This window comes from Lichenicoccus roseus (assembly GCF_005844085.1).
Lineage (GTDB): Bacteria > Pseudomonadota > Alphaproteobacteria > Acetobacterales > Acetobacteraceae > Lichenicoccus > Lichenicoccus roseus.
The window spans coordinates 1-186,003 of sequence record NZ_VCDI01000007.1 but is presented as its reverse complement, the minus strand read 5'-3'; the positions used below and the strand labels follow the sequence as shown (position 1 = coordinate 186,003).

Here is a 186,003-nt window from a genome sequence, read left to right as displayed (position 1 = left end):
ACCTTCTCGCCACAAGATTGCGCCAATTACTTCACCGCAGCCGGATATGAACCAGACTGATCGGATTCCGCTCTAGGCGGCCACTCCTTCATCCAGCGTCATGGTTCCCGCTGGCATGCCCTCGAAGCGCGAGATTTTTGCAGAAGCGTCCTCCCCGCCCATGGATGGAATGGCCGGCTCCATCGTCCAGGCGTCGGCCGACATCGGGTACGCTGTATTTCCGTCGGAAGTGGCTCAGTCGAGACGAGGGCGCTCGATACCAGAAGGCTCATCGCACCAGGCAATCCGATCAGCTTGCTTGCATGGCTTCTCATCGATCAATTCTCTTCAGGACGGAGACGACAATCGACCCGAATGCAGTCAAGCGTCCGACGACCGTGCCGGAGGCTTTTGGATAGGCCTCGCCATCTAGCCGGTGCAGTCCCGCAAACTCATGACCGAGATGCGTTCATCCGGGCGGTGGACCCAAGGGCGGTCAACCTGCGCCACCCGTTGTCTATTGGGCGGTTGTTCCACCAATTGTGGGTTTTGTCTCAGCTAATGTAAGTCCAAGCAGGCCACTTGTTGCGCGCCTGAGCATACATAAATGCATTCTGCTACACTCTGGACGGCTGCTGAGAACGCTCCCCTAAACGGTTGATTTTGGTAGCTCCGATCTCACTAGCTCGGCCGTGCGGGTCGGCGGGGGACGGCACCGGAAGCGGCGGCGGCTCGTGCTGCTCCAGCGGTATCACGAGTTTGACGGCGGCTACCGCTGCCGCTTCTCGATAGGACATCAAACGCGTGATGCCATGTAAGGCAGCGGTGGCATCGACCGCCGCGGCAGCCGCGTTGATCAGTAAAGGAGGGCGGGCGGGGACATGCAGTAGTAGCCTTCCCAGTGCGGAGGGAGAGCGCCATGTCTCCAACTTTGCTCTGCCGCGCGCTATGACCATGATGCACACTTCTTCTCGTAAGGCGGCGGGAGCGACCAGGACACCGTATCGCGTGACATACCCGAGCGCCGTGCGCAGCACCCGGCGCGCTTTCCTAAACGCTCCGCAACCAATGTCGAGTCCAGCAAGTGTGCGATCTCAACGCGGCATCGATCCAATCGGTCTCACCCTCAGCCAAGGCGGGCTGATGAACCTCCTTCGCCTGGCGCAAGGCTGCTCGCATCCGGGTCCCGCCGCGGCCGTCTCGGCCCTGCGCTAGGTGCTGCGGCCTGTGTGCAATCGAGACCTCCGGTATCGGCGACAGTGATGTCGCCTACGTTTGCAGAGGCTCCCTAGATCAACGCGCCGATCGTCTCGGCTTCGTTCAGGGTCGGGATGACGACGGCTACAGGCTCCATCGGAGCCCACAGCTGCGGCAGGGTGCAGGAGGCACGTCGGACAGCAGCGACTCACGGAAATCTCGATATGCCTCGCCATTCCAGATCTCGCGGAGCGTGCTCTGGGTTGCGTCACCAAGCGTGTAGTTGCCATAGCCGCGCAGCGAGAACGGTGCAATGCAACACGGTAGCGCGCGGCCGTGGGCAGTGAAATACATCAGCGACCACGGGCGTCTGCAGGTCGCCCACGGCTGGTCGTCGCTCTGCCGCTTCAGGCTGAGGCCGGCCTCGGTGGCGCCCGACGCATCCAGCATAACGCCAAGAGACCGGCCGAGCTCCTACGCCGCCTCGATCGCCGCCACCTCGTCGGCCTGGGTACTCTCGAACAGCGAGAGGCCGGCGCGCGCCATGCCGTAGCCACCCTCGTCGAATACCAAACGCTGCAGGTGTACCTCCCCCACTCCCATTGCTGCCGAAAGCTGGACGAAGGCCGGAAGCTGCTCGACGGTCTCCTTCATGCCGGTCAGCCACAGCGAGACGCGCGGTGACGTGGCACCAACACCCTTCTGGTAGGCGATGAACTTGCCGACGTCGCGTACGATGCGATCAAAGAAGTCCTTGCCGCGGACTTTCAGATATGACGCCCGATCGGCCGCATCGAGCGAGACACGCAGCTCGTCCAGGCCGGTATCGATCAGCTCCTTGAAACGCTTCGGCTGCATCAACGTGCCGTTGGTGTTGAACAGCACGTAGGTCCCGCGATCCTTCAGGTAGCGGACCATGCGCGGCAGCGCCTCGACCAGCATCGGCTCACCGACCCCGTGCAGCACCGCCCTGGAGATGTTCGGAACTTGGTCGACGATGCGGGTGAACAGCTCCCAGTCCATGTCGGCTGGCGGTTCGAGCGTCTCGAACGTGCGGGGACAAGTCTCGCATAAAAGATTGCAACGATTGGTGATCTCGAGATACAGGCAGACGGGCGACCCCTCTGCCTCCGCAGACCGATCGCTGGCGATCTCCTCGAAATAGCGGCGTGGATCCCGCAAAGATCTCGAGATTACCATCAGCGTGTTCCTTGTGCGATCGCGCCGGGCAGATATTGCCCCGACCGACGACGACGGATTGCAATCACGGCAAGAACGAAAGCAGGCGTGCAGACGTGGCCGGGCCAGACGAAGCGCTCGTTGCACGGGTCCAGCCCTGGTAGCACACGAGAGTTCGAAAGCCAGATCACCGCCGGCACCGAGGCCACCACGCAAGGCGGTGCCGGCCAGCCAGATACGAGGAGTAGTGCGGGCTGATGCCGACGGTCGCTGCTGCTGCCAGGATCGCTTGCATTTTCCGTAGAAGCCCCGAGCCGCGGGCGATCCAAAGCCCAAGCGATGCCACGCTCACAAGGCGCGTCATGTTGACTGGCTGCGTGGCGCTCACGCTGGGTTTTTCAGCACGGCGATCGGGACAGGCTCCTGCAGCCCCCGCTGGACCCCGAGACGATCGATTGCCGATCGGGTGTGGGAGGCCGGGTAGCCGTGCCGCTCGTTGAGCAGCGTTCGCAGCGAGGCCGCGTCGTCGATATCGTACCACGACGGTAACTCGATCAGATCCAGACCAAGGCCGGAAATCCGGGCGCGGGTTTCTGTAGCAACCGTGTCGGTGCTCCAGGCGATGTCGCTGAATGGTGCCGCATGCGCGGCTTTCAGCCCGAGCAGGTAGTAGCCGCCATCGGCGCATGCACCCAGGACCGCGCGGTCGCCCGGCTCTGCAAGGTGACGCGCCGCCATGACCAGCAGCTCGGTTGGAAGGGTGGGGCTGTCAGAGCTCAGCACGCAGGCAGACTCATGTCCGTCCGCTAGCATCGCCTGCATGGCGTGCATCAGGCAACGGCCGAAGCCTTCGATTCCGGCGGGCATCGACGGTGTTCCATCTGCCAGTGTGAGCCGGATACCGGGCGGTAATGCCGACGCGACCAGCGCCTCGCACTCCGCCGGAGCGAATGCGGCATAAGGAGCGATCGACACGTCTGGCGCCGCGAGACGGGCGGCGCTCATCAGGTTCTCGGTGGTATCTCTCAGGAAGGCTGCACTAAAAGTCGCCGCATGTTCAGGGTGCAGCGGTGGGCACAAGCGTGTCTTGGACCGACCGCTTCGCGGTGCCTTTGCCATGACGCCGATCGCGCAGCTCGGCCGTGCCTTCTTTATCAACAGCAAGGCAGGCCCAGTTGCATGTTACGGAAGTTGTCCGAGACGAGCATGCGCCGACATCAGAGCTTTTCCGCTTTTTCCCGCGAGGCGGCGTTGCCCGCCATGTCGGAACTGCCGGCCAACCCCCGCCGCAGCCTTCGATATGAACCGGGCGAGACGCCGTGGCGCCTGCGGAAGGCATGTGCGAGTTGTGCCGGATCCAGGCCGACGGCTGCTGCAATGTCGGTGATCGTGCGCCCGGTCGTGCACAAGGCCGCCGCTGCCTGCTGGACGCGTAGATCGGTAAGGAAGGCGTAGGGTGTGCGCCTGGTCGAGCAGCGAAACGCTCGAAAGAAGTGCGACCGGCTGAGGCCTGTCACTGCCACCAGCTCAGCCAGCATCAGATCACCGACGAGCCGATGCCGCATGAGGTCGATCACGCGCTGCAACTGCCACGGTGCCAAACCACCTTTTACATCGGGCTGTTCGACCGCTGTGTGCGGAGGACTTACAGGCCTTTCAATATTCGAGTGGTATGCAACCAGTTGATGAGCGAGCACGACGATGAGGCTCTCGCGATAGAGTCTGCCGGGTCGAGGCTGTGCAACTTCTTGGAGCAGAGCTTCGACAAGCTTCTGGACGAAAGGACTACCGGCACCGACACAATCCTTCAGCCGAAACAAGCCAGGATCGCGGTCGAAGTCCTCGAGAGCAACCTGGCTCAGGTAGTCCTGCGTCAGCGTGATGTGGGCAAAGTCGATCGGCCCGACTGTACTCCACCGCGCGGACTCGGCTGCCGGCATGATGGTGATGGACCCCTCCTCGACATCGCGGACATGCGTGTGGCGACCCCGGAAACGGGTGACACGCTTCGGACCGCCGAGGTGGATCGACACCACGTTCTCCAGCAGCGCCGGCTGGTTCATGCGGCCATCGATGCCGCGGAACCGCACAAGGCGCGCCTCGCCATCAATCGAAGGCGCCGCATGCAAAACCGGCACCGCCAGGTTCTCGTGCCAGTGTCTAGCGGAGACGAGGTCCACGGCAGATCGATCGGGCATGAACAGACCCTATGACCTTCCCAGAAGTGCAGCCATCGCAAAAGTCCCATTCTTGTTGAAAAATCCCACCTTCGCACCAGTCGCGTTAGAGCACGTAGAACGTGATCGTCGAAGCGCCGCTCCTGTCCTCGCTCTTCGGTGGATGATCAGGCCAGGTTACAGCGGTTCAGACTTCTTGTTTCAGGATGTCCAGGCGTGCGAGCAGGCTGCGCGGTTCCGTCTCTCTTCCGGGTGGCACACGACAATGGCGAGGAAGCGTGGGCATTCATCCGTGTTCAAGATTGAGATGTGGGAGAAGAGACTTAAAAGCATGCGCCGCTGCAAACCCCACTTGACAAGTTTCATCAATAGGACCGATTGGTAGGCTTCGGCTGGTATGAAGAGCTTCGTAAAGAGTCTCTCTCCTCCCCACGTTTATGTTGAGCGCGCACCGTCGCATCGAGCGAAATCGGGGTTACGAGCTCCGGCCCCTGCAAGAAGAGTTTGCGTGCCTCGCGCCGACATTCGGCGTTCTAGCGACACCGTCAGCGAAGGCTGTTCATCATCCGAGGGACGTCCATGGATAAAAGCTCGCCGGCGCTTTCGAGGCGCCGCAGCAGGCGCCTGCATCCCATGCCTATCAGGGTCATGCATTGGATCAATGCCGCTGCCATGCTGGTGATGATCACCTCGGGCTGGGGCATCTACGACGACGACGTCATCGTGCGGGGCCTGCATTTCCCGCAAGCGCTCCGGCTTGGTGACTGGGCCGCCCCCTCGCTGAACTGGCATTTCGCCGGCATGTGGCTGCTCGTTCTCAACGGGCTGGCCTATCTCAGCTATGGTCTCGTAACGGGCCGGCTCCGGGAGCGGTTGCTGCCGATACGCATTGCCGACCTGGTCAAGACGGTGCGCGACACGCTGCACCTCAGGATCGCGCACGAAGACCTGACCACCTACAACGCGGTGCAGAAAGTGCTCTACGTGGTCGTGATCCTGGCGGGCGCATCGCAGGTCCTCACCGGACTGGCGATGTGGAAGCCGGTCCAGTTCTCCGGGCTGGTGTCACTGCTTGGGGGCTTCCAGGACGCGCGCGTCGTCCACTTCCTCGGCATGAGCGTGATTGTGGGCTTCCTCCTCGTGCACGTGCTGCTGTCGCTGCTGGTGCCGCAGACGCTGTGGGCCATGCTGGCAGGAGGGCCGCGGGTCGGACCGTCCGGACACGGCGAACCAGCGCCCCTGCCATGAGGTCTCCGTTCCGGCCCGCCGCCCCGCCCGACCCGGCTATCCTGGACGACCATAGGCGGCTCATCCGGTCGCTGCAGCGACGGCGGCTGATCCAGGGCGGGCTCTCATTGGGTGCGCTGACGATGCTGACAGGCTGCGACGTCCGCCGCCCTGCGTCCGTGCAGGCAGCGCTCCTGGCAATCCGCGACCTGAACGACAGCCTGCAGGCGCTGCTGTTCGACCCCAACAAGCTGGCACCGACCTACCCGGCCTCGATGGTTCTGAACCCGCCCAGGTTCAACGCCTACTACGACGTGATGAAGGTCAAGCCGGTGGACGGCGCTAAATGGCGCCTAGAGCTGTCCGGACTGATCGGCGACAAGCGACCCTGGACGGTGGAGCAGATCGAAGCGTTGCCGCAGCGCACCGAGATCATCAAGCATGTCTGCGTCGAGGGATGGGACTATATCGGGCAATGGTCCGGGGTGCCGTTCCGCGCTTTCCTGGAGCGTGTCGGAGCCGACCTGAGCGCGAGGTATGTCGGTTTCCACTGCGCTGACGGTTATACCAGCAGCATCGACATGGCGAGCGCGCTGCACCCCCAGACCTTGCTTGCGACCCGGTATGGCGACGACGTCCTGGGCGACCCGTTCGGCTACCCTCTGCGCCTGCGCATGTCGACCAAGCTCGGCTACAAGAACCCGAAATGGGTTACCGCGATCGAGGTGAACAACGTCCGACCAGACGACATGTGGGACAAGCCTGGCTACTCGTGGTTTGCCGGCCTCTGAAAGCGGCACCGATGATGCGCCTCGCGATCTTCCTTCCGGCACTCCTGCTGAACACATCGGCGCTGGCGCAGAGCCACACCCCTGGCGGCATGCCGCCGCCATCCGGCATGAGCCTGGCACAGTCCACCGCCATGCGCTTCCCGCAGCGGGTCCGGGTAGGAAGTCTGCTGCACCGGTTGGTGATACGACCAGTGGAAAGCCAGACCGTGCTCGGCCGCGTGGTGCAGGTGGTGCGCGATGGAGATGGAACGATCGAGCTTGTGGTGGCGTACGGCGGCTTTCTGGGGATCGGCAGTCGTCCGATCGCGGTTCCGATCGATGCCACAGTGCTCCTCGGGACCGTCATGGAAATCGTCGCCTACACGCCGGAGCAGTTGCGGCACCTGCCGACCTTCACCGGTGCCGGCACGACACCATTGCCGGCCGATACCGTGCTCAGGGTCGGGCTTGCCAAGCCGTCACATTGACGATTGCCTGAGGGGTGGCGGGAACATGGATCCTTCAGCCGCATCTGAGGTCCTTCTGGAAAAACGGCGGTTCAACGACGTAATGGTAATCTGAGACCGGCCCTCCCAGGCCGGAGCGGTTTCGCCGCCAACCCGGCATTAACTTCACGCAGAAATTGAAGGCGGGCCAGCGGAGCACCCACGTCATAGGGCCAGCGTTAGGCTGACGCGCGCCAAGCGTCATTCATTACGACCGTGTCGGGGCCGTCAGCGACACGACACCGTAGTTCCTGGGCGGTTGCGCACGTGCTATTAAACGATCCAATCTGAGGTCAGCAGTTCGTGCGATGTCGTCTCGCCTGGCTGCGTAGGCGATGCCGCCTTGCAGATCGCCAGGAGTAGGCTCGCCCGCGATCCGTGCTGCAGCCCTGGCAATGCGCCGCTCTGCATCTGCATGGCCAGCAGCTGTCGTCAGGTCGAGACCTGACAGGTTGACGATGATAGTGCTCTGGTCGTCGTCATTGGCTAGAGCTTTAAGTGGATAATCGAGTGCCAGCATTGCAATGCAGGCAATGGCGGCAGTCATTTTTGTGTACGGCGGCATGTGGGTTATCTCCGATTCAATGCGCCATCCTGGCGGCACAGAACCAGTTATCGTCAATCGCGACTAGCGTCCCGTATCCATCGACAAACCACGATCAGGGTTCGACGAAAGGCCTTCGAGAGGGATCGCCTTGGAGATCTGCTCAAACCAGAACTGTATCTCGCCACCGCTATGGCTGGCCCACGGATCTGGATTGGTTCAGCAGCAGCATCTTCACGCCAGCCAGGAACGTCGGACCGATGCGCACGGCGCTGCCGTCCGATAGCAGCGCGCTCCAAATACCGAGGCCGTCGTGGCGCAGCCCTGTCAGCAGCGAGCGCCGCGCGATCACCGACCGCCGGAGGCGAACGAACGACTCGGGGTCAAGACGGCTTTCCAGCCTCGAAATGGTCTCGTGCAGCAGGTAGCTGCTGCTGCCGGCCCAGAGCCGCACATAGTCACGTTCCGCCTCGATACGATCAATGTCGGCGACTGGAAGGCGGTGCATAACACCGCGATGCGGGACCCACACATCATCGATCCAAATGCGCGGCTTCAGGGTAGCAGGCTGGCCTGGAAAGGCGCGCAGGCGACTTATGCTCCGCGACAAGCGCTCCCGGGAGACGGGCTTGAGCAGGTAATCAAAGGCCCCGACTTCGAAGGCGGCAAGTGCATGTTGATCGTATGCTGTGCAGAACGCGATCGCAGGGCGCGATGGCAATGCCCCGACGGCGCGGGCAACTTCGATCCCGTCAAGGCCAGGCATGGCGATGTCGAGCAGCACCAGTTGGGGTGACAGGCGCTCAATGGCTGCGATCGCCGCAATCCCGTCGCCGGCGATCCCGACCACTCGCAGGCCGTCGATCGCCTCGCTCAAGACGCGCAGACGCTGGGCCGCGACCGGCTCGTCATCGACGATCAGCGTTCTTAGGACGCCGCCGTTCATGTCGATGCGCGGTCCATGGGTCCATGCCGGAGCGGGAGCACCAATTCGGTACGAAAGCCCCCGCCAGGCCGAGCCGCGGCGTTGCACCAGGCACGCCCGTCGAAGCGCACCGCCAGCCGCGAGGCGACGTTGACTAGCCCGACGCCGTGGCCCGCTTGAACGCTGCCTTCGGCCTCACCCGGCCCGTCATCCTCCACCACGACGTGGAGTAGGCTGCCCGCCTCCCAGGCCAGGAAGGACAGCAACACCGGCGAAAGCGACCGCGCCACTCCGTGGCGGATGCTGTTCTCAACCAGGGGCTGCAGAAGCAGCACCGGCACCTGGGCCTCAGCCAGCGATGCAGGTATGTCAACAGAGACGACTAGGCGACCCGCAAACCGCACCTGCTCGATCCTGAGGTAGAGATGCTGCAGCGCGACCTCGTCCCCAAGCCCAATATCGGCCGTCGCGTCGAGCGTCATGGTGGTACGGAGGAAGCTGCACAGCGCGTCGATGGTGCTGTCCGCCTTCGCAAGCTCGCCGGTCAGAACCAGACCGGAGACGGTGTTCAGCGCGTTGAAAAGGAAATGCGGGTCGAGCTGGTAGCGCAGCGCGCGCAGTTCCGCGGTCCGCGCCGCCGCTTCGGAGATTGCTACCCGCCGCATGGCATCCCCGGTCTGCACCGCAATCGAAAATGCAATGTAGAGCACGGCCCAGGCGACGACGACAAAATAGTTTTCGATAAGTGTCTGAAATATATCGCGGATGAAAGGGGGATGGATATCGATGTCAGTGCCGGCGAACAGTTCGGCCGGCGCCAGGACGTAGAGCACGTTGTAATTGACGATTGACAGTAGGACTGCCGGTGGTGCTGCGAGCAGGATGGCGAGCGCGACCCTTCTCCTCGTCGTCGCACGCTCCGTCCGCCGAAGAACGAGATAGAGCAGCACGTCGAGCACGATTCCGGCGCCCGCGGTGAGGAGATGGCGCTCCATCAGCATGAGCGGCCGCGGGAAGCCGAAGCTTGTCACCCGGACCCCGACGAGCGCTGTATAGAGCAGCCAAACACCCGCAGCTGAAGACAGCGCAAAGCGCTCGCTCAATAGGCCGGTCGAAGTTGTCGGACCTGTGGGGCGGGTGCGCTTGAATGGCATCATCGCTTCGACAATAGGCCAATGGGTCTCGCGATCGTACCCGCCGGATCGATCCCGGTCGAAAACTATCCGGTATTTGTCGAATATCCACGCTGCCCACCGGTGTTGAACGTTCGACGGCGTCCGCGATCTGCTTGGCTGCATCCATGCCCAAGGGCTTGCCGGCAGGGTCCGGACCAACTGGCGGGCTTCCCAACTGCCGCAGTCTTCCCGTTAATCATCCTGCACGCAGGTCGCCGTTCAACGAAAACCTGGAGAAGGCTTGTCGGCTGATGCTGGTAACCGGGGTTCCGCTCTACCCGTCTGGCCAGTGTACTCCACCGCTCGGTGTAATTGGGTGCGACTATGGGATACGTGTCTGGAAGACCCTACATCTGACGATAGGTGCCCGGCGTCAGACCATAGGCTGGGTGCAATCATGGGGGGTGCCGATGGCGTGGGCCATGAACTTATCACCGTCACGCTAGACATAACCGGGAAGAAGGTCCCACCTGGGCCACAGAGGCTCCTTGTTAAGGAACTCGACCACAGCATCAAGAGCCTCTTCGCAGTAGCGGGTGGGTTGCTCACCCTTAGCGCTCGCTCTGCTGTAACACCCCGGGATCTTGTTGGCACCGTTTTCCAGAGTTTGCAGGCTCTTGCAGCACGCATGAACTGGTTCTGCCGCGTGGCGAACCTGAACGCTCCGGTTCCGACCAGAATGTTGAAACCAGCGCCTGTTGCGCAAGATGCTTTTGCCTTACCAGGAGGCGGAGGCAGACGGTGGGGAGCCGTGTGCCAGGTTCGACAGGCCCTTCGTGCTCGTAGGTGCGCGGGCAATCACCACGATTGTCTTGACCGACTTCGGCGCGCTATCGGTTCTAGGCGGCAAGGTCGAAATCAACTGGTTCTGCGAGGACGATGAGCTGGGATAGGACTGGAGGAAGAATGGCTTCAGGACCGTGATCTCGCACCAGATCGTATCCAAGCAGTCCGGTAAGCATCTTTCGCGCGACTGGGGGCCGCACGGTCTTACGGTCTACCTTCACGTCCCCTCCTTCGGCTGCTCGAATGGGACGTCGATGAAGGACGCCTTTCGTAAGACAGCCTAGCTGCTTCCGAGTTGATGCCGCCAGGCAGCGCCAAAAGCCTGTTCTCGTGAAGTTCCTGGAAACACGAACGGCTGCATCGTATCACGCAAGAGCCGCTAGAGCCGGCGAGCCACACCCTGCGCAACGAGCGTCTGGCTCAAGGTGTCAAAGGCAAGCTGGAAAACCTCGCCATGCACCATGGGGATCAGCGTGACGTCGTCGACCGCCGAGGCGGTCCAATCGGCAGTCCAGACGGCAAGGCTCTCGCCTGATGTCGTGATCGGATACAGCCTGACGCCGGCATGGTAGTTCAGCCACGCCGTATCGCTGGCATTGATCTTGTAGCGGAACTCATGATCCAGGTCTGACAGCAAGGTCAGCTGCTCCCGCAAGCGTCCCGTTCCGAAGCGGAAGTCTCGTACGCCGGAAACCTTGTCCGCCCGGACATCACCCAGCATGCACATGTCCCTGATTTCCGGATGCCAGCCACCCATGCCTGCGAAGTTCCGCATCTCCTGCCAGACGCGTTCGAGCGATGCCGGGATCACCGACGAGCAGAAGACTTTTGCCGGACGGTGACCCTGCCAGCGCAGGCCCGGGGCGGATACCGTCGTTTCCCTGAGCCGGCTCGCCAACCCGGCCAGACCGGGCGCAAAAATGCCGTTCGAGACCACGTCGACATACCTCCCGGTGTCTTCGGGCTTCTCGTCGAAGGTCGCCGACCAGCGCGCATAGGTCGCATCGCCGTTGGTGACCGGGATCAGCTCGAGGGTCGAGAGATAGTTCGCGACCGGGAAAGGCGGCGTCTCGAAGTTGTAGGTGAAGCGGTAGCGGCTGTCGTCAAGCATCACGAGGCGTTCGCGAGCGATACCGCCATCGTGCAGCGTGAGTTCGCGTATGCATCCTACCACGTCGGGATCGTGGCCCTGCTCGACGACGCTCCTCGCGATGCCGGGGTGCCACGCGGCCAGTGCGCCGAAGTCGCGGACCGCCGCCCAGACCGCTTCGACCGGTGCCTCGATGATCGTACTCGCAAGCGCCTGGGCCATCACCGGTGTCCTCCCGTCCTCAGCGGATGATCTGCTTGAACCGCTTTGTCTGCTCGATCAAGGCGGTCTCGCTCGGCAGCCGCTCCATGCTGGAGGCGCCGTAGAAGCCGTGGCAGTCCGGGCAGCGCGAAAGGATGTACTGCGCGTCTTCTGGCTGCGCGATCGGACCGCCGTGGCAGAGCAGGATGATGCCCGGCCGCTCGCGCAGCGCCGCGTCCGCGATGGCGTTGATCCGGCCAACGCAATCCTCCAGCGTTCCGGATGTCGTCGCCCCGATCGCGCCGCCGGTGGTCAGCCCCATATGTGCGACCAGTATATCCGCACCCGCTTGCACCATCGCCACCGCGTCTTCCGGGTTGAAGACATAAGGCGTGGTCAGGAAGTCCTTTGCACGCGCCATGCGTATGAGATCGACCTCCAGCCCGTATCCCATGCCGGTCTCCTCCAGGGACGCCCGGAACGTCCCGTCGATCAGCCCGACGGTGGGGAAATTCTGCACACCCGAGAAGCCGATGCTGCCGAGGTGATTGAGGAAGTGGTCGAAGTGGCAGAATGGATCGGTGCCGTTCACACCTGCGAGCACCGGTGTCCGCCGCACCACTGGTAGCACCTCGCGCGCCATCTCGACCACGATCTCGTTCGCGTTGCCGTATGCCAGCATGCCAGCCAGCGAGCCACGTCCGGCCATCCGGTAGCGGCCGGAATTGTAGATCACGATGAGATCGACGCCGCCGGCTTCCTCGCATTTTGCCGACAGCCCGGTTCCGGCACCGCCACCCAGGATCGGCTGTCGATCATGCACCATCTTCGTGAGGCGCTCCATGATGTCGGCCCGGCGCAGTCTCGGCATCCTATGCATCCCCCATGATGTCGTGGAAATGGTCGAGCAGGGCATCGGCGAAGGCATCATCGTTGATCGCGGCCGGAACTCGGACGAGGCGACGGCGATCGGTCTGCCGCACGGTCTGCTCGAGCGACGCGAACAGCGCCGCGTCCGCTTCGGGATCGTGGAACACTTGTCCCGGTGCATCGAGTAGCGAGACCCCTCCCAGTGGCAGCAGGAAGCGCACCGGCCCGTCGCATAGATTGAGGCGCTCGCCGATCCAGCGTCCGATCTGCGCATTCTCGTCCGCCGTGGTCCGCATCAGCGTGATCTGCGGGTTGTGGGCAAGGAGGTTGCGATCGCGGTAGTGCGCCGGCACGGTGTCCAGCGCGGCGAAATTCACCATGTCGACCGCGCCGCAGGAGCCGACATAGGGGATCCCGGTTCGCGCGATGGCACCGAACCGGTCCCGGCTGCAGGCCATGATGCCACCCATCAACAGGTCTGCGACTTCCGTGGTGGTGACATCCAGCACGCCGGTCAGCATTCCGGAGTCGACCAGCTTCTCCATCGACTGCCCACCGGTGCCGGTGGCGTGGAAGACCAGGCAGTCGTGCCGGACCTCCAGCCGCGACACCAGCCGGTTCACGCACTGCGTGGTCACCCCGAACATGGTGATCCCGATGGCATCCTTGTCGCCAGCCGATATTTTCAATCTGGTCTGCGCCATGCCCGCGATGGCGTGGGCGGCATTGGCCAGCACCGTGCGCGAAATCCGGTTCAGGCCGGCAAGGTCGGTGACAGAATACATCATCGCGATGTCGCTGGCGCCCACATAGGGGGCGACGTTGCCGGAAGCGACGGTCGAGACCAGGAGTTTTGGCACGCCGACCGGCAGCGCTTGCATTGCCGGTGCGACCAGCGCGGTTCCGCCGGAGCCGCCAAGACCGATCACGCCGGCGACGTCGTCACGTGCCCGCAGGTAGTGGTCGAAGGCTACTGCCATGGCGGCGATCGAACGTCCGCGGTCCCCGGTGAAGACCGCCTGCGGTCCGTCCGGATGGTAGCGCGCGACTTCCCCGGGTGGGATGTCGCCACCGTCACCATCTGCAGCGGTGGAGACGTCGACGACGACCGCGACCAATCCCCGCGCCGCGATCAGGTCGCGGACGTAGCGTAGTTCGGCACCCTTGGTGTCGCAGGTGCCGGCCACATAGATGCGTCTGTCGGACATGGTGCTCCCCATGATCCGCAGGCTGTCACAGAGTCCGTTCGCGACCAAGCCGGGCTTCGACCTCGCCCGCGGTGGCGAGCAGCATCGGATCCTGCTCCGGCCGCGCGATGATCTGCAGCCCCAGGGGAAGGCCGTTTGGCCCGTGCGCGAACGGAAGCGTGACGCTCGGGCAGCCCAGCAGGGTGACAAAACGGTTGAATGCCGGATCGCCGGTCGATCCATAGGGCACCGCCTCGCCGGGCGCGGACGGCGTCAGCAACACCTCGTGCGTACCGAACAATTCGTCGAGGTCGAACCTCCGCCGCAGCGACAGAGCTTCTCGATAGTCCCGCGCCGAGGGTGCCGGTTGCGACAGCAGCGCGTGCAGTGGTGGCGACATCGCCTCGCGATGCTGCAGCCAATCCGTCGAGAGGTCGCGCGCCATTTCGAAGTGCATGATGGTCCGGTGGCAGGTTTCCAGCGTACCGGGTGGCGAGGGTACCTCGGATGCCCCGAGCATCGCGGTGGCCCGCAGGAAGGCATTGCGCATCGCAGGCTCTGCCACATCCCAATGCATCGTCCGGCAGAAGCCGAGGCTGTGCGCTGGCCCGATCGGCGTATCGCCGCCGAGCGCGAGGTGCAGGCGCAGGCTGGTCTCGACATTCCGGGTCATCCAGCCGACCGTGTCCAGGGTGGGTGCCGAACTTGCCACTCCGGCCAGCCCGAAGCGGCCGTGCGTCGGCTTGTAGCCGACGATCCCGCAGAAGGCGGACGGGCGGGCGATCGATCCGGCCGTCTGCGTCGCGAGGGCGACATCGACCTGGCCCGCTGCAACCGCGGCGGCCGATCCACTCGAGGAGCCACCGGGGGACCGCGCGAGATCCAGCGGATTGCGGGTGGCCGCCGGTTCCAGGTAGGCGAACGCCGTCGTCGTCGTCTTGCCGAGCACGATGGCGCCGAGCGCCTTCAACCGCGCTACCAACGCGGCATCGGCGAAGGCAATACGGTCGCGGTAGATCGGGCTGCCAAGGCAGCACGGCAGTCCACCAACATCGATGATGTCCTTGACGCCAACGAGCACACCATCGAGTGGCTGCCCCGGCAGCGAGGATGCGGCCTGCCTCCGCGCACCGGTCGCATCGACATGCGCCCAGGCGTGCAGCTCCTCCTCCTGCCGCGCGATCCGGGTCAGCGCGTCGTCCAGACGCTCGACGATCTTCATGGCTTCACGTCCTGCTGCCCTCGATTGCCGACTGCGAGCAGTACGTCGGTTTCGATGGCCAGACCGATCAACGATGACGTGAGCCGACAACAGCGCCGCAAGGCCGCAGGCACTTTCTTTCCCGGCGTCTGTGGTATACTAGGCTTACCAACAACAGCGACAGCCATGTCGCGCGGCTTGGGGTATCGCCCCCGGGCGGGAGGGAAGGAGCCAGCATGCAGGGTCTCGTCTTCACCGGCGGCCGCGAGGTCGAGCTGATGTCGTTTCCTGATCCGACGCCGGGTCCGGGCGAGGTGGTGGTCGCCATCAGGGCGTCCGGCATGTGCGGCAGCGACCTGAAGTTCTACCGCACGCCGAAGGGCGAGGATCCGGGCATCGGCATCAAGCTGGCGGGTCCTGTGGTGGCCGGCCACGAGCCGTGCGGCGTCATCGAGGCGGTGGGCGCCGGGGTGGATCCACGGCAGGCCCGCATCGGCGACCGGGTGATGGTGCATCACGCGCATGGCTGCGACTGCTGCCGCACCTGCCGGTCCGGCTGGCCGCAGATGTGCGACAACGGGCTGGAGGCGATCTACGGCATCACCGCCAACGGTGGCCACGCACCCTACCTGAAGGCGGCGGCCAGCAACGTGGTCAAGCTGCCGGACGCGCTGTCGTTCAAGACCGGGGCCGCGGTCGCCTGTGGCACCGGCACGGCATACAGCGCGCTCAAGCGGCTGGATGTTTCGGGCGACGACACGCTGGTGGTGGTGGGTCAGGGTCCGGTCGGTCTGTCCGCCACCCTGCTGGGCAGCGCGCTGGGGGCGCGGGTGATCGCGCTCGACATCGAGGCGCACCGGCTGGCGCGTGCGACCGAGTTCGGCGCCGCGCACGTGGTGAACCCGCGCGAGACCGATCCGGTGGAGGCGATCCTGGCGCTGACCGGCGGACGTGGCGCGGAACTGGCGATGGACACCTCCGGCACCGGGGTGGGGCGTCTGACGGCGCTGCGCGCGACGCGCGAGTGGGGCCGGATGTGCGTGGTGGGCGAGGGGCACAACATGGACCTCGACATCAGCGCCGACATGCTGCGCAAGCAGCGCACCATCTACGGCAGCTGGGTGTTCTCGATCATGGGACTGGCCGACTGCGCCCGCTTCGTCGCCGAACGACACCTGCCGGTCGAGACCCTGTTCACCGAGGAATGGTCCCTCGACCAGGGCCCAGAGGCCTACAGGCTGTTCGACCAGCAAACCAGCGGCAAGGGCGTGTTCCTACTCTAATTGTCATCTACGAAAACAGCCGGACGTAGATCCGGTGTCGGGGCGGACATTCATGACCAAGAGAACTTCGCGCTGCCTGGCTGCGCTGGCGGCCGCCGGCTTGTCTGTCCTGCTGCCGGCGGCAAGTCCGCGTGCCGCCGACACCAGGATCGCGCTGGTGGTACCGGGACCGAATGCGTATTTCGACTCATGGCGCCAGGCGATCGCCGATGCCTCCAAAAAATACGGCTTCACCGGCATTTTCGCCGTTCCGCCGACTGACGCCTTCAACCTGACGCAGGAGAACGCGCTGCTCGATTCGCTGGCGGCGCGTGGCTATACCGGCTTCGGGCTGTTCCCCGGTGATACGCACGGCACCAATGCCGAGGAAGCCAAGCTTGCGCGCCGCGGTGTACACACCATCAATATCAATGGCTGCACCTATGATCCCGGCGCCGCCGCGTTCTGCATCTCCACCGATATCTACAAGGCCGCTGCCTACCAGGCGCAGGAACTGATCCATGCGATCGGCGGCAGCGGCGACATCGCCCTGCTGGCGAGCCAGCTCACCGATCCGAACACGCAGCTCCGCATCCAGGCGGTGAAGGCGACGGTGGCGGCAACCGGCGGCAAGGTAAATCTCGTGCAGATCGTCGCCGACATCGACACGCCCCAGTTGTCGCCGCCGGCTGTCAATGCGCTGCTGGCCGCGCGGGGCAACACCCTCGCCGGCGCGATGTCGACCTCCTACAACCCGTCCATCGCGATGGCGGTAGCGCTCACCGACAATCCGCAGTTCCGGCACGTCAAGTTCATCGGCGCCGATGCAGCGCCGCAGGTCATCGAGGCGATCCGCAAGGGCTACATCACCGGCACGCTGTTCCAAAACACGTACGGGATGGGTTATGCGGGCGCCTACGCTGCCTTCAGGATGGCGCATGACGGCTGCACCGTGCGCACGGACGCGCCGTTCGACAAGTCGCTGCAGACAGCGAAGCAGCTGACCGCCGGCGTGCTGCTGGTGACACAGGCGAACGTCGCGAAATATCCCGGACCGGCCTCGCTTCCCGACGACACCACGCATCTGATCACGACGATCGACCAGCAGGTGCTGCATTGCCCCTGAGCGGCGCCCGGGCGGTACCGGCCTTCTCGCCGGCGCTCGGCCTGTTGCTGCTGAGCGCCGCGAGCTGGGCGATCTATGCACGGATCGGCGAGGGCTTCCTCAGCAGCTTCAACCTGTTCACCCTGTCCCAGCTGCTGGCTGAAACCGCGGTGATCGGCGCCGCGCAGCTTGTCGTGGTGGCGATCGGCCAGCTCAACCTGGCAGTCGGCGCGGTCGGCGCGATTACCGTGATGTCGACCGGCTGGCTTGCCGGACCAGCCGGCATGCCGCTGGTGCCGGCGCTGCTGATCGGTGTGGTCGAGGGCGCCGCTTGCGGCGCGCTGATGGGATGGCTCGAGCGTCTCACCGGCCTCGGCAGCTTCATCGTGACGCTCGCGATGGCGTCGATCTATACCGGTCTCGTGCTGATCGCGAGCGGCGGTGCGGCCGTCAGCGCACTGCCACAGGCGCTCACCGATTTCGGTGCCAACCCGCTGGTGCTGCAGAGCCTGTCCTGGCTCGTGGTCCCTGCGGCGATCGTCTTTGGCGGACTCTGGATCCTCTACCGTCGCACACGAAGCGGTTGGCAGATGCTGGCGGTCGGCGCCAGCGAACGCGCGGCGACACTGAGCGGCGTTCCGACCGGCCGGGTCGTGGTGACGACGTTCGCCCTGTCAGGCGCGCTTTCCGCGGTCGCCGCGATCATGGAGATGGCGCGCGTCGCATCGGCACTGCCATCGCTCGGCACCGACTGGTTGCTGCTCTCCTTCATCGTGCCGGTGCTCGGCGGCACGGCATTGCGCGGCGGCGCCGTCGCACTCGGCGGCGCCCTGGCGGCGACATTGTTCGTGGTCAGCATCAACTCGGGACTGGTCTCGCTCGGCGTCAACGCGTACTGGCAGGAATTCGCCCAGGCGGTGGTGCTGCTGCTTGCCATCCTTGCCGAGCGCACCGCGCGCGGTGCGCGTCGCGGACGGGCCATCCATGCCGGCTGACACCTCGGCGGGCGCGCGGGCGTGGCTGCCACTGCTGCTGGTGGCATTGGTCTGCAGCGCCGGGTTTGCCGTGCTCAGCGACCGCTTCCTCACCAGTTTCAACATCTATGTCGTGCTTTCGAGTGCGACGCTGCTGGCGTTGATCGGATACTCGCAGCTGGCGACGCTGGCGGTCGGGGATTTCAGTCTCGCGGTCGGCGGCATCGGCGAATTCACCGGCATCGTGCTCGGCTACCTGCTGCACACCGCCGGCTGGCCGCTGCTGCCCGCGATCGTCGCCGCCATCGCGGTCGCCCTCGCGTCGGGGGTGCTGAACGGGCTGATCGTGGTGGCATCCGGCGTCAGCGGTTTCATCGTCACGCTGGCGACCGGCGGTGCTTTCGCCGGCGCCGCCCTGGCGATCACCGAAACGACGCCCTACACCGGGTTGCCCGCGGCGTTCAACTTCCTCGGCACCGGCAGGGTAGGGCCGGTGCCGCTCGCCATCGTGACGAGCCTGCTCGCGGCGGCACTCCTCGGCGTCCTGTACAATTCGCGCCGGATCGGCCGGCTGATGCTTGCGGTCGGCGATAATCCGGAAGCCGCATCCTTGTCGGGGCTGTCGCGCCGGGAGGCGGTACTGTGGGCACACAGCCTGTCGGGGCTGCTGGCAGGCATCGCCGGGGTGGTCGCCACCGCGCAGCTGCACGAGGCCAATCCGACCGCCGGAACCGGCTGGCTGATCCAGTCCTTCACCGTGCCGATCATCGGCGGCACGCTGCTCACCGGTGGGGTCGTGTCGGTGTTCGGCATCCTGGTGGCAAGCCTGATCCTGGCCACCATCAATGACGGGCTGATCCTGCTCGATGTCGGTCCATACTGGGTGACGCTGGTCGAAGGCCTGCTGGTGTTCTTCGCGGTCCTGCTCGGCCGTACCCGCCTGCGCGACCTGCTGGCACATGTCACGGCGCGCGCGGCGACGGGCAGGCTGCCGGAAAGCGGTGCGGTGCAACGGTGAGCGCGCCGGTCACGGCACCGCCCGCGCTCGAGGCGCAAGCGATCCGGAAGGCCTTCGGCGGCACGGTCGCCCTCGGTGGAGTGGATTTCGCACTGGCACGCGGCAGCATCCACGCGCTGATCGGCGAGAACGGCGCCGGAAAGTCGACGCTGATCAAGGTCCTGACCGGCGTGCACCGTGCCGACGAGGGCACCGTCCGCACCGACGGTATCGTTCGACACTTCTCCTCGACCGACGAGGCGATCGGGGCCGGCATCGGCGCGGTGTTCCAGGAACGCAACCTGCTGCCGCATTTCTCGGTCGCCGAGAACCTGTTCCTGCATGCACCGCCGCGCCGCTATGGCTTTCTCGATCGCGGCCGCCTGAAACGCGATGCGCGGGTCTGGCTCGGTCGCGTCGGACTCGACATGTCGCCCGACCGGATGGCCGGCACGCTCACGCCGGCGCAGGGACAACTGGTCGAGATCGCGCGGGCGCTGGCATTGCAGGCTCGCGTGCTGCTGCTCGACGAGCCCACGGCATCGATCACCGAACGCGAGGCGACGGTGCTGTTCGAGCGCCTGCGTGAACTCCGCGACGAGGGCGGCGCGTTGCTTTTCGTCAGTCACAAGCTCGACGAGGTGTTCGCGCTGTGCGACCGCATCACCGTCATCCGCGACGGACGCACCGTTCTGAGCAATATCGAGCGGACCGCGCTCACCCGGGGAGACGTGGTGACCGCCATGGTCGGCCGCACCATCACGGTCGGCGAGCGCCGCACCGAACATGCAGCCACGCCGGCCGCGACCGGGTCGCCCCGCCTGGCACTGCGCGGGGTCGAGACGTCGTGGGGCCATCGTGGCATCGACCTCACGCTGCATGCGGGTCGCATCGTCGGCCTCTACGGGCTGGTCGGCGCTGGTCGCACCGAGCTCGCCCGCGCCATCATCGGACTCGAGACCGTCACTTCCGGCGTGATCCTGGCCGAGGGCCGGCCGATCCGGCCGCGCAGTCCTCGCGCCGCCCTGCTCGCGCACCGGATCGGCTATGTCAGCGAGGACCGCAAGGGCGAGGGGCTGATCCTGTCGCATCCGATCCGGCACAATGCCGGCATCGCCATCTGGCCGCGGCTGGGTGGGCGGCTCGGTTTGGTGACTCCGTCGGGCGAGCGTCGGGCGGTGTCGCCGGTGATCGACGGGCTCGCGGTGAAATACGCCAGCCTGGACCAGGATGTCGGCGAACTCAGCGGTGGCAACCAGCAGAAGATCAGCCTCGCGAAGTGGATGGCGAGCGATGTCGACGTGCTCATCATCGACGAGCCCTCTGTCGGCGTCGATGTGCGCACCAAGGAAGAAATGTATGGCGTGATCGAGGCGTTGGCGGCGCGGGGCAAGGCGATCCTGGTCATCTCCAGCGACCTCGCCGAAATCGTCCGTCTCTCGGACGACATACTGGTCATGGCGTCCAGGCGCATCGTGTCGTCGCTGCCGAACACCGGCAGCTACCAGGTGCTCAGCGAGACGATCATGCATGCAATCGTCGGTGCCGAGGCACCACTGCACGAAGAGGGATAATCATGGCCGAGGAGTTGCGCTGGGCGCTGATCGGGGCGACCACGATCGCGCGGGAATGGATGATCAACGCGATCCGCCAGAATGGCGGCCGCATCGACAGCGTGATGAGCTCGGATGCCGCGCGCGGCCGGGCGTTCGCCGACGAGTTCGGCATCCCGCGTTCGACCACCTCGCTCGACGAGGTGCTGCAGGATGTCGATGCGGTCTACATCTCGACCACCAACGAGCGGCATCACGGTGAATGCATCGCCGCCGCGCGCGCCGGTCGGCATGTGCTGTGCGAGAAGCCGCTTGCCACCAGCTACGAGGATGCCGCCGAGATGATCGAGGCATGCCGCATCGCGGGCGTGGTGATGGCGACCAACCACCATCTCCGCAACGCGGCGACGCATCGGGCGATGCGCGAGGTGATTGCGTCCGGTGCGCTGGGCCGCCTGCTCGCGGCGCGTGTGGTGCACGCCGGCACGCTACCGATCCAGATGCTCGGCTGGCGCCTGAAGACCGCCGGCGCCGGTGCGGGCGCGCTGCTCGACCTGCTGGTGCACGACACCGACCTGTTGCGCTACCTCACCGGCGACGAGCCCGAGGAGGTGATGACCTATGCCCAGAATGGTGGCCTCGCCATCGAGGGGATCGAGGATGCGGCGATGAGCCTGATCCGTTTCCGCAGCGGCTTCCTCGCGCAGGTGCATGACAGCTTCACCACCCGCGCGCAGGAAACCTCCTGCGAAATCCACGGCAGCGACGCCTCGCTGATCGCGCGCGACAACATGGCGCAGAAGCCGGCCGGCACCGTCACGCTGCGCGACAGGAACGGCGAGCGCGCACTCGATCTGGACCCCGAGGACTACTACGTGCGCGGCACGCGCGCATTCGTCGCGACGATCCGCGGCGAGGGGCGCCCGGTGGCGACCGGCGAGGACGGGTTGCGTTCGCTGGCGGTGGCGCTCGCGGCCCGGCGGTCGGCGCAGAGCGGCAAGGCGGAGCGGGTGGAGGGGAGCTGAGGCAACCGGCCCCGCCCTCGACGGCGGGGCCCTCCCGGCTACGCTCGTAGCAACGCTTCCAGCGTGGCCTTGAGAGGTTGACCGGGTTCCAGACCAAGCCTCGCGGCTGGCTGGTTGACGCGGCTCACGATGCCGCTCTCCCACATGTCGGCCGCGTCGCCGATACGTGCCGTGTCATGGCCGACGGTGGCGCACGGCACGCCGCGCGCTTCCAGCATCGCCAGCGACGCGATGCCGGCTTCGTCCTTGCCTATGCCTGCATCGTTCAGCACCACGAGGCCGAGCGGAATTTCCAGGGCGAACTCGCCGGAGGATGCGCCGCCATGCGACGCCGCGACCACGAAGGCGCCTTCGTCGTCCGGCGTCACCTTGGTGATCGAGTCCATGATCACGACGCGCCGGCCGCCGGACTCTGCCACTACCTGCTTCAGCATCGCTGGCTCCTTCAGTGCCGGGTGATGTCGAGAACCGACTGGCGGATTGCCTCCGGCTCGAACACGCGCCGCCAGTCGGGGCGGAACAGCTCCGGCTTCGCCTTCTCGATCGCCAGCTTGGCTCCATCGGAGAAGGTGCCGTTGGGAAGCTGCTGGAATACGATCGCGATCTCAACGTTCAAGTGGCCGAGCACGAAATCCCTCGCGGCTTCCTCGGGAACACCGCGTTTCACGGCCTCGTCGACCGCCTCGCGGATGATGGTGAGGCAGGTCCCGGTCACCGTCTCCGACAGCACCGGCTCCAGGATCGCCATCTGCTCGACCGTCACCCGGTGCGAGCGCATCACCGGCGCCCAGATCTCGCGGGAGATCTGCTCACCGAGCGCATAATGCTCCTCCGGCCCTTGCATGAGCGCGCAGACGATGTGCTGTTTTGCCGCAATCCCGCCGAAGAAGTCGCCTTTGGCTTCCGGCGTCGTCTCGTCGTTGAAGATCGGCGGATGGCAGGGATGGGTGACGAACATCGTGATGTCGGAACGCTTCGGCATGTCGCCCGCATACGGTGCAGCGGCATCCAGCACGATCAGCATGGTGCCGCTGCGAAGGGAATGCTCGATCCCTGCGGCGACCTGCCCGATGCGATTGTCCGGAACCGCGAGAATGACCGCATCCGCATCGCGCAGCGCATCCTCGAGCGGATGGACAGCGAGCCCGCGCTTGCCGAGTGCCGCAATGCCGGCCTCGCCGACCTCGACATGGGCGACCCGATGGTCGGTCTTCAGCAGGTTGTCGGTGATGCGGCCGCCCATCTTGCCGCCGGCGCCGATCAGGGCAATTCTTGCCATTGTTGGTCTCCCGTATCTAGGCGTGTGACGCGGCGCCGGTCTTGGCGCGGCGAAAGAAATCCCGCTGGCCCATCTGGCCGCCCTTGAGGGCGATCTCGAGACCGGACAACGCCGGATCGTCCGAATGGCCGTGGCAGAGCGGACAGCCGGGCACCAGCGGGGAGGCGACGGTCAGCGCATGCAGGCCGAGCTGCTGCACGGCATGGCTGGACGTGTCGCCGCCGGCCACGATGGCGCGGCGGACCCCGGATCTTGCCAGCAGGTCGCGCAGCAGATGGCCGAGCACGGTGCCGAGGCGGTCGTTGAACGCGCTGCCATCGGTGCCCGGCGGCAGGTCGATCATCGTGTCCGGACCGTCCGCCGTGTAGACGAGCACGTCGCGGCCGCCCGCCAGCGCGGCGGCGGCCTGGTCGGTGGCGCGCGTGATGGCGGCGTTGTCCGACAGCAGCGCGACCGGATCGAGCCGGACCGGCGTGAAGCCATCCTGCAGGGCCTGCGCGATCTGCGCTGCCGTGACCGGCGAGCAACTGCCGGAGATCGCCACCACGCGGTCGGCGGGAGCGATCGGTCGTGGCGCCGGCGCGGTACCCAGCAATCCCGCCGCACGCCACGCCGCGACCAGCGCGTATTCGAGGCCCGACGAGCCGACCGCGAAGACCGGCTCGCCCCGCGCGGTCGCCTGCAGGATGCGCGCGTGCAGGATGTCGCCGACGACAACGAGGTCGTTCTCGTCGACGGTGTCGAACAGCACCGCATCATCGGATCCGGCGATGTCGCGCCAGGTCCGCCTGATGTCCGGCGTCGCGAGATCCACCTTGTCGACGAGGCCGATGCTGAACCCGGCCTGCTGCGCCAGATGACGCCGCAGGTCGGCCTCGCGCATCGGCGTCACCGGATGGCGCGCCATCACCGGGTGGCGGTCGATCCGGTAGCGCTCGTCCCCGAAGCCCGCGAACAGGTTGCCGAAGGCGACGTAGCGGCGCAATGCCGGGGCGCCGACGGTGATCGGCACCGGTCGCGACGGAAAATGCTCGAGGCCGATCCGCGCCGCCTCGCCGATGCTGCCGATCTCCGGCGCGCTGTCGAAGGTCGAGCAGACCTTGTAGTGCAGCAGTGCGGCGCCGGTGGCCCGCAGGCTCTCATAGATGGCGGGCAACTGCGCGCGCATCCAGGCCGGCGTCTGGCTGCGCGCGACGCCTGCAATGCCGACCACGCGCGCTTGCGGGAAGCGCGCGAGCATGGCGCGATCGGGTGGTGCCAGGAACAGCACGGCGGAAAGGCCGGCTTTGGCGACAACGTCGAGCACGTCCGTGGAGCCGGTGAAATCATCGCCGTAGAACGCGACCGGACGTGCCGGCAGCGCGTGCGCCAGCATCGGGTCGGCGCCGCTCATCCGCGTACCTTTCCGAAGAATTGGAGCGCCGTCGCCAGGGCCGGGGTTCGTGCCGAGCGCGCCTCGACGGTCTCCCCATCCATTGCCGCTTCCCAGGCGGCGCGCACGCTCTCCACGCCCGCCGCGACGCCGTCCGGGTGGCCGACGATGCCGCCGCCGCAGGCGTATATGAGGTCGGCGCTGCCCAGGCGCTCATACGTCTCGCCGGCCTGTCCGGCCCATTGGCCACTCGAGAACACCGGCATGACGGTGGCCGGGGTGGCTTCCGTGAGCGGAGTCAGGCAGGCGCGCGCCGATGCGATCGAAGACGTGCCGTCCTCGGCGAACTTGTTGCGCAAGCCGTTCACATGCATGTGGTCGGCGCCGGCGACGCGCCACAGCTTCGACCAGGCACGGTAGTCGAAGCCGAGCGCCGGCGAGCGGTAGAAGGCGCCCCAGCCGTTGCGATGGGCGTGGATCGGCAGAGTCGCATGGGTGCGCAACGCCGAGAACCCGGCGAGCCCGACGCTGTTGACGCTGGCCATCACGCAGGTGCCGCCGGCTGCAACCACGATGTCGTGCCGGCGCCGCATCTGGTCGATCTCGCCGGTCAGGTTGAAGGCATACATCGCCTTGCGTCCGAAACGCTGGGCGCGGTCGTTGATGACGCGCATGACGGCATCGACCCTGGCCTCGAACGGGCAGGCGGGGCCATCCGACTGCAGCTCGTCATCCTTGATGAAGTCGATGCCGGCATCGACAAGCTTTGCCACCGCTTCCGCCGTGCGTGCGGCATCGAGTCCGACCGACGGCTTGATGATGGTTCCTATCAGCGGCAGGCGCTCGACACCGGCCAGTCGACGGGTCCCGGAAACGCCGAAGGCCGGGCCTGGATAGCGGTCGAGGAACTGCTGCGGCAGCGTGATGTCCAGCAGGCGCAGTCCCGACAGCTCGCGCAGCTCGAACAGGTTTCCGGCGACGGTCGCGAGCAGGTTGGGCAGCGACGGGCCGATGCTGTCGAGCGGCCAGGAGAGCGTGACCTCGGCACGCCGCCAGACCGGTGCGATGCCTTTGGGCGCCACCGCGCCCGGCAGCGAGGGCGTGGCGACCTCGTCGAGCACGCTTACCGCCTCGATGCGGGCGGCCTGCTGCTGCACCAGCGGATCCGCCTCGCTGGCCAGCTTCAGGAAGGTGCCGGTGGATTGCTCGCCCGCCATCGCGGCGGCGGTTTCCTCGACCGGGAAGGCGGTCTCGAGCCAGTAGCGAGCGGTGAAGCGCGGTTCGCTCACGGGCGTTGTCATGGACGCAGGCCCTTCGGGTAGAACAATGCCAGGCCCTCCGTCGGCATCGCCATGATCTCGACCGCCGAGCCCGAGACTTCGGTAACCAGTGCCTCCCGGCCGTTCCGGCGGAAGGCGATGTTGGTCGGCTTGCGGCCCTGCGTCGGCAGCCGCTCGACCAGTCGTCCTTCACGATCCAGCACCGCCACCACGCCCTGGCCGTAGATTGTGCAATAGAGGCGGCCGTCGGCGCCGAACTTGATCCCGTCCGGTCCCTTGAAGTCGGTTGAATCATCCGGCGCAAGGCAGTTGCCGAACAGACGTCGCGCCGGGCTTGTCGCGGTGCGGTCATAGACGAAGATGTCGCCGCTCAGGGTCTCGGCGACGTAGAGCAGGCCGTCCGGACCGAAGGCGATGCCGTTGGTGAAGCGGAGGCCGCGGTCCAGCGTGCGGCTGACGACGCCGCGACGGGGATCGATCTCGTAGAGCCGGCCATCGTAGGGCGCCGTCATGTAGTCGGCGCGGATGTCGAGCCCGTCGATGAAGTCGCGATCGATGATACCGGAATCCGTCATGTAGAGCATGCCGTCCGGAGCCAGCGCGATGTCGTTCGGCCAGAGGAAACGCCCATCCGCGTCGCCGGCTACCTTGCAACGCTCGACGCCATCCATGGTGACCGCCAGCAGCGCGCCTTCGGTTGCTTCCGCGATCCAGACCAGCCCGTCGCCATCGATGGCGAGGCCGTTCGGTCGCCCCGCCGTCACCGCGACGTCGCGCTTGCGTCCGTCGGTGCCGACATGCACCACGGCGTGACGACGGTCCGACATCTCGACGATGAGAAAGCTGCCGTCCTCGAGGCAGACTGGCCCTTCTGGTTCCTCGACCCCCGCGATCGCGAGGCTCATACCCAGCCTCCGTCGACGAGGTAGCTCTGCCGGGTGCAGGCGCTCGATTCGTCCGATGCGTAGAACAGCACGACCTTTGCCACCTCGAACGGCTGCAGCGGACGCTTCAGGCACTGCCTGCGGTCCTGCTCGGCACGGCCTTCCTCGCCGACCCAGTTCTCCAGTGCGCGCTTCGTCATGATCCAGCCGGGCATCACGCAGTTCACGCGTATGTTGTGCTTGCCGTAATCGAATGCGAGGCCGCGCGTGAGGCCGACTACTCCGGACTTCGCGCAGAGGTAAGGAACGACGTCGGAGAAGCCGGCATCGTAGGCGAACGAACCTATGTTGACGATCGAGCCGCCGCCCGCCTTGATCATGTCGTCGAGCACGGCCTGGGCGCAGAAGAACTGGTGCTTGAGGTTCACCGCGATACGGTCGTCCCAGTATTCGCTGGTGACGTCCTCGACCTTCACGCGCTGGTCGTTGGCGGCGTTGTTGACCAGGATCTCGATCGGCCCGAACGCCGCACGGATGCGTCCGATCGCGGCCCGCACGGCGGCGACGTCGGTCAGGTCGGCATCCTCCCAGTGCGGGCGATGTCCTTCCGCCGCGAGCTGCTCCAGGAAGCTGCGCGTCGGAACCTCGGCATTGTCGATGAAGGCGACCCGCGAGCCCTGCTCGACGAAGTGCCGGACGATCTCCTCGCCGATGCCGCTGCCGCCGCCGGTGACCAGCACCACCCGGTCCCGCAGGCTCGGATAGATCGCGCCGTACACTGCCTGTCTGGCTTCCACCGTCATCTCCCTGCACTCCGCTTCTATGTGGCGGTGACCCGGACCGGAACCCGGGAGCATCCCGGTATACCTCTCATACCAATTGGTCGACAAGCTGCGTTGGTGCGATAGCCGGGGGCGGCTAGCCCTCGCCGCCGCCGCGCTCGAGTGCCTCGGCTGTCGCAAGATTGGCTGCCTCGCGTACCGATGCATGGCCGCCGGCCAGCTCGGCCTGCTTCATGATGGACCAGTAGAGCATGTGGCCGTGCTCGAGATGCTCGCGCATCGCCCGCTCGGCGCGATCCGGATCACGCGCCAGGATTGCCTCGGTGATGCGTTCGTGCGCCGCGAGCGCGAAATCGATCTGGCCGGGGAAACCAAGCGTCACCGTGCGCTGGCTGTACAGCCAGTCGAACATGGCATCGTGGATGACGATGAAGAGCGGGTTGTGCGCGAGCTTCGCCAGGCAGAGATGGAAGGCAACGTCGGTCTCCTCGAAACGCCGCGGACTGCCGACCGCGGCGCGGTTGGCGTCCATTGCCGCCCGCAGCTCTTCGAGGTCGCGTTCGTTGGCATGGCTGGCGATTTCCCGCGCGATGCCTGCCTCGAAGAACACGCGGGCGCGCTGGAATTGCCGCAGGCCGCCGGGCTGGCCGATGAAGCGGGTGACCGCGCCGTGCATCGCCTCCAGGATCACCGAGCCGCCCGGCTCCTGCACGCGGGGACGCTCGCCGGGGCTGAGTCGCAGGATGCCCATCTTCTGCAGCGCGAACAGCGCCTCGCGGATGGCCGGGCGCCCGGTGCCGAATTCCAGCATGAGGGCGCGCTCGGAGGGAAGCTCCGAGCCCGCCGGGTAGACGCCGTCGTTGATCAGCGTCTCGAGCCGTTCGACGACGTCCTCGTAGAGCCGTCGGCGGCGGATCGGCCGCGACCGGGACGGAGTGGTGGCCCCATCGGTGGGCCGTCTGCTTGCCAACGCGGATTTCCTTTCACGGAACGTCATGACGCATTTCACCAGCTTCTGATGGCGGAGGCACTTTCTTTCCCGGCGTCTGTGGTATACTAGGCTTACCAACAACAGCGACAGCCATGTCGCGCGGCTTGGGGTATCGCCCCCGGGCGGGAGGGAAGGAGCCAGCATGCAGGGTCTCGTCTTCACCGGCGGCCGCGAGGTCGAGCTGATGTCGTTTCCTGATCCGACGCCGGGTCCGGGCGAGGTGGTGGTCGCCATCAGGGCGTCCGGCATGTGCGGCAGCGACCTGAAGTTCTACCGCACGCCGAAGGGCGAGGATCCGGGCATCGGCATCAAGCTGGCGGGTCCTGTGGTGGCCGGCCACGAGCCGTGCGGCGTCATCGAGGCGGTGGGCGCCGGGGTGGATCCACGGCAGGCCCGCATCGGCGACCGGGTGATGGTGCATCACGCGCATGGCTGCGACTGCTGCCGCACCTGCCGGTCCGGCTGGCCGCAGATGTGCGACAACGGGCTGGAGGCGATCTACGGCATCACCGCCAACGGTGGCCACGCACCCTACCTGAAGGCGGCGGCCAGCAACGTGGTCAAGCTGCCGGACGCGCTGTCGTTCAAGACCGGGGCCGCGGTCGCCTGTGGCACCGGCACGGCATACAGCGCGCTCAAGCGGCTGGATGTTTCGGGCGACGACACGCTGGTGGTGGTGGGTCAGGGTCCGGTCGGTCTGTCCGCCACCCTGCTGGGCAGCGCGCTGGGGGCGCGGGTGATCGCGCTCGACATCGAGGCGCACCGGCTGGCGCGTGCGACCGAGTTCGGCGCCGCGCACGTGGTGAACCCGCGCGAGACCGATCCGGTGGAGGCGATCCTGGCGCTGACCGGCGGACGTGGCGCGGAACTGGCGATGGACACCTCCGGCACCGGGGTGGGGCGTCTGACGGCGCTGCGCGCGACGCGCGAGTGGGGCCGGATGTGCGTGGTGGGCGAGGGGCACAACATGGACCTCGACATCAGCGCCGACATGCTGCGCAAGCAGCGCACCATCTACGGCAGCTGGGTGTTCTCGATCATGGGACTGGCCGACTGCGCCCGCTTCGTCGCCGAACGACACCTGCCGGTCGAGACCCTGTTCACCGAGGAATGGTCCCTCGACCAGGGCCCAGAGGCCTACAGGCTGTTCGACCAGCAAACCAGCGGCAAGGGCGTGTTCGTGCTGTAGGAGACCGGGCGTCCCACGGCTCCCTTTCCATGCATGGCCTGCGGACACGCCGCGTGGCGATCCCGACCTCATCGGCCCCAAATGGAGTAGGCGCCATGACGGCGTTGATAATCGTTGCACGATTCGTTGCCCGCGACGGAAATACACAGGAGGTCGAGGCGCTGCTGCGTGGCTTCGTCGAGCCGAGCCGCGGCGAGGACGGCTGCCTGTTCTATGACCTGCATCGGGAAGTCCACGACAGCAACGCCTTCGTCATTCTCGACGGATGGCGCGACAGGACTGCGTTCGACGGGCATGCCGGTAGCGCGCACGTGGCAAAGACACTTGCACAACTCGAGCCGCTGCTCGCTGCGGCGCCGGTGATCACGGAGCTGGAGCGACTTTCGTGAGCGCCTCCGGACCGGCGGTGCCGGCACGCGCGGGATCCGCCGCCCGCCGCTACGTCGTCTATCTGGTCTGCGTGGCGCTCGCCGGCTGGGCGCTTGCCTCCTACGACCTCAATCTTCTCGTCCTGGCATTGCCGGCGATCGCACACGATCTCGCAATATCGGAGACCGGGCTCGGGATGCTCGGTTTCTTCGTCTTCGGGGCGCAATTCGTCATCACGTTGTTCACCGGCTACGCGATGGATCGCCTCGGCAGGCGGCGGGTGTGGATGTTCTGCCTGACGGGGACTGCCATCTTCACCGGCCTGACCGCACTGGTGAACGGCTTCTGGTCCCTCGTGCTGGTCAGGGCGATCGCCTCCGGCCTGGCCTATTCGGAACTTGCCGTCTCGATCACCATCGTCAACGAGCAGCTTCCCGCACGAGGGCGCGGTTTCCTGTACTCGATCGTGCAGGGCGGCTGGCCGCTCGGGGTTTTCCTGGCTTCTGGCGTCTATCTCGCAGCGGGTGGCCTTGGTTGGCGGCTGGTGTTCCTGTTCGGGATCCTGCCGATCGTGGCGGTGATCCTTGGACGCATCTTCATCCGCGAGTCTGATCGCTTCGAGCACGAGCGGGCGCTGCGACCCGATGACCAGCAGCGCATCACGCTTCGCGAACTGTTCCTCATCGAGGGGCCGATCCGGCGACAGCTGGTCCTGCTGTCGGCGTCGTGGATCTTCTACGGGATCAGCTACGTCGCGACCAACTTCTACATCACGTACTGGCTCACGACGTACAAGGGCTATTCCGGCACCGACGCGAGCAAGCTGCTGCTTGTGTCGGGCGGTATAGGATTTTTCTTCTACATCGTCGGCGGCGCGCTGGGCGAGCGGTTCGGCCGACGGTCGGTGCTGATCTGGTCCGGCCTGGCAGTCGCGCCGCTGACGGTGCTGTTCTACTTCGCGCAGTCGCCCGCCGCCGTCGCCGTGATCTACTTCGTGCTCTACCAGGCCACCAACGGAACCTGGTCCGGCGCCGGCTACGCCTACCAGGGCGAGAGCTTCCCGACCCGCATACGCGGTTCCGCGGTCGGCTTCCTGTCCGCCATGGGAGTGCTCGGCTTCGTGCTTGGAAGCCTGCTCTGGACCTGGATGTCGTTCTTCGGCAACCCGGGCCTGACCTGGTTCGTGGTGGCGACCGCATCCTCGCTCGGCATGTGGCTGACGCTGCTGCTGCGGCCGATCCCGCCCGGGCTCGAACTCGAAGAGATTGCCGCCTGACCGGTCCGCGATCGCTTGCGACATCAGCTCTCTTGGTATACTAGGGACACCATCGGATAAGCGGTGGCCGTAGAGCTTCGCGACCGGAGGGGAAACATGTCGCACCGTACGCCGACCGGCGACTGCAACGTCCTGCGCCGACCGGCAGTCTCTCCGGTGCGGCCACTCGAGCCATGACCCCTTCCAGCGAGGCCGGACTGCATTGCCGTGGCGTGGGCAAGCGCTATGGCGGCACCCATGCCTTGAAGTCGGTCGATCTCGACCTGCCGCCTGGCAGCGTGCTGGCGCTGGTCGGCGAGAACGGCGCCGGCAAGTCGACCCTCAATTCGATCATCGCCGGGGTCGTGCGGCCGGACGACGGCGAGATGACACTCGATGGGGTGCCGTATCATCCTGCGTCGCCGTCGGAGGCGCTGCACCAGGGCGTGGCGCTCATCCACCAGGAAATCCGGCTGCTGCCTGAACTGACGGTGGCGGAGAATATCTTCCTCGGCCGGCTGCCGGTGGCATCGGGCCGGATCGATCGCGCGCGCATGGCGCGTGAAGCCGGGGTCGTCCTCGACAAGCTCGGCGTTGCGGTCGATCCGCAGCGCAAGGTTGCCGGCCTCTCGATGGCGGTGCAACAGGGTATCGAGATCGCCAAGGCAATCATCCGCAGGCCGCGCTACGTCATCTTCGACGAGCCCACCGCATCCCTTGGCGGCGCGGAAGCCGACCGCATACTGGAACAGGTGCGCGCGCTGCGGGATGCAGGCACCGGGATCATCTATGTCTCGCATCGTCTCGACGAGGTGATGAAGATCGCCGACCGGGTGATCTGCCTGCGGGACGGTGCGCTGGTGGCCGGGTGGGAGCGTGGCCACTTCACCCAGCAGGACATCATCAATGCGATGGTGGGCCGCGAATTCACCTTCGAGCACCGGGCGCCGCCGCCGCGTGGAGATCGCGTTGTCCTGCAACTGGACGGCGTCACCCGCACCGGCGTCTTCCGCGACATCTCGTTCGAGTTGGCACGCGGCGAGATCCTCGGTTTCGCCGGCCTGATCGGCGCCGGCCGTACCGAGGTCGTCCGTGCCATCGCCGGCATGGACCGTTTCGATCAGGGCGAGATCAAGGTCGACGGCAAGCCGGTCCGCTACACTTCGCCATCCGGTGCGATCGAGGCCGGCATCTTCATGGTGCCGGAGGACCGCAAGGGGCAGGGGTTGAATCTCGGCCGCACCGCAGCGGAGAACATCACGCTGCCCTGGGAAAAGAGACTGACGCGGAACGGCATGATCACGCGCGCGGTCGTCGCCGAAACCGGCCTTAGACAGAAGCAGCGCTTCGACATACGCGGACGTCTCGATCTGCCGGTGAGCTCGATGTCCGGCGGCAACCAGCAGAAGGTGCTGCTCGCCAAGTGGCTGGTCGAGGATCCCGCCGTGTTCATCATCGACGAGCCGACGCGCGGCGTCGATGTCGGCGCCAAGATGGCGATCTACGAGATCATCCGGACCCTCGCTGCGAACGGGATCGCGGTCATCGTCGTGTCGTCCGAGCTGGAGGAGGTGCTGGGCCTTTGCCATCGCGTGCTGGTCATGTCGAAGGGAAACCAGCGCGGCATCCTCTCGCGCGAGGATGCGACCCCGGCGCGGGTGATGTCATTGGCGGTGGGCGCGTGAGCGGGGCGGCCGGCTCATGTCGGACGGGCAACAGGGCAGGGAGACCAGTACGATGAGCATGGCGCCGGCTGAACCGGGCACGAGGGCCAGTACGGATCCGGGACTGCGCGCGCGCCTGGTGCAGATCTCCCGTCAGGTGCCGGGCCCGCTGATCGGACTCATCGTCATCCTGGTGGTGTTCTCGTTCCTGTCGCCGTACTTCCTGACGACCCGCAACCTGCTCGACATTTTCAGCCAGATCTCCGAGATCGGGATCATGGCGGTCGGATCCGCCCTCGTCATCATTACCGGCGGCATCGACCTCTCGGTGGGCGCGGTCCTCGCCGTGAGCCTGATGCTGACGGCATGGCTGTACCGCGATTTCCAGATCGCCTTCCCGATCGCGATGTTCGCCGGCCTGCTGCTCGGCGCCCTTATCGGCCTGCTGAACGGCGTGCTGGCGACCTATGCGCGCATCCAGCCATTCGTTGCAACCCTCGCGACGATGTCGGCATGCTCGGGCATCGCGCTCTACATCACCAATGGCAGCCCGGTAACCGGGTTCCCCGACTACTTCACCGCGCTCACCGCGCTGCATATCGCCGGGATCCCGCTGCAGACCATCATCCTGGTCTCGGTCTACCTGATCGCCGCGTTCTGGTTGAAGTTCAGGCCGAACGGGCGTGCGCTCTACGCACTCGGCGGCAACGAGGAAGTCGCCCGGCTGTCGGGACTGAACGTGCAGCGCATCAAGGTCGGCGTCTATGTCATCGCCGGCTTCCTGGCGGCACTTGCCGGCATGATCGTCGGCTCACGGCTCGACAGCGCGCAGCCCACCGCAGGCCTCAGCGATCTGCTCAGCGTCATCGCCGTGGTGGTGATCGGCGGCGCCAGCCTCGCCGGCGGCTCCGGCAGCATGCTCGGCACCTTCATCGGCCTGCTGATCATCGGCGTGCTGCAGAACGGCATGTCGCTGATCGACGTCTCGCCCAACCTGCAACCTGTCGTGATCGGCGCCGCGATCATTCTTGCCGTGCTCACGGATCGCCGCGCGCGCTAGCGATGACGCAAGCCCAGCTGGAAACCTGGAAAAGGAGGAGTTCGACAATGAGAGCCAATCAATGGTCACGCTCGCTTGGCGTCCTGATGCTGGTCGCCGCCGGCCGCGCGATCGTGCCCGGTCCGGCCGCGCATGCCGCCGGCAAGCCGGCCATCGCGGTGGCGGTCGCCGACCAGAAATCCCTGTTCTACATCGCCGCCGTTGCCGGCATGCGTGACGAGGCCAAGAAGGAAGGCTACACGCTCAACGTGGCGTCGGCCGCCGACAACTCGACCCTGCAGATCAACCAGATCCAGAACCTGCTGGTGCGGCAACCTGGCGCGCTGATCTTCATCCCGCAGGACGCCACCTCCGCAGCGGCTGGCGTACGCGCAGCCAACCAGTCGGGCGTGCCGGTGATCGCGGTCGACGAACGGCCCGAGGGCACCAACGTGAAGCTCGCAACCTACATCGCGACCGACAGCGTGAAGGCCGCGCGCGACCTCTGCACATGGATGTTCAACCAGATCGGCGGCAAGGGCGAGCTTGCGATCCTGCATGGCGTGCTCGGCGCCACGGCCGAACTGCAGAGGACGCAGGGTTGCCAGGAGGCGCTGCAGAAGTTCCCGGATATCCACGTCGTCGCCCAGCAGACCGCGAACTGGGATGAGACCGAGGCCTACAAGGCGGCACAGAACATCCTGACCGCGCATCCCGATCTGAAGGCCATCTTCGGCGAGAGCGACGCGATGGCGATGGGAGCCGCCAAGGCCGCCAAGCAGGCCGATCGACAGGGCCTGGTGGTGGTGGGGATCGATGGCTTCCCGACCATGTTCAAGGCGGTCAAGTCGGGCCTCACCCAGGCGACGAAGGCGCAGCGTCCCTACGAGATGGGCGAGATGGCAGTCCGCGACGCCATCCAGCTCATCAACAACACCGGCAAGGCTATCCCGGCCGAGCAGCTGGTGGATGCCCAGCTGATCACCAAGGCGAACGTGGACCAGTTCAGCCCGACCACGTTCTACGGGCCCACGGCCAATACCATGTACTGAGGCGCCGGATACGCAAGCGCCGACCGGTCCGGCTCGACGGCGAAGGCCGCGGAGCCGGGTCCGGTCGTTTGCCGGGCTTCGCAAGACGCTCCTGCCAGAGGGCTGTCGATGACCGGCGACCGGCTGCTGGGGATGGCGATCGCGTCCGGTATCGGCGCGCGTGCCATGCTGATACGCCAGCCACGCCCCACGCTGGAGCAGCGGCTCGGCATGTTTCCGGGACGCGCCCCGTTGAAAGCGCCGCTGCACATCCACTGGAGCCAGCAGGGTCGTGCTGCTCGGCGGCCAGGATGGCTGGCTTGGCAGCGACGATTTCGCCGACCAGGACGCCCTGTGGCGGCGCGGCCGCTCGGTGCAACTGCCGCTCGGCGTCGAGGCTGCGCGGCAATTCCCGCATCATGCGGTGGTGCGCCCTGACTGATCCGACCATCGTTCTCAAGCTGTGGGCAGCCCGGCGCCGGGCCGCGCTGGCGCGCCAGGACGCGGGCGCTACGCAGCGTCGCGTCCTTGCCAGGCTCCTGGCGCGTGCGGCGGACACGCGCTTCGGCCAGGCGCATGATTTCGCGGCGATCCGCTCGGTCCGCGATTACCAGCGACGGGTTCCCGTGCGCACCTACGAGGAATTCTGGACGCGGTGGTGGCAGCCTTCGTTTCCGGACGTCGGCGGCGTCACCTGGCCGGGCCGGATGCGGTACTATGCGAACTCCTCCGGTACCACCCAGGCAGTGACCAAGCGCATCCCGTTGAGCCGCGCCATGCTGCGCGCCAACAAGAGCTGCGCACTCGATGTGCTGGCCTGGCATCTTGCCGCGCGGCCGGACAGCCGCGTGCTGGCATCCGGCGGCATATTCCTTGGCGGCACCACCGATCTGGAACGGCTCGCACCCGGCGTGGCTGCCGGGGATCTCTCCGGCATCGCCGCCATCCGGACGCCGATCTGGGCGCGTGGCCGCGTGCTGCCACCGCCCGCGATCGCCGCCCTGCGTGACTGGCGCGAGAAGATGGCAGCGCTGGCGCCGCTTGCGCTCCAGCACCCGGTGGCGAGCATTTCCGGGACGGCGAGCTGGATGCTGCTGTTCTTCGAGACGGTGGCGTCGCTGCGTCCGCCCGGCGCGCTGCTGCGCCACCTGTTTCCGGAACTGGAGCTGATCGTGCATGGCGGGGTGGGATTTGCGCCCTATCGCAGCCGGTTCGCAGCCTGGATGCAGGGTAGTGCTGCACTGACCCGGGAAGTCTACGCCGCAAGCGAGGGGTTCATCGCGGTGGCCGACCGCGGTGACGGGGAGGGACTGCGGCTGATCCTGGATCGTGGCCTGTTCTACGAGTTCGTCCGTCCTGGCGATCTCGGCTCGGTTTCTTCCGGACAGGGTGGCCCCGAACGTCGCTGGATCGGCAATGCCGTGGTGGGCGAGGAGTATGCCCTGGTGCTGAGCAGCAATGCCGGTCTCTGGTCATATATACTGGGCGACACCGTGCGCCTGGTCTCGCTCGATCCGCCGCGCATCCTGATCAGCGGACGAACCGCATGGTCGCTGTCCGTGGCGGGCGAGCATCTGATCGGCGCCGAGCTCGACCGGGCGGCGACCGAGGCCGCGCAGGCGGTCGGCCGCAACCTGGTGGAATACAGCGTGGCGCCGGTCGCGCCGGACGAACAGGACAACCGGGGCGGCCACCTGTTCGCGGTGGAGCTGGATGGCCCGGCTGACGCGGCGGAGTTCGGGCGCGCCCTGGATGCCGCCCTGCGGCGACTGAACGAGGATTACGCGGCGCATCGCGGCGACGGTTTCGGGTTGCGCGATCCGGATATAAGGCTGTTGCCGCCCGGAAGCTTCACGCGCTGGATGGAACGGCGCAACAAGCTCGGGGCGCAGAACAAGGTCGCGCGCGTCGTGGGCGATGCGGGCGCTCTGGCAACGCTGCTGTCCTAGCTTGGATCTTCACGGGACCAGCAGCTCAAGCCCAAGGGCCACAACGGCGATCACGATAACCCCGGCCAGCATCAATTCGGTCGCCGGCGCCTGCGGAGTGGCGCGAGCATCGCGAGCCACAGGATGAGCAGCCTCTCACCTGGACAGGGAGAAGCTGCGATCGAATGCACCGTCTATGGGCGGGCCGCCGGACGGCAGCACGCCTGCCTTGCGGTAGGTCTCGAGCGTTGCCTTCTCGGTGGCGACGATGGCATCGCCGACAGGTTGAGCGGTGGTACGCATCTCGTCCGCGATCCTGATCGAGACCGGCAGCGGCAGGCCGGTCTGCTGCGACCAGATCGCCGCATAGGCGTTGGGATGGGTGTTGCCCCAGGCATAGGCGCGAGCGAGCCGACGGTAGAAATCGGCGAGCATGTCGTGCTTGGTGCGGATCGCCGCGTCGGTCGCGATCTGGAAGCTGTAGTTGCCGGCGAAGCCACCGCCATCGGCCACCACCCGGCCGCCGGCCTGCGCCTCCTCGAGCGAGATATATGGCTCCCAGGTGGCCCAGGCATCGATGCTGCCGGTTTCCAGCGCCGCCTTCGACTGCGCCGGCGAGAGCAGGACGATCGTGATCTGGTCGAGCCGGAATGCCCCGCGCTCGGCCAGCCTGAGCAGCAGGAAGTGGCCGATGGAGCCGCGCACGGTGGCGATCCGCTTGCCCTTGAGATCGGCGGCGGACCGGATCGTGGAATTCCTGCCCGCGATCACCGCAACCACGTGGCCGCCGCCACGGGGCGGGATCGCCACCGTGGCGTGCAGCTTCAGGCCGGCGCCGTAGGCGAACAGGAAGGGTCCGTCACCGGCGATCCCGGTATCCACCGCACCGGCTCCGAGCGCCTGCAGCAGCGGCGAGGCGGCCTCGAACTCGCTCCACTCGATCGGGTAGGGCACGTCGTCGAGCGCATGGGACGCAGTCAGCAGCGCCTTCTGCAGGCCCTTCTGGTCGGCAACCCGAAGCCCGGCCTGCGCCTGCGCGCGGTCGAGCGTGCAGATCAGGGCGAGGGCGGCAACGAGCCAGATCCGGGTGCGCAACGGCTATTCCGCCGCCGCCCGGGCCCGCTCGCGGACGGCATGGCGGTTGGGCGGGACCGGCAGACCGAGATGACCGCGCAGGGTGTCGCTCTCGTAGTCGGACCTGAACAACCCGCGCGCCTGCAGGATCGGCACCACCCGCTCGACGAACAGGGTAAAGTCGCGAGGCGCCGACACCATCAGGTTGAACCCGTCCGCGGCACCGCCCACGAACCAGCGCTCGATCTCGTCGGCGACGGTCTCTGCGGTGCCGACGAATCGCGATCGCGAGTTGGCGAAATGCCAGGCCGTCGCGCGCAGGCTCAGGCGCTGCGCGCGTGCGACATGCACGATGCGTTCGGCGCGGCCCTTGTAGGAGTTGAGGCTCAGCGCTTCGACATCGGGAAACGGCGCATCGAGGTCGTAGCCCGAGAAGTCGTGGTAGTTGAAGGCCCGGCCAAGCTCCACCAGCGCCTTGCCAAGATCCAGCGAGCCGATACGCGCCTCCTCGCGGGCGCGCGCCGCCGCATCGGTGTCGTCGATGATGACGCCGAGGCCAGGCATCACCACGATCCGGTCGGCATCGCGACCAAGCTTTGCCGCTCGCGCTTTCAGGTCGCGATAATAGTCCTGCGCCTGCCCGAAATCCTGCGCGGCGGCGAAGGTCGCTTCCGCGACGGCGGCGCCGAAGCTGCGCCCGGTGTCGCTGTCGCCGGCCTGGAAGATCACCGGCTGTCCCTGTCTCGACCGGCTGAGCGCCAGCGGCCCGGCGACCGAGAAATGCTCGCCCTTGTGGTTCAGCGCATGCTGCCGCGACTTGTCCAGGAAGATGCCGGCTGCCTTGTCGCGCACGAAGGCATCGTCCTCGTAGCTGTCCCACAGGCCCTGCACGACCTCCACGAACTCGCGCGCCCGGGCGTAGCGCACCGCATGGTCGAAATGCTCCTCGCGGCCGTAGTTGCGCGCCGCCCCCTCCAGCCCGGTGGTGACCACGTTCCATCCCGCGCGGCCGTTGCTGATCTGGTCGAGCGAGGCGAACTGGCGCGCGACGTTGTACGGCTCCCAGTACGATGTCGTCAGCGTCGCAACCAGGCCGATATGCGAGGTGGACACCGCGAGCGCGGAGAGCAGCGTCAGCGGCTCCAGCCGGTTCAGGAAATGCGGCGCCGTGTCTGGCGTGATGAACGGGCTGTCCACGATGAACACCAGATCGAACTTTGCCGCCTCCGCCGCCCGGGCGTGGCGGATGTACCAGTTGATGTCGATGCTGGCGTCGCCCGGCAGGCCAGGTTCGCGCCAGGCATTCTGCTCGGTGCCGACGCCGGTCAGGATGGCGCCGAGCTTCAGTTGCCGGTTCGGTGACTTCGACATGGCGTATCTCCGATCCGTTGCAGCCGGGCAGATATCGCCCAGCCGAACCACGAGCATCGACGTGTTTTTGTCTTCACCCCGTCATCATAGTGGTTTCGTGGGCAGGTTGGTGTGAGGGATCCTCAACCGCTGCATCAGCGCTGCTCGAGACTCGTGGGCGCGCGTTCAGCCCGCCAGGTGGCGCTCCAGGGCGCGCAGCCAGACCACCACCGCGGCGGCCCCGGCATCGGGCACACCGGCCGCCCGATCACCCAGATAGGCGGCGCGACCCAGGCGAGGGTTCATCGCCGCAGTAGCCTCGGCACCGCGTTCCCCGGCTTCGAGCATAGCCGACAGCGCGACGCGAAACGGCCGCCCGGCAGCGATTGCGCTCGACAGGGCGTCGGCGGCCGGACGCAGCGCGTCGAGCATGGTGCGGTCGCCGGGACGCGCACCGCCAAGATCGGACACACCCGATACCCCGAGGTCGAAGGCCGACGCCCAGTCACCGGGCGTGACGGGATCGCACGCACCGAGGCTGCGCGCGGCGCGCAGCAACGCGGTCGCATAGAACGGACCGGAGCTGCCGGCGATCGCCCGGCGCAGGGCCTCGCTCATCGCGGCAAGCCCGGCAGCGGCGCTCGACCAGGCCGCCGGCGGGATCTCCCGGACAGCGGCGGCGCCACGAGCCATGGAGATGCCGAGGTCGCCGTCGCCGGCGATGCTGTCGAGTTCGGTCAGCTGTCGCTCCTCGGCCTCCAGAGCGGCTGCGATCGCAAGGGCAGCGTCACGCACGGCCCGGCCCTGTCCGTGATCGTTCCGGAACAGCTCGGCGGCGGTGACGCTCGCGTGCGGGGCGGCCGTGCGGGCGACGCGTTCCGCCAGCACGCCGCCGCGGGGCCAGGCCGGTGCGCTGGTCGGCGCATCCAGCCGCTGCAGGCGCAGCGCGTCCAGCCGCATCACCGACAGCGAGCAGCCCGGCATCTCGAGGGCGGTCAGCAGGTTGCCGCTCCAGGCCCTTGCGACATGCACGCCGCGCGCCCGCAACTGGGCGATGGCCTCGGCTGCCACGATCGCAAGCTCCATCGGCGGTGTGCCGCCGAGGCCGTTGACCAGCAGCGCGACCTGCTCGCCCGCCGCGATCGCGGCGTCGGACAGGATGGTCTCGAGGATGGTGCCGACGATGGCGGCGGCGGGTTCCAGCGTGGTGCGCCGGACGCCGCGTTCGCCGTGGATGCCGAGCCCGAGCTCGATCTCGTCCTCGCCGAGGGTGAAACCGGCGCGTCCGGCGGCGGGGACGGTGCAGGCGCCCAGCGCCACGCCCATGGTGCCGACTGCGGCGGCGGCTTCACGTGCCTCGCGCGCCACTTCGGCGAGCGGTAGTCCGGCCGCGGCTGCAGCACCTGCCACCTTGTGCACCAGCACCGTGCCGGCGACGCCGCGCCGTCGTCCGGCCTCTACGGTATCGCGCAGTGCCACATCGTCGGCGACCACCACCAGCTCGACCGCGATGCCTTCGCCCCGTGCGAGCTCGGCGGCGAGGCCGAAATTCAGCCGGTCTCCGGTGTAGTTCTTGACGATCAGCAGCACGCCGTCCGCACCCGCGACCGCGCGGATCGCGGCCAGCACGGCGTCGGTGCCGGGCGAGGTGAAGACCTCTCCGGTCACCGCGGCGGACAGCATGCCGGCGCCGACATAGCCGGCATGGGCCGGTTCGTGGCCGGCGCCGCCGCCGGAGATCAACGCCACCCCGCGCCGCTCCGGCAGCGGCGGAAGATCCGAGCGCAGGACGACGTTCTCGCCCTCCAGCAAGGCGTGGCCCGGATGCAGGGTCGCCAGGCCCTCGAGCATGTCCGGCACGACAGACCTGGGGTCGTTGATCAGCTTTTTCATGACGTCAGGCTGCCACCCGAGGCGGCGCGATACCAGCTACCGAGGCTTCAGGAGGCAGCGCGTCGCTTGCGCCCCCACTGCTTCCTGGCGCGCCGGGTGAAGGCCATGGTGCCGTCCTCGATCGGGCGGAACCGGAAGTCGAGCCGGTCCAGCAGGTAGTTCTGGCGCAGCCGCCAGGGCCGGCGGGCGCCCTGCGATGGAAACAGTCCGATCCCGCGCTGGATGTAGCCCGAGGTGAAATCCACCAGCGGATGCGCACCCTGGTCGCGTCCGCGCAGCCGGGGCGTTGCCGCGACATAGCCGCGCCGGTCCATGATGTTGAGCAGCCGGCAGACATAGTCGCAGGTGAGGTCGCACTTCAGCGTCCAGGAGGCATTGGTGTAGCCGAACGAGGTCGCGAGGTTGGGCACGTCGCTGTACATCACGCCGCGATAGGCGGTGGTATGGGCGAGGTCGACCGGCCGGCCATCGACGCTGATCCGCATGCCGCCGAGCATCTGCAGGCGAAGGCCTGTCGCGGTCACCACCAGATCGGTTTCCAGCACGCGGCCCGAACGAAGGCGAATGCCGTCCGGGGTGAACTCCTCGATATGGTCGGTGACGACATCCGCCTGCTTCTTCCGCAGGACACGGAACAGGTCGGAATCCGGCACCAGGCAGAGACGCTGGTCCCAGGGGTTGTAGTTCGGGGTGAAGTGCGTCTCGACATCGAAGTCGGCCCCGAGCTGGCGGCGGATCATGCCGATGATGCGGGCTTTCGCCTCCGCCGGCTTCTTGCGCATCCGGTTGTAGAAGAAGCTCCCGATCAGCACGTTGCGCCAGCGGATCAGGCTGTAGGCGATGGACGCCGGCAACCTGTCGCGCAGCTTGTTGGCGAGGGCATCCTCGGACGGCAGCGACACCACGTAGGTCGGCGAACGCTGCAGCATGGTGACGTGGGCAGCGCGCGCCGCCAGCGCCGGCACCAGGGTGACCGCGGTGGCGCCGCTGCCGATCACCACGATCCGCTTGCCGGCATGGTCGAGATCCTGTGGCCAGGCCTGCGGATGCACGATCCTGCCCGAGAACCTGTCCATGCCCGGAAAATCCGGCGTGTAGCCACCCGAATAGTCGTAGTAGCCGCTGCAGGTCAGCAGGAAATTGCAGCTGTAGCGGGTCGTGGTGTCACCGGTTTCCACGTCGAGGGTCCAGCGCGCCTCGGCGGACGACCACGCCGCGCGCACCGCCCGCTGCCGGTAGCGGATATGCCGGTCGATCCCGAACTCCCGTGCCGTGTCGCGCACGTAGGCCAGGATCGATGCGCCATCGGCAATCGACTTCGGCTCGCGCCAGGGCCGGAAGCTGTAGCCGAGCGTGTACATGTCGGAGTCCGAGCGCACCCCCGGATAGCGGAACAGGTCCCAGGTGCCGCCCGACCTCTCGCGCGCCTCCAGGATGGTGAAGCTCTTGCCCGGACAGCGACGCTGCAGATGGCACGCGGCGCCGATACCCGACAGGCCGGCGCCGATGATGATGACATCGAGATGCTCGACCTCGGCGGTCGATGCATCACGGGCAACGTTCGCTGCGGCACTCATGCGCCTGTCCTGGCCGGGCGGCCCGATCGTGTGGCCGGCGGTCGTCTCGATGCCTTCGATTTCGAGATCCGCTCGAGCAGGCGCCAGTGCGATATCGGGGCGAGGCGCTCGAGCGTCGCCGCGATCCTGGCATCGCGGCCGACCAGGATGCGGGCCCGGCGCCGCTCCACCGCGCGGACGATGATCTCGCCCGCCACCTGCGGCGGCATGGTCAACGCGCGCTGGAACAGCACGCGGGAGCGCTCGATCTCCTGCGGCGACGCATTGGCGTGGATGCGTGCGTTGCGGGCGATCGCGGTGTTGACGCCGCCGGGATGCACCACCGTCACGCCGACGCTGCTGCCCGCCAGTTCGTGGCGCAGCGATTCCGAAAATCCGCGCACCGCGAACTTGCTTGCCGCGTACGCGGTCTGGCCAGGTGGCGCGATCAGGCCGAACAGGCTCGACAGATTGACCAGCCTTGCATCGTCGGAGCGCCGCAACAGCGGCAGGAAGGCGCGCGTCATGCGGACCACGCCCTGCAGGTTGATCGAGAGCAGCCAGTCGAAATCCCGTTCCGAGACATCCTCGAAACTTCCGCCGAGGGCCACGCCGGCGTTGTTGAACAGCAGGTCGACCCCCGGGTGCGATGCCAGCACCTGTGCGGGCAGGGCGGCGATCGCCTCGGCGTCGGACACGTCCAGCCGGTGGGTGCTGACCCGCACGCCGCTGGCCGCCATGGTCCGCGCGGTGACTTCGAGCCCCTTGGCGTCGATGTCCGCCAGCGCCAGGTTGCAGCCACGCCGGGCCAGGCTTTCCGCAATGGCGCGGCCGATGCCGCCGGCCGCGCCGGTGATCACGGCGGTGCGGTCGAGGAGACGGATTTGACTGGTCATGCGGCCTCCGCGCCGGCAGCTTCGCCGAGGCGTATGTAGCGAACGAGATGGTAGTCCTCGTCGCCGAGTTGATGGTCGATCATGGTGAGCCGCTTGGCATAGTGCGGCAGTGGCAGCTCCCACGTCATGCCGATGCCGCCATGCATCTGGATCGCCTCCTCGGCCACCAGCGTGCCGACCCGGCCGATGGTGAACTTGGCTGCCGAGACGGCCCGCTCCCGTGACAGCCGGTCGCCGCCCAGGCTCGCTGCCGCGTTGATGGTCGCCGAGCGCGCCTGTTCGATCTCCAGCAGGACGGTGGCCATGCGGTGCTGCAGGGCCTGGAACTTGCCGATCGGGACGCCGAACTGGGTGCGCGTGCGCAGGTAGTCGAGGGTGGCGTCACGCGCGAACTCCATGATGCCGACAGCCTCGGACGCCAGCGCCACGATACCCGCCGCGACGGCGTGCTCGATCAGCTCCTGCGCGGAATGGCCGGCGCCGATGCGCGCGTCGGCATCGAGGACGACATCCTGCAGCAGCAACTCACCACCCCGCCCGCCCTCGACGAAACCGTATTCGCGGATGGTGACGCCCGGCGCCGATCGCGGCAGCAGGAACAGGGCCAGGCCGTCCTCCAGCTTCGCGCTCAGCAGGATGACGTCCGCGGCGGCGAGTTGCGGCACCACCGCCTTGCCGCCGGTCAGCACGTAGCCGCCCTCCCGCGCGGTGGCGCGCGTGCCGACGTGCAGCGGATCGTAGCGGCCCTCCGCCTCGTAGAGCGCCGCAGTGACCAGCCGGGTGCCGGCGATCACCTCGTCAAGCAGCGCCTGCTGGCCGCCGGCTGCTTCCAGCACCTTGCCGGCCAGCAAGGTGCCGAGGAACGGCTCCACCACCAGCGAGCGGCCCAGCTGCTCGAAGACGGTGTGGAGGTCGAAGCCGGCGCCGCCATAGCCGCCGGCCGCCTCGCCGAACAGCGCGCCGATCACGCCGAGCCCGGCGAGATCCTGCCAGCTGGTGCGGCTGAACCCCTCCTCGGAACCGGCGATGCGGGTGCGCTCGCTGAAGCCGTAGCGGTCGCCGAGGTAGCGGCCGAGCGTGTCCGCCAGCATGCGGCGGTCGTCCGTCAGATCGAAATCCATTGTCTGGTGCCTCGGCGGGGCTTCAGAGCCCGAGCATGGTCTTGGCGATGATGCTGCGCTGGATCTCGTTGGAGCCGCCGAAGATCGAGAGCTTGCGGTTGTTGAAATACTCCGCCGCCACCGGAGCCGCGTAGTCGGGGCCGATCGGCTCGCCGTTGTAGTCGGCGTCCAGCGCTTCCGGCACGAAGGGCTGGGCGTACGGTCCGAGGGCCCGGCGGGTCAGGCTGGTGAGCTCCTGGCGGATCTCGGTGCCGCGTATCTTCAGCATCGAACTCTCCGCCTCCGGCGCGCCGCCGTGGGAGGCGGCTGCGAGCACGCGCAGGTTGGTCGTCTTCATGTTCTCGAGGTCGATCTCGACACGCGCCATGCGCGCCGCGAAATACGGATCCCGCGCGAGCGGCCGGCCGTCCTGCATCTGCTGGTTCGCAATCCGGCGCAACCAGTCGAGTGCTGCGACCGAGCCGCCGATGCCAGCGATATTGGTGCGCTCGTAGGTCAGCAGGTATTTCGCGTAGGTCCAGCCGTGGTTCTCCTCGCCGACCCGGTTCTCGACCGGAACACGCACGTCGGTGAAGAACACCTCGTTGACCTCGTGCTCGCCGTCGAGCGTGATGATCGGGCGGATCTCGATGCCCGGCGAGTTCATGTCGACCAGGATGAACGAGATGCCCTGCTGCTTCTTCGCGGCCGCCGGATCGGTGCGCACCAGGCAGAAGATCCTGTTGGCGTAGTGGCCCAGCGTGGTCCAGGTCTTCTGGCCGTTGAGCACGTAGTGGTCGCCGTCGCGCACCGCGCTCATGCGCAGGCTGGCGAGATCGGAGCCGGCGCCGGGCTCCGAATAGCCCTGGCACCACCAGTCGCTGCCGTCGAGGATGCGCGGCAGGTAGTATTTCTGCTGGGCCTCGCTGCCGTACTTGATCAGCACCGGACCCAGCATGTTGACCCCGAATGCGATGATGCGGGGAGCGTGCGCCCGCGCCGTCTCGTAGTCGAAGATGTAGCGCTCGGCGACGCTCCAGCCGGGTCCGCCATGCTCGACCGGCCAGTGTCCCGCCAGCCAGCCGCGCTCGTTGAGGATGGCGTGCCACTCGACCAGGTCGTCGCGCGTCAGCCGCTTGTTGGTGCGCACCTTGTCGGCGGTGCGCGGCGGCAGGCGCTCCGCGAGGAAATGCTGCACCTCCTCGCGGAAGGTCTCCTCCTGCGGGGTGAAGTTCAGGTCCATGCGGCGTTCTCCGGTTCGGCAGGAAGTTCGGATAGGAAAGCATCGAGCCGCTCCCGCCAGCCTTGCGGGACCGCCACCGGCCGTTGCGTCGCGCGATCGACGCAGACCTGCACGAAGCTGCCTTCCGCGGCTGCCTCGGCGACACCGTCGCGGAAGGCGCCGAGCTGCCAGGTGAGGCTGGAGCGACCGATGGCCTGCAGCGAAAGCCCGATGGCGACCGGCTCCGGATAGGCGAGGGGAAAGGCGTAGCGGCATTCCGACGCCACGGCGAAGGTTCGCGTGTCGCCATTCGCGATATCGAGCAGTCCCGTCTCGATCAGCACCGCATTCACCGCGCTGTCGTACCAGATGTAATAGACGGCATTGTTGACATGCCCGTAGGCGTCGTTGTCGTTCCAGCGGGTCACGATCGGGTGCCAGCGCCGATAGGCGGTGCGCGGGCGGAACCCGGGCCGGCTCATGCGGATGCCACCGGGGGGGCGGCGTAGAGTGCCCGCAGGGCCTTCTTGTCGACCTTGCCGACGCTGGTCTTCGGCATGGTCTCGACAAGCTCGAGGGATTCGAGGCGGGCGTATCGGCTGACTTCCCCGGAGGCGATCGCGCTGTCCAGGCGCTGGTTGACCTGCTCCAGCGTGACGGTATGTCCCGCCACCGCAACCACCACGCCGAGCGGCCGCTCACCCCAGTGCGGATGCGGGACGCCGATCACGGCTACCTGTTCGATGCCGGGCAGGTCGGCGATCATGTCCTCCAGCGTCACCGAGCAGAGCCACTCGCCGCCGGTCTTGATGACGTCCTTGAGCCGGTCGCGTATCTGTACGTAGCCTTCGCGGTTCAAGGTCGCGACATCCTGCGTATGCAGCCAGCCGCCGCGCCAGAGCGCGTCGGATGCGCGGGTGTCGCCGACATAGCAGCCGGTCAGCCAGGGCGCCCGTATCACCAGTTCGCCGCGACTGACGCCGTCCGCCGGCACGTCGCGCATGGTCTCGTCGACCACGCGGACCGAGACCAGCGGTACCGGTACGCCTGCCATGGTCAGCGCCTCGACCTCGTCGCTGCCGCCTTCCCGTCGCGGCCGCGAGACCGTGAGCAGCGGTGCGGTTTCCGACATGCCGTAGCCGCTGACCAGTTCCATGCCACGGCGTCGTCCCTCCCGGCACAGCGCCTGGGTCAAGGCCGAGCCGCCGATGGTCATCAGCCAGCCGGCGAGGTCGGCGCCGCGGCGATCGGCCGCCGCCAGCACCATCTGCAGGATGGTCGGAACGCAGTGCGAGAAGGTGACGCCCTCGCGCGCGCGCAGGTCGAGGATGGTGTCGGGATCGTAGCGCCCGGCATACACCTGCTTCACGCCGAGCATGGTGGCGACGTAAGGCATGCCCCAGGCATGCACATGGAACATCGGCGTCAGCGGCATGTACACGTCGTCGGCGCCGAACCCTCGACTGTGCAGGCCGCCGAACGGACCGTTGGCGACGATGGCATGCAGCACGATCTGGCGGTGCGTGAAGCAGACCGCCTTCGGGCTGCCGGTGGTGCCGGTGGTAAAGAACAGCGTCGCCATCGCGTTCTCGTCGAAGTCACGGAATTCGAAGTCAGGATCGGCATCCTGCAGCAGCCGTTCGTATTCGCCCGCGGCGTAGTCGGGGGGTGCCGCATCGCCGTCCATCAGGGCCACGATCGCGCGCACGTTCGGCAATGCGCCGCGCAGAGCCTCGACCAGCGGCAGGAAGTCGCGATGCACCAGCAGGATCTCGGCACCGGCGCGGTTGATGGTCTCGGCGACCTGTGCCGGCGGCAGCCGCACGTTCACCGTCTGCAGCACCGCGCCGATCATCGGGATCGCGAAGTAGCATTCGAGATAGCGATGACTGTCCCAGTCCAGCACGCCGATGGTCATGCCCTCGGCAGCGCCAAGGGCAGTCAGCGCGCTGGCCAGTCGTCCGAGGCGCTCGTGGAACGTCCGGTAGGTGATCCGGACCTCGTCGCGGTAGACGATCTCCTGGTCCGCGGCGGTGACCAGCGAGGTATCGAGCAGATGCCGGATCGTCAGCGGGAAATCATGGGCTTCCGCGGCCCGTTCAACGAACCGCAGCGCCATCTTCTCTCTCCGGCTGCATTGTCGAACCCGAAGCGGACGTTGCCGCGCACTCGCCCATGGTGGCCATCTCCCTGCTGCACCGGTGTCGCCCCGGCTACAATTTAGAATAGTCGGTATGTCGGCGCCGGACCAGACCAGATCGCCGGAACTTGATGCACCAGCCGACGTCAGCTCACCAGATTGCGCCCGCTCGCGGCGCGCTCGGCCAGCGCGTTCGAGACGGCGGTATCCCCGCCATGACGGCGCAGCCCAGCCACCACGGTCGCCAGTCCGATCCCGTCCGCCCAGAACATCGGACCGCCGGTGGCGGCAGGCCAGCCATAGCCGTTGACCCAGACGACATCGATATCGGACGCGCGCTGTGCGATCCCTTCCGCCAGGATGCGCGCGCCCTCGTCCACCATGGGATAGAGCAGTCGCTCGCGGATCTCGTCGTCGGGGATCGCGCGCTGTGTTATGCCGGAGCGGACGGCGAAGTCGCGTATCAGCGCCTCGACCTCGCCGGAGGCGGTGCGGTTGCGCTCGTCGTCATAGTCGTAATAGCCGCGCCCGTTCTTCTGGCCGCGTCGGCCGCGCTCGCACAGCATCTCGCGCAGGGTGCCGCCCGACGAGCTGGCTTCGTCCCAGCCGAGATCGAGTCCGGCGAGGTCAGCCATCTGGAACGGCCCCATCGGCATGCCGAAGTCGCGCAGCACGCGGTCGACGTCCTGCGGCCGCGCGCCCTCCAGCACCAGCCGCTCGGCCTGGCGCTGGCGCGGCTCCAGCATCCGGTTGCCGATGAAGCCGTGGCAGACCCGTGCGACCACCGCCACCTTGCCGATGCGCTTGGCCGTCGCCATCGCCGTCGCCAGCACCTCGGGTGCGGTGGCGGCGCCGCGCACCACCTCCAGAAGGCGCATGACATTGGCCGGGGAGAAGAAATGCAGCCCCAGGACGTGCGACGGGCGGCGCGTTACTGCGGCGATCGCGTCCACGTCGAGATAGCTGGTGTTGGTGGCGAGGATCGCACCCTCCCGCACGATGCCGTCCAGGCGGCGGAACACCTCCTGCTTGATTGCCAGGGTTTCAAAGACCGCCTCGATCACGAGGTCGCAGGCGGCCAGGTCCTCGAACGCCAGGCTTGGCGACAGCAGCGCCATGGCTGCCTCCACCTGCTCCTGTGTCAGCCGGCCGCGACGGGCAGTGCGCTCGTAGTTGCGCCGGATGATGGCGACGCCGCGGTCGATTGCGGCCTGCTCGCGCTCGACCAGGGTGACCGGCAGCCCGGCCGACAGGAAGTTCATGGCGATGCCGCCGCCCATGGTGCCGGCGCCGACGATGCCGACGCGCGCGATCGGCAAGGTCCGGATGTCCTGCGGGAGGTCGTCGACCTTGCCGCATGCGCGCTCGGCAAAGAAGACGTGCCGCAATGCCTGCGACTGTCGCCCCTTGGCCAGCCGCTCGAACAGCGCCCGCTCGCGCGCGATACCTTCGCGGAACGGAAGCTCGACCGCGCCCCTGATCGCCTCCAGGCAGGCCACCGGCGCATCGAGCCCGGCCTGTCGACGGCTCCTCTCGGCCGCACGCTCGAACGCGCCTTCTTCCAGCGTGGGCGCCAGCCCGGCGGTGCGTCGCGGGCCGCCCGGCACCGCCACCTCCAGCGCGAAGGTGACCGCGTCCTCGGTCAGGCGCGCCTCTTCGATCACCCGATCCACCAGGCCCGAGGTGGCGGCCTGCCGGGCGGTCACCGGGTCACCGCTCAGGATCATCTGCAGCGACGCCTCGATACCTGCGAGGCGTGGCAGGCGCTGCGTGCCGCCGGCTCCCGGCAGCAGCCCGATCCTGACCTCCGGCAAGCCAAGACGGGCCGACGGCGCCGCCACCCGGTAGTGGCAGGCCATCGCCAGCTCCAGGCCGCCGCCGAAGGCCGTGCCGTGCAGCGCCGCCACCACCGGGGTTGCGCCGGCCTCGATGACATCGAGCAGCTCCGGCAGGAACGGCTCGATCGATGGCTGGTCGAACTCGCGAATGTCCGCGCCGCCGGAAAACAGCCGGCCGGCGCCGCGGAGCACGATGGCCCGGGTGGCGTCGTCGGCTTCCGCCTTCGCGATCGCCTCCGCCAGGCCCTGGCGCACGGCGGCGCCGAGGGCGTTGACCGGCGGGTTGCCGATGACGATGACGCGCACCGCGCCGTGCTGTTCGGTTTGGATCATGGTCGGCTCCAGCCTGCTCAGATCGTTCCGCCACCGTCGACGACGATGACCTGGCCGTTGACGTAGGCGCCGGCGCGCGAGGCCAGGAATACGGCGACGCCGGCCACATCGTCGGGCTCGCCGATGCGGCGCATCGGGTTGGCACGGTTCAAGGCCGCCTCGGCAACCGGATCTTCCCAGAGTGCGCGCGCGAAGTCGGTGCGGATGACGCCGGGCGCCACCGCATTGATACGCAGATTATGCTGGCCGTACTCGACGCAGAGGTTGCGCACCAGCTGGAAGTCGGCCGCCTTCGAGATGCCGTAGGCGCCGATGCTGGCCGAGCCGGTGAGGCCGGCGATAGAGGAGATCACGATGATCGCGCCGTCGCGACGGGCGATCATGCCAGGCGCCACCATGCCGATCAGCCAGTGGTTGGAGAGCACGTTGTTGTCGAGGATCTTGCGGAACTGCTGGTCCGAGATGCCCGCCATCGGGCCGTAGTACGGGTTCGACGCGGCGTTGCAGACCAGGATGTCGATCTGCCCGAACGCCGCGACCGCCTGCCCGACCAGTGACCGCAGCGCGTCCTTGGACGAGATGCTTGCCGCCACCGCCACCGCCCGGCCTTCGCCATGTCGCGCATTGATGGCGCCGGCGACATCGTCGCAGGCATCCTGCCTGCGGCTCGAGATCACCACCCGTGCGCCCGCCTCCGCCAGCGCCTCGGCGATCGCCCGCCCGATGCCGCGAGTCGAGCCGGTGACGATGGCGACCTTACCCTCGAGGTCGAACAGATCCATGCTCAATGCGCTCCCGCGAGACGCGCCTCGCGCCATGCCGCGTCGGCGAGGGGCATGATTCGCGCCGCTGCCGCCTCTGCCTGGGCGCTCGACGCGTTGCCGTCGATGATGCGCCTGCGTATGCCCTGCACGATGCCGACCAGGCGGAACAGGTTGTAGGCGAAATACCAGTGCAGGTCGGGCAGGCGGTCGCGACCGGTCTCGGCGCAATACAGCGCCACCGCCTCGTCGAGATCCGGAATGCCGGCTTCACCGAGATCGATCCCGGCCAGTCCGGAGCGGCCATCCGCCGGCATCGTCCAGTTCATGGCGAGATAGGCGAAGTCCGCGAGCGGATCGCCGATGGTGGCGAGCTCCCAGTCGAGCATCGCACGCACGACAGGGCGCGCGGGATCGAAGATCAGGTTGTCGAGCCGGTAGTCGCCATGGATGATCGCGCTGCGCGTCTGCGCCGGAATGGTACGCGGCAGCCACTCGATCAGGCGCTCGACCGGCTCTATCGTGGTGGTCTGCGCGGCGCGATATTGCCGGGTCCAGCGCTCGACCTGACGGGCGAAATAGTTGCCCGGCCGGCCGAACCCCTGCAGCCCGATCATGGCCGGATCGATCGCGTGCAGGCGGGCCAAAGCCCGGATTGCCTCCTCATGGATGTCGCGACGATCCGGCGCGGGAAGTTCCGGCAAGCTGGCGTCCCAGAAGATGCGCCCCTCGACGTACTGCATCACGTAGAACATCGCGCCGATCACGCCGTCGTCGGTGCAGAAGGCGAGTGGTCGGGCCACCGGCAGGCCCGCCGGATGCAGCGCCGAGATCAGCCGGTATTCGCGGTCGACGGCGTGGGCGGAGGGCAGCGTCGGCCCGAACGGCCGCCGGCGCAGCACCAGCGGACCGCTGGCGGCGTCGATGCGGTAGGTCGGGTTCGACTGGCCACCGGCGAATTTGGTCACGACGATCGGGCCGTCGAAGCCATCGAGGCTGGCGTCGAGCCACCGCGCCAGCGCCGCTTCGTCGAAGTCCGGCGGCGCTTCGGCCGCGCTCATGCCGGACGTGCCGCCGCATGCGCCGAGTGTCGCGAGAATTCCGACCGGGCGATGGCGCGCAGATGCACCTCGTCGGGGCCGTCGGCCAGCCGCAGCGTGCGCACTGCGGCATAGGCCGCGGCGAGCCCGAAATCCTCCGAGACACCGGCGCCGCCGTGCGCCTGGATCGCGTCGTCGATGATGCGCAGCGCCATTGTCGGCGCGGCGACCTTGATCATCGCGATCTCGTCGCGGGCGGCCTTGTTGCCAAGCCGGTCCATCATGTCCGCCGCCTTCAGGCAGAGCAGGCGGCACATCTCGATATCGATGCGCGCCCGCGCCACCCGGTCCTCCCAGATCGACTGGTCGGCGATGCGCTTGCCGAACGCGACCCGCGAGAGCAGCCGGCGGCCCATCGCATCCAGTGCCTCCTCGGCGATGCCGATCGTGCGCATGCAATGATGGATCCGGCCGGGGCCCAGCCGGCCCTGCGCGATCTCGAAGCCGCGCCCCTCGCCCAGCAGCATGTTTTCCGCCGGGATACGCACGTCGTCGAGCACGATCTCGGCGTGGCCGTGCGGTGCATCGTCGTAGCCGAATACCGGAAGCAGGCGCTCGACGCGTACGCCGGGCGAGGCGAGGTCGAGCAGGATCATGCTCTGCTGGCGATGCCGCTCGGCGTCGGGATTGCTCTTCGCCATCACGATCGCTACCCGGCAGCGCGGATCACCGGCGCCGGACGACCACCATTTGCGGCCGCTGAGGATGTAGTGGTCGCCTTTGCGCACCAGGCGGGACCGGATGTTGGTGGCGTCCGAGGAGGCGACGTCCGGCTCCGTCATCAGGAAGCTCGAGCGGATCTCGCCGCGCATCAGCGGGCCGAGCCAGGCCTGCTTCTGTGCCAGCTTCCCGTAGCGGTGCAGCACCTCCATGTTGCCGGTATCCGGGGCCGAGCAGTTGAACACCTCCGGGGCCCAGGGCACGCGTCCCATCTCCTCGGCGCACAGTGCATAGTCCAGGTTGCCGAGCGGCTCGCCGCCTGGAGCAAACTCGAAGGGGAAGTCATCGACCGGCGTTCCCGGACCGGCCGGCGGCATGAACAGGTTCCACAAGCCGGCCGAGCGTGCCTCGGCCTTGAGTTCCTCGACCAACGGAAGCACCTTCCAGCGCTCGCCCGCTGCCGCCTGGCGGCGATACTCATCCTGGCGCGGGCGGATCCGGCTGATGATGAATTCGCGTACCCGATCCCTGAATTGGCTTTGGCGCTCGCTCGGCGCGAAGTCCATCCCGAAGTTCCCTCATGGCGACGTTGCGCCTTTTCTTCTATGATCAGCCATACCGAACGCAGGAATAAACGCCAAGTGGCATCTTCATGAGCAGCGGTGCCGCGCAGCCCGCGGCGGCTTCGCCCGCCACCACGCGCTATCTCGTCAAGCGCGGCATGATCGTCGATGCCGCCTCCACGCTGATCAACGAGCACGGCGTGAAGGGCCTGTCGCTGGCCGAGGTGGCGTCGGCGATCGGGCTCAGCAACACCAGCATCACCTATTATTTCCGGCGCAAGGACGAGCTCGCCGCCGCCTGCTTCGACCGTGCGCTGGACCTGCTCGAGCAGCAGGTGGCCGAGGCGGGACTGGCGCCCGACCCGTCCTCGCGCATACGCAGCCTGGTGCGGCTGAGCTTCGAGGCCGCCGCCGCCTCCGGCCGCAACATGGTGCATCCGGTGGTCCGCCTCAATGATCTGCGTGCGACCGAGGATCCGGCGCGCGCCGCCCTGGTGGCCCGCTATGTCGCAATCGTCCGCCGGGCCCGGGAATTCTTCGGCGTGGGCGGGGGCGAGGAGGAGCAGTTGCTGCGCCTGATGCGCACGCACGTGCTGCTCGACAATCTCTATGTGCTGCCGTCCTGGCTGGAGGATTACGCGCCCGAGGAGCTCGGGCGCGTGCAGGCCCGCCTGGTCGAGATGCTGGAGAACGGCCTGGCGCCGCGCGTCCGGGCTGCCGAAGTCGTTCCGCCTGCGCTGCCGGCGCCCAGGCCGGACGATCCGGGAGAACGTTTCCTGGGCGCCGCGACCCGTCTGATCAACGAGCGCGGCTATCGCGGCACCTCGGTCGACCGCATCTCGGCGCGGCTGAACGTGACCAAGGGCAGCTTCTATCACCATCTCGACGGCAAGGACGACCTGGTGCTGGAATGCTTCAGGCGCAGCCTCGACACCGTTACGCAGGCGCTGGACGCGGCGCTGGCGGCGCCCGGCAACTGCCTGTCGAAACTCGATGCGGTCTTGTCCGCGCTGCTCTCCATACAGCTCTCGGACAGCACTCCGCTGCTACGAACCACGGCGCTGCTGGCGCTGCCGGCCGGCCCCCGCCGCGAGGTGATCGAGCGGTCGGAGCGCATCACCCGTCGCTGGACCGGGCTGCTGATCGATACGATATCCGAGGGCTCGATCGCGCCGGTCGATCCACTGATCGCCGGCCGGGTGCTGATGTCGACGATCAACGCCGCATACGAACTCCGGGCCCGCGCCGCCCGGGTGCCGGAACGCAGGGCGGTCGCCCTCTACGGCTCGACCTTGTTCGACGGATTGCTCGATGGCGGAGGGTGATGCGCGCAACACACACGGCCTGACAACGAAGACTTTACCTGCGCCCCGCCAAGAACAGGGTTTGACGCCGATCCTGGCCATACCTAAGCTTCGAACGCCGGTATCCGGGGAGGCATGAGGCTCCCAGGATTGGTTCCCGGCTCCATGTTTATCCTTGTTCACGCCTTGTCGATGGTGATCCGGAGACTGCTGCACGGCAACATAATCAGGCCACCGTGCCATACGGTGTCTGCAAATCGATACCTCTACAAATAAAACAATCGATCGGCCGATGTGCCGGCTCGCAGGGGAAAGACGTGCGTCCATGAGAACCAGCAAGAGGTGGCCGATCGCCGGCGCGGCGGCTCTGCTCATGTCCTATCCGGCAGTCTCGAACGCCACCGAGAACGGTCAGACCCATGTCGATCTGGCGTTCATCGACCAGATCTGCGGCTATCCGCTGCCGAGCGGCTTCTATCTCCGCAACGACGTCAACTACATCTATTCGAACCAGTTGAACGACCGGAACGGCAACCCGACCTCGCTCAACGCCGGCCTGCTCGGCAAGTATCCGCTGAAATACTACCAGAGCACGACTGCCGACGTGGTGACCGGGCTCTATGTCGCACCGTTCAAGGTTCCGGTCATCGACGCCACCATCGGCACCGGATTCTATCTGCCCTACGCCTGGTCGCGGGCCGAGGCGCAGGACACCATCTTCGGACAGACCTCAGGCAGCGGCGAGACGCGGCGCGGATTCGCCGACATGACGATCGTGCCGGTGTTCCTGCAATGGGCGATCCCGCACACCGATCTGTACGTGACCCTTTCGCCGGTCGAGTTCACCGCGCCGACCGGCCAGTACAACCGCAACGACCCGATCGGCAACAGTATCGGTCAGAACTACTGGAGCTACCGGCCGGCGCTGCTGGTGACCTACCTGAACCGCTACGGCCAGGAGATCTCGATCAACTACAACATGTCGTTCAACTCGCAGAACGATGCCACCCACTACAAGTCCGGCAACGAGTTGTCGTTCACCTACCTGTTGCAGCAGCATCTGTCGCGCAGCCTGGCGATCGGCGCCGAGGGGTATTTCTACGACCAGTTCACCAACGACACCCAGAACGGGGTGGTGGTGAACACCGTGCGCTCGCCCAATCCGCTGGTGCCGTTCGATCCGCTGAACGAGGGGCCGGGCGATCGCGGCCAGGCCTTCGCCATCGGTCCGGCCATAAATTACGCCCCCACTGCGCACACCCAGCTCAACTTCCACTACGAGCACGAGGTGTTCGCCTACGACCGCCGGCAGGGCGAGGTGTTCTGGCTGCGCGGCACGCTCCAGTTCTAAGCGGCCTCGGGCCGGTTCTCAGCAACCTCGGGCCAGTCCTGGGCGGCCCGGTGCGTGGGCGCGCCGTCAGCCAGGCGGCGGCCGGAACTGCACGAGGTCGTTCGGGCGCCGCAGCCGCACCACCAGGGTCTCGGCCATCAGGTCGTGCAGGGCCTGCTTGCGGGTGGTCCAGCCCGCCATCATGAAGCCGATGCAGAAGGTCAGGTAGGAGACGATCTTGCCGGCATAGCGGCCCAGCGCCCGCCAGTAGGTGATGCGCTGGCCGTCCAGGCCGGTGACGCGCAGATGGCAGACCCGCTTGCCGACGGTCGCCTGCCAGCGCGAGCTTTCCATCAGGGTGAAATAGAGCAGCGGCACCAGGAAGGTGAGCAGGTCGGCCACCCCGGGGCCGGTGACATGCCAGTGGCCGTGGGGCCAGGTCTGCAGCGCTTCGGGCCGCATCATGTAGGCGGCGTTCTGGATGCCGCCCTGGTCTGGCATGCTGGTGTCGTTGCTGATGCCGAATCGTGGACCGCCGACCACGCGGCCGATGGCGAGCTGGGCGGCAAACAGCACGAACCCGTCGATCACGTGCGCCAGCGCACGCCACCAGAAGCCGGCATAGCCCCATACCCGGTCCGGTCCGGCCCCGGGCACGCGGCCCTGCCAGGGTGACGTCGGGTTGGCAGAGGCCTGGTCGAACGCATTGATCGCCATCGAAACCCTTCCCGGAGCCGGTTGGCCTGAACTTAGCTCCGGTAGCTGCCGTTGATATCGATGTAGCCGTGCGTCAGGTCGCAGGTCCAGGCGGTTCCGCGACCGTTGCCGAGCCCGAGATCGACCGCGATCTCGATCTCGAAACCCTTCACGTGCGCCACCACCGGCGCCTCGTCGTAGCCCGGCACGACAGCGCCGTCGCGCGCCATCCAGGTGCCGCCGATCCCCACCGAGAGGCGGTCGCGGTCGGCCGGCTCGCCGCTCTTGCCGACCGCCATGACGATGCGGCCCCAGTTGGCGTCCTCGCCGGCGATCGCGGTCTTGACCAGCGGCGAGTTCGCCACCGCCAGCGCCACCCGCCGGGCCGAGCTGTCCGACACCGCGCCGGCCACGTCGATGCGGACCAGCTTGCCGGCCCCTTCGCCGTCGCGCACCACCTTCAGCGCGAGATCCAGCAGCAGCGCATCGAGCGCCTGGGCGAAGTCGGCGAGTGCCGGATCGGCGGCATCGGCAACCGGCGCGTTGCCGGCGGCACCGGTCGCGAACAGCAGCACGGTGTCGCTGGTCGAGGTGTCGCTATCGACGGTGGTGCAGTTGAAGCTGCGGTCGACGCCGCCCGCGAGCAGGCTCTGCAGCACCGGCGCCGGCAGCGACGCGTCGGTCGCGATGAAGCATAGCATGGTCGCCATGTCGGGTGCGATCATGCCGCTGCCCTTGGCGATGCCGTTGATACGAACCTCGGTGCCGCCGATACGCGCGGTGCGGGTAGCGCCCTTGGGGAAGGTGTCGGTGGTCATGATGCCACGCGCCGCCGCCTCCCAGGCATCCCCGTCGAGCGTGCCGTGCAAGGCAGGCAGGGCGGCGACGATGCGGTCGTGCGGCAGCACCTCGCCGATCACGCCCGTCGATGCGATGAACACCTCGGACGGCAGGCACCGTGCCAGGCCGGCGGCGGCGTCCGCGGTCTCGCTGGTGCTGGCGACGCCGGCGCGTCCGGTGAAAACGTTGGCGTTGCCGGCATTCACCACCAGCGCCCGCGCGGTGCCGCCCGGTAGCGCCGCGCGGCACCAGTCGACCGGTGCGCCCGGGCACTTGTTGGCAGTGAACACGCCGGCGACCCCGGTGTGCGGAGCGAACTCCGCCAGCACCAGGTCGGTGCGCTCCTTGTATCGGATGCCCGCCATTCCCGCCGCGAAACGGACCCCCGCGATCGGCGGCAGCACCGGGAAGGGAAGCGCCAGCGGCGAGACGGCGAGGGGCATGCGGTCAGTCCGCGCTCGGGGTGCCGGGAGCCGGTTGCGGCGCCTGGCCTGGAACGCCGCCGCCCTGCGCGCCGGCGCCCTGCGGACCCATCGGCGGCGAATTGTCGCGCGAGCCGTCGGGCTTGAACCGCACCACCTTCACGCCGGTCAGCGCCTGGTCCACCACCTTGCGGACATCCTGCTGGATCAGCTTCTGGCGGATCTGGTCCTTCACGCTGTCGAAGCTCGGCGGCGCGGCGGTGCGGGTGTCGAGCACCTGGATCACGTGCCAGCCATAGCGCGTCTGCACCGGCTGGTCGGAGATCTGTCCCTTGTTCATCGAGAACGCGGCCGCCGAGAACTCCGGCAGCATGTCACCCTGCTTGAACCAGCCGAGGTCGCCGCCGTTCTGCGCTGCCGACGCCTTGTCGGTGGACAGCGTGCTGGCCAGCTTGCTGAAGTCGGCACCGCCCTTGAGCTGCTTGATCACGTCCTCGGCCTGCGCCTTGGTCGCGAGCAGGATGTGGCGCGCATGCACCTCCTTCTCGCCGGACTTGCCTGCCATGGTCTTGTCGTAGACGTCGCGCACCGCCTGGTCGGTGACCATCGGGCTGACCTGGCGGGTCAGGTAGATGTTCTGCAACGCGGTGTCGGCGGCGGCCTGCATGGCCTTCTGGACCTGCGGATCCTTCTGCGTGCCATCGCGGCGAGCCGCAATCAGCAGCGCCTTCTGGTCGATGACCTGGTTCACGATCATCGGGAACAGCACGTTCGGCGGCATCTGCCGCATCTCGTCGGGCAGCGTCTGGGCGGCGGCACGGACATCGTCCAGGTGGATCGCATCGCCGTTCACGCTGGCCACGACCGGGTTCGGATTGGCGGTCTTGCCTGGCCCGGCATCGGGCGAAGGATGATGGGCGGTCTGTGCCCTGGCTGCCTCGGATACGGGCAGAAGGGCAGGAGCGAGCAGGGCTGCCGCCGCGAGGGAGGCCGCCAGGCTGGGTAACCGCATAAGGGAGAGCCTTGAAGTTCGAGGTGTCCGGATCATGGCGGAACCGGCGGGAGGCGACAAGGCGAGGGCCGTCCAGGCCCGCTTGCAGGCACGATGCGATGGCCGCCCCGGGCACCGCCGTTGACCGGGGTGGGAGCGGGTCTTATCTCAAGGCGACTACTGATCCAGGTCGATCGGCCCGGGCTTCCGTATGCTGTGGGCTTCCGCATGCTGTGGATCGGCCGGCTCGGCTCGCGCCACCCCGGAAGGCCTTCATGTTCGCCAGTTTCGCCCGTGCCCTGTTCGGCTCAGCCAACGACCGGTCGCTGAAGGCGCACCAGCGCCGGGTGCCCGAGATCAATGCGCTGGAGCCGTCCATCCAGATCCTGGACGACGAGTCGCTGGCCGCCAAGACGGTGGAGTTCCGCACGCGTCTGGCCGCCGGTGCGAGCCTGGACGACCTGCTGCCCGAGGCCTTCGCGGTGGTGCGCGAGGCGTCGCGCCGGGTGCTCGGCATGCGGCATTTCGACGTGCAGCTGATCGGCGGCATGGTGCTGCATTCGGGCCGCATCGCCGAGATGCGCACCGGCGAGGGCAAGACGCTGGTTGCGACGCTCGCGGTCTATCTCAACGCGCTGGCCCAGCGCGGCGTGCACGTGGTGACGGTGAACGACTACCTGGCCCGTCGCGACGCCGAGGAGATGGGCCGGCTGTACGGCTTCCTGGGTCTCTCGACCGGCGTGATCGTGCCGAACCTCACCGACGACGAGCGGCGCGCCGCCTACCACTCCGACGTCACCTACGGCACCAACAACGAGTTCGGCTTCGACTACCTGCGCGACAACATGAAGTATCGCCTGGAGGACATGGTCCAGCGCGACTTCTCCTATGCGATCGTCGACGAGGTGGACTCCATCCTGATCGACGAGGCACGCACGCCGCTGATCATCTCGGGTCCGGCCGAGGACAGCTCGGACCTGTACCGCCAGGTCGACGAGGTGGTGAAGAAGCTGGTGCAGGACCCGGCTACCTACGACAAGGACGAGAAGTTCCGCACCGTCATCCTGACCGAGCCGGGCACCGAGACGGTCGAGCAGATGCTGTCCGATGCCGGCATCGTCACCGACGGCGCGCTGTACGACATCCACAACATCAGCGTGGTGCATCACGTGCAGCAGTCCCTGCGCGCACACACGCTGTTCGCGCGTGACGTCGACTACATCGTGCGCGACGGCAAGGTCGTCATCATCGACGAATTCACCGGCCGCATGATGGAAGGCCGGCGCTACTCGGAGGGGCTGCACCAGGCGCTGGAGGCGAAGGAGCATCAGGAGATCCAGCAGGAGAACCAGACGCTCGCCTCGATCACCTTCCAGAACTATTTCCGGCTGTACAAGAAGCTGTCCGGCATGACCGGCACTGCGATGACCGAGGCCGACGAGTTCGCCGAGATCTACAAGCTCGACGTGGTGGAGATCCCCACCAACGTGCCGGTCATACGCAAGGACCGTGATGACGAGGTGTACCTCAATGCCGCCGAGAAGTACAAGGCCGTCAGCAACCTGATCCAGGAGATCCACTCGACCGGGCAGCCGATCCTGGTCGGCACCACCAGCATCGAGAAGAGCGAGATGCTGTCGGAGCTGCTGAAGGAACGCCAGATCCGGCACAACGTGCTGAACGCGCGCTTCCACGAGATGGAGGCGACGATCATCGCGCAGGCCGGCGCGCCGAACGCGATCACCATTGCAACGAACATGGCCGGCCGCGGCACCGACATCAAGCTGGGCGGCAATGTCGACATGCGCATCAAGCAGGAACTCGGCGACATCGAGGATCCTGCCGAGCGGGCTGTGCGCGAGACGGCGCTGCGCGACCAGGTTGCCGACTGGCACGAGGTGGTCAAGGAGGCCGGCGGGCTGTTCGTGATCGGCACCGAGCGGCACGAGAGCCGTCGCATCGATAACCAGTTGCGCGGCCGTGCCGGGCGGCAGGGCGATCCGGGCGGGTCGCATTTCTTCCTGTCGCTGGAAGACGACCTGATGCGCATCTTCGGCTCCGAGCGCATGAGCGGCATGCTGCAGCGCCTCGGCCTGAAGGAGGGCGAGGCGATCGTCCACCCCTGGATCAACCGCGCGCTGGAGAAGGCGCAGAAGAAGGTCGAGGCGCGCAACTTCGACACCCGCAAGAACCTGCTGAAATACGACGACGTCATGAACGACCAGCGCAAGGAAGTGTATGCGCAGCGTCGCGAGTTCATGGCGGCGGCCGACGTCACCGAGATCGTGGCGCAGATGCGTCGCGAGCTGGTCGAGAGCCTGGTGTCGCGGCGCATTCCGGAGCGTGCGTTCGCCGAGCAGTGGGAAAGCAGCGAGCTCGCCGAGGACGTGCAGCGGCTGCTCGGCCTGAGCCTGCCGGTCGCCGACTGGGCCCGCGAGGACGGCATGGATGGCGAGCGCGTGGCCGAGCGCATCGAGCAGGCCGCCAATGCGGGGATGGCGGCGAAGGGCGAGGCATTCGGCGCCAACGTCATGCAGTATATCGAAAAGCAGCTGCTGCTCACGACGCTCGATGCAGTCTGGAAGGAGCATCTCCTGCTGCTCGACCAGTTGCGCCAGGGGATCGGCCTGCGCGCCTATGCGCAGAAGGACCCGCTGAACGAATACAAGCGCGAGGCCTTCAAGCTGTTCCACGGCATGCTGGACGAGATGCGCGAGCGCGTCACGGCGATGCTGGCGCGTGTCGAGCTGGTGCCGCCGGCGGAGGAGCCGTCGCCGTTCGAGCGCGTGGCACAGGAAGCGCCCCGTCCGTCCGGTGCGAGCTTCCTGCCGGAGCGCGGCGACACGCTGGTGATGGGGGGCGTCGGCGAGGCGCTGCTGCAGGAGGTGTCGGAGGCGTCGGAGACCCATCTCGCGGCCTGGGCCGACACGCCGCGCAACGCGATCTGCCCGTGCGGCTCGGGACGCAAGTTCAAGCACTGCCACGGCCGCGTGAACTGAGGGCGACGGATCAGAGACAATGGCCGGTCATTCCCAGTTCAAGAACATCATGCACCGCAAGGGCGCGCAGGATGCGCGTCGCGCGCGGCAGTTCGCGAAAGTTATCCGCGAGATCACGGTCGCGGCGCGCACCGGGCTGCCGGACCCGGGCTCCAACCCGCGGCTGCGCGGCGCGATGCTGGCGGCGCGCGAGATCAACATGCCCAAGGACACCATCGACCGCGCCATCAAGAAGGCGGCGGGCGCGGCAGCCGGCGACGACTATGTCGAGGTCCGCTACGAGGGCTACGGACCGGCCGGCGTCGCGGTGATCGTCGAGGCGCTGACCGACAACCGCAACCGCACCGCGTCCGACGTGCGCGCCGCGTTCTCCAAGCATGGCGGCAGCCTGGGCGAGAGCAACTCGGTGTCGTTCATGTTCTCCCGTCTTGGCGTGGTGCGCTATCCCGCCGGGGCCGCCGGCGAGGAGGCGATGCTGGAGGCGGCGATCGAGGCCGGCGCCGACAACGTGGAAACCGGCCCCGAGGGACACGAGGTCACCTGCGCGGTCGAAAGCTTCTTCGCCGTGCGCGATGCGCTGGAGGCGCGGTTCGGGCCGGCCGAGAGTGCCAGGCTGGATTGGCGCGCCGGCACCGTGGTGACGCTGGACGAGGAGCGCGGCGCCACCCTGCTGAAGCTCATCGACGCGCTCGAGGAGAACGACGACGTGCAGTCGGTGTATGCGAATTTCGAGCTGCCCGACGATGTCGCCGAGAGGCTTTCCGCCTGAGGGTCGCATGACCCTGATTGTCGGGATCGACCCCGGGCTGCGGTTCACCGGCTGGGGGCTACTGGAATCGACCGGCAACCGGTTGCGTCACGTCGCCGACGGGGTGATCGCCACCGACGGCGACGAACCGGTGCCGCTACGCCTGAAGATGCTGCACGACCAGTTGCAGGACCTGTTCTCGACGTTCTCGCCGGATGAGGCGGCGGTGGAGGAGACGTATGTGAACCGCAACGGCGCGGCGACCCTCAAGCTCGGCTATGCGCGTGGCGTGGCGTTGCTGGCACCGGCGCTGGCCGGCATCGCGGTCAGCGAATACGGCGCGATGGCGGTCAAGCGCGCGGTGGTCGGCACCGGGGCTGCCAGCAAGGAGCAGGTCGGCATGATGGTGCGCCGGCTGCTGCCCGGCGCCACCATCCGGCGCGCGGACGCCTCGGACGCGCTGGCGGTGGCGATCTGCCACGCGCACCACCGGCAGTCGAACCTGCGCATCGCCGCCGGGACCCGCATGGCATGACGGCTCACCCTGCCATGAACGTCCCTGCGTCATGATCGCCCTCCTGACCGGGCGCCTCGCGCAGGTCGAGGCCGATCGCTGCGTCATCGACGTGAACGGCGTCGGCTACCTGGTGCAGGCCTCGACCCGCACGCTCGCCGCGTTGCCGAGGCCGCCCGAGCCGGCCCGGGTGCTGGTCGAGACGGTCGTGCGCGAGGACGCGATCCTGCTGTACGGCTTCTCCGACAGCGCCGAGCGCGACTGGTTCCGGCTGCTGACCACTGTGCAGGGCGTCGGCGCCAAGGTGGCGCTCGGCATCCTGTCCGGCCTGTCGCCGCGCGACCTGATCGCGGTGATCGCGTCGGGCGACCGTTCCAGCCTGACCCGGCTGCAGGGGGTGGGGCCGCGTCTCGCCGACCGGCTGCTCAGCGAGCTGCGTGAGAAAGCCGGCGGCATGCCGACCGGCACGGGTGCCACCCTGGGCACGGTCGCCGGCGTCGGCACGGAGTCGGACGCCCTGGCTGCGCTGCTCGGCCTTGGCTTCCGCCGGCAGGAAGCGGCCCCTGCGGTGACCCGGGTGCTTGACCGGCTCGGCTCGGGTGCCTCTCTGGATACGGTGCTGCGTGACAGCCTGAAGGAGCTGGCGAAATGAGCGAGGCTCCCCGTACCGTCGACCAGCGCCGTCTCGACGAGGATGCCGCGGAGGCCAGCCTGCGTCCGCAGCACCTCGGCGAGTTCATCGGGCAGCAGGCCAGCCGCGAGAACCTCTCCATCTTCATCCAGGCAGCCCGCGGACGCGGCGAGGCGCTCGACCATGTGCTGCTGCACGGGCCGCCCGGGCTCGGCAAGACCACGCTGGCGCAGATCGTGGCCCGCGAACTCGGGGTGGGGTTCCGCGCGACCTCCGGTCCGGTGATCCAGCGCGCCGGCGACCTCGCGGCCATCCTGACCAACCTGCAGCCGCGCGACGTGCTGTTCATCGACGAGATCCACCGCCTGCAGCCCGCCATCGAGGAGGTGCTGTATCCGGCGATGGAGGATTTCCAGCTCGACCTGATCATCGGCGAGGGCCCGGCGGCGCGCTCGGTGCGCATCGACCTGTCTCCGTTCACGCTGGTGGCGGCGACCACCCGCGCCGGGTTGCTGGCGACGCCGCTGCGCGACCGCTTCGGCATTCCGCTGCGGCTGGTGTTCTACACCGCCGCCGAGCTGCGGCTGATCGTCTCGCGTGGCGCCGAGAAGCTGCGGTTCGCGCTGACCGACGATGGCGCCGAGGAGATCGCGACCCGTAGTCGCGGCACGCCGCGCATTGCCGGCCGGCTGCTGCGGCGGGTGCGCGATTTCGCCTCGGTCGGACGCAGCCCCGACCGGCCGGTCGACCGCGTGCTCGCCGACGCCGCGCTGTCGCGGCTCGAGGTCGACAAGCTTGGGCTCGATGCCATGGACCGGCGCTACCTGCGGCGCATTGCCGAGCACCACCATGGCGGCCCGGTCGGGGTCGAGACGCTGGCGGCGGCGCTGGCCGAGGCGCGCGACACCCTGGAGGACGTGGTGGAGCCGTTCCTGATCCAGGAGGGACTGGTGCTGCGGACCAGCCGCGGACGCATGCTCGGGGAACGCGGCTGGCGGCATCTCGGCCTGGTGCCGCCGCCGCCGCAGCCGGGACAGCTCGACCTGCTGTCCGAGCCTGTCACGTCCGGGCCCATCACGTCCGGGCCCATCGAGTCCGGGCCGGAGTCCTGAACGATGCGGCACGTGTTCCGCCAGCGGGTCTACTACGAGGATACCGACGCCGGCGGGGTGATGTACCACGCGCAGTATCTCGCCTTTGCCGAGCGCGCCCGCACCGAGGCGATGCGCTGGCTCGGCCTGCCGGTCTCGACGCTGCTGCGCGAGCACGGCATCGGCTTCGTGGTGCAGCGCGCCTCGGTGATGTACCGGCGCCCGGTGCGACTCGATGACGAGGTCGAGGTCATCACCACGCTGCGCGAGCTGACCGCGGCGCGCATGCGGCTCGACCAGGCGATCCGCGGCACCGCGGAGTCGGGCGGCGATCTGAAGGCCATGCTTGAGATCGACCTTGCCTGCATCCAGGTCGACACCCTGCGCCCGTCGCGCATCCCGGCGCACTGGCGTGACCTGCTGGCGCAACTTGCCGACACCGAGAATGCGTCCGCCGACGGCGGGGATGCGTCTCACAAATGATCTGTGACGGCGCCTGTCTGGTTTGTAACTCTGGTTGAACAGAGTCCGCTTCTGCTTTGGCCGGGAAGGCTTTAAGCAAGCGCGCGTCGGCTAATCCGGAGATCACGATGGCGGTTGTTGGAGGCGGTGTTGGATCGCGCGGTTGATGCGGTGAACCTTGGCGCTGCCGCCGCCGGCGACCTGTCGCTCTGGGGCCTGTTCATCCAGGCTTCCGTGGTCGTGAAGCTGGTGATGATCGGCCTGGTGCTGGCCAGCGTCTGGGTCTGGGCGATCATCTTCGAGAAGACCATCTCGCTGCGCCGCGCCAACAAGCAGGCAACGGCGTTCGAGGACCGGTTCTGGTCCGGCGGCTCGCTCGACGACCTGTACGAGACCGAGGGCGCCAAGCCCGCCCATCCGATGGCCGCCGTGTTCGGCGCCGCGATGGGCGAATGGCGCCGCTCGGCCCGGGTCAAGGGCGTCGATCTCAGCCGGGGCAGCGTGCAGGAGCGCGTCGACCGGGCGATGGGCATCACCGTGACCCGCGAGCTCGAGCGCATGGAGCGCTGGATGATCTTCCTGGCGTCGATCGGCTCGGTGGCGCCGTTCATCGGCCTGTTCGGCACCGTCTGGGGCATCATGCATTCGTTCTCGGCGATCGCTGCCATGCACAACACCAACCTTGCCGTCGTCGCCCCGGGTATCGCGGAAGCACTGTTCGCCACCGCCATCGGCCTGGTCGCCGCCATCCCGGCGGTGCTCGCCTACAACAAGATCAGCTCCGACCTGGGGCGTTTCGCCGCCCGGCTGGAAGCGTTCGGCACCGAGTTCGGCGCCATCCTGTCGCGCCAGTCCGAAGAGCGGGCCTGAGCCATGGCGATGTCGATGGGGCCAGGCGGCGGCGGCAGGCGGGGCGGCCGGGGCCTCGGTGGCCGCCCCCGGCACCGTCCGATGTCGGAGATCAACGTCACCCCGCTGGTCGACGTCATGCTGGTGCTGCTGATCATCTTCATGGTGACCGCGCCGCTGATGACCAGCGGCGTCAATGTCGACCTGCCGAAGACCAGCGCGCAGCAGGTCAATGCCGACACCAAGCCGATCACCGTCACCATCAAGGCGGACGGCTCGCTGTTCATGGGCGACGACGCGGTGACCACCGACGAGCTGGTGGCCAAGCTGCAGGAGGCGGCGAAGAACGACCCGACGCATCGCATCTTCGTCCGTGGCGACCAGCATATCGACTACGGGCGGGTGATGGACGTCATGGGCCGCATCACCTCGGGCGGCTTCACCCATGTCGCGTTGCTGGCGGAAGCGCCCGCCGGCCAGTCCCCCAGCCACTGAGTCTTTCCGCATGGCGGCGCTCCTTCCAGAAAATCCGATGCTCCGCCGGGGGGTCTATGTCTCCGGCGGCCTGCATCTGCTGGTGCTGCTGTCGCTGATCGTGGTGCTGCCGGTCGGCAAGCCGCCGGAACCGCCGGAGCCGCCGGCGGTCGAGATGGATTTCACTGGACCGCCGGCCGCCTCCGCGCGCGCCGACCAGGCCAATCCGTCGCCACAGCCGCCGGCGCCGGTGCCTAACCCGGCGCCGCCCAGCCCGACACCGCCCGAGCACCTGCCGGTCGAGGAGGCGCCCCCACCGCCACCGCCGCCGCCACCGGTGCCGCCGCCGCCCGAGGTGGCGCCGCTCACCTTGCCGCCGCTGCCGACGCCACCGAAGCTGCAGGCGCCTTCGCCCGACAGCGTGCGTGCGCCGCCGCCGGTGCCGAGCCCGCCGTCGCCGTCGCAGGCGCCAAGCCCGCCGTCGCCGTCGACGCTGCCCGCCCTGCCGCAGAAGATGGCGCTGCCGTCGCACCTGACGCAGCCGAACCCGACGAGGAATGCGGCAGCCGACACCCATTCGCTGCTGGCGACGCTGGAGAAGTTCCGCGCCGACCAGAAGCAGACGCACGCGCCGGCCGCGCACGCCAACCCGGCCCAGGGGGGTGCGCCGACACGCGGACGCGACATCACCTCGTCGCTGAGCGCCGGTGACCAGCACGCCATCGCAGGTTCGGTGCGGCGCTGCTACGCCGAGGACACCGAGGCCCGCAACTATGCGCAGTTCCAGGCGCACCTGACGGTCACCGTGGATGCCACCGGCGAGGCGCGGATGGTGCAGTTCTCCCCCGCCGACCAGGGCCGGATGGCGGCCGATCCGTCCTATCGGGCGCTCGCCGAGCGGGCGCGGGCGGCGGTGATGAACCCGACCTGCGCGAAGCTGCCGCTGCCGGCGTCGCAGCTCGGCGCGGTGCACCAGATCAAGTTCGTCTTCCGGCCCTGATGGTCGCGATACAGAGGATGCAGACGATGGCTTCTGAGTTCTTCCCGACGCGCCGGACGATGATCGCGGGCTCGATCGGCACCGGCCTGGCGGCATCGCCGCTGAGTGCGTTCGCGCAGTCCGGACCCGGGGCAGCACCGGCATCGCCGAATGCCCCGGGTGCCGCCGAGATCACCGTCGACCAGGCGCACACGGCACCGATCCCGATCGCGATCCCGTCCTTCGGCCCCGGTATCGGCGACCAGATCACCCAGGTGATCAGCGACGATCTGGGCGGCAGCGGCCTGTTCCGCGTGCTCGGCAGCGCGGCGTCGGCGGGCGGGTCCGGCACGCCCGACTTCTCGTCCTATCGCAGCATCGGCGCGCAGGCGCTGGCGGCCGGCAATGCCTCCGCCGGGGGTGATCTGCGCGTCGAGTTCCGGCTGTGGGACGTGCTCGCCGGCCAGCAGATCCAGGGCACCGCCTACACCACCAGCGCCGCCAACTGGCGCCGCATCGCGCACAAGATCGCCGACGTGATCTACCAGCGCATGCTCGGCGAGAAGGGCTACTTCGACACCCGCATCGCCTATGTGGCGCGCTCGGGTCCACGCGGGCGGCAGCAGACGCGCCTTGCGATCATGGACCAGGACGGCGCCAACAGCCGGTATCTCACCAGCGGGCGCTGGCTGGTGCTGACGCCGCGCTTCCATCCGACGCGCGACGAGATCGCCTTCATGAGCTACGCCAACGACCGGCCGCGGGTGTACCTGTTCGACCTCGCCAGCGGCCGCGAGGAGGTGCTGGGCGAGTTCGAGGGCATCAGCTTCGCGCCGCGCTTCTCACCCGACGGCGGCTCGGTGGTGCTGTCGGCGACACGCGGCGGCGGCTCGGACATCTTCCGCGTCGATCTCGCCAGCCGGTCGTCGACGCGCCTGACCAGTTCGGGCTCGATCGACACCAGCCCGTGCTTCAGCCCGGACGGCTCGCAGATCGTGTTCAATTCCGATCGCGGCGGCAGCCCGCAGCTCTACGTCATGAGCGCGTCGGGCGGCGCAGCGCGGCGCATCAGCTACGGATCGGGCCAATATGGTTCACCGGTCTGGTCGCCCAGAGGCGACCTGATCGCCTTTACCCGGATCGGCGGCGCCGGCTTCTCGATCGGGGTGATGATGCCCGACGGCACCGGCGAACGGATCCTGACCCAGGGCTTCACGGTCGAGAGCCCGACCTTCTGTCCGAATGGCCGGGTGATGGCCTATTGCCGGCAGAGCGCCGCGGGGGCGGGGGGCGCCGGCTTCTCGACCAGCCTCGCCACCATCGACATCGCCGGGTTCAACGACCATGCCCTGCGAATGGCGGGCGGTGCGTCCGATCCCGCCTGGTCGCCGATCAACGGGTGACGTCCGAAGCCTGAACGGGTGGCCTTTGCGGGGCAGGGGCGGCATTGCAATTGCGACACGGCCCGGGAGAAACGCGCGACGCCGAAACATCCGGTGCTCGCGCGACTTGACCGGATGCGAAACGACACCGTAATTCGCGAATGGTTAACGCTCGGTTGCTTTGACCCGTTTGACGCTCTCGAACTCCTCAGGAACCTGACCATGAAACTGAAGCTTCTCGGCGCCATCGGGCTGGCCGCCATGCTCGCCGCCTGCTCCGGCGAGAATGCCAACACCGGCGCTGCGTCCGGCATGGGCGCTTCCGCCGCTCCGACCGGCGCCGCCGCGCCGGGCAGCGAGGCCGACTTGGTCGCCAATGTCGGCGACCGTGTCTACTACGCGCTGAACGAGAGCACCCTGTCGTCCGACGCTCAGGGCACGCTGGATCGCCAGGCCGCGTGGCTCGCGCGCTATCCGCAGGTCACCATCCAGGTCGCCGGCAACTGCGACGACCGTGGCACCGAGGAGTTCAACATCGCGCTCGGCGAGCGTCGCGCCAATGCGGCGCGCGACTACCTGGTGTCGAAGGGCGTTTCCGCCGGCCGCATCACCACGATCTCCTACGGCAAGGACCGCCCGACTGCGCTCGGCGACGACGAGCAGTCCTGGCAGCAGAACCGCAACGCCATCACGGCGGTGCACTGACGCTCCCCCGGGCGGCCGCGGCCGCCCATCGGACAGTTGGATCGGGTGACGGCCGGACGCTTATCGTCCGGCCGTTGCTGTCTTAGGTTGCCGGCAATGGCATGCCCCTGGGCTCCCCCGGGGCGGCCAAGGCGAACTTGACGGCGGATCGGGATATTCTTCATGCGGAACGCGTGCATCGGCGCCTGGGCCTCGGCACTGGCTGCCCTTCTTGTCGCCACCGGCCTCTCGGGGGGTGTCGCCCGCGCCCAGCTGGACAGCCGCGAGGCGATCTCGCTGCAGAACCAGATCCTCGAGCTGCGGCACGAGATGCAGATGCAGTCCGGCGGCAGCGAGCCCGGTGCGCCGCCGATGTCCGGGGATACCGGGGCACCGTCCAGCACAAGCGTCGACCAGGGCGCCGCATCGCCGCTGACGTCGCAGCTGCTCGACCGGGTCTCGACGCTCGAGGCCCAGGTGCGTGACCTTCGCGGCCAGCTCGACCAGCTCAGCAACCAGGTGCAGCAACAGAATGCAGCCCTGAGCAAGCAGATCGGCGACATGAACTTCGCCCTGCAGCAGGGCCATCCCGGGGCGTCGTCGGGCGGCGACGAGAACGGGCCCGCGACGGCCCCGGTGCCAGCGGCGCCCCGGCCGGACAACCGCGCACCCGAGCGGCGTACGCCGGAGATGGCTTTGCAGCAGGGCAATGCGGCGCTGGCGCGTCGTGACTATGCCGGCGCACAGGCTGCGGCGCGCGAGGTGCTGGCAGGGCCGAGGGGGCCGCGGCAGACCGATGCGCAGTTCCTGCTGGCGCAGTCGCTCGCCGGGCAGCGGCAGTTCCAGCAGGCCGCCACCGCCTACTATGATGTGTATAGCCACGCGCCGCACTCCGGCCGGGCGCCGGACGCGCTGCTTGGCGTGACGGCGTCGCTGCTGGCGCTGGGCGACAAGACCGACGCCTGCCAGGCGCTGCAGAAGCTGCACAACGAGTTCCCGTCACCGCAGCCGCGCGTCCGGGCCGCGTCGTCGTCGTTGCGCAACCGCGCCGGCTGCCGCTGAACCGGGCGGGCCAGGTTCATCGAGAGGCGCTGGGCGAGGCCGAGTTCGCCGCCCTGATGCGGCCCCTTGGGCCCTGGGGTGGCGTCGAACGGCTCGCCGTCGCGGTGTCGGGCGGTGCCGACTCGCTCTGCCTGGCGGTGCTGGCATGGCGCTGGGCCGCGGGTGCCGGAGCAGGGTGCCTGGGGCTCATCGTCGATCATGGCCTGCGCGACGGGTCCGCGGCCGAGGCCGTGGAGACGGCCGGTCGGCTCGCCGGCATCGGCATGGCAAGCCGGATCCTGCGGGTGGAGGGTCTCGATCGGGGGCCGGGTCTCGCCGCCCGGGCGCGCGAGGCCCGCTACGCCTTGCTGGCACAGGCCTGCCGTGAGGCCGGCATCGTCGATCTGCTGGTCGGCCACCATGCCGGCGACCAGGCGGAGACAAGCCTGATGCGCCAGCGCGCCGGCAGCGGCCCGGACGGCCTCGCCGCCATGCCGCTGGTGCTGGAAACGCACGACCTGCGGCTGCTGCGGCCGCTCCTGCCGGCAGCGCCGGAGCGGCTGCGCGCGACCCTGCACGCGTGCGGGATGCAGTGGATCGAGGACCCTTCGAACCGCGACCCGGTGGCGCTGCGCAGTCGACTGCGGTCGGAACTGGCGGCATCGGATGTCCCGACGCGCGAAGCGTTGCTGCGGGGCACGCTGCAAGCGGGCGGCGATCGAATGCGGCGCCGGCGCCGGCTGGCTGCAGAGCTCGCCGAAGGGTCGATGCTGCGGCCGGAAGGTTTCGCGCTGCTGCCGGCGGTGCTGCCGGCGCCCGGCGCGCTGGCGGCGCTGATCCGTACCGTGGCCGGCGCCGCGCATCTGCCGCCGGCCGGGGCGGTCGAGGATCTCGTCGCACGCTCGCGGGCGGCGACGCTGTGGGGCACCCGGCTGCTGCCGGCCGGGCGGCTCGGCCCAGGCTGGCTGCTGGTCCGCGAGGCGGATGCAGTGCAGGCGCCGCTACCGGCCGGCGACGGCGTGCTGTGGGACGGACGGTTCCGCCTGCGTCTGAACGCTGCGCCGCTTCCCGCCGGCGCCATGATCGGCGCCGCCCCGGCCCGGCAAGCAGGACGTGCACGAACCGTCCCTGCGGCTGTGCGCGCCGGCATGGCGACGCTCATCGACGAGGGCGGCGATGAACTGGCGCTGCCTGCGGGAGCAGGCTTCGTCTTCGAGCCTCGCCTGCCGGCGGTGGTGGACGCGCTCTTCGCGATGTCCCGCTAGGGCGATGTTCACCTTTTAAGCGCATGGTGCGGGCCGGCGGGGCTTTCCGGTGTTGCACCGCGTCCCATGTAATGCTTGCCTCAGGCGCTAATTCCCCAACCCCCGGGGACCTCGGATCGTCCGATTGCTCGACTTCGATGGTCGGCACGGGGTAATCCAGGTTGTGCGCCTGTCGGGCAGGGACCTGTGACTGTGGAAACGCAACACCGATGAGTAATTTTGGCCGCAACCTGGCGCTCTGGGTCATCATCGCGGTGATGCTCGTGCTGCTGTTCAACGTATTCCAGCCGGGCAGCGGCCAGCATGCCTCGCAGCAGCTCGCCTATTCCGATTTCATCGGCGACGTGAATGGCGGCCGGGTGCGGCAGGTCACCATCCAGCAGCACAACGTCACCGGCACGCTGACCGACGGCACCAGCTTCGAGACATACCTGCCGGAAGATCCGACCCTGGTGCCGCGCCTGACCGAGAAGGGCGTCGAGGTCATTGCCAAGCCCGAGGACAGCGACGTCAACCCGCTGCTGCGCTACCTGCTGCAGTGGCTGCCGATGCTGCTGCTGATCGGCGCCTGGTTCTTCGTGATGCGCCAGATGCAGTCCGGCGGCGGCCGCGCGATGGGCTTCGGCAAGTCCCGCGCCCGCATGCTGACCGAGAAGCAGGGCCGCATCACCTTCGACGACGTGGCCGGCATCGACGAGGCCAAGCAGGAGCTGCAGGAGGTCGTGGACTTCCTCAAGGACCCGCAGAAGTTCCAGCGCCTCGGCGGCAAGATCCCGAAGGGCGTGCTGCTGGTCGGCCCTCCCGGCACCGGCAAGACGCTGCTGGCGCGCGCCATCGCCGGCGAGGCCAACGTGCCGTTCTTCACCATCTCCGGCTCGGACTTCGTCGAGATGTTCGTGGGCGTCGGCGCGTCCCGCGTGCGCGACATGTTCGAGCAGGGCAAGAAGTCGGCGCCCTGCATCATCTTCATCGACGAGATCGACGCAGTGGGCCGGCATCGCGGCGCCGGCCTGGGCGGTGGCAACGACGAGCGCGAGCAGACGCTGAACCAGATGCTGGTCGAGATGGACGGCTTCGAGAGCAACGAGGGCGTCATCCTAATCGCGGCGACCAACCGTCCCGACGTGCTGGATCCCGCGCTGCTGCGGCCCGGCCGGTTCGACCGCCAGGTGGTGGTGCCGAACCCGGACGTGAACGGGCGCGAGAAGATCCTGCGCGTGCACATGCGCAAGGTTCCGCTGGCCTCCGACGTCGAGCCCAAGGTGATTGCGCGCGGCACGCCGGGCTTCTCGGGTGCGGATCTCGCCAACCTGGTGAACGAGGCGGCGCTGCTGGCGGCGCGCCTCGGCAAGCGTACGGTGGCGATGAGCGAGTTCGAGAACGCCAAGGACAAGGTGATGATGGGCGCCGAGCGCCGGTCGCTGGTGATGAGCGAGGAGGAGAAGCGCCTCACCGCCTACCACGAGGGCGGCCACGCGCTGTGCGCGCTGTACGAGCCGGAGAGCGACCCGCTGCACAAGGTGACGATCATCCCGCGTGGCCGTGCGCTCGGCGTCACCTTCAGCCTGCCGGAGAATGACCGGCTGTCGGAGAGCCGGGCCTACCTGAAGGGCCTGCTGGTCAAGATCATGGGTGGCCGCGTTGCCGAGGAGCTGATCCTGGGACCGGAGAAGGTCACCGGTGGCGCGTCCAGCGACATCAAGCAGGCGACGCGGGTGGCTCGCATGATGGTCACCGAACTCGGCATGAGCGACAAGCTCGGCATGATCTCCTATGGCGACAACAGCCAGGAGGTGTTCCTGGGCCACTCGGTAACCCAGAACAAGAACGTGTCGGAGCAGACCGCGCGCGAGATCGAGGCCGAGGTCAAGGCGATGATCGACGCCGGCTACAACCGCGCCAAGGAGATCCTGGTCAGCCACATCGACGAGCTGCACCTGCTGGCCAACGGGCTGCTCGAGCACGAGACCCTGTCCGGCGCCGAGGTGCGGCAGGTGCTGCGTGGCGAGAAGGTGGTCCGCACGGTGATGGACGAGCCGATGCCGGACAGCCGCCGTGCGTCGGTGCCCAGCACGGGTGGCTTCCGTCCCGATCCGGCACCGCCGCCGGGTGGCGGGCTCGGTCCGGCGCCACAGCCGGGCTGAACCACCAGTCGATCCGGAGCTGGAGCGAGGCGGGACCCGGGTCCCGCCTTTTGCTTGTACGGGATCATGCAGAAACTCATCGAACCGCTCGGCCTGCTGACCGGGCCGGAGGCGACCGCCGCGATCGCCGCCCGCCTCGCCCTGCCACTGCAGGGAGGGGGAGCTGCCTTCACCCTCGCACGCCTGATCGGCGCCTCCGAGGAGTGCGTCGTTCCGGTGCATGCCGTGCCGCCGGACTGGCAGGCATCGCTCCACCTGGTCTCGTCGCCGCCGCCGCCTGCCGGCCTGCCTGCCGGGCCGCTGGTGATGGGCATCCTCAACGTGACGCCGGACAGCTTCAGCGACGGTGGCCGGCACCTGGCGAGCGCGGATGCGATCCGGGCGGGCATGGCGATGATCGAAGCCGGCGCCGACCTGCTAGATATCGGTGGCGAGAGCACCAGGCCGGGCGCCGGATTGGTGGCACCGGATGTCGAGCAGGAGCGCATCCTGCCGGTGGTCGAGGCGCTGGCTGGCCATGTCGCGCTTTCGGTCGATACCCGCAACGCCGCCACCATGCAGGCGGCGCTGGCGGCCGGGGCGACGCTGATCAACGACGTCTCCGCGCTGGCGCACGATCCGGCCGCCGCCGGCACGTTGGCAGGCGATGCCTGCGCGGTCGTGCTGATGCACATGCGCGGCACTCCCGCCACCATGACCGGGCTGACCCGGTATGAAGACGTCGCGGTCGATGTCGTGCGTGAACTCGCCCTGCGCGTCGATGCGGCGGTGGCGGCCGGCATCGGCCGCGAGCGCATCCTGGTCGATCCGGGCATCGGCTTCGCCAAGACCGACGCGCAGAACCTGGAAGTGCTGCGCCGGCTGCCCCTGATTGCCAATCTCGGACAGCGCGTGCTGCTCGGCGTGTCGCGCAAGCGCTTCGTCGGGACCATCGGTGGGGCTGCGCACGCTGCGTCGCGCGATCCCGGCACCATCGCCGCCAGCCTGCGCGGGCTCGACCTGAGCGGATGCATCCTTCGTGTGCATGATGTCGCAGGGATGGTGCAGGCGCTGCGCGTCTGGCAGGCGATCCGCCTCTAGGCTAATTTGCCTGCATGGACGCCATTCGCAAACTCTTCGGCACCGACGGCATACGCGGCACCGCCAACACCGACCCGATGACGGTCGAGGTGGCGCAAAGACTGGGCCAGGCGGCCGGCCTGCGCTTCCGGCGCGGCACCCACCGGCATCGGGTCGTGCTCGGCAAGGACACCCGCCTGTCCGGCTACATGATCGAGTGTGCGCTGGTTTCCGGCTTCCTGTCGTCGGGCATCGACGTCACCCTGGTCGGCCCGCTGCCGACGCCGGCGATCGCCATGCTGACCCGCAGCCTGCGCGCCGATCTCGGGGTGATGATCTCGGCATCGCACAATGCCTTCGAGGATAACGGGATCAAGCTGTTCGGGCCGGATGGGTTCAAGCTCTCCGACGAGGCGGAAGCCGAGATCGAGACCCTGATGCGCAGCGATCTTGGCGGGCAGCTGGCGGCGCCGGACATGATCGGCCGTGCCTCGCGGCTGACCGACGCCGCCGGGCGCTACATCGAGAGCGCCAAATCCTCCTTCCCGCGCGGCCGCCGCCTCGACGGCCTGCGGATCGTCATCGATTGCGCCAACGGCGCCGCCTACCGCGTGGCACCGACGGCGCTGTGGGAGCTGGGCGCGGAGGTGATCCGCATCGGCTGCGTGCCGGACGGGCTGAACATCAATCGCGACTGCGGATCGACCAGCCCGGCGGCGCTCAGTGCGGCGGTGCTGGAGAACCGCGCCGACCTCGGCATCGGTCTCGATGGCGACGCCGACCGGCTGGTGGTGGTGGACGAACAGGGACGCACCATCGACGGCGACCAGATCCTGGCGCTGATCGCGACCTCCTGGCAGCAGGCCGGGCGTCTGGAGGGTGGCGGCGTGGCGGCCACGGTGATGTCGAACATGGGTCTCGAGCGGCACCTTGCCACACTGGGCCTCGGCCTGGAGCGTACCGCGGTGGGCGACCGCTACGTGGTGGAGCGCATGCGCGAGCTGGGCATGAACCTTGGGGGCGAGCAGTCCGGCCACATGGTGCTGTCGGAGTTCGCCACCACCGGCGACGGGCTGATCGCCGCGCTGCAGGTGCTGTCGGTGCTGGTGGAGCGCGGCCAGCCCGCCAGCGAGATCTGCCGCATGTTCACGCCGTTCCCGCAGAAGCTGCGCAACGAGCGCTTCGCCGGCGTCTCGCCGCTGCAGGACCCGTCGGTGCTGGAGGCGCGCCGCTGGGCCGACGACCTGCTCGGCAAGCGCGGCCGGCTGCTGCTGCGCGAGAGCGGCACCGAGCCGCTGGTGCGCGTGATGGCGGAAGCCGAGGACGCGGCGCTGGTCGACGAGGTGGTCGACCGGCTGTGCGAGACGATCCGGCGCGCCGCGGTTCCCGCATGAACGCCCCGGACATGCGGGACAGGCCGGTCCGGTGAAGGGACGCGTCCTGGTCATCGCCGGCAGCGACTCCGGAGGTGGCGCCGGCATCCAGGCCGACATCAAGACCATCACCGCACTCGGCGGCTATGCCGCGACCGCGATCACGGCGCTGACCGCGCAGGACACCAACGGCGTGCACGGCGTCATGCCGGTGCCGCCCGGTTTCGTCGGGCAGCAGATCGATTGCGTCGTCCGGGACATCGGTGCCGATGCCTTCAAGACCGGCATGCTTGACCGCGTCGAGATCATCGAGCTGGTGGCGGACCGGATCGAACTGCATCCCGGGCTTGCGTTCGTGCTCGACCCGGTCATGGTGGCAAAGGGCGGGGCACGGCTGCTGGCGATGGATGCGGTCGGCAGTCTCAAGGGCCGGCTGGTGCCGCTGGCCAGCGTGATCACACCGAACGTGCCGGAAGCCGAGGTGCTCGCCGGGCGCTCGATCCGGTCGCTGGACGAGATGAAGGCGGCGGCCGAGGGGCTGCTGGCCCTCGGCGCGCCGGCGGTACTGCTCAAGGGCGGTCATCTCGACGGCGACGTGGTCATGGATCTGCTGGCGACCCGGGACGGCGTCGAGATGTTCGAGGCGCCGCGCATCGTCACCCGCCACACCCACGGCACCGGCTGCACGCTGGCCAGCGCGATCGCCACCGGCCTTGCCCAGGGGATGACCCTGCGGCAGTCGGTGCTGCGCGGCCGCGCCTATGTCCGCACCGCCATCCGCAACGCCCCGGGCTATGGAGCCGGACATGGGCCGCTCGACCACGGCATCACCATCGATCCGGCACGGCTGGATTACTGAACGGACCATGCTGGTCCGGCTGCTGGCGATCATGCTGCCGACCTTGCTGCCGGGCCTGCTGGCTGCCTGCGCCGAGAGCGCGTCCGGTCCGCCGGCCTGCCGGATCGATCGCGTCGCGGACCTGCCGATCGTGCCCGGCACGCGCCTGCCGGCGGTGCGGGCGACGCTCGAGGGCGAGCCGGTGCTGTTCTACATCGACACCGGTGCGGCGATGACCATCCTGACCCGCTCGACGGCGGATCATTTCGGCTTCCGCGGCGCGTCGGACAGGCGCATCGGCCTCGGCGGCATCGGGGGTGTCGTCGAGGCGCCGGTGGTGGCCGTCCGTCGGCTCGATCTCGGTCATGGAGTGGCGCGTGACATCCAGATGCCGGTGGCCAGCGATTTCGGGCCACCGGTGCAGGGGCTGCGGGTCGCGGGCCTGTTCGGCGCCGACTTCCTGTCGAACTACGATGTCGACCTCGATGTACCGGGCCATCATTTCGCCCTCTACGATCTGAGGCAGTGCCGCGGCGAACTCCGGCCACTCGACGCCGCCTTCGACATCCCGATCCGCCTGGAGAGCACGCGCATCGAGTTGCAGGCGATGCTGAATGGCCACCCGATCGACGCCGTGCTGGATAGCGGCGCCGTCGGCACCCTGGTCACCGAGGACGATGCCGCGCGCGCCGGAGTGACCCGCCAGATGCTGCGGTCCGATCCGGCGGTATTCGCGATCGGCGTCGACGAGGAACGTCTGCGGTCGCACCGGCATCGCTTCGACACGCTCGAGATCGGCGACGAGACGATGCGCAACTACAGGTTCACTGTGTCGGACACCGATTTCACGCTGATCGGCGAGGACTTCCTGCGGTCGAACCATGTCTGGATCTCGTATCCGCGGCGTCGTCTCTTCGTGCAGCCGAAGATCCGTTGACCGGATCCGCCAGGTGCGAAGGGCCGGCCCCTGCGGACCGGCCCTCCTTCGAGCCGCTGCGGCTCAGTAGTAGCGCCAGAAGCGGCGATGATGCGGGCCGTAGTCCCACGAACGATGATGCCAATGGTGGCCATGCCAGTAATAGTGTGGCCCGGCCCAGCCGGGCGGCGGCGGCGGATACGGCTGCGCCGAAGCGCTGACTGCCGGCGCGATGCAGGCGGCTGCAAGAGCTGCTGCAGCGATGACGCGACCGGCGCGCGCCACTAACGTCTTTGGCTTCATTCGTGCCCCCTTTCGGCATGGTGCTTGCGCGGGATAACGGGCAATTACCAGGAGTGTTCCCCCCCGCAGCCCGGGTTTACGAAATGATTCCGAAACGATCAAGCCGGCCGATCTGTACGTCCCTGTCCCTGGGCAGGGGGCCTTGCGCGGCCGGTATCCTGGTGCTGGCAATGCTGGCCGCCTTGCCGTCCGGCGGGATGGCGATCGCCGCATCGCAATGCGCCGTGCCGCAGGACCTGCGGCCGGCCCCACCTCGCCCCCCGCGCGCGGACGAGGTGCATCCCGACATCCCGGTCACCCACTACATCCTCGCCTTGAGCTGGGCGCCGGCCTGGTGCCGGACCGGCGCCGGACGCCGCGCCGGCGAGCGTGGCGACGCCGAATGCAGCGATCCGTCGCGCGGCTTCGTGCTGCACGGCTTCTGGCCGAACGGCGACGACCGCCAGCATCCGCAATATTGTGCTCCCGCCGGCCCGATCGACATCGCGACGCTGCGCATGGCGTGGTGCATGACCCCGTCCGCGTCGCTGCTGCAGCACGAATGGGCGGCGCACGGCACCTGCGGCTGGCAACGCCCGGCCGACTACTTCGCCCGCGAGGCGTCGATCTGGAACCGGCTGTCGCTGCCGCCGGCGGGAAGCCTGGCGGGGCGGGTGCTGACGGCCGGCCAGTTGCGCGCCTCGCTGGCGGCGGCCAATCCCGGCCTGCCTGCTGACGCCGTGGCGGTCCGGCTCGATCACCGGCAGCGGCTGCGCGAGGTCGATCTCTGCTACGGACGGAGCTTCGCGCCGGTGCCCTGTGCGCGAGGCGAGCGGGGGACGCCGGACCCGGTCATGCTGCGTGTGAGCGCCATGCTGCAGTAGGATCCGCGATGGCGGGTGTCATGCCGGCGGCAGCGGACTGCAGGCCACCGCGGTGGCGCGCGCCAGGACGGTCATGCGACGCGCGGCGACTGCGCCACCTGCCATCTCGCCCGCCAGGTGCGCCAGCAGCGGCGTGCTCAGCGCCGCATGGGCCACCGTGTTGACCGCGACCTCGGTGACGGCGGCGGCACCGGCAGCCAGTGCCGAACGCCGCAGCAGCGCGAGGGTGCCGAACAGGCCTGGACGCATCCCGTAGACGGCCGCGACCTGCCGGATCAGCCGCAGGCCGCGCCAGCTCACCAGCACCACCACCAGGGACGGCGCCGGCGTCGCCGCCATGCCGGCCACGACCTGCAGCGCCGCCCGCCGGCCGAGCGTGTCCGACGCCGCCCGCAGCCGGGCTTCCACGCCGGCACGCAGCAGCGGCACGATGGCGTCCGGGTCGTTCAGGGCCGCCAGCGACGGCAGCAGCGCCTCGCCGCCATCGACCTGCTGCAGCCAGCGCCGTGCCGCCCGGGTGCGGACCAGCGCATCGCCCGAGGCCAGCTCCTGGCGCAGCCGGTCGACGCTGCGCAGCCGCAGCAGGCTGCGCAGCTCGCGCGCCACGCCGGACAGGATCAGCCCGAAGCCGAGCACCGCGACGGCGAGGGTGATCCAGCCGAGCACCCGGCCGCGGTCGAACTCGGCGGCAACGAAGTTGCCGGTCTGCAAGGCGGCCAGGCCGAGGGCAAGGATCGCCGCCCCTCCCAACGTCAGGGCGGGCGTACTCCAGCGCACCGGATCGGCATCGGCGGCGACGGCAGCCGGCAGCGCCTCGCGGGCAGGCGGCTCGAGACGCGCGGCATGGCCAGGCTCTGCCTCGATGCGCGGCAGGATGCGGGTCGGCAGGCCGGGATCGGTCACAGCAGGTCCTCCAGCAGCCAGGCGAGCAGCGCCTCGAGGCCGATGTTGGGGACGCCGAGGCGGCCCTGGCCGGGCAGCCGCATCGGCTCGAATTCGGGCAGGGTCAGGAACGGATGCGCCCAGAAGGCGGCGTCCGGCGCCCGGTCCGGGACTTCGCCGGGATAGGAGCGGGTCATCTGCCGTTCGCCGAGGATGCGGCCGCGCACCGCCGAGACCGGATGTCCGTCCAGCGCCCAGACGATGTCCTCGGTGCATCGGACCGAGGCGATCGCAAAGCCGGCGCTATGCCCGTCATTGCCGCGCGCCGGAAGCGCGGCGATGCTGCGGACCAGCTGGGCGAGGTTGCCGCGCTGGCGTTCGGCGACATGGTCCGCCTTGCTGGCGGCAAAGGCGACCCGGCGCACCACGCGTGGCGGCATCTGCAGCCGGGCGAGGGCGGTCATCGCGCTCCCGGCCTGTTCCAGCCAGGAGCCGCGCCAGCGCAGCGCTTCCGCCGCCGCCGACAGCGCCGCCTGCGCATCGGCGAATGCAACCGGGCCCGCATGCAGCGCGCCGAGCAGGTCGGCGAGCACGATGAGCCGGTCCATGTCGCCGAACAACGGCGAGACCAGGGCCTCGCGAACCGCCTGCACGTAGGCGTCGTAGCGTCGCTCCAGCAGGCTGGCGAGGCCGCCGCCGCCGCGGAACGGAAAGAAGATCTCCCACGGCGGTGTGGCGCCGGGGGCCGGCATCAGGAAACGACCGGGCTGCAGCAGCGACATCCCGGCCTCGTCGCGCAGCCGGCGCAGCAGCGTGCGATACAGTCCGTGTCCGGCTTCGGCGAGGGTGTCGTCGGCGGCGGCACGGGCCGGCAGGCCCGACGCGAAGGCCAGGAAGTCGCGCGCCAGCGGCGCCAGTTGCGGCTGCTCGAGGCGGGCGAAGGTGGCGCGCGAGAACTCCGCGAAGCTCTGGCCGAGCAGCGGCAGGTCGAGCAGCCACTCGCCAGGATAGTCGAGCAGCTCGAGCCGGACCTGGCGCGGCGGCAGCGGCGGCGCGCCGAGCTCGAGATCCAGCGCCAGCAGCGAGACCTGATTGGTGCGGCCGGGCCAGTGCGGCGCGTCGGCTGCGAGCGCTGCCAGGTGCCGGACGTGGTCGAAGCGCGGCAGCGGTCCGGCGCCGCTGGGGGCGATGCGGACGCGCCGGATCCTGCCGCCCAACGCCCCCGAAGCCAGCGCGTCCGGCGCCAGCAGGGTGGCCGCGAGGGCGGTCAGCAACACGGTCTTGCCGGCACGCGCCAGGCCGGTGACCCCGACGCGCACCACGCGCGGCCGCACATAGTCGAGCGGGTGCAGCCATCGCGCACTCCGGCTCATCGTCTCCCAGTTCGGCAAGGCCCAGTTCGGCACGATGCTGCATGTCCTCGGGTGGCGATGGCTTCAGCTCAGCGCATCAAGCATGCCCGGGTTGTGCGGCTGCGGCGACCCATCGGTATGGATGGAAGCGGACGGCCCGGGTTTGGCATGGAACATGCTCAGCAACCGCGTCCCCTTGAAGTCGACGGGGCTGCCAGGACCTCCTGGTGTTCTCGCTTCACGACAGGAAATGAGAAGCATACTAAATGACAAAGTATAAGCTCGAGTACCTCTGGCTGGACGGCTACACGCCGGTCCCGAATATTCGCGGTAAGACGCAGATCAAGGAGTTCGACAGCTTCCCGACGCTGGAGCAGTTGCCGCTCTGGGGTTTCGATGGCAGCTCGACGAAGCAGGCCGAAGGCGGCAGCTCCGACTGCGTGCTGAAGCCGGTGTCGCTGTTTCCCGACAGCCAGCGCAAGAACGGCATCATCGTGATGTGCGAGGTCATGATGCCCGACCTGACGCCGCATCCATCGAACATGCGCGCGACCATTCTCGATGATCCGGGCGCCTGGTTCGGCTTCGAGCAGGAGTATTTCTTCTATCGTAACGGCCGTCCGATCGGTTTCCCGGAGAGCGGCTATCCGGCGCCGCAGGGCCCGTACTACACCGGTGTCGGCTACAGCAATGTCGGCGACATGGCGCGCAAGATCGTCGAGGAGCATCTCGACATCTGCCTGGATGCCGGCATCAACCACGAAGGCATCAATGCCGAGGTGGCCAAGGGCCAGTGGGAATTCCAGATCTTCGGCAAGGGTTCGAAGAAGGCCGCCGACGAGATGTGGGTGGCACGTTACCTGCTGCAGCGCCTGACCGAGAAGTACGGCGTCGATATCGAGTATCACTGCAAGCCGCTGGGCAACACCGACTGGAACGGCTCCGGCATGCACGCCAACTTCTCGACCACCTACCTGCGCGAAGTCGGCGGAAAGGAATATTTCGAGAAGCTGATGAAGGCGTTCGCCGACACTCGCGAGGACCATATCGCGGTCTACGGGCCGGACAACCATCTGCGCCTGACCGGCCTGCACGAGACGGCCTCGATCCACAGCTTCAGCTATGGCGTGGCCGACCGCGGCGCCTCGATTCGGGTGCCGCACAGCTTCGTCAACAACAACTACCGCGGCTATCTCGAGGATCGCCGGCCGAACTCGCAGGGCGACCCGTACCAGATCGCCTCGCGCATCCTGAAGACGGTCGCCTCGGTGCCGACCGCCTGATACCCCCGCGTCCGCGGCGCCGGCTGATGTCGGTGTCGCGGGCTGTGCCCGGCGCGTTTGCCTATAATTGAAGCAGATGCGCAGGCAGACGCCTGGGTGCAGAGCGCGGGCCGGTGATCAGGCCGCGAGGTCGAGGCGGAGGGCCTGCGAGTAGATCCTGACCTCTTCCAGCAGTTCCTTCGCCTTGGCCGGACTGCCGTGTTCGAGCTGCGTCCTGACCTGCGCCATCTTGCTCTCGACGATGGCGAGTAGGTGCGGTGCGTCGTTCATTGTGCTTTCTCCGATACCACGATCCAAGCTGGCATTACCCTCCCAAGTTGCAGGGGTAGCAACCCGAGCGTGTCGACAGCAGGCATGTCTTGGCGGCAGGGCTTCGCGTTGGGTGACATGCCATATCAAGACGGTATCGAAACGTCTCGGAAGTGTAATCGCGCGGTGCTTTTCTGAGACGGAGCAACGACCTATCCAGAGGCCGCATACCAAGCCCCTGAGGTCAGCACCCATGTCTCCACGTGTCAGACTAACCTGCACCAGCATGATCACGGCGGTATCGCTGGTCATGCAGCCGCTCGCGGCCTGCGCAGCCGGAGTGCAGGCGCAGTTCGCCTCGCAGACCAGCAACGACGCCTCCATGGTCGTCATCGGGCCGGCCTCCAGCGGCGCGGTAATGGCCCGGGCGCACTCGCCCGCCGGCGAGCCGGTGCTGTCGCATGCCCAGAAGCTTGCCCTGCTGCGGAAGAACGTGAAGTACGTGTTCGTGCTGTTCCAGGAGAACCGCTCGTTCGACTTCCACCTTGGCACCTTCCCTGGCGCCAACGGCCTGTTCAGCCAGCCTGCCGCGCAGACGCCGGGCTTCACGCAGCCGATCGTGAACACCGACGGCAGCGTCGGCACGATCTCGCCGTTCCTGATCCCAGCCACGGTGAAGGACGTCAACGGCAAGACGGTGCCGATCTATCCGCAGGATACCGCCTCGGTCGATCATTCGCATACCGGCATCAACAACTCGCTCGACTTCCTCAACGGGGTCGCCAAGAACGATCGCTACGCGCTCGACGAGGAAGGGCTGACCACCAAGGGCGGCCAGATCGTCTCGATGTCGACCGGTGTCGCCGCGACCAGCAACCCGACGCTTGCGGCGAAGCAGACCGCCGAGCTCGCGGTGAGCCACATCGACTGCAACACGGTGCCGTTCCTGTGGCAGTTCGCCGACCGCTTCACGCTGTTCGACGCCATGCACCAGACCATCATCGGGCCGTCCTCGCCGAACGCCATCTCGATGATCGCCGGCCAGTCCGGCGTGACGCAGTGGGCGCTGCACCCCAGCACCGGCAGCAACAACACCAACCCGGTGGTGGCCGCGACCGGCGGCGAGCCGGTGATCGGCGATAACGGACCCTATGCCGGCTCGAACTACGACACCTCGGCGGTCAAGCCGCCATACGGTCCGAACGACGAGAGCCCGGCGACGCCTGACCTCAACCAGACCTATGCGAGCCTGCCGCTCTCGTTCCTCGGCAAGCAGATCGAGAAGACGATCCAGACCGACCAGAACCCGGCGCTGGACCTGATCGACGTGCAGGATGACATCCGCACCATCGCCAGCCAGCAGGTGGCACCCACCAACTGGGGCTGGTACCAGGAAGGCTATGACACCGAGCCGACCGATACCAACGGCGTCGATAGCCACGCGACCTACATCACGCACCACAATGCACCGCAGTATTTCGGCTATGTCGGCGACAACCCGGCCGTCGCCAGCAACCTGCACGGCCTCGGCGACTTCTACACCGCCGTGTCCAAGCAGACGCTGCCCTCCGCCGGCGGCGTGTTCTACGTGCGTGGCGGCTACGGCAACAACGACAACCTGAAGCCGGTCGATCCCAACCCCGCGGTGCAGTCCGCCTTCCCCGGCAGCGACGACCATCCGGGCTACTCGGACACGCAGATCGCCGAGACTCTGCTGGCCGACGAGGTGAATGCGATCGCGGCGTCCCCGTACTGGAAGAACAGCGCGATCATCATCACCTACGACGAGACCGACGGTCTCTACGACCACACCCAGCCGCTGGTCCGGCAGCTCGATCCCGAGGGCAACCCGCTCTCCGGCGGCCCGCGCATCCCGCTCATGATCATCTCGCCGTTCAGCCGGGTGCACGCGATCAGCCACGAGTACGCGGAGCACAGCTCGGTCATCAAGTTCATCAACGAGCTGTTCAGGCTGACGCCGCTCGCCAACCTGCCCGACGAGGTCAAGGGCGTGGCGCTCGGCAAGCAGGAGTTCGGCCAGAGCGATCTCGGCCCGGCCGACGGCGCCAGCAGCCCGGTGGGCAACCTGTTCTCGGCTTTCGACAATTCCCGCCTGACCGGCCAGATCGCACCGCTGCCGGCTGAATACGCCGAGATCCCGGTCTCGATCGCGCACACGCTGCCGCACTACGGCGGCAACGGCTGCACTGCTCTCAACATCATCCCGACCGACTACGCCACCGGCAAGCTGATCGACCCGGCGCCGTCGGACTTCAACCCGCGTCCCAGCGTCACTCCCGGCATTCCGACCTCGGGTACCTGGACTCCGTGATCCGATACGGCTGTGTCATGGCCGCCCTGCTCGTCGGGGCGGCCATTACTTTTTCGTCTCCTGCAGGCGCGACGACAGCGCGCACCATCGACATGGTCCGGAGGGCGGGACATCTGTCCTGCGCGATCATCGTCGAGCAGGAGGACTTCACCAAATCCGACAGCCATGGCGACCTGTCCGGCTTCGCGGCACCATTCTGCGGCGCGGTGGCCGCCGCCGTGCTGGGTGATCCGCACAGGACGCAGCTGAAAGGCTATCCGGACGAGGGACATGCGCTGGCCGCGCTGCACGACCGGGACGTAGACCTCGTGGTCGGCGTGACCCCGGATGCGACCGCCGCCCTGCTCCGCCATCTGCGCTTCGGACCGTCCATCTTCATGGACGGGCAGGGCTTCCTGGTGAACAGGCGACTGGGCTTCCGCGCGCCCGCCGACCTGGCAGGCCACATGGTCTGCTACATCTCCGGAACCCCGTACGACGACGGAATTGCCGACTGGTCCACGCGACGCCACGTTGCCATCCGCAACGATCCCTACCAGGAGATCGGCGAGATGGAGGCCGCCCTGACCACGGGCCACTGCGAAGCCATCACCTCGAGCGTCTCGTCGCTTGCCGGGATGCGAGCAGGGTTCCACGGCATGCGCGACCAGTTCGAGATCCTGCCGGAAATGATCTCGATCGATCCGGTCGCACCGGCGACGCGGGATGACGATCCGGCCTGGACCGCCGCGGTGAGCGACGTCGTCGCGTCGCTGGTGCAGGCGGAGCAGAAGGGCGTCATCCGGGATGAGCAGGGCCGGCTTGCCGGCGACCCGGCTGCGACCGCGGAGCTCTCGGCACCGACGCCGGGGCTCGTCAGCCTGCTGGGGTTGCAGGACGGCTGGGCGGCCCGTGCCGTGGCGGCGTCCGGCAACTACGGCCAGATCTTCGCGGCAAGGGCGGGTGCGGCAAGCCCGCTGCGGCTGCCGCCCGGCCTCAACGCGCTGTGGAACAACGGTGGCCTGATCGACGGCATTCGCTGAACAGCAGAACGCCCTGCCATCGATGATGGCAGGGCGTCTGTGTTGTCGGCTGGGACGCCCACCCTGATTGGGCGGGCGAAGCTGCGGCCGGTGTCGTGTTCAGGCGAGGCTGATCGCGGCGGCTTCCGGACCCTTCTGGCCCTGGACTACCTGCACGCGGGTCGACTGGCCCTCGTTCAGGCTCGACAGGCCGGAGCGCTCGAGTGCCGAGGCATGGACGAAGATGTCCTTGCCGCCGGTGTCCGGGGTGATGAAGCCGAAGCCCTTGGTGGCGTTGTACCACTTGACGATGCCACGGACTTCCTCGGCCTGCGAAAGGTCGGGCGTGCTGCGGCCGCCACGGAAGGCGCCGCCCGTGCGCGGGGCGCCGAAGCCGCCGGGTGCCGCCGAACGCGGGCGCTCCGGCTGCGCGGTGCTCTCGTCGACCGACAGGACCTCCGCAACCTGGCGGCCCTTGGGACCCTGGCCGATACGGACGCCGAGCGTAGCACCTGGGCTGACGCTGTCATGGCCGGACTGGGTGAGCGCATTGGCGTGCAGGAAGACATCGCCGGAGCCATCCGACAACTCGACGAAGCCGAAGCCCTTCTCGCTGTTGAACCACTTGACGCTGGCGCTGAGCTCCGGACCCGACGCGATGACCTGGGAGCCGCCGCCGCCGCCGCCCATCGGGCGACGTGCTGGAGGACCGCCGCGATCGGTAAAGGTCGGCGCGGGCACGAAATCGTCGTCAAATCCGCCGCGGCGCGGGGAGCGGGGGCTGCGGTCGGTCCTGTTACTTCTCAACGGTCGTAATCCTGGGATCTAAGGGATGCTTGTCCGCGGCAAGAGGCTGCGGGCGCACCATGTGGAGGCGGTTTACTTCGTGACTGCCTAATCTTGGGAAGGCGTCGCACCATGCCATAGCACGGTCAGCACTGCATTGCAGACCGCGATCCATCACGTGATCGTGTTGAATTTGCACGGCTGGGTTGTCATCTATGTCTGTCCTTGTTGCAAGGTTGCATCACGCGCTATCGCCGAGGCCAAGGGTTGCACCCTGTGGGGATGCATCTCGTGCCAGTGCCGCGCGATATCGATGCGGCGCGCGATCCACACGCGCTCGTGCCGCTGCACATGGTCGAGGAACCGCGCCAGCGCCATCGCGCGGCCGGGACGTCCGGCCAGGCGGCAATGCAGGCCGATCGAAAGCATTTTCGGAGCGGTCTCGCCTTCCGCATAGAGCATGTCGAAGCTGTCGCGCAGATAGGCGAAGAAGTCGTCGCCGCTGGCGAAACCGGCGGGGCTGGCGAACCGCATGTCGTTGGCCTCCAGCGTGTAGGGGATCACCAGCTGCGGCCTGGCCCCGGGGCGCTCGACATCCCAGTAGGGCAGGTCGTCGGCATAGCTGTCCGACCAGTACAGGAAGCCGCCCTCCGCATGCACCAGGCTACGGGTGTTCGGGCTGCAGCGCCCCAGGTAGAAGCCGAGCGGCCGGCTGCCGAGGATGCGCGTGTGGACCTCGATGGCCTGCCGCAGATCATACTGTTCGCGGCCACGCTCGACGTTCTGGTAGTCGATCCAGCGGTAGCCGTGCGATGCCACCTCGTGCCCGGCCTCTGCCATGGCGATCGCCACCTCGGGCAGGCGCTCGATCGCCATCCCGTTGGCGTAGCTGGTGAAATGCAGCCCGCGCCCGGCGAACAGCCGGAGCAGCCGCCATACGCCGGCGCGGCTGCCATATTCGTACAGGCTCTCCATGTTCGGATGCCGGGCACCCGGCAGCGGCGTGGCCGGCACGATGTCCGACAGGAAGGCCTCGGAAGCGCCGTCCCCGTGCAGGATGCAAGATTCCGCGCCCTCCTCGTAATTGACCACGAATTGCACCGCGATCCGCGCCTCTCCTGGCCAGCGCGGATGCGGGGGAGTGCGACCGTAACCACGCAGGTCGCGCGGATACGGCATGGCGGATCGGAGCGGGGGTTTGCTCAGGTGGATGAACCTCTTAGAAAAGGGTCCGGCCGCACGTGACCGCCCGGCCGGACGATGAGCCAGGAATACCGTATAGTGAGCATCATGACGCGTCGCTTTGCCAATCTTCTTGGTTCCCGCCTGCTGGGATCCGGCCTGGCAGGCCTGGGTGCCGCCGCCGCGCTGTCCGGCCCCGCCGCGGCCACGCCGCTGCAGGATCCGTACGGCACCTGGACCATCCAGGGCGAGAACGATGCGGTCTCGACCCAGAAGGGCACGTCGGACCAGTACTACACCAGTGGCCTCCGGATCGGCTGGACCTCCGGCACCGACAACCAGCCGCCGGCGATCTCCAACCTCAACCGGCTGATCTGGGGGGATGGCGTGCAGCGCATCGCGCTCGGCCTGCAGCAGTCGATCTTCACGCCGCGCCTGACGCAGATCAATCCGCCCGACCCTCGCGACCGGCCCTATGCCGGCGTGCTGCTGGCAACCGCCAACCTGATCAGCGACACCGACACCACGCGCAGCGTGTTCGGCCTGCAGGCCGGCGTGCTCGGCTCCTATGCGGGTGGCTATCAGGTGCAGAACGGCTTCCACAGCCTGATCGGCGATACTCCAAATCGCGGCTGGTCGCACCAGCTGCCGAACCAGCCGGTGCTGCAGCTGCAGGCGATGCGCACCTGGCGCTTCCCGGTGGTCGATGCCTACGGCATCTCGGTCGACCTGCTGCCGTCGGTCAGTGCCGCCGGCGGCGACTTCCGCACCTACGCCCAGGCCGGTGGTACCGTGCGCATCGGCCAGGGACTCGACTCCGACTTCGGCACGCCGCGCATCAGCCCGGGCATGGACGGCACCGATGCCTACAAGGCAACCCGCCCGTTCGCATGGTATGCATTCGCCGGCGTGGACGGACAGGCGGTCGCCTACGACGCCACCCTGCAAGGCAGCACGTTCCGCACCGGCGAGCCGCATGTCTCCAAGATCTGGGATGTCGGCGAATTCGAGGGTGGCCTTGCGCTGCTCTATCACGGCGTCCGGCTGGCCTACACGCAGACCTGGCAGACCCAGGAATTCAACGGCCAGCGCTCCGGCCTGTTCAACTTCGGCTCGGTCGTGCTGTCCGCCAAGTTCTGACCGATACCAATCGGCCGGCGGCTGCTCTAGGGTGGGGGACCCGCGCAGTCCATGGCGCGCGGACCCTGGGTCGGGAGTATTGGTTACGCGCTATAGCCTCAAGCGCAGGAACGGCAGGCCACCGGCCCGCGGCACCCGGCACGTCGTCCTCGTGCGCGTGTTCGCCTGCCTTTCGGCGGTCGCCCTGGTCGCTGCGTTCGCGATCGCGGCACTCCTGCCGCCGCAGATGAGCCTCGGCTCGATGCTGCTGGCGCTGGATCCCACCATGCTCGGCCGGCTGCACCTGTCCATCGCGCGCCACGCCTGGGAAGGGCTCTGGCGGCAGGGGCTGATGCCCTTCCTGCTGCGGCCGGCCTGGCTGACGCCGTTGATGACCGGCCTGGTCGCCGCCGGCATCGCCTACAGCCTCAACAACAGGCCGACCCGGCAGAGCACCCGGCGCAGCGGCTGAGCTGGTCGCCGGGGCGGGAAGTGCGGGCGCGACCTAGGCCTGGTCCATCGCCCTGACCGACCCGACCTGCCGGGGCAGGCGCGGGATCGGGCGGCCGATCAGGTAGCCCTGGATCTCCTCGCAGCCGTGGGCATCGAGGAAGGCCAGCTGTTCCTCGGTTTCCACACCTTCGGCGCAGCTGGTCATGCCGAGCGACTGCACCATCTGCAGCACGCCACGGGTGATCGCCTCGGCGCGGCGGTCGCGTCCGATCGCCTGCACGAACTGGCTGTCCAGCTTGACCTGGTCGAACGGGTAGGTGCCGAGCAGACCCAGGCAGGAATAGCCGGTGCCGAAGTCGTCGAGCGCCAGCCGCACACCCATGGCGCGCACCTGCGACAGTTCCCGCCGCGTCATGCCGTCGGAGCCGAACGGAACGCGCTCGGAGAGTTCGATCTGCAGCCGGGTCGGGTCGAGCCCGGTCTCGTCCAGCACCCGCCTGAGCAGCGACGGCAGCCGGTTGTGCGAAATCCACACCGGGGAGATGTTGACCGATACGCCGAGCGCCTGCTCCCAGGATGCCGCCTCGCGGCAGGCGGCGGCGAGCACCCAGCCATCCACCTGCTCGATGAGGCCGGCGGACTCCGCGCAGGAGATGAAGATGTCGGGCGAGATGTCGCCATAGCCGGGCCGGTGCCAGCGGGCCAGCGCCTCGAAGCTGACCACCTTCTCGCTCGCGGTGTCGATCACCGGCAGCCAGTTCAGGGTGAATTCGCCCTTCATGACCGCACGCTGCAGGTCCTGCTCGATGCCGGCGCTGAGCTCGTAGGTCTGCAGCAGGTTCGGCGTCGAGTGGATGTGCCTGCCGTCGCCCTGCCGCTTGGCATGGCTCAGCGCCGCCTCCGCACTGCGCAGCAGCCCTGCGCTGTCGAGCGCATCGGCCGGATAGCTGGCGATCCCCGCGGACGGCCGCAGCGGCACGTCGAGACCGTCCAGATGGGCGGGCTCGCGCAGCCGGTCCATCGCGCGCACCGCAACCGCCTCGATATCGGCCGCCGTGACACGGCCGCCGACCACCAGTGCGAAACCGCCGCCGCCGAGATGGGCGAGGAAGCCCGGGCTTGGAGTGACCGACTTCAGGCGCCCGGCGATCTGCTTGAGCGCCTGGTCCACGGCGCTGCGCCCATGCATCTCGTTGAGCTCGCCGAGGCGGCCGATGTCGATCCGCAGCACGCCGAAGCCGGGCGGCAGCGAGCTTGGATTGGCGCGCTCGGCGCCCTCCACCAGGCGGTCCAGCGCGCCCTCGAGGGCCTCGCGGCCGGGCAACGCGGTCACCGCCTCGGAACCGATCTCGGTGCGCACCTGGTGATGCTGGTCGAAGGCGAGCAGCGAGCCGGCGGCGCGGGCGAGGTCGGCCAGGATCGCAAGGCTCTCGCGGCCGAACCGGTGCGCCTTGTGGTCGAGCACGCAGAGCACGCCGATCGAGGCGCCGGAGGCGTCGCGCAGGGTCGCCCCGGCGTAGGCGCCGAAGCCGGCATGGCGCTCGTCCTCCGGGGACGCCAGGAATGCCGGATCGCGCTGCAGGTCGGCGATCTCCAGCGTCATCCGGCGCTGGCTGTCCATCTGGGTGCGTATGATCGAGATCGGCAGCGTCTCGCCGAGCGAGCGGCCGAACGCGCCACGGATCTGCAGGGCGCCATGCTCCTCGACCAGCACCAGGGCCAGCGGCACGTCCAGGCCACGCATCGCGACGCGTGCGAAAGCGCTGAAGGCGCTGTCCTCGCCTTCGCCGAGGATCTGGCCCGGACGCGGCAGGACGAGCCGCTCGCTGCTGATCTTGACCGGCGGCGGACGTGCCATGCTCAGGCTCCCGTTGCTGGCGCAAGGGTCGTGCCGTCGCGCACGCCGTCGGGAAGCAGATTGCCGTTCAGCACAGGTCGCTCCATCGCGGTCGGGTTCCTCACCCGTCTTCGTCAAAACGAGTCCGTTACAACCTCTATCGAGGCCGAGGCAATTTTATTTCACGATCGGCGATGCATGGAGATGCACCAGCGGCGCCAGACCGGCGTCGCTGCACAGCAGATCGCCGACCAGGGTGCGGTGGCAGTGCGCCGGATCACGCTCGAAGCAGAGCAGGCAGGCCCGCGTCTCGAGGGCGGCGGCGCGCGCTTCCGCCAGGGCGGCCTGCGGGCGGTCGCCCTGCATGTGCACGGCAAAGATGCGCTGCATCGCCAGGATGTCGCCGCGCCGCACGGCGTCCCGGCCCGGCTTCGGCGTGCCGAGCGGCTGCAGGTGCAGGTAGCCGATGCCGGCCTCGGCCAGCCCGCCGGCGAGGATGCGCTTGGAGAAGCCGGGCCGGCGCGAGGCGGCGATGGCCCTGACGTCGATCAGCAGCCTGGTGCCGGCGGCCAGCAGGGCGTCGCGAACCCCGTCGAAGCTGCAGGCCTCGTAGCCGATGGTGAAGATCGGCGCCGCGTCGGGAGGATCCGCCTCCGCCACGGATGAAGCCGCCGGATCGGGCTCAGCCGGCAGGGTGAACCGCGACCAGCTCGATCTTGAACACCAGGGGAGAATTCGGCGGGATCGGGCCGGCTCCGTTGGCGCCGTAGCCTAGCTTGCTCGGCACGTAGAGCATCCAGGTATCCCCGGGGCGCATCAGCCGCAGACCCTCCATCCAGCCCGGGATCAGGCCGTTGAAGGTCATCCGGGCCATGCCGCCCTGCTGTTCGGTGCTGTCGAAGGTAGCGCCGTCCGGCAGCTTGCCGTCGTAGTTCAGCACCAGCTGGTCACCGGGTGCCGGTGGCGTTCCGTGCGGATCGCCGGATTGCAGCACCTTGTATTCGAGGCCCGAAGGCAGCGTCTTGACGCCCGGCTGGCTCGCCATGTGGCGCATGAAGTCGTCGCCGTCGTCCGCGCGGGCCGCGCCGCCCGGGCCGGTTGCCAGGCAGGCCGTCAGGGCCAGGACGGCGCCGATCGCAGGCAGGGGGGCAGATCGCATAGGCACTCCGATACTCAGTACGGCGGATATCACCATGCGTCCGACCGCTTCACAAGCAGGCGGCTTCATCCTCCGACAAGCGTGTCCGAACGAGCGTTGCGCCGGGAGCCGCGACGGGCGCGCCGGGGACGCTGGCGGTCGCACAGCAGCGTGCCGATCGCGCCAAGCACCATCAGCGCCGCCATCGGCACCGGGCTGCCGCGGCCGATCTCGCCGACCAGCACCGTGCTGAAGGCGCCGATGAAGAACACCGTCGTGCCATACAGGGCGGATGCGCTGCCCGCCTCGGCGGCATGCGGCAGCAGGCAGCCGATGGCGGCTCCCGGCAGCACGAAGCCGAGTGCCGTCATGCAGGCCATCATGCAGAGCGTCAAAGCCAGCGGCGTATCGATGCCGGTGAGCGTCAGCACCAGCATGGCGGACGTGGTGACGGCCAGGGCGCATGCACCCGCGGTCAGCACCGGGCCGGGACGATACCGCCGCACGGCGCGGGCATTCACCTGGACGCCGATGATGTAGCCGGTGGCGTTGGAGATGAAGACGCTGCCGAAAAGCGTCGGCGACAGGTGGTAGGTGCCCAGGAATACGGTGGGCGCGCCGCCCAGGAAGGCAAACAGGCTGAAGGTGCCGCAGCCACCCTCGAGGGCGTGGTAGCGGAAGACCCGGTCGCGCCAGACCTTGCGGTAGCGCAGCAGCGTCGGCACCAGGCTGAGCGTCACGTGACGCTCGGGCAGCAGGGTATCCGGCAGGTAGCGCCAGATCAGCAGGCTGCAGAGCACGCCGTAGAAGGCCGCGACCCAGAAGATCGCCTCCCAGCCGAGGTGCTCCGCGATGAAGCCGCCGGCTGTCGGCGCAAGGATCGGCACCACGCCCATCACCAGGGTGAGCCGGCCGATCAGTCGGGCGGCCTCGACGCCGTTCAGCACCATGTCGCGGATCACCGCGCGCGGGATCACCAGGCTGGCGGCGCCACCGAAGGCCGCCACCAGGCGCCAGCAGGACAGGATGGTCATCGACGGCGCCATCGCGCAGCCGATCGAGGCGATCGTGTAGAGCGCGGTGCCGAGCAGCAGTGGCACCCTGCGGCCGTAATGGTCGGAGAGCGGTCCATGGGTGATCTGGCCGACCGAGAGGCCGAGGAACCATGCCGCCAGGGTGATCTGCGCCTCGCCAGGCCGCGCCATCAGCTCCGCCTTCATGGCGGGGAAGGCGGGCAGATACATGTCGGTCGAGATCGGGCCGACCGCGGTCAGCAGCGCCAGCAGCACGATAATCAGGCCGGGCATCCTGGGCTTCATCGGCGTCTGGCACTCATCTGCCCGTGGCGGTGCGTCAGGTCATCCTGATCAGCCGCCGCAGGGTCGATGTCAACGCAGCAGGGGAGGCTCCGGTCGAAACAGCTGCGCTACGAAGCCGGCTCGATGGCCTCGCGCTCGACGGCCGGGGACCCTGCGGCCGGGAGGCATTGCCGCGTCGTCCGGAGCTGGTCGTCGGCAGATCTCGCTGTCTCCGCGACCGATGCCATCAGCTCGGCGAGCTTCGCCACCTCGTCGCGCCAGGCCGCGACCGCGACGCGCTGCTCCTCGAGGCGCCGCTCCAGCATCCGGACGGCAGCCAGCAGCCGGGCCTGCGGAGGAACCGGAATTCGCACGATGGCGGCCGATGGCAGGGCGTGCTCGGCGGAGGGTAGGGAGGGTCGCTGCATGTCGTGACGATCCAGTGCTGAGCGCTGGATCGAAAATGACATCGCACACGAAAATCGCAACAGCAGTTCGCTGCGTTGACGGAATAGTATGCCGTGGTGCGATAAGATGCGGCGATGGCGCGCCCTGGTGGATTCGAACCACCGACCCATAGCTTAGAAGGCTATTGCTCTATCCAACTGAGCTAAGGGCGCGCAGGCCAAGGCTTTGCACTTCAGCCAGGGGTATGTCGGTCAGTGGGTCCAGTTCTGCAGGCGATCGCTGCGGAAATTGTCCGCATAGGCCTTCGGCTTGCGGACCCGTGCCACCGGCAGTTCGAGATCGTAGGCGATCCCCTCGCGCTGTGCGTAGGCAACCGCCTCCTCCTGCGAGGGAAACTTCAGGCGAAGCTGGCTGCGCATGTCGCCGCTGCCGAACCAACCCATAAGCGGATCCTGCAGGCGCTGCTCGGATTGGCCGTATTCCAGCACCCAGTCATGCGTATTGGCCTGGCCGGACTGCATCGATGTCTTGGGCTGCCTGTAGATACGGGCACGCATGATGTTCGAACCTCCAACGTCGCCAGGGCGGAAGGACCGCTGGTCGGGGCGGCCGGACTCGAACCGGCGGCCTCGTGTACCCAAAACACGCGCGCTACCAGGCTGCGCCACGCCCCGCTGACGGTCCGGACCCTATTGTTCCCGGGCAGCCAAGGCAAGCAGGGCTGGCCGGTTCCAGCAAAACTTCAGGTCGCGGTGTCCGGCCTGGACCGCGCCAGGGGCGGCACGAACAGCGGCGCGGTGTCCCACGGGAACAGGATCCAGGTCTCCTGCGGCACCTCGACGACGAACTTGTCGGTGCTCGGCCGCCCGGACGGCTTGGCGTACAGGCAAGCGAAATAGGCTTTCGGCAGCAGGCGGCGGACCAGCTGGGCGGTGACCCCGGAATCCACCAGGTCGTCGATGATCAGGAAGCCCTCGCCGTCGCCCGCCGCCACCGGCATCTTGATGACGCGGGGTTCGGACTGGTGTTCCTCGTCGTAGGACACCACGGAAATGCTCTCGATCAGCCGGCAGTCCAGCTCGCGCCCGATGATCGCGGCCGGGATTAGGCCGCCGCGGGTGATCGCGACGATGCCCTGCCAAGGTCCGAGCGGCATAAGGGCGGCGGCGAGTTGCCGCGCGTCGCGATGCAGCTGGTCCCAGGTCACGGTGGCGTAGCTGACGGCCATCGGTCAGGCCTCCTTCAGAACAGCCGGCCGCCGTCCGGGACCTTGTGGTCCGGCCGTATCAGTACGACCTCGCCCTTGCTGTCCGGCATGCCGAGGGTGAGGACCTCGCTAACGAAGGGTCCGATCTGCCTCGGGGGCAGGTTGACAACGGCGCAGACCTGCCGGCCGATAAGCTGGTCCGGCGTGTAGTGACGCGTCACCTGGGCCGAGGATCGTCTGATACCGAACGCCGGTCCGAAATCGATCCAGAGCCGGATCGCCGGCTTGCGTGCCTCGGGAAACGGCTTGGCGTCCGCAACCGTTCCGACGCGGATGTCGACGGCGTTGAAGTCGTCGGCGGTGATCACCGGAGCGGTTGCGGCCGCAGGCGGTGTGTCGCCGGGGGCGGGCTCGCTGCCGCGCGGATCCGACGACTCGGGGGAGGTGCCACTCATGCAACCTTCTGGCCGATCACAGGCATCTTGCCAAGGCGCGAAGCCGGCGTGTCACCGGCGCAGCGGGCGTTGCCGGGCGGCGTGCGATCGGGCGGAGCTGGCTCCCGGAGTAGGACTCGAACCTACGACCGAGCGATTAACAGTCGCTTGCTCTACCAACTGAGCTATCCGGGAACGGCGGTCGCTCGTATAGCGATGCGGCAACGGGACGTAAAGCCCCGCCGGCCACTGCTCGTCCGGCTTGGGCAAGCTTTGCCGGATGCGGCATCCGCGAGCGCCGGACGGCGTTGGCGTGCGGCTTGCGCCGGGCTCGATGCTCCGATGTGCGGCACGATTTGGCCGCGACGGGCGGGCAAGGCGCAGACAGGAAGCGAAGATGGCCGATCGACCAGGTCCCGAGGCACTCTCGCGCCGGATGCTGCTGACCGCCGGCGGCGCCGGGATCGCGGTCGGCGCCGGCTTGGTCGTGCGCAACCAGATCCGTCATCCGCACAAGAACAAGAAGGTGACCCCGGACGGGCGCCCGCGCCACCTGACCCTGGCCGCCGCCAATCCTGGCCGCGATCCGGTCCTGCTGGCGGCGCGCGACCAGGGCCTGTTCGATCGCTACAAGCTGGAGATCGCCTATGCCGGGCCGGTGCGCTCCGGACGCGACGCGCTGAACCAGATCCAGAGCGGGGAAGCGGATGCCGCGGTCGCAGCGGCGCTGTCCTGGCTGCCCCGGCTGCAGGGCGGGCTGCCGGCGCGGCTGGTCTGCGGCCTGCAGGCGGGCAGTTCGCGCCTGCTGGTTGCCCGCCATTCCCCGTTCCATCGCATCGAGGACCTGCACCGGCATGTGATCGGGATCACCAACCTCGACAGCCCCGACCGGCTGTTCTTCTCGATCATGATGCGGCGCAAGGGAATGGACCCGAACCGCGACGTCGAGTGGCGCCAGCTGCCAGCCGACGGGCTCGGGCTCGCCCTTGCGGAGGGACATGTCCAGGCGGTGGTGGGGCATGACCCGGCGATCTGGATGCTGCGCGACGGCCTGCATCTGGACGAGCTCGCGTCCTCGATGTCCGGCAGCTACAGCGTCCGGGTGAGCCGCGTGCTCGGGCTGCGCAGCGCGGTGCTGCAGGCCGATCCGGTGGCGGCGGTGGCGCTGACCATGGCGATGCAGGACGCGGCACGATGGGTCGGCGCCCACCCGCAGCAGACCGCGGCGCTGCTGGCGGCGGAAAGCCCCGCGATCACCGAGGAACAGTTCGACCGCATGCTGAGGAGCGAGGGCCGCGCCGTGCATCCTGTCGGCAATGATCTACGTGATCAGGTCGCGGAATACATGGACGAGCTGAAGCTGATTGGCCTCACCCCTGAAAGTCTTGATTCTACGGCTTTCGCACGTGATGTGACGGCGGACACGCTGAAGGCTTGAGGCCGCCGCGAGCGACATCTGACGCGGATCTGCGTCCCTGCCGCCACAAAAACACAATGCTGCCTTGTTGGTCGGATCAAACCCTGTTCGGCGAACGTATGTTCGTTATGTTCGTGCAGGTCTGGAGGGTGGTTCCGATCGTTATGGCGTCAGTGATCGATCAGCATGCGGCGGATGCCGGGCAGATGATCTCCGCGGACGTGGATGACACGCTCGCGTATCTGCGGGCGCTCGAGCGTCGGGGCGGCAACGGGCGGGACGTGATGGCCGAGGCGTTGACCGGGACGCTGGCCGGGCGACTGGCCGTGGTGTCCTCGTTCGGTGCGGAGTCCGCGGTGCTGCTTGCCCTGGTGGCCGAGATCGCGCCGGCAACCCCTGTGCTGTTCCTCGAGACACGGAAGCATTTCCCGGAGACCCTGGCCTATCGTGACGGGCTTGCTGCTTATCTCGGCCTCACCGATGTGCGTGACGTCGCACCGGCGCCGGCCGAGCTGCGCCGGCGCGATCCAGGCGGCGAGCTGTGGCAGTTCGACCCCGATGCGTGCTGCGCGTTGCGCAAGGTCGAGCCGCTGGAGCAGGTGCTGTTGCCATTCGATGGCTGGATCACCGGCCGCAAGCGCTTCCAGGCCGCCACCCGTGCCAGGCTGCCCTTCGTCGAAGCGGAAACCGGCCGGCTGAAGCTGAACCCGCTCGCCGACTGGGATGCGGTTGCGGTGCGGCAGGAGTTCGAGCGTCGCCAGTTGCCGCGCCATCCGCTGGTGGCCGCCGGATATCGCTCGATCGGCTGTGCGGTGTGCACGCGAGCCGTCGGTGTCGGCGAGGACAGCCGGGCCGGGCGGTGGTCGGGCTCCGCCAAGGTCGAATGCGGCATCCACCAGGTGCCCGCGCCGGCCTGACCGCCCGGGTCGCTCGACCACTGGTCAGGACAGTGCCGATTGATTATCAGGAACCCGCTGGCCGAGTGGTGGAATGGTAGACGCGGACGACTCAAAATCGTCTGCCGAGAGGCGTGTCGGTTCGAGTCCGACCTCGGCCACCAGATGATCCGTTGCAGGCAGGGACAGTGCTTCAGCCGTCCTTGCCCCGGCGCTGCTGTCGCAGCACGTCCTCGATCCAGGCATTCAGCCGCAGGGTCGCGTTTTCCGCATCCTGGCGGGCCGGGTAGGCTTCGGGAAACCGCAGCGCCAGCCAGCGCCAGGCGACCAGCCGCTTGTGCCGCTTCTCGGCCTTCTCAAGTTCCTCGCGTGAGGCGCGCTCCGGCGACGGCAGCTTGCCGATGCCGGGCGGGATCACCGGCCGGCCGGCGGCATGCTCGGCAGCCCAGGCGGCGAGGCGGGTGATGCCGTTGTCGCGCTCGTCGATCGGGCACATCGCGTAGGTCCAGCGCTGGGTCAGGTCGAGGCCGGAGATGCCTTCCAGGGCGGAGGCGACGGCAAAGGCCTGGCCCATGTCCGACAGCCGGTAGTTCGGGTCGTCGCGGCGCAGCACCGCCCGGCGGATGCGGACCAGCACGCCGAACAGGCTGTCCGAACCGATCTCGGCGGCCACCGCGCGGACGATGTCGGCGTCCGGCTGCACCAGCGGACGCAGCTCCGCCTGCGGCGCCGGGGGTGCCGCCAGCATCGAGCGCACGAAGCCCGGGCTGCCGGCGCCGGCCAGCACCGCCACCACGCCCGCCTCGTGCATGCCGAAGCGACCGGCGCGCCCGCCGATCTGCTTGACCTCCTGCGCGGTGAGGTCGCGGCTCATGGTGCCGTCGAACTTCCGCAGCGCCGCGAACACGATGCGGCGGATGTTGAGGTTCAGTCCCATGCCGATGGCATCGGTGGCGACCAGGATCTCGGCGTCGCCGCTGTTGAAGCGCGCCGCCTCGGCCCGGCGCACCTCCGGGCTCAGCGCGCCGTAGACGACCGCGACACGCCGCCCGCGTGCCAGCAGGGAAGCCCGCAGATCGAGCACGTCGCGGCGCGAGAAGGCGATCAGCGCGTCGCCGCGCTGCAGGTGGGCGAGCTTCACCGCATCGTCGGCGGCGACCAGCGGCCCCTTGCGCTCAAGCGTGATCTCGTCGACCGGGTCGTCGCACAGAGCGGCGATGCGTCGCACCATCGGGATGCAATCGGGCGCGCCGAGCACGAACAGGTGCCGCGCCGGGGCACCCATGATGGCGGCGGTCCACGCGGCGCCGCGGTCGGGATCGTGCAGCATCTGCGCCTCGTCGACGATGGCGACGTCGACCGGGTTGTGCAGCGGGCACATCTCGACGGTGGCGGCGAGGTGCCGGCTGCCCGGCACCGGGATGCGCTCCTCGCCGGTGGAAAGCGAGCAGGGAACGCCACGGGCGCCGAGCGCCTCGCGGAACTCGTGCGCCAGCAGCCGCAGCGGGGCCAGCGCCATGCCGCTCTCGGCGCGCGACAGCATGTCCAGCGCGGTGTGCGACTTGCCGCTGTTGGTCGGCCCGGTGACCAGGGTGATGCGGCGCGACAGTGCGCGGGCGGTGCGGAAGTGGGCGGCGTAGCGGTCGAGCGCCGCGATGCGCGCGATGGCGGCGTTGCCGATGCGTATGCCGGTCTGCGTCGAACGGCCTTGCCGCTCCGGCGCCGGGCGGGTCGTACCGGCCTCGGCGGCGAGCTGCTCGCGCAGACGCTTCAGGTCGGCGGGATCGAACTCCCAGTGCTCGACGCCGTCGCGGGTGACACGGCGGGCCACCGGCAGGCGATTCTCCGCCACCAGGCGCAGCGCCCCGGCACGGTCGAGGTCGAGCAGGGCCGGGACCTCAGCAAAGGCGACCAGGCTCCGTTCCCAGTCGCGCAGGCGCTGCAGCTCCTCGCGCCGCCGCCGGCGGGCAGCCGCCTCGACCGCCTCGCGCTCGGTGCGCCGCTGCAACTCGGAGCGGGTGGCGGCCTCGGTGAAGTCGAGCGCCGCGCCCGGGTCGCTGCCGAAGGCGTCGGCGATCTCGCGCGCCAGCATGGCGTGCTGCGACGGCGACAGCACCCGGCCGGCGGCATCGAACAGGTCGGCGACGATCAGCTCAAGCGCCGCCTCCGGCGTATCGGCGGTGGCGCGGTAGCGGGTGGCGAGGATCGGCTCCAGGGCGGCGCCAAGGGCATCGTCGCCGGCGTCCGGATCGCTGATCAGCTCGGCGGCGAGCTGCGCGTCGGCGCGCCCGATCCAGAGCCGGCTGCCGCGCTGGGCACGGTCGATCAGGCGGGACGCCCAGCCCTTGCGGCGCACTTCGCACAAGGCCGCGCGTACGGTCTCGCGGCTGGAATGGTGTTCACCCGCGAGGGGGCTGCCGGGCGGCAAGCGGCGCGCCACCAGGCGGATCAGCCGTGGCAGCTCGCGGCTCTGCACCGCGAAGCCGGCTTCGTCGATGGCAATCTCGGCGGGCGATCGGCCCTGGTGCAACTCGGTCTGTTCGGCGAAGGTCATGGCCTTCTAATGAAGCACCAGGACGGCCAGCGCCAACCATCGCTCCATGCAATGCCGCGGTTGCGGTGGATTCCCCTGGCGCGGCGGCTGCACTACGGTGCGCGCCGATCTCCCCTCTGCCGTATCGAGACCGCCCATGCACCCCGTGCCGAAGCCTCTCCTGCGCCCGGTCAACCCGCGCTTCGGATCGGGGCCGTGCGCCAAGCGGCCGGGCTGGAGCCTGGACGCGCTGCAGGACGCGTTCCTCGGGCGCAGCCATCGCTCGCCGGATGGCCGGGCACGGCTTGACGCGGTCATAACGCGCTCCCGCGCACTGCTCGGCATGCCGCAGGACTGGCGCCTCGGCATCGTGCCGGGATCGGATACCGGTGCGGTCGAGATGGTGCTGTGGTCGCTGCTCGGCCCGCGCCCGGTGGATGTGCTCGCCTTCGAGAGCTTCTCCGCCACCTGGGCGAACGACATCGTGGCGCAACTGGCGCTGCCGGATGCGCGCGTGCTGGAGGCGGAATACGGTGCATTGCCGCCGCTGGACGCCATCGACTGGTCGCGCGACGTGGTGTTCGCCTGGAACGGCACCACCTCCGGCGTGTGCTTTCCGGAAGCCGGTGCGATCCCGGCGGTGCATGAGGGTCTGGCGATCTGCGACGCCACCTCGGCGGCCTTCGCGATGCGGCTGCCCTGGGACCGCCTCGATGTGGTGACCTGGTCCTGGCAGAAGGTGCTCGGCGGCGAGGCGGCGCATGGCATGCTGGCGCTGTCGCCGCGTGCGGTGGCCCGGCTGGAGGGCGCGCCGCCGCCGCGACCGCTGCCGAAGCTGTTCCGGCTGACCGCGAAGGGGCGCCTGATCGAGGGCATCTTCGCCGGCGACACCATCAACACGCCGTCGATGCTGTGCACCGAGGACGCGCTGGACGGGCTGCGCTGGGCCGAGCGCATCGGTGGCCTGGACGCGCTGGTAGCCCGCAGCGGCGCCAATCTCGCCGCCATCGCCGCCTGGGTGGATCGCTCCGGCTGGGCCGCTTTCCTGGCAAGCAAGCCGGAGACGCGCTCCAGCACCTCGATCTGCCTGCGCATCGTCGCACCCTGGTTCGTGGCGCTGCCCGAGACCACGCAGGCGAAGGCGGCAAGGCACCTGACCGGTCTTGTCGAGGCGGAGCGGGCCGGCTTCGACATCGCGAGCTATCGCGACGCGCCGCCCGGCCTGCGCCTGTGGGGCGGCGCCACCGTGGAGACCGCCGACATCGAGGCGCTGCTACCCTGGCTCGACTGGGCCGAGGCCGAGACTCGCATGGCGTTTGCCGGCGAGACGCACGGGTCTCCGGCTGCTAAGAGCGCGTCCGCATGAGCGACGACCTGCCCCCCAACCCGGCCCTGCTGCCCGCCGGCCTGCGCGACCTGCTGCCGCCCGACGCCGAGACCGAGGCGCTGTCGGTCGAGCAGCTGATGGCGGTGTTCGCCTCGCACGGCTACGAGCGGGTCAAGCCGCCGCTGCTGGAGTTCGAGGACAGCCTGCTTTCGGGTTCGGGGGCGGCGGTCGCCGAGCAGACCTTCCGGCTGATGGATCCCTCGACCCGCCGCATGATGGGCCTGCGTCCGGACATGACGCCGCAGGTGGCCCGAATCGCGGCGACCCGGCTGATAAACGCGTCGCGGCCGCTGCGGCTGTCCTATGCCGGCGCCTGCATCCAGGTGCAGGGCGGCACCCTGGTCGCCGACCGGCAGATCTCGCAGGCCGGCATCGAGCTGATCGGGCCGGACCAGCCGGAAGCCGATGCCGAGGTGATCGCGGTCGCTTCGCAGGCGCTGGCCTCGCTCGGGCTGACCCGGGTCAGCTTCGACCTGACGCTGCCGCAGCTGGCGCCGATGCTGATCGAGGAGGCCGGCATACCGGCAGCGCATCGCCCCGAGCTGATGCGCGCCCTCGACCGCAAGAACGCCGCCGAGGTGAGCCATCACGGCGGTGCACTGGCGCCGCTGCTGAACGAGCTGCTGCTCGCAGCGGGGCCAGCTGCGCGTGCGCTGCAGGTGCTGCAGGCCGCCAGCCTGACGCCGGCAGCGCGGTTGCTGGTCGACCGGCTCGAGGCCAGCGTGGCGGCCATCCTGGCGCGAGCGCCGGGGTTGCGGCTGACCATCGACCCGATCGAGTTCCGCGGCTGGCGCTACCATACCGGCCTGTGCGTGACGGTGTATGCGCCGGGCCGGCACGAGGAGCTCGGACGTGGCGGGCGCTACCTGAGCGGTGGCGACGAGCCGGCCTGCGGGCTGACGTTGCGTCCCGAGGCGCTGCTGCGCGCCGCACCCGGGCGCGCCGCCCGCCCGCGTGTCCTGCTGCCGCCGGACGTAGACGCGACGCTGGCGCAGTCGCTGCGGCAGGCGGGCTATGCCACGGTGGCGTCGCTGTCGCCGCACGCCGAGCTCGCCGCGGAAGCGGTGCGGCTGGGTTGTTCCCATGTCCTGCGCGGCGGCGAGGCCGTAGCGGTGGTTCCTTCGTCTTCTGGAGACTGAGCATGTCGAACGTCACGGTGATCGGGGCGCAGTGGGGCGACGAGGGCAAGGGCAAGATCGTCGACTGGCTCGCCAGCCGCGCCGACATCGTGGTGCGTTTCCAGGGCGGCCATAATGCCGGCCATACGCTGGTGGTCGGCAACCAGACCTACAAGCTCTCGCTGCTGCCGAGCGGCCTGGTGCGCGGCAAGACCGGGCTGATCGGCAACGGCGTGGTGATCGATCCGCAGGCCCTGCTCGCCGAGATCGAACGGGTGCGCGCGCAGGGGCTCGATGTTTCCCCCGCCAGCCTGCGCATCGCCGAGAACGCGACGCTGATCCTGCCGGTGCATGGCGCCATCGACCGCGCCCGCGAGCTGGCCCGTGGAGAGCGCAAGATCGGCACCACCGGACGCGGCATCGGGCCGGCCTACGAGGACAAGGTGGCGCGCCGGGCGATCCGTGTCTGCGATCTTGCGGAGCCCGAGACGCTCGACTGGAAACTCGACGAGCTGCTGCTGCACCACAACACGCTGCTGCAGGGGCTGGGCGCGCCGCCATTCACCAAGCAGGAGCTGATGGACTGGCTGCTGGACCTGGCGCCGCGCATCCTGCCGTTCGCGGCACGGGTCTGGGAGCTGCTCGACGAGGCGCGGCGGGCCGGGCGGCGCATCCTGTTCGAGGGCGCGCAGGCGGTGATGCTCGATGTCGATCACGGCACCTATCCGTTCGTGACCAGCAGCAACACGGTGGCGGCCAACGCCGGAACCGGCAGCGGCGTAGGTCCGGCCGCGATCGGCTTCGTGCTCGGCATCGCCAAGGCCTATTGCACGCGTGTCGGCGCCGGGCCGTTTCCCACCGAGCTGTTCGACGAGACCGGCCGGCTGCTCGGCGAGCGCGGCCACGAGTTCGGCACGGTGACCGGCCGGCCGCGCCGCTGCGGCTGGTTCGACGCGGTGCTGGTGCGCAGCGCGGTCCGCGTCGGCGGCGTCGATGGCCTCGCCTTGACCAAGCTCGACGTGCTCGACGGTCTCGACGAGATCAGGATCTGCACCGGCTACACGCTTGATGGCGTGACGGTGCGTCACCTGCCGGCGGCCCCGGCGGCGTCGTTGCGCGTGCAGCCGGTGTTCGAGACGATGCCCGGGTGGAAGGAAACCACGCGTGGCGCGCGTTCGTATGCCGACCTGCCGGCGCAGGCCATCAAGTATGTCCGGCGCATCGAGGAACTGGTCGAGGCGCCGGTGACCCTGCTCTCCACCAGCCCGGAGCGCGACGACACCATCCTCGTGCGCGATCCGTTCGAAGGCTGATCACGTGATCCAGATCAGCGAAGGCGCCGACATCCTCACCATAATCCAGGTGTTCACGGTAGAGCCGCAGGACCAGCAGGAGCTCATCGACCTGCTGTCGGAGGGCTACGGAAGTTCGTTGTCGCGCGCGCCGGGTTTCCTGTCCTGCGGCCTGCATCGCGGCGTCGATGGCGACAAGGTGACGCTCTATGCGCAGTGGCGCAGCGAGGCGGACTACGAGGCGATGCTCAACGATGCGTCGCTGCCCGCCATCCTGTACCGGGCGCTGACGATCTCGACCTTCGAGCCGGGGCGCTACGAGGTGATGCAGACTTTCAGGCCGGCGCGTGGCGCGGCCGGCCCGGCCTGATCTACGCTAGCTGCGGCCGCCTTCGAGCGTGTTGCAGAACAGGGCGAACTCGGCGGCGGTGGCGAACGAATTCTGCGTCCCCGGCCGGGTGACCGCGTCGGCGGCGTAGCGCGCTGCCTGGCGCAGGGCCGTGAGTTTGTCATGTCCGCCGACATAATGATGCGCGAAGGCGCCGATGAAGGCGTCGCCGGCGCCGGTGGTGTCGACCGCCCGTACGGCAACCGGAGCGATGTGATGGATGCCGCCCGGTTCGACCAGCAACGCACCGTCGGCGCCGAGCGTTACGATCACCGCGCCTATGCCCCGCTCGAGCAGCGTGCGCGCTGCCTGCCCGGCCTCGTCCGCGGTACGCGTCGGCAGGCCGGTCAGGATGGCAAGCTCGGTCTGGTTCGGGGCGAAGAAACTGACACCCGCGATGCGGTCCATCGAAAGCCCGGGCGTCGCCGGCGCCGGGTTTAGCAGCACCGGAACCTTGTTCGCCCGACCGAATTCGATCGCCGCATAGACTGTTCGCAACGGTACTTCGAGTTGCAGCAGGATCAGCCCGCAGCCACGAAGATCATCCGCGGCGTTCTCGACATCCTCCGGCGCCAGCGCATCGTTGGCGCCCTTGACGATCAGGATACGGTTCTCGCCGTTCGGCTCCACGAAGATCGGGGCGACCCCGCTGGACAGGCCGGGGACGATGCGAACGTGGCGCGCATCGATGCCTGCAGCCGCAAGGCTGCTCTGCGTATTGCGGCCGAACAGGTCGTCGCCGACGCAGGTCACCATCAGCACGTCGCTGCCGAGCTTCGCCGCGGCGACCGCCTGGTTGGCGCCCTTGCCGCCGGGACCCATGGCGAAACGTGGGGCCGCCAGGGTCTCGCCCGCCTCCGGCATGCGATCAACGTAGGTCACCAGGTCGACCATGTTGCTGCCGATAACGCCGATGCGCCTGCTCATGGGGACCCTGCCGGTCTGGTGATCAATAGATGCCGGCGGGGATGCCGCCGGCCTGGCTCACGATGGCGACGCCCGAGCTGGTGCCGAGCCGCATTGCTCCGGCGGCGACCATCGCGCGCGCGGTGTCCAGGGTGCGCACGCCCCCCGAAGCCTTGACGCCCACGTCGGGTCCGACTGCGGCGCGCATGAGCGCCACGTCGGCGACGGTTGCGCCGCTTGACGAGAAACCGGTCGAGGTCTTGACGAAATCGGCGCCCGACTGTTTCGCGAGCCGGCAGGCCGTGCGCTTCTCGTCGTCATCGATCAGGCAGGTCTCGATGATGACCTTGAGAATGGCATCCGGGCAGGCCGCCCGTACTGCCGCGATGTCGGCGCCGACCACATCGTGCCGGCCCTCCTTCAGCGCGCCGATGTCGATCACCATGTCGATCTCGTCGGCGCCATCCGCCACCGCCTGTGCCGCCTCCGCCGCCTTGATGCGGCTGGTGGCGGCGCCGAGCGGAAAGCCGATCACCGAGCATGTGCGGACGTCGCTGCCGGCAAGGCCTGCCGCCACCAGCTTCACCCGGACCGGATTGATGCAGACCGACCGGAACCCGTGCAGCGTTGCCTCATCGCAGCAGGCGAGGACCTGCTCCGCGGTCGCATCCAACTTAAGGATGGTATGGTCGATCAGCCGGGCGAGTGCCGACGCATCCTGATCCGGTTCGGACATGCCTGGCGCTCCTTCCCGCTGGGCGGTCAACTTGGCCGTGATTGCCGGGTTCGTCAAAACCGGACCAGTCCGATGCGCACGTGGATCGAGCCTCTCCATCAAGGAAGTCTTAACCGGCGCAGGGCATGATCGCGGGGAGGCGGCGCAAGGGGGCGCAAGGTGAGCGGACAATCTGCCAGGCCGCCGCAGCCATCGGCCGGTCCGGTGCCGATTATCGCCGACCGCTACTTGGTCCTGGCGTCGGCGCCGCGAGGCGAGATCGGCGGCGTCAGCGCCTGCAAGGCAGAAGACAGGCGGGGGCTGTCGGGTGAGCTGCTGGCGCTGAAGGTGATGCGGGATGCGCCGTGCCGTCCGCGGCTGCCGGTCTACATCGACCTGCGTCACGAGGGCCTGCTGGCACCACTGGCGAGCGGCTTCATTGGCAACGACTACTGGATCATCGCACCGGCACCGGGCGGGCGGCCGATGACCTCGCTGGTCACACCCTGGATCGGCAATGCCCTGCTGACACATTTCCTGCGTCCGGCGGCGGCCGCACTCGAGCGGTTGCACGGCGTCGGCCTGACGCACCGCGCGATCAGGCCGGACAACGTCTTCCTGTCGGCGGGCGGTGGTGTCGTGCTCGGGCCGTGCTGGGCAGCACCGGCGGCGATGCACCAGCCACCGGCCTTCGAGCCCCCCGAGAGCCTGGTCTGCGCGCCGAATGCGCGCGGCCAGGGGACCGCCGCCGATGACGTGTATGCGCTCGGCGTGCTGCTGCTCGCGCTGTGGCGGCGCCGGCTGCCGATGGAGGGGTTGTCGACCCAGGACGTGCTGCGGAGCAAGCTCGAGCTCGGAAGCCACGCGGCTCTCACCGAGAACGAGAGGCTGCCGCAAGGCGTGCAGGAGATCCTGCGCGCGATGCTGGCCGAACAGCCGGCGGCGCGTCCGACCGCAAGCTCGCTGACCAGTCTCGACGGGATCCACGAGCGCCGCGTCATCCGGCGCACCATGCTGCGCAGCGGCCGGCCGATCGCGGTCGGGGAGCGGCCGGTCTGGAACTGCCGCAGCCTGGCGCTGGCGTGCGCGGACCAGCCGGCAGCCGGACTCGAGCTGCTCAGGCAGGGCACCATCGAGCAGTGGATCCGGCGCTATGCCGAGGATGCCGCGCTTGCCAGCCGCATCGCTGAATTGCGCAGCCTGGATGCGAAGTTCGAGAGGCGCAGCCCGGGCGTGGACGACGCCATGCTGATGCGCCTGGTTGCGGCACTCGATCCCGACGCACCGTTGTTCTGGCGTGGCTGGCTCTGGCCGGACGGGCTGGGCAGCCTGCTGGCCGCGCAGCTTGCCGCGAAGCCCGCAACCGATCGTCGCACCGCAGCCTCACTGGTCGAGGCCCTGATCGGCCGGGAGACGATAACGCGCTGGCTGAACCTGCAGGACAGCCGTTCGCATCATCTCGCCATCGCGATCCCGGCCCGGCTTGCGCGCGATGCGGCCGGGCTCGAGGCCGATGCGATGTTCCTGCTGGCCCTCTACGTGCTCAATCCTTTCCTGGCCTGTGCATCGCCGGTGTTCGCCGCCGTTCCGGCCGGGACGCAGGGCGACCTGATCCTGTCCCTCGAGCGGGGGCAGGCCTTGCCGGGCGCGCCGGGCCTGACGCTGGATGCCGACATCATGGCCTTCCTGTCGGCACGGGCCGAGGATGGCGGCCAACCGGTGCCGGAGAAGGACGAGCCGTTCGACCCGTCGCTGCGGGGGCTGATGGCATTGGCCCGGTGTCAGAAGCAGAGTGGCTGCGGCCCCGCGCCCAGGCTCGCGGCGGCCCTGTTGCAGTCCGTCCTGCCGATGCTTCAGGACTGGCCAGGCGCCAGCCGCCGGACCGCCCGGGAGGCGCAGGTGAGGGCGGCGGCAGACGGCGGCGATCTCGCTGCCATGCTCGGCCTGCTGACCGATCAGCCACAGCGGACACAGGACGCAGCGGAGCGCGAGGAGGCTATCGAGCTGGTGATCCGGCTGAGCCAGACGCTGAACGATGAAACCGTGGCGCTGCCGGAGCGGCAGGCGGTCGCGCGAAAGGCGGCGCAGGACACCGCGGCGGGTGCCGGGCTGGTATGCCTGATGGGCGTCCTGCTGCTGGAGATGCTGGCCTGATGGTCCGCCCCGGCGCCCTGGGCACCGCCTGGCTACGACCGGTCGCCTCATGAAGCGAAAGCCGTTGCCGGACAAGCAGGCCGCGAAGGCGGCCGGTTGGCGATGGTGGCAGGGAATGCTGTTCGGCATCCTGCTGATGGTGTCGCCGGGCGGCATGCTCCTGCTGATGGCGCTGGGCGCTCCGGTGTTGTTGTGTCTGGTATGCGAGACCGCACCGGGCCGTCCCCTGACCCGGACGGTGACGATCTTCACCCTTGCCGGCGCGATCGAGCCGGTGCGGTCGTTCCTGTTCAGCAGTCATACGCTGGCCGACAGCGTCGATGTGCTGGCCCGCATCGGCAGCCTGCCGCTGACCTGGACCGGTGCTGCAGCCGGCTGGCTGGTCAACGAGACGTCGTGCGTGGCTGCCGTATGGATGACGGATCTGCGTCTGGCGGGCCGCCGACGTGAGATAGAGGCGCGCCTGGCGGCATTGAGAACCGAGTGGAGCCTGCCGGCAACCGATCCCTGACGTCGCACCCTGGAATCGAAAGCGCCGCCTCATCGCTGAGACGGCGCCGCGAGCCTTGCTGCCGGATTAAGTAGTCGGTCAGGCGGCCTTCTCGCCCTGGCCATGATCGGACTGTCGCCTCGTCGTCACCTGGGTCCGCATCGCCTTCTGGAGCTTCTCGAACGCCCTTACCTCGATCTGCCGCACCCGCTCGCGCGAGATGCTGTACACTTGGGAGAGATCCTCGAGGGTGGCCGGCTCCTCTTTGAGGCGCCGCTCGATCAGGATATGACGCTCACGCTCGTTCAGGGTGCGCAGGGCCTCCCCGAGCAGCGCCTTGCGGCCGGAGAACTCCTCGCTTTCGGCGAGGACCTGCTCCTGGCTGTCACCCTCGTCGACGAGCCAATCCTGCCACTCGCCCTCGCTGTCCGCGCGTACCGGGGCGTTCAGGCTGTGATCCGGCGCAGCGAGGCGCCGGTTCATGTTCACCACATCCTGCTCGGACACGGAGAGCGAGCGCGCGATAACGCCGACCTGCTCGGGATGGAGATCGCCATCCTCGATCGCCTGCATCTGCCCCTTGAGGCGCCGCAGGTTGAAGAACAGCTTCTTCTGGGCGGCAGTGGTGCCCATCTTCACGAGCGACCAGCTGTGCAGGATGTATTCCTGAATGGCGGCGCGGATCCACCACATCGCGTAGGTCGCAAGACGGAAGCCACGCTCCGGGTCGAACCGCTTCACCGCCTGCATCATGCCGACGTTGCCTTCGCTGATCAGCTCGCTGATCGGCAGGCCATAGCCGCGGTAGCCCATTGCAATCTTGGCAACGAGACGCAAATGGGAAGTCACCAGCTTGTGCGCGGCGGCGGTGTCCTCGTGGTCACGCCAACGCTTGGAAAGAGCAAGTTCCTCCTCGGGAGCGAGCATCGGAAACTTGCGGATGTCCTGGAGGTACCGAGAGAGATTTCCCTCGGGACCCAGGTTTAGGACGGCAGAGGCCACGGCAAAGGCTCCTTTCGTCTGGCTGAAGCGAACCGGTGATGCCCATACGGCGCATCGAACGGCCAGTTTCGTCTGCAGTCAGCATGGGCGCGGGTGAGGACTTCACGTCCCTGAGATTGCTTCCGGTTCGGCAAGCGGTTCCCAGGACGTCCAGACCGGCGGGGCGCCCGCTCGTCGGAATGGCGCTTTGATACAGGACCAATTTGGTCCGGTCAAGTGGAAGCCGGCTCTGTGCCTCTTGAAATTCCTGTAATGTTCTCCAGCAGTGCCGAGAAATCCGGTGGTGGCCCGCTGTCGAATTGCATTGCCTGCTGTGTTGCCGGATGGATGAAGCCCAGGCTTCGCGCATGCAGCGCCTGCCGGGGAAAGCCCAGCGCTGCGAGGAGAGCGTGCTCCGGGAGTTTTCGTGCAGCAGCGGGTGTGCGGCGCAGGTAGACGGGATCGCCGACCAGCGGATGCCCGTTCTGGGCAAGGTGCACGCGGATCTGGTGGGTCCTGCCGGTGGCCAGCCGGCAATCGATCAGGCTGAGCGAGGCGTGCAGGACCTGCAGCGTGCGGTAGTGCGTGAGGGCCCATTTCCCGCCATGCGTCACCACTGCCATGCGCTTGCGGTCCCGCGGGTCACGCCCGATGGCGCCCTCGATGGTGCCGTCGGGCGGGCTCGGCAGGCCCCAGCAGAGCGCCAGGTAGCTGCGTTCGATGCGGCGGGCGGCAAAGTCCGCCGACAAGGCGGCAAGTGCCAGCTCCGTCTTGGCGACCACCATCAATCCCGATGTGTCCTTGTCCAGCCGGTGCACTATGCCGGGCCGGCGTTCCCCGCCGATCCCTGGCAGCGTGTCGCCGCAATGGCCGAGCAGGGCATTGACGAGCGTGCCGTCCTGATTGCCCGGCGCTGGATGAACAACCAGCCCGGCCGGCTTGTCGAGCACGATGAGGCTGTCATCCTCGAACAGGATGTCGAGCGCAATCGCCTCCGCCTGCGGATCGGCCGCGACGGCGGGGGGGATCTCGACACTATACGTAGCCCCGGCACGCACCGGATCCGCGGGATCGCGCAGCACGATGCCGTCGCGACGGACATGACCCGCCTGCATGAGGGCCTTGACGCGTGAGCGCGAGGTCGTGCCGATGGCACCGGCAAGGAACCGGTCGGTGCGCTCGCCGGCGTGCTCCGGGGACGCGGACAGCGCGAGTGGGGCGACGATCCCGTCGGGCCTGTCCATCATTGGCGTTCAATAGCGGTACTGACGCCTGTGTCACCAGGCGACCGGATGACGGGGGAGGAGGTTTATGGGCAGGGTCAAGGCGATGCTCGGGGCGGTCATCGGCATGGGGGTGCTGATCGCGGCGTTGACGGCGATCCTGGTCGCGACGGTGATCAAGCGGCTCGTGCACCCGCATCCGACGGCGACCGCGGAGATGGTGGTGTTGGGGGCGCCGGTGCAGCTGGACCAGCCGGCGGGAACCCGGATCGTCGCGGCCGTTCGCCAGTCGGACAGCTCGCTGGCGCTGCTGTTGTCGGGAGGCGGACGGCCTGACCGCGTGCTCGTCTGGAACGAGCAGGACGGCCGGATCATCGCCCAGGCCGGCCTGCTGCGGTGAAGACCATTGGCGTTTGCAGGCTCTTGCATCCCTCCGCGGCCTGCCGTATTGCCACCCCCGGCCACGTCCTGTTCGTCTAGAGGCCTAGGACACCGCCCTCTCACGGCGGTAACAGGGGTTCGAATCCCCTACGGGACGCCAATCTTTGCAACGATGTAGCTGCTTCTGCCGGCGCAGTTGTCCAAGATCTGGCCGATATACAGCCTTGGACAGTCAGTCCGAGCCGCAAGGGACCAGGACACGAAGCGGCCTGAGGTAGGAACCATGCGATGTATATTCTGCCAGCTTGAGCGAGACGGCTCCGAGGAACACGTTTTTCCGCTCGCTATCGGGGGGCCCCTGACCACTGATCGCGTCTGCGAGCCCTGCAATTCGCAGCTTGGCAGTAGAGTGGATGCAGCACTTGTCGACCACTTCCTGATACGTATGCGCCGAGCTGAGCTACATCTTGCTGGAAATAGTTCTCACGTTCCTTCGGAATACGAGATAATGGAGGGCGTTGCGACGCTCGTGGATGACCCTGAGCTACGCGTCAGAACGAAGTTCAACCCGCGCACTCAGAAGATGGATATCAGGCTGATCCAGCATAAGTCTCCCGTGATTGAAAACGAGAAAGGAGAAGTATCGTTCCAAGTTCTTGTGGATGAGACAGAACTACACACTCTTCCGCTGATCATTCAAAGAGAGCGCAAACGCCGTAGGCTTCCTCCTGCAACTGAGCAGGAAATGTCTGAGATCCTCGATCGAGCGTCGCGGACCGTCACCGTGCGGCAAAACCCAAATGTCCTGTTCAATCTGACAGTCAAATTTAAATACCTTGAGCATTCATTGCTCAAGATCATATATGAACTTGCGTTTCTGTGGCTCGGTGAGACTTATCTTGATGATCCGAGAGCTTCGGAGCTTCGAAGCGCCGTGACATCGGCGGATCCTGCGATCGCCCAAACATTGATGGGTTACTGCGGGGATGCCGGTTCTTCCGATCTGTTCCCTCTCTGGCTACCGCATCGTGCTCATCATCTCGCTTTCGCCACTGTCATCAACGAAAGAATTGCGATTTGCCTTCGCATATTTGACATCTTTGCGGCAACGGCTTGGATAACAGCGGACGCAAATCGATACCTGAATGGCACCGACGGTCGAGATGTGCTGCGCTTCCTGACAATCGATGCCTCCACTCGGAAGATGCTGTCTTCTCCATTTCTGGATGAGGTTATGCGAGTGGTAAGGAAGAAGGGCGAAAGCCAAACGGTAGGAGCGGTTCCCGATCCCTTATGCCTGTAAAGCTTTTCTATGTGCGCGGCGCGGCTCACAGCTGGATCGGGCTTCAGGCCGGCCTCAGGATAGCGATGACCGCGGCCCCGTGTGCTGCAACTTCAGTCCGATGGCGGCATAATGCTGCAGCACTCGAACCAAGATCCCGAGCTGCCGTTCATCGGGCTCGTCCGCTTCCTCAATCTCGTGGCGCAGCCTCGCAACGGAGGCCAGATTTTAAGCGATGATCCGCCTCATGTCGCTAATTACCTGCCGCATCACCGCCGCCTTCCCCCGGTCAATCACTGTCGTCCCTCTGCGCCACCGCCAGGGCTGCAGGAGATCTGCGCCCGTTGAATATACTTAACCTCCGTATAAGGGCCCCGCCGGTCAAACGGATTGCGTAGGCTACGTAGTGGGTCGTAAAATCGCTGCCTTGCAAGAAGAACGCAGGCCAACCCGATTCGAGCTGCGGCTCCCGCCCACCCTGCCCGACCAGATCGACGCGTGGCGGGGGGACCAGCCCGACCTTCCACCGCAAGCAGAGGCGGCTCGCCGGCTCATCGAAGCTGGCCTGTAGGCGGTAGCGCGCGCATGAAGCGCCATAGCGACACGCTGAGCCTGGACGGCGCGCTCATGTGCTGTCCGGGCTGCGTCAGGTCAGCGACCGAGAAGCTGCACTCCTGAACCGATGGTGAACCCGCGGAGGGTCGGCTTGCTGCCGGGGCAGGATCGCATCGTGCTCGACGCCCTGCTGGCGGCGGATAGCGAGCTGGCGGTGGCTGAGCAGCTGCTCCAGGCCGCATACGGGCGGCCAGTTGGAAGCCAGGTGCGCGCGCTTCGCCGGCAGGCCTAGGGGCTCCAGACAGAAGTCAAGCGACGTGTGCTGGAGCGGGAAGTGGAACATCTGCCATGACGTGGCCAGCCGTAGGGGAGGGTATTACCGAACCTCGGCGCCGGTGAAACCGGCCTGCCGCGCCTGCTGTGTCCAGGGTGGAGTGGTGCGGTGACAGAGAACCGCAGACTTATAGGCCGTCTCCTGTTGCTTTCCGCTGCGGCAGCACAGCAGCCCAGACGAAGCTGTCAGGCGCCTTCTGATACCTGAAATCCCCCATGCAGATCTCGGCAGTGCCGTCTTCTAGGGTCCTAGCGCTGCTCTTGTAGCCAAGCGAATTTCCTGCGAGGTGCCACTGCCAGCGTTCCTCCATTATAATCTGCATATCCGCCTCCCGGCGGATATGCAGCGCGTCGCCGAACGACATGTAGTCCATGCCGTCATCGTCCAGGAGCGCGCGAAAGGGCTCGTAGGCCTTTCGGCACAGGGCACGGTGAGCAACGCTAGCCTGTATGTTGCCTTCCTCCATCTCCCGCATGACCGTCTGCATGGCAGTGATTAACTCCAGAACGTCATCTCCGTCTGGCGCAAAAATAGGTTCAGGTATTTCGGCCATGCGTTCTTCCTCTCAGGCCGCCCTGTCGTGGGAAGTGGGACAGAACGGGGTCGAGCGGTTCAGCGAAGCTGGCCTCCCTCGACGTTGCGGCTACGATATGAATAAACCGAGCGTAGAAGCACAAGCAATCTACTTGCTAAGGTGCCCGCTCCTCAGCCCAGCGCCCAGTGCTCCACCAGCCGGGTCAGCAGGCTGTGTATCTCGCCCATGATGTGCTTGTGGTTGGCCCCACTTGCCGCCGCTGGACTTATCGGTGCGCTCGAGCCGGGTCGCGATGGTGAGGCGGCCCGTCCTGGAGCGGGCGGTGGGACAGCCGATGTCTAGCCCTGCAGGTTGGTGGGGGCCAGGGACGGTAGCGGCGGCGGCGGCACAAATGACATAACGGACGCGGAACGTAGTGCATCTACCAAGTTCCACAGCTCGAATGCTCGAGAGGTAAACAATCGTTAAGGGCCTGCTATGCTAGTCCGCCGACGCCTTATCGCCCGCAAGGCCCGCAAGGCATGCAGCATACCAAGCGGCGACACCCACCCGAAGAACGGCGGCACGGTGGAGCCGAACAAGCGGCCTCAGGGGCCGGCGGGTGACGTAGCCCTCTGGCGGGAGTTAGCGTTCAAAAGCGAGGCAAACGGGGACATGGTGCCCGCCGTCCGCTACTGGCAGGCCGCCATAGCGGCCGCCAAGCTGCTGACGCCACCGGCAGCAGATGCTGATTTGAAATGGCTCCGTGAGCGCCTGGTCCGGGCCAATGCGGTTTTGCAGCACCTGGCAGGTAGTGCAGCCGGGCATACCGTCCAGTGACATCAGCAAAAGGCCCCGCCGCCAATTAGGGCAGCGGGGCAAGTTGCTTGAGGAAACGTTCGGCACCTTGCAAGCGCCGTGCCTTATCCGGCCTGGTTTGTGCTGATAGCTATGTCAGCCAATCTCGATGCCGAGCAAAAAAGCCCCGCCGCCTGTGACGGCAGCGGGGCCAAGTCATGATGTCTGCCCCAGGATCATACACATTCCGTAGCGTTTACGAAACGTTTATATAGTTGTTCTATCGACGCAAGGCCGTCTGGTGATCCGCTTTCGGGCGGTGGTGTGCCGGAACGGAATAGGCGATGCAGGGCGCAGCGGGCGGTGTCGCTCGATCTACGGGGCGTGATCGCATCCGGGTGAGGGAAGGTGGCATTGATCCACCTGCCGCTGCGCTGCGCCTACGGCCGCCGCGAGCGCGGCATCACCGTCATGGCAGGCAGGGCGGTAGAGGCCCCTCATCCCTACGTGGGAGATGCAACTACCCCATTGCTCATCTGCCTCTACACCACCTTGAACTGTGCGTAACTATGTGCGTATACTAGATACGCACATAGAGCGCCGGGAGGGCATCATGACAACGCGGTCAAGCAACGTCGTCTCCGTGAAATCAAAGATGGGCCGGGAGGTATTCCGAGCAGAACTCAAACGCCTTGAAATAGGGCAATCCGCCTTTGCAGCCCTTACGGGAACGCCGCTCCGAACAGTGCAGTCCTGGGCGCTGGGCGAGCGCGCCCTTCCGCGGAACATCAAGTCGCTCTTTGCGAAGGTTGAGGCGATGCCGCGTAAGGAGCAGCTGCTGGCAGGTCTGAAGGAAGACGTAAAGCGTCTCACGGTGCCTCAGCAGGAGGGCCTGCTCAAGCTTGCCCTCCAGTTCAAGAAAGACCACGAGAAGGAGCAGGCGCAGGACAATAAGATCCTGGAGCAACACAAGCAGATTGGAGAGCTACGAAAGCAGGTCGGGACGCTATCGGGGCAGATCGACGAAGTGACGACCAAGATGGCTGAGGTCGAAAAACACTCGAATCACGTGAACAGGGTGTGCGCTACACAGAGTGTCCAGCTCGAGAATTTCAGGGTCGAGTTGGCACGCCGAGTGGCAAATGCCACGGTGTTCAACCAAAGCTAGAACTGTCGGGCGCGCGGTGACATTGGTCCCCGCGCCCCAACTCGCTCTGGATGCCAAGTGCCAACCACCCGCGCTTGCGCTCCTGCCACCAGCCTTCCCGCGCGTTCAGCACCGTGAACGGCGCGACGCCGAAACGCTCGCCCAGCAAGCCAAGCGCCACGGCCTCGCGTTCGGCAGCCCGTGCGTCGCGGATGCGCTTGGCGGCAGCCAGGATCTCGCGCTCGCCGCGCGCCACGATCACTTCCTGCTCATCCTCAGGAAGGCGGGCCACGGCCGAGGCGGCCGACACCGACACCTCGCCGCGCTCCACATGCCCGGCCAGTGCAGGGATCGCATGGTCGCGCACCGTGACTGCTGATCGCACGCTCCGCTCCGACACATTGAGCAGTTCCGCGGCCTCGGCCTGCCCGATACCCGGCAGGTTTGCGGGGTTAGTTGACGGCCGACCGACCCCAAGGGTGGCGATCCGGGCCGCCACCAGCGCCCGCTGGGTCTCGTCGAGGTGCCGCCTGCGCAGGTTCAACGACACCACGTAGGCCAGCGGGTCGGACCTTTCGTAGGTGGCAAACACCGGCTCGACACCCGCCGCTATGCAGGCCCGCAGCCGGTTGCGGCCATCGAGCACCCGGCCGTCGGCATGCAACACGATGGCCTCGCGCAGGCCATGCGCCTGGACGTCCGCGACCAGTGCTTCGAAGTCCGGGCCGGTTATGAGGGGAAATAGGTCGGCGATGGGGTGGAAGGCTCGCATCGCGAGCTCAGGTGGCAGCATAGTCGATACTCCCTGGTTTCCAGCTAGGCGCCAGCAAGGATAGTGTCCCACCGTTCAAGAAATTGGCTGAGCCATCCTGCGGGACGATCGAGGCCTTGGTGGCTATAGTCATGCAGGAACGATCGCATGTCGTTATCCTGATGAACCCGACCACTGTGACCAGGCATGCTTAGCCAGGACTTATGACTGTCGGTGATTGCCTCGGCTACGACACTGCTCGGCACGATCCAGCACCGAGGCGGGTCAGTCAGTGTTTTTCCAAAATCTACGAAGGCATAGAATAGCGAGGAGCGTATGATCCCTTCGTGCTTTCGGTTGAGTGGCCATCCACTCTTGCCGTTCGTGTTCTGTCGGGCCTTCACCTGAACGGCAGCCAGTGAGTGTCCCTCTCTGTCAGAGACGATGATATCGACATCCGGCGCTCCAGCTGGAGCAATCGCTGCGATCATACCGCGCCGAAGAAGCTGGCACATCACGTAATGCTCCCCGGCGGCTCCAAGCATCGCTGTATTTATCGATCCGGTTCTCGCCATGCCCAGTCCTCTAACTAATGTCAGTCTAGAGCACGGGGGTCCGCTAGCAACGGAAGCGAAAGTGTTTCGGACCGGCTTACTCCATAAAAGTTTAAGTTTCGAGGTCGCTGCGCTCCGAAAGATCCAGGACAACCCTAACGACACGGGAAGAGTGTCCCATTCTGACGTGCCGCTGAGGTTTCACCTCAATGAAGCTGGTTAGCCGCCTGTCTTCTCTCGGGTGGAATTCGAATTGCCGACATGCCCACCTTGGCGTGAACTCGCCGGGAGTAAAAGGGACGCTTTCGAGTGATGACAAGTGAAGACTGAACTCGGTCTATTACCTCCAGATCGGAAATGCGATGACCTGTCGTCGTTGATTTCTTCTGAGTAGTCTGCGTATCTTTAGTTTGTCTCCGTTTCGGCTTCAGTGAACTGCAACAGCACTTCAATGCATAGTGTGCCGGCATCAACCGCTTGTTCGAGCCGTTGCGTAAGGTAGTAGTCGAACGCCATCATTGGCGTGGTCGTCTTACCTCGTGCAGCAATCATTTCGGCGGCCTGCACAACACGAAGCAATTCCGAAATGTCAAGCAAATGAGGAAAGCCGCCGGACGCGCGGGTGAATTCGCGTATGAACTCGATACCGTAGGCGGCACGGTCCTCAACCAGTTCTAAGTCGGGAACGAGAACGATCACATGAGCAGGACTTTCGCGTTCGACTAATAGCGTGTCTCCCTTCAAACCCGTCACCAAAATACCAGACCGCAGCGCCCTTATGGCACCGCGCAGTTGCGCAAAGGCTTTCTTAATATCTGAAGAAATCTTGCGCTTTAACTTTGCACGGTCGGGCAGCCGCTCACGCGTCAATATCGACAGCGCCTTGGATTCGATCAGCACCGCACCGAATTCGTAGCTTAGCAGTAGATCCGTCAACTCTCGCGTTCCAGCGCCCTTCGGAATCTGTGGGCTGTAATGCACACCTGTTGGCAGAAGATTATCGGTAAGCCAAACGGCTAACTGCTCCTGCTGATTACCTTCATTGCCGTCAAAGATGTCAATCAGAGTAGAGGAAGCCCCCGCCGTGATGAAGTGATTGCGGACGGGTCTCCAGTCGGACCTGCCGCCAATTTCCAGCACCAGCCAGACGTCGTCATCTTCGACACGACGATGAAGGCGGTCGAGTAGCGGGCTTGTCGTCGCCATCATTGTCGAGTGGTCGACTTGCCCGAACGTTGCGCATGCAGCCCACTCGGACAGGCGATCCAATATGCCTAGCGTCGTAAAGTCGTTCCAAGCGATGTTAACGGCAAGTTCGTTGAACAAAAACACTACCAGCGGCTCACCGCGTGCCAATCCACGAATCCCATTCAGTTCTTCTTCACGTTCTACAATAGACCAAAGGATGCCACCGTCGTCGCCATCATCGTGTATTTGTAACGCACACAATAAGCGACCATTGCAGACTGCAAAGGCAAGTTGAGTCGGCACACCCAGCACCACATATTTCAGAAGAAGCGTGCTGCCTTTGATCAGTAGGGTGGGTTCAAACCCATCGCTGCCCCTGACGTAGTCGAAGCGGACTAGCTGCGGACACGCCAAGAACTCGGAACGATTATTAGAAGATAACAAATGCATTGGCCTATCCTGCCACCATCGTAGGCCAAGGCGAATAGTAAAGTTGATAAGACGCCGTAGCTGGTAGAACTGCCTTATAACTCGCGCATGACCTGGCAGCGCTGCCACTGGCAACGGCTAAGTTCTTTTAAAAAAGGTGAAATTACCCGGTGAAATGGCTGAACTCGAACTAGCGACTTCTCCTCAACTATGTTAATGGCAGCTTTAGGGGCCATTTTAACTTTCTTCCACGTTATAGATGGGCGTGCTGGCTGTCAGCAGACTCTACTTTATAATGTCCGCTTCTGAGCAGCACTGATCGGACGTGGCCTCACCGGCTGCACTACCACCGCACTGCCCGCACAGGCCGGGCCCGCGCCCACTCCAGCGCCGCCTGCGTGATCTGCATGGGCGGCGCAGCCCCTAGCGGCATTAGTAACGCTCCGGCCACTGCGTTGGCGATGTCATCGTGCGCTCCGGGGGCATGGTCGATGCTGTCCCGGCCGCCGCGCGCCGTGCGCCGTTCCAGATCGCACAACTGCTTTGAGAGCCGGGGCAGGTCGAGCAGTTCCACCTGGCGGCTGTTCAGCCTCGGCAACAGGTCCCGATAGAGGTCCGAGCGCGGCTGCTCGCACACCTGATACTCGACACCCAGCTTGCGGAACGGCTCGCGTGCCCACTCGCCCGCATAGCGATCGCCGCGCACCCGCCGGATGCCGTAGGACTTGAGCAGCGCCACGAAGTCCGCCACCACCCCCTCCGGCGAGAACGGCGGCCGCACCTCACGCACCGCGTCCAGTTGCACCAGCCCATCGCGCTCCAGATGGGCGACCGCGAGCGTCATGCTGTCCGAGCTGCCGCCGCTCGGATCGACGAAGCCGTGGTAGGTGTTGCCGGTGATGAATGGCAGCTCGAACCGGCCGGGCACGGTGCAGGCGTCGATGACCTCGCGAGAGACAAAGGCCGCGATGTCGTCCCTGAACATTGCGCCAAACTCGGCCGCCGCTCTGGCCGCATCGTCCTCGTAGGCCTGCGCCACCAGCGCACGGTCGAGCGTAGGATTCATGGCCAACGTCGGGCCCTGCCACACCAGCACGCGGGCGTCGTCCTTGCCCCAGTGCTGCCGGTAAGCCTGATAGAGCGCCCCGCGCTTCGCGTAGGGCGAGCTCGCAATCATCAACAGGCTGCCCGGGATGCTGCTCAGGCCCGGCCGCACCGCCGTCAGGATCTCCTGATCCGGATTGGCGGACAGCTCATCCGTTTTCAGAAACGCCACCTCGTCGATCAAGACGGCGGCCAAGGTGTAGCCGCGCACAGCCCGGAAGCTGGCTGTGTGGATCTCGATGAGGCAGTGCGGGCCAAGCGCCACCGACTCACCGGTCTCGTCGCTCTTTAGCGCGGCCAGGGCGGGCACCCCGTCGATCAGGCCCAGCACGTAGCGCATGATGTGCCGCGCCTGCCGGCGGTCGGCGGCAATCACCGCGATGGTCGCCACCTCGCCCGATGCCAGGTGCGGCCCGTAGTCCCGGAACGCCGCAAGATAGACCGCGAGCAACGCCAGGATGCGGCTCTTGCCAGCGCGGCGTCCGCAGATCAGCGCCGCCTCGCGGAACGGGGCGGCAGGGGCCTCGCTGCGGCCTGTATGCGTCCGATAGAGCCCTAGGTCGTCATCGGTCATCGGAAGGGCGAACAGCGCCGCCAGGAACGCCCGCCACGCGTGCCAGGAGGCCGGGCCGCCCCGGAAGTGCGGGGCGAACACGGCAGGGCTGTCCAGTGCGTCGAGGATCGAAAACGTCACCGAAGGGTATCTTCCACCTACTTTAAGAACCTTAAAATGTTGAAAACCTCTGTTTCGCCCCTTCTGGCTTTACAGAAGCAAAAAGATATGCTTTTTAGCATTTAAGAGCTGCTTTTGGCTCTGAACATGGAAAAAGCAAATGTCTCAGACTCTATCCCTTGCCTGGAACCCGGCTAATCAGGTCAGCCTGAACGGAATGCTGACCGATGCATTGGTTGGTCGCTTCAATGCCGTAAGAGCAAAACATAAGCTCGCCGTCTGGCAGATCGCGGAGGCCGCGAAATGGGCGGCAACATATCTCGGCAACGCGACCCGTTACCCGGGTGACAACCCAGGCGACAAAATCAACGTCTCGACTGCTTTCGCCAACCGGTTGGCTGCCGTGGTGGAAGCGCTTGAGCAGGCCAACAGTGACGATGAGGTGCGCGAGGTCCTTCACCCAAATGCCAAAGCAGAGGCGGCCCCTGGCATAGCGACTCCACCTCAACGCGACGAAGTGGCGGCTGAGGCAGAGATACAGGACTCCAGCCTCGAGTATGCTCTGGCTATCCTGCGACGCCACGGCATCAGCAGCATCGCACTCCGCTGAAACTTAACTCTGATCGAGAGTTCTTCCGGTGCCGCTCATGCGGTCACCGGAAGCAACGCTGTCGCGTCATGCTTCAACGCCTGCAAGGCCTGCTCCCACGCCGCCTCGCCGCGCAGCACGGGCCAGTTCTGCAGATCGTCCCGGCCCCGGTGCCCCGGCTCGCACCGCCGCACCACCGCGCGCGTCTGGTCGTCTGCGGGATAGCCATACGCCCCGCCTGGCTCCCCTGACGTCTCGAAGCCGCCATGCCGCGCCAGCCACACGAGCTCGCGGCCCAGCCGGATCACGTCGCGTTCCGCCGCCTCCACCTGGGCCAGCACTCGCGCCGCATGGGGCCGCACCTCGGCGGCCAGCACCGCCACCGCCGCCTCATGCACGCGCATGTCGATCAGTCCGGTGTGGCCATGCCCCGGCTGCTGCAACCGCGCCCGCAAGGCATCGCGCGACAGCCGCGCATCCACCAGCGCCGCCTCGGCCGCCGCGAGGCGCTCCCGCGCCGCCTGCACCGGCCCGGGACCGTCCAGCACCTCGCCAGCCGCTATCGCCAGTGCCCGGTCGGCAAGGCCGTCGCGCGCCTCCTGCAGCGCACGCCCGGCCGCCTCGCAGTCTGCATCCGCCTGCCACACCGCACGGTCGGCCGCCTCGGCCGCCGCCTCTAGCGCCTGCGCCCGCCGCACCGCGTCGTCGCGTTCGCTAATCAACGCCGCGAGGTGCTGCCGCTCACTCGACAACGCAGGCGGCTGGCGGCGCAGGCCAAGTGCCGGCACCGGTCAGGCCAGCCGGTTCGCGTGCGGGAACATCGCCTCGAAGGAGCCGCCGCGTGCCGCCTGCCTGCGCGTGACACCGGCCGCCACCCGCCGCCGCAGACTGTCGGCCGCCATGCCGGTTGGACCATCGTCGCGGCCCTGTAGGATGCCCTCCGCCCTGTCGAGATCGGACGGGCCAAGCCGTTCGGCCAGGAAAGCGAGCAGCTTCTCGGCAATTTCGTCGTCCACGTCATCATCCTTTGCGATGGAGGCAGGGGAAGTTGCGGCAGTCTCCGGCCGCGTTGCGCGCACCGGACGGGCGGACGGGATCACACAGTCCGGAATGCTCCGGCCGCGCAGCTCGTCGCACCACGCGGCGTCAAGAGCCATGCCCAAACGAGCCGCCGCAAAGGCAGCAGCACGCAACCGAAAGTCGACGTTGGTCTGACTCATTGGAGCACCTGGCTGGGAAGAATGGCGGGGCGCAGCACGGAGAGCGCCAGTGCGCCTTGCAGGAAGTCGGGCGCACGTCGCCAGAACAGCGCCACCTGCCGACGCTGGTCATCGCCGAGCATGTCCATCGAGAGGAACGTGTTGGCGACGAACAGGATCCCCACCTCAGGAGTGTCGCCCTGCTCCAACGTGGGATGCACCTCGCACAGCCACGCGCCCGACGCCCCGGCCGGCACCGTCCAGTTGCCCGCCGCCAGCACCCGCGCCACATCGTCCGCATTCAGGGTCTGCAAAGCGTCGTGCGCGGCGCGCACCGCCACGCGCAGACCGCTACCGTCACCACGCTCCACGCACCGGCCCAGCGCATGGTCGGTCGCCGCGAAGTTCCACGGCCGATCCGCACGCGTGAGCATGTCGGCCCGTGGCAATCCGCGCCCGAGCCGCCCGATCGCGAGGCCATGCACCTCGATGCAGTCCCGCCCGCGCGAAGCCCGCCCGGCCTGATCGTCCAGACGCACCAAGGGGAAGCCACGCGGCAGCAGCAACCGCCACACACGCACCGTGCCAGTGCCGGCCAAGGGAGACACCTGCATGGCCTGCTCGATGCGTCCAAACGCACGGTCGCGACCGGTGCCACCCTTCAGCGCCGCCGCCGTGAGCGTCTCGGCCGGGATGCCCGTGGCCCGGCGCATGAGCCGCCTGGTCTCGACAGCGGCCTCGGCCATGAACTCCCGCACCTCGCGCCGCGCCACGGTGCCGACGCCCGGGTTGCGCAGCGCCAACGGGCGGAAGCCGGCATCGCCAAGGGGCAGGGCCGAGGCCGCACTCACGCCGCCGCCTCCGGACGATGCTGGCGCACGATGTCGGCGATCGTCGGCGCAGGGGCGGCCGGTTGCGGCTTGATGCCGAGTTGCCGCAAGAGCCGCGCCTGGCTGGCTGAGTGCGCGAGGTAGACCTTCGACGATGACCAGTGGGGGATCGCACCCTGCGCGAGGTCTCTGTCCATCAATGATAACCGCAGCTGGATCTGGACGACGCTCTCGATGACTAGGCGATCGGCTGGAGAAGCCTCGCGGGCCAGCGCGGCGAGCAAGCTCAGGCGCGTATCACGCGCCAGCCTCGACTCGCGCGTCCGGCCATCGGGCTTTGCCAACCGGTGGTGTGCGGACTGGGGGCCTAAAGGACGCATTGTGCGGCGCAACCTGCAGTGCTTTTGGTCCATATCTTGGACAGATCCTGTCTGCAAGATCAATGTTTGCAGCAGCGTCAGTATGTTGTGCAACTATGGCTACCGTAGTTTACCGCCGTGTCCCAGCGGATACCTCTGTATCTAGATACCTTTGAAAAAGGTGCGATTGCTGTCCAGAGAGGATTCAAATGCGGTGCAGATGGCTCTGTCAGCATCCGATTTTCGCCCCTTGCAACCGATAACCGCGAGCGTCTGGCACCTGCTCCACCTCTTGCATCCCTCTTTGTTCCGCTGCTGCACAGTTCGCACGGATGCTGCACGGGACCTGTATGGGAAAAAAGTGCACGGGTAATGCACTCTTCCCTATAGGGTCCCGTTTCCGTGCACTGCACGGAAGCTGCACGGAAGAGCGCACGGAAGTATTCTGCGTCTCACAGTTCGAAATCACGGTCCCACCTAACATTTGACGGTCGACCGTTCGCCGCTCTGAGGCCCCGCGCAGGGCTGCGGTTGGCGCGCTTAAAGTCTTCGATCGCAAAGCCGTGCTCGCTCGTCATTTCCTTGAGGAAGTCAGCCTGGCATTTCGGTGTGGTCACGCCGTGTCTGACTAGCAGGTGCCTGACGGAGCGAGGATCGCTGCTGAGCCTTGGCGACCACGGGCCTCCAGGTGATCCGGCTTCAGCACCGGCGAGGATCGCCATACGGGCTTCGAGACCAACCACTTCGAGAGGCGGGTTCCACGGAACGACCGTCACCGCCCACTCGCCATTCGCCAGTTGGTGCGCGACCTTCTCAAACCACTCGCCATTCTGTAGTGCGGCGTGATTACTCTTGGCACCGTCGAGGCGAAGATAGTTTCGGCGGACCTTGTCATTGATGCCGAAGCTGATGGCCTCCTCTTGGCTCATGGTGACCACGGTCGCCACGATACGAGCAGCGCCAACTATTGCGGAGGCGCCGCGAGCCGCGTCGGGGTCACCTGGCGTGATCAAACCCTTCCTTGTGTGGTGCGCCAGCAAGAGAGCCAGGTTGTGGCGGACAGCCAGACTGCGTAGATGAGCCATCACCTCACGCAGCGCGCCGTTATCGTTCTCGTCGGCCTCGTGCAATTCGATCAGGGGATCGAGCATGACGACGTCCGGCTCGAAACTCGTGATCTGTCTCTCAAGATCCGTCATGGCTGGCAGGAAGCCTAACACCCCATCCACTCGTCCGATGAGGCGACCAAGCTTCGTGGTGGAAACGCGGACAACGAGATCTTTCAGGTTTGCCGGCGTCGCCCCAAAACTTCGCAGCGCGGCTGAAAACCGGAGCTTTTGCTCATCAGGACCGTCCTCTGCGTTAAAGATCAACACCTTGCATGGATGTTGGGGTGTCATGCGGTGGAACGCACGATTGAAGGTTAGGGCGATTGCCCAGGTGATCATCAGGCTGGACTTGCCGGCCGCACCGGCACCGACCAGGACGGTGATCGCCTGGCGCAAGAGATATCCGGGGGATATCCACGGCCTAAGCGGCAGTTGGGCCTCGTCCCAATCGCCGGTATCGAACGTGAGACCGCTCTCGACCAAGTGCCCAGCGCCAAGCGGCGACCTCTGGTTCGACACGCGGGCGGCCGCCTCAGGCCGGAGCATTTTCTACCTCCGCATGGTGCCGGATAGCGGCGCGGATCGCCTGGTGCAGCACCTCCCGCCCGACCGGTTCTGGATACGTCAAGTTTACTAGAACTAAGCGGTCGAGGAGTTCGAGGCCGCGGACACCGTGCCGGATCAGGTGGTTTGCGCAGCGCTCCAGCTCGCCACGGGTGGGGTGGGCGGGCCGGTCGTTCACCCGCAGCGCTCTGATGCGGCGATTTGCTCGCGACTGGGCCTCGCGCGCCTCGTGGCCCCAAGCCTGAAGATGCAGCGCGCGGGCCCAGGGCTGCCACCGCCCGGTGCGGCTACCGATCCAGGCCAAGTATGCAATGGTGGCTGAGACTACGGCGCGGCGCTCTTCATCTGTCAGCACCGTAAGAAGGCGGTCGACCGCGAAATAATTCTCGGTTTCGGTAGCGGCGGCCAGCAGTCCGACAACGCGGGAAGAGCTGCTGCCGCGGTGGATGCCACGGCTGACAGTATCGAGAAGGATCGACCGGTGCGCCTGAGCGTCGCCGGGTGGTCGAATTGATTGTGGCATCGGGCAAGACCTGCTTGCCTCGGTTCTAGCTGATGCATAGATTGCGGCTTGCGAGGGCCGAAACCGTCTATGCAACCCGCCCGGGTGACCGAGGCGGTTTGTTTCTACGCGGCTTCATGGGCGACGCTGGTCGCCTCCATGCGGCGGCGCCAGGCTGTTGCAGCCTCGTCCGAGACCAGCGTTCGGGATCCGACCTTCATCACGGCCGGCCCACGGCCCACCTTCAGCAGGTTGTAGAACGTCGCGCGGCTGATTCGATGCGACTGGCAGAATTCATCGACGGTCTGCGCGTGGTTCAGCATGTCTGCCCCTGTTCCGACTGGACAAGGCAAACAATCGCCGAGGCACGACCGAAACTTCCAGGCTCACATTGTCGCCGATTGCGCAGGATCATCTTGCGCAATCTGCGCAAGAACCATGTCGCGGGCACGGACGAAGGTGTCGCGGCTCACGCCGTATCTCGCCTCCCACGTCTTTAGGTTACGCTTGAGCTCCTCCTGCTGAACAGCGCCGGACCCGATATCGGCCCTGATTCGCTCAACAGCGTTCTGGAGCAAGGTCGGTTTTGGGCCGGGCTTCCTGAAGATCTCTGCGTTTGCAGGAGCTTTGAAGGCGCTGGCCTCAGAGACTTCGGCAGGCACCATGGCGGCGTCGATGAACCGTGGGTTCCAGAACGTCATGCCGCCGCCCGCAATCGGCGCGCTGAGGTCACGCGGCTTGAAGCGCAGCTGCCGCCACAGCCGTGACGGGATAAACACGGGTCCGGCGCCGGAGACTTCCGGATCGGCAAAAGCAATGACTTCGCCGCGGATCAGCTTGCCGAGCAGTGCTGGCGTGTGGATGTCGGTGGCTTCCCACCACTGCTCTTCGACTTCGGGCATCAACCAAGGATCGCGGCCGTTAGGCATAATTTTGTGGCGTTCGAGCCACCGCCGGCCTTCCTTGAGAAGCGACATCTCGCTTTCATCTTGCAAAGCTGAAAACTCGTCGTTCTTGTCAAGCAACGGCATTTCAGTCTCATCTTGCGAAGGTGAAGGTTCATCCTCCCGGCCGTAGAGTGCGAATGTATCTTTGATTGCTCGACTGATCACGTCCTGCGTCATGATCACCAGCGCGCTCGACAAATCCGATCCGAGCGTCTCCGGACAGCAATCTTCTGGAACTGGACCGGTTGGAAATCGCGAACGCTTCGTCATCCGATCGCCACCACCTTACGATCCGCCTCGACACCGAAGTGCGGGAGTGCGGCCCTTATCGCGTCGGCGAAATACGACACGCTCAGATGGCCATAATTCCGCTCGCACATCCGCGTGTCGGTGTGCCCGAGGTTGCGCGCGACCACCAGCAGCGGCGCGCCGCCCATGAGTGCCAAGGAAGCGTAAGTATGTCGCATGACGTGAAAGGAAGGCGGCGGATCAAGCCGTGCGGCCACGCATGCCTCGGCCATGGGCCGCGACTGGCTGCTCTTCCCCCATCTCGCTCCGGACTCGTTCGGCAGCAGCGTGCGGCGCGCCGGCTGCCCGGCGGCGAGACGGCCAAAAAACGCTAGGCCCTCGTCTGTCAGCACGACGTGACGGCCATGTCCCGACTTGCTAATGCGAACATGAAGCGTTCCGCTGTCCCGGTTGAAGTCTCCCGCCTGCAGCGCGGCGAGCTCACCAAACCGACACCCCGTAAGCAGGGCGGCGTGCACGAGGTCGTGAAACCGGCCCGATGTCGCGTTCAGCAGGCGCTTGGCTTCCTCGACGGTGAGGTAGCGCACCCGGGAGGCGTCGGCCTGCGCAAACGGCTTGAGTGCCCGCCAAGCCTGATCGGTTGAGATCTTCTGGTCGCGCCACGCGTGGTTCAGCGCTGCCTTCAGGATTGTGAGCACCCTATTCGTCGTGGCGCGGCGCCGGCGCTTGGCCTCGTCCGGATCCTGATCGGGTGCTGTGCGGAACAGCTGCTTGTCGCCGATCTTCGTCCGGATCCGGGCAGGGGCCGCGGCCGCGGCATCGCGCCAGTCGCGCAGCTGCTTAGTGGTCAGCTTTTCGCAGTCGATGCCGCCGAGCGCCGGCAGGATCTGCGCGTCGGCCCGGCAGCGCGCGTCCTTGGCGGTCTTGCGGTTCTGCTCGAGCCACCGCAGATAGTCCTCAAGGCAAAGCGCCACCGTGTAGGGACCACCCTGCGCGGGCAGGCCGGCGGCAACGCGCTTGCTCTCGACGAACTTGGTGCGGGCGAGGGTTTGTGCCTGCGAGAAGTTCAGGAACTCGAAACCGTCGGCATCAAGGGTGTCGTCCGCGGTGCCGATCGTTTCGACCCGATAGGTCTCGGCGCCGAGGTAAAACCGCATCACCCACTTGCCAGCGATTTTACCTCGGCGATACCCAATGTGAAGGCCCTCGTCGATCGCGCGGTAATACGGTTTTGCGGCCGGCTTCAGGCGGAGCCGGGCCGCCCGTGATTCAAGATTGGCGTCGCGAACTGTCCGAGCCACCGTTGCCTCCGTTTGGACGGATCTTTGACAGACGCCTCCGGCCTATGACAGCTGTGACACATGTCCAAAGTCTGTCCAATATACATCGTTAGACGGGCCTGGGCAATGAGGGACGAGTGAGGACTGAATCCGTTGCGCTACAGTGGGTTAGTTAGATGCTCCTCGACAGTAGCGGACTGAAACTTGCCTCTCTCACGGCGGTAACAGGGGTTCGAATCCCCTACGGGACGCCAGCGTAATGATAGCGCCTATTAACCAAGTCATTACAGCACCTTATGGGGTTCGGCAGGGGCCGGCACTGGCACACGCTGTGGCACTCGTTCATTGGCACACGCTGTCGTTGCGGCGACTACGTTGGAAGGCGTGAGGCTGTAGGTCCCGCTAGCCGCTTTTTGCCAGAGCTACTGCCTCCGCCTCATCTCCAGACGGTTAACCCCGCCGCCCCGTTATCAAGCCACTACCTTCTGGCGGTGCCTGCCGGCGATCAGCAGGCAAGCCGGGGGGTCTGTCGATGTTCTGGGAACGCAGTAGTGGGGATGTGCCACGGCCAATGCCGCTCAAGGGGTCATTGCCGCCTCGGGCGCCCTCACTGGAAAGCGGTGACGTGCCACGGCCAACGCCGATAAAGAGGTTGTTGCCGCCCCACCCGCCGCCATTGGTCAGCGGGGAATCGAAGCAACCAGTGCCGCCTAAGTCTCGCCTGACAGGGCAGCGGAGCCGCTTGCGCCTTGTCATCACACAAGGTTGCCCCGAGGGCTATCCTGCGCCGCTGAGCACACTCGCCTTCGCGTCGCCCGTAGCGGGACGCAGCTTGCGCCCGTCAATGCCCCTCGTTCTCAAGCCGAAGCCGCGCCGCTCCAGCACTCGTAGGCCTGTGGCCAGGTTCGCGCTGCCGTGGCCTTCATCCGTTTTAGAGAAGCCGACTACTGAATGTTGAAAGGACGCCGCCGATTGCGGCTATCAGGACCAAGATCACAACCTCCTCAATAGACATCCGCCGCTTCGGGCGATCACGTCGGGGGTAGGCCCACACCGTCCGCAGGAACGAGCTACGACAGACATACGCTGTCGCGATCATGCTCCCGGTCGATATCGCAATACGCGCTCTCAGTCCAAGCGGCGCTAAGACCTCAGCCGCCGCAGTCGCAAAGACCGCCACGAAGCAGAAAACCCACACTAGCATCGGTTGAACTAAACGAGTGCCACGCAGGGATTGGATTGCTACCCCAGCCGCCCGTTCGGCAGCCATGTCCCCCTCGTCATACAGAAAAACCGCCTCGGATTTCGTCTGGATAAAGGACAGTGTGTTCCGTTGGCTCCTGATACGAAGTTCCTTGCATTTCGGCGGGCAGTTTTCTCGGTAGTCCGCAATGCTCCCATAGCTCGCCGTCTCGTCATCCACTGATAACCGCGAATCGGTATCCGCACACAGTGCGAGAAGCTCAGCAATGTCCTCACGATAAAGAGATATGCCTGCCACCGCCCTGCGCCGCCTTCGCTGCTTGTGAGTCACCATCCTACCTACTCCAGACAGTTCGAGCTTACTTAGCTATGGCCGTGCGCCTAGATACGATCCTCGCTGGCAGCGCAAAGGCCAGCGCCGCATTCACTTGTCAGCTTAGAAGCAGCCACGTTTGGGCTGGCGCTGCTCCCTTCTAGACGGCACGCGGCCCGGCCACTGCGTAGCCCAGGGCAACACCATCTGCCAGATGCGCTAGAGCAACTAGCCTCGTTTTAATCCTCCTAGACCGCTGAAAAGCTTGAGTTGCTAGTTGCTCCCTATAACAACCAGAGCAACTAGCAACTGGCAGCCCTGAAACGGCCTTCAACAGCCCCGCGACAGGAGTCCGACTGCCCGTTCCGGTCCGGCAAAAGCCCCGTCAACGGCCCTCAAAAGTCCTGCGCCACTCCTTCCCCGGCCCCTTCTGCGCTAGCCGCGAGGCACATTTCCCAGCGCTCCCGGGTAATTTTCCCGGCTGCCATCGCCTTGTTCTTGACCTTGCTGACCTTCGTCTTGTCCCAGGCCAGCGCCTCCGCAACGGCGTTCTGGCTCCCATAGGCGCAACTCTCGACCGCTTCCAGTAGCACGCTTATCTCCTCACTGAGTGCCGCCCGACAGGTCCATCTTGGCGGCCCGTCAGTGGACGTGAACGACGCTTCAAATGCTCTGGTAGCTGCCGTGGGTTGACCACGATACTTCGTCCACTCAAGCGTGAAGTTCGTTCCGCTAGTGGCCCTGCTACCGTCCGTCCGCTTCAGCCCGATAATCACCTCGAACGTCGCGGCCAGCTTGCTAGACCCTCGAAAGGCCTCTCCCGACTTGTTGGAGTGATGGACTAGGATGCAGGCCCGCTCGTCCTGCTTCAGGCGCAGCAGGAACGCCAGCACAGGCGACATCGCGGACGCCTCGTTCTCGTCGCTCACCTCCGCCAGCGTGCTGAAGTTATCCAGGATCACCAGCTCTGCGCTGACCCTACGCGCCTCCTGCAAGATGCAGTTGCGGCCCTCCTCCTTTGCCAAGTCAGGGAACGTGACGTCCCCGTGTTGGTGCTGCCGCGAAAGCACAGTCAGGTTCCGTCGCGCTGCCTCAAGGTCACAGCCCGTCACCGCCCCGGCAAGCAGCGCCAGGCGTTCCTGTAAATCGCCAATATGCATTTCTCCATCGACATACAGGACCTTACGCGGGGTCGTCGCACTCCACCCCAGCAACTCCCCACCGCCGGCAACCGCCAGTGCCAACGACAGCGCCAGCATCGTCTTGCCTTGTCCGCTATCGGCCCACAGCATTGCGCTCTCGCACTGGCGCAGCCACGGGGCTACGAGGTGGTCACGGGTAGCGAGCTTGAAGTCTAGTAGGCTGCCCAACGTGATCGTCTTGAGCGCGGCCGTTGGCTTGCGCCTTGTTGAGGTCATAGTGATTCCTGTCGAGGGCCTCTAAGCCCGTTATCTATCCGTAACAAAACCGGACAGCCCGTATCGTCGTAGAACCGCTTTGGTCCGCCGTCCGGTCGTTCTCATTGGCGTAGCGTTGCTGTTTTGCCCAGGGGCGGGAGAGGCACTGCACGGCCCACTACAGGCCTTCTACAAAGCCGCTGCTAGTGCTCCCGCTAAGAGGCCCTCCAAGGCCCTCAGCAGGCCTCCAGCGAGCCCCTGAACAGCCCTTGAACAGCCGGTGGCAGTGCCCTTGCTTTAGGCGTCCTCGTCCACGTCAGTAACATTGAGGTCGGCGATGGACGCTAACCATCTCTCGGCTTCCGAAACTTCCACTTTCACGGTCTGGGTCGGGCGCGGCTTCACGAAGTCTGCCACTATCTTGATTGCCTTGAGTCTAGTGTCTGGCTTGAGCGTCTCGTCAAAGATGAACTCGTAGGCAACCCGTAACGCTGCGTTCCCTGCCTGTTCATCCATACTCAAATGACCCATCACGATCAGGCCTGTAATGGCCTCACTAGCTTTCACCGCTGCCGCTGCCTTCACGACCGCAATCTCCTGCTTCCGTCCGGCCCACCCGTCTGGCACCCCAAGCCGTGTCGGGGGCCTTCCCTCCTCGCGCATTTTCGCAAACGACGCTCTGCCCTGGGCCTTCTTTGCCTCGAACGCTTCCTCTGTCTTCGGGTAGTTCTTGATCACGCCGACCCACTGCTCGTCCCAGGTGGTCTTGGAAGCCTTGCGGGCTTCGTCGCTCCGTGCTGCCGTCCTCGTCAGGTTGGTCGTTCCCTCTCTGCTCTTGGCCGCATAAGCCTTCAGCCGGGGATCGTCACTCTTGGTAGCCATTGTCTCAATCTCTCTCAAATGGGTATCGCCGCAGCGCCCAGGATGGACGTGCGGTGTGGGGTAGGCTCAGGCGGAGCCGGGCGATGCCGGCGGAGGTGTTGGAAGGCTGTTAGATGCCCCGCTCCGCCGCAACCTTCATGGCGAAGCGGATCACCGCCGTTGGCCCAACGAAGGCTGCGCCCCGCTCACCGGCAATGATGCTGGTAAGGTGGTTCATCGTCTTGAGGTCCTCGGCAGTTAGGCGAAAGGTGATTTGGTTCTTGTCGATCACGTTGGGTGTTCCTGTGTTGGGTGGGGGCGTGCGAGCCAGCCGACGCCGTGCAAAAAGGACAGAGAGGCTGACGGTGCCGGCAGCGCCGAAGGGGGGGGGCAGCGCCGCGAAAGGAGCCGGCGGGTCCGGTTTCTCTTTCAAAGGGCGGCTGTTCTCAGTTTCGCGTTGATTACGCTGAATAATCTACGGACCGACTGAACGTCCGTTCAAAGCCTGTGGAGGCCGCCCGACAACCGCTTGCTGAAGCGCCGCTTAGGGCCTGCATCCATCTAGTGTGTTGATGGTCAGTCAACGCCCCGGGATACGCGCTGTGACCAGCCGTGAGGGTTGGAGATGGCCTGTCCCGGCTGCCTGCTAAGATGTGCGCCGTTGCCGCTTAGGGCCTGCTTCCATCTGTTGCGTCCGTTGTCAGCCAGCCGCTGTTCGAAGCTCCATTCCGACCCCGTAACGGGCTGTTGTCCGTCCTGCCACAGGCCCCGCAGAGGCCCCGTAACCGGCCTCCCTCAAAGCGGCCCCGTGGGTAGGTGACAGGCCATCGACCACCCTAGAGAGGCCTTGAACAGGCCTTGAGCGTGGTTTTTCGTCTCTCGCTGAGCCGACGCCAGCAAGAAGGGGATACGTCACTGTAGCTGTCCTACTTGGCCGCTGCTGCTTCAGACGCCTCAATGATCCGGTAGACCGATGCGCGCCCGATGCCGAGCCGCTTGGCTATCTCAGTGGCCCCAACCGCTTCCCGGTGCAGCGCTAGCACCGCGTCTGGGGCAATCGTCGCCTTGCGTCCCCGATAGACGCCCGCCGCCTTTGCCGCCGCTATGCCCTCAAGCTGCCGCTCCTTCCGAAGCGATGTCTCGAACTCCGCGAAGACGCCGAGCATGTCGAGAAATGCCTTGCCGGCGGCTGTGGACGTGTCCACCGGCTGCTCAACCGCTTTCAACGCCACTCCCTTGGCCTTCAACTCATGAACGATATTCTGCAAGTCCATGACAGATCGCGCTAGGCGGTCGATCCGGGTCACTACAAGCACGTCTCCTGCACGCAGGAAGTCCATGATCGTCGCAAGCTCTGTCCGCCCATCGCGCTTCGTGCCGCTCACCTTCTCCGACCGGACGACAGTGCAGCCCGCCGCTGCCAGTGCTGCCTGTTGAAGCGCCAGGTCTTGAGAGCCGGAGGACACGCGGGCGTAGCCGTAAAGCTTGGACATGGACTGTCTCGCTAGGTTCTAGACCATCTGTGTATGCCTGTCTCGCAATGCAGAAGCAAGGCAAATGAGACACGCCCGCCGTCGCGCTGCTGTCTCATGCCATCGCCTCAGCAGCGTATACCCATGCGATACGAAGAGACGGCTGCGGCGATCTACGTAAGCGTCCGGCGTTGTGGTAGTTAACCCCGGCTTGGACTAGCGGACGCTGCACGCCGTTCGACTTCCTGGCGCAGCATGTCGAGCCATCGCTGATCGGACTGCCGGAGTTCGTCCGAGGAATAGAACAGCGTGATCGGCCATCCACTCAATGACTCCGTCGTTGTCACCTCAGTTTCGCCGTTTAGCAGAACCGCCAGCATCCAGACGTGGATGGCCCGGAACACCAGCAGATGCCCGATCCAGGCAAGGCGCCGTCCAGGTTCAAACAGTACAATGCGCGAGCTGATTGTCCCGCCGGGTGTCGTCCACTGGAAAGGGGTGTCTGTGCCGATTGGTTCGACGATGGAAGTCGCCTGGATATCCGGCTGCCAGACGGGCCAGTGGGCGATGTCGCTCAGCACCGTCCAGACCAGGGCCGGAGGCGCCTTTATGGTGACGCGGACAGTGGTCTGAACGGAAGCGTGGTGGTCGATCTCCCCGCGCGCGGCCATGGCCGTATCGTCAGACCGTTGGCAGCCCGCCAGTATCGCTAGCAGGAGTAGGAGCGGCAGCGGCCGGGTAGGAGTCGATGTCACGCTACGAGGCATTGATCGAGACGCAGGCGCAGGCTGGCGATGTTCCAAGGCAGCAACTCCGCGATACGGTTCACAGGGTGGTCTGCGATGCAGCCGATGACGTGGCGCAGGTAGGCTTCCGGATCGAGGCCGTTCAACTTCGCTGTGCCGATCAGGCTGTAGATCGCTGCAGCGCGCTCGCCGCCGGCGTCGGATCCGGCAAACAGCCAGTTCTTTCGGCCGAGCGCCACCGGCCGCATGGCGCGTTCGACCGGGTTGTTGTCGATCGCGATGGTACCGCCCTCGGCGTAGCGGACCAGCGCCGTCCAACGCGACAGGGCGTAGCGGATGGCGGCCGCAACGTCGCTGCGGCCAGGCAACCTGGTGCGCGTGGTCTCGAACCAGACCTTGAGGTCGTCCAGCAACGGCGCGGCCTCGCTCTGGCGGATCTGCATCCGGTGATCTGGTGGCTTGCCGTTGATCCGCTCCTCGATGGCGTAGAGCCTGCCGATCCGCTCGAGCGCCTCGCGCGCCAGGGGTGAGGTGCCCCCGGCAGCGTGGATGTCGTGGAACTTGCGCCGGACGTGCGCCCAGCACGCGGCTTCCACGGCCTGGCCGCTCTCATAGAGACCGCCGAACCCGGCATAGCCATCGGCCTGCAGCACGCCGCGAAACCCGGCCAGGTGCGCCCGCGGGTGTTCGCCGCGGCGGTCCGGCGTGTACCGGTAGCGCACCGCTGGAGGCGCCGTCCCGGCATGGGACCGCTCATCGCGCAGATACGCCCACAGCCGAGCGGTGCTGGTCTTGCCGGTGCCGGGCGCCAGCACCGGAACCGGCGTGTCGTCGGCGTGCAGGCGTTCGGCGGCAAGGACGTGGCGCTCGAGTGCCGCCACCAGCGGCCGCATCAGCGCCGAAGCCTGTCCCACCCAGTCGGCCAGCGTCGAGCGTTCGAGCTCGACGCCCTCGCGGGCATAGATCTCGGACTGGCGGTAGAGCGGCAGGTGGTCGCAGAACTTGGCCACCAGCACGTGCGCCAACAGACCGGCCCCGGCACGGCCGCGGCGGATCGGCAGGCTGGGCGCGGACGCCTGGGTGATGGTCTCGCAGGACCGGCAGGAGAACTTCGGCCGCACGTGGCGCGTGACCCGAAATGAGGCTGGCACGTAGTCCAGCACTTCCGTGACGTCCTCGCCAAGCCGCCGGAGCGTGCCGCCACAGGCCGGACAGACGCAGGCCGTGGCGTGTTCGACGACGTCGCGCGGCAGGTGTGCCGGGAGCGGGCGCCGTGCTGGCCTGACCTTGCCCGGGTCATCTCGCCTCGGCTCCGGCGGCTGTGCCGCGACCTTGGCGCTCTCCTCCTCCTCCAGGTCCTCGAGTGCGAGTTCCAGTTGCGCGATCGCCGTATCGAGCTTCTCCGACGAGCGGCCGAACTGCAGTCGGCGGAGCTTGGCCAACTGGGCGCGCAGCAGCACGATCCGCGCCTGCTGCCCGTCGAGTGCTGCCTGCTGACGCGCGATGGTCGCCGCCTGTGCCGCGATCAGCGCGCGCACCTCGTCGGGCAGCAGGGAGAGGTCGATCGACACCAGGCGATCATGACCGGGACGACATGGGCTGTACAGCGCCGGGAGGGCTATCCTGCCATCTCAGGCTGCCAGGTGCGCACCGGCATCCGCCAGTCGATGCCCTCGAGTAGCATCGATAGTTGGGCAGGTGTCAGCGACACCGCGCCGTCGCACGCCTGCGGCCAGACAAACCGGCCGCGCTCCAGGCGCTTGGCGTAGAGCACCAGGCCCTGGGTGTCCCAGAACAGGCATTTCAGCAGGTCACCGCGCTTGCCGCGGAACACGAACAGGTGGCCGCTGAACGGATCAAGCTGCAGCACCTCCTGAACCTGACGGGCCAGCCCATCGAAACCGCGGCGCATGTCGGTCGTCCCGGCGGCGAGCCAGACCCGCGCACCAGGCGGCAGCGCGATCATCCACGCAGCACTGCCACAACCCGACGCAGCGCGACCAGGCTGACCTGCGCCCCGACGCGCAGACGGCTGCCATCCGGCAGCTCGATCTCGATCTGGTCGGCTGGTGCAGTTTGCGGCGTTGGCGGAGCGGGCTGCATCGTATCCGCGGGACGGGATCTCGCTGTCGGCGCCGCGCCCGCCACATGCACGGGCAGGAACGACGCAGGCGGATCCAGCCGCAACGTGCCGCGCCGCACGTGTGCCCGCCAGTTCCACAGCAACCCACGGCTGACCTCGTTGCGGTCGGCCACGTGCGCGAAGCACGCCCCAGGCTCCTCCGCCTCGGCGACGATCCTGAGCTTGTCGGCAATGCTCCACCGCCGACGACGATCTCGCCCCGTGATGATCTCGATCCTGCCGTCCAGCATCGTCCTTACGAGCGCCTCTACGATCGCTCTCAAGATCACCTCAGCAGATTACGCCGAGAAGGCGTGACTGACCGGACGGTTACCGATCTACTGCTGTTGCTCCCTCAGCAGTGACACCGCTGCCGCCTGCTGCTGCATCCACAGTCACCGTCACCAGTGGGCGGACTCAGCGTCGTCCCCCGCGTCGCGTCGTTGTTCGTGCTCGCTCTGCGTGAGAACGGCGGCGTGCGTTTCGCAAAGGGGTAGGGGTCCTGTTGGAACTGACTTCAAAAACTCGGCTTCGCTTGTTGTTGTTATTGTAAATCGAAAGCCTGTTTTCACCCGCGACGGGGCAGGGCTGGAGAAGTGCGCCCTGGGCAGAGCCGTCCCGGCAACCGACTCTGTGGGGGCTGCCAGCCGCTTGCGGGGTGTGGGGGCGGGTAGGGTAGCTTCCCGCCCGTCAACGGCCTTCTACGGCTCCTCTACGGTCGCGCAGGACTTAGTGTAGACGGCGGGGGCCGGCTCCACCCGGGCGGGGGTGTCCCACAAGGCAGCGGCGCTCTCGATGCGAACTGCCCGACAAGCGTCCAACGGCAAGGGGTCGGCAAAGACCCCTAGGCGGCCCGGGTGGGTGGGGGGGCTTCCGGCCTGTCAGCGGGCCTTAGCAAGCCTCCCAAGGTCGTTGTAAGACCACTGGCAAGGGTGCTGCCACGGTGCAGCAGTTGTGCAGTCGCGGGGCACTGTGGAGGCCTGCCAGGGTGCGGCGCAGCGGGACGCCGGCTTGTGGAGGCCGTTCCCCGTCAAGCAGGCAGCTTCACCGCCTCAACAACCGCCTTGAGCGCTGTGTCCCCGGCCCCGTTCCAGTAGCGTCCCAAGGTCATTCCCTGACGCCCCTCCTTATGGCCCATCACGTAAGCTACGACGTGCGGAGGCTCCCCCGCGTTGATTGCTGCTGTGCTGAACCAGTGTCGCAGCGAGTGGAAGGTGATCTGGGATTGGCGGCTGGACCCGGCGTCAATGCCAAGCTTCTCCCTGTAACGCTGGAACTGCTTGCCGACAGCGTCGGTGCCCCGCGCCTTGGTGCCTGGGAGGTCGGAGAACAGGTAGTCTTCCGGTGCCTTGCCTGCCGTCCGTGTGGCGACGATGGCAGCCAGGCCGCTGTGCACCGGGACCCGGCGTCGAGCTGCTGCTGTCTTCCCCTTTTGGACAATGAACATCCCGCCCGCACAATCACCAACAGTTAGATTACCGATCTCGTCCCTGCGTAGGCCTGACAGCGCCGCTACTCTCACAAAATCCGCAATCACGGTTGTCGCCGGGCCGATCAGCAGGGCTTTCAACTCCGCGTCGGTGAAGGCCCGTCGCGGTCCTGCTCCCGTGCCGTTATCAACCCTCCGGTGCCGTGACTGGCCTGACCAGGGACTGCGCTCATGCCTTGGACCCAGGCCTCGTTTGTCCAGCCAAGACCAGTAGGACGAAAGGCCCGACAAGAGCTTGGCGATTGTCGTGTCCGCCCGCTTGGACGGGATCAGGTGCTCTGAGACGAAGCGCCCTGCCGTGCGGCGGTCCACTGCCTCCAGGGTCTGAGTAACTCGCGCTGCCGCCATCCACGCCGCCAACTCCTCGACAGCCCTCTCATGCTCAACCCGCGTCTTCGTCGCGAATGGTCCCCGCTTGCCCCCCTCAATGAGCCAAGTCGCTAGGTGAAGCTTCAGCGGCGTAGCGGAGCCTGTTGCCAAACCATCGAACAACCTTCCCTTGGCCGCGTCGCGGGCGTGTAACTGCTCCGAACGGTCCTGCATCAGGCTCCGAATGAGGTCGGCTCGGTCCTCCCCCTCGTCGTCTCCCCCGCTGTCGTCTTGCTGCGCCGTCTCAAGCGCCTCGCGCCAGCCTAAGGCCTCAGAGGCTACAGGGTCCCCATCCTTGCCCCTCCGTGCCTCCTCCAGCAGCGCCTTCAAGTCAGCAACCACCTTCCAGCGCCTTGCTTTGGCAACGGCAAGGCTGCGTGTAGCGAGCGAGCGAAGGAGATGCTGCTTTCCAACGGCAGCCCGCAGCGCCGGGGGCACAGCGATGCGGACATACCAGCCCTGGCGACGCTGAACGAGGAACTGCGTGTCTGCCACTGTGCTCGCCTCTGGGACCGCCGATGGCACACGTTCTATGGCACACGCGGTGCTCAAGCAACGGCGGTCTAGAGCGCTCTAGGGGCCGTTACGGGCTCGTATCGCCCCATCCCCTACGGGACGCCAGCGCACTTGGTTCGACAGTCTCTCCGCTGGCGAACCGCACCACGCCGACCCCTGCCAGATGCCATGCACCACAGGCCGCTCTCACAGGCGGGCGTAGATCTCCTGGCAGGTGCCCTCGATCGCGACCCCAAGCTCCCCCGCCAGGGAACCGGCGTCGGATGCGCTCGCTCCGACCGCTTGCTCGAAGCGGCGGCCGACGTCGCTGAGGCGGGCAAAGCCGAACATTCCGGCGCTTCCGGTAAACCTGTGGACCTCCTCCACCAGGTCATCGAGGCTTCCAGACGCCTCCTCGACTGCTTGCAGATCCACCAGCAGGCTCTCGCCACTGAGCGCCGTGCGTCGGAGGAAGGCTTCAACCTTCTGCGGTGAGAGTACAGCCGTGACTTGCTCGAATGCTCGAACATCCAGGTACGGCAGGAGGGGCGTCGTTTGCTCGGAGGAGGGAGCTTCAGGTGCCGGCCTGGATGGCGGTCCTGATTGTCTGCGGTCGATCGCATCCGCTGCCTCTTCGATGACAGCGAGCAGACCTTCCGGAGTGAATGGCTTGGCAAGATGGCCGTTCATGCCAGCGGCGAGACAGTCGCTGATCTGGGTCGTGAAGGCCTGCGCGGTGAGGGCAATGATCAGAACGCCAGCCCCGGGGCCATCGAGCTGCCGGATCAGGCGGGTGGCTTCCAGACCGTCCATGCCAGGCATGCGGACGTCCATCAGGACGATGTCGAGATCGGTGTTCTCGATCGCGGCGATGGCTTCCGGACCGCTCTCCGCCGTGGTGACAACGTGGCCAGCGATGCGGAGAAGGATTCGGCAATTTCGCGGTTCATCAGGACGTCGTCCACGACAAGGATCCGACGCGAACGGATGAGACGAGTGTTCGCCGCCTGCGGCATTTCCAGGGCTTCCGGATACGACCGGGCGACATGATGTAGCGGCAGTTCCAGGGTGAATACGCTTCCACCTCCCGGGTTGTCCTGGTGGGTGAGCCTGCCACCCATCAGTTCTGCAAGGCGATAGGACAGGGCAAGCCCAAGCCCGGAGCCTTCGACGCCTGAACCAGCGTCGGTTGCCAGCCGTTCGAAATCCTGGAACAGGCGGTCATGCTGCTCGGCGGATATCCCGCGACCGGTGTCGGCAACCTCCAGCAACAGAATGGAGCCATCGGGAGATGATCCGAGGCGAACCTCCACGCCGCCCTGCGCCGTGAACTTCACGGCGTTGCTCAGAAGGTTGAGAAGCACCTGTCGCAGGCGGGTAGCATCGGCCAGAACCTTGTCTGGAGCATTGGCGGCTACTGTCAGCCGCAGAGCGAGGTTCTTCGCTCCAGCGGCCGGACGGATCAGGTCAAGACACGCCATCCCGACCGTCCGAGGTTCGACCTCTGCCTCGTGCAGAACTACTTGCTCTGCTTCGATCTCCGAAAGGTCGAGCACGCAGGCTATCATCTCCAGCAGGTGCTTGCCGGCCTCAAGCATTGCAGCCACCCGCTGCTCCTGCGACGCGTTCAGATCGCCATCCATCCTCATCAAGTGCGCGTAGCCCAGGATGCCATTGAGCGGAGTACGGAGTTCGTGGCTCATGCCGGCCAGAAAACGGGTCTTCGCCCGGGTCGCCTCCTGCGCCTGGTTTCGAGCCCTGGCGAGATGCTGAGCCAGCCGATCGAGCCGGACATTGGCATCTTCTATCTTCTGACGCTCGTTCGTCTCAGCCGCAAGCTTCTCGTCTGCGAGACGCTGCCGATCGGTCACGTCGAACACAGAAGCGACCACCGTACGGCCAAGTGGTGTCTTCACCGACTTGAGCATTATCTCGATCAAAACGGCGCTGCCATCGCGCCTACGTCCGATGAAAGGACGCCCGGCCGCCATCGCGCGATCGGTCTCGCCGCTAGTAAACCTTGATCGCATCGCTCCATGGGTGGCCCGGATTGCGTCGGGAACCAGGATCTCGACCGACTGGCCGGGCAGTTCGCCCGCCGCGTATCCGAACAGGCGTTCCATCGCGGAGTTGACGAGCAAGATCACTCCCCCCTCGTCGATGATCATCATGCCGTTCGGGACACTCTCCATGACGAGGGAGCGCTGTTCCGCCAGGCTGCTCTGCTCCGAGCAATCCCAGTTCGTGCCTATCATGCGCGTGATGCGGCCGGCGTGGTCGGTTGTAACCTTCGGGACCGAGTTCCGGATGTGGTGCACGGTGCCGTCGCTCCAGATGATACGGAACCTGCTGACGAAGGGCGTACCACCGGAAAGCGCATCCATCATGGCCTGCACCGTCGCCGCCCTGTCGTCGGGATGCAGGTGTTCCTGCCATGAGGTAATGGTCTGCTTCTCGTCGCTGGGCGCCATCCCGTAGAGCCGGTACATCCAGGTGTCCCAGGTCAGTATGTCCTCGACCGTGTTCCAGTCCCAGATCCCAATGGCTCCCGTACTGGCGGTCATGGATAGTCGCTCGTTGACCTCGCCGAGCGTGACTGCCTGGATGCGGTAGCTCTCCTTGCTGGCGAGCGCGTCATGCTCGGCTGCCTCGCGACGGAGAAGTTCCAGGGCGAGGGCGTCGCACGCAACTGCCGATTGCCGGGCAATGGTCGCGGTCTGTGTCTCGAGGCGCCTGACCTCGAGGAGGTCCATCCTGACATGGGCAAGCTGCTCCGGAGACGGCCAATCGAGCGCCTGTGGCAGCAGCTTCCATAGAACCACCGCCGTCGCGATCGAGGTGACCGCGGTGGCTGCCTTGACAATGCCCTCGATGCCATACACGGGCACCCAGAGCGTCAGGAGGTCAAGCCAGTGACCGGTGCCACAGAGCAGGATGAAGGCTGCGAACAGCCCGAACAGCGGCCGGTAGAGGATGTCCTGTCGAAGACGGATGATGGCGATGAGTACGAACGGGATCGAAAAATAGGCTGTACCCGTCAGCAGATCGGATACCGCATGGGTCCAGAGGAGGCCGGGCTGCCAGAGCAGGCAGAAACCATGGGGCGTCAGGCCCGAGGGGTCGAAGAGCCAGCTTGATAGTGCGTGCAGCACGTGACAGCCCCCGCAGGTAATGGCGACCTGTAAGCCTGCACACGTTAACGAGTCTCTAACGTATCGTCCGCCCGAGCTTCGGCCTCTTCGAGGGAACCGTGCGCTCTTCCGCGGACAGCGCCGGTCCCGCGCCTGTATAAGGCGGCCACTCTATGGAGGCGGTATCCACGGTGCGACCAGCCGGGTGCTGCCCCTTGCTGCTGCCCGCCCGTGGCCTGCTGGACCGCACGTCATCGGGCAGACCGGCACGGAAGAAGGTATTGCCGGACATGCGGCGAAACCGTAACGTCCGCTCGATCCTGCCGGGATGTCGAACCGGAAGCGCAAGCACTTCGTATTCAGTAAAAAGTCATCAGTGCTTAATGACGGCGGTGTTCATTTTTACCTACCGAAACCGTGTGGTGCACGCTCCGGTATTCACGCATCCATGATGCCGGACCACGAGTAGCTTCAACGACCGGGTTTACGGCGTTCCAATGCAAATTATCGAGAAGCATATATCTGACCCTGCGCAAGGCCTGGTCGTCATGGACGACGACTTCCTGGAGTTGCTGGAGCGCATCCGGACCGCCACGCCGATGCCGTACGGCACACTCTGCGTCGCCGGGCAGCGTCATTACCAGGCCGTGCTGTATTCCTACCTCGAACGCCTGATGGCGTGACCGCCAACTTCGCGTCGGAGTGGCGGCGGCGTCTGCAGGGTGACAAGTGGCGCAGCTTCCCGGTGGTCGGAGGTTCGCACGGCCTGATCGTCATCCGGAAGCTGGAACTCGTACCACATACCGTTGAGGATACCGAACGACACCGCCAGTCCGATGCCGAGCATCCAGGAGAAATACCACATCGCACGTGAGCTCCGCGTTCAAGAAGGGCAGGTCCGGATCCGGATCAGTCAGTACAGGTCGGGATTGCTGGCCATGCTGGCGACTGTCACCCGCCCCCACAGCACGCGATACACCCAGCTCGTGTAGAGCAGTATGATCGGCAGGAACACGAGCGTCGCGACCAGCATGGTCAGCAAGGTGGACCGGCTCGAAGATGCGTTCCATACCGTCAGGCTGGAATGGATATCGGTCGAGCTGGGCAGGATGAACGGGAACATCGACAGCCCGACGGTCGAGACGATGCCGACGGTGGCGGCGGACGATCCCGCCAGCGTCATGATCTCCTGGCGCAGCCACATTCCTACCAGCGCAGACGCGGCACCGCCGACACCCAGCACCGGAGCGGCGTACATCCAGGGGTGCATGATGAAATTGCGCGTCCAGGCGCCGGATGACGGTATTGCCGTCAGGCGCAGTGGATTGGAGGCGCCGTCCGTCACCACCGGGCCGGTGATGTCGTAGCCGAGCGGTCCCCACAGCGCGACCATGCCACCGATCACGAACAGCAGCATGCAGAGCGCGGCTGCGCCGGTGCCGATCGTCCGGGCGCGGTCGTGCACCGGCCCGTGTTCGAGCTTGACCGTCAGGTAGGCGCTGCCGTGCAGGGCCATCATCGAGACCGAGAGCACGCCGCACAGCAGCGTGAAGGGCGTGAACAGGCCGAGGAAACTACCATCGTAGAGCACACGCAGGTCGCTGTCGAAATGAAACGGCAGACCTTGCAGGACATTGCCTACGGCGACGCCGAACACCAGGCTCGGCACCACGCCGCCGACGAACAATGCCCAGTCCCAGGCCGAACGCCAGACCGGATCAGGCCGCTTCGATCGGTACTTGAAGCCGACGGGACGCAGGATGAGCGCCGCCAGGACCAGGAACATGGCGAGATAGAAGCCCGAGAAGCTGACGGCGTAGACCAGCGGCCAGGCGGCGAAGATCGCACCACCGCCGAGGACGAACCACACCTGGTTGCCCTCCCAGGTCGGCCCGGCGCAGTTGATCGCCATGCGCCGCTCGGTATCGGTGCGTGCGACGAACGGCAGCAGCGTGCCGATGCCGAGATCCCAGCCATCGGTGAGGGCAAAGCCGATCAGCAGCACACCCATCAGCGCCCACCAGATGACGCGCAAGCCGGCATAGTCGAGGGCGATATGCATGAAGGGTTCCTCAGGCTGCGGCGGGAATGGCTGGCAGGGTCGGCAGCGGTGCGTCGTGACGCCCGTACGGGCCGTGGCGGATGGTGCGCACGATCAGCCCCAGCTCGATGACGGCAAGCGATCCGTAGACCAGCGTGAAGCCGATGATGGTGGTCCAGAGCTGGCCGCGGCTGAGGGTGGAGGACGCCAGCGCGGTCGGCAGCACGCCGTCGATCGCCCAGGGCTGTCGTCCCATCTCGGCGATCACCCAGCCCAGTTCCGCCGCGATCCAGGGCAGCGGGATGGCGGCGACCGCGATCAGCAGGAACCAGCGATGCTCCATCTGCCGCAGGCTGCAGAGCAGGAAGGCGGTGGCGAACAGGCCGATGAAGCAGATGCCGAGCGCCGCCATGATCCGGAAACTCCAGAACAGCAAGGGCACGTCCGGAACAGTATCCCATGCGGCTAGGCGTACCTGCTGCTCCGTCGCCGCGTACGGGTCGGCACCGTAGCGCTTCAGCAGCAGCGCGTAGCCGAGGTCCCGACCGTGCAGCGCCAGCACCTGACGCGCCGCCTGGTTCTGCGGATCGTGCTTGATGATCTGCACCGCACGATAGGCCAGCATGCCGGAGCCGATCCGCTCCTGCGCCTTCAGCACGAGTTCGGAGATGCCGGTGACCTCCTTGTCGAGGCTGCGGGTCGCGATCAGGCCGAGTACCCATGGCACCTGCACGGCATAGCGGGTGCTGTGCGTGCCGACGTCGGGCAGGCCGAACAGGGTGATCCCGGCCGGCGCCGGCTCGGTGTGCCAGGCCGCCTCGATCGCCGCGAGTTTCATCTTCTGGTTGTCGGTCAGCGTGTAGCCGCTCTCGTCGCCGAGCACGACGACCGACAGCGATGCCGCGAGGCCGAAGGCGGCGGCGACCGTCATCGAGCGACGTGCGATGTCCTGATGGCGCCGCTGCAGAAGATACAGCGCCGAGATGCCGCACGGTGACCGAGGCGATGACGTAGCCGGCGCTGACCGTATGCACGAATTTCGCCTGCGCCACCGGGTTGAACAGCACCGCGCGAAAATCGACGATCTCCATGCGCATGGTTTCCGGATTGAACTGCGCGCCGACCGGGTTCTGCATCCAGCCGTTGGCGATCAGGATCCACAGTGCCGACAGGTTGGTGCCGAGCGCCACCATTGCGGTGGCGAACAGGTGGCCGAGCCTTGACAGCCGGCTCCAGCCGAAGAACATCAGTCCCACGAAGGTCGCTTCGAGAAAGAACGCCATCAGGCCTTCGATGGCCAACGGCGCACCGAAGATGTCGCCGGCGTAGCTGGAGAAATAAGACCAGTTGGTGCCGAACTCGAATTCCATGGTGAGGCCGGTGGCGACGCCGAGCACGAAGTTGATGCCGAAGATGGTGCCCCAGAACCGCGTGATGGTTCTCCAGACGGTGCGCCCGGTCATCACATAGACGCTTTCCATGATGACCAGCATGATCGACAGGCCAAGCGTCAGCGGCACGAACAGGAAGTGATACAGCGCCGTCAGCGCGAATTGCAGGCGTGAAAGATCGATCAGTCCCTGGTCCATCTCGTGCTCCTCGCGCGGCGACCGGGTGCTGCACCCGAGGCAGGCGGCCAAGCGACAGGCTTACACGGTGCCGGCCGGCTCGTTGTTGATCCAGATCAATGGCGATGCGTGTGGTTCGTGCGACGCCTTGCCCATGCCGAAACGACCATCCCGCCCATCACCGCCGAACCGTCAACACGTTGCCGGGGCTGTCGCAGCCGGGACCGGTGCGATCCGGGCGACCGACGACCGGGCCCGCTGGCTCGCCTCGACGGTCCGGGTGGGCGGCTGGCGCAACCATGCCGCGGCTGCGCTGCTGGCGCTGGACGGGTTTGGCGCCATCGGTTTTGCCGCAGCGCTCGGCGGGGCGCTCGGCGGGCTCGGGCATGGCGATCGCCGCCTGCTGCACTGGATCGCGCTCGGCCTCGCCGCGTCCATGCTGCGCGGCCTGTGCACCTGGGGCAGCGTGCGTTGCGGATCGTCGGCCTCGATGCATGTGCGCAGGGTGCTCGGGCGGCGCATGATGGTTGCGTGCCTCGGCCTGCCGCCGGGGCTGCGCCCGACGGTCGGCGAGATGATGGTTACCGCGATCGACGCGGTCGAAGCCATCGATGGCTACGTCGCCCGCTTCCTGCCGGCGCGTCGCTGCGCCGGCCTTGTCCCGCCGCTGATCCTGCTCGCCGTCGCCTTCGCCAGCCCGATCTGCGCCGTCATCATGGCGGCGACGCTGGTGCCGTTCGTGCTGGCGATGGTGCTGGCCGGTGGCGCCGCCGCGGAGGAGAGCCGGCGCCAGTTCGCAGCCTTGTCGCGGCTGTCCGGCCTGTTCGCGGATCGCATCCGCTCGCTGCCGGTGGTGCTCGCGTTCCAGGACGAGGACCGCCAGGCCCGCCTGCTCGCTCGATCCGCTACCGACCTGCAGCGGCGGACCTTCGAAGTATTGCGTATCGCCCTGGTCTCGTCGGCGGCGCTCGAGTTCTTTGCCGCCATCTCGGTCGCGCTGGTTGCCGTCTATGCCGGCTTCAACCTGCTCGGGTTGCTGCCATTCCACATACCGGAGCATCTCGATCTCGGCCGCGCGGTGTTCGTGCTGGCGCTGGCGCCGGAACTATATGCGCCGATGCGCCGGCTCGCCGCCGCCTACCACGACCGGCAGGCGGCACAGTCGGCGGCGGACCCGATGATGCGCATCGAGAGGCTGGCGCGGCCGGTCGATGCCCCGAGGCGACGCGTGCTCATCCCGCGACTTCTCGCCACCACGCGGCAGCTGCGCTTCGAGACGGCACCGGCGATCCGGTTCGACGAGGCGACGGTGCAGTATCCGGGCGAGGAGCATCCGGCGCTCGACCGTCTCGCGCTGCACATCGAGCCCGGCGAGTTCGTGGTGCTGCTTGGTCCGAGCGGCTCCGGCAAGACCACCGCGCTGCACCTTCTTCTCGGGCTGGCGCCGCTGAGCGCTGGCGAGGTGTGGATCGACGAGCATCCGCTGTCGGAACTCGGCTCCATCGCAAGCTCGGTGGCCTGGGTCGGCCAGAGCCCGCTGATCATCCCGGCGAGCGTGGCCGAGAACGTCGCGCTTTCACGGCCGGACGCGGCTCGGTCGGAGGTCGAAGAGGCGGTGACCAGGGTCGGGCTGTGCGCGATGCTGCTCGGCTCGCCGGATGGACTGGACCGCATGCTGGACGAGCGCGGCGGCGGCCTGTCCGGTGGCGAGCGCCGCCGGATCGCGCTGGCGCGCGCCCTGCTGCGGCCGGCGCCGGTGCTGCTGCTGGACGAGCCGACAGCGCATCTCGACGAGGCGGCCGCACTCGCGGTGATCCGGGCGATCCGCACCGTCGCGCGCGGTCGCACCACCTTGGTTGCGACCCACAGCGAGGCGTTGGCGGCGGTGGCGGATCGTGTCGTGCGGCTCGGCCCGCCCCGGCTGGACAGCAGATGACGCCGCTCGGCCGCCTTGTCCGTGTGGAGCGCCGCCGGCAGCGCCGGCGCATCCTGGCGGCAGGAGCCTCCGCCGCCATCGTGGCCGCCTCTTCGGTGTTGCTGCTCGGTGTTTCCGGCTGGTTCATCAGCGCGGCTGCGCTGGCGGGCGGCGCCGGGGCCAGTGCGGCGCTCGCGTTCAACAGCCTGCTGCCGAGCGCCTGCATCAGGCTGCTGGCGATCCTGCGCACCGGATGCCGCTACTCCGAGAAGCTCGCCGGGCATGACGCCGCCCTGCATGCTCTCGCCAGCCTGCGCCCGGCGTTGTTCCGCGCCATCGCGGCGATGCCGCCGGTGGAGGCGATCGCCCTGACGGCCGGGGACACGGTGGCGCGACTGGTGCAGGACGTCGACGAGGTCGAGCAACGCTTCATCCGGCGCATCGCCGGCTGGGGTGCGCTGGCCGCCGCGGTGACCGGCGGCGCGGTGATCGCATGCTCCGGTGCCGTGTCCGCCCCGGCGACGGCCGGTGCCGTGCTGCTGGCCGCGGGTGGACTGATGCTTGCAGGCCGGTGCCTGGCCGGAAGGCTGGCGCATCACGGCAGCGCGGTGCCCGCCGCGAACGGGCGGCTGCGGCAGAGCTTCGCCAACCTGGCCGGCGCATCTTCCGAATTGCGCGCCTACGGGCTGGAGCAGTGGGCGATCGGACATGTCACCGGGCGTGCGGCGGAGCTGCTGGTGGCGCAGCGCCGGGTCACCGCCGATGCCGGCTGGTTCGGACTGCTGCACGCGATCGCGATGGGGGGCGCCGCAATGCTGGCGCTCTGGCTGTCCCGTTCGGCTCCCGTCCCGCTGGTTGCCCTGGCGAGCCTCGCGGCTGCGATGACGGTCGAGGGCATGGGCGGCGTGCTGTCCGGGTTTCAGCGTCGCGGCCGGCTGCACGCGGCGGAGGCCCGGCTGGACGCCCTGTTCCCGGCGCCCGTGGTCCGCCGTGATGAGGATGCCGGCGCGGTGCAGGCGATCAGCGCCATGCCCGCCATCACCCTGCATGATCCCGCCATCCGACTTGCCCCCGGCAGCATCGTCGGCATCGCCGGCCGGTCCGGTTGCGGCAAGACCACGCTGATCGGCCAGTTGCAGAAGCTCCGCCCCGGGGAGCGCGGCCGGATCAAGCTCGACGGTGTCGATCTGGAGGATCTCGGGATCGCGACCGCGCGGCGCTGCTTCTCGACGCTGCCGCAGGATGCGGCCCTGCTCGCCGGATCTGTCCGCGACAACCTGCTGCCGGGCGACCCCGAGGCCGACGAGAGCGCGCTGTGGTCGGCGCTGCACGCCGCCGCACTCGACCGCCGGGTGCTCCGGCTGCCGTTCGGTCTGCAGAGCTGGCTCGGCGAGGACGGCGCCAGGCTGTCGGGAGGCGAGCGGCGGCGGCTGGCACTGGCCCGCTGCCTGCTGCGTCGATCGCCCTGGCTGCTGCTGGACGAGCCGACCGAGGGCCTCGATGCCGCCTGCGAAGCGGTCGTCATCGACCGGCTGCGGAGCCGGTTGGCCCGGAGCGGGCAGGGGGCGATCATCGTCAGCCACCGACCCGCCGTGCTGGACGCCTGCACGATCGTTCTCGACTGGTCCATCGAGCCGCAGCGACGCACGGTCCGGGCACCTGCCGTCTCGCCGGTGGGCCACTTCCGGACGGTGTCCTGAAAGAAAGGATCCGACATGAACTGCGACACGTTCCTGCTGCACCTGCGTCCCGGCCGTTCCAATGCCGCCCTGTTGCAGGCCGCCGCCGATCTCGCCGCACGCTGCGGCGCTCGGCTGGCCGGTATCACCGCCTGCCAGCCGATGCAGATCGTCTACAGCGAAGGTTGTTTCATCGGCGACCTGATCGAGCAGGACCTCGTCGCCATCGGGCGCGACATCGCGCAGGCGGAGGCCGAGTTCCGCGCCACGCCCGGCGTCGAAGCCGGGCCGCTGGCATGGCGGTCCGGCAACACGCAGCTCGGCCTGGCGAATTACCTGGCGACGCAGGCACGCAGCGCCGACCTGCTGATCGTCGGCGGCCGCCGGCCGTCGTCGGCCGATGCGACACGCGACCCGGATATCGGCGCGCTGATCATGCAGGTCGGGCGACCGGTGCTGGTGGTGCCCGAGGAAGCCCCGACGCTGGACCTCGGCCGTATCCTGGTGGCCTGGAAGGATACGCGCGAAGCCCGGCGCGCAACGCTGGACGCGCTGCCGTTGCTCAAGCTGGCGGCGCATGTCGCGATCGTCGAGATCGCCGGCAGGCATCACGCGCAGGAAGCCCATGAACGGGTCTCGGACGTTGCGCGCTGGCTGCATACGCACGGGATCGAGGCCGAGGCGAGCGTGCGGCAGTCCCAGGGCGAGGATGCCAGCCTGCTGGATGCGGTGGCGCAGGATATGGCGGCCGACCTGGTGGTGGCCGGGGCCTATGGCCATAGCCGGTTGCGCGAGTGGGCGCTCGGCGGCGTGACCCGCGACCTGTTGCTGCGGCTGGATCGTTGCGTCCTGCTGTCGCACTGAGCAACCGGATCTGCACGCCGGGATCAGGCGCCGGCGAGTCCGCCTTGCGGCAGTCGGGCCACATGCACGATACGTGCAGCGGCCCCGTGCTCGGGCGGGGCACACCAGACGCGGTCGCCGATCCGCAGGCGGGCGAGGGCCACGGCATCATCCGCCGGCTGCAGCGGTACCCGGGCGCCTTCTTCGGTCAGCAGTATTCCGGTGGCTCCGTCGGACGGCAACCGGAGCAGATGTCCCGTAACGTGCCCTGCGCGCCGCCCGCCGTCATCCTCCGGCTGCATCCGGGCAAGCTGGCGGTGGATGTCCGCGACGGCGACGGCAATCGCCGCGGTGGGATTGTCATGCGCTCCGGCGGCAATGGCGCATCTTCCGTCCGCACCTTCGACTTCGAGATGGGCGCGGTGGATGATCCCATGACCGGTGCCGCAGGCCAGCGCCCTGATGCCGATCCTGCATCTCGTCAGCGCATACGGACCGCTGGCCTGGGCGTCGACCAGGCGCCGGGCCTGTATCTCGATGGCATGTCGCTCCGGGGCATCCTCCCGCATGTTCGTGAAGCTGACCTCGACCCGGCATGACATCGTCGTGCTCCATCAGGCGACGGAGCCATTCGACCATCACCACCACAAGCATGCCTTGCTGTGGATCAAGATCGGCGCCGTATTCCGACCACCCCGGCACATCGACGCCCGAACCTTGCGGAACGGGCGCTGCTCATGTTGCTGCCTGCGGCAGATCGGGGTCCCGCCTGCAGCAGACCAATCAGGTGAACTGGTTCATCGTATTGTGCGCCCCGCCTGCCTTGAGAGCGGCCTCACCGGCGAAATACTCCTTGTGGTCATCGCCGATGTCGGAGCCGGACATGTTCTGGTGGCGCACGCAGGCGATGCCCTGCCGCAGCTCCTGGCGCTGCACGTTGAGCACGTAGCCGAGCATGCCCTGGTCGCCGAAATATTCGCGCGCCAGGTTGTCTGTCGAGAGCGCCGCGGTGTGGTAGGTCGGCAGCGTGATGAGATGGTGGAAGATGCCGGCGCGGCGCGAGGCTTCCTTCTGGAAGGTCCTGATCCGCTCGTCGGCTTCGGCGGCAAGCGGCGTCTGGTCGTATTCGGCGCTCATCAGGCGCGCACGGTCGTAGCCCGACACGTCCCTACCACCCCCCTGCATGGCATCGAACACCTGCTGGCGGAAGTTCAGCGTCCAGTTGAAGGACGGCGAATTGTTGTAGACCAGCTTGGCATTGGGCACCACATCGCGGATCCGGTCCATCATGCCGGCGATCTGCTCGACATGCGGGCGCTCGGTCTCGATCCATATCAGGTCGGCACCGTTCTGCAGCGAGGTGATGGAGTCGAGCACGCAGCGATCCTCGCCGGTGCCGGCACGGAACTGGTACAGGTTGCTGGGCAGGCGCCTCGGACGCAGCAGCTTGCCGTCGCGTGAGATCAGCACTTCGCCGTTGCCGAGGCTGTCGAGACCGACCTCCTCGCAATCGAGGAAGCTGTTGTACTGGTCGCCGAGATCACCTGGCTCCTTGCTGACGGCGATCTGCCTGGTCAGACCGGCACCGAGGCTGTCCGTCCGGGTGACGATGATGCCGTCCTCGACGCCGAGTTCGAGGAAGGCGTAGCGGCACGCACGCACCTTGGCGAGGAAGTCCTCGTGCGGCACGGTAACCTTGCCGTCCTGGTGGCCGCACTGCTTCTCGTCGGAGACCTGGTTCTCGATCTGCAGGGCGCAGGCACCGGCTTCGATCATCTTCCTGGCGAGCAGGTAGGTCGCCTCTGCATTGCCGAAGCCGGCATCGATGTCGGCGATGATCGGCACGATGTGGGTCTGGTAACCCTCGATCCGCTCCAGCAGCGCGCTTGCCTCGGCGACCCGCCCGGCGCCGCGCGCACGATCGAGTTCTCGGAACAGGCCGCCGAGCTCGCGGGCATCGGCCTGGCGCAGGAAGGTGTACAGCTCCTCGATGAGAGCGGGCACCGAGGTCTTTTCGTGCATGGACTGGTCGGGCAGCGGGCCGAACCCGGAGCGCATTGCGGCGACCATCCAGCCGGACAGGTAGAGATAGCGCCGGTCGGTGACGTCGAAATGCTTCTTGATGGAGATCATCTTCTGCTGGGCGATGAAGCCGTGCCAGCACCCGAGCGACTGCGTGTAGAGCGACGGGTCGGCATCGTAGGACGCCATGTCGCGTCGCATGATGGCGGCGGTGTGGCGGGCGATGTCGAGACCGGTCTGGAAGCGGTTCTGCAGGCGCATGCGGAGCACGGATTCCGCACCGATGCCGTGCCAGTTGCCCCTGGCCTCGATGAGATGGCCGAGCTGCTCGAGTTGCTGCCGATACGAGCCGAATGGCTCAGTGTCCCTCGGGGCAAAGGAAAGGCTGCCACCTGAACCGTCTGGCGCGTAATTAACGAAATTCTTCGAGCTATCCATGGTCGTTCATCCCCGCGTTTCGAGATATTGCTGACCAGATCCATGTAATGGACTGCCGATCCGATGCATACGGGAACAACAGGGTTCGGGTCTTAAAGCTGTAAACTTCGGCGGAACGGTCCTTGACCATTTGGAAAGATTGTAAAGCCCGCAACGAGTGGTAGCGTGGTGCAGCTGGCCATTCGGAAACGCTCCGCGAGGGCAGCGGAGTTGCGTCCTGCCAATGGGAGGCGGAGGCGCAACTGCGAAGCGGGATTTGCGCTGAGCCATGCGGGCGTCGAGATCAGAATTTCGATGCAAGTGCAGTGCGGCCGGACGCCGACAGCGTCCGCCTTGAACAGGAGAAGCTGATGGCCAAGCGTGTGACCGCGGGCACCATGACCAGGACAACCGGAAGGGGACAGTCCGGACGCAGGGCAACCCCTGCCGGCAAGGTCGTCCGCTCCGCCGTGTCCTCTTCCGACCCGGCGGCACCGGTCCGTCGCAAGCCCGGCCGCCCGAAGGGGTCGACGAACAAGGTCGCCGGGAAGACCAAGGCGGTGACGCGCGCCACGCGCGCGGCTTCGAACACCGCCGCCGCCAAGCCTGTGCGGCGCACCGTGCCGACCCCGGCGCGCGACGTGGCGCCGAAGCCGAGCAAGGAGGAGCTTCGCAGCCAGGTGGAGACGCTGACCATCAGCCACGACAAGCTACGCGCCCGGCTTCGGGAGGCCAACAAGGCGGCCAAGGCGGCGGCCGCGCGCATCGCCGAGCTTGAGGAGCAGGTGGCTCGGCACGAGCATGACCTGGCCTCCGCGGCAGTGCCGGAGCCCGCGCCAGCCAAGGCCGGCAGGCGGCGCACGCCGGTGCGTGACCCAGGTGATGCGGTGCCTCCCGGCGTGGCTGTAGAGACCCCGGTAGCGCCGGACGAGGAGGCGGAGGCCGCGCGAGAGAACCTGGAGCATCACCTGCATTCCGGCCCGGGCGAGAAGGAAGACTAGAAGAAGCGACGCCGGCCTGTTCGCCAGCGAGCGGACGGTGCCGGCGCCGACACCCTCCTGCCGCCTGCAAAGGATCAGGATGACGGTTCAATCGAACCACCGAACTGGTTCAGATGAACCAGACAAAACCCGAAAAATTACTTTGAATCAGTGGTCTAGCTTCGAAACTTAGTTTCGCAAGGGCTGTTCCTCACCGCATGCGGCTGTCCGGCATAACAAGCTCCGGCCGCCGCGAGGGAGGAATGTCTGGTGGCCACCCAGTCAGGCGGATCGATCCGCTTCAAGACACCCTATCGACCGCCGCACCGTCGCAACCTGACGTTCACAGGGGCGATCGAGCAACGGCCCCGGCACGACAGCCCGTAGTCGCGGCGGCCGGCGCGGACCACACCGCGCCATCCCTCATCCTATGGAACCGTCCGGCTCCTCATCGCAATCGATGCGGTGGACAGGCGGGCACGACCGGGCGGTCCCGGTTCACACTTTGACGCTGGCCTCCGCCAGCCTGGGAGATCGAGATGTCAAGCGGTGCAACGCAAGGCTTTACGCGGGGGAAGACGCGATCTTCTCGGATTGACAACCTGCTGCTGGCCTGCGTGGCGGAAGTGATCGGGACGTTCATGCTCGTGCTGGTCGGAACCGCGGTCGCCACCGCTGCAACGCTGGGCAAGAACACGGCGGGATCGGCCTATGATTCCTTCGCGGTCGCGATGTCGTTCGGCCTCATCCTGATCCCGATCGTCGGCGCGATCGGCCAGATCAGTGGCGCGCATGTCAATCCCGCGGTGACGCTCGGACTTGCCACGGCGGGCAAGTTTCCATGGCGCTTCGTGGCGCCGTACTGGGTGGCGCAGCTTGCCGGGGCGGTGATCGCGGCGCTGGTCGTGTGGATTGCCTATGGGCACGGCGCCTTTGCCGACTCGCATCTCGGCGCTCCATCTCCCGTCCATGGCGCGGATGGAATGCAGGTTCTCCTTGTCGAGGCGCTGATCGCCTTCATCCTGGTCTTCACGGTCATCTCCACTGCGACCGATCCGCGTGTCCCGGCCGGAACCGCCGCAGTCGCCATCGGGTTCTCGCTGGCGGCAGGCGTCCTGCTCGGCGGACCGGTAAGCGGCGGTGCCGGCAACCCGGCACGAGCCCTCGGTCCGATGATCGTCGCCGGCACCTTCCCGGTCTGGTTCTTCTACACGGCGGGGCCGCTGGTCGGCGGCGTTCTGGCGGCGCTGGCGTATCGCGTGGTCGGTGGAGCGCAGCCGCCGTCGGATGCGGTCTAGCCGCAGGCGGGGACCTGTCGAAGGGACTTGCCGTGGATGGTGGGTGCGACAGGGATTGAACCTGTGACCCCCGCCGTGTGAAGGCGATGCTCTACCGCTGAGCTACGCACCCATCCTGCCGGCCGCCCGTCCTGTTGCAGGCCTGGGCGGCGTCGGCGGGTTCTGGTGGATTTTGGGTTGATCGTCAAGTCCGTCAGGTCGACACAGGGCACCGACAGCGGAGAGACGGATGACCCAATCGACAAGGCGGATCGGCGTGCCTGAGATCACCGCCCGCAAGGGCGGACAGCCGATCGTCTCGCTTACTGCCTACACCACGCCGGTCGCCCGCCTGATCGATGCGCATGCCGACCTGATCCTGGTCGGCGATTCAGTCGGCATGGTGCTGTACGGCATGCCAACGACCCTGCCGGTGACGCTGGAGATGATGATCGCGCACGGCCAGGCGGTGATGCGCGGCACCAGGCGGGCCTGCGTGATGGTGGACCTGCCGTTCGGTTCCTACCAGGAAAGCCCGGAGTTGGCGTTTCGCGCCGCCGCGCGCGTGCTGGCGGAGACCGGCGCCTCTGCAGTCAAACTCGAAGGCGGCGTCGAGATGGCGGACACCATCCGCTTCCTGGTCACGCGTGGCGTCCCGGTCTGCGGACATATCGGGCTGATGCCGCAATCGGTGCAGGTCGCTGGCGGCTTCAGGGCCACCGGCCGAAAGCTGGACGAGGCCGAGAAGCTGCGCGCGGACGCACGCGCCGTGGACGAGGCGGGCGCCTTCGCGATGGTGCTGGAAGGGGTGGTCGAGCCACTTGCGGCCGAGATCACCGGGCTGGTCGCGACACCGACCATCGGCATCGGCGCATCGCCGCACTGCGACGGGCAGGTGCTGGTGTCCGACGACGTGTTCGGCCTGTTCGCGGACTTCACCCCGCGGTTCGTCAAGCGCTATGCCGAGCTTGGCCAGCAGATCGAAGCCGCCGCCGAGGCCTATGCCGCCGACGTCCGGGCCCGCCGCTTCCCGGGCCCCGAGCATTGCTTCGGCGTGGTCAAGCCGGGCTGATCAGCCGAGTTCCGCCGTCTGACGAAGTGCGATGCCTCTGGCCGCCAGGCGACGACGTGCGACGGTGAGGCTGTCGCGGCCACCCTCGCCGGGACTTGCGATGCCCCGGCAGGCATCTTCCAGGATGACGGCCTCGAAGCCGTTCGTGATCGCATCCTCGGCCGACCAGGCAACGCAGAAGTCGGTCGCCAGCCCGCACAGGAACACGCGCCTGATGCCACGCGCATGCAGCCATCCGGCGAGGCCCGTGGACGTCTTGTGGTCGTTCTCGGTGAATGCCGAATAGCTGTCGATCGCGGGATTGCTGCCCTTGCGCAGGATCATCTGCAGCCGGTCCCGGTCCAGGCCGGGATGCAGCGCGGCGTTCGGCGTGCCCTGGATTGCATGATCGGGCCAGAGCACCTGCGGCCCGTAGGGCAGCGTCGCGATGTCGAACGGTCTTGCACCGGGATGCGCGCTGGCGAAGGACAGATGCCCGCGCGGGTGCCAGTCCTGGGTGGCGAAGGCCACCGTGAAACGGTCGCGCAGCAGATGGTTGATCAGCGGCACGATCTCGTCGCCGCCCGGCACCGGCAGCTCGCCGCCGGGCATGAAGGTTGGCTGCACATCGATCACGGCCAGCATGTCGGTCGCCGGATCGATGTGCAGCACGGTATGGCGGCTCCGGTCCGATCAGATGTCCTGATGAGGCAGCGACAAGGTCGTCGCCAGCGCCTCGGAAATCCGCCGTGCGAAGGCGGCCGGATCTCGTGGCAGCTCGCCATCCTGCACGCGTGCCAGATCGAGCAGCGTGCGCGCGGCGTCCTCGATCGGTTCGTTCCGCTCGATACGCGCGGCCAGCGCCCGGACCAGGGCATGGTGCGGGTTCAGCTCCAGGATCGGCGCCGAGCTTGGCATCTTCTGGCCCGAGCGGCGCATCATGCGCTGCAACTGCAGGTCGGGGCCGGACTGCGAGGCCGACAGCACCACGGCGCTGCTGACCAGCCGGTCGGTGCTGCGGACGTCCGACACGTCTTCGCCGAGCGCTTCCTTCAGGGCGGCGACCAGGGCGGTGACATCGGTCGCATCCGCCTCGGGGGCATTCTCGATCGCATGCCTGGAGAGGTCGGCCAACCCCTGCGTCACGCTGCGCAGCGACTTCTCCTCGAACTTGTCGAGACGGTCGGGCCAGAATGCATCGACCGGATCCGACAGCAGCAGCACCTCGATGCCGCGGGCCCGGAAGCCCTCCAGCTGCGGCGAGCCGGCCAGCGCATCCTCGTTGTCGCCGACCAGGTAGTAGATCGCATCCTGCTCAGGCTTCATGCGCGACACGTAATCCGCGAGCGAGGTCAGCGCCTTGGGCTCATGCGTGCTGTGGAACCGCGCGAGGCCGGCCAGCTCGGCGCGATGCTCGAAATCCTCCCACAGGCCTTCCTTGAGCACCGGGCCGAAATTCGACCAGAAGCCGGCATAGCTCTCCGCATCCTTGGCACGGGTGCGCAGCTCGCTGATCACGCGGTTGGTGACCGCCTTGCGGATACGGGCGAGCACCGGGGTGGATTGCAGCATCTCGCGCGAGACGTTGAGCGGCAGGTCCTCGGTATCCACCACGCCCTGCACGAAGCGCAGGAAAGGAGGCAGCAGCTCGGCCTCGTCGGTGATGAACATGCGCCGCACGTGCAGCCGCACGCGGCTCTCGCGCACGCTCTCGACCGGCTCGAACGGGCGCATCGACGGGATGAACAGCATGGCGGCGAATTCGAGGGTGCCCTCGGCGCGCCAGTGCAGCGTCGCCCACGGCTTGTCGAAGGAGTGGCCGAGATGCTGGTAGAACTCGGTGAGCGCCTCCTCGGTGATCTCGCTCTTCGGCTTGCGCCAGAGCGCGGTGCCCTCGTTGGCGGCGACCTCGTTGCCGTCGCGCTGGATGGTGATCGGCCAGGTGATGTGGTCGGCCCACTTGCGCACGATGGATTCCAGCCGGTACGGCTCGAGGAACTCGTCGGCGTCGGACTTGATGTGCAGCACGATGTCGGTGCCGGGAGCCTCGCGGGTGGCGGGCGCGATGGTGAAGTTGCCTTGTCCCGAGGAGGACCAGCACCAGGCATCGGCCTCGCCGGCGCGACGCGAGGTGACCTCGACGCGGTCTGCCACCATGAAGGCGGCGTAGAAGCCGACGCCGAACTGGCCGATCAGGCTGGGACGCTCGTCCGGCTTGTCCGCGTCGGCAGCGCCGCCTGCATTGATCGCCTGTCCGAAGGCGCGGGTGCCGGAGCGGGCGATGGTGCCGAGATTCTTCACCATCTCGTCGCGGGTCATGCCGGCGCCATCGTCGCTGATGGTAAGCTGTCGCGCCGGCTTGTCCGGATCGATGCGTATCTTGGCACCATCAGGCAGCGCGCGGCCGGCATCGGTCAGCGCCTCGAAGCGACGCCGGTCGGTCGCGTCGGCGGCATTGGCGACCAGCTCGCGCAGGAAGATCTCGCGGTCGGAGTAGAGCGCGTGCACGACGAGGTCGAGCAGGCGGCCGACTTCGGCGCTGAACTCGTGCTGCTCCGGCGCCGGATTGCCGTCATGTGCCCCGGTTGCCGGGGGCGTGGTGTCCTGATCGCTCATTGCGGTGCCTCCATGGACGTGGGCCGGGGCTGCCGGCGTGCGGCGGTCGGTATGCGCGGAGTGACGGCCATTTTCAACCGGTCTCGGCCCATGCCCGGGCCCTGCCGGGCGGCAGTCAGTTATGCGCGACCAGGCGGCTGGCGCTGGCAAGCCGGGCGACCGGCATCAGGCGGTAAGCGGACAGCCCGCGCCCGCTGCCGGCCGCCATGGGCGCCCCTGCCTGCAGCCGGATGATGCGGCCATAGCCGCCGAGCGGCGCCCCGGTCGCCCGCGTCGCGGGTCGTCCGAAGCCCGCCTGCAGACCTGCCGTGGTCAGTACCGTAGCTGGCCGTATGGCCTCCGGCGATGCCGGCGTCATCTTCCAGTCGGAGGCGGCCGCGCTGCCTGGGGCGGGGCTTGCGTATCCGGGGTGGCCGAGGACGGTCGCGATACGTCCATGCACCGGGCGATGGCCGGATGCAGCGGCCTGGCGGCCATCGATCGGCTCCGCCCAGGCCTCGAGCACCTTGCGCTGGTAGTCGGTGCCGAGCTCCGGCGTCTGCGAATGATAGGCGGCGGCGGCGTGCGGCCAGCTGCCGGTCTGGCGGAACAGGTCGGTCAGGAAGCCGGCGGCAAAGGCTGCATTCCGTGCCGGATCGAACGCGGCCTCCAGCGAACCGAATGCCTCCGGATGGTACATGAGGTTGATCTGGGTGCAGCCGACATCCATCGACCGGATGCCGCTCGCGCGGTAGGTCGTGGCGGCGGCGATCGCCTCGGCCTTGGATGCATAGTAGTGCCCTTGGCCGGCGACGTTGATGGTCCAGGGCCAGGCTCGCACCCCGCCCTGCTGCGCGTCGTAGCGGCCACTCTCGACGCGGCTGATCGCGTCCAGCAGCTGGTTCGGTACGCCGCTGCCCTGCTCCGCGCTCAGGATGGCCTGCTGGCACAGGCTCGCGTCGTCAGTCGCATGTGCTGCGAGCGGTGCGAGCATGAGCCATGTGAGCAGGAGCCAGGAGAGCAGGTGGCGCATGGACCGAGAATGCCGGTCAAAGGTTACGGAAGCCTTCACCGTCGGCAGCGCGGGATATTTTGTGCACCGCAAAATAAGTTCTTGACCAGGCCGGCGTACCGACATAGCTTTCTGTTGCGGCCCGCCTCTGGCCGGCCGCATCTTGGACGTTTCCTCCCTAAACTTGGGCGGTGCTTCGGCACCGCCTTTTTTTTGTCCGCGTGGACGGGGTTCAGCGGCTACTCGGCAACCAGCGCCGGCAGCAGTGCCGCAAGCCGCTCGAGCAAGCCTGCCATCGTGGCCTGCATGAAGCCGAACTGGTCGGAGCGTTCGTATCGCTGCTCGTCCATGTAGAGGCCGCGGCCGATCTCGACCTGCAGCACGTGCACCCTCTGGCTCGGCCGCCCGTAGTGACGGGTCACGTAGCCGCCGGCATACGGGTCGTTGCGACGCACCCGGAAGCCGTTCTCGCGCAGGTAGCGCTCGGCGCAGCGCGTCACCGATGCGGAACAGGACGTGCCGAAGGCATCCCCGAGCACGAAATCCGGCTCCTGGCGGCGGCCGTTGCCGGTCGGGACGATCCGCTCGGACGTCGCCGCGGACGGGCCGTGCGGTATCGGGCCGTTGAGGGAGGGCATCGAGTGCGCGTCGATCAGCAGGCAGACGCCGTGCCGTGCGATGGCGTCATCGATCAGGGCGGCGAGGGCGGCGTGATAAGGCTGCCAGCACAGCCGGATCCGCTGCTCGGCCTCCGCGAAGTCGAGCTTGCCGCCATAGATCGGCTCTCCGGAGGCGACCAGGCGCGCGATGGTGCCGAAGCCGGCCGAGACCCGCGCGCTGCTGGTGTTGCACCACGACGGCAGGGTGTCGCTGAACATGACGGGGTCGAGTTCCCACGGCTCCCGGTTGACGTCGCAGAAGGCGCGGGGGAAGTCGGCCTGCAGCAGCGGCATGCCGAGAGCCGGCGCGGCTGCGAACAACTCGTCGACGAAGCTGTCCTCGCTGCGTCGCAAGGCGCTGAAGCCGAGGCGCGATGTCGCCACGAAGCCGGCTGGATAATCACGGCCGGAGTGCGGCGACGCCACCAGCATGCCGACCGCCAGGGCCTGCGGTGCGCTGATGCGGAACGAGGGCAGGGGCTCGGCCGCCTGCGGCCCGGTCGCGACAGCATCGGGCGCCCGATCGCTTGCCGTCGCGGGATCGGCCACCGGGGGATCGACGTCCTGGACGGTCGGCCGGGTCTCACTCATTCTGGGTTTCGATCATCGTGCCAGTGTGCTCGACGCGGCGTGACGTGTCATCTGGCGCTGTCGTGAACCCGTCGGAAAGCCAGGCGGGCCGGGTTGCAGAACGGCCTGCGCACTTGTAGAAGCCACCGCAGCGGATGGGCGCGTAGCTCAGCGGTAGAGCACTGCCTTGACATGGCAGGGGTCACAGGTTCAATCCCTGTCGCGCCCACCATCCGGCGATCCTTCATGGATACTACTTGATGTTCCGGGCCTGCTGGCGTCCAGCGCCGCCTGCAGGATGTAGGCGGCAGCCAGCTTGTCGACGATCTCGGCGCGCCGGCTGCGGGTCATGTCCAGCTCCTTGACGAGGAAGCGGTTGACCGCGCTTGACGACAGCCGCTCGTCCCACAGCGCCGCCGGCAGCCCGGTGCGCTCGGACAGCGCCAGCAGCCAGTCGCGCGCACGCTGGGCGGCCGGGCCGAAGCTGCCATCGAGCGACAGCGGCAGCCCGCAGACCAGCCCGCCGACGCCTTCCCTGGCAGCGATCCGGCCGACTTCGACAGCGTTGATGCCCAGCTTGCCGCGCCGCAGGCTGCCGTAGGGGCTCGCCAGCATGAGCGAGACGTCGGAGAGCGCGAGCCCGATGGTGCGCTCCCCCGGGTCGACCCCGAGCAGGCGTCGACCGGCAGTCAGGCTGGCACGCAGGTCCGGCATGTTGAAGAGCGGCATGGTCAGGGCTTATGGTCCGGCCCGGCTCCGGTTGCCAGCGTGCCGAACGCGACCAAGGTCCGATCTCGCGCCCGTATCCCCGACTTGAGAAGGTTCTGCCCGATGTCGCTCGATGCCGCGACCGTCAAACATATCGCCCGGCTGGCCAGGATCGGCATCCAGGATACCGAGGTGGCGCGGCTGCAGGGCGAGCTGAACGGCATCATCGGCTGGATCGAGCAGCTCGCCGCGGTGGATGTCGAGGGCGTGCCGCCGATGGTCGGCACCGAACAGGCGGCGTTGCGCATGCGCGACGACGTGGTCACCGATGGCGCCCGGCCGGAGGCGGTGCTGTCGAACGCGCCGGGCCGCAACGGCCTGTTCTACACGGTGCCGAAGGTGGTCGAGTGATGCTGACCGACCTCTCGATCGCGGATGGCCTGCGCGGCCTGCGTGGCAAGGAGTTCAGCGCCGTCGAGCTCACGACCGCGCATCTCGATGCGATCGCGGCGCTCAACCCGCGCCTGAATGCCTACCTCACGGTGACCGCGGAGGCCGCGCTGCGGGGTGCCGGCGCGGCGGACGCCGCCCTGGCGCGTGGCGAGCAGGCGCCGCTCGGCGGCATCCCGCTCGGCATCAAGGACCTGTTCTGCACCGAGGGGGTGCGCACCACCGCCGCCAGCCGGATGCTGGAGAATTTCGTGCCGCCGTACGAGAGCACGGTGACGCGCCAGCTGCTGCGCGACGGCGCGGTGTTCCTGGGAAAGACCAACCTCGACGAATTCGCGATGGGCTCGTCGAACACCAATTCGGCGTTCGGACCGGTGGAGAATCCCTGGCACCGCACGGGCGACGATGCGGTGCTGGTGCCGGGCGGCTCGTCCGGTGGCTCGGCGGCGGCGGTGGCGGCGCGCATCGCCATGGGGGCGACCGGCACCGACACCGGCGGCTCGATACGCCAGCCGGCCTCGTTCTGCGGTATCGCCGGGATCAAGCCGACCTATGGCCGCTGCAGCCGGTGGGGCGTGGTGGCGTTCGCAAGTTCGCTGGACCAGCCGGGGCCGATGGCGCGCACCGTCGAGGATTGCGCGATCATGCTGCGCTCGATGGCAGGCTACGATGCGCGCGACAGCACCAGCGTGGATCGCCCGGTGCCGGATTATGCGGCCGCCTGCGGACGCAGCCTGAAGGGCGTGCGTGTGGGCATCCCGCGCGAGTACCGCGCCGACGGGATGCCCTCCGAGATCGAGGCGCTCTGGCAGCAGGGTATCTCCTGGTTGCGTGATGCCGGTTGCGAGATCGTCGATGTCTCGCTGCCGCATACGCAGTACGGCCTGGCCACGTACTATATCGTCGCGCCGGCCGAGTGCTCGTCGAACCTCGCGCGCTACGACGGCATCCGCTACGGCCGTCGCGTCGAGGCGCCGACGCTGGACGGCCTGTACGAGGCGTCGCGAGAAGCAGGCTTCGGCGCGGAAGTGAAGCGTCGCATCCTGATCGGCACCTACGTGCTGTCATCCGGGTACTACGATGCGTACTACCTCCGTGCTCAGAAAGTGCGCAGCCTGATCCTGCGAGATTTCACCGAGGCGTATCGTACGGTGGATGCGCTGCTGACGCCGACCGCACCGTCGGCGGCGTTCGCACTAGGCGAGAACATGGATGATCCGATCAAGATGTACCTGAACGACATCTTCACCGTGCCGGCAAGCATGGCCGGAATGCCGGGCCTGTCGGTGCCGGCCGGTCTCGACCATCAGGGGCTGCCGCTCGGACTGCAGCTGCTCGGGCGGCCGTTCGACGAGGAGACCCTGTTCGCCCTGGGCAGCGCCATCGAGCAGGCGGCGGATTTCCGGCGATTGCCATCGGTGACCGCGGGGCGCGTCCGATGAGCTACCTGCTGGAAGGTCGGGACGCGCCGTGGGAAGTCGTCATCGGCCTGGAGGTGCATGCCCAGGTCATCAGCCAGTCCAAGCTGTTCTCGGGTGCGTCGGCGACCTATGGGGGTGAGCCGAACACCCACGTGAGCCTGGTGGATGCGGGATTTCCCGGCATGCTGCCGGTGATCAACCGCGAATGCGTGGCGCAGGCGGTGCGTACCGGGCTCGGCCTGAACGCGCGCATCAACCTGGAGAGCCGGTTCGACCGCAAGAACTATTTCTATGCCGATCTGCCGACCGGCTACCAGATCAGCCAGTTCGCGCAACCGATCGTGGGATCCGGCGTGATCGAGATCGAGCTCGCCGACGGCAGCACGCGCGAGATCGGCATCACCCGGCTGCATCTCGAGCAGGATGCCGGCAAGTCGCTGCACGACCAGCACCAGACGCAGTCGTTCATCGACCTGAACCGCGCCGGCGTCGGGCTGATGGAGATCGTCAGCGAGCCGGACATGCGTAGTCCGGAGGAAGCCGGCGCCTACGTGCGAAAGCTGCGCACGATCCTGCGTTATCTCGGCACCTGCGACGGCAACATGGAGGAGGGCTCCATGCGTGCCGACGTGAACGTGTCGGTGCGTCATTCCGGCGAGCCGTTCCGCACCCGCTGCGAGATCAAGAACGTCAACTCGGTGCGCTACGTCATGCAGGCGATCGAGGCGGAGGCCCGTCGCCAGGTGCAGGTCTGGGAAGCGGGCGGTACGGTCGACCAGGAGACCAGGCTGTTCGACCCGGCTCGGGGCGAGACCCGTTCGCTGCGCAGCAAGGAGGACGCCCACGACTACCGGTATTTCCCCGACCCCGACCTGTTGCCGCTGGTGATCGACGAGGGCTGGGTGGCCGACCTGAAGGCCGGGCTGCCGGAACTGCCGGATGCCAAGCGCAGCCGCTTCGTCAGCGAGTACGGCATCCCACGCTACGATGCCGGCGTGCTGGTGGCCGAGCAAGCGACCGCGGATTTCTACGAGACGGTGGCGGCGGGGGGCGATCCGCGGCTGGCCGCGAACTGGGTTACCGGCGACCTGTTCGCAGCCCTGAACCGCACCGGACGGACCATCGCCGACAGTCCGGTCTCGGCGCAGGCCATGCGCGAACTGCTCGGGCTGATGGTGGACCAGACCATCAACGGGCGGATCGCCAAGGACGTGTTCGAGGAGATGGTGGAAACTGGCGAGCCGCCTGCTGCCATCGTCGAGCGGCGCGGCCTGCGCCAGGTGACCGATACCGGGGCGATCGATGCCGCGGTGGAGGCGGTGCTGGCGGCGAATGCCGACAAGCTGGCGGAGTACCGGTCCGGCAAGGACAAGCTGTTCGGCTTCTTCGTCGGCCAGGTGATGAAGGGCATGGGCGGCAAGGGCAACCCTGCGCTGGTCAACGAGGCGCTGCGCCAGCGGCTGGCCCGGTCACCTTAACCGGGTGGCCTTGCAGCCGGTCAGAATGTGGTTTGACGGCAGTTACGACAATGACTAGGAGTGGTGCCGCAAACGCCGTGCGATGAGCACGCTCTTCGGCGGAGGGGTGGCCGAGTGGCTGAAGGCGGCGGTTTGCTAAACCGTTGTACGGTGTCAAGCCGTACCGTGGGTTCGAATCCCATCCCCTCCGCCAGCAATCCAGCGATTACAGTGCGTTAGGATGCGAGGACTCTTTAATCCCCTGTTCCGTCCCCTCAATATAGTGGTGGTCGGCCGCGAATTGTGTGGGACGAGTGCGACCAAGGTCACCTTTTAGGAGCCAAATCCCTGGTTCCGGTTTCTCGCCCTAAACGAACCGTGGTCGATCTCAGTCAGCCCTCGATCATGGCGGCGAGCAGGATGCTGAGGTCCGGATCAGAGACAAGCTTGCGAAGCGGGCGCGGGTCTTCTCCGTGACGCGCGGCATCTGCTACCGCGTCATCTCCGTTGGGTGATGGACTTGGTGGAGTCCTATGCCTCGCATCTATCAGCAGTCGCCGGAAATTTGTCCTCGGTAGAGCAGAACGCCACAGCCTGCCGACCTGTGGGCTTTAACCGCCATAACGTCGGACATTATGGTAGATTGAGCGGGCGGGCGAGTTAGACATGGCTAGGTTGGAGCAGCTCTGTGGCAACGAAGGGCAGAAATGGGCGTCGTCATCCACATCCTCGAGCGTCGTAACGTTCGGCTTGACGTTGCCGGCTTCGTGCAGGAGGTCGGCACGCTTCGTCAGCTCTCGAAGGTCACGGAGGTGGACGACTTGCGGGCAGCCGAGCTCGAGCGCGCGAAGCTGATCTCGTCACCCTTGGCCGCCTTGGTCGCGCAGACGGTTTCCCTGCCGCTCGCTTCCGGAAAGTCTGTCCCGGCGCATCAGGTGATCGGTTGGGACAATGGTCGTGCCAGCGTTGCTGAACCGGGCTGGGACTACCTGCCGCTCTTAGGCTATGCGGTGCGGAACGCGGAGCGCGACATCTTCGAGCTCAACGAATTGCGTGACGGAACGCTGCATCCGATCGATCCGGTCCGTGCCAGTGATCTCAGCCTTCTCAGCAATGGCGTCCTCGTCCGGCACGGCCAAGCACTGATTTCCTCCTGCATCGAGGTAAGGCCGTTTATCCCGAATTTTGCGGAGGCCGACTGCATATTCGAGAACGGACGCCGCGAGAGGCTGCTGGTGCGCATTACAGGCGGCAGCCTACCCGATCCGTCCTGGCTAGTTGGACGCAAGCCGATGGAAGTTGAGAGCTACCGGACTGATCAAGCAGCGAGCACACTGAGTTAAAACACGACTTTGCTGGGACCGGTGGTCAAGGCCTCGTCGTGTCTGCTGTTGCCCCCGGCAGCAGGGGAGGGACGCTTAGGCGCCGCCGGCTTTCCTGATCATGGCGATCGTCTCCTGGACGTCCAGCGTTGGTAGGTTAGCCAGCTCAACCGTATACTTGACGGCCACGACGCCAGACGGCGGCAGGAAGTCGTCGGCAATTCTCGGGAAGTGCTCATCAACTTCGTAGATGCCGGCATCACGAAAGTTGAAGCGGAGAAGCTCTCCCGAATCTCTCATTTCGTCCGTCCAGCCCAGGTTGACCATCTTTAACATGAACAGGTCGAGCGCCGCCGGGTCTCGTCGGAGGGCTTGCACCACGGCGTCAAGCTGTGTGGCCACAGTGTGTTCGCCCCCAACAGACTGTTCGACCTGAACAGAGACAAACAGCAATTGGCAGCCGTTGGACACCCGCAGCTGGTCGAGGCGTGAGATCTCGTGCTCCGCGCGGCTCTTGCGTGTTGTTTTGACCTCAAGGTGGAGCCGGTCGCCTACAAAGTCGTGCCGCTCAGAGTCCGGCCCACCCCATTGGTAAATGGCTGTTGGCCCTAAGCTCGGCAACATCAGCATGTTGAGCACCAGCAATTCGCCGAAGACGCCTACCTGGACGGATTTTTCCATCTCCTGGCGGACGGGCTTCCACGCGGACTGCCACGCGCGGATCATGGTTGCCACGGCCGCCCATGGTTCGCGATCCTGACCAATGATGGCGTCAACGACGTCGCGACAGAACGGCGTGAACACCGGCTCGTGAGATGAAGGCGCGGAGAGGTCGAGCACGTCGCCGAACTCCATGCGACGGTGGCGCACCTTCAGGCCGTTAAGGTCTGGTGGCTTCATGCCAACCGGACCGCGCTGCACCGGGATGAGAAGATGCATTTGCCCAGGCTGATCCATGGCAATGGAAAGTGGCGTAGTGGTCCCGTCCATTGTGATGGGCATAATTGCCATGGCGTCTTCGGCTGAGGGCCGATTAGCTCTGAGTTCCGCCCACTGCTGCGGGGTAGGGCAGTCAGCCATCGGAAACTGTGGAATTTACGAGCCAAGTTGACCCGGCATCGGAGGTTTGCGGCAGGCTAAGGGCCAGCGCCACAACAACGTCCGTGCAGGCGACGCTGAGGTGTTCTGGATCTAGTGGGTAAACAATGATCAGACCCTGTGTCGAGGGTCTGGCGGAGCGCATGGCTTCGGCGTCATAGGTGCCACCGGCGCGCTTGTAGGCGTCTGGGCCGCCGGGCAGATCGACACCCTCATGGGCGGGGTCGATCAGGATACCAATGCTCTCGCTGCTTATCCGGCTGCGTCTAACAAGGCCGACCTGCTGGCCCCCAATGGAAACCAACCGGCCTGCCTTGGGTGAGGCGACAAAGACTGACCAATCCGTCAAGTCGCCAACGGTTGTTTGCTCCGCGATCCAGTCAGCAAGCAGGTCCGAGCGGAAGGCCACGATGTCGTCGTGAACCATATAAGCGCGAAGGAAGTCGCAGACCGTCTCGGCAGGAACATCGCGAGCCAGGAGGCCGCTTTGGAGGCGCACCATAGGGCCGACCGACGCGACGAATCCATCCGCCAGCGCTCGGTTGGCTTCCAATCTCCCGGCGTCCAATAGGGGAAGGAGAACGGTCTGCGGGTGCTCGCCTGACCAAGAGTCCTGCGTGGCTTCCGCCGTCCTGCCCTTGTTGCGGGCTGTGAGCAGGAGGTCGCTGTGCGCGCGGAGCCGGATTGCCATCTGGTCAGGCCGTCGGCCAGCCCGTCCCAGGGCGACAATAGAGTCCCTTAGCGACTGCTCCACCAGCGCCAGCTCGGCAAACCACCGCGCGATGCCATCGGTCGTCCAGATGCGGATCAGATCCTCGTAGCCGCGCCTGAACCCATACCAACGAGCCATCTGCAGTAGGGTGTCGCACATAGTTGCCGTCCGAAGGAAATAGGAGACCGTCAGTCCCTCAAGCGTCAGTCCGCGCGACAGACGGTTCCCTCCAACCGCGACTAATTGTCGCCCGGGCTTCTCGTCATACTCCAGGTTCTCGCCGGTCTCGCTGTTGAGAACGACGATCACGAGCTCGCGGAGGACAGCGAGTGCAGCGACTATAATGACCTTGTCATCTGCAGGGGCATCCACACCGCCTTTAATGCCGATCCAAACCGGAGAGAAAACCTCCTCCAGGTGCTGCCCCTGCTGCTCGGCCTCGCGCCATACGTCGATTTGGTCGCGTATGGCGTTGGCGATGCGCTCCTGGTCGGATATGCGCTGACTTACGTGGACCAGCATCGTGTGAGCTTTGCCTGCAAAGCCGGGACGCAGGCTCCGTACTCCACCGGCGAGGCAGAACGCTATCAGAGCCTCGGCGAGCGATCTCGGGAGTGCCTCACTGTGCCGCGCAAGGACAATTTGGGCACTCTTACGCCGCCGGGGGGCGCGGAGTGCCTTTACGTCCTCGTTCGCGACAAGTCGGATCACATCTCTGCCGCGTGCTGAAGTGCCGAAAAGCTCTTCTGTTCCCGTGTATCCCTTTGGTCGGGGCAACTGGATTACGAAGTCCCGGGGGAAAAGGTCGTCACCGAGGCGGCGGTGGGCCGTGTCCTGGCTAATGAGGATATTGGCGAAAGGCGTGGCCGTATAACCGATGTATGCAGCCTTGGGCGCATGGGTCAGAATAGAGCGTATGAGTGCGTTGGTCGGCGAAGGTGCTAGAGTCTCTTCGTCATTATCGTCACCCACAGCTAGGTCCGGTGTCCTGTTACCCTTCGTGTTGATGGATGCCTGATCGGCCTCGTCGTCAATGACAAGAAGGGGCATGTCGTAGAGGTAGCTGGCGGCCGCCTCAAGCCAACTGTTCACTTTGGCCAAAACTGATACGTTCTTCTTGATCACCGCGAGGAATACCGCGGGTGCCCCGAGGATGTTGACATCTCGCTGTTGGAAGTCCTCCGTTAGCGATGTAAGAGAAATCCAGTCTTGGCCACGCCCGGCCTGCGGGAAACCGCCTGATTGATTGCCCACCAACTCCCGTTCAAGGCGGCTTTGGGTCTGGTTTCGAAGAGAGTCGTGAATGCCCGATAACACAATAACAATGCGGTAGCCGGCGTCCACGGCGCGGGCGGCGACGGCCGTGTAGTTGGCAGTCTTGCCGCTCTGAACATAGCCGACTACCAACCCGCGGCCCTGGAAGAAAGTGTTGCCCAGGGGATCATGCAAGTGTCGTAGAACACGTAGCGACTCCGCTGCGACCGAGTCCACCTGCTGGGATCCCCGCTTCGGATCGGAACGCAGCAACAACTCTAAACGCTGCCAATGGTACCAGTCGGTGAGCGCGAGCCGATCTGTCCAAGCAGGCCTCGCCGGTACATTGCCGAGGACCCGCACTGATTCCATTAGCTCGCTTTCCCTTGCAACAGCGCGATTTGCACGTTGGCTTCGTCAAGAGCTCCTAGAAAAGCTGCGAGATGGGCGACGGCAACTTGGTCGGAGCGGATGTGCTTGACCAAGGCCGCCAGATTGAAATTCGCATCACTTACCTGGAGATCGAGCGCTCCGGTCAACCCCTTCGTTAGCTTCCACAGGAACTTATCCGTCCGGACGTCCTTGACAGAGACGCGAGACGATGGTGGCAGCGGGTTCGCTACAACGCCCCCTTTGACTGGTAATCCTTCCCCCCGAACTGACGCCACTACGTTTGCTGGATTTGCGCCAGTTCCTGGCTGCTGTGGCTGCTGTGGCGCCGGTATCTTGAGTATCTGACGACGATACTTTTTTTGACTGTCTTTTCGAGCAATCTCAGCAAGCTTCTTGATCTCCGCCTGCAGCGCCTGTGGAAGCTGGACGATCTGCTTGCTAATGTTGATCTTGAAAACGTCGTCAAGAATATTGTCGAAGTTGACGACCAAGCGGGCGAGCTTTGTCTTTTCGTCGTTCGTTTCCCACATCTGATGCCATCCGCCCCACTTAATGAGACGGTCGTGACGGTAGATGAACAGGCCCTGTGTCTCGTTGCGTTTGCCGTGGAGGCCAATGCGGTCCAGCGCCTTACGGGCAGCCTCCGGGCCTGCGGCTTTGTGGCATTCTTCGATTTCGTCCTCGGACGGCAGCAGGTACGCTTGGACCGTCACGCGGCCGTCTTCAGTTTCGGTCGATACCCGGATCGGCTTGGCGTCATAGTGCTCGGTATATGGATGTCCAAACGGATTATTCGGCTCTACGGACTTGCCGTTGATGGTGATGGCTACCGCCTTGCGGCCCGCCGCTTTGCCTTCTAGAAAGCGGTGGAATACCAACGCCAAGTGCCGGTCAAGGTCTCTGACCTCGACCGAATAGGGGTCGAGACCACGCGTGGTCTGGATTGACTGCGGCGGCCGCATATCCTTCCACAAAACGACCGTGCCGTGGCGTCCAAGAACTGTTGCGTCCTCCTCCCACTGCTCCAGGGGGTCGGACTTGGCGACCCAGTCGTGCATGTCGTCGACATCCCACGTCAGGTGGTGCGCGGCTCCGCCTTCCTGCTTGGTAACTACAGTGAAGACTTTGGCCTGCGACCAGGATGCGCCTTTCAGACCATAGCCGTACTTGCCCAGGCTATTGGCTTCGTATACGGACGCGCTGCCTATACGCATGGCCTCCGCCAGTCTTCCTCCGTCCATACCATCGCCGTCATCGGTAATGCTCATCCACCGGCCATGTCCCCCGTCCGGCCGCCCGAAGGAGATGGCGATCCTGGTCGCGTTATGGCTGATGGAGTTGTCCACGATGTCGGCCACTGCCGACGGAAGCGTGTGTCCAACCGCGGCCAGAATCTGAACCAATCTTGCAGGGTTAGGCGGCAACTCGACACGGTTAACCCGTATACCGACAGGTGCCGGAGCGGCAAGAGATGCGCTTCTGGGGGCGGTGAAGATGTCGGGCCGGCTTTCGGCGAGGATCTGCCATGTCCGCTCTCCCTCCTCATCGTGCAGCGCGATCATGGCGGACTTGGCGAGCCGGCTACTTTCCCCGTCGGAAAGTATAGATCGTGTTACGATATGTTCGGCCGAAAATACTGACCAAGATCCGGAGGCCGGACTGGTGCTCGCATCCACTTCCATGGCAAAAAGACATCCTGGGGCTATAAAATGATAGCACTTGTCTCTAGGACAGTTGCCTTCGAGCCGCCAGTTCTTCTCTTGTCTTTTCAGCCATTGCCGCGCCTGCTTCACACCGTCATCGGTATCAAATAGTAGATCCATGTCGATGCGATCGGAGTCATTTGCGGCAGGAAAGACCCTGTCGACTACGTCCCAGTCGAAGTTAATCGCACGCTGCTTTGAGCCCTCCTTCCCCTGTCGCCGGTACTCGTGGAACATCCCGAGCTCGCTGTGGGTTAGTAGCCGCAAGATCACGAAACGCATGACTTTTACTCCAGCCGCTGGCCGTCGCCAGAGGCTCGTAAAGACTGAGCAGTTCGAAACGCATATGGGCAATGATCAAGACTCATCTCAAGGCGTATGGCAACGACTTATGCAACCAGTGATAGAACCACGACTGATCTGCCTTGTGCTGCAGCCTGAGATGAACCTGTCCGAAGCTTGAGTTGGCCAAGCCGCCTCGTGACCAGGGTCAAGCGCCGCTGGTCCCATGTGACGAAGTCAGTTGGGAGACGACACAGGAGTGGCAGCAGTACAAAGTCTGCTGGTAGAACTATCTGTAGAAAACTTTATTGCAATCTAGACATCGCTTATTCTAGTGCGGTCTCTCTTATGGGCGATTTCACTATCCGGATGTGCTGTGTTTCGGTTAGTGCTTCCTCAAGAGGTAGCGGGAACGTGTGCGGGACGGTCCAGTGCGGTCAACAGGGTTCAAGGTGATTTCGATGCGAAGTTAGATTCAACACAAGCGCGCTGTATCGGCTGCCTGCAGTCAAAGGATGTATTTGTGCCAGAATTTATTGCAATAAAGAGCCTATCCGCGAGCGATCTGACCTTGCTCGACCGGTTCTTCGGCGTGATCAACCGAACTGGTCAGAAGTGCATAAACTTGAACGCCGACGTCTTCGTCCAGTTGTTCTATCCAGACATCGAGACCCTGACCGCGGCGCGTGGTGGCGAGGTACCGGTCCCGATCACCGTGTTCGGGCCGGCTGCTGCGCCCGCGCTCCGGATGAACCGGAGCATCACCAAAGGCGACAGCTATAAGAACTGGCGCCTGAACGGTGAAACAATGCACGACCCTAGGGAACAGCCGGACCGTTTCGCGCACCTTCAGCGCCACGACCTTGCGGTAATGGCATTCGACGGTCGAGGCCTGCCGGAGCGGGTAACCATTGTCTTCCTCGCCAGGGATGAGCCTGTCGATGCGTCTCTCTATGCTGCGCTCGCGCCATACGTGGCCCGCAGGAGTATGGCGCCCATCACCCTGGGTGAGGTGGAAGCTGCTATTCAAGCGGCAGGTTGTGGCGACGCTCATCCACTAACAACCTTCGCTGTGAGCCCAGACATTGAGGCCGCTCTTGAGGAGGCAGCGCTGGGGGGCTTTCGCGGCTTGCGTATGATACGCCGGCGCCGCGCGACCCGGCCCGTCTCCCGACATGAGAGCCAACGCGCGCGAGAGGCCGCCGAACAGACAGGCGACGACGGTGAACGGCTCGTGAACGCTCACTTTGCGGCCCTGGAAAATCCTGGCGGCGAGTTCTCTTTCGCTTGGACCTCTCGCGTCGATGCCTACAGCCCATTCGACTTCCGGATCAGGCATCATGGTGGAGCACTCGGGGATGCTGAGTATGTCCTCGACGTGAAGGCAACTCGAGGCGCCTTCGAGCGCGATTTCCACCTCTCTTTTGGCGAGGGGTTTGAGGCTGCCGAGAGCAACGTGCCTTACTACATCTGGCGGGTCTACGGGATCACCACCGACGGCGCGTTCATGCGGAGGTCCGGCGACATCCGCGACTTCGCCAGGGCACTGATCGAAACCCACGACAGGGCCATGCCGGCGGGCGTGGCTGCCGATGCCTTCTCAGTTCAGGTCGCGGCGCACGGGCTAACTTGGTCGGAGCCTGTGGTGCTGGCCGCGGCCCTGGGCGAGGAGGATGAAGCGGCCGACGCTCCCGCCTAGCTACGCCACGACGGCGGATGAGGGCACTGTGAGACAGGCGACGGATTTTTCCAGTGCCTCACGCATCGTCTCAGCGATGGCAGCCGCCATCAAAGGCGGGACTGCGTTCCCTATCTGGCGGAAGCTAGGGTTCATCGTGCCCTCGAAGCGAAACCCGTCGGGGAAAGATTGCAGCCGGGCGGCCTCGCGCACGCTGATGGTTCGGGCCTGTGCCCCGTCGTGGTGGATGTGCGAGTAGGTGTCCTTTCCGATGTGCGCCATCAGCGTCCGCACAGGGTGGTCCCGGCGGAGCTTCCACCACCGGTTCGGAAACTTTGATGGGTCGTAAGGAGGGACCATCCCCCGCTCGAGCTCCGCCCATGCCTTCATCCGGGGCGTCAGGCTGCGCTTTGCCGCCTCTTTCTCAAAAAGGCGCGTCGCCACACGATGCGCCTCCGGGTATTCGGCACCCGGAGGCATGGCGCGGAAGATGTTTCCATCGCGTGGCAGGTAGCGGATGGCGTGGTCCTCTACCCCGCCGTTGCTCTCAAAACCAGGCCACTGGCGCATCATCGCTGCATAGGCGCTGATTTCGTTCGTGTCACGGTATCCCACCCTCATCTCAGGCCCCCACCGCCGCGCACCGCGCCGGACGCTGTCACCCTGGATAGACGGTAGGTCTCCGATAGCCTGCTCGGCTGTCACCGGGAAGGGAAGGCTCTCGTCACCAAGGTCGGGCTGCACGTAACCCGCCCCGCCAAGCAGGTCCACGTAGCGCAGGGCTACGGCCCGGGTCCCGGCATAGCCCGGCGGCAGCTTCATGTGGTGCGTCGCCTTCGGGAAGCGCGGCCGGATGCCGAGCTCCTTACGAAAGGCAACTAGGAACACTCGGTCTCGCATTTGCGGCACGCCGTGGAATGCCGAGTTGATCAGGCTATAGCGAGCCACATATCCGAGGCCCTCAAGCGTCTCAACCATTTCGTCCACGATATTGTGGTGGTCGAAGTGCAGGATGTCCGGGACGTTCTCCATGAGGAGGGCCAATGGACGAAATGCTCGAATGTAGGCGATGTAGCGAAGGTAGAGGTTGCCCCGTGGGTCTACCTTGAACGCCTCTGGATGCTCAGCGACCTCGCGCAGCTTCGCACGCCCAACGCGGGCATACGCTTGGCACGGAGGTCCACCCACGATGACGTCCACCGCCTCGGCGACGTTGCCGAGCAACAGCTCCTCGCATAGCTGGTCAGGCTCTATAGCCGTGATGTCCCGGGGATTGGCGTGGAGCTCAAATTGCTCGGAGTCGGTCCCGTGGAAGTTTCGCGCATGCGACCGGGCGGCGAGCGCGTCGATCTCCATGGCTCCAGAGATCTCGAAGCCTGCCTTCCTGAAACCGAGGGAGATGCCACCGCACCCCGCGAACAGATCAAGCACGCGAGGAGAACCCCCATCGGCGAGGCGCCGGACCTTTCCTGCCAGCAATGGGTCCGTCACAACGGGACTAACTCTTGTGTCCATACAGGACGCCCTCCCTCGAACCCTCCCGGTTGGGAGCCCCGTTGCTATACAACGCGCGCCGAGTCCCACCAGCGTCATGGATGTGGGGGCTAACTTGACCTCACTTTGTCGTGAGGTCTTGGCGCTGCCAGGAAGTCGCGGATGTGTCCCAGCACGTCTCCGAGGTTCTGTCGGACCTCACACTCCCAGACTACCAGGAGACGCCACCCGGCCGCTTCCAGGGAGATCGCGTTGGTACGATCCCGCTCGACGTTTCCATCGAGCTTCTGCGTCCACCACTCGGTCCGAGTCTTCGGGACGACCGAATTCGCGCATCCGTGCCGGTGCCAGAAGCATCCTCGAACCTCAACAGCGGACCGACGCCCCGGGAACACAATGTCGGGGCGACCCGGGAGCTGCCGGTCGTGCAGACGAAAGCGGTAGCCCATTGCGAACAGGCCGCGCCGTATGAGGAGCTCAGGCTTCGTGTCCTTTGCTTTGACGGCGGCGAGGTTCCGGCGCCGTGCATCGGGAACGTCAGCGAAGTCTGGTCGGGGCGAAGCCGTTCTTGAACGAGTCGGGTTTGTCATCTTGCAAACATAGCCACCAGGAAGAACGCTGCATGATGATCCGCCATCTTATCTCCTATGGCGATTGGGACCATCGTCGTCGACATGATCGACAGAAGCCCTTGCTCCACTGCACCTGGAAGGCTCAGGTCGTCGTTCATCAGTCGCGCGCACGCGTTGAACCTGGAGCAATGGCGCTAAGCCGCCGCCGATTGCGGGACGTGGTGCACACGCTTCGCCTCAAAGCGACCCGGCGGCTGTGATTGTTGTCTCACCTGATACTGAGACAAATCTAGAACTGAGACTGATTTGAGACAGATGGTCCGAACCTGCCTTGGGGTGAATGTGACTGTCAATCCGGAGGCGGTTGGTTGGTTTGTGAGCAGCATGAAAGGACGTCTGAGCCGGTCGGCCCAAAAGATAGGGGCCAGCCGGGACAGGCGGGGCCAACGGCGGATGGCCTGATCTTTTGGTGGCCCCATCCACGCAAGCAGCGGTAGGGCCACCGGGGCCACCGACGTCGGACTATAGTAGCCTTGGGTTATGGCTCTGCCTCCCGGCCGTCTAAAATACCGCCCGCGACCCGATATACTCGGGGGCGATCGTACCCCGGAATACGCTGCTTGCTCGTAAGTCGGCCTTCTTCCGTAAGCAGCAGGTCACACGCCTTCAGCGCCCGCGCCACCTCTCGCGGATCGGCGCCAGCGCAAACCTCTTTTGCCCAAACCTCGGACTGGATCAGATACTCCCAGCGGCCAGAGCTGTCCTTCCTTCGCCAACCTGCTCGGTTCGATAGTGTGCGATGCGGATCTGCCTCTTCTTCAACGCCCATCCCCATCGATACTAGCGTTGCGAAGCGGCTAGAGCCGTGCAGCGCGATGAAGTGTCGCACCCGCTCCAGCGCCTCCGTATCCTCTGCCGCGCCAGCGCCCCCGCGCCGCGAGAGCCATTGGCGGAAACAGGAGCCAGCCGCGCGCTCTGCCTCACCGTTTGGCCACGGGAGCACCCCGAAGCCGGCAGCTAGCTCGCCGGCCGCGGCTGCCAGCGCGAACCGCCGGGCAATGCTCACCACCTGCCCGTCGGCCCCCGCCGGCAGATGCGCCGCCAGAAACCGGCTGCGCGTTGCAGCGAGAGCCGCGACGACTCCAGCAGCATCCTCGGCCCGAGCTCGCGCCAATGCGGCGATGAATGCCCGTGCGGGACTGCCATAGTTCCTCTTTATCGCCTCGTTTAGATGGACCAACAGCGCCTGTGTGTCTGCATGGCCGCACAGGTTGCCGGCAACCAAACCATCCCTCGGCAGCGGCATGCTGACCATACGCACATCCTGGCCTGCCATGACGCGTTTACCGGCTTCCATGAGCTTGGCGGCCAAGTCCATCTCGCCGGTGCTGAGGAAAATCAACCGCCACGTCTTGCTGCGACGGGCGGAGCCGTCGCGGTTGCTGCGGCGCTTGCCGCTTTCGTTGCCGAGCAGGTAGACCACCTCAGCGACCTCGCGACCATCCGCCTGTCCGATTTCGTCCAAAGGCAGCAGGGCGTCAGATGCCTCTGCCGCGGTGGCCTCAAGCCCGTTGGCGGTAGCCCGCCACGACCGCAGCATCGCGCCCATCTCTGGCGGTCCCCAGACGCTTGCGGCGCATCGCAACAGCGTCGTCTTGCCGGTCTGCGAACGGCCGAACAGATGGAAGCCGCCAGACTTATCGCCCGTCACATCGAGCAGGGGCCCCGCGAAGGAAGCCGCGAGAAACAGTGCAAGATAATCATTACCCACGGCTGGCGCACCGACCTCCGCCTGCCAGCTTTCGACAGTGCCAGCGACAGCCGCAACGTCCGGAGTTTCAATCGCCCCTGCATTAAGGATCACCCGTTCACAGGTCTCCCCAACCACCTCTCCGTCCGGCATCACGTAGACCAAGCCGCTGGGCCCGCGCTGCCATCCTGCCCGAGGCACGCTCGTGACGCGCGTTTCAGATCTGACTGCGGCCAGGGCCATCCGCAGCTTCGCCCGGTGGCTTGGTGCCGTTGCAATGGACAGGCCCCGGTGCATTAGTTCGGCTTCAACAGCGCTGGACTCCCCGATCAACGCCCGGTGCTCCATCGACCACCGGTGGAGACGGCCGTCGCGATCGCGCCAGGACAACAGCAGGCCCCAGCCGTCGCCACCTGAGTCGCGGATCTCGCCCTCGACGACGAACGGCGCTGCCAGCCACCAGTCTGTTTTCTCCGGGTCGTCGCGCTGCCAGAACAGGCCTTCGCGTCGCATCGAGAACCCTGGTGGCCAAGCGACAATGTATCGCGCCACGGTCACCAGCATTGCCCGCAACGTCTCAGTGTATACTCCGGGAGGCGGCGCATCAGCCAAATCCCATCCCTCAGGCCAGCCGGATGGCAGTTCCACGACGTGCGCTTGCACCGCAAGATTGCTCCGTAGCAGCCTCGCGGCCCCGGTCGCCGCGTCTGCGCCCGGCGCGTCATTGTCGGGCCAGATGGTGACAGCACGACCCGCGAGCGGAAGCCAATCCGCCTTGGCCACGGCTTGCGCGCCGCCCTGCCAGCTGATCGCGATGTGGTCGGGGAACAGTGCCGCTGCCGCATCGGCGGCCTTCTCGCCCTCCACCAACAAGACGGGCGCGCTCGGCCGCGCAGCCAGTTGATCCAGGCCGTAGAGGTGCATGGGCGCTGGTGGGAGTTTGAAATGCCAGCCGCGTCGTCCGATGAATGTACCATAGGTGTATGGCAGCACTTCCTTATGACCGTCAGGCTTGTTGAAGCATGCTACCGCAAAAAGCGGCCGACCTTCACCGTCTCGGTAAATCCATCGCGCGCTTGCGTAGCCGTGGCTTTGATGTCTTATCATTTCGGCCTCTGGCGGCTCGGTTGGCGCCGGCAGTTCGGGCAACCACTTCGCAAGTGTGGCCTGCGAGGTTAGTGCCTCGCCCTGGTCCCTCAGGTCTAGGGGAGCGAATGGATCGATGAGCATGCCGTCATCCATGGCGCAGCTCCTCGCCGTCAAGGCCAAGCATCCGCGCCAGACGGTGCGCGGCCTTCGCCTGTGGCAGGCGATGAATAGCAGCGGCAAGGCTAACGGGATCGCCGCCTTTCTCGCCTGTGGCAAATTCGCACCAGCGGGCGGTGCGCAGATTGACCTTGCAGGAGGCCCCGCGCTCACCTTGCAAACTGCCGCATGTCCATTCCGCGCCAATGCGTCGACCGCCGCCTAGCCATCGGGCGCATAGAGCCTCCAAGTGGGGCAGCGCCGCCCGGTTCACGGTCGCAAAGTTCGGTATCGCGGGCCTCATGCGGTCCTCCCGGCGATCAGGGCGCGAAGGCTATCGCCGCACACCAGCGTTCGGCCGCCGGCCTTCAGCAGCCGAAGCCGACCCTCCTTTGCAAGTTTGTAGAGGAGCGTGCGACCGAAACCGCCCATGCGGCAGGAGTCCGGCACGGTGTAAGCAAAGGCGTTTGGCAGCGGCGTCCTTGCGGTAGGCTCGTGCACGACCGCGCCGTCCTTCCTCTTCTCCATCAAGGCTGACGCCGGGGCATGTTGAATGTTGATGTGGTTGACGCCGACGGGCGCCGACTTGTCCGTCATCGTTCATCTCCTTCGGTCGCGTGAGCTTGGTTGCGACCGGGGGCGACTAATTGCGGACGGACGCGGTGGCTGTCGTCCCGCGAGTCAAACGCGCTTTTTCGGCTTCGATCCGCGGGTCGACCGCAGCGGCGCTGCCGGCGACGGCGCGGCTGCCCGGGCACGATGAGCGTTGCCAGCATTGATCGCCTCACGCAGCCAATGGTCTAGCTTGCCGGTTCCCCGCGACTGCAGCTGATAGGAGGGCGCCACGATGTGGCTGGCTAGCGCCTGTATTGCCTCAAGAGCGGCGGCAAGAACCTGATTTTCGTCCGTCCTATCCAGGACCATGCCGTCCCGCTGGACGGCAGCACGGTTCCCGGCCATCTCAATCGTGGCGGAGAACCACCTGAATCCACCGCTCCCCGGCGCGGCCTCGGGGGGTTGGCCAAACAGCTGAGTGAAGATGTCGACCAGCATCTTGATCAGGTGGCGGCGCGCTTGATCGCGGTTGCTGCCGCCGCGTGCGATCGCCGAGCTCCAAGCGCGAGCCGAAGAACCGGCAACGGCGGCAACGGCGGCAAGCGCCGGACCAAGTCGCCCGAGCAAGGCCATCCAACAGGCCTTGAGGTCGGGCTCGCTCCCGAGACCGCCGCTGGCAGCAAACTTGTCCGGAACCGCGACCATCAGCAGCCGCCTGAGATACTCGACCGCTTCTTGGTCCTCAGGATACCTCGGCCATCCCTTCTCGAGCGAGTCCATGGCGCTGAAAGCGGCAGCATGAAGTTCTCCGGACAGCTCAGCATAGCCGAGAGCCATTCCGAGATCATTAGAGCCTCTGGCCAAGGCGGTGCACCAGCGGCGGCGTTCGCCTGCGGGGCTGTCGTCCGCCTGCATGGCTGAAGCGTTTGCGTAATCGCTGAAGGCGTCATTCAAGGCCGACGAAACTTCCACAAAGCCAGCAAAGCCCGGCGATAGCTTGCGCCCGGCATTCTTTGCCAGCTCCGGCGGGTCTGCCGAACAAAACAACTCCACGAAGGCGCTCGGTCCTGTTGAGGAAGTGGGTGGCGGGCCAATTTTTGCCGGACGGCCACGGCTAGGAGCTTTCGACAGGCGTTGCTTCCGTGGGACGGTCAAGGTGGTTGGCTCCAAAAAGCGGACAAGGAAACAGCTCGACGCGCGTCGAGTGTAGGGGCGGCGGCGGCACGGCTGACGAAAGCCTGAGCAGGACAACCTCCAACGGCGTCGGCTGGCAGCGCTCGACTAAGAGGGTGCCTCGGATCAATGGTGCGATATCAAGATCTGGAGAAGATGTGACGGCGACGAAGGGGCCCCTTCCACGCCGGCTCGCGCTCACTGACGCCACCCGGAGGAAACAGCTGACGTTCCAAGTGGTCTCCGACGCTAACCTACTGATGTTACGAGGGAATCGTGGCTTGCTCACGCAGCTATTGCTAACGACCGCTCTGCCATAGTGCTTGCCGGAGTTCTTGAGCTCTCGGCCGCGCCAATACCAACAGGTCTCTTTGCCGATTGAACCACAGCGGCATAGGCAATGGCTAGCATTCGCATCGACAAGACACTACGCTCATCAACCAAGAGGGAGCGGTGGGAAGCACAAGACAATGGAGAAGAAAACGAAGGGCGCGTGGTTGCTCGCCCAGTCGAGGAGTCTAGACGGTTACTCAGGCGCAGGTGCCGCGCGACTTGAAAATATATCCTACTCGGGAAAGATTGGAAGGCTGTACAACTTGCTACGCCGTCATTCCGACGAGGCGAGCACGTTTACCATCTCGCAGCAGATCATCGCCAATGCGTGCCAGCTGAACGGCATCGAGAAGTCGTCGCGGCAGGTCGGCCTTCAAGTTCTCAAGGAGGCCGGACGAATTGATGTGGCAAAGGACGGGTCCATTGCCGTTCTGGGCGCAACTACACAGGCCGTGCTTGAGGCGACTGCCGAGATCTTTGAGGAGCAGCGTCCTACTGGTGACGAGAAGGCCATCATTGATCTTTCCGAACGGGTCTCCGAGAAACCGGTTAAGCGGGCGGAGGCCGAAGAATACATCGCCGACACTCATAAGCTGAAAGCGGCCGATGCAACCTCGCTTGTAGACCTCTCAAGAATGACAGCACTCATCGACGAAGAGGGTGAGCGCGGCCGAGGCATCCTGTTTAACTCCCACACCTTCCGTGATGGCAAGTACGCTCAGAAGGCGTTCTACGTCCTTGAGCAGCTCCAGCCGGCCGAACGCGCCCGCATGACGGAGGTGCAGGAGAAGCTGACAAATCAGGGTGCCCTCTACGACGCCGACGTCGAGAGGTTGCTCGGCAAAGACCTCTACATCCGCCTCGTCAGCGTCGGCATCTTCGACCGTATGGAGGTGAGCAACGCTACCGAGTCAGTTGGTTACATCTCCTCACCGGCCGACTTCCAAAAGTTTGGTCGGCCCTTCGAGGAGGACCCCATAGACGACGCCAAGGCACTTCTTGCGTCGCTGACCTATGGACAGACGCGGAGCCACAACGTCCGAGGACGGATCACTATGCCCGAGGCGTTGATCCGCAAGTTGGTCATGGGGGAGGAAGTCGGTAATCGTGGTGTGCGTGCGATCGGTGAGGACTATCGCGAGCTTGAAGCGCGGCAGGTGATCGAGACGACGGAGAGGAGCCCGGGCCGGTTCACTATGCGGCTACTCAAGAAGGACGTCGGCGAACTAGCTTTGACCATTGTCCGAGGCGTTTCTGCCGCCCAGGAGGCAGTAGTCATGGACGGCTCTCCCGCCCGCACCTTCAAAGGTCCCGATGCCGCGCGGATCGAGATACGCCCTAAGAACAACATTGCCGATCGTCGCTTTATCCACGATGCTCTCGACCGACTAAGGAGTGGGGGTTGATGGCACTCCCGAAAGGAGCGGGCTTGGAGGAACTGGCGCGGGCGTTCTTCGCCCGGCAGGGTTTCTTGGCTATACGCAGCGTCTCAATACAGTTCGAGGACGAAGAGGTCACGGACGTCGACGTGTGGCTATATGGTCGACAAGGCGGTGGAGTGCGGACTCGGGCGCTCATCGACGTCAAAGACAAGAAGTCGCCAAAAGCTTTCGAACGCATCATGTGGGCGCGCGGTATGCAGCTCGCCCTGGGTGCCGACCGCGCGATTGTGACCACGACGGACACAAGCTCCAAGGTCACCCGTTTTGCCCAGCAGCAGAAGGTGGCCCTATTGACAGGCGCCTTTCTCCGCCGGTGGAGCGGCGGCGACGTTCTGCACGACCGCCTCAGCCTGGAGGAATTCATTAGCAACATCCAGACCTATGAGAGCCACAAGCAGGACGGCGACTGGATCAGGCAGATCGCCTCCGCTAAGTCGGCCGTCGTCAGCTTGGCTCCTTATCCCGCATTTAACAAGGCAATTGGCTCATTCCGTTTCTTCGCGGAACGCGCACAGACTCGGCCCCAGCATCGCGAGTTGGCGGTACGCGGTGCATTTTTGTCGGCTGCGCTGGCCAGCATGGCGCTGGATGCAGCGCTGGAGAAGCTTGCTTTTGAGGAGGCTCCCGTCCGGCACAAGCTCCTCCATGCTGGAATTACCTTTGGTGACGCGGGTGACAACCGGGTGAAAAGCAGTATCGAAACTGTTCTTGCGGTGATTTCGAAGGGGGTGAAAAACGGTCGGGCTTTGGCCCGGCAGACGAGCGACGCTCTCGATCAGATGTTCTCCAATGTGCGTGCCGAGATCGTTGCCGATTTCTTCGCTGCTGAAAAAAATGCTGCACTGCTCTTTCCAGTCGCTCGGGAGCTTGAGGCAAGGTCGCACATGCGCCGCCGATCCGACTTAATGGCGTTGAGCATTGAGGCGAAGGCGGTCGTTGGGGTGTTTGCAGATTACATTGGTGCGAAGAGGATGGCGCTTCTGAGCGACGAATTCGTGTCAGTCGAGCCAACGGGACTGTCCCCATTTCCCGATGTTCCATCGAAGGTTGTTGATGCTGGCACAGATAAAGCGGCAGCGGAGCAGGATGAAGCGGCGGCCGAGCGCGCCGCCTCGGGCAGCTAGCCCAACCTACTGGTAGTTCATAGTTCGTCGTCGTCGCTACGCCCATGATCAGTGGCAAACCGGAAGCCTGTGAGTCTATGAGGACTCAGCGTAGCCTTCGGTTTTGAATTGAGAAATGAGAGTGTTGATCAAGGGCAGCAGCAAATTGAGCCGCTAGTGGTGGTTGAAATTGAGCCGGCGGATGAACAAGTAGTAACTAATTGCGTCTATGTAGCTCAAGGTCTGCCTGCTGCCGCATCCAGAGACAATCTCAAAAAGCCTTTTTAGGGATTGGCTATATTGTGATTCAAGCTCTGGATGTGGACAACGTAGGGTTATCACAGAAACACTCGGGGGGGTGACATGGCGTCGCAGGATTACGAAACCGAGAAACTCGTCTTTCGCGGTTTCTACGATGCCTCTGGGAATACGATGGATGCGGCCCGGAACGCCTTCATCACCATGATACGCTCCCTCCTCGCCACGGATCCAGCGATGGCGGGCGCCAAGGTCGAGGGGCGGATCAAGGAACATGACGAATGCTTGAGCAAGTTCCGGCTGAAGTATCAAACCGGGCTCGAAACTACCAAGACGGCTTATGCCATTCGCGACCACATCTCCGATCTGATCGGGCTGCGTATTGTCTGTTTCTACGAGGATGATGTCGATCGGGTGAAGGCTCTCATATCGGGCGAGTTCGACGTGTTGAGTGTTACCGACAAGACAGCTCAGATTGAAGGAACGGCAGACGCGTTCGGATATAAAGGTCTGCATCTCGATCTACGCCTAAGCCAAAACCGAAGAGCGCTGAAGGAATATGCTGCCTATGCCGACTACCCGTTTGAACTTCAGATTCGGACAGTCGTTCAGGATGCCTGGAGCATTCTTGATCACAAAATTAAATATAAGAAGTCGATCCCGAACAGCCTGAAACGGCGCATAAACACGCTCGCCGCCCTGTTTGAACTGGCTGATCGAGAGTTCCGCGCTATTCGCGACGGGACGGCCGAGGAGATCGAGCGGACCGATGCCTATGCCGAGATCGAGGAAGAGTCGGCCGCTGTCCCAGCCGAGCCGGAAGCTGTCGTTGATGCTGCGCCTCGTCGATATGCACCGCTCAACGCCTTCAGCTTGTTACGGATCGCGAAGCACTTTTTCCCTGGGCAGGATTTCGAGCCGCACAAGGTGGACGGCTTCACGCAGCAGGTTATTGATCTCAAGCCCGACATCAGCCGGGGCAAGTTCAACTTCTACTTGCGGGAGACGATCGGTGAGGTTCGGCGGTATAAGACGGATTTCGAAGCCCGCCCCGACGGCACCGCGCTCAATCCCTTCACCGTCATGCGGCATTGCCTCTATGCCGGTGATCCGAACGTTTTTGCGTCGCTCCTGACCGATAGAGCGCGCGAAAGCTTCGATGGCTGGCGTGCGAAACACATGTCGGCCATGGCTGTCTCCTGACATATTGGTACGACTGTCTTGTCTTAGAGCCTGTTCGAGAACTCACCGGTGAGCGTTTCTGAGGAGTAGATTGCCGCTCAGGGCCACGAAGATCATGGCTTTCGACACGTCGATCCGGCGTTCGTAACCGCGGACGAGGCGACGCCAGCGGGTCATCCCATCGAAGGTCCGCTCCATGACCCAGCGGCGCAGCTGCACCTCGAAGCCCTTGGCGCCATCGCGGCGGCGAATGATCTCCAGGACGAACTTGAGGTAGGCCGTCTTATCCATCAGCTGGAGCCGATCATAGGCGCCGTCCGGGAACAGGTGATCATCCAAAGCCAGCGCTTGGGGATCGCATTCAGGATCGTCTACGAGCCGGCGCTGTCCGAGATGTCGGCCGTGGTCAGATTCACCATCAGCAGGCGGCCGTCTGTATCGACGGCAATGTGCCGCGTGCGGCCAACGATCCGCTTGCCTGCATGATAGCCTCTCGCCGCAGCTCGGGGCGCCTTGACAGATCGGCTGCCGATCACCGCAGCGGTAGGGCTCGCGTCCCGCCCGGCTTGCTCACGGTCCAGCATCAGCTCGACGTCATGGACGGTCTGAAACAGGAAGCGCCGGGCCAGCTCGCGGAACTAGAGCGGAAACCGTCCAACTTGAATCGTTAGGGATTCCCGACGCGGCCGCGATGTGATTCACCATGCAGGCTGGG

168 protein-coding genes, 8 tRNA genes and 3 pseudogenes are annotated in these 186,003 nt (G+C 66.5%); 79 read left to right on the top strand and 100 right to left on the bottom strand.

Translation table 11 applies throughout. The features are described 5' to 3' along the window. Nucleotides 1–1,320: 1,320 nt before the first annotated feature. The 4 genes from FE263_RS22980 to FE263_RS17910 form a co-directional block, all read right to left on the bottom strand. Nucleotides 1,321–1,626 (bottom strand): SPASM domain-containing protein, encoded by a 306-nt coding sequence (locus tag FE263_RS22980; protein ID WP_205880435.1) that lies wholly within the window; start codon nucleotides 1,624–1,626, stop codon nucleotides 1,321–1,323. A 24-nt stretch (nucleotides 1,627–1,650) separates the two neighbouring features. Then, a complete protein-coding gene (locus FE263_RS17920) occupies nucleotides 1,651–2,376 on the bottom strand; it encodes a radical SAM protein (protein ID WP_205880434.1) in 726 nt (241 codons plus the stop codon). A 363-nt stretch (nucleotides 2,377–2,739) separates the two neighbouring features. Continuing rightward, nucleotides 2,740–3,360 (bottom strand): TIGR04282 family arsenosugar biosynthesis glycosyltransferase, encoded by a 621-nt coding sequence (locus FE263_RS17915; protein ID WP_205880433.1) that lies wholly within the window; start codon nucleotides 3,358–3,360, stop codon nucleotides 2,740–2,742. Between the two features lie 212 nt (nucleotides 3,361–3,572). Then, on the bottom strand, nucleotides 3,573–4,535 hold the full coding sequence (locus FE263_RS17910) for a helix-turn-helix domain-containing protein (protein ID WP_171034191.1): 963 nt from the start codon (nucleotides 4,533–4,535) through the stop codon (nucleotides 3,573–3,575). Nucleotides 4,536–5,111: 576 nt separating this feature from the next. On the opposite strand from FE263_RS17910, the gene FE263_RS17905 reads away from it, so the two are divergent. From FE263_RS17905 to FE263_RS17895, 3 genes are read left to right on the top strand one after another with little or no spacing between them, the layout of a single operon-like run. Continuing rightward, nucleotides 5,112–5,780: a cytochrome b/b6 domain-containing protein gene (locus FE263_RS17905; RefSeq protein WP_138327404.1), complete on the top strand. Its 669-nt coding sequence runs from the start codon at nucleotides 5,112–5,114 to the stop codon at nucleotides 5,778–5,780. Continuing rightward, nucleotides 5,777–6,550 (top strand): molybdopterin-dependent oxidoreductase, encoded by a 774-nt coding sequence (locus FE263_RS17900; RefSeq protein WP_138327403.1) that lies wholly within the window; start codon nucleotides 5,777–5,779, stop codon nucleotides 6,548–6,550. The genes FE263_RS17905 and FE263_RS17900 overlap by 4 nt, the downstream gene beginning before the upstream one ends. Nucleotides 6,551–6,561: 11 nt before the next feature. Further along, the gene (locus FE263_RS17895; protein ID WP_138327402.1) at nucleotides 6,562–7,017 is read left to right on the top strand and encodes a hypothetical protein; all 456 of its coding nucleotides are present in this window, start codon (nucleotides 6,562–6,564) and stop codon (nucleotides 7,015–7,017) included. 226 nt (nucleotides 7,018–7,243) lie between these two features. Here FE263_RS17895 and FE263_RS17890 read toward each other — a convergent pair whose 3' ends face one another. The 7 genes from FE263_RS17890 to FE263_RS17860 form a co-directional block, all read right to left on the bottom strand. Then, entirely contained in the window at nucleotides 7,244–7,600 is a 357-nt protein-coding gene (locus tag FE263_RS17890) for a UrcA family protein (RefSeq protein WP_138327401.1), read from the bottom strand. A 169-nt stretch (nucleotides 7,601–7,769) separates the two neighbouring features. After that, on the bottom strand, nucleotides 7,770–8,525 hold the full coding sequence (locus tag FE263_RS17885; protein ID WP_138327400.1) for a LytR/AlgR family response regulator transcription factor: 756 nt from the start codon (nucleotides 8,523–8,525) through the stop codon (nucleotides 7,770–7,772). Further along, a complete protein-coding gene (locus tag FE263_RS17880) occupies nucleotides 8,522–9,607 on the bottom strand; it encodes a sensor histidine kinase (RefSeq protein ID WP_171034190.1) in 1,086 nt (361 codons plus the stop codon). Before FE263_RS17880 ends, FE263_RS17885 begins: the two co-directional genes overlap by 4 nt. A 1,237-nt stretch (nucleotides 9,608–10,844) precedes the next feature. Next, nucleotides 10,845–11,777 carry an SRPBCC family protein gene (locus FE263_RS17875; RefSeq protein ID WP_138327398.1) on the bottom strand — a complete coding sequence of 311 codons (933 nt, stop codon included), beginning with the start codon at nucleotides 11,775–11,777 and terminating at the stop codon, nucleotides 10,845–10,847. Nucleotides 11,778–11,796: 19 nt separating this feature from the next. After that, a complete protein-coding gene (locus tag FE263_RS17870) occupies nucleotides 11,797–12,627 on the bottom strand; it encodes a phosphoenolpyruvate hydrolase family protein (protein ID WP_138327397.1) in 831 nt (276 codons plus the stop codon). A 1-nt stretch (nucleotide 12,628) separates the two neighbouring features. Next, nucleotides 12,629–13,834, bottom strand: coding sequence for a Tm-1-like ATP-binding domain-containing protein (locus FE263_RS17865; protein ID WP_138327396.1), 1,206 nt, complete (start codon nucleotides 13,832–13,834; stop codon nucleotides 12,629–12,631). 25 nt (nucleotides 13,835–13,859) lie between these two features. Beyond that, the gene (locus FE263_RS17860) at nucleotides 13,860–15,035 is read right to left on the bottom strand and encodes an amidase (RefSeq protein ID WP_138327395.1); all 1,176 of its coding nucleotides are present in this window, start codon (nucleotides 15,033–15,035) and stop codon (nucleotides 13,860–13,862) included. Nucleotides 15,036–15,250: 215 nt separating this feature from the next. Between FE263_RS17860 and FE263_RS17855 the strand changes: the two genes are divergently transcribed. The 6 genes from FE263_RS17855 to FE263_RS17830 are packed head-to-tail and all read left to right on the top strand — an operon-like array spanning nucleotide 15,251 to nucleotide 21,930. Beyond that, the gene (locus FE263_RS17855; protein ID WP_138327394.1) at nucleotides 15,251–16,297 is read left to right on the top strand and encodes a zinc-dependent alcohol dehydrogenase family protein; all 1,047 of its coding nucleotides are present in this window, start codon (nucleotides 15,251–15,253) and stop codon (nucleotides 16,295–16,297) included. Between the two features lie 52 nt (nucleotides 16,298–16,349). Further along, nucleotides 16,350–17,402 (top strand): substrate-binding domain-containing protein, encoded by a 1,053-nt coding sequence (locus FE263_RS17850; RefSeq protein WP_138327393.1) that lies wholly within the window; start codon nucleotides 16,350–16,352, stop codon nucleotides 17,400–17,402. After that, a complete protein-coding gene (locus FE263_RS17845; RefSeq protein ID WP_171034189.1) occupies nucleotides 17,393–18,376 on the top strand; it encodes an ABC transporter permease in 984 nt (327 codons plus the stop codon). The genes FE263_RS17850 and FE263_RS17845 overlap by 10 nt, the downstream gene beginning before the upstream one ends. Then, on the top strand, nucleotides 18,366–19,373 hold the full coding sequence (locus tag FE263_RS17840; RefSeq protein ID WP_138327391.1) for an ABC transporter permease: 1,008 nt from the start codon (nucleotides 18,366–18,368) through the stop codon (nucleotides 19,371–19,373). Before FE263_RS17845 ends, FE263_RS17840 begins: the two co-directional genes overlap by 11 nt. Beyond that, nucleotides 19,370–20,926 carry a sugar ABC transporter ATP-binding protein gene (locus FE263_RS17835; RefSeq protein ID WP_138327390.1) on the top strand — a complete coding sequence of 519 codons (1,557 nt, stop codon included), beginning with the start codon at nucleotides 19,370–19,372 and terminating at the stop codon, nucleotides 20,924–20,926. Before FE263_RS17840 ends, FE263_RS17835 begins: the two co-directional genes overlap by 4 nt. Before the next feature lie 2 nt (nucleotides 20,927–20,928). Then, nucleotides 20,929–21,930 (top strand): Gfo/Idh/MocA family protein, encoded by a 1,002-nt coding sequence (locus tag FE263_RS17830; protein ID WP_138327389.1) that lies wholly within the window; start codon nucleotides 20,929–20,931, stop codon nucleotides 21,928–21,930. Between the two features lie 38 nt (nucleotides 21,931–21,968). Here the strand turns inward: FE263_RS17830 and FE263_RS17825 are convergent, their stop codons facing one another. The 7 genes from FE263_RS17825 to FE263_RS17795 all read right to left on the bottom strand — a co-directional run bounded on the left by FE263_RS17825 (nucleotide 21,969) and on the right by FE263_RS17795 (nucleotide 28,497). Beyond that, nucleotides 21,969–22,364 (bottom strand): hypothetical protein, encoded by a 396-nt coding sequence (locus FE263_RS17825; RefSeq protein WP_138327388.1) that lies wholly within the window; start codon nucleotides 22,362–22,364, stop codon nucleotides 21,969–21,971. 11 nt (nucleotides 22,365–22,375) lie between these two features. After that, nucleotides 22,376–23,209, bottom strand: a complete 834-nt coding sequence (locus FE263_RS17820; protein WP_138327387.1) for a phosphogluconate dehydrogenase C-terminal domain-containing protein — start codon at nucleotides 23,207–23,209, stop codon at nucleotides 22,376–22,378. A 16-nt stretch (nucleotides 23,210–23,225) separates the two neighbouring features. After that, nucleotides 23,226–24,602, bottom strand: coding sequence for a four-carbon acid sugar kinase family protein (locus tag FE263_RS17815; RefSeq protein ID WP_240759866.1), 1,377 nt, complete (start codon nucleotides 24,600–24,602; stop codon nucleotides 23,226–23,228). Then, a complete protein-coding gene (locus tag FE263_RS17810; protein WP_240759864.1) occupies nucleotides 24,599–25,870 on the bottom strand; it encodes a ribulose-bisphosphate carboxylase large subunit family protein in 1,272 nt (423 codons plus the stop codon). Before FE263_RS17810 ends, FE263_RS17815 begins: the two co-directional genes overlap by 4 nt. A gap of 8 nt (nucleotides 25,871–25,878) precedes the next feature. Continuing rightward, the gene (locus FE263_RS17805; protein WP_138327385.1) at nucleotides 25,879–26,766 is read right to left on the bottom strand and encodes an SMP-30/gluconolactonase/LRE family protein; all 888 of its coding nucleotides are present in this window, start codon (nucleotides 26,764–26,766) and stop codon (nucleotides 25,879–25,881) included. Then, nucleotides 26,763–27,542 (bottom strand): SDR family NAD(P)-dependent oxidoreductase, encoded by a 780-nt coding sequence (locus FE263_RS17800; RefSeq protein ID WP_240759862.1) that lies wholly within the window; start codon nucleotides 27,540–27,542, stop codon nucleotides 26,763–26,765. Before FE263_RS17800 ends, FE263_RS17805 begins: the two co-directional genes overlap by 4 nt. 121 nt (nucleotides 27,543–27,663) lie before the next feature. Further along, nucleotides 27,664–28,497, bottom strand: a complete 834-nt coding sequence (locus FE263_RS17795; RefSeq protein WP_171034188.1) for an FCD domain-containing protein — start codon at nucleotides 28,495–28,497, stop codon at nucleotides 27,664–27,666. 163 nt (nucleotides 28,498–28,660) lie between these two features. On the opposite strand from FE263_RS17795, the gene FE263_RS17790 reads away from it, so the two are divergent. From FE263_RS17790 to FE263_RS17755, 8 genes are all read left to right on the top strand, one after another. Next, nucleotides 28,661–29,707, top strand: a complete 1,047-nt coding sequence (locus tag FE263_RS17790; RefSeq protein WP_138327382.1) for a zinc-dependent alcohol dehydrogenase family protein — start codon at nucleotides 28,661–28,663, stop codon at nucleotides 29,705–29,707. Nucleotides 29,708–29,802: 95 nt separating this feature from the next. Beyond that, nucleotides 29,803–30,096, top strand: a complete 294-nt coding sequence (locus FE263_RS22215) for a putative quinol monooxygenase (RefSeq protein ID WP_171034187.1) — start codon at nucleotides 29,803–29,805, stop codon at nucleotides 30,094–30,096. Next, complete coding sequence (locus FE263_RS17780; RefSeq protein WP_138327380.1) at nucleotides 30,093–31,352, top strand: MFS transporter; 1,260 nt, start codon at nucleotides 30,093–30,095, stop codon at nucleotides 31,350–31,352. The genes FE263_RS22215 and FE263_RS17780 overlap by 4 nt, the downstream gene beginning before the upstream one ends. 173 nt (nucleotides 31,353–31,525) lie before the next feature. Beyond that, nucleotides 31,526–33,016, top strand: a complete 1,491-nt coding sequence (locus FE263_RS17775; protein ID WP_138327379.1) for a sugar ABC transporter ATP-binding protein — start codon at nucleotides 31,526–31,528, stop codon at nucleotides 33,014–33,016. A gap of 52 nt (nucleotides 33,017–33,068) precedes the next feature. Continuing rightward, nucleotides 33,069–34,055, top strand: a complete 987-nt coding sequence (locus FE263_RS17770; RefSeq protein WP_205880431.1) for an ABC transporter permease — start codon at nucleotides 33,069–33,071, stop codon at nucleotides 34,053–34,055. Nucleotides 34,056–34,102: 47 nt separating this feature from the next. Beyond that, on the top strand, nucleotides 34,103–35,086 hold the full coding sequence (locus tag FE263_RS17765) for a substrate-binding domain-containing protein (protein ID WP_171034186.1): 984 nt from the start codon (nucleotides 34,103–34,105) through the stop codon (nucleotides 35,084–35,086). Between the two features lie 271 nt (nucleotides 35,087–35,357). After that, on the top strand, nucleotides 35,358–35,507 hold the full coding sequence (locus FE263_RS17760) for a penicillin acylase family protein (RefSeq protein WP_138327377.1): 150 nt from the start codon (nucleotides 35,358–35,360) through the stop codon (nucleotides 35,505–35,507). Further along, nucleotides 35,485–37,014, top strand: coding sequence for a GH3 family domain-containing protein (locus tag FE263_RS17755; protein WP_138327376.1), 1,530 nt, complete (start codon nucleotides 35,485–35,487; stop codon nucleotides 37,012–37,014). The genes FE263_RS17760 and FE263_RS17755 overlap by 23 nt, the downstream gene beginning before the upstream one ends. Before the next feature lie 135 nt (nucleotides 37,015–37,149). Here FE263_RS17755 and FE263_RS17750 read toward each other — a convergent pair whose 3' ends face one another. The 13 genes from FE263_RS17750 to FE263_RS17690 form a co-directional block, all read right to left on the bottom strand. Continuing rightward, nucleotides 37,150–38,088 carry an ABC transporter substrate-binding protein gene (locus FE263_RS17750; RefSeq protein ID WP_240759860.1) on the bottom strand — a complete coding sequence of 313 codons (939 nt, stop codon included), beginning with the start codon at nucleotides 38,086–38,088 and terminating at the stop codon, nucleotides 37,150–37,152. Nucleotides 38,089–38,091: 3 nt separating this feature from the next. Next, the gene (locus FE263_RS17745; protein ID WP_138327375.1) at nucleotides 38,092–39,438 is read right to left on the bottom strand and encodes an LLM class flavin-dependent oxidoreductase; all 1,347 of its coding nucleotides are present in this window, start codon (nucleotides 39,436–39,438) and stop codon (nucleotides 38,092–38,094) included. 165 nt (nucleotides 39,439–39,603) lie between these two features. Next, the gene (locus FE263_RS17740) at nucleotides 39,604–41,310 is read right to left on the bottom strand and encodes a dihydroxyacetone kinase family protein (protein ID WP_138327374.1); all 1,707 of its coding nucleotides are present in this window, start codon (nucleotides 41,308–41,310) and stop codon (nucleotides 39,604–39,606) included. A gap of 47 nt (nucleotides 41,311–41,357) precedes the next feature. Then, a complete protein-coding gene (locus FE263_RS17735) occupies nucleotides 41,358–42,887 on the bottom strand; it encodes a flavin-containing monooxygenase (RefSeq protein ID WP_138327373.1) in 1,530 nt (509 codons plus the stop codon). Further along, entirely contained in the window at nucleotides 42,884–43,762 is an 879-nt protein-coding gene (locus FE263_RS17730; protein WP_138327372.1) for an SDR family NAD(P)-dependent oxidoreductase, read from the bottom strand. Before FE263_RS17730 ends, FE263_RS17735 begins: the two co-directional genes overlap by 4 nt. Next, nucleotides 43,759–44,883 (bottom strand): acyl-CoA dehydrogenase family protein, encoded by a 1,125-nt coding sequence (locus FE263_RS17725; RefSeq protein WP_138327371.1) that lies wholly within the window; start codon nucleotides 44,881–44,883, stop codon nucleotides 43,759–43,761. Before FE263_RS17725 ends, FE263_RS17730 begins: the two co-directional genes overlap by 4 nt. Nucleotides 44,884–44,905: 22 nt before the next feature. Further along, the gene (locus FE263_RS17720) at nucleotides 44,906–46,105 is read right to left on the bottom strand and encodes an acyl-CoA dehydrogenase family protein (RefSeq protein ID WP_138327370.1); all 1,200 of its coding nucleotides are present in this window, start codon (nucleotides 46,103–46,105) and stop codon (nucleotides 44,906–44,908) included. Continuing rightward, nucleotides 46,096–46,566, bottom strand: a complete 471-nt coding sequence (locus tag FE263_RS17715) for an acyl-CoA thioesterase (RefSeq protein ID WP_138327369.1) — start codon at nucleotides 46,564–46,566, stop codon at nucleotides 46,096–46,098. The genes FE263_RS17720 and FE263_RS17715 overlap by 10 nt, the downstream gene beginning before the upstream one ends. Further along, nucleotides 46,563–48,203 (bottom strand): long-chain-fatty-acid--CoA ligase, encoded by a 1,641-nt coding sequence (locus tag FE263_RS17710; protein WP_138327368.1) that lies wholly within the window; start codon nucleotides 48,201–48,203, stop codon nucleotides 46,563–46,565. Before FE263_RS17710 ends, FE263_RS17715 begins: the two co-directional genes overlap by 4 nt. A 167-nt stretch (nucleotides 48,204–48,370) precedes the next feature. Further along, the gene (locus FE263_RS17705; RefSeq protein ID WP_138327367.1) at nucleotides 48,371–50,395 is read right to left on the bottom strand and encodes a 3-hydroxyacyl-CoA dehydrogenase NAD-binding domain-containing protein; all 2,025 of its coding nucleotides are present in this window, start codon (nucleotides 50,393–50,395) and stop codon (nucleotides 48,371–48,373) included. Nucleotides 50,396–50,412: 17 nt separating this feature from the next. Beyond that, entirely contained in the window at nucleotides 50,413–51,177 is a 765-nt protein-coding gene (locus tag FE263_RS17700) for an SDR family NAD(P)-dependent oxidoreductase (RefSeq protein WP_138327366.1), read from the bottom strand. A 2-nt stretch (nucleotides 51,178–51,179) separates the two neighbouring features. Beyond that, entirely contained in the window at nucleotides 51,180–52,217 is a 1,038-nt protein-coding gene (locus FE263_RS17695) for a phosphotransferase family protein (RefSeq protein WP_138327365.1), read from the bottom strand. Beyond that, complete coding sequence (locus FE263_RS17690) at nucleotides 52,214–53,482, bottom strand: acyl-CoA dehydrogenase family protein (protein ID WP_138327364.1); 1,269 nt, start codon at nucleotides 53,480–53,482, stop codon at nucleotides 52,214–52,216. The genes FE263_RS17695 and FE263_RS17690 overlap by 4 nt, the downstream gene beginning before the upstream one ends. Nucleotides 53,483–53,568: 86 nt before the next feature. Between FE263_RS17690 and FE263_RS17685 the strand changes: the two genes are divergently transcribed. Then, nucleotides 53,569–54,804, top strand: coding sequence for a TetR/AcrR family transcriptional regulator (locus FE263_RS17685; protein ID WP_138327363.1), 1,236 nt, complete (start codon nucleotides 53,569–53,571; stop codon nucleotides 54,802–54,804). Between the two features lie 304 nt (nucleotides 54,805–55,108). Continuing rightward, entirely contained in the window at nucleotides 55,109–56,134 is a 1,026-nt protein-coding gene (locus FE263_RS17680) for a SphA family protein (protein WP_171034185.1), read from the top strand. A 66-nt stretch (nucleotides 56,135–56,200) separates the two neighbouring features. Here the strand turns inward: FE263_RS17680 and FE263_RS17675 are convergent, their stop codons facing one another. The 3 genes from FE263_RS17675 to FE263_RS17665 are packed head-to-tail and all read right to left on the bottom strand — an operon-like array spanning nucleotide 56,201 to nucleotide 59,083. Beyond that, on the bottom strand, nucleotides 56,201–56,830 hold the full coding sequence (locus FE263_RS17675) for an RDD family protein (protein ID WP_138327361.1): 630 nt from the start codon (nucleotides 56,828–56,830) through the stop codon (nucleotides 56,201–56,203). A gap of 32 nt (nucleotides 56,831–56,862) precedes the next feature. After that, entirely contained in the window at nucleotides 56,863–58,092 is a 1,230-nt protein-coding gene (gene argJ, locus FE263_RS17670) for a bifunctional glutamate N-acetyltransferase/amino-acid acetyltransferase ArgJ (protein WP_138327360.1), read from the bottom strand. Between the two features lie 4 nt (nucleotides 58,093–58,096). Further along, the gene (locus FE263_RS17665; RefSeq protein WP_138327359.1) at nucleotides 58,097–59,083 is read right to left on the bottom strand and encodes a peptidylprolyl isomerase; all 987 of its coding nucleotides are present in this window, start codon (nucleotides 59,081–59,083) and stop codon (nucleotides 58,097–58,099) included. A 254-nt stretch (nucleotides 59,084–59,337) separates the two neighbouring features. Between FE263_RS17665 and secA the strand changes: the two genes are divergently transcribed. The 18 genes from secA (at nucleotide 59,338) to FE263_RS17575 (ending at nucleotide 78,532) form a co-directional block, all read left to right on the top strand. Next, on the top strand, nucleotides 59,338–62,061 hold the full coding sequence (secA, locus tag FE263_RS17660) for a preprotein translocase subunit SecA (RefSeq protein ID WP_138327358.1): 2,724 nt from the start codon (nucleotides 59,338–59,340) through the stop codon (nucleotides 62,059–62,061). Nucleotides 62,062–62,080: 19 nt separating this feature from the next. After that, a complete protein-coding gene (locus FE263_RS17655) occupies nucleotides 62,081–62,830 on the top strand; it encodes a YebC/PmpR family DNA-binding transcriptional regulator (RefSeq protein WP_138327357.1) in 750 nt (249 codons plus the stop codon). 7 nt (nucleotides 62,831–62,837) lie between these two features. After that, on the top strand, nucleotides 62,838–63,344 hold the full coding sequence (gene ruvC, locus FE263_RS17650) for a crossover junction endodeoxyribonuclease RuvC (RefSeq protein ID WP_138327356.1): 507 nt from the start codon (nucleotides 62,838–62,840) through the stop codon (nucleotides 63,342–63,344). A 31-nt stretch (nucleotides 63,345–63,375) separates the two neighbouring features. Continuing rightward, on the top strand, nucleotides 63,376–63,975 hold the full coding sequence (gene ruvA, locus FE263_RS17645; RefSeq protein ID WP_138327355.1) for a Holliday junction branch migration protein RuvA: 600 nt from the start codon (nucleotides 63,376–63,378) through the stop codon (nucleotides 63,973–63,975). Continuing rightward, complete coding sequence (gene ruvB, locus FE263_RS17640; protein WP_138327354.1) at nucleotides 63,972–65,066, top strand: Holliday junction branch migration DNA helicase RuvB; 1,095 nt, start codon at nucleotides 63,972–63,974, stop codon at nucleotides 65,064–65,066. The genes ruvA and ruvB overlap by 4 nt, the downstream gene beginning before the upstream one ends. Before the next feature lie 3 nt (nucleotides 65,067–65,069). After that, complete coding sequence (locus tag FE263_RS17635; protein WP_138327353.1) at nucleotides 65,070–65,528, top strand: YbgC/FadM family acyl-CoA thioesterase; 459 nt, start codon at nucleotides 65,070–65,072, stop codon at nucleotides 65,526–65,528. Nucleotides 65,529–65,657: 129 nt separating this feature from the next. Further along, nucleotides 65,658–66,377, top strand: a complete 720-nt coding sequence (gene tolQ / locus FE263_RS17630; RefSeq protein WP_138327352.1) for a protein TolQ — start codon at nucleotides 65,658–65,660, stop codon at nucleotides 66,375–66,377. Between the two features lie 9 nt (nucleotides 66,378–66,386). Then, nucleotides 66,387–66,851, top strand: coding sequence for a protein TolR (gene tolR, locus FE263_RS17625; protein WP_171034184.1), 465 nt, complete (start codon nucleotides 66,387–66,389; stop codon nucleotides 66,849–66,851). Nucleotides 66,852–66,888: 37 nt separating this feature from the next. Beyond that, on the top strand, nucleotides 66,889–67,830 hold the full coding sequence (locus tag FE263_RS17620; RefSeq protein ID WP_240759852.1) for an energy transducer TonB: 942 nt from the start codon (nucleotides 66,889–66,891) through the stop codon (nucleotides 67,828–67,830). Nucleotides 67,831–67,856: 26 nt separating this feature from the next. Continuing rightward, a complete protein-coding gene (gene tolB / locus FE263_RS17615; RefSeq protein WP_240759850.1) occupies nucleotides 67,857–69,212 on the top strand; it encodes a Tol-Pal system beta propeller repeat protein TolB in 1,356 nt (451 codons plus the stop codon). A 201-nt stretch (nucleotides 69,213–69,413) separates the two neighbouring features. Then, nucleotides 69,414–69,896 carry a peptidoglycan-associated lipoprotein Pal gene (gene pal, locus FE263_RS17610; protein ID WP_138327348.1) on the top strand — a complete coding sequence of 161 codons (483 nt, stop codon included), beginning with the start codon at nucleotides 69,414–69,416 and terminating at the stop codon, nucleotides 69,894–69,896. A gap of 162 nt (nucleotides 69,897–70,058) precedes the next feature. Further along, nucleotides 70,059–70,937 (top strand): tetratricopeptide repeat protein, encoded by an 879-nt coding sequence (locus FE263_RS17605; RefSeq protein ID WP_240759848.1) that lies wholly within the window; start codon nucleotides 70,059–70,061, stop codon nucleotides 70,935–70,937. A 56-nt stretch (nucleotides 70,938–70,993) separates the two neighbouring features. Beyond that, nucleotides 70,994–72,181: a tRNA lysidine(34) synthetase TilS gene (gene tilS, locus FE263_RS17600; protein ID WP_138327347.1), complete on the top strand. Its 1,188-nt coding sequence runs from the start codon at nucleotides 70,994–70,996 to the stop codon at nucleotides 72,179–72,181. A 209-nt stretch (nucleotides 72,182–72,390) separates the two neighbouring features. After that, nucleotides 72,391–74,325: an ATP-dependent zinc metalloprotease FtsH gene (ftsH, locus tag FE263_RS17595; RefSeq protein ID WP_138327346.1), complete on the top strand. Its 1,935-nt coding sequence runs from the start codon at nucleotides 72,391–72,393 to the stop codon at nucleotides 74,323–74,325. A gap of 66 nt (nucleotides 74,326–74,391) precedes the next feature. Beyond that, entirely contained in the window at nucleotides 74,392–75,405 is a 1,014-nt protein-coding gene (folP, locus tag FE263_RS17590) for a dihydropteroate synthase (protein WP_138327345.1), read from the top strand. Nucleotides 75,406–75,419: 14 nt separating this feature from the next. Then, complete coding sequence (gene glmM, locus FE263_RS17585; RefSeq protein WP_138327344.1) at nucleotides 75,420–76,778, top strand: phosphoglucosamine mutase; 1,359 nt, start codon at nucleotides 75,420–75,422, stop codon at nucleotides 76,776–76,778. A gap of 31 nt (nucleotides 76,779–76,809) precedes the next feature. Further along, nucleotides 76,810–77,616, top strand: a complete 807-nt coding sequence (gene thiD / locus FE263_RS17580) for a bifunctional hydroxymethylpyrimidine kinase/phosphomethylpyrimidine kinase (RefSeq protein WP_138327343.1) — start codon at nucleotides 76,810–76,812, stop codon at nucleotides 77,614–77,616. Beyond that, on the top strand, nucleotides 77,564–78,532 hold the full coding sequence (locus FE263_RS17575) for a retroviral-like aspartic protease family protein (RefSeq protein ID WP_171034183.1): 969 nt from the start codon (nucleotides 77,564–77,566) through the stop codon (nucleotides 78,530–78,532). Before thiD ends, FE263_RS17575 begins: the two co-directional genes overlap by 53 nt. A gap of 63 nt (nucleotides 78,533–78,595) precedes the next feature. Here the strand turns inward: FE263_RS17575 and FE263_RS17570 are convergent, their stop codons facing one another. Continuing rightward, a complete protein-coding gene (locus FE263_RS17570) occupies nucleotides 78,596–78,814 on the bottom strand; it encodes a hypothetical protein (RefSeq protein ID WP_138327341.1) in 219 nt (72 codons plus the stop codon). A 170-nt stretch (nucleotides 78,815–78,984) separates the two neighbouring features. On the opposite strand from FE263_RS17570, the gene FE263_RS17565 reads away from it, so the two are divergent. Then, a complete protein-coding gene (locus FE263_RS17565; RefSeq protein ID WP_240759890.1) occupies nucleotides 78,985–79,677 on the top strand; it encodes a ribonuclease T2 family protein in 693 nt (230 codons plus the stop codon). 18 nt (nucleotides 79,678–79,695) lie between these two features. Here FE263_RS17565 and FE263_RS17560 read toward each other — a convergent pair whose 3' ends face one another. Then, the gene (locus tag FE263_RS17560; protein ID WP_171034181.1) at nucleotides 79,696–80,580 is read right to left on the bottom strand and encodes a DUF697 domain-containing protein; all 885 of its coding nucleotides are present in this window, start codon (nucleotides 80,578–80,580) and stop codon (nucleotides 79,696–79,698) included. Then, nucleotides 80,577–81,965: a YcjX family protein gene (locus FE263_RS17555; RefSeq protein ID WP_138327338.1), complete on the bottom strand. Its 1,389-nt coding sequence runs from the start codon at nucleotides 81,963–81,965 to the stop codon at nucleotides 80,577–80,579. Before FE263_RS17555 ends, FE263_RS17560 begins: the two co-directional genes overlap by 4 nt. A gap of 212 nt (nucleotides 81,966–82,177) precedes the next feature. Between FE263_RS17555 and FE263_RS17550 the strand changes: the two genes are divergently transcribed. Then, nucleotides 82,178–83,194 carry a glutamine synthetase beta-grasp domain-containing protein gene (locus FE263_RS17550; RefSeq protein ID WP_138327337.1) on the top strand — a complete coding sequence of 339 codons (1,017 nt, stop codon included), beginning with the start codon at nucleotides 82,178–82,180 and terminating at the stop codon, nucleotides 83,192–83,194. 117 nt (nucleotides 83,195–83,311) lie between these two features. Here the strand turns inward: FE263_RS17550 and FE263_RS22210 are convergent, their stop codons facing one another. Beyond that, the gene (locus tag FE263_RS22210) at nucleotides 83,312–83,464 is read right to left on the bottom strand and encodes a hypothetical protein (protein ID WP_171034180.1); all 153 of its coding nucleotides are present in this window, start codon (nucleotides 83,462–83,464) and stop codon (nucleotides 83,312–83,314) included. Between the two features lie 265 nt (nucleotides 83,465–83,729). Between FE263_RS22210 and FE263_RS17545 the strand changes: the two genes are divergently transcribed. Together FE263_RS17545 and FE263_RS17540 are read left to right on the top strand one after the other, a co-directional pair. After that, complete coding sequence (locus tag FE263_RS17545; RefSeq protein ID WP_240759846.1) at nucleotides 83,730–85,775, top strand: phospholipase C; 2,046 nt, start codon at nucleotides 83,730–83,732, stop codon at nucleotides 85,773–85,775. A 17-nt stretch (nucleotides 85,776–85,792) separates the two neighbouring features. After that, complete coding sequence (locus tag FE263_RS17540; RefSeq protein ID WP_138327335.1) at nucleotides 85,793–86,797, top strand: type 2 periplasmic-binding domain-containing protein; 1,005 nt, start codon at nucleotides 85,793–85,795, stop codon at nucleotides 86,795–86,797. A 99-nt stretch (nucleotides 86,798–86,896) separates the two neighbouring features. Here FE263_RS17540 and FE263_RS22830 read toward each other — a convergent pair whose 3' ends face one another. Together FE263_RS22830 and puuE are read right to left on the bottom strand one after the other, a co-directional pair. Continuing rightward, nucleotides 86,897–87,583, bottom strand: a complete 687-nt coding sequence (locus FE263_RS22830) for a cold-shock protein (protein WP_138327334.1) — start codon at nucleotides 87,581–87,583, stop codon at nucleotides 86,897–86,899. Between the two features lie 192 nt (nucleotides 87,584–87,775). After that, complete coding sequence (puuE, locus tag FE263_RS17530; protein WP_138327333.1) at nucleotides 87,776–88,741, bottom strand: allantoinase PuuE; 966 nt, start codon at nucleotides 88,739–88,741, stop codon at nucleotides 87,776–87,778. Between the two features lie 111 nt (nucleotides 88,742–88,852). Here puuE and FE263_RS17525 point away from each other — a divergent pair, with 111 nt between their 5' ends. After that, nucleotides 88,853–89,884, top strand: coding sequence for a lipid A deacylase LpxR family protein (locus FE263_RS17525; RefSeq protein ID WP_138327411.1), 1,032 nt, complete (start codon nucleotides 88,853–88,855; stop codon nucleotides 89,882–89,884). 79 nt (nucleotides 89,885–89,963) lie between these two features. After that, the gene (locus FE263_RS17520; protein WP_138327332.1) at nucleotides 89,964–90,335 is read left to right on the top strand and encodes a hypothetical protein; all 372 of its coding nucleotides are present in this window, start codon (nucleotides 89,964–89,966) and stop codon (nucleotides 90,333–90,335) included. Nucleotides 90,336–90,368: 33 nt separating this feature from the next. Here the strand turns inward: FE263_RS17520 and FE263_RS17515 are convergent, their stop codons facing one another. From FE263_RS17515 to FE263_RS17465, 11 genes are all read right to left on the bottom strand, one after another. Continuing rightward, nucleotides 90,369–92,174, bottom strand: a complete 1,806-nt coding sequence (locus tag FE263_RS17515; RefSeq protein ID WP_138327331.1) for a putative bifunctional diguanylate cyclase/phosphodiesterase — start codon at nucleotides 92,172–92,174, stop codon at nucleotides 90,369–90,371. 156 nt (nucleotides 92,175–92,330) lie between these two features. Beyond that, complete coding sequence (locus FE263_RS17510) at nucleotides 92,331–92,813, bottom strand: DUF488 domain-containing protein (protein ID WP_138327330.1); 483 nt, start codon at nucleotides 92,811–92,813, stop codon at nucleotides 92,331–92,333. A gap of 22 nt (nucleotides 92,814–92,835) precedes the next feature. After that, on the bottom strand, nucleotides 92,836–93,312 hold the full coding sequence (locus tag FE263_RS17505; protein WP_138327329.1) for an FKBP-type peptidyl-prolyl cis-trans isomerase: 477 nt from the start codon (nucleotides 93,310–93,312) through the stop codon (nucleotides 92,836–92,838). A gap of 65 nt (nucleotides 93,313–93,377) precedes the next feature. Continuing rightward, nucleotides 93,378–94,598, bottom strand: a complete 1,221-nt coding sequence (locus FE263_RS17500) for a multidrug effflux MFS transporter (RefSeq protein WP_240759845.1) — start codon at nucleotides 94,596–94,598, stop codon at nucleotides 93,378–93,380. 119 nt (nucleotides 94,599–94,717) lie between these two features. Beyond that, nucleotides 94,718–95,017 (bottom strand): hypothetical protein, encoded by a 300-nt coding sequence (locus FE263_RS17495; RefSeq protein ID WP_138327327.1) that lies wholly within the window; start codon nucleotides 95,015–95,017, stop codon nucleotides 94,718–94,720. Nucleotides 95,018–95,132: 115 nt separating this feature from the next. Next, a tRNA-Arg gene (locus FE263_RS17490) sits at nucleotides 95,133–95,209 on the bottom strand. 39 nt (nucleotides 95,210–95,248) lie between these two features. Then, the gene (locus FE263_RS17485; protein ID WP_138327326.1) at nucleotides 95,249–95,554 is read right to left on the bottom strand and encodes an ETC complex I subunit; all 306 of its coding nucleotides are present in this window, start codon (nucleotides 95,552–95,554) and stop codon (nucleotides 95,249–95,251) included. A gap of 40 nt (nucleotides 95,555–95,594) precedes the next feature. Beyond that, nucleotides 95,595–95,671 (bottom strand) — tRNA-Pro (locus tag FE263_RS17480). Between the two features lie 68 nt (nucleotides 95,672–95,739). Then, nucleotides 95,740–96,225, bottom strand: coding sequence for a xanthine phosphoribosyltransferase (gene gpt, locus FE263_RS17475; protein WP_138327325.1), 486 nt, complete (start codon nucleotides 96,223–96,225; stop codon nucleotides 95,740–95,742). Nucleotides 96,226–96,239: 14 nt separating this feature from the next. Further along, nucleotides 96,240–96,659: a tRNA-binding protein gene (locus FE263_RS17470; protein ID WP_138327324.1), complete on the bottom strand. Its 420-nt coding sequence runs from the start codon at nucleotides 96,657–96,659 to the stop codon at nucleotides 96,240–96,242. A gap of 98 nt (nucleotides 96,660–96,757) precedes the next feature. Beyond that, nucleotides 96,758–96,833 (bottom strand) — tRNA-Asn (locus tag FE263_RS17465). A 202-nt stretch (nucleotides 96,834–97,035) separates the two neighbouring features. Here FE263_RS17465 and FE263_RS17460 point away from each other — a divergent pair. The 3 genes from FE263_RS17460 to FE263_RS17450 all read left to right on the top strand — a co-directional run bounded on the left by FE263_RS17460 (nucleotide 97,036) and on the right by FE263_RS17450 (nucleotide 99,115). Further along, nucleotides 97,036–98,076: an ABC transporter substrate-binding protein gene (locus FE263_RS17460; protein WP_171034179.1), complete on the top strand. Its 1,041-nt coding sequence runs from the start codon at nucleotides 97,036–97,038 to the stop codon at nucleotides 98,074–98,076. A gap of 185 nt (nucleotides 98,077–98,261) precedes the next feature. Then, nucleotides 98,262–98,972, top strand: a complete 711-nt coding sequence (locus tag FE263_RS17455) for a phosphoadenylyl-sulfate reductase (protein WP_138327322.1) — start codon at nucleotides 98,262–98,264, stop codon at nucleotides 98,970–98,972. 59 nt (nucleotides 98,973–99,031) lie between these two features. Then, a tRNA-Leu gene (locus tag FE263_RS17450) sits at nucleotides 99,032–99,115 on the top strand. A gap of 29 nt (nucleotides 99,116–99,144) precedes the next feature. On the opposite strand, the gene FE263_RS17445 is transcribed toward FE263_RS17450, so the two are convergent. Further along, nucleotides 99,145–101,505 carry a helicase-related protein gene (locus tag FE263_RS17445; RefSeq protein WP_138327321.1) on the bottom strand — a complete coding sequence of 787 codons (2,361 nt, stop codon included), beginning with the start codon at nucleotides 101,503–101,505 and terminating at the stop codon, nucleotides 99,145–99,147. A gap of 136 nt (nucleotides 101,506–101,641) precedes the next feature. Between FE263_RS17445 and FE263_RS17440 the strand changes: the two genes are divergently transcribed. From FE263_RS17440 to FE263_RS17425, 4 genes are read left to right on the top strand one after another with little or no spacing between them, the layout of a single operon-like run. After that, nucleotides 101,642–102,850 carry a phosphoserine transaminase gene (locus tag FE263_RS17440; RefSeq protein WP_138327320.1) on the top strand — a complete coding sequence of 403 codons (1,209 nt, stop codon included), beginning with the start codon at nucleotides 101,642–101,644 and terminating at the stop codon, nucleotides 102,848–102,850. Further along, nucleotides 102,847–104,010, top strand: coding sequence for an ATP phosphoribosyltransferase regulatory subunit (locus FE263_RS17435; protein WP_138327319.1), 1,164 nt, complete (start codon nucleotides 102,847–102,849; stop codon nucleotides 104,008–104,010). Before FE263_RS17440 ends, FE263_RS17435 begins: the two co-directional genes overlap by 4 nt. A 2-nt stretch (nucleotides 104,011–104,012) precedes the next feature. Further along, nucleotides 104,013–105,302: an adenylosuccinate synthase gene (locus FE263_RS17430; RefSeq protein ID WP_138327318.1), complete on the top strand. Its 1,290-nt coding sequence runs from the start codon at nucleotides 104,013–104,015 to the stop codon at nucleotides 105,300–105,302. A 4-nt stretch (nucleotides 105,303–105,306) separates the two neighbouring features. Then, nucleotides 105,307–105,651, top strand: coding sequence for an antibiotic biosynthesis monooxygenase family protein (locus tag FE263_RS17425; protein WP_205880429.1), 345 nt, complete (start codon nucleotides 105,307–105,309; stop codon nucleotides 105,649–105,651). Between the two features lie 6 nt (nucleotides 105,652–105,657). Here the strand turns inward: FE263_RS17425 and rbsK are convergent, their stop codons facing one another. Together rbsK and deoC are read right to left on the bottom strand one after the other, a co-directional pair. Continuing rightward, nucleotides 105,658–106,596 carry a ribokinase gene (rbsK, locus tag FE263_RS17420; protein WP_138327317.1) on the bottom strand — a complete coding sequence of 313 codons (939 nt, stop codon included), beginning with the start codon at nucleotides 106,594–106,596 and terminating at the stop codon, nucleotides 105,658–105,660. 22 nt (nucleotides 106,597–106,618) lie between these two features. Then, nucleotides 106,619–107,311 (bottom strand): deoxyribose-phosphate aldolase, encoded by a 693-nt coding sequence (gene deoC / locus FE263_RS17415; protein WP_138327316.1) that lies wholly within the window; start codon nucleotides 107,309–107,311, stop codon nucleotides 106,619–106,621. 159 nt (nucleotides 107,312–107,470) lie between these two features. Here deoC and FE263_RS17410 point away from each other — a divergent pair, with 159 nt between their 5' ends. Together FE263_RS17410 and FE263_RS17405 are read left to right on the top strand one after the other, a co-directional pair. After that, nucleotides 107,471–109,444, top strand: coding sequence for a serine/threonine-protein kinase (locus tag FE263_RS17410; protein WP_138327315.1), 1,974 nt, complete (start codon nucleotides 107,471–107,473; stop codon nucleotides 109,442–109,444). Between the two features lie 49 nt (nucleotides 109,445–109,493). Beyond that, on the top strand, nucleotides 109,494–109,955 hold the full coding sequence (locus FE263_RS17405; RefSeq protein WP_138327314.1) for a hypothetical protein: 462 nt from the start codon (nucleotides 109,494–109,496) through the stop codon (nucleotides 109,953–109,955). A gap of 78 nt (nucleotides 109,956–110,033) precedes the next feature. Here FE263_RS17405 and rpoH read toward each other — a convergent pair whose 3' ends face one another. Together rpoH and FE263_RS17395 are read right to left on the bottom strand one after the other, a co-directional pair. Beyond that, nucleotides 110,034–110,936, bottom strand: a complete 903-nt coding sequence (gene rpoH / locus FE263_RS17400; protein WP_171034178.1) for an RNA polymerase sigma factor RpoH — start codon at nucleotides 110,934–110,936, stop codon at nucleotides 110,034–110,036. 212 nt (nucleotides 110,937–111,148) lie between these two features. Further along, a complete protein-coding gene (locus FE263_RS17395) occupies nucleotides 111,149–112,159 on the bottom strand; it encodes an RluA family pseudouridine synthase (protein WP_138327313.1) in 1,011 nt (336 codons plus the stop codon). 67 nt (nucleotides 112,160–112,226) lie between these two features. Between FE263_RS17395 and FE263_RS17390 the strand changes: the two genes are divergently transcribed. The 5 genes and pseudogenes from FE263_RS17390 (at nucleotide 112,227) to FE263_RS22205 (ending at nucleotide 114,648) form a co-directional block, all read left to right on the top strand. After that, nucleotides 112,227–112,538: a hypothetical protein gene (locus tag FE263_RS17390; RefSeq protein WP_138327312.1), complete on the top strand. Its 312-nt coding sequence runs from the start codon at nucleotides 112,227–112,229 to the stop codon at nucleotides 112,536–112,538. A 65-nt stretch (nucleotides 112,539–112,603) separates the two neighbouring features. After that, a tRNA-Glu gene (locus FE263_RS17385) sits at nucleotides 112,604–112,679 on the top strand. A gap of 123 nt (nucleotides 112,680–112,802) precedes the next feature. Continuing rightward, a pseudogene (locus FE263_RS22975) lies at nucleotides 112,803–112,946 on the top strand (HNH endonuclease); the annotation flags it as partial. Between the two features lie 81 nt (nucleotides 112,947–113,027). Next, a complete protein-coding gene (locus FE263_RS17380) occupies nucleotides 113,028–113,822 on the top strand; it encodes a hypothetical protein (protein ID WP_240759844.1) in 795 nt (264 codons plus the stop codon). A 685-nt stretch (nucleotides 113,823–114,507) separates the two neighbouring features. Then, a complete protein-coding gene (locus FE263_RS22205; protein WP_171034176.1) occupies nucleotides 114,508–114,648 on the top strand; it encodes a hypothetical protein in 141 nt (46 codons plus the stop codon). Nucleotides 114,649–114,817: 169 nt separating this feature from the next. Here FE263_RS22205 and FE263_RS17375 read toward each other — a convergent pair whose 3' ends face one another. Beyond that, nucleotides 114,818–115,243 (bottom strand): hypothetical protein, encoded by a 426-nt coding sequence (locus FE263_RS17375; RefSeq protein WP_138327310.1) that lies wholly within the window; start codon nucleotides 115,241–115,243, stop codon nucleotides 114,818–114,820. A gap of 636 nt (nucleotides 115,244–115,879) precedes the next feature. On the opposite strand from FE263_RS17375, the gene FE263_RS22200 reads away from it, so the two are divergent. Both FE263_RS22200 and FE263_RS17370 read left to right on the top strand, forming a co-directional pair. Next, nucleotides 115,880–116,044 carry a hypothetical protein gene (locus tag FE263_RS22200; protein ID WP_171034175.1) on the top strand — a complete coding sequence of 55 codons (165 nt, stop codon included), beginning with the start codon at nucleotides 115,880–115,882 and terminating at the stop codon, nucleotides 116,042–116,044. 571 nt (nucleotides 116,045–116,615) lie between these two features. Then, nucleotides 116,616–117,170, top strand: coding sequence for a helix-turn-helix domain-containing protein (locus FE263_RS17370; protein WP_138327309.1), 555 nt, complete (start codon nucleotides 116,616–116,618; stop codon nucleotides 117,168–117,170). Here the strand turns inward: FE263_RS17370 and FE263_RS22410 are convergent. The 3 genes from FE263_RS22410 to FE263_RS17350 form a co-directional block, all read right to left on the bottom strand. Beyond that, entirely contained in the window at nucleotides 117,157–117,942 is a 786-nt protein-coding gene (locus tag FE263_RS22410) for a hypothetical protein (protein ID WP_205880428.1), read from the bottom strand. The genes FE263_RS17370 and FE263_RS22410 overlap by 14 nt on opposite strands. A gap of 917 nt (nucleotides 117,943–118,859) precedes the next feature. Continuing rightward, a complete protein-coding gene (locus FE263_RS17355) occupies nucleotides 118,860–120,092 on the bottom strand; it encodes a hypothetical protein (protein WP_138327307.1) in 1,233 nt (410 codons plus the stop codon). 322 nt (nucleotides 120,093–120,414) lie between these two features. After that, nucleotides 120,415–121,869: a hypothetical protein gene (locus tag FE263_RS17350; RefSeq protein WP_240759843.1), complete on the bottom strand. Its 1,455-nt coding sequence runs from the start codon at nucleotides 121,867–121,869 to the stop codon at nucleotides 120,415–120,417. Nucleotides 121,870–122,008: 139 nt separating this feature from the next. On the opposite strand from FE263_RS17350, the gene FE263_RS17345 reads away from it, so the two are divergent. Next, nucleotides 122,009–122,458, top strand: coding sequence for a hypothetical protein (locus FE263_RS17345; RefSeq protein WP_138327306.1), 450 nt, complete (start codon nucleotides 122,009–122,011; stop codon nucleotides 122,456–122,458). Nucleotides 122,459–122,493: 35 nt separating this feature from the next. Here FE263_RS17345 and FE263_RS17340 read toward each other — a convergent pair whose 3' ends face one another. The 20 genes from FE263_RS17340 to FE263_RS17250 all read right to left on the bottom strand — a co-directional run bounded on the left by FE263_RS17340 (nucleotide 122,494) and on the right by FE263_RS17250 (nucleotide 143,095). Then, complete coding sequence (locus FE263_RS17340) at nucleotides 122,494–123,159, bottom strand: hypothetical protein (RefSeq protein ID WP_138327305.1); 666 nt, start codon at nucleotides 123,157–123,159, stop codon at nucleotides 122,494–122,496. A 69-nt stretch (nucleotides 123,160–123,228) separates the two neighbouring features. After that, nucleotides 123,229–123,453 (bottom strand): hypothetical protein, encoded by a 225-nt coding sequence (locus FE263_RS17335; protein WP_138327304.1) that lies wholly within the window; start codon nucleotides 123,451–123,453, stop codon nucleotides 123,229–123,231. A gap of 200 nt (nucleotides 123,454–123,653) precedes the next feature. Then, a complete protein-coding gene (locus tag FE263_RS17330; RefSeq protein WP_138327303.1) occupies nucleotides 123,654–124,487 on the bottom strand; it encodes a hypothetical protein in 834 nt (277 codons plus the stop codon). Then, a complete protein-coding gene (locus tag FE263_RS17325; protein ID WP_138327302.1) occupies nucleotides 124,484–124,750 on the bottom strand; it encodes a hypothetical protein in 267 nt (88 codons plus the stop codon). The genes FE263_RS17330 and FE263_RS17325 overlap by 4 nt, the downstream gene beginning before the upstream one ends. Before the next feature lie 527 nt (nucleotides 124,751–125,277). Continuing rightward, nucleotides 125,278–126,480: an AAA family ATPase gene (locus FE263_RS17320; RefSeq protein WP_138327301.1), complete on the bottom strand. Its 1,203-nt coding sequence runs from the start codon at nucleotides 126,478–126,480 to the stop codon at nucleotides 125,278–125,280. Further along, nucleotides 126,467–127,021 (bottom strand): hypothetical protein, encoded by a 555-nt coding sequence (locus FE263_RS17315; protein WP_138327300.1) that lies wholly within the window; start codon nucleotides 127,019–127,021, stop codon nucleotides 126,467–126,469. Before FE263_RS17315 ends, FE263_RS17320 begins: the two co-directional genes overlap by 14 nt. A gap of 104 nt (nucleotides 127,022–127,125) precedes the next feature. Next, nucleotides 127,126–127,323, bottom strand: a complete 198-nt coding sequence (locus tag FE263_RS17310) for a hypothetical protein (protein ID WP_138327299.1) — start codon at nucleotides 127,321–127,323, stop codon at nucleotides 127,126–127,128. A gap of 63 nt (nucleotides 127,324–127,386) precedes the next feature. Continuing rightward, the gene (locus tag FE263_RS17305; protein WP_138327298.1) at nucleotides 127,387–128,145 is read right to left on the bottom strand and encodes a hypothetical protein; all 759 of its coding nucleotides are present in this window, start codon (nucleotides 128,143–128,145) and stop codon (nucleotides 127,387–127,389) included. A gap of 68 nt (nucleotides 128,146–128,213) precedes the next feature. Beyond that, a complete protein-coding gene (locus tag FE263_RS17300; RefSeq protein ID WP_138327297.1) occupies nucleotides 128,214–129,497 on the bottom strand; it encodes a tyrosine-type recombinase/integrase in 1,284 nt (427 codons plus the stop codon). A 1,890-nt stretch (nucleotides 129,498–131,387) separates the two neighbouring features. Next, entirely contained in the window at nucleotides 131,388–132,410 is a 1,023-nt protein-coding gene (locus tag FE263_RS17295; RefSeq protein ID WP_138327296.1) for an AAA family ATPase, read from the bottom strand. Between the two features lie 276 nt (nucleotides 132,411–132,686). Further along, a complete protein-coding gene (locus tag FE263_RS17290) occupies nucleotides 132,687–133,289 on the bottom strand; it encodes a hypothetical protein (protein WP_138327295.1) in 603 nt (200 codons plus the stop codon). A 91-nt stretch (nucleotides 133,290–133,380) separates the two neighbouring features. Further along, complete coding sequence (locus tag FE263_RS22195; protein ID WP_171034174.1) at nucleotides 133,381–133,542, bottom strand: hypothetical protein; 162 nt, start codon at nucleotides 133,540–133,542, stop codon at nucleotides 133,381–133,383. 634 nt (nucleotides 133,543–134,176) lie between these two features. Then, nucleotides 134,177–134,743, bottom strand: a complete 567-nt coding sequence (locus FE263_RS17285; RefSeq protein WP_138327294.1) for a recombinase family protein — start codon at nucleotides 134,741–134,743, stop codon at nucleotides 134,177–134,179. A 179-nt stretch (nucleotides 134,744–134,922) separates the two neighbouring features. Then, nucleotides 134,923–135,393: an SRPBCC family protein gene (locus tag FE263_RS17280; protein ID WP_171034173.1), complete on the bottom strand. Its 471-nt coding sequence runs from the start codon at nucleotides 135,391–135,393 to the stop codon at nucleotides 134,923–134,925. Between the two features lie 80 nt (nucleotides 135,394–135,473). Then, nucleotides 135,474–137,042, bottom strand: a complete 1,569-nt coding sequence (tnpC, locus tag FE263_RS17275; RefSeq protein WP_408886214.1) for an IS66 family transposase — start codon at nucleotides 137,040–137,042, stop codon at nucleotides 135,474–135,476. A gap of 44 nt (nucleotides 137,043–137,086) precedes the next feature. Further along, a complete protein-coding gene (gene tnpB / locus FE263_RS17270) occupies nucleotides 137,087–137,434 on the bottom strand; it encodes an IS66 family insertion sequence element accessory protein TnpB (RefSeq protein ID WP_138327291.1) in 348 nt (115 codons plus the stop codon). Continuing rightward, the gene (tnpA, locus tag FE263_RS17265; protein WP_138327290.1) at nucleotides 137,431–137,874 is read right to left on the bottom strand and encodes an IS66-like element accessory protein TnpA; all 444 of its coding nucleotides are present in this window, start codon (nucleotides 137,872–137,874) and stop codon (nucleotides 137,431–137,433) included. Before tnpA ends, tnpB begins: the two co-directional genes overlap by 4 nt. A 746-nt stretch (nucleotides 137,875–138,620) precedes the next feature. Next, nucleotides 138,621–139,943: a tyrosine-type recombinase/integrase gene (locus FE263_RS17260; protein ID WP_138327289.1), complete on the bottom strand. Its 1,323-nt coding sequence runs from the start codon at nucleotides 139,941–139,943 to the stop codon at nucleotides 138,621–138,623. A 207-nt stretch (nucleotides 139,944–140,150) separates the two neighbouring features. Then, complete coding sequence (locus FE263_RS17255) at nucleotides 140,151–140,861, bottom strand: response regulator (protein WP_240759883.1); 711 nt, start codon at nucleotides 140,859–140,861, stop codon at nucleotides 140,151–140,153. Beyond that, nucleotides 140,777–143,095 carry a PAS domain-containing sensor histidine kinase gene (locus tag FE263_RS17250; protein WP_138327287.1) on the bottom strand — a complete coding sequence of 773 codons (2,319 nt, stop codon included), beginning with the start codon at nucleotides 143,093–143,095 and terminating at the stop codon, nucleotides 140,777–140,779. The genes FE263_RS17255 and FE263_RS17250 overlap by 85 nt, the downstream gene beginning before the upstream one ends. 527 nt (nucleotides 143,096–143,622) lie before the next feature. On the opposite strand from FE263_RS17250, the gene FE263_RS22825 reads away from it, so the two are divergent. Next, nucleotides 143,623–143,757 carry a hypothetical protein gene (locus tag FE263_RS22825; protein WP_276611222.1) on the top strand — a complete coding sequence of 45 codons (135 nt, stop codon included), beginning with the start codon at nucleotides 143,623–143,625 and terminating at the stop codon, nucleotides 143,755–143,757. Here FE263_RS22825 and cydX read toward each other — a convergent pair. From cydX to FE263_RS17235, 3 genes and pseudogenes are all read right to left on the bottom strand, one after another. Continuing rightward, nucleotides 143,733–143,939 carry a cytochrome bd-I oxidase subunit CydX gene (gene cydX / locus FE263_RS22970; RefSeq protein ID WP_138327286.1) on the bottom strand — a complete coding sequence of 69 codons (207 nt, stop codon included), beginning with the start codon at nucleotides 143,937–143,939 and terminating at the stop codon, nucleotides 143,733–143,735. The genes FE263_RS22825 and cydX overlap by 25 nt on opposite strands. Before the next feature lie 48 nt (nucleotides 143,940–143,987). Next, nucleotides 143,988–145,136, bottom strand: coding sequence for a cytochrome d ubiquinol oxidase subunit II (gene cydB, locus FE263_RS17240; protein ID WP_138327285.1), 1,149 nt, complete (start codon nucleotides 145,134–145,136; stop codon nucleotides 143,988–143,990). Between the two features lie 10 nt (nucleotides 145,137–145,146). After that, nucleotides 145,147–146,704, bottom strand: a pseudogene (locus FE263_RS17235) (cytochrome ubiquinol oxidase subunit I). Nucleotides 146,705–146,837: 133 nt separating this feature from the next. Between FE263_RS17235 and cydD the strand changes: the two are divergent. Genes cydD through FE263_RS17215 form a run of 4 tightly spaced genes read left to right on the top strand, consistent with a single transcriptional unit; the run spans nucleotide 146,838 to nucleotide 151,719 of the window. Continuing rightward, on the top strand, nucleotides 146,838–148,619 hold the full coding sequence (cydD, locus tag FE263_RS17230) for a thiol reductant ABC exporter subunit CydD (protein WP_138327284.1): 1,782 nt from the start codon (nucleotides 146,838–146,840) through the stop codon (nucleotides 148,617–148,619). Beyond that, complete coding sequence (locus FE263_RS17225) at nucleotides 148,616–150,298, top strand: amino acid ABC transporter ATP-binding/permease protein (protein ID WP_138327283.1); 1,683 nt, start codon at nucleotides 148,616–148,618, stop codon at nucleotides 150,296–150,298. Before cydD ends, FE263_RS17225 begins: the two co-directional genes overlap by 4 nt. Before the next feature lie 15 nt (nucleotides 150,299–150,313). Next, nucleotides 150,314–151,141, top strand: a complete 828-nt coding sequence (locus FE263_RS17220; protein ID WP_138327282.1) for a universal stress protein — start codon at nucleotides 150,314–150,316, stop codon at nucleotides 151,139–151,141. Nucleotides 151,142–151,185: 44 nt separating this feature from the next. Beyond that, nucleotides 151,186–151,719, top strand: a complete 534-nt coding sequence (locus tag FE263_RS17215; protein WP_138327281.1) for a hypothetical protein — start codon at nucleotides 151,186–151,188, stop codon at nucleotides 151,717–151,719. A gap of 184 nt (nucleotides 151,720–151,903) precedes the next feature. Here the strand turns inward: FE263_RS17215 and FE263_RS17210 are convergent, their stop codons facing one another. Continuing rightward, nucleotides 151,904–153,580, bottom strand: coding sequence for an isocitrate lyase (locus FE263_RS17210; protein WP_138327280.1), 1,677 nt, complete (start codon nucleotides 153,578–153,580; stop codon nucleotides 151,904–151,906). A gap of 350 nt (nucleotides 153,581–153,930) precedes the next feature. On the opposite strand from FE263_RS17210, the gene FE263_RS17205 reads away from it, so the two are divergent. Both FE263_RS17205 and FE263_RS17200 read left to right on the top strand, forming a co-directional pair. Further along, nucleotides 153,931–154,560 (top strand): hypothetical protein, encoded by a 630-nt coding sequence (locus tag FE263_RS17205; RefSeq protein ID WP_138327279.1) that lies wholly within the window; start codon nucleotides 153,931–153,933, stop codon nucleotides 154,558–154,560. A 596-nt stretch (nucleotides 154,561–155,156) separates the two neighbouring features. Beyond that, nucleotides 155,157–155,837 carry an MIP/aquaporin family protein gene (locus FE263_RS17200; protein WP_171034171.1) on the top strand — a complete coding sequence of 227 codons (681 nt, stop codon included), beginning with the start codon at nucleotides 155,157–155,159 and terminating at the stop codon, nucleotides 155,835–155,837. A gap of 37 nt (nucleotides 155,838–155,874) precedes the next feature. Here the strand turns inward: FE263_RS17200 and FE263_RS17195 are convergent. Next, nucleotides 155,875–155,949 (bottom strand) — tRNA-Val (locus FE263_RS17195). Nucleotides 155,950–156,066: 117 nt separating this feature from the next. Here FE263_RS17195 and panB point away from each other — a divergent pair. Further along, complete coding sequence (panB, locus tag FE263_RS17190; protein ID WP_138327277.1) at nucleotides 156,067–156,888, top strand: 3-methyl-2-oxobutanoate hydroxymethyltransferase; 822 nt, start codon at nucleotides 156,067–156,069, stop codon at nucleotides 156,886–156,888. Here the strand turns inward: panB and pncA are convergent, their stop codons facing one another. The 4 genes from pncA to FE263_RS17170 all read right to left on the bottom strand — a co-directional run bounded on the left by pncA (nucleotide 156,889) and on the right by FE263_RS17170 (nucleotide 161,724). After that, entirely contained in the window at nucleotides 156,889–157,539 is a 651-nt protein-coding gene (gene pncA / locus FE263_RS17185) for a bifunctional nicotinamidase/pyrazinamidase (protein WP_456306577.1), read from the bottom strand. It abuts the gene before it with no gap. A 21-nt stretch (nucleotides 157,540–157,560) separates the two neighbouring features. Further along, a complete protein-coding gene (gene htpG / locus FE263_RS17180) occupies nucleotides 157,561–159,483 on the bottom strand; it encodes a molecular chaperone HtpG (RefSeq protein WP_138327276.1) in 1,923 nt (640 codons plus the stop codon). A 115-nt stretch (nucleotides 159,484–159,598) separates the two neighbouring features. After that, nucleotides 159,599–160,495, bottom strand: coding sequence for a transglycosylase SLT domain-containing protein (locus tag FE263_RS17175; protein ID WP_171034170.1), 897 nt, complete (start codon nucleotides 160,493–160,495; stop codon nucleotides 159,599–159,601). A gap of 218 nt (nucleotides 160,496–160,713) precedes the next feature. Then, on the bottom strand, nucleotides 160,714–161,724 hold the full coding sequence (locus FE263_RS17170) for an N-formylglutamate amidohydrolase (protein WP_408886211.1): 1,011 nt from the start codon (nucleotides 161,722–161,724) through the stop codon (nucleotides 160,714–160,716). 136 nt (nucleotides 161,725–161,860) lie between these two features. On the opposite strand from FE263_RS17170, the gene FE263_RS17165 reads away from it, so the two are divergent. After that, nucleotides 161,861–161,935 (top strand) — tRNA-Val (locus FE263_RS17165). Here the strand turns inward: FE263_RS17165 and ruvX are convergent. After that, nucleotides 161,914–162,432 (bottom strand): Holliday junction resolvase RuvX, encoded by a 519-nt coding sequence (gene ruvX, locus FE263_RS17160; protein ID WP_138327274.1) that lies wholly within the window; start codon nucleotides 162,430–162,432, stop codon nucleotides 161,914–161,916. The two genes, FE263_RS17165 and ruvX, sit on opposite strands and share 22 nt — an antisense overlap. A gap of 102 nt (nucleotides 162,433–162,534) precedes the next feature. On the opposite strand from ruvX, the gene gatC reads away from it, so the two are divergent. From gatC to FE263_RS17135, 5 genes are all read left to right on the top strand, one after another. Further along, nucleotides 162,535–162,822, top strand: coding sequence for an Asp-tRNA(Asn)/Glu-tRNA(Gln) amidotransferase subunit GatC (gene gatC, locus FE263_RS17155; protein WP_138327273.1), 288 nt, complete (start codon nucleotides 162,535–162,537; stop codon nucleotides 162,820–162,822). Continuing rightward, nucleotides 162,822–164,303, top strand: coding sequence for an Asp-tRNA(Asn)/Glu-tRNA(Gln) amidotransferase subunit GatA (gatA, locus tag FE263_RS17150; RefSeq protein WP_138327272.1), 1,482 nt, complete (start codon nucleotides 162,822–162,824; stop codon nucleotides 164,301–164,303). Before gatC ends, gatA begins: the two co-directional genes overlap by 1 nt. Continuing rightward, nucleotides 164,300–165,760 (top strand): Asp-tRNA(Asn)/Glu-tRNA(Gln) amidotransferase subunit GatB, encoded by a 1,461-nt coding sequence (gatB, locus tag FE263_RS17145; protein ID WP_138327271.1) that lies wholly within the window; start codon nucleotides 164,300–164,302, stop codon nucleotides 165,758–165,760. The genes gatA and gatB overlap by 4 nt, the downstream gene beginning before the upstream one ends. A 100-nt stretch (nucleotides 165,761–165,860) precedes the next feature. Next, nucleotides 165,861–165,953: transfer RNA gene (locus FE263_RS17140), tRNA-Ser, on the top strand. A 493-nt stretch (nucleotides 165,954–166,446) separates the two neighbouring features. Then, a complete protein-coding gene (locus FE263_RS17135) occupies nucleotides 166,447–167,082 on the top strand; it encodes a hypothetical protein (RefSeq protein WP_138327270.1) in 636 nt (211 codons plus the stop codon). A gap of 75 nt (nucleotides 167,083–167,157) precedes the next feature. Here the strand turns inward: FE263_RS17135 and FE263_RS17130 are convergent, their stop codons facing one another. From FE263_RS17130 to FE263_RS17120, 3 genes are read right to left on the bottom strand one after another with little or no spacing between them, the layout of a single operon-like run. Further along, nucleotides 167,158–168,141, bottom strand: coding sequence for a PD-(D/E)XK motif protein (locus tag FE263_RS17130; RefSeq protein WP_138327269.1), 984 nt, complete (start codon nucleotides 168,139–168,141; stop codon nucleotides 167,158–167,160). After that, nucleotides 168,134–170,497, bottom strand: coding sequence for a Z1 domain-containing protein (locus tag FE263_RS17125; protein ID WP_138327268.1), 2,364 nt, complete (start codon nucleotides 170,495–170,497; stop codon nucleotides 168,134–168,136). Before FE263_RS17125 ends, FE263_RS17130 begins: the two co-directional genes overlap by 8 nt. After that, on the bottom strand, nucleotides 170,497–172,503 hold the full coding sequence (locus tag FE263_RS17120) for an ATP-binding protein (protein WP_138327267.1): 2,007 nt from the start codon (nucleotides 172,501–172,503) through the stop codon (nucleotides 170,497–170,499). The genes FE263_RS17125 and FE263_RS17120 overlap by 1 nt, the downstream gene beginning before the upstream one ends. Nucleotides 172,504–173,026: 523 nt before the next feature. On the opposite strand from FE263_RS17120, the gene FE263_RS17115 reads away from it, so the two are divergent. Next, nucleotides 173,027–174,202: a DUF3883 domain-containing protein gene (locus FE263_RS17115; RefSeq protein ID WP_138327266.1), complete on the top strand. Its 1,176-nt coding sequence runs from the start codon at nucleotides 173,027–173,029 to the stop codon at nucleotides 174,200–174,202. Here FE263_RS17115 and FE263_RS17110 read toward each other — a convergent pair whose 3' ends face one another. The 4 genes from FE263_RS17110 to FE263_RS17100 all read right to left on the bottom strand — a co-directional run bounded on the left by FE263_RS17110 (nucleotide 174,203) and on the right by FE263_RS17100 (nucleotide 179,239). After that, nucleotides 174,203–175,612, bottom strand: a complete 1,410-nt coding sequence (locus FE263_RS17110) for a DNA cytosine methyltransferase (protein WP_205880427.1) — start codon at nucleotides 175,610–175,612, stop codon at nucleotides 174,203–174,205. 173 nt (nucleotides 175,613–175,785) lie between these two features. Then, the gene (locus FE263_RS17105) at nucleotides 175,786–176,265 is read right to left on the bottom strand and encodes a very short patch repair endonuclease (RefSeq protein WP_138327264.1); all 480 of its coding nucleotides are present in this window, start codon (nucleotides 176,263–176,265) and stop codon (nucleotides 175,786–175,788) included. Beyond that, nucleotides 176,262–176,405, bottom strand: a complete 144-nt coding sequence (locus FE263_RS22190) for a hypothetical protein (RefSeq protein WP_171034169.1) — start codon at nucleotides 176,403–176,405, stop codon at nucleotides 176,262–176,264. The genes FE263_RS17105 and FE263_RS22190 overlap by 4 nt, the downstream gene beginning before the upstream one ends. Nucleotides 176,406–176,785: 380 nt before the next feature. Beyond that, complete coding sequence (locus FE263_RS17100; protein ID WP_138327263.1) at nucleotides 176,786–179,239, bottom strand: DUF927 domain-containing protein; 2,454 nt, start codon at nucleotides 179,237–179,239, stop codon at nucleotides 176,786–176,788. On the opposite strand from FE263_RS17100, the gene FE263_RS22185 reads away from it, so the two are divergent. Further along, complete coding sequence (locus FE263_RS22185; protein WP_171034168.1) at nucleotides 179,238–179,468, top strand: hypothetical protein; 231 nt, start codon at nucleotides 179,238–179,240, stop codon at nucleotides 179,466–179,468. The genes FE263_RS17100 and FE263_RS22185 overlap by 2 nt on opposite strands. A gap of 74 nt (nucleotides 179,469–179,542) precedes the next feature. On the opposite strand, the gene FE263_RS17090 is transcribed toward FE263_RS22185, so the two are convergent. Then, nucleotides 179,543–179,839 carry a helix-turn-helix domain-containing protein gene (locus tag FE263_RS17090; protein ID WP_138327261.1) on the bottom strand — a complete coding sequence of 99 codons (297 nt, stop codon included), beginning with the start codon at nucleotides 179,837–179,839 and terminating at the stop codon, nucleotides 179,543–179,545. An 84-nt stretch (nucleotides 179,840–179,923) separates the two neighbouring features. Further along, complete coding sequence (locus tag FE263_RS17085) at nucleotides 179,924–180,850, bottom strand: hypothetical protein (protein ID WP_138327260.1); 927 nt, start codon at nucleotides 180,848–180,850, stop codon at nucleotides 179,924–179,926. Nucleotides 180,851–181,440: 590 nt separating this feature from the next. Here FE263_RS17085 and FE263_RS17080 point away from each other — a divergent pair. The 3 genes from FE263_RS17080 to FE263_RS17070 all read left to right on the top strand — a co-directional run bounded on the left by FE263_RS17080 (nucleotide 181,441) and on the right by FE263_RS17070 (nucleotide 185,309). After that, nucleotides 181,441–182,709: a hypothetical protein gene (locus tag FE263_RS17080; RefSeq protein WP_138327259.1), complete on the top strand. Its 1,269-nt coding sequence runs from the start codon at nucleotides 181,441–181,443 to the stop codon at nucleotides 182,707–182,709. 23 nt (nucleotides 182,710–182,732) lie between these two features. Further along, the gene (locus FE263_RS17075) at nucleotides 182,733–183,869 is read left to right on the top strand and encodes a restriction endonuclease (RefSeq protein WP_171034167.1); all 1,137 of its coding nucleotides are present in this window, start codon (nucleotides 182,733–182,735) and stop codon (nucleotides 183,867–183,869) included. 342 nt (nucleotides 183,870–184,211) lie between these two features. Beyond that, nucleotides 184,212–185,309 (top strand): GTP pyrophosphokinase, encoded by a 1,098-nt coding sequence (locus FE263_RS17070; RefSeq protein ID WP_138327257.1) that lies wholly within the window; start codon nucleotides 184,212–184,214, stop codon nucleotides 185,307–185,309. Nucleotides 185,310–185,351: 42 nt separating this feature from the next. Here FE263_RS17070 and FE263_RS17065 read toward each other — a convergent pair. Continuing rightward, nucleotides 185,352–185,926 (bottom strand): annotated as a pseudogene (locus tag FE263_RS17065) (transposase); the annotation flags it as partial. Between the last annotated feature and the right edge of the window lie 77 nt (nucleotides 185,927–186,003).

What these genes read in the sequence shown, in the direction of transcription:
- FE263_RS22980 (WP_205880435.1), bottom strand. Translation starts at nt 1,626, where the DNA reads ATGCTGGATGCGTCGGGCGCCACCGAGGCCGGCCTCAGCCTGAAGCGG.
- FE263_RS17920 (WP_205880434.1), bottom strand. Translation starts at nt 2,376, where the DNA reads ATGGTAATCTCGAGATCTTTGCGGGATCCACGCCGCTATTTCGAGGAG.
- FE263_RS17915 (WP_205880433.1), bottom strand. Translation starts at nt 3,360, where the DNA reads ATGAGCGCCGCCCGTCTCGCGGCGCCAGACGTGTCGATCGCTCCTTAT.
- FE263_RS17905 (WP_138327404.1), top strand. Translation starts at nt 5,112, where the DNA reads ATGGATAAAAGCTCGCCGGCGCTTTCGAGGCGCCGCAGCAGGCGCCTG.
- FE263_RS17900 (WP_138327403.1), top strand. Translation starts at nt 5,777, where the DNA reads ATGAGGTCTCCGTTCCGGCCCGCCGCCCCGCCCGACCCGGCTATCCTG.
- FE263_RS17895 (WP_138327402.1), top strand. Translation starts at nt 6,562, where the DNA reads ATGATGCGCCTCGCGATCTTCCTTCCGGCACTCCTGCTGAACACATCG.
- FE263_RS17890 (WP_138327401.1), bottom strand. Translation starts at nt 7,600, where the DNA reads ATGCCGCCGTACACAAAAATGACTGCCGCCATTGCCTGCATTGCAATG.
- FE263_RS17885 (WP_138327400.1), bottom strand. Translation starts at nt 8,525, where the DNA reads ATGAACGGCGGCGTCCTAAGAACGCTGATCGTCGATGACGAGCCGGTC.
- FE263_RS17875 (WP_138327398.1), bottom strand. Translation starts at nt 11,777, where the DNA reads ATGGCCCAGGCGCTTGCGAGTACGATCATCGAGGCACCGGTCGAAGCG.
- FE263_RS17870 (WP_138327397.1), bottom strand. Translation starts at nt 12,627, where the DNA reads ATGCCGAGACTGCGCCGGGCCGACATCATGGAGCGCCTCACGAAGATG.
- FE263_RS17865 (WP_138327396.1), bottom strand. Translation starts at nt 13,834, where the DNA reads ATGTCCGACAGACGCATCTATGTGGCCGGCACCTGCGACACCAAGGGT.
- FE263_RS17860 (WP_138327395.1), bottom strand. Translation starts at nt 15,035, where the DNA reads ATGAAGATCGTCGAGCGTCTGGACGACGCGCTGACCCGGATCGCGCGG.
- FE263_RS17855 (WP_138327394.1), top strand. Translation starts at nt 15,251, where the DNA reads ATGCAGGGTCTCGTCTTCACCGGCGGCCGCGAGGTCGAGCTGATGTCG.
- FE263_RS17850 (WP_138327393.1), top strand. Translation starts at nt 16,350, where the DNA reads ATGACCAAGAGAACTTCGCGCTGCCTGGCTGCGCTGGCGGCCGCCGGC.
- FE263_RS17840 (WP_138327391.1), top strand. Translation starts at nt 18,366, where the DNA reads ATGCCGGCTGACACCTCGGCGGGCGCGCGGGCGTGGCTGCCACTGCTG.
- FE263_RS17830 (WP_138327389.1), top strand. Translation starts at nt 20,929, where the DNA reads ATGGCCGAGGAGTTGCGCTGGGCGCTGATCGGGGCGACCACGATCGCG.
- FE263_RS17825 (WP_138327388.1), bottom strand. Translation starts at nt 22,364, where the DNA reads ATGCTGAAGCAGGTAGTGGCAGAGTCCGGCGGCCGGCGCGTCGTGATC.
- FE263_RS17820 (WP_138327387.1), bottom strand. Translation starts at nt 23,209, where the DNA reads ATGGCAAGAATTGCCCTGATCGGCGCCGGCGGCAAGATGGGCGGCCGC.
- FE263_RS17815 (WP_240759866.1), bottom strand. Translation starts at nt 24,602, where the DNA reads ATGAGCGGCGCCGACCCGATGCTGGCGCACGCGCTGCCGGCACGTCCG.
- FE263_RS17805 (WP_138327385.1), bottom strand. Translation starts at nt 26,766, where the DNA reads ATGAGCCTCGCGATCGCGGGGGTCGAGGAACCAGAAGGGCCAGTCTGC.
- FE263_RS17790 (WP_138327382.1), top strand. Translation starts at nt 28,661, where the DNA reads ATGCAGGGTCTCGTCTTCACCGGCGGCCGCGAGGTCGAGCTGATGTCG.
- FE263_RS22215 (WP_171034187.1), top strand. Translation starts at nt 29,803, where the DNA reads ATGACGGCGTTGATAATCGTTGCACGATTCGTTGCCCGCGACGGAAAT.
- FE263_RS17775 (WP_138327379.1), top strand. Translation starts at nt 31,526, where the DNA reads ATGACCCCTTCCAGCGAGGCCGGACTGCATTGCCGTGGCGTGGGCAAG.
- FE263_RS17770 (WP_205880431.1), top strand. Translation starts at nt 33,069, where the DNA reads ATGAGCATGGCGCCGGCTGAACCGGGCACGAGGGCCAGTACGGATCCG.
- FE263_RS17765 (WP_171034186.1), top strand. Translation starts at nt 34,103, where the DNA reads ATGAGAGCCAATCAATGGTCACGCTCGCTTGGCGTCCTGATGCTGGTC.
- FE263_RS17755 (WP_138327376.1), top strand. Translation starts at nt 35,485, where the DNA reads ATGCGGTGGTGCGCCCTGACTGATCCGACCATCGTTCTCAAGCTGTGG.
- FE263_RS17745 (WP_138327375.1), bottom strand. Translation starts at nt 39,438, where the DNA reads ATGTCGAAGTCACCGAACCGGCAACTGAAGCTCGGCGCCATCCTGACC.
- FE263_RS17740 (WP_138327374.1), bottom strand. Translation starts at nt 41,310, where the DNA reads ATGAAAAAGCTGATCAACGACCCCAGGTCTGTCGTGCCGGACATGCTC.
- FE263_RS17735 (WP_138327373.1), bottom strand. Translation starts at nt 42,887, where the DNA reads ATGAGTGCCGCAGCGAACGTTGCCCGTGATGCATCGACCGCCGAGGTC.
- FE263_RS17730 (WP_138327372.1), bottom strand. Translation starts at nt 43,762, where the DNA reads ATGACCAGTCAAATCCGTCTCCTCGACCGCACCGCCGTGATCACCGGC.
- FE263_RS17725 (WP_138327371.1), bottom strand. Translation starts at nt 44,883, where the DNA reads ATGGATTTCGATCTGACGGACGACCGCCGCATGCTGGCGGACACGCTC.
- FE263_RS17720 (WP_138327370.1), bottom strand. Translation starts at nt 46,105, where the DNA reads ATGGACCTGAACTTCACCCCGCAGGAGGAGACCTTCCGCGAGGAGGTG.
- FE263_RS17715 (WP_138327369.1), bottom strand. Translation starts at nt 46,566, where the DNA reads ATGAGCCGGCCCGGGTTCCGCCCGCGCACCGCCTATCGGCGCTGGCAC.
- FE263_RS17710 (WP_138327368.1), bottom strand. Translation starts at nt 48,203, where the DNA reads ATGGCGCTGCGGTTCGTTGAACGGGCCGCGGAAGCCCATGATTTCCCG.
- FE263_RS17705 (WP_138327367.1), bottom strand. Translation starts at nt 50,395, where the DNA reads ATGATCCAAACCGAACAGCACGGCGCGGTGCGCGTCATCGTCATCGGC.
- FE263_RS17700 (WP_138327366.1), bottom strand. Translation starts at nt 51,177, where the DNA reads ATGGATCTGTTCGACCTCGAGGGTAAGGTCGCCATCGTCACCGGCTCG.
- FE263_RS17695 (WP_138327365.1), bottom strand. Translation starts at nt 52,217, where the DNA reads ATGAGCGCGGCCGAAGCGCCGCCGGACTTCGACGAAGCGGCGCTGGCG.
- FE263_RS17690 (WP_138327364.1), bottom strand. Translation starts at nt 53,482, where the DNA reads ATGGACTTCGCGCCGAGCGAGCGCCAAAGCCAATTCAGGGATCGGGTA.
- FE263_RS17685 (WP_138327363.1), top strand. Translation starts at nt 53,569, where the DNA reads ATGAGCAGCGGTGCCGCGCAGCCCGCGGCGGCTTCGCCCGCCACCACG.
- FE263_RS17680 (WP_171034185.1), top strand. Translation starts at nt 55,109, where the DNA reads ATGAGAACCAGCAAGAGGTGGCCGATCGCCGGCGCGGCGGCTCTGCTC.
- FE263_RS17675 (WP_138327361.1), bottom strand. Translation starts at nt 56,830, where the DNA reads ATGGCGATCAATGCGTTCGACCAGGCCTCTGCCAACCCGACGTCACCC.
- argJ (WP_138327360.1), bottom strand. Translation starts at nt 58,092, where the DNA reads ATGCCCCTCGCCGTCTCGCCGCTGGCGCTTCCCTTCCCGGTGCTGCCG.
- FE263_RS17665 (WP_138327359.1), bottom strand. Translation starts at nt 59,083, where the DNA reads ATGCGGTTACCCAGCCTGGCGGCCTCCCTCGCGGCGGCAGCCCTGCTC.
- secA (WP_138327358.1), top strand. Translation starts at nt 59,338, where the DNA reads ATGTTCGCCAGTTTCGCCCGTGCCCTGTTCGGCTCAGCCAACGACCGG.
- FE263_RS17655 (WP_138327357.1), top strand. Translation starts at nt 62,081, where the DNA reads ATGGCCGGTCATTCCCAGTTCAAGAACATCATGCACCGCAAGGGCGCG.
- ruvC (WP_138327356.1), top strand. Translation starts at nt 62,838, where the DNA reads ATGACCCTGATTGTCGGGATCGACCCCGGGCTGCGGTTCACCGGCTGG.
- ruvA (WP_138327355.1), top strand. Translation starts at nt 63,376, where the DNA reads ATGATCGCCCTCCTGACCGGGCGCCTCGCGCAGGTCGAGGCCGATCGC.
- ruvB (WP_138327354.1), top strand. Translation starts at nt 63,972, where the DNA reads ATGAGCGAGGCTCCCCGTACCGTCGACCAGCGCCGTCTCGACGAGGAT.
- FE263_RS17635 (WP_138327353.1), top strand. Translation starts at nt 65,070, where the DNA reads ATGCGGCACGTGTTCCGCCAGCGGGTCTACTACGAGGATACCGACGCC.
- tolR (WP_171034184.1), top strand. Translation starts at nt 66,387, where the DNA reads ATGTCGATGGGGCCAGGCGGCGGCGGCAGGCGGGGCGGCCGGGGCCTC.
- FE263_RS17620 (WP_240759852.1), top strand. Translation starts at nt 66,889, where the DNA reads ATGCTCCGCCGGGGGGTCTATGTCTCCGGCGGCCTGCATCTGCTGGTG.
- tolB (WP_240759850.1), top strand. Translation starts at nt 67,857, where the DNA reads ATGGCTTCTGAGTTCTTCCCGACGCGCCGGACGATGATCGCGGGCTCG.
- pal (WP_138327348.1), top strand. Translation starts at nt 69,414, where the DNA reads ATGAAACTGAAGCTTCTCGGCGCCATCGGGCTGGCCGCCATGCTCGCC.
- FE263_RS17605 (WP_240759848.1), top strand. Translation starts at nt 70,059, where the DNA reads ATGCGGAACGCGTGCATCGGCGCCTGGGCCTCGGCACTGGCTGCCCTT.
- tilS (WP_138327347.1), top strand. Translation starts at nt 70,994, where the DNA reads ATGCGGCCCCTTGGGCCCTGGGGTGGCGTCGAACGGCTCGCCGTCGCG.
- ftsH (WP_138327346.1), top strand. Translation starts at nt 72,391, where the DNA reads ATGAGTAATTTTGGCCGCAACCTGGCGCTCTGGGTCATCATCGCGGTG.
- folP (WP_138327345.1), top strand. Translation starts at nt 74,392, where the DNA reads ATGCAGAAACTCATCGAACCGCTCGGCCTGCTGACCGGGCCGGAGGCG.
- glmM (WP_138327344.1), top strand. Translation starts at nt 75,420, where the DNA reads ATGGACGCCATTCGCAAACTCTTCGGCACCGACGGCATACGCGGCACC.
- FE263_RS17575 (WP_171034183.1), top strand. Translation starts at nt 77,564, where the DNA reads ATGGGCCGCTCGACCACGGCATCACCATCGATCCGGCACGGCTGGATT.
- FE263_RS17570 (WP_138327341.1), bottom strand. Translation starts at nt 78,814, where the DNA reads ATGAAGCCAAAGACGTTAGTGGCGCGCGCCGGTCGCGTCATCGCTGCA.
- FE263_RS17565 (WP_240759890.1), top strand. Translation starts at nt 78,985, where the DNA reads ATGCTGGCCGCCTTGCCGTCCGGCGGGATGGCGATCGCCGCATCGCAA.
- FE263_RS17550 (WP_138327337.1), top strand. Translation starts at nt 82,178, where the DNA reads ATGACAAAGTATAAGCTCGAGTACCTCTGGCTGGACGGCTACACGCCG.
- FE263_RS22210 (WP_171034180.1), bottom strand. Translation starts at nt 83,464, where the DNA reads ATGAACGACGCACCGCACCTACTCGCCATCGTCGAGAGCAAGATGGCG.
- FE263_RS17545 (WP_240759846.1), top strand. Translation starts at nt 83,730, where the DNA reads ATGATCACGGCGGTATCGCTGGTCATGCAGCCGCTCGCGGCCTGCGCA.
- FE263_RS17540 (WP_138327335.1), top strand. Translation starts at nt 85,793, where the DNA reads ATGGCCGCCCTGCTCGTCGGGGCGGCCATTACTTTTTCGTCTCCTGCA.
- puuE (WP_138327333.1), bottom strand. Translation starts at nt 88,741, where the DNA reads ATGCCGTATCCGCGCGACCTGCGTGGTTACGGTCGCACTCCCCCGCAT.
- FE263_RS17525 (WP_138327411.1), top strand. Translation starts at nt 88,853, where the DNA reads ATGACGCGTCGCTTTGCCAATCTTCTTGGTTCCCGCCTGCTGGGATCC.
- FE263_RS17515 (WP_138327331.1), bottom strand. Translation starts at nt 92,174, where the DNA reads ATGGCACGTCCGCCGCCGGTCAAGATCAGCAGCGAGCGGCTCGTCCTG.
- FE263_RS17505 (WP_138327329.1), bottom strand. Translation starts at nt 93,312, where the DNA reads ATGCGATCTGCCCCCCTGCCTGCGATCGGCGCCGTCCTGGCCCTGACG.
- FE263_RS17500 (WP_240759845.1), bottom strand. Translation starts at nt 94,598, where the DNA reads ATGCCCGGCCTGATTATCGTGCTGCTGGCGCTGCTGACCGCGGTCGGC.
- FE263_RS17495 (WP_138327327.1), bottom strand. Translation starts at nt 95,017, where the DNA reads ATGCAGCGACCCTCCCTACCCTCCGCCGAGCACGCCCTGCCATCGGCC.
- FE263_RS17485 (WP_138327326.1), bottom strand. Translation starts at nt 95,554, where the DNA reads ATGCGTGCCCGTATCTACAGGCAGCCCAAGACATCGATGCAGTCCGGC.
- gpt (WP_138327325.1), bottom strand. Translation starts at nt 96,225, where the DNA reads ATGGCCGTCAGCTACGCCACCGTGACCTGGGACCAGCTGCATCGCGAC.
- FE263_RS17470 (WP_138327324.1), bottom strand. Translation starts at nt 96,659, where the DNA reads ATGAGTGGCACCTCCCCCGAGTCGTCGGATCCGCGCGGCAGCGAGCCC.
- FE263_RS17460 (WP_171034179.1), top strand. Translation starts at nt 97,036, where the DNA reads ATGGCCGATCGACCAGGTCCCGAGGCACTCTCGCGCCGGATGCTGCTG.
- FE263_RS17455 (WP_138327322.1), top strand. Translation starts at nt 98,262, where the DNA reads ATGATCTCCGCGGACGTGGATGACACGCTCGCGTATCTGCGGGCGCTC.
- FE263_RS17445 (WP_138327321.1), bottom strand. Translation starts at nt 101,505, where the DNA reads ATGACCTTCGCCGAACAGACCGAGTTGCACCAGGGCCGATCGCCCGCC.
- FE263_RS17440 (WP_138327320.1), top strand. Translation starts at nt 101,642, where the DNA reads ATGCACCCCGTGCCGAAGCCTCTCCTGCGCCCGGTCAACCCGCGCTTC.
- FE263_RS17435 (WP_138327319.1), top strand. Translation starts at nt 102,847, where the DNA reads ATGAGCGACGACCTGCCCCCCAACCCGGCCCTGCTGCCCGCCGGCCTG.
- FE263_RS17430 (WP_138327318.1), top strand. Translation starts at nt 104,013, where the DNA reads ATGTCGAACGTCACGGTGATCGGGGCGCAGTGGGGCGACGAGGGCAAG.
- rbsK (WP_138327317.1), bottom strand. Translation starts at nt 106,596, where the DNA reads ATGAGCAGGCGCATCGGCGTTATCGGCAGCAACATGGTCGACCTGGTG.
- deoC (WP_138327316.1), bottom strand. Translation starts at nt 107,311, where the DNA reads ATGTCCGAACCGGATCAGGATGCGTCGGCACTCGCCCGGCTGATCGAC.
- FE263_RS17405 (WP_138327314.1), top strand. Translation starts at nt 109,494, where the DNA reads ATGAAGCGAAAGCCGTTGCCGGACAAGCAGGCCGCGAAGGCGGCCGGT.
- FE263_RS17395 (WP_138327313.1), bottom strand. Translation starts at nt 112,159, where the DNA reads ATGGACAGGCCCGACGGGATCGTCGCCCCACTCGCGCTGTCCGCGTCC.
- FE263_RS17390 (WP_138327312.1), top strand. Translation starts at nt 112,227, where the DNA reads ATGGGCAGGGTCAAGGCGATGCTCGGGGCGGTCATCGGCATGGGGGTG.
- FE263_RS17380 (WP_240759844.1), top strand. Translation starts at nt 113,028, where the DNA reads ATGGAGGGCGTTGCGACGCTCGTGGATGACCCTGAGCTACGCGTCAGA.
- FE263_RS17375 (WP_138327310.1), bottom strand. Translation starts at nt 115,243, where the DNA reads ATGGCCGAAATACCTGAACCTATTTTTGCGCCAGACGGAGATGACGTT.
- FE263_RS22200 (WP_171034175.1), top strand. Translation starts at nt 115,880, where the DNA reads ATGGTGCCCGCCGTCCGCTACTGGCAGGCCGCCATAGCGGCCGCCAAG.
- FE263_RS17370 (WP_138327309.1), top strand. Translation starts at nt 116,616, where the DNA reads ATGACAACGCGGTCAAGCAACGTCGTCTCCGTGAAATCAAAGATGGGC.
- FE263_RS22410 (WP_205880428.1), bottom strand. Translation starts at nt 117,942, where the DNA reads ATGCTGCCACCTGAGCTCGCGATGCGAGCCTTCCACCCCATCGCCGAC.
- FE263_RS17355 (WP_138327307.1), bottom strand. Translation starts at nt 120,092, where the DNA reads ATGCATTTGTTATCTTCTAATAATCGTTCCGAGTTCTTGGCGTGTCCG.
- FE263_RS17345 (WP_138327306.1), top strand. Translation starts at nt 122,009, where the DNA reads ATGTCTCAGACTCTATCCCTTGCCTGGAACCCGGCTAATCAGGTCAGC.
- FE263_RS17320 (WP_138327301.1), bottom strand. Translation starts at nt 126,480, where the DNA reads ATGCTCCGGCCTGAGGCGGCCGCCCGCGTGTCGAACCAGAGGTCGCCG.
- FE263_RS17315 (WP_138327300.1), bottom strand. Translation starts at nt 127,021, where the DNA reads ATGCCACAATCAATTCGACCACCCGGCGACGCTCAGGCGCACCGGTCG.
- FE263_RS17310 (WP_138327299.1), bottom strand. Translation starts at nt 127,323, where the DNA reads ATGCTGAACCACGCGCAGACCGTCGATGAATTCTGCCAGTCGCATCGA.
- FE263_RS17295 (WP_138327296.1), bottom strand. Translation starts at nt 132,410, where the DNA reads ATGACCTCAACAAGGCGCAAGCCAACGGCCGCGCTCAAGACGATCACG.
- FE263_RS17285 (WP_138327294.1), bottom strand. Translation starts at nt 134,743, where the DNA reads ATGTCCAAGCTTTACGGCTACGCCCGCGTGTCCTCCGGCTCTCAAGAC.
- FE263_RS17280 (WP_171034173.1), bottom strand. Translation starts at nt 135,393, where the DNA reads ATGGCCGCGCGCGGGGAGATCGACCACCACGCTTCCGTTCAGACCACT.
- tnpB (WP_138327291.1), bottom strand. Translation starts at nt 137,434, where the DNA reads ATGATCGCGCTGCCGCCTGGTGCGCGGGTCTGGCTCGCCGCCGGGACG.
- FE263_RS22825 (WP_276611222.1), top strand. Translation starts at nt 143,623, where the DNA reads ATGGACGACGACTTCCTGGAGTTGCTGGAGCGCATCCGGACCGCCACG.
- cydX (WP_138327286.1), bottom strand. Translation starts at nt 143,939, where the DNA reads ATGTGGTATTTCTCCTGGATGCTCGGCATCGGACTGGCGGTGTCGTTC.
- cydB (WP_138327285.1), bottom strand. Translation starts at nt 145,136, where the DNA reads ATGCATATCGCCCTCGACTATGCCGGCTTGCGCGTCATCTGGTGGGCG.
- cydD (WP_138327284.1), top strand. Translation starts at nt 146,838, where the DNA reads ATGCCGAAACGACCATCCCGCCCATCACCGCCGAACCGTCAACACGTT.
- FE263_RS17225 (WP_138327283.1), top strand. Translation starts at nt 148,616, where the DNA reads ATGACGCCGCTCGGCCGCCTTGTCCGTGTGGAGCGCCGCCGGCAGCGC.
- FE263_RS17220 (WP_138327282.1), top strand. Translation starts at nt 150,314, where the DNA reads ATGAACTGCGACACGTTCCTGCTGCACCTGCGTCCCGGCCGTTCCAAT.
- FE263_RS17210 (WP_138327280.1), bottom strand. Translation starts at nt 153,580, where the DNA reads ATGGATAGCTCGAAGAATTTCGTTAATTACGCGCCAGACGGTTCAGGT.
- FE263_RS17205 (WP_138327279.1), top strand. Translation starts at nt 153,931, where the DNA reads ATGGCCAAGCGTGTGACCGCGGGCACCATGACCAGGACAACCGGAAGG.
- panB (WP_138327277.1), top strand. Translation starts at nt 156,067, where the DNA reads ATGACCCAATCGACAAGGCGGATCGGCGTGCCTGAGATCACCGCCCGC.
- htpG (WP_138327276.1), bottom strand. Translation starts at nt 159,483, where the DNA reads ATGAGCGATCAGGACACCACGCCCCCGGCAACCGGGGCACATGACGGC.
- FE263_RS17175 (WP_171034170.1), bottom strand. Translation starts at nt 160,495, where the DNA reads ATGCGCCACCTGCTCTCCTGGCTCCTGCTCACATGGCTCATGCTCGCA.
- FE263_RS17170 (WP_408886211.1), bottom strand. Translation starts at nt 161,724, where the DNA reads ATGAGTGAGACCCGGCCGACCGTCCAGGACGTCGATCCCCCGGTGGCC.
- ruvX (WP_138327274.1), bottom strand. Translation starts at nt 162,432, where the DNA reads ATGCCGCTCTTCAACATGCCGGACCTGCGTGCCAGCCTGACTGCCGGT.
- gatC (WP_138327273.1), top strand. Translation starts at nt 162,535, where the DNA reads ATGTCGCTCGATGCCGCGACCGTCAAACATATCGCCCGGCTGGCCAGG.
- gatA (WP_138327272.1), top strand. Translation starts at nt 162,822, where the DNA reads ATGCTGACCGACCTCTCGATCGCGGATGGCCTGCGCGGCCTGCGTGGC.
- gatB (WP_138327271.1), top strand. Translation starts at nt 164,300, where the DNA reads ATGAGCTACCTGCTGGAAGGTCGGGACGCGCCGTGGGAAGTCGTCATC.
- FE263_RS17135 (WP_138327270.1), top strand. Translation starts at nt 166,447, where the DNA reads ATGGGCGTCGTCATCCACATCCTCGAGCGTCGTAACGTTCGGCTTGAC.
- FE263_RS17130 (WP_138327269.1), bottom strand. Translation starts at nt 168,141, where the DNA reads ATGGCTGACTGCCCTACCCCGCAGCAGTGGGCGGAACTCAGAGCTAAT.
- FE263_RS17125 (WP_138327268.1), bottom strand. Translation starts at nt 170,497, where the DNA reads ATGGAATCAGTGCGGGTCCTCGGCAATGTACCGGCGAGGCCTGCTTGG.
- FE263_RS17120 (WP_138327267.1), bottom strand. Translation starts at nt 172,503, where the DNA reads ATGCGTTTCGTGATCTTGCGGCTACTAACCCACAGCGAGCTCGGGATG.
- FE263_RS17105 (WP_138327264.1), bottom strand. Translation starts at nt 176,265, where the DNA reads ATGACAAACCCGACTCGTTCAAGAACGGCTTCGCCCCGACCAGACTTC.
- FE263_RS22190 (WP_171034169.1), bottom strand. Translation starts at nt 176,405, where the DNA reads ATGAACGACGACCTGAGCCTTCCAGGTGCAGTGGAGCAAGGGCTTCTG.
- FE263_RS22185 (WP_171034168.1), top strand. Translation starts at nt 179,238, where the DNA reads ATGGCGCAGCTCCTCGCCGTCAAGGCCAAGCATCCGCGCCAGACGGTG.
- FE263_RS17100 (WP_138327263.1), bottom strand. Translation starts at nt 179,239, where the DNA reads ATGGATGACGGCATGCTCATCGATCCATTCGCTCCCCTAGACCTGAGG.
- FE263_RS17090 (WP_138327261.1), bottom strand. Translation starts at nt 179,839, where the DNA reads ATGACGGACAAGTCGGCGCCCGTCGGCGTCAACCACATCAACATTCAA.
- FE263_RS17080 (WP_138327259.1), top strand. Translation starts at nt 181,441, where the DNA reads ATGGAGAAGAAAACGAAGGGCGCGTGGTTGCTCGCCCAGTCGAGGAGT.
- FE263_RS17070 (WP_138327257.1), top strand. Translation starts at nt 184,212, where the DNA reads ATGGCGTCGCAGGATTACGAAACCGAGAAACTCGTCTTTCGCGGTTTC.